The organism is Rhodococcus globerulus (genome assembly GCF_019334125.1).
Lineage (GTDB): Bacteria > Actinomycetota > Actinomycetes > Mycobacteriales > Mycobacteriaceae > Rhodococcus_F > Rhodococcus_F globerula.
On the sequence record NZ_CP079698.1, the window covers coordinates 6379229 to 6609914 of the forward strand.

At 62.1% G+C, this 230686-nt stretch carries 235 protein-coding genes, 2 tRNA genes, 1 pseudogene and 1 riboswitch (2 of these 239 cut by a window edge); of the genes and pseudogenes, 115 read left to right on the forward strand and 123 right to left on the reverse strand.

Annotated features, from left to right (window positions below; translation table 11 throughout):
• On the reverse strand, positions 1-738 hold the 5' portion of the coding sequence (locus KYT97_RS29025) for a TatD family hydrolase (RefSeq protein ID WP_033234256.1). 90 nt of this gene lie to the left of the window's left edge; 738 of the gene's 828 nt are visible here — the first part of the coding sequence; its start codon is at positions 736-738; the stop codon falls past the left edge of the window.
• A gap of 21 nt (positions 739-759) precedes the next feature.
• On the opposite strand from KYT97_RS29025, the gene metG reads away from it, so the two are divergent.
• Both metG and KYT97_RS29035 read left to right on the forward strand, forming a co-directional pair.
• A complete protein-coding gene (gene metG, locus KYT97_RS29030) occupies positions 760-2358 on the forward strand; it encodes a methionine--tRNA ligase (protein ID WP_219111434.1) in 1599 nt (532 codons plus the stop codon).
• Positions 2359-2509: 151 nt separating this feature from the next.
• Positions 2510-3679, forward strand: a complete 1170-nt coding sequence (locus tag KYT97_RS29035) for a DUF2786 domain-containing protein (RefSeq protein WP_245005958.1) — start codon at positions 2510-2512, stop codon at positions 3677-3679.
• 7 nt (positions 3680-3686) lie between these two features.
• Here KYT97_RS29035 and rsmI read toward each other — a convergent pair whose 3' ends face one another.
• Positions 3687-4517, reverse strand: a complete 831-nt coding sequence (gene rsmI, locus KYT97_RS29040; protein WP_141486342.1) for a 16S rRNA (cytidine(1402)-2'-O)-methyltransferase — start codon at positions 4515-4517, stop codon at positions 3687-3689.
• A gap of 23 nt (positions 4518-4540) precedes the next feature.
• On the opposite strand from rsmI, the gene KYT97_RS29045 reads away from it, so the two are divergent.
• Positions 4541-6100 (forward strand): dolichyl-phosphate-mannose--protein mannosyltransferase, encoded by a 1560-nt coding sequence (locus KYT97_RS29045; RefSeq protein ID WP_033234252.1) that lies wholly within the window; start codon positions 4541-4543, stop codon positions 6098-6100.
• Between the two features lies 1 nt (position 6101).
• Here KYT97_RS29045 and KYT97_RS29050 read toward each other — a convergent pair whose 3' ends face one another.
• From KYT97_RS29050 to KYT97_RS29065, 4 genes are all read right to left on the reverse strand, one after another.
• Positions 6102-7742: a BCCT family transporter gene (locus KYT97_RS29050; protein WP_045069245.1), complete on the reverse strand. Its 1641-nt coding sequence runs from the start codon at positions 7740-7742 to the stop codon at positions 6102-6104.
• 84 nt (positions 7743-7826) lie between these two features.
• Positions 7827-8258, reverse strand: a complete 432-nt coding sequence (locus KYT97_RS29055) for a DoxX family protein (protein ID WP_033234250.1) — start codon at positions 8256-8258, stop codon at positions 7827-7829.
• Between the two features lie 47 nt (positions 8259-8305).
• Complete coding sequence (locus KYT97_RS29060) at positions 8306-8668, reverse strand: GntR family transcriptional regulator (RefSeq protein WP_033234249.1); 363 nt, start codon at positions 8666-8668, stop codon at positions 8306-8308.
• Positions 8668-9351 (reverse strand): SDR family oxidoreductase, encoded by a 684-nt coding sequence (locus tag KYT97_RS29065; RefSeq protein WP_033234400.1) that lies wholly within the window; start codon positions 9349-9351, stop codon positions 8668-8670. Before KYT97_RS29065 ends, KYT97_RS29060 begins: the two co-directional genes overlap by 1 nt.
• A 95-nt stretch (positions 9352-9446) precedes the next feature.
• Between KYT97_RS29065 and arsC the strand changes: the two genes are divergently transcribed.
• Entirely contained in the window at positions 9447-9800 is a 354-nt protein-coding gene (gene arsC, locus KYT97_RS29070; RefSeq protein ID WP_033234248.1) for an arsenate reductase (glutaredoxin), read from the forward strand.
• A gap of 3 nt (positions 9801-9803) precedes the next feature.
• Here arsC and arcA read toward each other — a convergent pair whose 3' ends face one another.
• Entirely contained in the window at positions 9804-11021 is a 1218-nt protein-coding gene (gene arcA, locus KYT97_RS29075; RefSeq protein ID WP_033234247.1) for an arginine deiminase, read from the reverse strand.
• A gap of 61 nt (positions 11022-11082) precedes the next feature.
• On the opposite strand from arcA, the gene KYT97_RS29080 reads away from it, so the two are divergent.
• Positions 11083-11568, forward strand: a complete 486-nt coding sequence (locus KYT97_RS29080) for a heme-binding beta-barrel domain-containing protein (RefSeq protein ID WP_045069243.1) — start codon at positions 11083-11085, stop codon at positions 11566-11568.
• 7 nt (positions 11569-11575) lie between these two features.
• Here KYT97_RS29080 and KYT97_RS29085 read toward each other — a convergent pair whose 3' ends face one another.
• From KYT97_RS29085 to KYT97_RS29095, 3 genes are all read right to left on the reverse strand, one after another.
• On the reverse strand, positions 11576-12067 hold the full coding sequence (locus KYT97_RS29085; protein ID WP_219111436.1) for a DUF2505 domain-containing protein: 492 nt from the start codon (positions 12065-12067) through the stop codon (positions 11576-11578).
• A gap of 52 nt (positions 12068-12119) precedes the next feature.
• On the reverse strand, positions 12120-12968 hold the full coding sequence (locus KYT97_RS29090) for an SDR family oxidoreductase (protein WP_033234245.1): 849 nt from the start codon (positions 12966-12968) through the stop codon (positions 12120-12122).
• Positions 12969-13085: 117 nt separating this feature from the next.
• On the reverse strand, positions 13086-13241 hold the full coding sequence (locus KYT97_RS29095; protein ID WP_165826315.1) for a hypothetical protein: 156 nt from the start codon (positions 13239-13241) through the stop codon (positions 13086-13088).
• A gap of 501 nt (positions 13242-13742) precedes the next feature.
• Between KYT97_RS29095 and KYT97_RS29100 the strand changes: the two genes are divergently transcribed.
• Positions 13743-14159, forward strand: coding sequence for a helix-turn-helix domain-containing protein (locus KYT97_RS29100; RefSeq protein ID WP_033234244.1), 417 nt, complete (start codon positions 13743-13745; stop codon positions 14157-14159).
• Positions 14160-14208: 49 nt separating this feature from the next.
• On the opposite strand, the gene KYT97_RS29105 is transcribed toward KYT97_RS29100, so the two are convergent.
• The 3 genes from KYT97_RS29105 to KYT97_RS29115 are packed head-to-tail and all read right to left on the reverse strand — an operon-like array spanning position 14209 to position 16620.
• On the reverse strand, positions 14209-15222 hold the full coding sequence (locus KYT97_RS29105; protein WP_033234243.1) for a hypothetical protein: 1014 nt from the start codon (positions 15220-15222) through the stop codon (positions 14209-14211).
• On the reverse strand, positions 15219-15680 hold the full coding sequence (locus tag KYT97_RS29110) for an ImmA/IrrE family metallo-endopeptidase (RefSeq protein ID WP_045069236.1): 462 nt from the start codon (positions 15678-15680) through the stop codon (positions 15219-15221). The genes KYT97_RS29105 and KYT97_RS29110 overlap by 4 nt, the downstream gene beginning before the upstream one ends.
• Positions 15681-15726: 46 nt before the next feature.
• Positions 15727-16620, reverse strand: coding sequence for a hypothetical protein (locus KYT97_RS29115; RefSeq protein ID WP_219111437.1), 894 nt, complete (start codon positions 16618-16620; stop codon positions 15727-15729).
• Positions 16621-16647: 27 nt separating this feature from the next.
• Here KYT97_RS29115 and KYT97_RS29120 point away from each other — a divergent pair, with 27 nt between their 5' ends.
• Positions 16648-16950, forward strand: a complete 303-nt coding sequence (locus tag KYT97_RS29120; protein ID WP_219111438.1) for a hypothetical protein — start codon at positions 16648-16650, stop codon at positions 16948-16950.
• Between the two features lie 335 nt (positions 16951-17285).
• On the opposite strand, the gene KYT97_RS29125 is transcribed toward KYT97_RS29120, so the two are convergent.
• The 5 genes from KYT97_RS29125 to KYT97_RS29145 all read right to left on the reverse strand — a co-directional run bounded on the left by KYT97_RS29125 (position 17286) and on the right by KYT97_RS29145 (position 21420).
• Positions 17286-17361, reverse strand: a tRNA-Ala gene (locus tag KYT97_RS29125).
• A gap of 88 nt (positions 17362-17449) precedes the next feature.
• Positions 17450-18187: a divisome protein SepX/GlpR gene (sepX, locus tag KYT97_RS29130; protein WP_033234241.1), complete on the reverse strand. Its 738-nt coding sequence runs from the start codon at positions 18185-18187 to the stop codon at positions 17450-17452.
• A 243-nt stretch (positions 18188-18430) separates the two neighbouring features.
• Positions 18431-19066, reverse strand: coding sequence for a GNAT family N-acetyltransferase (locus KYT97_RS29135; RefSeq protein ID WP_033234240.1), 636 nt, complete (start codon positions 19064-19066; stop codon positions 18431-18433).
• A gap of 57 nt (positions 19067-19123) precedes the next feature.
• Positions 19124-20383: a molybdotransferase-like divisome protein Glp gene (gene glp, locus KYT97_RS29140; RefSeq protein ID WP_033234239.1), complete on the reverse strand. Its 1260-nt coding sequence runs from the start codon at positions 20381-20383 to the stop codon at positions 19124-19126.
• Between the two features lie 125 nt (positions 20384-20508).
• Positions 20509-21420, reverse strand: a complete 912-nt coding sequence (locus tag KYT97_RS29145; RefSeq protein WP_033234238.1) for a UTP--glucose-1-phosphate uridylyltransferase — start codon at positions 21418-21420, stop codon at positions 20509-20511.
• Between the two features lie 59 nt (positions 21421-21479).
• Between KYT97_RS29145 and KYT97_RS29150 the strand changes: the two genes are divergently transcribed.
• From KYT97_RS29150 to mscL, 4 genes are all read left to right on the forward strand, one after another.
• Entirely contained in the window at positions 21480-22055 is a 576-nt protein-coding gene (locus KYT97_RS29150; protein ID WP_033234237.1) for a 5-formyltetrahydrofolate cyclo-ligase, read from the forward strand.
• 158 nt (positions 22056-22213) lie between these two features.
• The gene (locus KYT97_RS29155; protein WP_033234236.1) at positions 22214-22522 is read left to right on the forward strand and encodes an FmdB family zinc ribbon protein; all 309 of its coding nucleotides are present in this window, start codon (positions 22214-22216) and stop codon (positions 22520-22522) included.
• A 91-nt stretch (positions 22523-22613) separates the two neighbouring features.
• The gene (locus KYT97_RS29160) at positions 22614-23357 is read left to right on the forward strand and encodes an SAF domain-containing protein (RefSeq protein WP_033234235.1); all 744 of its coding nucleotides are present in this window, start codon (positions 22614-22616) and stop codon (positions 23355-23357) included.
• Positions 23358-23454: 97 nt separating this feature from the next.
• On the forward strand, positions 23455-23877 hold the full coding sequence (gene mscL / locus KYT97_RS29165; protein WP_033234234.1) for a large conductance mechanosensitive channel protein MscL: 423 nt from the start codon (positions 23455-23457) through the stop codon (positions 23875-23877).
• A 63-nt stretch (positions 23878-23940) separates the two neighbouring features.
• On the opposite strand, the gene KYT97_RS29170 is transcribed toward mscL, so the two are convergent.
• From KYT97_RS29170 to mrf, 9 genes are all read right to left on the reverse strand, one after another.
• Positions 23941-24114 (reverse strand): hypothetical protein, encoded by a 174-nt coding sequence (locus tag KYT97_RS29170; RefSeq protein WP_175393619.1) that lies wholly within the window; start codon positions 24112-24114, stop codon positions 23941-23943.
• A gap of 7 nt (positions 24115-24121) precedes the next feature.
• Positions 24122-24619, reverse strand: coding sequence for a MogA/MoaB family molybdenum cofactor biosynthesis protein (locus KYT97_RS29175; RefSeq protein WP_179300869.1), 498 nt, complete (start codon positions 24617-24619; stop codon positions 24122-24124).
• Between the two features lie 80 nt (positions 24620-24699).
• The gene (locus KYT97_RS29180) at positions 24700-26178 is read right to left on the reverse strand and encodes a S1C family serine protease (protein ID WP_219111439.1); all 1479 of its coding nucleotides are present in this window, start codon (positions 26176-26178) and stop codon (positions 24700-24702) included.
• 191 nt (positions 26179-26369) lie between these two features.
• Positions 26370-27749 (reverse strand): HAMP domain-containing sensor histidine kinase, encoded by a 1380-nt coding sequence (locus KYT97_RS29185; RefSeq protein ID WP_202025801.1) that lies wholly within the window; start codon positions 27747-27749, stop codon positions 26370-26372.
• 68 nt (positions 27750-27817) lie between these two features.
• On the reverse strand, positions 27818-28504 hold the full coding sequence (locus KYT97_RS29190) for a response regulator transcription factor (RefSeq protein ID WP_033234232.1): 687 nt from the start codon (positions 28502-28504) through the stop codon (positions 27818-27820).
• Positions 28505-28575: 71 nt separating this feature from the next.
• Positions 28576-29187, reverse strand: coding sequence for a trimeric intracellular cation channel family protein (locus tag KYT97_RS29195; RefSeq protein WP_033234231.1), 612 nt, complete (start codon positions 29185-29187; stop codon positions 28576-28578).
• Between the two features lie 18 nt (positions 29188-29205).
• Positions 29206-29379 (reverse strand): 50S ribosomal protein L32, encoded by a 174-nt coding sequence (rpmF, locus tag KYT97_RS29200; RefSeq protein ID WP_033234230.1) that lies wholly within the window; start codon positions 29377-29379, stop codon positions 29206-29208.
• Complete coding sequence (locus KYT97_RS29205) at positions 29379-29633, reverse strand: type B 50S ribosomal protein L31 (RefSeq protein ID WP_033234229.1); 255 nt, start codon at positions 29631-29633, stop codon at positions 29379-29381. The genes rpmF and KYT97_RS29205 overlap by 1 nt, the downstream gene beginning before the upstream one ends.
• The gene (gene mrf, locus KYT97_RS29210; RefSeq protein WP_245005959.1) at positions 29630-30898 is read right to left on the reverse strand and encodes a ribosome hibernation factor-recruiting GTPase MRF; all 1269 of its coding nucleotides are present in this window, start codon (positions 30896-30898) and stop codon (positions 29630-29632) included. Before mrf ends, KYT97_RS29205 begins: the two co-directional genes overlap by 4 nt.
• 105 nt (positions 30899-31003) lie before the next feature.
• Here mrf and rpmB point away from each other — a divergent pair, with 105 nt between their 5' ends.
• From rpmB to KYT97_RS29245, 7 genes are all read left to right on the forward strand, one after another.
• Positions 31004-31240, forward strand: a complete 237-nt coding sequence (gene rpmB, locus KYT97_RS29215) for a 50S ribosomal protein L28 (RefSeq protein ID WP_033234228.1) — start codon at positions 31004-31006, stop codon at positions 31238-31240.
• 4 nt (positions 31241-31244) lie between these two features.
• On the forward strand, positions 31245-31409 hold the full coding sequence (gene rpmG / locus KYT97_RS29220) for a 50S ribosomal protein L33 (RefSeq protein WP_003946358.1): 165 nt from the start codon (positions 31245-31247) through the stop codon (positions 31407-31409).
• 2 nt (positions 31410-31411) lie between these two features.
• Positions 31412-31717: a 30S ribosomal protein S14 gene (gene rpsN, locus KYT97_RS29225; protein WP_033234227.1), complete on the forward strand. Its 306-nt coding sequence runs from the start codon at positions 31412-31414 to the stop codon at positions 31715-31717.
• Positions 31718-31726: 9 nt separating this feature from the next.
• Positions 31727-31984 carry a 30S ribosomal protein S18 gene (gene rpsR / locus KYT97_RS29230; RefSeq protein WP_003946414.1) on the forward strand — a complete coding sequence of 86 codons (258 nt, stop codon included), beginning with the start codon at positions 31727-31729 and terminating at the stop codon, positions 31982-31984.
• Between the two features lie 110 nt (positions 31985-32094).
• Positions 32095-33030: an AEC family transporter gene (locus KYT97_RS29235; RefSeq protein WP_045069227.1), complete on the forward strand. Its 936-nt coding sequence runs from the start codon at positions 32095-32097 to the stop codon at positions 33028-33030.
• 19 nt (positions 33031-33049) lie between these two features.
• Complete coding sequence (locus KYT97_RS29240) at positions 33050-33514, forward strand: hypothetical protein (RefSeq protein WP_033234225.1); 465 nt, start codon at positions 33050-33052, stop codon at positions 33512-33514.
• Positions 33515-33673: 159 nt separating this feature from the next.
• Positions 33674-35035 (forward strand): flavin monoamine oxidase family protein, encoded by a 1362-nt coding sequence (locus tag KYT97_RS29245; protein WP_219111440.1) that lies wholly within the window; start codon positions 33674-33676, stop codon positions 35033-35035.
• A gap of 33 nt (positions 35036-35068) precedes the next feature.
• Here KYT97_RS29245 and KYT97_RS29250 read toward each other — a convergent pair whose 3' ends face one another.
• Positions 35069-36586, reverse strand: coding sequence for a PucR family transcriptional regulator (locus KYT97_RS29250; RefSeq protein WP_045069222.1), 1518 nt, complete (start codon positions 36584-36586; stop codon positions 35069-35071).
• Between the two features lie 169 nt (positions 36587-36755).
• On the opposite strand from KYT97_RS29250, the gene KYT97_RS29255 reads away from it, so the two are divergent.
• From KYT97_RS29255 to KYT97_RS29265, 3 genes are all read left to right on the forward strand, one after another.
• Positions 36756-38186 carry a gamma-aminobutyraldehyde dehydrogenase gene (locus KYT97_RS29255; protein WP_095888439.1) on the forward strand — a complete coding sequence of 477 codons (1431 nt, stop codon included), beginning with the start codon at positions 36756-36758 and terminating at the stop codon, positions 38184-38186.
• A gap of 91 nt (positions 38187-38277) precedes the next feature.
• Positions 38278-39177 carry a universal stress protein gene (locus KYT97_RS29260; RefSeq protein ID WP_033234222.1) on the forward strand — a complete coding sequence of 300 codons (900 nt, stop codon included), beginning with the start codon at positions 38278-38280 and terminating at the stop codon, positions 39175-39177.
• A complete protein-coding gene (locus KYT97_RS29265; protein ID WP_033234221.1) occupies positions 39174-40727 on the forward strand; it encodes an APC family permease in 1554 nt (517 codons plus the stop codon). The genes KYT97_RS29260 and KYT97_RS29265 overlap by 4 nt, the downstream gene beginning before the upstream one ends.
• On the opposite strand, the gene KYT97_RS29270 is transcribed toward KYT97_RS29265, so the two are convergent.
• A complete protein-coding gene (locus tag KYT97_RS29270) occupies positions 40714-41325 on the reverse strand; it encodes a TetR/AcrR family transcriptional regulator C-terminal domain-containing protein (protein ID WP_033234220.1) in 612 nt (203 codons plus the stop codon). The genes KYT97_RS29265 and KYT97_RS29270 overlap by 14 nt on opposite strands.
• A 151-nt stretch (positions 41326-41476) precedes the next feature.
• Between KYT97_RS29270 and KYT97_RS29275 the strand changes: the two genes are divergently transcribed.
• Both KYT97_RS29275 and KYT97_RS29280 read left to right on the forward strand, forming a co-directional pair.
• Positions 41477-42424 carry a nitrilase-related carbon-nitrogen hydrolase gene (locus KYT97_RS29275; protein WP_033234219.1) on the forward strand — a complete coding sequence of 316 codons (948 nt, stop codon included), beginning with the start codon at positions 41477-41479 and terminating at the stop codon, positions 42422-42424.
• Complete coding sequence (locus KYT97_RS29280; RefSeq protein ID WP_219111441.1) at positions 42421-43446, forward strand: agmatine deiminase family protein; 1026 nt, start codon at positions 42421-42423, stop codon at positions 43444-43446. Before KYT97_RS29275 ends, KYT97_RS29280 begins: the two co-directional genes overlap by 4 nt.
• Here the strand turns inward: KYT97_RS29280 and KYT97_RS29285 are convergent.
• Genes KYT97_RS29285 through KYT97_RS29295 form a run of 3 tightly spaced genes read right to left on the reverse strand, consistent with a single transcriptional unit; the run spans position 43443 to position 47225 of the window.
• The gene (locus KYT97_RS29285) at positions 43443-45380 is read right to left on the reverse strand and encodes a vWA domain-containing protein (protein ID WP_033234217.1); all 1938 of its coding nucleotides are present in this window, start codon (positions 45378-45380) and stop codon (positions 43443-43445) included. The genes KYT97_RS29280 and KYT97_RS29285 overlap by 4 nt on opposite strands.
• Positions 45381-45390: 10 nt before the next feature.
• Positions 45391-46767 (reverse strand): ATP-binding protein, encoded by a 1377-nt coding sequence (locus KYT97_RS29290; RefSeq protein ID WP_092806774.1) that lies wholly within the window; start codon positions 46765-46767, stop codon positions 45391-45393.
• 53 nt (positions 46768-46820) lie between these two features.
• Positions 46821-47225 (reverse strand): VOC family protein, encoded by a 405-nt coding sequence (locus tag KYT97_RS29295; RefSeq protein WP_033234216.1) that lies wholly within the window; start codon positions 47223-47225, stop codon positions 46821-46823.
• 74 nt (positions 47226-47299) lie between these two features.
• On the opposite strand from KYT97_RS29295, the gene KYT97_RS29300 reads away from it, so the two are divergent.
• The 3 genes from KYT97_RS29300 (at position 47300) to KYT97_RS29310 (ending at position 49586) form a co-directional block, all read left to right on the forward strand.
• Positions 47300-47872, forward strand: coding sequence for a DUF4126 domain-containing protein (locus KYT97_RS29300; protein ID WP_033234215.1), 573 nt, complete (start codon positions 47300-47302; stop codon positions 47870-47872).
• A 27-nt stretch (positions 47873-47899) separates the two neighbouring features.
• A complete protein-coding gene (locus tag KYT97_RS29305; RefSeq protein ID WP_033234214.1) occupies positions 47900-48868 on the forward strand; it encodes an alpha/beta hydrolase in 969 nt (322 codons plus the stop codon).
• 496 nt (positions 48869-49364) lie between these two features.
• Entirely contained in the window at positions 49365-49586 is a 222-nt protein-coding gene (locus tag KYT97_RS29310; protein ID WP_219111442.1) for a hypothetical protein, read from the forward strand.
• A gap of 85 nt (positions 49587-49671) precedes the next feature.
• Here KYT97_RS29310 and purH read toward each other — a convergent pair whose 3' ends face one another.
• The 4 genes from purH to KYT97_RS29330 form a co-directional block, all read right to left on the reverse strand.
• A complete protein-coding gene (purH, locus tag KYT97_RS29315; protein ID WP_033234212.1) occupies positions 49672-51231 on the reverse strand; it encodes a bifunctional phosphoribosylaminoimidazolecarboxamide formyltransferase/IMP cyclohydrolase in 1560 nt (519 codons plus the stop codon).
• A complete protein-coding gene (gene purN / locus KYT97_RS29320; RefSeq protein ID WP_051730473.1) occupies positions 51224-51865 on the reverse strand; it encodes a phosphoribosylglycinamide formyltransferase in 642 nt (213 codons plus the stop codon). The genes purH and purN overlap by 8 nt, the downstream gene beginning before the upstream one ends.
• Positions 51866-51922: 57 nt before the next feature.
• Positions 51923-53464 carry a cell division protein PerM gene (locus tag KYT97_RS29325; RefSeq protein ID WP_219111443.1) on the reverse strand — a complete coding sequence of 514 codons (1542 nt, stop codon included), beginning with the start codon at positions 53462-53464 and terminating at the stop codon, positions 51923-51925.
• A gap of 71 nt (positions 53465-53535) precedes the next feature.
• Positions 53536-54513 (reverse strand): DUF5336 domain-containing protein, encoded by a 978-nt coding sequence (locus tag KYT97_RS29330; RefSeq protein ID WP_219111444.1) that lies wholly within the window; start codon positions 54511-54513, stop codon positions 53536-53538.
• An 86-nt stretch (positions 54514-54599) separates the two neighbouring features.
• Between KYT97_RS29330 and KYT97_RS29335 the strand changes: the two genes are divergently transcribed.
• Entirely contained in the window at positions 54600-55223 is a 624-nt protein-coding gene (locus KYT97_RS29335) for an IMPACT family protein (RefSeq protein ID WP_219111445.1), read from the forward strand.
• A gap of 156 nt (positions 55224-55379) precedes the next feature.
• Here the strand turns inward: KYT97_RS29335 and sucD are convergent, their stop codons facing one another.
• From sucD to KYT97_RS29350, 3 genes are all read right to left on the reverse strand, one after another.
• On the reverse strand, positions 55380-56282 hold the full coding sequence (gene sucD / locus KYT97_RS29340) for a succinate--CoA ligase subunit alpha (protein ID WP_033234208.1): 903 nt from the start codon (positions 56280-56282) through the stop codon (positions 55380-55382).
• A gap of 15 nt (positions 56283-56297) precedes the next feature.
• Positions 56298-57467 (reverse strand): ADP-forming succinate--CoA ligase subunit beta, encoded by a 1170-nt coding sequence (gene sucC, locus KYT97_RS29345; protein WP_045069199.1) that lies wholly within the window; start codon positions 57465-57467, stop codon positions 56298-56300.
• 191 nt (positions 57468-57658) lie between these two features.
• On the reverse strand, positions 57659-59545 hold the full coding sequence (locus tag KYT97_RS29350; protein ID WP_245005960.1) for a hypothetical protein: 1887 nt from the start codon (positions 59543-59545) through the stop codon (positions 57659-57661).
• Positions 59546-59778: 233 nt separating this feature from the next.
• On the opposite strand from KYT97_RS29350, the gene KYT97_RS29355 reads away from it, so the two are divergent.
• On the forward strand, positions 59779-60816 hold the full coding sequence (locus tag KYT97_RS29355) for a M23 family metallopeptidase (RefSeq protein ID WP_033234205.1): 1038 nt from the start codon (positions 59779-59781) through the stop codon (positions 60814-60816).
• A 76-nt stretch (positions 60817-60892) separates the two neighbouring features.
• Here KYT97_RS29355 and pcrA read toward each other — a convergent pair whose 3' ends face one another.
• Positions 60893-63496, reverse strand: a complete 2604-nt coding sequence (gene pcrA / locus KYT97_RS29360) for a DNA helicase PcrA (protein ID WP_245005961.1) — start codon at positions 63494-63496, stop codon at positions 60893-60895.
• 315 nt (positions 63497-63811) lie between these two features.
• On the opposite strand from pcrA, the gene KYT97_RS29365 reads away from it, so the two are divergent.
• Entirely contained in the window at positions 63812-64120 is a 309-nt protein-coding gene (locus KYT97_RS29365; RefSeq protein ID WP_033234204.1) for a chorismate mutase, read from the forward strand.
• Between the two features lie 109 nt (positions 64121-64229).
• On the forward strand, positions 64230-65885 hold the full coding sequence (pgi, locus tag KYT97_RS29370) for a glucose-6-phosphate isomerase (RefSeq protein ID WP_172935700.1): 1656 nt from the start codon (positions 64230-64232) through the stop codon (positions 65883-65885).
• Positions 65886-65902: 17 nt separating this feature from the next.
• On the opposite strand, the gene KYT97_RS29375 is transcribed toward pgi, so the two are convergent.
• On the reverse strand, positions 65903-66715 hold the full coding sequence (locus KYT97_RS29375; protein WP_045069192.1) for an FAD:protein FMN transferase: 813 nt from the start codon (positions 66713-66715) through the stop codon (positions 65903-65905).
• 107 nt (positions 66716-66822) lie between these two features.
• Here KYT97_RS29375 and KYT97_RS29380 point away from each other — a divergent pair, with 107 nt between their 5' ends.
• The 3 genes from KYT97_RS29380 to KYT97_RS29390 all read left to right on the forward strand — a co-directional run bounded on the left by KYT97_RS29380 (position 66823) and on the right by KYT97_RS29390 (position 69610).
• The gene (locus tag KYT97_RS29380) at positions 66823-68091 is read left to right on the forward strand and encodes a hypothetical protein (RefSeq protein WP_245005962.1); all 1269 of its coding nucleotides are present in this window, start codon (positions 66823-66825) and stop codon (positions 68089-68091) included.
• Between the two features lie 381 nt (positions 68092-68472).
• Positions 68473-68916, forward strand: coding sequence for a helix-turn-helix domain-containing protein (locus tag KYT97_RS29385; RefSeq protein ID WP_092806946.1), 444 nt, complete (start codon positions 68473-68475; stop codon positions 68914-68916).
• A gap of 190 nt (positions 68917-69106) precedes the next feature.
• Positions 69107-69610, forward strand: coding sequence for a COG4315 family predicted lipoprotein (locus tag KYT97_RS29390; RefSeq protein WP_033234201.1), 504 nt, complete (start codon positions 69107-69109; stop codon positions 69608-69610).
• Positions 69611-69631: 21 nt separating this feature from the next.
• Here the strand turns inward: KYT97_RS29390 and KYT97_RS29395 are convergent, their stop codons facing one another.
• Together KYT97_RS29395 and KYT97_RS29400 are read right to left on the reverse strand one after the other, a co-directional pair.
• The gene (locus tag KYT97_RS29395; RefSeq protein WP_219111447.1) at positions 69632-70954 is read right to left on the reverse strand and encodes an NAD(P)/FAD-dependent oxidoreductase; all 1323 of its coding nucleotides are present in this window, start codon (positions 70952-70954) and stop codon (positions 69632-69634) included.
• Positions 70954-71706 carry an SDR family oxidoreductase gene (locus KYT97_RS29400; protein ID WP_219111448.1) on the reverse strand — a complete coding sequence of 251 codons (753 nt, stop codon included), beginning with the start codon at positions 71704-71706 and terminating at the stop codon, positions 70954-70956. Before KYT97_RS29400 ends, KYT97_RS29395 begins: the two co-directional genes overlap by 1 nt.
• Before the next feature lie 97 nt (positions 71707-71803).
• Between KYT97_RS29400 and KYT97_RS29405 the strand changes: the two genes are divergently transcribed.
• The 6 genes from KYT97_RS29405 to KYT97_RS29430 all read left to right on the forward strand — a co-directional run bounded on the left by KYT97_RS29405 (position 71804) and on the right by KYT97_RS29430 (position 79321).
• A complete protein-coding gene (locus KYT97_RS29405; protein ID WP_219111449.1) occupies positions 71804-73213 on the forward strand; it encodes a dihydrolipoyl dehydrogenase family protein in 1410 nt (469 codons plus the stop codon).
• Between the two features lie 31 nt (positions 73214-73244).
• Entirely contained in the window at positions 73245-74789 is a 1545-nt protein-coding gene (locus tag KYT97_RS29410; RefSeq protein ID WP_219111450.1) for a carboxylesterase/lipase family protein, read from the forward strand.
• Positions 74786-76270 carry a carboxylesterase/lipase family protein gene (locus tag KYT97_RS29415; protein ID WP_092806750.1) on the forward strand — a complete coding sequence of 495 codons (1485 nt, stop codon included), beginning with the start codon at positions 74786-74788 and terminating at the stop codon, positions 76268-76270. Before KYT97_RS29410 ends, KYT97_RS29415 begins: the two co-directional genes overlap by 4 nt.
• Positions 76271-76313: 43 nt before the next feature.
• Positions 76314-77204: an SDR family oxidoreductase gene (locus tag KYT97_RS29420; protein ID WP_219111451.1), complete on the forward strand. Its 891-nt coding sequence runs from the start codon at positions 76314-76316 to the stop codon at positions 77202-77204.
• Positions 77204-78919: a DEAD/DEAH box helicase family protein gene (locus KYT97_RS29425; protein ID WP_219111452.1), complete on the forward strand. Its 1716-nt coding sequence runs from the start codon at positions 77204-77206 to the stop codon at positions 78917-78919. Before KYT97_RS29420 ends, KYT97_RS29425 begins: the two co-directional genes overlap by 1 nt.
• Positions 78920-78982: 63 nt before the next feature.
• Positions 78983-79321: a YciI family protein gene (locus tag KYT97_RS29430; RefSeq protein ID WP_219111453.1), complete on the forward strand. Its 339-nt coding sequence runs from the start codon at positions 78983-78985 to the stop codon at positions 79319-79321.
• On the opposite strand, the gene KYT97_RS29435 is transcribed toward KYT97_RS29430, so the two are convergent.
• The gene (locus KYT97_RS29435) at positions 79318-80556 is read right to left on the reverse strand and encodes an MFS transporter (protein WP_219111454.1); all 1239 of its coding nucleotides are present in this window, start codon (positions 80554-80556) and stop codon (positions 79318-79320) included. The genes KYT97_RS29430 and KYT97_RS29435 overlap by 4 nt on opposite strands.
• A gap of 82 nt (positions 80557-80638) precedes the next feature.
• Between KYT97_RS29435 and KYT97_RS29440 the strand changes: the two genes are divergently transcribed.
• Positions 80639-81514, forward strand: coding sequence for a LysR family transcriptional regulator (locus KYT97_RS29440; RefSeq protein WP_219111455.1), 876 nt, complete (start codon positions 80639-80641; stop codon positions 81512-81514).
• Here KYT97_RS29440 and KYT97_RS29445 read toward each other — a convergent pair.
• The 4 genes from KYT97_RS29445 to cobF all read right to left on the reverse strand — a co-directional run bounded on the left by KYT97_RS29445 (position 81507) and on the right by cobF (position 85609).
• A complete protein-coding gene (locus tag KYT97_RS29445) occupies positions 81507-82373 on the reverse strand; it encodes an Fpg/Nei family DNA glycosylase (protein WP_092806738.1) in 867 nt (288 codons plus the stop codon). The genes KYT97_RS29440 and KYT97_RS29445 overlap by 8 nt on opposite strands.
• Positions 82374-82404: 31 nt before the next feature.
• Positions 82405-83580, reverse strand: coding sequence for a GGDEF domain-containing protein (locus KYT97_RS29450; protein WP_219111456.1), 1176 nt, complete (start codon positions 83578-83580; stop codon positions 82405-82407).
• 44 nt (positions 83581-83624) lie between these two features.
• Positions 83625-84791, reverse strand: coding sequence for a GGDEF domain-containing protein (locus KYT97_RS29455; protein WP_092806734.1), 1167 nt, complete (start codon positions 84789-84791; stop codon positions 83625-83627).
• 77 nt (positions 84792-84868) lie between these two features.
• Positions 84869-85609: a precorrin-6A synthase (deacetylating) gene (cobF, locus tag KYT97_RS29460; protein WP_045069166.1), complete on the reverse strand. Its 741-nt coding sequence runs from the start codon at positions 85607-85609 to the stop codon at positions 84869-84871.
• Between the two features lie 37 nt (positions 85610-85646).
• On the opposite strand from cobF, the gene KYT97_RS29465 reads away from it, so the two are divergent.
• The 5 genes from KYT97_RS29465 (at position 85647) to KYT97_RS29485 (ending at position 89781) form a co-directional block, all read left to right on the forward strand.
• Positions 85647-86447 (forward strand): thymidylate synthase, encoded by an 801-nt coding sequence (locus tag KYT97_RS29465; protein WP_045069164.1) that lies wholly within the window; start codon positions 85647-85649, stop codon positions 86445-86447.
• A gap of 2 nt (positions 86448-86449) precedes the next feature.
• Entirely contained in the window at positions 86450-86941 is a 492-nt protein-coding gene (locus KYT97_RS29470) for a dihydrofolate reductase (RefSeq protein WP_045069161.1), read from the forward strand.
• Between the two features lie 86 nt (positions 86942-87027).
• Entirely contained in the window at positions 87028-87360 is a 333-nt protein-coding gene (locus KYT97_RS29475) for a cupin domain-containing protein (protein ID WP_033234188.1), read from the forward strand.
• A gap of 30 nt (positions 87361-87390) precedes the next feature.
• On the forward strand, positions 87391-88086 hold the full coding sequence (locus tag KYT97_RS29480) for an SRPBCC family protein (protein WP_095888418.1): 696 nt from the start codon (positions 87391-87393) through the stop codon (positions 88084-88086).
• A 27-nt stretch (positions 88087-88113) separates the two neighbouring features.
• Positions 88114-89781 (forward strand): sensor histidine kinase, encoded by a 1668-nt coding sequence (locus tag KYT97_RS29485; RefSeq protein ID WP_116102154.1) that lies wholly within the window; start codon positions 88114-88116, stop codon positions 89779-89781.
• A 1-nt stretch (position 89782) separates the two neighbouring features.
• On the opposite strand, the gene KYT97_RS29490 is transcribed toward KYT97_RS29485, so the two are convergent.
• From KYT97_RS29490 to cycA, 7 genes are all read right to left on the reverse strand, one after another.
• Positions 89783-90415, reverse strand: coding sequence for a response regulator (locus KYT97_RS29490; protein WP_033234187.1), 633 nt, complete (start codon positions 90413-90415; stop codon positions 89783-89785).
• A 75-nt stretch (positions 90416-90490) separates the two neighbouring features.
• Positions 90491-91384: a universal stress protein gene (locus KYT97_RS29495; protein WP_033234186.1), complete on the reverse strand. Its 894-nt coding sequence runs from the start codon at positions 91382-91384 to the stop codon at positions 90491-90493.
• Between the two features lie 168 nt (positions 91385-91552).
• Positions 91553-92593, reverse strand: coding sequence for an LLM class F420-dependent oxidoreductase (locus KYT97_RS29500; RefSeq protein ID WP_033234185.1), 1041 nt, complete (start codon positions 92591-92593; stop codon positions 91553-91555).
• 151 nt (positions 92594-92744) lie between these two features.
• Entirely contained in the window at positions 92745-93638 is an 894-nt protein-coding gene (locus tag KYT97_RS29505) for a universal stress protein (protein WP_033234184.1), read from the reverse strand.
• 144 nt (positions 93639-93782) lie between these two features.
• Complete coding sequence (locus tag KYT97_RS29510) at positions 93783-95288, reverse strand: glutamate-cysteine ligase family protein (protein ID WP_033234183.1); 1506 nt, start codon at positions 95286-95288, stop codon at positions 93783-93785.
• A 151-nt stretch (positions 95289-95439) separates the two neighbouring features.
• Positions 95440-96228, reverse strand: a complete 789-nt coding sequence (locus tag KYT97_RS29515; RefSeq protein WP_033234182.1) for a M23 family metallopeptidase — start codon at positions 96226-96228, stop codon at positions 95440-95442.
• Positions 96229-96350: 122 nt separating this feature from the next.
• On the reverse strand, positions 96351-97814 hold the full coding sequence (cycA, locus tag KYT97_RS29520; RefSeq protein WP_033234181.1) for a D-serine/D-alanine/glycine transporter: 1464 nt from the start codon (positions 97812-97814) through the stop codon (positions 96351-96353).
• 144 nt (positions 97815-97958) lie between these two features.
• Between cycA and KYT97_RS29525 the strand changes: the two genes are divergently transcribed.
• Complete coding sequence (locus KYT97_RS29525; RefSeq protein ID WP_092806722.1) at positions 97959-98675, forward strand: HAD family hydrolase; 717 nt, start codon at positions 97959-97961, stop codon at positions 98673-98675.
• 4 nt (positions 98676-98679) lie between these two features.
• On the opposite strand, the gene KYT97_RS29530 is transcribed toward KYT97_RS29525, so the two are convergent.
• From KYT97_RS29530 to KYT97_RS29545, 4 genes are all read right to left on the reverse strand, one after another.
• Positions 98680-100161: an FGGY-family carbohydrate kinase gene (locus tag KYT97_RS29530; RefSeq protein WP_095888415.1), complete on the reverse strand. Its 1482-nt coding sequence runs from the start codon at positions 100159-100161 to the stop codon at positions 98680-98682.
• Positions 100162-100186: 25 nt separating this feature from the next.
• Positions 100187-101584 (reverse strand): xylulokinase, encoded by a 1398-nt coding sequence (xylB, locus tag KYT97_RS29535; RefSeq protein ID WP_033234178.1) that lies wholly within the window; start codon positions 101582-101584, stop codon positions 100187-100189.
• A gap of 23 nt (positions 101585-101607) precedes the next feature.
• Positions 101608-101925, reverse strand: a complete 318-nt coding sequence (locus KYT97_RS29540) for a WhiB family transcriptional regulator (RefSeq protein WP_033234177.1) — start codon at positions 101923-101925, stop codon at positions 101608-101610.
• Positions 101926-101988: 63 nt separating this feature from the next.
• A complete protein-coding gene (locus KYT97_RS29545; RefSeq protein WP_033234176.1) occupies positions 101989-102231 on the reverse strand; it encodes a DUF3263 domain-containing protein in 243 nt (80 codons plus the stop codon).
• Positions 102232-102425: 194 nt separating this feature from the next.
• Here KYT97_RS29545 and KYT97_RS29550 point away from each other — a divergent pair, with 194 nt between their 5' ends.
• From KYT97_RS29550 to KYT97_RS29565, 4 genes are all read left to right on the forward strand, one after another.
• On the forward strand, positions 102426-103610 hold the full coding sequence (locus KYT97_RS29550) for an ROK family protein (protein WP_033234175.1): 1185 nt from the start codon (positions 102426-102428) through the stop codon (positions 103608-103610).
• A 197-nt stretch (positions 103611-103807) separates the two neighbouring features.
• Positions 103808-103880, forward strand: a tRNA-Arg gene (locus tag KYT97_RS29555).
• A gap of 354 nt (positions 103881-104234) precedes the next feature.
• On the forward strand, positions 104235-105050 hold the full coding sequence (locus KYT97_RS29560) for a CPBP family intramembrane glutamic endopeptidase (protein WP_230590125.1): 816 nt from the start codon (positions 104235-104237) through the stop codon (positions 105048-105050).
• 197 nt (positions 105051-105247) lie between these two features.
• Positions 105248-106210 (forward strand): formylglycine-generating enzyme family protein, encoded by a 963-nt coding sequence (locus KYT97_RS29565; RefSeq protein WP_033234174.1) that lies wholly within the window; start codon positions 105248-105250, stop codon positions 106208-106210.
• Position 106211: 1 nt separating this feature from the next.
• Here KYT97_RS29565 and KYT97_RS29570 read toward each other — a convergent pair whose 3' ends face one another.
• Both KYT97_RS29570 and KYT97_RS29575 read right to left on the reverse strand, forming a co-directional pair.
• Positions 106212-107129: a TauD/TfdA dioxygenase family protein gene (locus tag KYT97_RS29570; protein WP_033234173.1), complete on the reverse strand. Its 918-nt coding sequence runs from the start codon at positions 107127-107129 to the stop codon at positions 106212-106214.
• Positions 107130-107149: 20 nt separating this feature from the next.
• The gene (locus tag KYT97_RS29575; RefSeq protein WP_033234383.1) at positions 107150-107827 is read right to left on the reverse strand and encodes a TetR family transcriptional regulator; all 678 of its coding nucleotides are present in this window, start codon (positions 107825-107827) and stop codon (positions 107150-107152) included.
• Positions 107828-108031: 204 nt separating this feature from the next.
• Here KYT97_RS29575 and KYT97_RS29580 point away from each other — a divergent pair, with 204 nt between their 5' ends.
• Complete coding sequence (locus KYT97_RS29580; RefSeq protein WP_219111457.1) at positions 108032-110368, forward strand: arylsulfatase; 2337 nt, start codon at positions 108032-108034, stop codon at positions 110366-110368.
• 63 nt (positions 110369-110431) lie between these two features.
• Here the strand turns inward: KYT97_RS29580 and KYT97_RS29585 are convergent, their stop codons facing one another.
• The 4 genes from KYT97_RS29585 to KYT97_RS29600 all read right to left on the reverse strand — a co-directional run bounded on the left by KYT97_RS29585 (position 110432) and on the right by KYT97_RS29600 (position 114221).
• Positions 110432-111889: a DUF4153 domain-containing protein gene (locus tag KYT97_RS29585; RefSeq protein WP_095888412.1), complete on the reverse strand. Its 1458-nt coding sequence runs from the start codon at positions 111887-111889 to the stop codon at positions 110432-110434.
• A gap of 74 nt (positions 111890-111963) precedes the next feature.
• Complete coding sequence (locus tag KYT97_RS29590; protein WP_033234382.1) at positions 111964-112959, reverse strand: HAMP domain-containing sensor histidine kinase; 996 nt, start codon at positions 112957-112959, stop codon at positions 111964-111966.
• Positions 112956-113633, reverse strand: coding sequence for a response regulator transcription factor (locus KYT97_RS29595; RefSeq protein ID WP_219111458.1), 678 nt, complete (start codon positions 113631-113633; stop codon positions 112956-112958). Before KYT97_RS29595 ends, KYT97_RS29590 begins: the two co-directional genes overlap by 4 nt.
• A gap of 63 nt (positions 113634-113696) precedes the next feature.
• Positions 113697-114221: an NlpC/P60 family protein gene (locus tag KYT97_RS29600; RefSeq protein ID WP_219111459.1), complete on the reverse strand. Its 525-nt coding sequence runs from the start codon at positions 114219-114221 to the stop codon at positions 113697-113699.
• Positions 114222-114486: 265 nt separating this feature from the next.
• Between KYT97_RS29600 and KYT97_RS29605 the strand changes: the two genes are divergently transcribed.
• Together KYT97_RS29605 and KYT97_RS29610 are read left to right on the forward strand one after the other, a co-directional pair.
• Positions 114487-115566, forward strand: coding sequence for a serine hydrolase domain-containing protein (locus KYT97_RS29605; RefSeq protein ID WP_141486369.1), 1080 nt, complete (start codon positions 114487-114489; stop codon positions 115564-115566).
• A 173-nt stretch (positions 115567-115739) separates the two neighbouring features.
• Positions 115740-116159 (forward strand): hypothetical protein, encoded by a 420-nt coding sequence (locus tag KYT97_RS29610; RefSeq protein WP_230590124.1) that lies wholly within the window; start codon positions 115740-115742, stop codon positions 116157-116159.
• Here KYT97_RS29610 and KYT97_RS29615 read toward each other — a convergent pair.
• Complete coding sequence (locus KYT97_RS29615) at positions 116150-116461, reverse strand: MerR family transcriptional regulator (RefSeq protein WP_033234167.1); 312 nt, start codon at positions 116459-116461, stop codon at positions 116150-116152. The genes KYT97_RS29610 and KYT97_RS29615 overlap by 10 nt on opposite strands.
• A 367-nt stretch (positions 116462-116828) precedes the next feature.
• Here KYT97_RS29615 and KYT97_RS29620 point away from each other — a divergent pair, with 367 nt between their 5' ends.
• The 5 genes from KYT97_RS29620 (at position 116829) to KYT97_RS29640 (ending at position 118563) form a co-directional block, all read left to right on the forward strand.
• A complete protein-coding gene (locus KYT97_RS29620) occupies positions 116829-116972 on the forward strand; it encodes a hypothetical protein (RefSeq protein WP_165826319.1) in 144 nt (47 codons plus the stop codon).
• Positions 116973-117045: 73 nt separating this feature from the next.
• Positions 117046-117591 (forward strand): Dps family protein, encoded by a 546-nt coding sequence (locus KYT97_RS29625; protein WP_033234166.1) that lies wholly within the window; start codon positions 117046-117048, stop codon positions 117589-117591.
• Between the two features lie 208 nt (positions 117592-117799).
• Complete coding sequence (locus tag KYT97_RS29630) at positions 117800-118063, forward strand: GlsB/YeaQ/YmgE family stress response membrane protein (RefSeq protein WP_045069132.1); 264 nt, start codon at positions 117800-117802, stop codon at positions 118061-118063.
• A 57-nt stretch (positions 118064-118120) separates the two neighbouring features.
• On the forward strand, positions 118121-118318 hold the full coding sequence (locus KYT97_RS29635; RefSeq protein ID WP_033234164.1) for a CsbD family protein: 198 nt from the start codon (positions 118121-118123) through the stop codon (positions 118316-118318).
• Between the two features lie 89 nt (positions 118319-118407).
• The gene (locus KYT97_RS29640; RefSeq protein WP_092806704.1) at positions 118408-118563 is read left to right on the forward strand and encodes a DUF6131 family protein; all 156 of its coding nucleotides are present in this window, start codon (positions 118408-118410) and stop codon (positions 118561-118563) included.
• Between the two features lie 95 nt (positions 118564-118658).
• Here KYT97_RS29640 and KYT97_RS29645 read toward each other — a convergent pair whose 3' ends face one another.
• Positions 118659-118880: a CDGSH iron-sulfur domain-containing protein gene (locus KYT97_RS29645; RefSeq protein WP_033234163.1), complete on the reverse strand. Its 222-nt coding sequence runs from the start codon at positions 118878-118880 to the stop codon at positions 118659-118661.
• Here KYT97_RS29645 and KYT97_RS29650 point away from each other — a divergent pair, their 5' ends adjacent.
• The 4 genes from KYT97_RS29650 (at position 118881) to KYT97_RS29665 (ending at position 121170) form a co-directional block, all read left to right on the forward strand.
• A complete protein-coding gene (locus tag KYT97_RS29650; RefSeq protein WP_219111460.1) occupies positions 118881-119963 on the forward strand; it encodes an iron-containing redox enzyme family protein in 1083 nt (360 codons plus the stop codon).
• Positions 119964-120094: 131 nt separating this feature from the next.
• The gene (locus KYT97_RS29655) at positions 120095-120277 is read left to right on the forward strand and encodes a hypothetical protein (RefSeq protein WP_141486371.1); all 183 of its coding nucleotides are present in this window, start codon (positions 120095-120097) and stop codon (positions 120275-120277) included.
• A gap of 63 nt (positions 120278-120340) precedes the next feature.
• Positions 120341-120634, forward strand: a complete 294-nt coding sequence (locus KYT97_RS29660; protein WP_141486372.1) for a hypothetical protein — start codon at positions 120341-120343, stop codon at positions 120632-120634.
• 74 nt (positions 120635-120708) lie between these two features.
• Positions 120709-121170, forward strand: a complete 462-nt coding sequence (locus KYT97_RS29665; protein WP_342393918.1) for a flavin reductase family protein — start codon at positions 120709-120711, stop codon at positions 121168-121170.
• Positions 121171-121179: 9 nt separating this feature from the next.
• Here KYT97_RS29665 and KYT97_RS29670 read toward each other — a convergent pair whose 3' ends face one another.
• Complete coding sequence (locus KYT97_RS29670; protein WP_219111461.1) at positions 121180-123450, reverse strand: ATP-dependent DNA ligase; 2271 nt, start codon at positions 123448-123450, stop codon at positions 121180-121182.
• A gap of 116 nt (positions 123451-123566) precedes the next feature.
• Between KYT97_RS29670 and KYT97_RS29675 the strand changes: the two genes are divergently transcribed.
• Both KYT97_RS29675 and KYT97_RS29680 read left to right on the forward strand, forming a co-directional pair.
• A complete protein-coding gene (locus KYT97_RS29675; RefSeq protein WP_051730469.1) occupies positions 123567-123839 on the forward strand; it encodes a WhiB family transcriptional regulator in 273 nt (90 codons plus the stop codon).
• Between the two features lie 67 nt (positions 123840-123906).
• Complete coding sequence (locus KYT97_RS29680; protein WP_095888408.1) at positions 123907-124815, forward strand: ABC transporter substrate-binding protein; 909 nt, start codon at positions 123907-123909, stop codon at positions 124813-124815.
• A gap of 6 nt (positions 124816-124821) precedes the next feature.
• Here the strand turns inward: KYT97_RS29680 and KYT97_RS29685 are convergent, their stop codons facing one another.
• From KYT97_RS29685 to KYT97_RS29750, 14 genes are all read right to left on the reverse strand, one after another.
• Positions 124822-126417, reverse strand: coding sequence for a substrate-binding domain-containing protein (locus tag KYT97_RS29685; protein WP_245005963.1), 1596 nt, complete (start codon positions 126415-126417; stop codon positions 124822-124824).
• A gap of 166 nt (positions 126418-126583) precedes the next feature.
• Entirely contained in the window at positions 126584-127015 is a 432-nt protein-coding gene (locus KYT97_RS29690; RefSeq protein ID WP_033234157.1) for a type II toxin-antitoxin system Rv0910 family toxin, read from the reverse strand.
• A 70-nt stretch (positions 127016-127085) separates the two neighbouring features.
• On the reverse strand, positions 127086-128723 hold the full coding sequence (locus KYT97_RS29695) for a solute symporter family protein (protein ID WP_033234156.1): 1638 nt from the start codon (positions 128721-128723) through the stop codon (positions 127086-127088).
• On the reverse strand, positions 128720-129082 hold the full coding sequence (locus tag KYT97_RS29700; RefSeq protein ID WP_033234155.1) for a DUF485 domain-containing protein: 363 nt from the start codon (positions 129080-129082) through the stop codon (positions 128720-128722). The genes KYT97_RS29695 and KYT97_RS29700 overlap by 4 nt, the downstream gene beginning before the upstream one ends.
• Before the next feature lie 150 nt (positions 129083-129232).
• On the reverse strand, positions 129233-130984 hold the full coding sequence (locus KYT97_RS29705; protein WP_033234154.1) for a sodium/solute symporter: 1752 nt from the start codon (positions 130982-130984) through the stop codon (positions 129233-129235).
• An 11-nt stretch (positions 130985-130995) separates the two neighbouring features.
• Complete coding sequence (locus KYT97_RS29710) at positions 130996-131367, reverse strand: hypothetical protein (protein WP_033234377.1); 372 nt, start codon at positions 131365-131367, stop codon at positions 130996-130998.
• A complete protein-coding gene (locus KYT97_RS29715) occupies positions 131364-132155 on the reverse strand; it encodes a LytR/AlgR family response regulator transcription factor (protein ID WP_092806687.1) in 792 nt (263 codons plus the stop codon). The genes KYT97_RS29710 and KYT97_RS29715 overlap by 4 nt, the downstream gene beginning before the upstream one ends.
• 51 nt (positions 132156-132206) lie before the next feature.
• On the reverse strand, positions 132207-133424 hold the full coding sequence (locus KYT97_RS29720; RefSeq protein ID WP_219111463.1) for a histidine kinase: 1218 nt from the start codon (positions 133422-133424) through the stop codon (positions 132207-132209).
• A complete protein-coding gene (locus KYT97_RS29725) occupies positions 133425-134639 on the reverse strand; it encodes a lipase family protein (protein WP_219111464.1) in 1215 nt (404 codons plus the stop codon).
• Positions 134636-136297 carry a Na+/H+ antiporter gene (locus KYT97_RS29730; protein ID WP_033234150.1) on the reverse strand — a complete coding sequence of 554 codons (1662 nt, stop codon included), beginning with the start codon at positions 136295-136297 and terminating at the stop codon, positions 134636-134638. Before KYT97_RS29730 ends, KYT97_RS29725 begins: the two co-directional genes overlap by 4 nt.
• Positions 136298-136391: 94 nt before the next feature.
• The gene (locus KYT97_RS29735; protein ID WP_033234149.1) at positions 136392-136583 is read right to left on the reverse strand and encodes an antitoxin; all 192 of its coding nucleotides are present in this window, start codon (positions 136581-136583) and stop codon (positions 136392-136394) included.
• Between the two features lie 115 nt (positions 136584-136698).
• On the reverse strand, positions 136699-139197 hold the full coding sequence (locus KYT97_RS29740; RefSeq protein WP_245005964.1) for an HAD-IC family P-type ATPase: 2499 nt from the start codon (positions 139195-139197) through the stop codon (positions 136699-136701).
• Between the two features lie 68 nt (positions 139198-139265).
• Positions 139266-140381, reverse strand: a complete 1116-nt coding sequence (locus KYT97_RS29745; RefSeq protein WP_219111465.1) for an MBL fold metallo-hydrolase — start codon at positions 140379-140381, stop codon at positions 139266-139268.
• A 17-nt stretch (positions 140382-140398) separates the two neighbouring features.
• Entirely contained in the window at positions 140399-141130 is a 732-nt protein-coding gene (locus KYT97_RS29750) for an enoyl-CoA hydratase (protein WP_219111466.1), read from the reverse strand.
• A gap of 115 nt (positions 141131-141245) precedes the next feature.
• On the opposite strand from KYT97_RS29750, the gene KYT97_RS29755 reads away from it, so the two are divergent.
• From KYT97_RS29755 to KYT97_RS29780, 6 genes are all read left to right on the forward strand, one after another.
• Positions 141246-142352 (forward strand): NAD(P)-binding domain-containing protein, encoded by a 1107-nt coding sequence (locus KYT97_RS29755; RefSeq protein ID WP_219111467.1) that lies wholly within the window; start codon positions 141246-141248, stop codon positions 142350-142352.
• Between the two features lie 222 nt (positions 142353-142574).
• Positions 142575-145412, forward strand: coding sequence for an ATP-binding protein (locus KYT97_RS29760; protein WP_219111468.1), 2838 nt, complete (start codon positions 142575-142577; stop codon positions 145410-145412).
• A complete protein-coding gene (locus KYT97_RS29765) occupies positions 145409-145825 on the forward strand; it encodes a roadblock/LC7 domain-containing protein (protein ID WP_033234144.1) in 417 nt (138 codons plus the stop codon). The genes KYT97_RS29760 and KYT97_RS29765 overlap by 4 nt, the downstream gene beginning before the upstream one ends.
• Positions 145826-145830: 5 nt before the next feature.
• Positions 145831-146202 carry a DUF742 domain-containing protein gene (locus tag KYT97_RS29770; RefSeq protein ID WP_033234143.1) on the forward strand — a complete coding sequence of 124 codons (372 nt, stop codon included), beginning with the start codon at positions 145831-145833 and terminating at the stop codon, positions 146200-146202.
• On the forward strand, positions 146183-146770 hold the full coding sequence (locus KYT97_RS29775; protein WP_219111469.1) for a GTP-binding protein: 588 nt from the start codon (positions 146183-146185) through the stop codon (positions 146768-146770). The genes KYT97_RS29770 and KYT97_RS29775 overlap by 20 nt, the downstream gene beginning before the upstream one ends.
• Positions 146771-146803: 33 nt before the next feature.
• Positions 146804-147598 carry an MHYT domain-containing protein gene (locus tag KYT97_RS29780; protein WP_092806673.1) on the forward strand — a complete coding sequence of 265 codons (795 nt, stop codon included), beginning with the start codon at positions 146804-146806 and terminating at the stop codon, positions 147596-147598.
• Between the two features lie 17 nt (positions 147599-147615).
• Here KYT97_RS29780 and KYT97_RS29785 read toward each other — a convergent pair whose 3' ends face one another.
• Both KYT97_RS29785 and KYT97_RS29790 read right to left on the reverse strand, forming a co-directional pair.
• The gene (locus KYT97_RS29785) at positions 147616-148014 is read right to left on the reverse strand and encodes a DUF5313 family protein (RefSeq protein WP_242484456.1); all 399 of its coding nucleotides are present in this window, start codon (positions 148012-148014) and stop codon (positions 147616-147618) included.
• A gap of 11 nt (positions 148015-148025) precedes the next feature.
• Positions 148026-148490, reverse strand: a complete 465-nt coding sequence (locus KYT97_RS29790) for a MarR family winged helix-turn-helix transcriptional regulator (RefSeq protein ID WP_033234140.1) — start codon at positions 148488-148490, stop codon at positions 148026-148028.
• Positions 148491-148596: 106 nt separating this feature from the next.
• On the opposite strand from KYT97_RS29790, the gene KYT97_RS29795 reads away from it, so the two are divergent.
• On the forward strand, positions 148597-149748 hold the full coding sequence (locus KYT97_RS29795; RefSeq protein ID WP_051730468.1) for an NADH:flavin oxidoreductase: 1152 nt from the start codon (positions 148597-148599) through the stop codon (positions 149746-149748).
• A 69-nt stretch (positions 149749-149817) separates the two neighbouring features.
• On the opposite strand, the gene KYT97_RS29800 is transcribed toward KYT97_RS29795, so the two are convergent.
• Entirely contained in the window at positions 149818-150666 is an 849-nt protein-coding gene (locus KYT97_RS29800) for an aldo/keto reductase (RefSeq protein WP_092806665.1), read from the reverse strand.
• A gap of 118 nt (positions 150667-150784) precedes the next feature.
• On the opposite strand from KYT97_RS29800, the gene KYT97_RS29805 reads away from it, so the two are divergent.
• The 3 genes from KYT97_RS29805 (at position 150785) to KYT97_RS29815 (ending at position 154016) form a co-directional block, all read left to right on the forward strand.
• On the forward strand, positions 150785-151381 hold the full coding sequence (locus KYT97_RS29805; RefSeq protein ID WP_033234138.1) for a class I SAM-dependent methyltransferase: 597 nt from the start codon (positions 150785-150787) through the stop codon (positions 151379-151381).
• A 31-nt stretch (positions 151382-151412) separates the two neighbouring features.
• A complete protein-coding gene (locus KYT97_RS29810) occupies positions 151413-153044 on the forward strand; it encodes an ABC-F family ATP-binding cassette domain-containing protein (RefSeq protein WP_033234137.1) in 1632 nt (543 codons plus the stop codon).
• A gap of 132 nt (positions 153045-153176) precedes the next feature.
• Entirely contained in the window at positions 153177-154016 is an 840-nt protein-coding gene (locus KYT97_RS29815; RefSeq protein WP_219111470.1) for an aldo/keto reductase, read from the forward strand.
• 13 nt (positions 154017-154029) lie between these two features.
• Here KYT97_RS29815 and KYT97_RS29820 read toward each other — a convergent pair whose 3' ends face one another.
• From KYT97_RS29820 to KYT97_RS29830, 3 genes are read right to left on the reverse strand one after another with little or no spacing between them, the layout of a single operon-like run.
• Positions 154030-154605, reverse strand: coding sequence for a TetR/AcrR family transcriptional regulator (locus KYT97_RS29820; RefSeq protein WP_219111471.1), 576 nt, complete (start codon positions 154603-154605; stop codon positions 154030-154032).
• Positions 154606-155019 carry a VOC family protein gene (locus KYT97_RS29825; protein WP_219111472.1) on the reverse strand — a complete coding sequence of 138 codons (414 nt, stop codon included), beginning with the start codon at positions 155017-155019 and terminating at the stop codon, positions 154606-154608.
• A 34-nt stretch (positions 155020-155053) separates the two neighbouring features.
• Positions 155054-155473 carry a hypothetical protein gene (locus KYT97_RS29830; protein WP_045069090.1) on the reverse strand — a complete coding sequence of 140 codons (420 nt, stop codon included), beginning with the start codon at positions 155471-155473 and terminating at the stop codon, positions 155054-155056.
• A gap of 92 nt (positions 155474-155565) precedes the next feature.
• Here KYT97_RS29830 and KYT97_RS29835 point away from each other — a divergent pair, with 92 nt between their 5' ends.
• The 8 genes from KYT97_RS29835 to KYT97_RS29870 all read left to right on the forward strand — a co-directional run bounded on the left by KYT97_RS29835 (position 155566) and on the right by KYT97_RS29870 (position 164133).
• Positions 155566-155877, forward strand: a complete 312-nt coding sequence (locus KYT97_RS29835; protein WP_033234132.1) for a helix-turn-helix transcriptional regulator — start codon at positions 155566-155568, stop codon at positions 155875-155877.
• Positions 155870-156406 (forward strand): hypothetical protein, encoded by a 537-nt coding sequence (locus tag KYT97_RS29840; protein ID WP_033234373.1) that lies wholly within the window; start codon positions 155870-155872, stop codon positions 156404-156406. The genes KYT97_RS29835 and KYT97_RS29840 overlap by 8 nt, the downstream gene beginning before the upstream one ends.
• Before the next feature lie 35 nt (positions 156407-156441).
• Positions 156442-157338: an ABC transporter ATP-binding protein gene (locus KYT97_RS29845; protein ID WP_033234131.1), complete on the forward strand. Its 897-nt coding sequence runs from the start codon at positions 156442-156444 to the stop codon at positions 157336-157338.
• Entirely contained in the window at positions 157335-158528 is a 1194-nt protein-coding gene (locus tag KYT97_RS29850) for an ABC transporter permease (protein ID WP_092806647.1), read from the forward strand. The genes KYT97_RS29845 and KYT97_RS29850 overlap by 4 nt, the downstream gene beginning before the upstream one ends.
• Positions 158529-158603: 75 nt before the next feature.
• The gene (locus KYT97_RS29855; RefSeq protein WP_219111473.1) at positions 158604-160091 is read left to right on the forward strand and encodes an acetyl-coenzyme A carboxylase carboxyl transferase subunits beta/alpha; all 1488 of its coding nucleotides are present in this window, start codon (positions 158604-158606) and stop codon (positions 160089-160091) included.
• The gene (locus KYT97_RS29860; protein ID WP_219111474.1) at positions 160088-161152 is read left to right on the forward strand and encodes a hypothetical protein; all 1065 of its coding nucleotides are present in this window, start codon (positions 160088-160090) and stop codon (positions 161150-161152) included. Before KYT97_RS29855 ends, KYT97_RS29860 begins: the two co-directional genes overlap by 4 nt.
• 126 nt (positions 161153-161278) lie before the next feature.
• Positions 161279-163195, forward strand: coding sequence for a propionyl-CoA synthetase (locus KYT97_RS29865; protein WP_219111475.1), 1917 nt, complete (start codon positions 161279-161281; stop codon positions 163193-163195).
• A gap of 92 nt (positions 163196-163287) precedes the next feature.
• Positions 163288-164133 carry a mycofactocin-coupled SDR family oxidoreductase gene (locus tag KYT97_RS29870; protein WP_092806641.1) on the forward strand — a complete coding sequence of 282 codons (846 nt, stop codon included), beginning with the start codon at positions 163288-163290 and terminating at the stop codon, positions 164131-164133.
• A gap of 307 nt (positions 164134-164440) precedes the next feature.
• Here the strand turns inward: KYT97_RS29870 and KYT97_RS29875 are convergent, their stop codons facing one another.
• Positions 164441-164827 (reverse strand): DUF1304 domain-containing protein, encoded by a 387-nt coding sequence (locus tag KYT97_RS29875; RefSeq protein ID WP_033234126.1) that lies wholly within the window; start codon positions 164825-164827, stop codon positions 164441-164443.
• 85 nt (positions 164828-164912) lie between these two features.
• Here KYT97_RS29875 and KYT97_RS29880 point away from each other — a divergent pair, with 85 nt between their 5' ends.
• Positions 164913-165494: a TetR/AcrR family transcriptional regulator gene (locus KYT97_RS29880; RefSeq protein ID WP_219111476.1), complete on the forward strand. Its 582-nt coding sequence runs from the start codon at positions 164913-164915 to the stop codon at positions 165492-165494.
• A gap of 28 nt (positions 165495-165522) precedes the next feature.
• Here the strand turns inward: KYT97_RS29880 and KYT97_RS29885 are convergent, their stop codons facing one another.
• Positions 165523-166110 (reverse strand): TetR/AcrR family transcriptional regulator, encoded by a 588-nt coding sequence (locus tag KYT97_RS29885; protein ID WP_092806635.1) that lies wholly within the window; start codon positions 166108-166110, stop codon positions 165523-165525.
• Between the two features lie 105 nt (positions 166111-166215).
• Here KYT97_RS29885 and KYT97_RS29890 point away from each other — a divergent pair, with 105 nt between their 5' ends.
• Positions 166216-167454 carry an MFS transporter gene (locus KYT97_RS29890; RefSeq protein ID WP_219111477.1) on the forward strand — a complete coding sequence of 413 codons (1239 nt, stop codon included), beginning with the start codon at positions 166216-166218 and terminating at the stop codon, positions 167452-167454.
• 44 nt (positions 167455-167498) lie between these two features.
• Here KYT97_RS29890 and KYT97_RS29895 read toward each other — a convergent pair whose 3' ends face one another.
• Together KYT97_RS29895 and KYT97_RS29900 are read right to left on the reverse strand one after the other, a co-directional pair.
• Positions 167499-168848, reverse strand: coding sequence for a cryptochrome/photolyase family protein (locus KYT97_RS29895; RefSeq protein WP_219111478.1), 1350 nt, complete (start codon positions 168846-168848; stop codon positions 167499-167501).
• A gap of 10 nt (positions 168849-168858) precedes the next feature.
• Positions 168859-169446, reverse strand: a complete 588-nt coding sequence (locus KYT97_RS29900) for a TetR/AcrR family transcriptional regulator (RefSeq protein WP_045069792.1) — start codon at positions 169444-169446, stop codon at positions 168859-168861.
• Between the two features lie 76 nt (positions 169447-169522).
• Between KYT97_RS29900 and KYT97_RS29905 the strand changes: the two genes are divergently transcribed.
• Positions 169523-169900 (forward strand): DUF952 domain-containing protein, encoded by a 378-nt coding sequence (locus KYT97_RS29905; protein WP_219111479.1) that lies wholly within the window; start codon positions 169523-169525, stop codon positions 169898-169900.
• Here the strand turns inward: KYT97_RS29905 and KYT97_RS29910 are convergent.
• Positions 169897-170892 carry a hypothetical protein gene (locus tag KYT97_RS29910; protein ID WP_045069791.1) on the reverse strand — a complete coding sequence of 332 codons (996 nt, stop codon included), beginning with the start codon at positions 170890-170892 and terminating at the stop codon, positions 169897-169899. The two genes, KYT97_RS29905 and KYT97_RS29910, sit on opposite strands and share 4 nt — an antisense overlap.
• 89 nt (positions 170893-170981) lie before the next feature.
• On the opposite strand from KYT97_RS29910, the gene KYT97_RS29915 reads away from it, so the two are divergent.
• Genes KYT97_RS29915 through mgrA form a run of 4 tightly spaced genes read left to right on the forward strand, consistent with a single transcriptional unit; the run spans position 170982 to position 174687 of the window.
• Positions 170982-171557 carry a TetR/AcrR family transcriptional regulator gene (locus KYT97_RS29915; RefSeq protein WP_033234121.1) on the forward strand — a complete coding sequence of 192 codons (576 nt, stop codon included), beginning with the start codon at positions 170982-170984 and terminating at the stop codon, positions 171555-171557.
• 37 nt (positions 171558-171594) lie between these two features.
• Entirely contained in the window at positions 171595-172299 is a 705-nt protein-coding gene (locus KYT97_RS29920; RefSeq protein WP_033234120.1) for a response regulator transcription factor, read from the forward strand.
• A complete protein-coding gene (locus KYT97_RS29925) occupies positions 172296-173639 on the forward strand; it encodes a sensor histidine kinase (RefSeq protein ID WP_033234119.1) in 1344 nt (447 codons plus the stop codon). Before KYT97_RS29920 ends, KYT97_RS29925 begins: the two co-directional genes overlap by 4 nt.
• 16 nt (positions 173640-173655) lie before the next feature.
• Positions 173656-174687 carry an L-glyceraldehyde 3-phosphate reductase gene (mgrA, locus tag KYT97_RS29930; protein WP_116102174.1) on the forward strand — a complete coding sequence of 344 codons (1032 nt, stop codon included), beginning with the start codon at positions 173656-173658 and terminating at the stop codon, positions 174685-174687.
• 10 nt (positions 174688-174697) lie between these two features.
• On the opposite strand, the gene ppk2 is transcribed toward mgrA, so the two are convergent.
• Entirely contained in the window at positions 174698-175666 is a 969-nt protein-coding gene (gene ppk2, locus KYT97_RS29935) for a polyphosphate kinase 2 (protein ID WP_245005965.1), read from the reverse strand.
• Between the two features lie 225 nt (positions 175667-175891).
• Between ppk2 and KYT97_RS29940 the strand changes: the two genes are divergently transcribed.
• Positions 175892-178324 (forward strand): lysylphosphatidylglycerol synthase transmembrane domain-containing protein, encoded by a 2433-nt coding sequence (locus KYT97_RS29940; RefSeq protein WP_033234118.1) that lies wholly within the window; start codon positions 175892-175894, stop codon positions 178322-178324.
• A gap of 9 nt (positions 178325-178333) precedes the next feature.
• Here KYT97_RS29940 and KYT97_RS29945 read toward each other — a convergent pair whose 3' ends face one another.
• From KYT97_RS29945 to KYT97_RS29955, 3 genes are all read right to left on the reverse strand, one after another.
• On the reverse strand, positions 178334-178612 hold the full coding sequence (locus KYT97_RS29945; RefSeq protein WP_033234117.1) for a Rossmann-fold NAD(P)-binding domain-containing protein: 279 nt from the start codon (positions 178610-178612) through the stop codon (positions 178334-178336).
• A 1-nt stretch (position 178613) separates the two neighbouring features.
• On the reverse strand, positions 178614-179780 hold the full coding sequence (locus KYT97_RS29950) for an LLM class flavin-dependent oxidoreductase (RefSeq protein ID WP_045069061.1): 1167 nt from the start codon (positions 179778-179780) through the stop codon (positions 178614-178616).
• Between the two features lie 94 nt (positions 179781-179874).
• A complete protein-coding gene (locus KYT97_RS29955; protein WP_045069059.1) occupies positions 179875-180684 on the reverse strand; it encodes a response regulator transcription factor in 810 nt (269 codons plus the stop codon).
• Between the two features lie 85 nt (positions 180685-180769).
• On the opposite strand from KYT97_RS29955, the gene KYT97_RS29960 reads away from it, so the two are divergent.
• The gene (locus KYT97_RS29960; protein WP_219111480.1) at positions 180770-181981 is read left to right on the forward strand and encodes a low temperature requirement protein A; all 1212 of its coding nucleotides are present in this window, start codon (positions 180770-180772) and stop codon (positions 181979-181981) included.
• 34 nt (positions 181982-182015) lie between these two features.
• Here the strand turns inward: KYT97_RS29960 and KYT97_RS29965 are convergent, their stop codons facing one another.
• The 3 genes from KYT97_RS29965 to KYT97_RS29975 all read right to left on the reverse strand — a co-directional run bounded on the left by KYT97_RS29965 (position 182016) and on the right by KYT97_RS29975 (position 186176).
• Positions 182016-183725, reverse strand: a complete 1710-nt coding sequence (locus KYT97_RS29965) for a glycerol-3-phosphate dehydrogenase/oxidase (RefSeq protein ID WP_045069054.1) — start codon at positions 183723-183725, stop codon at positions 182016-182018.
• Between the two features lie 48 nt (positions 183726-183773).
• A complete protein-coding gene (glpK, locus tag KYT97_RS29970; protein ID WP_033234112.1) occupies positions 183774-185282 on the reverse strand; it encodes a glycerol kinase GlpK in 1509 nt (502 codons plus the stop codon).
• A 63-nt stretch (positions 185283-185345) separates the two neighbouring features.
• Positions 185346-186176 carry an MIP/aquaporin family protein gene (locus tag KYT97_RS29975; protein ID WP_045069052.1) on the reverse strand — a complete coding sequence of 277 codons (831 nt, stop codon included), beginning with the start codon at positions 186174-186176 and terminating at the stop codon, positions 185346-185348.
• 238 nt (positions 186177-186414) lie between these two features.
• On the opposite strand from KYT97_RS29975, the gene KYT97_RS29980 reads away from it, so the two are divergent.
• A complete protein-coding gene (locus KYT97_RS29980) occupies positions 186415-187398 on the forward strand; it encodes a sugar-binding transcriptional regulator (RefSeq protein ID WP_095888386.1) in 984 nt (327 codons plus the stop codon).
• Here the strand turns inward: KYT97_RS29980 and KYT97_RS29985 are convergent.
• Entirely contained in the window at positions 187333-188136 is an 804-nt protein-coding gene (locus tag KYT97_RS29985) for a TetR/AcrR family transcriptional regulator (RefSeq protein WP_095888385.1), read from the reverse strand. The genes KYT97_RS29980 and KYT97_RS29985 overlap by 66 nt on opposite strands.
• 94 nt (positions 188137-188230) lie before the next feature.
• Between KYT97_RS29985 and KYT97_RS29990 the strand changes: the two genes are divergently transcribed.
• Both KYT97_RS29990 and KYT97_RS29995 read left to right on the forward strand, forming a co-directional pair.
• Positions 188231-189184, forward strand: a complete 954-nt coding sequence (locus KYT97_RS29990) for an ATP-binding cassette domain-containing protein (protein ID WP_172935726.1) — start codon at positions 188231-188233, stop codon at positions 189182-189184.
• Positions 189181-189942, forward strand: a complete 762-nt coding sequence (locus KYT97_RS29995; protein ID WP_045069042.1) for an ABC transporter permease — start codon at positions 189181-189183, stop codon at positions 189940-189942. Before KYT97_RS29990 ends, KYT97_RS29995 begins: the two co-directional genes overlap by 4 nt.
• A gap of 91 nt (positions 189943-190033) precedes the next feature.
• On the opposite strand, the gene KYT97_RS30000 is transcribed toward KYT97_RS29995, so the two are convergent.
• From KYT97_RS30000 to pdxH, 5 genes are all read right to left on the reverse strand, one after another.
• Positions 190034-190396 (reverse strand): FKBP-type peptidyl-prolyl cis-trans isomerase, encoded by a 363-nt coding sequence (locus KYT97_RS30000; protein ID WP_003940440.1) that lies wholly within the window; start codon positions 190394-190396, stop codon positions 190034-190036.
• A gap of 37 nt (positions 190397-190433) precedes the next feature.
• Positions 190434-191732 (reverse strand): citrate synthase, encoded by a 1299-nt coding sequence (locus KYT97_RS30005; protein ID WP_033234107.1) that lies wholly within the window; start codon positions 191730-191732, stop codon positions 190434-190436.
• A 405-nt stretch (positions 191733-192137) separates the two neighbouring features.
• The gene (locus tag KYT97_RS30010; RefSeq protein ID WP_095888382.1) at positions 192138-193085 is read right to left on the reverse strand and encodes an aldose 1-epimerase family protein; all 948 of its coding nucleotides are present in this window, start codon (positions 193083-193085) and stop codon (positions 192138-192140) included.
• Positions 193086-193125: 40 nt separating this feature from the next.
• Positions 193126-194391: an MFS transporter gene (locus KYT97_RS30015; RefSeq protein WP_033234105.1), complete on the reverse strand. Its 1266-nt coding sequence runs from the start codon at positions 194389-194391 to the stop codon at positions 193126-193128.
• Positions 194388-195101 carry a pyridoxamine 5'-phosphate oxidase gene (gene pdxH, locus KYT97_RS30020; RefSeq protein WP_219111481.1) on the reverse strand — a complete coding sequence of 238 codons (714 nt, stop codon included), beginning with the start codon at positions 195099-195101 and terminating at the stop codon, positions 194388-194390. The genes KYT97_RS30015 and pdxH overlap by 4 nt, the downstream gene beginning before the upstream one ends.
• Before the next feature lie 245 nt (positions 195102-195346).
• Here pdxH and KYT97_RS30025 point away from each other — a divergent pair, with 245 nt between their 5' ends.
• Entirely contained in the window at positions 195347-196474 is a 1128-nt protein-coding gene (locus tag KYT97_RS30025) for a citrate synthase 2 (RefSeq protein WP_219111482.1), read from the forward strand.
• 178 nt (positions 196475-196652) lie between these two features.
• Here the strand turns inward: KYT97_RS30025 and KYT97_RS30030 are convergent, their stop codons facing one another.
• Genes KYT97_RS30030 through KYT97_RS30040 form a run of 3 tightly spaced genes read right to left on the reverse strand, consistent with a single transcriptional unit; the run spans position 196653 to position 198218 of the window.
• A complete protein-coding gene (locus KYT97_RS30030) occupies positions 196653-197186 on the reverse strand; it encodes an ATP-binding cassette domain-containing protein (RefSeq protein ID WP_245005966.1) in 534 nt (177 codons plus the stop codon).
• Positions 197134-197406, reverse strand: coding sequence for an ATP-binding cassette domain-containing protein (locus KYT97_RS31315; protein WP_219111484.1), 273 nt, complete (start codon positions 197404-197406; stop codon positions 197134-197136). Before KYT97_RS31315 ends, KYT97_RS30030 begins: the two co-directional genes overlap by 53 nt.
• A 47-nt stretch (positions 197407-197453) precedes the next feature.
• Positions 197454-198218, reverse strand: coding sequence for an SDR family NAD(P)-dependent oxidoreductase (locus tag KYT97_RS30040; protein WP_233366147.1), 765 nt, complete (start codon positions 198216-198218; stop codon positions 197454-197456).
• Between the two features lie 324 nt (positions 198219-198542).
• Between KYT97_RS30040 and KYT97_RS31050 the strand changes: the two are divergent.
• The 6 genes and pseudogenes from KYT97_RS31050 to KYT97_RS30065 form a co-directional block, all read left to right on the forward strand.
• Positions 198543-198709: pseudogene (locus KYT97_RS31050) on the forward strand (SDR family mycofactocin-dependent oxidoreductase); the annotation flags it as partial.
• A gap of 38 nt (positions 198710-198747) precedes the next feature.
• Positions 198748-199218, forward strand: coding sequence for a nuclear transport factor 2 family protein (locus tag KYT97_RS30045; RefSeq protein WP_219111485.1), 471 nt, complete (start codon positions 198748-198750; stop codon positions 199216-199218).
• Complete coding sequence (locus tag KYT97_RS30050) at positions 199215-199727, forward strand: VOC family protein (protein ID WP_045069020.1); 513 nt, start codon at positions 199215-199217, stop codon at positions 199725-199727. The genes KYT97_RS30045 and KYT97_RS30050 overlap by 4 nt, the downstream gene beginning before the upstream one ends.
• Positions 199728-200024: 297 nt before the next feature.
• Positions 200025-201152 (forward strand): phosphoserine transaminase, encoded by a 1128-nt coding sequence (gene serC / locus KYT97_RS30055; protein ID WP_033234102.1) that lies wholly within the window; start codon positions 200025-200027, stop codon positions 201150-201152.
• A 190-nt stretch (positions 201153-201342) separates the two neighbouring features.
• Positions 201343-202317: a septation protein SepH gene (gene sepH, locus KYT97_RS30060; protein ID WP_095888373.1), complete on the forward strand. Its 975-nt coding sequence runs from the start codon at positions 201343-201345 to the stop codon at positions 202315-202317.
• Positions 202318-202407: 90 nt separating this feature from the next.
• A complete protein-coding gene (locus KYT97_RS30065) occupies positions 202408-203400 on the forward strand; it encodes a DUF6928 family protein (protein WP_072782607.1) in 993 nt (330 codons plus the stop codon).
• 3 nt (positions 203401-203403) lie between these two features.
• Here KYT97_RS30065 and KYT97_RS30070 read toward each other — a convergent pair whose 3' ends face one another.
• The 3 genes from KYT97_RS30070 to KYT97_RS30080 are packed head-to-tail and all read right to left on the reverse strand — an operon-like array spanning position 203404 to position 205101.
• The gene (locus KYT97_RS30070; RefSeq protein WP_033234100.1) at positions 203404-203658 is read right to left on the reverse strand and encodes a DUF2537 domain-containing protein; all 255 of its coding nucleotides are present in this window, start codon (positions 203656-203658) and stop codon (positions 203404-203406) included.
• Positions 203658-204464, reverse strand: a complete 807-nt coding sequence (locus KYT97_RS30075) for a TrmH family RNA methyltransferase (RefSeq protein WP_033234365.1) — start codon at positions 204462-204464, stop codon at positions 203658-203660. The genes KYT97_RS30070 and KYT97_RS30075 overlap by 1 nt, the downstream gene beginning before the upstream one ends.
• Positions 204465-204495: 31 nt before the next feature.
• Entirely contained in the window at positions 204496-205101 is a 606-nt protein-coding gene (locus KYT97_RS30080; protein WP_080711726.1) for a TetR/AcrR family transcriptional regulator, read from the reverse strand.
• A gap of 70 nt (positions 205102-205171) precedes the next feature.
• Here KYT97_RS30080 and KYT97_RS30085 point away from each other — a divergent pair, with 70 nt between their 5' ends.
• Positions 205172-205720 (forward strand): hypothetical protein, encoded by a 549-nt coding sequence (locus KYT97_RS30085; RefSeq protein WP_219111486.1) that lies wholly within the window; start codon positions 205172-205174, stop codon positions 205718-205720.
• Here the strand turns inward: KYT97_RS30085 and KYT97_RS30090 are convergent.
• From KYT97_RS30090 to KYT97_RS30100, 3 genes are all read right to left on the reverse strand, one after another.
• Positions 205704-207011: an MFS transporter gene (locus KYT97_RS30090; RefSeq protein WP_219113204.1), complete on the reverse strand. Its 1308-nt coding sequence runs from the start codon at positions 207009-207011 to the stop codon at positions 205704-205706. The two genes, KYT97_RS30085 and KYT97_RS30090, sit on opposite strands and share 17 nt — an antisense overlap.
• 90 nt (positions 207012-207101) lie before the next feature.
• Positions 207102-207533, reverse strand: coding sequence for an Rv0880 family HTH-type transcriptional regulator (locus tag KYT97_RS30095; RefSeq protein WP_033234097.1), 432 nt, complete (start codon positions 207531-207533; stop codon positions 207102-207104).
• A 63-nt stretch (positions 207534-207596) separates the two neighbouring features.
• Positions 207597-209051 (reverse strand): NCS2 family permease, encoded by a 1455-nt coding sequence (locus KYT97_RS30100; RefSeq protein WP_219111487.1) that lies wholly within the window; start codon positions 209049-209051, stop codon positions 207597-207599.
• A 115-nt stretch (positions 209052-209166) separates the two neighbouring features.
• Here KYT97_RS30100 and KYT97_RS30105 point away from each other — a divergent pair, with 115 nt between their 5' ends.
• Entirely contained in the window at positions 209167-209421 is a 255-nt protein-coding gene (locus KYT97_RS30105; protein WP_092806589.1) for a DUF2530 domain-containing protein, read from the forward strand.
• A 7-nt stretch (positions 209422-209428) separates the two neighbouring features.
• On the opposite strand, the gene KYT97_RS30110 is transcribed toward KYT97_RS30105, so the two are convergent.
• The 3 genes from KYT97_RS30110 to KYT97_RS30120 form a co-directional block, all read right to left on the reverse strand.
• Entirely contained in the window at positions 209429-209983 is a 555-nt protein-coding gene (locus tag KYT97_RS30110) for a phosphatase PAP2 family protein (protein ID WP_033234094.1), read from the reverse strand.
• A 10-nt stretch (positions 209984-209993) separates the two neighbouring features.
• Positions 209994-212666, reverse strand: coding sequence for a sacsin N-terminal ATP-binding-like domain-containing protein (locus tag KYT97_RS30115; RefSeq protein WP_219113206.1), 2673 nt, complete (start codon positions 212664-212666; stop codon positions 209994-209996).
• Positions 212667-212734: 68 nt separating this feature from the next.
• Entirely contained in the window at positions 212735-213547 is an 813-nt protein-coding gene (locus KYT97_RS30120; protein ID WP_033234092.1) for a DUF3027 domain-containing protein, read from the reverse strand.
• A 38-nt stretch (positions 213548-213585) separates the two neighbouring features.
• On the opposite strand from KYT97_RS30120, the gene KYT97_RS30125 reads away from it, so the two are divergent.
• The 3 genes from KYT97_RS30125 to KYT97_RS30135 all read left to right on the forward strand — a co-directional run bounded on the left by KYT97_RS30125 (position 213586) and on the right by KYT97_RS30135 (position 216658).
• Complete coding sequence (locus tag KYT97_RS30125; protein WP_219111488.1) at positions 213586-214422, forward strand: glutaminyl-peptide cyclotransferase; 837 nt, start codon at positions 213586-213588, stop codon at positions 214420-214422.
• A gap of 71 nt (positions 214423-214493) precedes the next feature.
• Positions 214494-216170, forward strand: a complete 1677-nt coding sequence (locus KYT97_RS30130) for an MFS transporter (protein ID WP_219111489.1) — start codon at positions 214494-214496, stop codon at positions 216168-216170.
• 2 nt (positions 216171-216172) lie between these two features.
• Positions 216173-216658, forward strand: coding sequence for a DUF2771 domain-containing protein (locus tag KYT97_RS30135; RefSeq protein WP_245005967.1), 486 nt, complete (start codon positions 216173-216175; stop codon positions 216656-216658).
• A 67-nt stretch (positions 216659-216725) separates the two neighbouring features.
• Here KYT97_RS30135 and KYT97_RS30140 read toward each other — a convergent pair whose 3' ends face one another.
• A complete protein-coding gene (locus tag KYT97_RS30140) occupies positions 216726-217139 on the reverse strand; it encodes a cold-shock protein (protein ID WP_165826321.1) in 414 nt (137 codons plus the stop codon).
• Between the two features lie 234 nt (positions 217140-217373).
• Between KYT97_RS30140 and KYT97_RS30145 the strand changes: the two genes are divergently transcribed.
• The 3 genes from KYT97_RS30145 (at position 217374) to KYT97_RS30155 (ending at position 219067) form a co-directional block, all read left to right on the forward strand.
• Positions 217374-217601 (forward strand): membrane protein, encoded by a 228-nt coding sequence (locus KYT97_RS30145; protein WP_033234089.1) that lies wholly within the window; start codon positions 217374-217376, stop codon positions 217599-217601.
• 33 nt (positions 217602-217634) lie between these two features.
• The gene (locus KYT97_RS30150) at positions 217635-218024 is read left to right on the forward strand and encodes a YccF domain-containing protein (RefSeq protein WP_045069009.1); all 390 of its coding nucleotides are present in this window, start codon (positions 217635-217637) and stop codon (positions 218022-218024) included.
• A 254-nt stretch (positions 218025-218278) separates the two neighbouring features.
• A riboswitch (cyclic di-AMP (ydaO/yuaA leader) is annotated at positions 218279-218498 on the forward strand.
• Positions 218499-218506: 8 nt separating this feature from the next.
• Entirely contained in the window at positions 218507-219067 is a 561-nt protein-coding gene (locus tag KYT97_RS30155) for a transglycosylase family protein (RefSeq protein ID WP_033234087.1), read from the forward strand.
• A gap of 88 nt (positions 219068-219155) precedes the next feature.
• Here the strand turns inward: KYT97_RS30155 and KYT97_RS30160 are convergent, their stop codons facing one another.
• Positions 219156-219344, reverse strand: coding sequence for a hypothetical protein (locus KYT97_RS30160; RefSeq protein ID WP_033234086.1), 189 nt, complete (start codon positions 219342-219344; stop codon positions 219156-219158).
• Between the two features lie 60 nt (positions 219345-219404).
• Between KYT97_RS30160 and KYT97_RS30165 the strand changes: the two genes are divergently transcribed.
• The 6 genes from KYT97_RS30165 (at position 219405) to KYT97_RS30185 (ending at position 227149) form a co-directional block, all read left to right on the forward strand.
• Positions 219405-221729: a helicase-associated domain-containing protein gene (locus KYT97_RS30165; RefSeq protein WP_219111491.1), complete on the forward strand. Its 2325-nt coding sequence runs from the start codon at positions 219405-219407 to the stop codon at positions 221727-221729.
• An 87-nt stretch (positions 221730-221816) separates the two neighbouring features.
• Positions 221817-221942 (forward strand): hypothetical protein, encoded by a 126-nt coding sequence (locus KYT97_RS31145; RefSeq protein ID WP_254922770.1) that lies wholly within the window; start codon positions 221817-221819, stop codon positions 221940-221942.
• Positions 221943-222176: 234 nt separating this feature from the next.
• The gene (locus KYT97_RS30170; RefSeq protein ID WP_165826323.1) at positions 222177-222341 is read left to right on the forward strand and encodes a hypothetical protein; all 165 of its coding nucleotides are present in this window, start codon (positions 222177-222179) and stop codon (positions 222339-222341) included.
• 216 nt (positions 222342-222557) lie between these two features.
• Positions 222558-224216 carry a DNA repair helicase XPB gene (locus tag KYT97_RS30175; RefSeq protein WP_033234083.1) on the forward strand — a complete coding sequence of 553 codons (1659 nt, stop codon included), beginning with the start codon at positions 222558-222560 and terminating at the stop codon, positions 224214-224216.
• 100 nt (positions 224217-224316) lie between these two features.
• Positions 224317-226404, forward strand: a complete 2088-nt coding sequence (locus KYT97_RS30180; RefSeq protein WP_219113208.1) for an amidohydrolase family protein — start codon at positions 224317-224319, stop codon at positions 226402-226404.
• A gap of 82 nt (positions 226405-226486) precedes the next feature.
• Positions 226487-227149, forward strand: coding sequence for a DUF3239 domain-containing protein (locus tag KYT97_RS30185; RefSeq protein ID WP_219111492.1), 663 nt, complete (start codon positions 226487-226489; stop codon positions 227147-227149).
• 23 nt (positions 227150-227172) lie between these two features.
• Here KYT97_RS30185 and KYT97_RS30190 read toward each other — a convergent pair whose 3' ends face one another.
• The 3 genes in view from KYT97_RS30190 to KYT97_RS30200 are tightly spaced (at most 9 nt apart) and all read right to left on the reverse strand, a layout consistent with a single transcriptional unit that may run on beyond the window.
• Complete coding sequence (locus KYT97_RS30190; protein WP_219111493.1) at positions 227173-228159, reverse strand: LLM class F420-dependent oxidoreductase; 987 nt, start codon at positions 228157-228159, stop codon at positions 227173-227175.
• Between the two features lie 9 nt (positions 228160-228168).
• Entirely contained in the window at positions 228169-229404 is a 1236-nt protein-coding gene (locus KYT97_RS30195; RefSeq protein ID WP_172935734.1) for an MFS transporter, read from the reverse strand.
• On the reverse strand, positions 229401-230686 hold the 3' portion of the coding sequence (locus tag KYT97_RS30200; protein WP_219111494.1) for an LLM class flavin-dependent oxidoreductase. Its footprint extends 61 nt past the window's final position; the window shows 1286 of its 1347 coding nt (coding positions 62-1347); its start codon lies beyond the right edge, outside the window; it ends in the stop codon at positions 229401-229403. The genes KYT97_RS30195 and KYT97_RS30200 overlap by 4 nt, the downstream gene beginning before the upstream one ends.

Genomic DNA, 230686 nt, shown 5'->3' on the forward strand with positions numbered 1-230686 from the left:
GGTGTACGGGAGGCAGTACGACTCGTTGGGGGCGCCACGGAACGGATGGGGCGTCAGGAACGGCGCATCCGTTTCGACGATCAGCTGATCCGACGGCACCAATAGCGCAGCCTCGCGGAGAGCCTTCGCATTCTTGAAACTCACGGTTCCCGAAAAACTGAGCACGTACCCGGCGTCGATGCATGCCCGCGCCATCTCCGAATCCGAGGAGAAGCAGTGGAACACCACTGTCTCCGGCGCGCCTTCCTCGTTCAGCACCCGCAGCAAGTCCTGGTCGGCTTCGCGGTTGTGAATCATCAGCGTCTTGCCCAACCGCTTCGCCAGATCGATGTGCCACCGGAAACCGTCGACCTGTTCCTCGATGGTGGCGCACCCATCGAGCTTGCCGGGCCAGTAAAGGTCGAGGCCCGTCTCCCCCACGGCGACGACCCGCGGATCCGACGCCAACCGCTCGATCTCGGCGCGAGTATCGGCGTCGAGAACGTTCGCCCTGGTCGGGTGGATTGCGACGGCGGCGTAAACCCTCGAATCCCAGTTCGCAGCGTCGACGGCAAAGCGGGCGGCGTCGAGGTCGTCGGCCACCGTCACGACCCGCCCGACGCCGACGGCCTCGGCTCGGTCGACTATTTCGGCCACGCTCGCAGCGTCATGCGCGCCACACGCGTCGAGGTGCGTATGGGCGTCGATCAGAGGCGACAAGGGCTCAGGGGCATCGGGGGCGGGACGGTCTTTGCTCACGCCCGATAGAGTAAGCCCACCATGACTGTGCCTGCCTCACCCTCCCAGACCCCGCGCCCGGACTCCGCTGCCCCGGAAGGCGCGGAACGATCGCCGTTCTACATCACGACAGCGATCGCGTATCCCAATGGCGCTCCGCACATCGGCCACGCGTACGAGTACATCTCCTCGGACGCGCTCGCCCGCTTCAAGCGTTTGGACGGACATGAAGTGTTCTTCATGACCGGTACCGACGAGCATGGTCTGAAGATGCAGCAGACAGCGATCAAAGAGGGTATCGACGTTCGGGAACTCGCGGCTCGGAACTCCGACGTGTTCCAGAACCTCGACAAGGTCCTGAACATCTCGTACGACCGGTTCATCCGCACCACGGACGCTGATCACCAGGTCGCCAGCAAGGCGATCTGGGAGAAGATGGCCGCATCCGGCGACATCTACCTCGACACGTACTCGGGTTGGTACTCGGTTCGGGACGAGGCCTTCTACACCGAAGCCGAGACCACGCTTCTGGAGGACGGCACCCGCCAGTCCACCGAGACCGGCACCCCCGTGGAGTGGACCGAGGAGTCCAACTACACGTTCCGTCTCTCGGCGTACGAGGAGCGGTTAGTCGCGCTGTACGAAGAGCACCCCGAGTTCATCGCCCCCACGACACGCCGAAACGAGATCGTCAGCTTCGTCAAGAGCGGCCTCAAGGACATCTCGATCTCGCGCACCACGTTCGACTGGGGCGTCAAGGTTCCGGGCGATCCGGACCACGTCATGTACGTCTGGGTAGACGCCCTCACCAACTACCTGACGGGCGTCGGATACCCGAACGCCGACTCGGAGGAGTTCAAGAAGTTCTGGCCCGCAAGCCTGCACATCATCGGCAAGGACATCACGCGGTTCCACACCGTCTACTGGCCGGCGTTCCTCATGTCCGCGGGCATCGAGCTGCCGGAGCGGGTCTTCGTTCACGGCTTCTTGTACAACAAGGGCGAGAAGATGTCGAAGTCGGTCGGCAACGTCGTCGACCCCATCGCCATGGTCGATCAGTACGGCCTCGACGCAGTCCGCTTCTTCCTGCTCCGTGAGATCTCGTACGGCCAGGACGGCAGCTACAGCCACGAAGCGATCGTGACTCGCATGAATGCTGATCTCTCGAACGAACTCGGCAATCTCGCGCAACGTTCGCTGACGATGGTCGCGAAGAACTGCGACGCCCAGGTACCCACCCCCGGTGAGTTCACCGAGGACGACCTGGCGATGCTGGCGTCGGCGGACGCCTTGCTCACCAAGTGCCGCAGCGAGTTCGACGTGCAGGCTCTACACCTCGCGCTGGAAGCCATCTGGGGCGTGCTCGGCGAGACCAACCGGTACTTCTCCAAGCAAGAACCGTGGGTCCTGCGCAAGACCGATCCGGCACGTATGGCAACCGTCCTCTACGTGACGATCGAAGTGGTCCGTATCGTCGGCATTCTCGTTCAGCCGGTCATGCCCGACGCGGCGTCGCGGATCCTCGATCTGCTTGGGCAGAGCGAAGAGAGCCGTCAATTCACCGACATCGCGGTACGCATCGACGCGAACCGTAAACTGCCTGCTCCGGCACCCGTTTTCCCTCGTTTCGTCGACGAGTGACGTAGCCGTGTGACGCCTTTCGTGGGGTCCGCCGCATCTGGCCTGAGCCAGTTGTGTCGGACCCCACGTGCACACTGCGTCCATGACACCCGATAGAACATACTTTCGAGCCGCTGCCTCCTCGCAGACGCTGCCATGGAACGGAACCCGCGTGTCCTCTCACGAAGTCAGTCCTCAATCTGTCGCAGCTGCCGAGGCCTTGATCACCGAACTTGCCGGCGTCTACGAACGAGGGTGGCAACCTGCCGATCTTGTTCACCTTGCCCGTCGCAGCAAAGATCCCTCGAACGCCGATCTTGTTGCCACCGCCGTCCTACTCGACGCCGCCCGAACCAGGGCCGCCGACCGCGCACCCCTCGAATGGGTTGGGCAACTTGCGTCTATTCGGGAGCAGTTCCCCAATGCCGATCGCATCGCGTCACGAATCACTCTGGACGAGGACGTTTTTCGATCCCTCGCGGCCGGACTCCTGTTCGAAGATCCCTATTTCCTCGTCTCCCAAATTGCCGAGGTAGCGCTGCACTGGACGCGACTCGCGCCGTGGAATCTGTTGCTCGCGCCGCCGTCTACCTGGCCGCCGCAGCGCACCGACACGAGTTACGCGGGCACTGGCGCTGAAGTTGACGCCAAGGTACTCAAGCGAATTCGTGGATTACTCGCCAAAGCCGAGGCCACCAACTTCGCCGAAGAAGCCGAATCATTCACCGAGAAGGCGCAGGAGTTGATGACGCGGTACGCCATCGATGCGGCACTTCTGCACAATCGCACCGGCATCACCGATACCGCCGTCAACGGGCGTCGCATCTACCTCGACAACCCCTACGTGAAAGAGAAAGTCCATCTCCTCACTGCAATCGGTGATTCCAACCGCGTGCGCGCCGTGTGGTTCAGCGAGGTGTCCATCGCGACCGTCATCGGCACGCCCGTCGATCTCCAACAGGTCGACATGCTCTTCACGTCGCTACTCGTGCAGGCAACCCGCGCAATGCAATTCGCCGACACCAGCAATCGCGGCGGCTCCAGAACCACGTCGTTCCGCAAGGGCTTCCTCACCGGGTTTGCCAATCGAATCGGTCAACGTCTCCGCGACGCCGGCACCAAAGCCACCGCAGAAGCCGCCGACGCCGCGTCGATGGATGTGGCCGATCTCCTGCCGATTCTCGCTACCACGTCGGCTGCCGTCGACACCGAATTCGATCGGTTGTTCCCGCGAACCCGCAAAGCTCGCGGACGGTCCGTCGACGCCGAAGGGTGGCACGCCGGCCAAGCGGCTGCCGACGACGCCAACCTCCGGCCGGGAGCACCGGCAGTGCGCCGTTAGCCCAGCGCTAGTCCTTACGAGCAGCCAGCACCGTTTCGTACAGTTCGCGCTTCGACACACCGGGGGTGGCGACGAGGGCGCACGCGTCTTTCAGACGTGCTCCGCCCTCGACCAGGCGTTCCACTTCCTCGACCAGATCGGCCGGATCGGAGGCCACCAGAACAGCACCTTCGAGCACTACTGTGATTTCGCCGCGCACACCTTCGGCAGCCCACGCGGCGAGTTCGCCGAGAGTTCCGCGCTTCACCTCTTCGTAGGTCTTGGTCAACTCGCGGCAAACGGCAGCGCGCCGGTCCGGGCCGAGCACCTCGACGGCGTCGGCCAGGCAATCGGCCAGGCGATGCGGCGCCTCGAAGAACACACACGCGCGCTGCTCGGTGAGCAGTCCCGCGAACCAGGTCTTGCGTTGTCCACCCTTGCGCGGCGGGAAACCGTCGAAGCAGAAGCGCTCGACGGGCAGCCCTGACAGCGCGAGGGCAGTAGTCACTGCGGACGGGCCAGGCAGGCAGGTGACCTTCAAGTTCTCAGCCACACATGCAGCAACAAGGCGGTATCCGGGATCACTGACCGACGGCATACCGGCGTCGGTCACCAGGAGGACGGTTTTGCCGTCGGCAACGTCGGCGACCAGCGCGGGAAGTCGCGCAATCTCCACCTGATCGTAGAAACTGACCACCTTTCCGGTGATCGTGACATCAAGTGCCGAGGCCAGCGACTTGGTGCGTCGGGTGTCCTCGGCCGCCACGACGTCGGCGGTTGCGAGAGCGTCGCGCAGACGCGGAGACGCGTCACCGACGTCTCCCATGGGTGTTGCGGCGAGTACCAAGCGACCAGTCATACCTGACAGCCTACGATTGCCGAGTGACTGTGCAGACGGACGAGCGGCCAACGCCCGCCAGTGGCGATCGGGTAGTGCGTAGTCCAGCGCCGCTCGTACCCGCCCCGGACTTCGGCCCCACGGACCGGTTGCGTGGCTGGATCGTCACCGCCGTGATCACCACGATCGCCGCAATCACCCGGTTCACGATGCTCGCCTATCCCACGGACGCCGGCACTCCCGTATTCGACGAGAAGCACTATGCGCCGCAAGGCTGGCAGGTGCTCACAGGCGGCGGGATCGAAGACAACCCCGGTTACGGATTGGTGGTGCACCCGCCGATCGGCAAGCAGATGATCGCAATCGGTGAAGCGATCTTCGGTTACAACGGCTGGGGTTGGCGGTTCTCGTCGGCACTGGTCGGAACCTTGATGGTGCTGCTGATCATTCGGATCGTTCGACGGATGACACGTTCGACGCTCATCGGCGCGATTGCCGGCATTCTGCTGATCGTCGACGGAGTCACGTTCGTCTCGTCCCGCCTGGGCATGCTCGACATTTTTCTCGCATTCTTTGTTCTCGCCGCGCTTGGCTGCCTGATCGTCGACCGTGACCAGGTTCGGCAACGGATGGCCACCGCTTACGCCGAGGGTCGGATCGGCGATTCCGAATGGGGTCCACGGCTCGGATTCCGGTGGTGGCGATTCGGCGCCGGCATCCTGCTCGGATTGGCCTGCGGCACCAAATGGTCCGGGATGTACTTCATCTTGTTCTTCGGACTCCTCAGCGTCGCGTTCGACCTGTCCGCACGCCGCGCCTACCGTGTGCAGCGGCCATGGTTCGGCACCGCGATCCGCGACATCGGCCCCGCTCTGTACGCGTTGGTCGTCATCCCGATCGGCGTCTACCTGGCCAGCTACTGGGCCTGGTTTGCGAGCGAGACGGGCGTCGATCGCCATGCCGTCGGCAACGAGATCGGCGAGGGCGGAACGTGGAGTTTCATACCGTCGGCGCTGCGTTCCCTCTGGTACTACAGCGGCAACGTGCTCACCTTCCACTCGAGCCTGACGAACTCCGCGGGCAACCACCACCCGTGGGAATCGAAACCCTGGACGTGGCCCATGGGTCTTCGTCCGATGCTCTACTACTACGCCGACGGCGAGCAGGTGACGGGCTGTGGGGCGGCCACCTGCGTCAAGGCGATCATGCTGATCGGCACGCCGGCGATGTGGTGGCTGGCGCTGCCCATGTTGGCGTGGGCGATCTGGAAGACGTTCGTTCGGCGTGACTGGCGCTATGCCGTTGTTCTCACCGGATACGCCGCCGCCTACCTCCCCTGGTTCGCCACGATGGACCGTCAGATGTACTTCTTCTACGGCGTTGCGCTCGCACCGTTCATGGTCATGGGATTTGCGCTGACACTCGGTGACGTACTTGGCAAGGCAACGGATTCCGTCGAGCGACGCACCACGGGATTGCTCGCGGTCAGCCTGTACATCGGGCTGGTTGTCGCGAACTTCGTCTACCTGTGGCCCATCTTGACCGCGATGCCGATCACTCCGGAATCGTGGCAGAACCATCTGTGGTTGCCGAGCTGGAAATAGCTCAGGTATCGCGCCGAGCGCGAGTGCCTCGTCGGACCCGTCGGGTTTGGAGAAGCGCTCGTTTCTGTTCTCGGGCAGCGACGATGATCGGGTCGTGTGACAGATCTCGGTAGAGCGAGAAGCACAGGCCGATCATCACGACGACAAATGGCGCGGCCGCGATGATCGTCATCGTCTGCAAGCCCTCGAGCGCTTCGGAACCGCCGGTCCACAGCAATAGCGCCGCGGCGCCACCGGTCAACACACCCCAGAACACCACGACCCACCGACTCGGCTCGAGAGTTCCCCGCTGCGAGAGAGTGCCCATCACCATCGACGCGGCGTCTGCGCCCGAGACGAAGAACACCGCTACGAGCAGCATGACCAGGACGGTCGTGACGCCCGCGAGCGGGAGATTGTCGAGCATCCCGAACAACTGAGCTTCCTCGGAACCCCGGCTCGCGAGATCGATTCCGTCTCGCTCCTCACCGATCCCGGCACCGCCGAAGATCGAGAACCACAACAGACTCACCGTCGTCGGCACGACAATGACACCCACGATGAACTGACGGATAGTGCGCCCACGACTGATGCGCGCCAAGAACATTCCCACGAACGGTGTCCAGGACACCCACCAGGCCCAGTAGAAGATGGTCCAGGACGACAGCCACTCTCCTGTCTCGGGATTCGACGACGCTCCGGTCCTAGCCGACATCTGGGCGAGGTCCGACGCGTAGGCGCCGATGGTGGTGGGCAGAAGGTTGAGGATCAGTACTGTCGGGCCGAGTACGAACACGAAGAGCGCCAAGATCAACGCGAGCACCATGTTGATGTTCGACAACCACTGAATTCCCTTGGAAACGCCCGAGACTGCCGATGCGACAAAGGCCAGGGTCAACACCGCGACAATGGAAACGAGGAGGAAGACACTCACTTCTTGCATCCACCCGACCACCTGGAAACCCGAGCCGATTTGCAGGGCGCCGAGTCCCAGTGATGCGGCCGTGCCGAAGAGAGTCGCGAAGATGGCAAGAATATCGATGATCTTGCCGATCGGACCTTCAGCCCGACGCCCGAGCAGTGGGATGAAAGCCGAGCTGAAAAGCTGCTTGCGTCCACGCCGATACGATCCGTACGCAATGGCAAGGCCCACAACGGCATACATCGCCCAGGGATGAAGCCCCCAGTGGAACATGGTGGTTGCCATAGCGGTTCCGATACCGCCGTCGGTGCCAGGTGGTGGATTGACGTAGTGCGCCAATGGTTCGGCGACACCGAAGAACATCAGGCCGATTCCCATTCCGGCGCTGAACATCATCGCAATCCAACTGACGGTCCGGAACTCCGGTTTCTCACCATCCTTGCCGAGTGGAATGTCTCCGAACCGACTGACGGCGAGGTAGATGGAGAACAGCACAAAAGCCGACGCCGCGAGAACGAAGAGCCAGCCGATGTTGACGACGAGCCAGTCGAGAATGCTCCCCGTCACCGAGTTCAGATTGTCGGGGGCAACGAGGCCCCACACGAGAATTGCCAAAACCGCCACTGCCGTTACGGAAAAAACCACGTAATCGGTTCGCACACCTACTCGTGTGAACCCATTCGTCGGTCGGTCCTCGTTGGCACCGGAATTCTGCTCGGAAGGATCAGATTTCGTCACCATAGGACAATACGTTGGTCACTCGCGCGAACAAAAGCAATAGCGAAGGCGGGCCCGACACCTGCCGGACCCGCCCCGAAATACTCCTTACGCTGCGGTTTTCAACCAACCGTTGCCTTTGCCAATCAATCCGTCCACGCTGATGCGACCGGCTCCGATCGTGGCGATCAGCAGCGAGCCGACACCGAGCGCAAGTACCAGTTCGTAGCCACCCGCGTCGACAAAAATGCCGTTGCCCGAGTGGACGATGAAGAAGGCGCCCACCATGTCGAGGAACAGCAGCACACCGACAAGCGGAGTCAGCACGCCGGCAATGAGCAGGATTCCGCCGCCGAGTTCGATCGTGGCTGCAAGAATCGCCGACACCTTGGGCAGGGGCGCGCCCATCATTTCGAATGACGCCTGCGTTCCGGCGATCTTGTACGTGAAGAACTTCTGCCAACCGTGGGCGATGAAGATGATGCCAAGGCCGATGCGAGCGATGAGGAGTCCGAGGTCACGGACGATCGACGAATTCATGGTGCAAGCCTGACAGCTTTAAGTTGAAGCGTCAACTTAAGGCTGCATCACGCGCCTCTCAATGCGGCCTCGACCATAGTCAGTATCTCGTCATCCGAATATCCGAGCGCACGCACATCTTTCACGAAAGCCGTCGCCGCCTGCTCCGCCTGCGCTCGTACCGGATCACTTCCCGACGCAATGAAGGTGCCCTGCTTCCCGCGGGTCTCGATCACCCCCTGCTCGCCGAGCACCCGATACGCTTTTGCGACGGTATTCGCCGCCAAACCCAGGTCCGTTGCCAGCGCCCGAACCGTGGGAATCTTGGCCCCCGCTATCAGCCCCCCGGTCTGTACCTGTTCGATAATCTGTTGGCGTAGTTGGTCGTACGGCGCCACGGAAGAACCGTGGTCGATCACGATACCGGTCATCACAAGGCATCAACCGCGTCGCGAACAAGATCGGAGCCGGACGTCAGAACCAACGTCTTGCCGACACTCGCGGGCGCATCGATCAACGCCTCGATCACCGCCGCTACATCAGCCCTACTGACCGATCCACGCGCAACCGGAGGCTCGGCCAGAGTTACCTCACCGATCGGATCGTCATCGGTGAGAAGCCCCGGACGAATGATCGTCCACTCCAAGCCCGTGCGAGAACGCAGATCGTCCTCGGCGGCCGTCTTGGCTTCGAGGTACGCGGCAAAAACCTCGTCGGTCCCCTCCGCAACCGGTTCGCCGGCGCCCATCGCACTGATCTGGATGAAACGACGAACACCCGCTTTTTCCGCCGCGTCGGCAAGCCGTACCGCTGCCGCCCGATCGACTGTGTCCTTACGCGCAATTCCACTCCCCGGACCGGCTCCCGCCGCAAAAACTGCAACATCGCACCCGGCCAGCACCTTCGCGAGTTCGTCGACGGTAGCCGTTTCCAGGTCGATCACTACAGGAAATGCCCCCAACGTTCGGACCGCACCCTCGTGATCCGGATTGCGGATCAGCGCAACCGGCCGATCACCATGTCCGGCCAGCAAGAATATGAGGTGCTGCGCGATCTTGCCGTGACCTCCGGCAATCGCCACTCGCCGTTCGTCGACACTTCGATGTTCCGTCATCATCCACTCCTCGTACGTCGGTACTTCAGTCCAGCGCACCGGAAGGGGCCGTTTGTTCCCACTTCCCGACCGGGCAGCTGATCACGCCAGGCACAATGACGACCATGGCCTCTGCAACGATCTTCCACAATCAACGGTGCAACACCTCACGAACTGTTCTCGCCCGGCTACGTGAACACGACATCGAACCGACCGTCGTCATGTACCTCGATACACCGCCTACCCGTTCGGAACTGGAAAAACTCCTCTCCGACGCCGGCCTCACTCCCAGCCAGGCAGTTCGTAAGCGTGAATCGCAGTACAAGGAACTCGGGCTCGCCGACGCATCCGAGTCCAAGATCCTCGACGCCATGATCGAACACCCGATTCTCATCGAACGCCCCTTTGTCGTCACTGACAAGGGCACTGTCCTCGCCCGCCCGGCAGACAAGGTCGAAGAAATCCTCTAGGCATCACAACGGATCGCGGGCGATCGGACAGGACATGCACCGGGGGCCACCCCGGCCGGATCCCAGTTCCGACCCCGCGATCCGAAGCACCTCGATACCCGACGCCTCCAGCCGCGCATTGGTCTCGACATTGCGCTCGTATGCGACCACCACACCGGGTTCAATTGCCAGAGTGTTGTTTCCGTCGTCCCACTGCTCACGTTCGGCAGTCACCGTGTCCAATCCGGTGTCGATGACCCGCAGCTTCCCGATCCCCATCGCGTCGGCGGCAGCCTCGAGGAACGGGTCAGCACCTCGTATGCTGACGCCGTCATCCTCACGCCGAATAGTGAAGGCCGACAATGTGTTCTGAATCGCCGGATACATGACTACGGCGTCGGCCTCCACCATCGTGCACACCGTATCGAGATGCATCGACGCGCGGCGCTGCTCGATCGGCACCACCAACACCGTATGCGCCAAATCGTCGTCGAACACACTGCGCGCCAATGCTTCCGCCCCCGCCGGCGACGTCCGCTCACCCACACCGACGGCAATCACGCCCGGAGCGAGTAGCAGCACATCACCACCTTCGACCGGAGCGGTATGCGATTCGTACGCCCGCCGCACCCCCCGAAACCGAGGATGATGCGCATACACCAGATCGGTGATCGACGACTCCCGCGCCCGCGCAGACAACGCCAAGGACGTAATCACCACCCGCGGCCCGATCCAGAACGACGAATCACGCGTGAACAGCAGATTGGGCAGCGGATCGATCACAAAATCCCCGCCGTGGTGCATCCGCCGCACCAGCGACGTCGACGACGCGTCGATCGGGAGTTCGTCGAAAGTCATACCGGCGGTGAGGATGGACGACAACTCCGCCGGCGGCACACTGCGTAGGTACGACGACAGATGCTGCCCCAGCGAGTGCCCGATCTTCCGTGTGTCCACCGCAGCCGAGATTCCTTGAATCCGGGCCGCACCACTGACCGTCAAGGCTTCGGCGAGCAGGTCCGCAAGCAACAGAACCTCGACACCGTGCTCACGCAGCACCGACGCGAACTGATCGTGCTCGTCCTGCGCCCGATCAACCCACGGCAAACCGTCGAAAAGCAGTTGATCGTTGTTTCGCGGGGTGAGCCGCTTCAATTCGTCGCCGGGACGATGCAAGATGACCGAACGCAACCTACCTACCTCGGAGTCGACACCGAGCGAGACGGATCCAGAACCGTTCATGGATAAACAGTATTCCCGTCGGTGCGTAATCTGATGGCCGACACCAGTGAGAGGAACCACCATGACGGCACCACAGCGACCCGAGAACGAACACCGAGGGGTCGAGTTGTTGCGTGGACGCTGGGCCGGCACCGGTAGCGGACACTTTCCGACGATCGACGATTTCGAGTACTCCGAGGAAATCGTCTTCGCTCCGACCCCCAAACCGTTCCTGACGTACAGCTCACGCACACGTGGCTTGCCCGACGGCCGCCCACTTCACATGGAATCTGGATACCTGCGCCCGGTCCCCGGCAACAAGCTCGAGTTGCTGATCACCCAGCCGACCGGTTTTGTGGAGATCCACCGCGGCAGCATCGACGCCGAGGGCACTCTTGCCTTCACACTGTTGACACTTGCGGCGTCACCGGATTCCAAGCCCGTCACCGATGTGCGACGCGTAGTGCGGGTTCACGAAGACACACTGACGTACGACATCTGGATGGCACACGATCAGACACCGCTCACTCATCATCTGCATGCCGAGCTCCAGCGCGTCGACGATTAACGCTCTTTCACGGATTGAGTAGGAACGCTTCGACGGCGTCGTGATCGCGGCGCAACAGATCCTGAGCCATATTCTTCAACAGCCTTTCGATCTGGCCGCCTAGAACCGGAATCTTCACCTCTGCCCAGCCGTCGACGTTCAGCACGGAGCGAGCGTCGCCTGCTTCGGCCAATTCCAGGTCGACCTCGATACGAATAGGCAATCCGTGCGCTCTCCCGGTCACCGATCCGACCGCCCGGCCGTCGGATAGCGGACCCCACCGATCGGCTCGCTCGACACCGAGGCGGTCCGGAACCAGCTTTGCAACCAACCCCGGCAGTGCCGACGATTCGAGCTCGTCGGTTAGCGACACCGCTATCGCTCCGCCTCCGTCTTCGATAACTGCCTTGGAATACAGGTCGCCAAGTCTGATCATCCAATACCGAGTATCTGTCAATGCCGCATGAACCTTCTCGGCCGGAAAGTTGAATTCGATACCAAATCGAAAACTCTTTGACATTTGGTGACCTTGGTCCCTATGCGAGTTGGCACTGGTTCTGAAATGCAGCTAATTACGAGCGCGGTAACAGCTTGGCGAACTGGTCATTCGCTTTCTGCATAACAAATTCATAGGGCGGAGAGAACTTACGAGCCCACCAATAACCGAACCTGATGTCATTGGATGTATAGACCAGATATCGATTCTTCTCGATACCGGAGACAATGCACTCCGCCACTTTCTCCGGCGAAACCGCACGCTTCTCGAAGCGATGCACCAATGACTTGACTCGCGGGTCGTCCCGATCGATGCCCGCGATGTCGACGGTGCCCACCAATGGAGTCTTCACCCCACCCGGAACAACGAGGCTCACACCGATGCCGTGACGCTTCAGATCGAACCGAAGTACCTCCGAAACGCCTCGTAGCCCGAACTTGCTGGCGCTGTATGCCGCATGCCAGGGCAGAGCCAGCAGGCCGGCGGCCGACGAGACATTGACCAGATGACCGCCCTTTCCGGCGCGGATCATCGGCGGAATGAACGTCTCCATGACATGAATGGGACCCATGAGATTGACGTCCACCATTGATCGCCAGTGACGATGCTCGAGGTTCTCGATTGTTCCCCAGGCCGATATGCCTGCAATGTTCATCACGACATCCATCGATCCGAACTGCTCGGCCACTTCTGCGCCGAATTTGGAAACGGCGTCGTAATCGGAAACATCGAATGCCTCCGCCACACTGACGGTACCGCCGGCCGAGGACACCATTTCGACGGTCTCATCAAGACCGGAACCGTTGATATCCGTGAGAAACAACTCTGCCCCGCCAGCGCCCGCCGCAATCGCTGTAGCTCGACCGATACCGCTACCCGCACCCGTGATCAGGCACTTCTTTCCATCGAGCGACCTTATCGACATGGCTTTACACTCCCCCGCGGTAGCACTGTGGACATGCAGGGAAGTGTACGCACGCAGCATCTACCGGCAGGGGTTATGTCCGCTTCATTCCAAGCCGAAGTTCTCGGCCCAGCTGCGCTACAGGCGTTGCGCCATCTGATCCTGGTAGTCACGCATGGTGCGCTCGATTTCGTCTGCCGCGTCGCGGTCTCCACGCTTGCGCGCATCGAGGGCACGATCCTGGAGCGCGCGAATCGCCCGGCGTAACTCTTCGTCACTCATGATGTGTTTCATGTCACAATCTTGCGCCAACTATCAGGCCATGGCTAGTGGCGAACGTCGTTACGACGAGCCACAGACACCCCGTATCCGACAAACTTCGTGCCACATTTGAGCAAATCGGGGCAAAGGTCCCGACAATACGCACTCCAGAGGTGAACTGGAGTCGACCGAGGCCTGAACTGCGATTATTCACACAGTAAGAACCACCAAAACCGGGTTAACGTATAGCTACTGCAGGCAAAACGGGTAAACGGTTCGTTATGGTGACAATATGCAGCACTGCGGTAGGTCTCTACTGCCCACATAATTGGTCCTATTGCGATATCGAGCGGCCCGAAATTACCCGCGAACTCGACGGAAGCATCCCCCGAGTTCCCATAAATACCGAACTCAACCCTGCACCCAAAGCCCACCGAATGGACTACAGCGAGCTACCAATCGGTTATCCGCGTGATATCGTGGGATTCGCTGAACGAACAATCGCTGATAGAGAGGATTACGGGGCGGTTCACAATGGCTGACTTTGCAGAACGACTGAACAAACTGTTCGACAGTGTCCATCCTCCCGGGCGCAAGCCCCACACCAACGCCGAGGTCGCCTCCGCGTTGATCGAGGACGGCCACCAGATCTCCAAGCCGTACATCTCACAGCTCCGCTCGGGACAACGCACCAACCCGTCGGACGAGACTGTCGCTGCTTTTGCGCGCTTCTTCAAGGTGAAGCCCGACTACTTCTTCAACGACATCTACGCCGCGAAGATCGATCACGACCTCGAACTGCTCGCACAGCTCCAGGGTTACGGTCTGCGTCGATTGTCGAGCCGAGCGTTCGATCTGTCGGAAGAGTCGCAGAACCTTCTCACGACTATGGCCGAAAAGCTCCGTGCAAGCGAAGGACTACCCGAAGTCCCACCAGACGCGTCACGTTGACGCGAGGCTAGGGCTGTCCCTAGACGACACTGAGCAGGTCGATCGACACCTATCGGCCTGCTTTTGTCGTATTCGGCTGGGCTTCGAACTTTTCGTAGTCCCTAGCCAGAACCAAGACCCATCTCCTGGCGGACATACCGTCAGGAGGCGCAATCCAACGGGTATCGAGAACATCTGATTCCAGTGGATTCACAATCCACTCCGTCAATATCTCGGAATGCGTGGCGAGCGACCTCGGCGGCTCCCTTCCACCGACGTCGAACAACCCGGCACCTGCCTGGATGTACATGGCGTCCATGATCTGCGCGATCATGTCCGACGCCTTGAGCACTGTTGTAGTTGCCGCACTGTCGACATCCACAACCTCCGGGAATCGCTTCACCAGCAGACCGTGTATGCCCCCTAAACGCTTCAGGTCCAAGCGCGCTCGAACCCATGTCTCGGTCAACATCCACGTGATGCCCAGCGCGATCAGCAACCCCGCCACCGATACGAATTGCACGCCGGCGCCGGACCAGATCCCCGACTCGAGTGCGTTCGCCCCACGCACCGACTCGACCAGCATGACCACGACAACAATCAGCAGAATCATCGAACCCACGACGATGAGTCCGATTCCGCGGCCCAACGGCGCCCACGCAACGTGCCGCAGTCCGGTCGAGATAACCAACGCCAGCGCGACAACCACAAAGAGCAAAGCCGGCATCGGATAACCGACGCCCACGGAAATCGACACAAGCAAGCCGACCGTATACAACACGATTGCCACGACGCGCATCGCAGAACGCGTCATCACAGGCCACGCAGACACCGCGCCAACCGCGCTTGCTGCCGACAAGAACACCCACAACACGACAACAACCATCGCTGAAAAGTGCTGATCAGGCGCAATTCTGTCCACGATGTCCCACACCCCGGGGACAAGCACCGTAGCCATCAACGCAACACCGAATCCGGCGATAACCATGGCCGTACGCAGCGGCGTGGCAACTCGCGCCACCACGCGCCCAAGCCTTGCACCTGCTGCGATCCACACCACCAAGGCAATTGCCCAAGCGATCATCCGATCGCCTCGTCGTACCGCAGCACCGACAACGGGGTCCCACGACCGCTCATCGTCTTCAACCTCATCAACAGCATCGACGCAAAGGTCTCCGCTTCCCACTCTGCAAGGTCATCCATCGGCACCGGCTCGTTGCGGCGCAGCGATCGCTGGCTGAGCATGTACGCGATCAGATCATCGCTGGCTTCCAACGTCGCCTCCGCGATCTCCGCCCCTTCATGCCGAAACACGATGTGCCCCAACTCATGTGCAAGAGTTCGCTCGACATTGGGTAAGCCCGGTGCCAGAACGATAACGTCATGATCGTCGAACGCGCGCCGTTGACCGCACACACCCGTCGCCAACGGAGTCTGCAGATCGATCTCGATCGGCCGCTCACGCTCGAGCGCCACAGCCTCCACCACCGTCAACAAATTCACCGCCTCCGACGACGCAGCAGCATCACACACCGCGTCCACCGCAGCAAGAACTCGACGATGCGAACGCCTGTTTGTCGGCACTGTCCTACACACCTCTTCCTGATCGGGGTGCCAGGAACTCAGCCCGCGCCGCTGCCAATCGAGCCTTCTGCATCGAAGCGCCCCTGAACGTCAATGCGCCTGCACCCGCCGCAACCAACGTCATTCCCGCGAGGCCACCTACCACCGCAGCAGCATTCTGAATTGGTGGCAATCCTGAGGTGAAGACCACCGGGAAAGCTTGCGGGTCGTCACTTTGTGCCGAAGCCGAGGAATTCGGGCCATCCGTTTGCACCGCAGCAGCGATCGGTGCCGGTGCAGCCAAGATTTGAGGTGCTGCCGGTGTGGCGGCGCCGCCTACGCCGCCGGACGGCCCGGACACCGGCGACCCACTTTCGGCGGACGGGCCCTGAGGATTTTCCGGTCCGGCCGGAGCCGCCGCCACCGAAGTTTCGCTGGACTGTTCTGAACTTGTAGTTGCCTCAGCACTTGTCGACACCTCAGTCGAATTGCTCGGCTCCCCGGGTTCCGTCGAGTCTGTCGTCGTTACGACCGGATCGGTAGTCGTGGTCGTCACTTCTGGATCAGTAGTCGTCGTTACGACCGGATCGGTAGTCGTCGTTACGACCGGATCGGTAGTCGTCGTCACTTCCGGATCAGTGGTCGTGGTCGTCACTTCCGGATCAGTGGTCGTGGTCGTCACTTCCGGATCAGTGGTCGTGGTCGTCACTTCCGGATCAGTGGTCGTGGTCGTCACTTCCGGATCAGTGGTCGTGGTCGTCACTTCCGGATCAGTGGTCGTGGTCGTCACTTCCGGATCAGTGGTCGTCGTTACGACCGGATCAGTAGTCGTGGTCGGGACCTCTGGTTCAGTCGGGTCCGTCGTCGTTACTTCCGGATCAGTGGTCGTCGTCATAACGGGATCGGTCGTCGTGGTCACGACTGGACTCGTCGTCGTGCAGTGGTGGTGGCAACCACCGCATCCGTTGCCCCAACCATTGCCGTTGCCGTTGTTGCCGCACCCGTTGCCGCACCCGTTGCCCCAACCATTGCCGTTATTGCCGCAGCCGTTATTGCCGTTGCCGTTATTGCCGTGTTTATCCAAGGCATCAGCACTGGGAATGTCGGTGGCGTCGGTGACGGTGGTGTCAGCGCTGTCATCGCTGTTTTCACCTGCACCGGGTTGAGCCGAAACGACAGTCGGAAATACAGAAATAGCGAGGAACCCCACACCCGTCAGGCACAAGACAGCTACAAGCGCCATGACTAGCCGTCGTGGCTGGCTCATCAAATTCCTCCCGACAAAAACGTTCTAGCTGCATGCACAGGCGCAGCGACACAGTGAGATTATCGTCGCGACGTCACGGTCGTTACATGTCCAGAAAATAACTGGCCCACCAAGGATCATGCCTCAACCGGTTCGAAACCGGGTTCGGTGGGCCCCAGCGGCTGTATGAAACTGCACACACCCGCACATTCTTCGCGAGTCGCGGCGATTTGTCGACCGACCGGTCTGTAACAAAACAGGTCCCTCAGCGCTAGCTGAAGGACCTGATCGGTAACTGATTACTGGGTGGAACTGATTACTGGATGGAGCTGATTACGTGGTGGAGCTGAGGGGAATCGAACCCCTGACCTCTTCGATGCGAACGAAGCGCGCTACCAACTGCGCCACAGCCCCTTGCCACCGCCCGAAAGCGTGTGCTCGGCAACTCTAGCAGGACCGAAGTCCGAGCCTCGAGTTACCCGCCTCCGAAACGATGAACGTTTTACTGACCCGATGCGCGTCGCATTTCCGACTGCATCGGCACTTCCTCGTAGTGATCGAGGTGGTCGAACGCCGGGTCTCCGTCGTCAACTTCCAGGACTACTGCGCCCGGTCGGCGCAGACGAGAAGGAATCAGGCGCAATTCCTCGTCTGTGTGTGATTCGACGCCCAGACGTGAACGGTTGAGCCGTTCAGTGCGACGGCGGCGAATTTCCTGCTCGATGCGCACTTGCCGGCGCAGATATGCCAAGTAGCCGACGAGACCGGCAAACGACAAGGCACAGAGCCACCACACCAGGGGCGAGACGATCAGCGCGAGTGCACCGGCCATGATCGAGACGAAGGCAAGTCCGAGAAGGGTGCGCTGGCGAAACGTGTAGCGCGCTTCTCGGGCGACGGCATCGGCTTCGGGATCGAATCCACCGCGGCCGCGTCGGACGGGCACGAACTCCCTGACCGGGGCACGGCCACCGCTGTAGTCGCTGTCTTCTGCGTGAGTGTCCATCTGGTCCTCCGCGTCGTAGCTGCTGCGCACTGGTTCTGGTTGCCAGTTCGGATCGCTTCGATGTCCGGCTGCCGGTCCGCGTCGCACAGGATTGCTGTCGCCGCGGTGAAGTACGCGAGTCGCAAGAGCCGCTTCGCTGGTCTGACGGATCCGGGGGCGCTTGTTCACGAGCATGGGCACGAGCACGAACAACCAGACGGCCACGAGCCCGATCCACACGAATGAACTAGGCATGCCGCGACCTCCTCCCGATCACCTACCAGCACCTATGCCAGCCGTTGATGAATCAAGGTTAACGGCCGACCGGCTCGCATCGTTGCCGACGCGCCGAACCCCACCTTACTCATGTGTCACACGCGTACCGAACCGAACTGACCGATCCGCCGGAATTTGTCGGAGGAAGAGTTGAACTCGCAATGACCCGGCCTAGCAATTTTGATGACAATTCGGGCGGTAACTACCTTTTAACTAGGGACTTCATACCCAAGACGCACGACCGGAGCGCACAAGCCGATCCACAACTGTGGTGGGAATCTCTTCAATCGTCATCCCCACAAGCACATGATCGCGCCACTGCCCGTCGACGTCGAGGTACCGGCGTAGGAGTCCCTCTTCACGGAAGCCGACGTTGTGGAGCACGGCGCGCGAGGACGAATTCTCCGGACGAACAGTTGCCTCGACACGATGCAATCCCACCTGCGAGAAGGCATGGTCCAACGTGAGCGCCACCGCAGCTGTCGCCACACCACCACCCGTGACATCCGACGCAACCCAATAACCCACCCAAGCGGAACGCAACGCGCCGCGAACGATGTTGCCGATGGTGATCTGCCCGCAGTAATTGCCGTCCAGCTCGATCACCCACGGAAGTATCCGGCCTTTGCGCGCCTCGGATCGAAGACTTCCGCACAACGACGGCCACACGGTGATGTGATGCCGGGCATCCCACGGCGATTCACCGGTCGGTTCCCACGGCTCGAGATGCTCTCTATCCCGAATGCGCAATCTGCTCCACGCGGACGCGTCGCGCAACCGAATCGGCCGGACGGTGACCACACCGGCAGCCACACGAATCGGGCCCAGCTTCTCGGGCCATCCGGGATGGACTGACATCACACCTCATTCGGTTGGAAAGTCGAAGCGGCGCACCGGAAGTGAGCCAGCCGTGACTCAGCCACGTTGGGCGAGAAATGCGACGTCGACTTCTTCACCGATCTGCACTTCGGTGACATCCCGGTCGACGAGTACCAGGCAATTTGCTTCGGCCAACGTCGCCAACAGGTGGGACGACGCGCCCGCGGCGCCACCGAGAGCCTGGACCAGGTACTCCCCCGTTGCCTCGTCGCGCATCAACTGCCCACGAAGGAATCCTTTACGGTCCGCGATCGACGTAATCGTTCCCACCGTTCGGGCCTTCACGATGCGACGCATCGGCTGGCGACGACCGAGCGCGATCCGGATGAGCGGCCTGACCATGACCTCGAACACCACGAGCGCACTGACCGGATTCGACGGGAGCAGGAAGGTCGGTACCTCGTCACGCCCGAGCTGACCGAACCCTTGAACTGATCCCGGATGCATCGCGACCCGCTCGACCTCGAGCGTTCCCAGTTCGGACAGCGCATCGCGGACCTCGTCGGACGCTCCACCGCCGACAGCTCCCGCGATGACCACGATCTCGGATCGGATCAATTGCCCCTCGACAACCTCTCGCAACCGGCGAGCATCCGATCCGGAAATGCCAACCCGGTTGACGTCGGCTCCGGCGTCACGAGCAGCCGCAGCCAGGGCATACGAATTCACGTCGTAAACCTGGCCGGGTCCCGGAGTTCGGTCGATGTCGACCAGCTCGCCCCCGACGCTGATGACCGATAGCCGCGGACGCGGATGCACCAGAACTTTGTCACGGCCCACTGCCGCGAGAAGTCCGACCTGGGCAGCGCCGATGATGGTTCCCGCCCGAACAGCGACATCGCCCGGTTGCACGTCGTCACCCGCGCGTCGTACGTAGTCTCCTGAGCGCACCGGCGCAAAGACTCGCACGCGGGCGCGGCCACCGTCGGTCTGCTCCAGCGGGAGAACCGCATCGGCCAACGTGGGCAGCGGCGCGCCTGTGTCGACGCGCACAGCTTGCCGTGGCTGTAGCCGGATCGGCTGACGCGAACCGGCCGTGACCTCACCGACGACAGGCAGGCTCAAGTCGATCGGCTCGCCGTCCTCGCCACGCAGATCCGTGCCGGCACCCGCAACATCGACGCTACGGACTGCGTATCCGTCGATGGCAGCCTGATCGAACCCTGGCAGCGGCCGCTCGGTGACCACTTCCTCGGCACAGAGCAACCCCTGTGCCTCCGAAATGGCGACACGAACCGGCCGGGGCGCAACTGCAGCGGCTGTGACCCTGGTCTGCTGCTCCTCAACCGACCGCATATGGACTGCGTCCTCCTACTTTGTCGCGAAACTCGTGTTACCCGCAGCCCATGATGCCTTGCCACACGATTGGCCGGTCATCTCGATCCTGCGTCAACTGCTGTGCGGAGATGTCCGAACTATCCCTATCGTTCGAGACGAGCAACCAACCACTCTCGTAATGACGGGCCGTAGTCATCCATGTCCAGTGCGAAGTCAACCGCAGCGCGGAGGTAACCGCCGGGATTTCCGAGGTCGTGTCGAGTACCGCGATGAACGACGACATGCACGGGGTGGCCTTCGGAGATGAGAAGCGCGATGGCGTCGGTCAGCTGTAATTCACCACCGGTTCCGGGCTTGATGCGTCGCAGTGCGTCGAAAATGGCGCGATCGAGCAGGTATCGACCAGCGGCAGCAAACGTGGACGGCGCATCCTCCATAGCCGGCTTCTCGACCATCCCGATGACCTTGAGCACGTCGGGGTTGGTGGCGTCCGGCACGATTTCGACGTCGAAGACGCCGTATGCGCTGACTTTGTCCTTGGGAACTTCGATGGCGCACAAAACCGAACCGCCGCGCTTGGCGCGTACCTTGGCCATGGTTTCGAGCACACCTCTAGGCAACACGAGATCGTCGGGCAGAAGAACCGCGATCGCATCCTCGTCGTCGTCGAGGACAGCCTCGGCGCAACCGACCGCGTGCCCCAAACCGAGTGGCTGATCCTGGATCACGGAGTCGACTTCGAGGAGTCCGGGTGCCTTACGCACCTTGGCCAGTAGAGCGAGCTTTCCACTCGCTTCCAGCTTGCTTTCGAGGACAAGATCCTCGACAAAATGCGCGACAACCCCGTCTTTGCCGGGCGAGGTCACGATGACCAGGCGCTCAGCGCCGGAATCGGCGGCCTCCCCGGCAACCAGTTCGATACCCGGTGTGTCGACGACCGGCAGCAATTCCTTGGGAACGGTCTTGGTGGCCGGCAGGAAGCGGGTACCCAATCCGGCAGCAGGAACCACGGCCGTACGAAAGGCCTTCTTGTTGCTAGCGACCACGTCTGTCATGCCAACACCCTAACGGCAGCTTGTTACCCGATGGTCAGCACGATGCATATCGTGAAGTGGTGGAACCTCGAGAAAAAGAGCAATGGCGACAAACAGTGCTGGCCGGGCGGCGTGCGATATCGGAGCAAACTCGGAGCACCGAATCGTCGGCACTCACGGCACACTCGCTTGATCTGACAATCCCGGGGACGACTGTCTGCGCCTACGTTCCGACCAGGACCGAACCTGGAACCACTGACCTGCTGGACGCGCTGGCAGCCGTCGCAGATCGCGTTCTCCTGCCGATCACCGGCGCACCCGGCCCGCTGTCCTGGGTCGAGTACACAGGTGTCGACGCACTTCGCCCCGCTGCGTACGGGCTACGGGAACCCGTCGGACCGGTACTACCACCGGAAACGATCGCGCTCGCCCACACTGTCTTCGTCCCGGCCCTCGCCGTGGATCGCCGAGGCACTCGGCTGGGACGCGGCGCCGGGTACTACGACCGCACGCTGGGATTGGCGTCGCCGACTGCCAGGCTCGTCGCGGTAGTTCGCGACTCGGAGCTCGTCGAACAGCTCCCCGCAGATCCGCACGACATTCCGATGGGCTGGGCGCTGACCCCGACTGCGGGTTGGACCCGACTGGACCGATGAGGCGGCCGCCACCATTTCTCGCGCAGTGGGAATAGACACGTAATTAGCGCTGTTGGCACTGTCACTTGTAGAGTGCTAAGGGCTGCGGTGTCAGAACTGGCTCGACAGCACTCGCCAGCCCTGATGAAGCACTTAGATCACAATGCGGAGGAAGCCCGGTGCCTACCTACTCATACGCATGTACGGAATGTGACAACCGTTTCGACATCGTCCAGTCGTTCAGCGAAGATTCGCTGACGGTCTGCCCAGCCTGCTCCGGCAAGCTCCGCAAGCTGTTCAACTCGGTGGGCATCGTGTTCAAGGGCAGCGGTTTCTACCGCACCGACAGCCGAGGTGGCTCCAGCACGGCCAGCGAACCCGCCAAGAGCGATTCCGCTCCGGCCGCAAAGTCCGAGTCGTCGACCAAGTCCGAGTCGTCCTCTTCGTCGACCAGCACTCCGGCTCCGGCAAAGGCTGCAGCCAGCTAGTTCGAGCACGACTTTCTCCACAACCGCGAGGTTGTCCACAGGCAGATAACGGTAGGGCCGAAAAGCACGCTTTCGGCCCTACCGTTCGTCTATGCCACCACCATCACCGTCCGGGCTGTTCCGCGCACGATCTCGGAGTCACGGCCGATCCAGACCGCAGAATTTCGGTGAAGTCGACCTCACGCCCAGCGTCGTCGACCGCTTGGTTGCGATTGCAAAGCCCAACCGCGCACGAGGCTCGGCAGTTCGAAAAATCGCCGCACTCACTCTTGCCGTGCTCGGAATAGCGCTGCTGTTTCGCGGCGATCCTGACTCCGATACCGTCCGGGTTGTCACCGCGGCCCGCGATGTCGCTCCCGGACAACTTGTCACCGACGACGACCTCGGAATCAGCGAGTTCTCTGCCGATCACCTTCCCGACGGGACGCTTACCGAGTTCGCCGACGTTGTGGGCAGCACCGTCGCCGGGCCTGTTCGCCGCGGAGAAATCGTCACAGACGTCCGAGTTCTCGGGTCGCGTCTGGCCCGTGAGTCCACGGGAACCGACGACGCGCGAATTGTCCCGGTCCGGCTAGCGGATGCCGCAGTTTCGGACATTGTCCGTAGCGGCGACATTGTCGATGTGCTCACAGTTGAGCCCGACACTCCGAACGAGCAGACAAACGACAACAAACCCACGATTCTTGCGTCGGGCGCCGTTGTTGTCATGGTCACCGCTGCGGAAAGTACACGTAACCAGCAAGAACAGGTGATCATGCTGGCATTGCCCACCGAGGCGGCTACTCGCGTCGCGGCCGCATCACTGGTCAACGCCATCACCGTGACGTTCAAGTAAGCAAACACATTGATGCTTGCTCCTTTAGGATTTTTGCATTCGGCTCTCTCCAGAGAACCGACACGTTCATCTCACACACAATTCGGGGGACACCGAAATGCTCAAGGGATTCAAAGACTTCCTGCTCCGCGGAAACGTGCTCGACCTGGCCGTTGCAGTGGTCGTGGGCGCAGCGTTCACCGCGATCGTCACGGCCTTCACGTCGAACATCATCAACCCACTCATCGCCGCCATTGGTGGATCCGACGAATTGGGCTGGGGAAAGGAGATCATTGCCGGCAATCCCGAAACGTTCGTCAACATCGGTGCCGTGGTCACCGCGATCATCAACTTCGTCATCATCGCGGCAGTTGTCTACTTCGTGCTGATCGTTCCCGCGAACGCGGCCAAGAAGAAGTTCGTCACCGAACCCGAGGACAAGGAAGCCAGCGAAACCGATCTGCTCATCCAGATCCGCGACATCCTCGCTTCCGGTGTAACCGACCCCGACTCCGGCGCCCACGCCAAGAGCTTCGACTAGCGTCCACCTGACAGATCAGGCCCGCCCCGGACATTCCGGGACGGGCCTGATCTGTCTGATGCGTCAACCGCCGTGATGCGGCGGAACCTGCCTGCGTAACCACTCGTCATCCGACGAACCGGAAGGTCCTTGCGGGTCACGCTCGTCGGATGTCGTCTCCGGGAACACATCCCCGAAAATGCGCGCCAAAGCCTCTTTGTCGACAGGCTTCTTTTCTGCGCTCTGTTCGTCGGACAACTTCTACTCAGCCCTCGAGGCTGGACAGTTCGGCGATCACATGGCCCGCCAAAGCTGTCAACGTTGCCATGCCGTCACGGATCGCGGGGCGCGTCGACGCCAAATTGGCGACGACGGTGCTGCCCGAGACACCGACCAAGCCGCGGGACAAGCCCGCTTCGAGCGATCCTGCGGACAACCCGGACGCCCGCAGCGCCTCGGCGATTCCCGGGATCTCCCGATCGAGCACCTCAGCCGTCACGTCCGGTGTCACATCGCGCGGTGACACTCCGGTACCGCCGACCGAGATCACCAAGTCGACACCACCGATCACCGCGGTATTGAGAGCGTTCCGGATTTCCACCTCGTCGGCGGCAACTGCAACCGTCGCGTCGACGTGAAAACCTGCTTCGTTCAGCAGTTCCGTAACCAACGGACCGATGGAGTCGGTGGTATCACCGTGAGCAGTGCGATCATCGACGATGACAACCAGGGCGCGGCCGGCCGATGTGGCTTCGAGTTCCATGACTCCTACCGTAGTGCCGCGCCCCGAATCAGTTGCGGTCCGGCCGAAGATCGGGGTGATCGTCGGCCGGTCGCCAACTGTCACCGCCCACCTTGCGCCGGGGCGGTTCCCAGCGTGACGTCGACGGTCTTCTGCTGGCCACCGTCGGTGTACGTGATCGACACGGTGTCGCCGGGAGCATGTGACCGAACCGCCGCGATGAGCGAATCACCGTCTGCGACAACACGATCGTCGACCTTCGTGATGACGGCACCCTTCGGGATTCCGGCCTTGGCTGCCGGACCGTCAGCGGTGACGTCCATAACCGTCGCACCATCCGCGTTGTCCTGCGAGGGCACCGTCACGCCGATCATGGCCTGAGTGGCCTTGCCGGTTTCGATCAACTCGTTGGCAACACGCCTGGCCTGATCGATCGGGATGGCAAAGCCGAGTCCGATCGACCCACCCTGCGTGCCCGACGAGGCTCCCAGTGACGCGATGGCCGTGTTGATACCGATCAACTGTCCGTCCATGTTGACCAGTGCGCCACCCGAGTTACCCGGGTTGATGGCCGCGTCGGTCTGCAGGGCGTCGATAACCGTGTTCTGGTTGCCCGACTCGCCGCTGGTGGACACCGGTCGATTGAGCGCCGAGATGATGCCCTCGGTGACCGTTCCGGCCAGCCCCAACGGTGAACCGACTGCAACAACCTGCTGACCGACCACTACCTCGGCCGAATTGCCCAGGTCGATCGGCGTCAGATCATTGCGACCCTCGACCTTGATGACGGCGATATCGGAAACCGGATCGGCACCGACCAGGGTTGCCGATGCCTTGCTTCCGTCGGAGAACGACACACTCAACTGCGCACCGGAGGCGCCGGCAACGTGATTGTTGGTCAGGATGAGACCGTCGGAGGACAGAATCACGCCGGATCCTTCCCCGCCGGAGCCCTGAGCTGTGGCCACCTCGATCTGGACCACACTGGGCACGACCTTCTGAGCCACGGCCTGCACCGAACCGGCCGGTGCGTTGGACGTGTTGGTTGCTGTCGGCTTGGCAGCGTTGAGCGAATTGGTGACGGTTCCGCTGCCACCGTTGTTGTCCGCCACAATCGCGCCGACCGCACCGCCGACGCCGCCGCTGACGAGCACCAGTGCAAGCGCGCCGGCTACCAGTGCCATGCGCTTCGACTTCGGCTTGGCCGGTTCGGGATCAGCGTTGGGTCCGCGCAGCGCGGCGGGGATCGGTCCGCCGGGTCCGCCGGGTCCGGCAGCGCCACCTGGTCCGGCGGGGCCGGCCGGGCTCGCTGCACTCTGATAGGGCGACTGTTGCTGGTGAGCAGCCTCATGTGCGCCGTAGTGCTGCCCGAACGCCTGTGTGGGCTGCTGCCCGTAGCCCGGGGCCTGATGCTGCTGGGTCGGGTAAGGCTGCTGCTGCGTCGGGTAAGCCTGCGTGGGGTTCTGCTGGGCAGGATTATGCGGGGCAGGATTCTGCTGGGTCGGGTAAGCCTGCGTCGGCTGGGGCTCGTTGCCTGGCTGCTCGGGCCGGTCAGGCCCAGTGTTACGGTCCTCGGTCATCGGCTCGCTTTCGTCTCGGTGACCACCGCATTGGTTGGTCACAACTCTGTTGACTACAAGACTGCCTTGCGCTGCTGAGAAGCCGCTGAGACTCACCTGTCACTTTGCCCAGAGTTTGCACCGATAATTCTGTGCACCCTGCTCACTTTTCGAAAAGCACTCTCGCTGAACACATTACCCACGGTGTCCAGTTATTCGGCGATCGGACCCGGCTCCCCGGGAAGCACGATCCGAACCAGTGCCCCACCACGATCGGATTCCTCGATCGCAATGGTGCCACCGTGCTTGATCACCACCTGGCGCACTATCGCAAGTCCCAGACCGGATCCCGGCATGGAACGCGCAGCGGTGGACCGGTAGAAACGATCGAACACCAACTCCCGATCTTCCTCCGGAATACCCGGTCCCGCATCACTGACGGTCAATTCCAACAGTCCTTGACCGACTGGGCGCATCTCGACGCGCACCTGCTCGCCCTTGGGGCTCCATTTCGCGGCGTTGTCGAGGACGTTGAGTACGGCACGCGAGAGTCCCGCTTGATCGCCGTACACAAACCAGGGCGTTGTCACGGCCTCGAATTCAATTTCGTTGCGGCGTCGACGCGCACGTTCGAGTGATCGTTCGACGACGTCACTGACATCAACGCGCTCGTACACCGTTTCGGGTGCGTCTTCTCGCGCGAGATCGACGAGGTCACCGACAAGAGTCGACAGCTCTTCGATCTGTGCCACGACGTCGGCTCGCAGTTCCGCCATGTCCTCGTCCGGAATTTGTGGTGCCCCTGGCCGGCTCGACGCGATCAGCAGCTCCATATTGGTGCGGAGCGACGTCAGCGGTGTGCGCAGTTCGTGACCGGCGTCGGCGACGAGGCGACTCTGTCGTTCCCGGGATTCGGCAAGTGCCCGGAGCATGGTGTTGAAGCTCTCGGTGAGGCGCGCCAGTTCGTCGCTGCCGGATACGGGGATCTGCGTCAGATCGTCGGTTCGGGCAACGCGTTCGGTGGCATCCGTCAACCGGGCGATAGGTCGTAAACCTGTGCGCCCCACCGTCGTACCGGCTACCGCGGCAAGTATGACGCCGCAGCCACCGACGACAAACAGCACCCAGGCAAGTCGATCGAGCACTGCGACGGTCGGCTCCAACCGCTGCGCGATCACCAATGTGCTTCCGTCGTGGGTTCGTTGCGCCAGCACGCGCTGGCCTTCGACGGTCCGCAGTGACGACTCAGCGGTGCCCCGCGCGACGGCGAGTTCGGGTTCGCCGATCGGCACGTCGGAACCTGGCGGCTGATACGTATCGAGGTTCGAAAAGACGAGGGCCACACTGATATCGGTGGTGTACAGGGTGGCACCGGTGATGTACCGGGGATCGAAACGCACGATGTTGCTGTCAATGAGAACCGATGCGCGAGTGCGTAACTGGTGATCAACGTCGGCGTACAGCGCACGTGAGACCACCGCATAGGCAGCGATGGCCATGACGGCGACGGCTACCGCAACGACGGACGCGGCCAGCAATGTGACTCGCCATCGCAGCGACACCGATCGGGTCAACGGCATGGGCGGGCGCATCCCGGCCGCCGAGCCGTTCGATGTGGGAGAGGTCTTCGGCTCCGCGTTCTTGCCGAAGGGTGCAGCGATCACGGTGGTGTCTCCCGCAGGACGTAGCCGACACCGCGCACGGTGTGAATCAGCCTCGGTTCGCCGTCGGCCTCGGTTTTACGACGAAGGTAGCCGACGTAAACCTCGAGAGCGTTGCCGGAGGTCGGGAAATCGTATCCCCACACCTCCTCGAGAATGCGTCCACGGGTGAGGACGCGACGCGGGTTGGCCATCAGCATTTCGAGAAGCGAGAACTCGGTTCGGGTGAGACTGATGGATCGCTCGCCTCGCCGAACCTCACGGGTCACCGGGTCGAGGGTGAGATCCTCGAAGGTCATCATCTCGGAGTCTGCGTCGGGATCCGGTGCGGTTCGCCGGAGCAGCGCGCGCAATCGGGCAAGCAGCTCTTCCAGTGCAAAAGGCTTGGGAAGGTAGTCGTCGGCACCCGCGTCGAGACCGGCGACGCGTTCGCTGACGGAATCGCGGGCAGTGAGCACCAGAATCGGGAGATCATCGCCGGCGCTGCGGAGCCGGCGGCACACCTCGAGTCCGTCGAGGCGCGGCATCATGACGTCGAGAACCACGGCGTCCGGCCGGTTCGCGAGGATCTTCTCGAGCGCGTCGAGTCCGTCCACCGCCAGTTCGACCGTGTAGCCGTTGAAGCTGAGCGAGCGCCGGAGCGACTCGCGAACCGCCCGGTCGTCGTCGACCACCAAAATACGCATACCGACAGTTTGGACTGAAGTGCTGAGATAGGGCTGAGAGGGTCCCGTTCGGGAGGTTCGGCGTGTCGCGGTCAGTCTTCAGTGCGGCGTGGTCCCGGCAGGCTCCAATGACGCCACAGCGCAAGCAATCTGAAGACGGCGGCAAACGCGGTGCCGACCACAAGCGCACCGTTCGTGGACAACCCCCACGCCGAGACTGTGACCACCAACGCAGCGCCGAGGAGCGCCGGGACGGCATAGAGGTCCTTGTGGAGCAGCAAGGGCACCTCGTTGACGAGGACGTCTCGGATCACGCCGCCGCCGATCGCCGCGGTGGCACCGATCAGCGTGGCAGCCAGTCCGCTGGCGTTGTTCTCGAGGGCGATGACGGTTCCGGTGCTGGCAAACAGGCCCATGCCCAGTGCGTCGAGCGCCAGAATTTCGCGGCGCAGGCGGTTGAGCGGCTCGTGCAGGTAGAACACCGCCAGCGACGTGAGGGCGGCCGTTCCGAAGTACGGCCAGCTACTCAGCGAACTGGGTGGGTGGACGCCGAGTAGGACGTCGCGGACGATACCGCCGCCGATGCCGGTGAACACGCCCACCGAGCACACCCCGAAGATGTCGAGACGCTTGGTGACGCCCACCAGAGCACCGGAAGCGGCAAACGCCACGATGCCCACCAGTTCGAGGATCGACAGCAGCACCGGCCAAGGATCGCACGGTCAGAGGCGCTGAGGGTCGATCACCCCGAGTCGAACTGCTTTGACCAACCGTCGGGGAACCTTGTGGGTGTGGCCGAAGGCGGTGACCTCGACCAGATCGGGCGGCGTCGCTTTCCACTGGGACCGTCGACTACGCGTGTTGGAGCGGGACATCTTCCGCTTGGGAACAGCCATCAGCGCGCCGTGCGCTTTCCGTAGCGACGCTCGAACTTCTCGACGCGGCCAGCGGTATCCATGACGCGTTGCGCTCCCGTCCAGAACGGGTGCGAGTCGCTCGTGACGTCGACAACCAGCAGCGGGTAGGTGTTGCCATCTTCCCATTGGGTGGTTCGGTCACTCGTCACGGTGGAACGGGTGAGGAAGCTCTTGCCGGTGCCGGCGTCCTGGAACACCACGGGGTGGTAGTCGGGGTGCAGTTGCTTTTTCATTCGTTTGCCTCTCGGGTCGATTCGGTTTCTGCGTAGGGTGATTGGGATTCGTCACATGGGTCCTCGTGGAACTCGCCGAACGGGTCATCCCAGGTAGACCACGATTTTTCGTCGGCCAGTTCCTCGTCGGTGACCAACGCATGTTGCAGCGTTCGGTCGATCTCGAGGGGGTTGGCGTCGCACACCAGCACCACCATCGAGGTGTCGCGGTCGCCGAAACGGTCGTCCCATTTCAGTGCGGCCAGTGCGCGTCGCTCGACCGGCACGCCCTCCAGTTCCTCGGGAATCATGGCAGCCAGCCACGTGTCTGCGCTTGCAACCCGGAGGCCGCCGCCTGCGGATTCCAGCCAGAGCGCCTCCCCGGGTTGCGTCGCGACCCACACTCGCCCGCGCGAGCACACGACGCCGTCAAGCAGGACGTCGATCGCGTCATGTAGACGTCCGGGGTGGAACGGGCGGTTGGCGGTGAACTCCACGAGCATCACGCCGCTGTCTTCCTCGAGCGGTGGCTGGAAACGCAGCAGCGGTGAGTGAGCGTCGGCAAGTTCGCCGCGTCTGGAATCCTCGGGCACTGCGAGGAGCACCTTCTCGATGTCCCCGCCCGCATCGACGACGGGAGCCCGCGGCGCAAGCCGCGCCAGGACAGCCCGCAGACGCGTGTGTCGCCAACTGTCGAGATCTGCCATTCCCCGCACGACAAGTGCGTCGGCGAACTCGACCTGGCCGACAACAACCTGAGCCAGCGTTCGATCGTCGTCGAGGGCTTCGTCGCTGAGGGCGTCCGAAAGCCAGCTTTCGGCGTCGATGCACGTCACAACGGCGTCGACGCGAACATCTCGCTCGGCCGGACCGTCCAGTTGGCCGACGACTCCGGCCACCACGACGTGCTCGATCGCCCAGCACAGCGCTTCGGGTTCGAGTTGCGGGTCCAGCAGCACGACGATGCGCGCAACCGAACTGCGAGCGTGTAACCGACGCAGCAGCGGTAGCAAATCCTGGCTGAGCGTGCAGGACACGCAGCCGTGCGCGAGTTCGAGGATGGTCTCCCGTTCCGAGACCGTGTTGCCGGCCACTGTCGTTCCGGTCACTGTCGTCCCGGCCACTGTCGTGATTGTCCGTCGCACTACTCCTTCGCGGACGTGACTCAGGTCGTGATGCACCAGCACTGTTCCGGCCCGCAGTAGTGCGCGCGCAGTCGGTGTGGTGGTTTCGCTCATGCCGGCAACCAGGACCAGCGGAGTCCTGCCGTCCAGGATCGTGTTCACAGCGCGCCCTTTCTGGGAATGATTGTCATTACCGAGACTGGACGCTACATTGATCTCACTCCATTGTCGAAAACGATTGTCATCTGCAATTAGAAAGGAACACCCATGTCGTCTCGCTGCCAAGTGACCGGACGTGTGCCGGGATTCGGAAAATCCGTCTCGCACTCCCACAAGCGTTCGAATCGCCGCTGGAATCCGAACATCCAGCGCAAGACGTATGTATTGCCGAGCGAAGGGCGTCGCGTCACCCTCACTCTGTCCACGAAGGGCATCAAGACGATCGACCGCGACGGCATCGAATCCGTCGTCGCCCGAATCCGCGCACGCGGCGAGAAGATCTGAGCTGATGGCCCGCAACGAGATCCGGCCGATCGTGAAACTGAAGTCCACCGCAGGCACCGGCTACACCTACGTGACCCGCAAGAACCGTCGCAACGACCCCGATCGACTCGTGCTGAAGAAGTACGACCCGGTGCTCCGAAAGCATGTCGATTTCCGAGAAGAGAAATAGCCGTGGCCAAGAAGTCGAAGATCGCCAAGAACAACCAACGACGGGTCATCGTCGAGCGATACCGCGAGCAGCGGTCCGCCCTGAAGGAGACGATTCGCTCCCCGAAAAGCTCCCTTGAGGAACGCGCACGGGCCCAAGCGACCCTGCAACGTCTACCACGCGACGCGAGTCCGGTACGATTGCGCAATCGAGACGCTGCGGATGGACGTCCGCGCGGCCACCTGCGGAAGTTCGGGCTATCCCGGATTCGCGTGCGAGAAATGGCGCACCGTGGGGAACTGCCTGGCGTACACAAGTCGAGCTGGTAAGGAAGTCGGATGGCAGTCAAGCGTTCACCGTCGAAGAAGCCACGCCCCGTAGAGGGACGTAAGCCCAAGAAGAACCCGTTGTTCGCAGCGAAGATCACGCATGTCGATTACAAAGACATCAACTTGCTTCGCACGTTCATCTCGGACCGCGGCAAGATCCGTAGCCGCCGCGTCACGGGCCTGACCCCGCAGCAGCAGCGTCAGGTCGCCGTTGCAGTGAAGAACGCACGCGAAATGGCGTTGCTTCCCTTCACCGCCGCACGGTAGTCACACGTAGAAGACCGGAAAGGCCGCGCAGTCACTCGACTGCGCGGCCTTTTTGTTGCCCGGACTAAGATTCCTGAAGTTATTCGGTCCAGCTGAGAGGTGCCCGCAGCGTGTCGGGAGTTATTGCGGGTTTCACCGTTATTTTTGTTGTCATCGCGGTCGGCTTTCTCCTCGGTCGCCTCGGCACGTTGGGCAGCCAAGGCCAATTTGTTCTCGGCCGCCTCGTCTTCTTCGTCGCAACCCCCGCGCTGCTGTTCACGACCCTCGCGTCGTCCGATCTGTCGGTGATCTTCTCGCCTACGTTGGCGGTCGCGTCGGCCACTGCCTTTGCCGTCGGCGCCTTGTACGTAGTGATCGCAAAACTCTGGCTTGGTCGACCGCTTCCCGAACTGACCATCGGCGCGCTGTCCGCGTCGTACGTGAACTCGGCGAACCTCGGTATCCCGATCGCAGTGTTCGTCCTCGGTGACGCAACGTTCGTGGCGCCACTTCTGCTGTTCCAGATTGTCGTGTACTCCCCCATCGCGTTGACGATCCTCGATCTCACGGCATTGCGGGGCGAAGCCGAAAAACTGTCACTGATCGACACTGTCACCGCTCCGTTCAAGAACCCGATCGTGCTCGCAGGTGCGGCGGGCTTGATCGTCGCGTTGATCGGCTGGGTGCCACCGAGACCGCTGATGCAGCCGTTCGAATTGATCGGGGCAACCTCGGTACCCGGCGCCTTGCTTGCCTTCGGCCTGTCCTTGTACGGCGTGCGCGTGCTCGAGAAAGGCTCGAGTCCCCGCCGGGACGTGGCGCTGGCCTCGACGCTCAAGATCGTCGTCCAACCGGTGCTCGCCTATCTGATGGCGCATTACCTGCTCGGCATCGACGGTCATCAATTGTTTGCGATCGTCGTCGTGTCCACCTTGCCGACTGCCCAGAACGTTTTCATCTACGCGAGCCGTTACCGTCGCGGAATGGTGTTGGCCCGAGACAGCGCATTTGTCACCACTTTGGCATCAATTCCGGCAATCGCGCTGGTCACGGCGCTACTCGCATGACCAGGGTTACGGTGGATGCATGCGCGTAATCACCCTCGCCGTTCTGGCCGCCCTGGCATTGGCGGGATGTGCCATCGGCACGAGTACCAATGCCGGCGTCGGGACCCCGAAAGTGCTTGCAGCGCAGGGTGCTGTTCCCGCCGATTGGGCACGAGAATCGCCTGTCCCCACGGAGGTCGACGACACTGATATCGGCACGATGTTCGAGGATCGGCCGGACATCGTCGGCGCCGGGGAGACCATGTTCGAGTCGTGGTCGGAAGTGGACGAGAATACCGTTGCCGTTCATTTCGTGACCGGAACGCCGGAATGTTACGGCGCGTATACAACTCTCGACGAGACGGACGACGCGGTGGTCATCACGCTCCACACCGGTTCTCTGCCCGAAGCTGCGGACAGGATGTGCGTTCTTGTGGCCGTGTTCGGATCCCTCGATGTGCATTTGAGTAGACCGCTCGGCGATCGCGTCGTGGTCAACGGATAGTCGCACGCCTTTTCGTCACAACTTCTGCGGGTTAACACTCCGTTTTGTCAGGTGTGGCGTGGGTCTCTTCGCGGCAGACTGTGAGCAGTCACCCGTTCACTGTTCACGCGTCGGCTTCTATTCGACTCGAGCGGTGCTCAACTACGAAGGAGCTCGCAAGTGCCTACTCTTCAGAGAGATGTCGCAATCGTCGGCGCCGGCCCCTCCGGCCTGGCAGCCGCAACCGCGCTGCGCAAAGCCGGCTTGTCCGTCGCTGTTCTCGAGGCACGCGACCGCGTCGGCGGCCGCACCTGGACCGACACCGTCGACGGCGCGGTCCTGGAAATCGGCGGCCAGTGGGTCTCCCCCGACCAGACCGCGCTGATCGGGCTTCTCGACGAACTCGGCCTCACTACGTTCGACCGATACCGCGAGGGCGAATCCGTCTACATCTCCACCGCAGGCGAACGCACCCGCTACACCGGCGACTCCTTCCCCACGAACGACACCACCAAAAAAGAGATGGACCGCCTCATCGACGAGATGGACGATCTCGCCGCACAGATCGGCGCGGAGGAGCCGTGGGCTCATCCACTTGCCCGTGACCTCGACACCGTCTCGTTCAAGCAGTGGCTGATCAATCAGTCCGACGACGCCGAAGCTCGCGACAACATCGGACTTTTCATTGCAGGTGGCATGCTCACCAAGCCTGCCCACGCGTTCTCCGCGCTGCAGGCCGTTCTCATGGCCGCCTCCGCCGGTTCGTTCTCGAACCTGGTGGACGAGGACTTCATTCTCGACAAGCGTGTGGTCGGCGGAATGCAGCAGGTATCCATCCGCATGGCCGCCGCCCTGGGCGACGATGTCTTCCTCAACGCTCCCGTGCGTACCGTGCAGTGGACCGAAGACGGTGCAGTTGTGTTGGCGGACGGTGACGTTCGCGTCGAGGCAAAAAAGGTCATCCTGGCTGTCCCGCCCAATCTCTACTCTCGGATCTCCTACGATCCCCCGCTGCCGCGCCGCCAACACCAGATGCACCAGCACCAGTCCCTTGGTCTGGTCATCAAGGTGCACGCCGTGTACGAGACGCCCTTCTGGCGTGAAGACGGCTTGTCCGGCACCGGTTTCGGCGCGTCCGAGGTCGTTCAGGAGGTGTACGACAACACCAACCACGAGGACACTCGTGGCACCCTGGTCGCCTTCGTCTCCGACGAGAAGGCGGACGCGATGTTCGAGCTTTCCGCCGAAGAGCGTAAGGCCACGATTCTCGGGTCGATCGCCCGCTTCCTCGGCCCGAAGGCAGAAGAGCCGGTCGTGTACTACGAATCCGACTGGGGTTCGGAGGAATGGACCCGAGGCGCGTACGCCGCGAGCTTCGATCTCGGTGGTCTGCACCGGTACGGCGCCGATTCACGGACACCGGTCGGCCCGATTCACTTCTCCTGCTCCGACATTGCGGCCGAAGGCTACCAGCACGTGGACGGCGCTGTGCGGATGGGCCAACGGACGGCGGCCGATATCGTCTCCCGAGTCAAGGGATAACCCGATCGCAGTCGTGACCGCTCGTTTCAGCGGTCACGACTGCCGGGCAATGATCGCGAGTAGCAACTCCGCTCGCACCCGTGCCACGTCCAGACTGCAGTCGATCAGCGTCTCCACCTTGGCAATTCGGCTGCGCAACGTATGCCGATGAACGCCCATGGCGATAGCCGCTGCTTCCCAATGCCCGTTGGCTTCGAGGAAAGCGCGCAACGACGCCAGCAGTTCGGTGCCGTTGTCGCGGTCGTAGCGATCGAGCGGGGCGATCATCGTTTCCGCCAACGTGTTCAGCACTTCTCGGGTTGAACTGAACGCGAGTAGCACGCTCCCTGTGAGAGCTGCGAATTCCAAAGGCTCCCCACCGGTTTCCGCCGCCGACGCGCAGAGCTGTGATTGCTCGACCGTGGCCGCTAGTGCCAGAACCTCACGTTTGCCACTCAGTCCCACCCGCAACGAACGGCGGTCACCGGTCGACACATCTCGCAGCAGCGCTCGAACGAAGTCGACGTCGTCGGTTCCACGCAGAACAACCGTGACCCGGGCATCGTGGATACGTGAGAAGAGTTGCCGGCCAGCCTTGTTCAGGAACGACGCAATTTCTCCCGCGACGCGCGTCGCAATGTCGGGCGTGTCGGCCAGCACCGTGAGACCACGGATCATGCCGTCCCCGTCTGCCGCCGCCCGAATCTGCTGCCACGCCGGCGCGGGATCGCGATCCTCGGTCAACAGCAGGCCAAGCGCGTGCGAGTTCAGTTGATTCTGCGTTGCCTGCAACCTAGCCGGCTTCTCGAAGTCCAACGCCAGCAACGAGTTTGCGTGACCGAGTAGGATCTGGTCGACGTAGCTCAGTGACGACGCACTGATCACCGCCAGGTATCCGTGAAGTGTTCGGCCGACGGATATCCGTTGCGCCGCGATGGACGCCCCCGAACTCGCGAGGGTGACGCTGCTGGACGCGCCGCCGCCCAGAGTCCCCCGCAGTTCCTCGATCACGTCGTCGGCCGGCAGTTCGGGGTAACTCTCGAGCACCCGACCGGCCACGTCGAGCAACAGGACGGTCGCCGACGTCGCGATAGCGAGTTCACGCACCGTCGAGGCGGTTCCACCGGCGATAACGGCGCGCGTCATCTTCGGCTGTGCCCGCGATGCCCGCAGAACCGCTTCGTATTCCTGTTCGGCCAACCGGCTCATCACTCGTTTCACCACAGCGGCAAAGGGAGTCGGCAACGGCACCTCGATCAACGGCAGGCCGATTTCGTCAGCGACGGTAACAAGGTCGGCCGGCACCTCGGGGTACGAGAGCCCGGTGCCGAATCCGACCGCGGCCACGCCGGCCGCGTCGAGCATGCGGAGATACCGCCCACGTTTCTGCGCTGTCGACGGCAATCTGATGCCGGTCGTGAGGATGAATTCACCTCCGGTCAGCCAACGGAACGGGTCAAGCAGTTCAGTGGCGTGCGCAAACGTGATTTCTCGACCGACGCCTTCTGCCCCGCCTTTCAGTTCCAAAGCAAGGTCTTCCTGCGCCAACATCCACCGCACGGGGATCGTCATGCGCTGGACTGTACAACTCGGCGTGTCGATCCCAAAAGATTTCGACTTTATGGCAGCTGTCGAAATCTGTGAGTCAGCGCACACTTGCTGACACAGCCCCACACAGTGCGGGTTCGTGGCGCTTCGTCTGGACTGCGAACTCGTTCGACCGCGAGAGGAACCGGTACCGATGTCGATCGTCGTACTCGAGAACTACATCAACGGTGAATTTGTCGCCTCGTCCGCGACGGAAACGCTCGACCTGATCAGCCCGGTGGATGAAAGCATCGTCGGGCGTGCTCCGATCTCGACCAAAGCCGATGTGGACGCCGCCGTTGAAGCCGCACAACGCGCATTCGAGACGTGGGGCAAGACAACGCCGAGTGTCCGTCAGACCGCGCTTCTCAAACTCGCCGACGCGATCGAAGCGCACAGCGACGAAATCGTCGCCGCCGAGAGCGCAAATACCGGCCAGGCTCACCAGATGATCGCCGACGAAGAGGTCAAGGTCGGGGCCGATCAGATGCGGTTCTTCGCCGGAGCTGCACGACTTCTCGAGGGCAAGGCGGCCGGAGAGTACATGGAGGGTTTCACCTCCTACGTCCGTCGTGAGCCCATCGGCGTCGTCGGTCAGGTCACGCCGTGGAACTACCCGTTCATGATGGCGCTGTGGAAGATCGGCCCTGCACTCGCTGCCGGCAACACGATCGTCCTCAAGCCGAGCGACACCACCCCGGGCAGCACGCTGGTACTGGCCAAGCTGTCCAAGGGAATCCTGCCGGACGGCGTGTTCAACGTCGTGCTCGGCAACGGCGGTACCGGCGCGACGTTGGTGGAGAATCCGGCCCTCGGTCTTGTCTCCATCACCGGTTCGGTACGTGCAGGCATCGCGGTCGCCGTATCCGCAGCGCAACAACTCAAGCGCGCCCACCTCGAACTGGGCGGCAAGGCACCGGCCATCGTGTTCGACGACGTCGACATCGAAAAGACCGCAACCGGCATCGCCGAGGCCGCGTTCTTCAACGGCGGCCAGGACTGCACCGCAGCCACCCGCGTGATCGTCCACGAATCCATTCACGATCAGCTTGTCGACGCACTGGTGCGTAACGCCGAAAAGCTGCGCCCCGGCGCGCCTTCCGACCCTGATGCGTTCTACGGTCCGCTCAACAACATCAACCACTTCAACACCGTGAGCGACAAGATCGCGAACCTGCCGGCGTCGGCCACGATCGTGACCGGTGGAAAGCGTTCAGGCGAAACCGGATTCTTCTTCGAGCCGACAATCATCACCGGTGTCGCGCAGTCCGACGACATCGTGCAGGAAGAAACCTTCGGTCCCATCCTCACGGTCCAGAGCTTCTCCGACGAAAAGGAGGCGATCGCCCTCGCCAACGACGTTCGGTTCGGCCTTGCCTCGAGCATCTGGACCAAGGATCACGGTGTCACCCAACGGCTCTCCGCGGCCCTCGACTTCGGAGCGGTGTGGATCAACTGCCACATCCCGCTCGTCGCCGAGATGCCGCACGGCGGCTTCAAGTACTCCGGCTACGGCAAGGATCTCTCCGCCTACGGAGTCGAGGATTACACCCGCCTCAAGCACGTCATGAGTTCGCACGACTGAGTCGCCGCCCCTTCCTGCTGTGCGCCTTTGTTCACCGCCCGCGGTTAACAAAGGCGCACAGCAGATTCCTCCAATCCGGAAAAGAGCCACCATGCGCCTTATCGTCGGATACCTCGCCACACCCAGCGGTAAAGACGGGCTGGTCCTCGGGACGCAGCTCGCGCGCAGTCTCGGCGCGCAACTCGACATCTGCATGGTGCTCCCTCCGGACCGAACCCTCCCGGCCAAGATTCCCTCGGAACCCGGCTACGACGACATACTCGCCGCCCGCGCGCACGAGTGGCTTGCCGAGGCTCGAGCGTCGGTGCCCGAGGACATCCCGGTCGAAGTACATCTGAGCTTCCACGAGTCGTTTGCTCAGGGACTACTCGACGAAGTGGACCGACTGGGCGCGCTGGCGATTGTGGTGGGTGCGTCCGGCGACGGTCTGCTCGGCCGCCACTCGATAGGTTCGGTGTCCACCGAACTGTTGCACTCGGCCCACGTCCCGGTTGCACTGGCACCGCGCGGAACCCGACACTCGTCGGCGTCGGCGATCCGCGAGATCACGTGTGCACTCGGTACCCGTGTCGGCGCCGATATCGTCTTGAACACGGCTGTGCGCACCAGCGAACAAATGCACGTTCCGCTGCGCCTGGTCTCACTGGTGGCGTTGGACCCGCAGAACGATCTCCGCGATCACCGCGACACTGCCGAGTCGGCGAGAGAGCGCGCGCGAAGTCACGCTCAGGACACACTCGACGTCGCAAGGGCTGCGCTCCCCGAGGATGTTCCGATCGAGGTCATCATCGCCGACGGTTCCACTGTGGAATCGGCAGTGCGTCAACTGGACTGGCAGGACGGCGATCTCGTGATGGTCGGTTCCAGTCGCCTCGCGCAGCCGCGCAAACTTTTTCTGGGCTCCACCGCCGCCAAGATGCTGCGCGTGTTGCCCGTTCCCATGGTCGTAGTGCCCAAGCACGAATTCACCCAGCCGGAGGCACTGTCATGACGAGCAACGAAACTTCGCAGCCACCTGCAGGCAACGAACTGAGTTCCAAAGGTCTCGCCACCGGCAAGATCGGGATGATCTCCGGCGCAGTTCTCGGAATCTCTTCCGTGGCACCGGGTTACACCCTGACCGCCAGTATCGGATTGATCGTCGCCGCCGTCGGCCTCAAGATGCCCGCCATCTTCATCGCCGGCTTCATTCCGATGTTCCTCACCGCGTACGCATATCGCGAACTGAACTCCGATACTCCAGACTGCGGGGCGTCATTCACGTGGTCCACCAAGGCATTCGGCCCGTACGTCGGCTGGATGTGCGGTTGGGGCATGGTGATCGCCACCATCATCGTGCTCTCGAATCTCGCCGCCATTGCCGTCGACTTCTTCTATCTGTTCATCGCACGGGTGGTCGACAATCCGTCGATCGCGGATCTACCGGGTAACAAACTTGTCAATGTCGGCACGACGCTGGTGTTCATCGCCCTGGCCACCTGGATAGCGAGTCGAGGAATCACCACGAGCGAGCGCGTGCAGTTCGCACTCGTCGGCTTCCAGATGGTGCTGCTCGTCGTCTTTGCCGTCGTCGCACTCGTTCACGTCGGTGCCGGAGACGCCCCGGCCGGATTGTCGTTCGACCTCAGCTGGTTCAACCCGTTCAGCGGACTCGCCATCGGCGCTTTTGTCATCGGACTGACCGGATCGATCTTCGCCTTCTGGGGCTGGGACACGTGCCTGACGTTGGGTGAGGAGTCGAAGAACCCCAAGAAGACCCCGGGCCGCGCCGGACTACTGTGTGTTGCAACCATTCTCCTGACCTATCTGCTGGTTGCCGTTGCCGCGATGATGTACGCCGGCGTCGGAGAGGAAGGCCTCGGCCTCGGAAATCCCGAGAATTCGGAGAACGTCTTCGGCGCATTGGCAGACCCCGTACTGGGCGACTGGGGCGGCATGCTCCTCTTCCTTGCCGTCTTCGTATCCTCGGTCGCCAGCCTCCAGACCACGTTCCTCCCGGCCGCACGAACCATGCTCGCGATGGGAGCCTACGGAGCCTTCCCCAAGAAGCTTGCCGAGGTATCCCCGCGGTTCCTGGTGCCGTCTTACGCGACCGTGGTTGCCGGCGTTGTGACGGCGGTGTTCTACACCGTTGTCACGTTCCTCTCCGAAAGCGCTCTCCTCGACACGATCGCTGCGCTGGGCATCATGATCTGCTGGTACTACGGCATCACGGCATTTGCGTGTGTCTGGTACTTCCGCCGGACGGTGTTCGACAGCATGCGCAACTTCGTCTTCCGACTGGCGTTCCCGCTACTGGGTGGCCTGATGCTGCTCGCGGTGTTCGTCATCTCGATCCAAGAGAGCATGGATCCCGAGAATGCGAGTGGCGCTTCGATCGGCGGAATCGGCCTGGTGTTCTTCCTGGGCTTCGGAATCCTGATCCTCGGCGCCGTACTGATGATGGTGATGCGCGTGCGCAACCCGGAGTTCTTCGAGGGCAAGACCCTCAACCGCGACACGGTCGCGTTGCGCGACGAAAGCGATCTCAGCTCGACTTAGGAGACTGGGCAACCAACCCAGCCATCAGCACGCGCAAACCGAATTCGAAGGCGGCATCGGCACGTTCGGGATTTTTCCCGGACGTTGCCAATGCCGCCTTCATCGCGTCGTTCACTTCCGGCCCGGCGGCCCATTGGACCTCGGGCGCTGCCAGATCGAGCGCGGAACCGAGAACAAAACTGTCTACCGTCGTGATCGCGTGGAGCGTCGCCGACGGATCGAACCCACCGTCCGAAAATGCCTGCGCCAGTGCGTTGTACAGACCGAAGGCAACACCGGCTTGCACCGTCTGGGCAGTGAAGAGCGGGATCAAGCGAGGATGCTCGGCATAGCTGCGCCGGTATTCGGACGCCAACGCCGCTACGGTGTCGGTCCACGAACCGTCAACCGATCGGAGGTCGATGCCCGCCATCAATTGAGCTCTCATCAGTTCGACAATTTCGGCCCGCCCGGACACATGGTTGTACAGCGAGGACGGTCGCACCTTCAGTCTTCCCGCGAGTCCCGGCATGGTGAAGTCGCCGGTTTCGTCCACCGATTCGATTGCCGCCTCGGTGATGATTTCGGGCGAGAGCAGTCGTTGCGATGGCCGCGGCATATGTCCTCCTGTAGTGATCCACACCGTTCGGTGCGCCGCAAAAAAAACAATTCCTCGAAAGTCCTTGATCAATCAGCGCTCACCCACCATACTTAACGAATCACATTCGTTTTACGTTGAACGTCGAACATCCGAGTACTGAGGAAACCCCATGCTGACGATCACCGCCCTCACTCCGCCCGAGTCGCCGGCCGCGACAGCGCAGTCCACGTCTGCCCCACTGCGCGTCGGCCTCGTCCAACATCGCTGGCACGAGGACCGCAGCGACCTCCACACCGAACTGAGCGAGGGCATCGCGGCCGCAGCCAAGCTGGGCGCTTCAGTGGTCTTCCTTCCGGAGCTGACGCTCAGCCGCTACCCGGCCTCCACCCCCGCCGGCGACAATCCCGGACGCGAAGCGGAAGACCTACTCACCGGACCCACGCTCGCCTTCGCAGCCAAGGCTGCCGCCGAGAACCAGGTCCTCGTTCATGCGTCGCTGTACGAGCGCAGCGAGGCCGAGGACGGACTGGGCTTCAACACCGCCATCCTCGTCTCGCCCGCCGGTGAACTTCTCGGGAGAACCCGCAAGCTCCACATTCCGGTGACCGCCGGGTACTACGAGGACACGTACTTCCGAGGAGGCCCGGCGCAGGACGCGTACCCCGTTCACGAGGCACTCGGCGCCAAGTTCGGACTCCCGACGTGCTGGGACGAGTGGTTCCCCGAGGTCGCGCGCGCTTACTCACTCGCCGGTGCACAGGTCCTGGTGTACCCCACGGCGATCGGCTCGGAGCCCGATCACCCGAACTTCGACACCCAACCGCTGTGGCAGCAGGTAATCGTCGGAAACGGTATCGCGAACGGCACCTTCATGGTCGTCCCCAACCGGCACGGCAGCGAAGGCCTCATCACCTTCTACGGTTCGTCCTTCATCTCCGACCCATACGGACGCATCCTCGTTCAGGCGCCCCGTGACGAATCAGCTGTGCTGGTAGCCGATCTCGATCTTCAGCAGCGCGAGGACTGGCTTGCACTGTTCCCGTTCCTGGCCACTCGCCGACCCGACACCTACTCGGCCCTGACCGCACCGGTGACCACCGCGGGAGCCAACCGATGACCTGGCGCATGCCCGCGGAAAGTGAACCGCACGAACGTACCTGGATGGCCTACCCCAGCGCCGGATACTCCCTCGGGGACACTGCGGAGCAGCAGCACGAAGCGCGGTCGACGTGGGCTGCAGTTGCCCACGCCGTCGCCGAATTCGAGCCGGTCACCGTCGTCGTCGATCCCACCGAAGTCGAAGAAGCACGAAAGTACCTGTCCGAGAAGATCGATATCGTCGTAGCGCCGCTCAACGACGCCTGGATGCGCGACATCGGGCCGACGTTCGTCTTGTCCGACGAGGGCCGCCTCGGCGGAGTCGACTGGGTGTTCAACGGCTGGGGCGCACAGGATTGGGCGCAGTGGGACAAGGACTCGAAGATCGGCGCGTTTGTCGTCGAACAATCCGGTGCCCAGTTGATCGACTCACCACTCGTCAACGAGGGCGGCGGCATTGCGGTCGACGGCCTCGGCACCGTGTTGGTCACCGAAACCGTCCAACTCGATCCGGGGCGCAATCCCGATCTGACAAAGGCGGACATCGAGGCCGAACTCGCCCGCACCATCGGCGCCAAGCACGTGATCTGGCTGCCGCGCGGCTTGACTCGCGATCAGGAGACCTACGGAACGCGCGGACACGTCGACATCGTCGCTGCCATCTCGTCCCCCGGAGTGGTACTGGTCCACGACCAGCGCAACCCCATGCACCCCGACTACGCCATCAGCAAGACCATCATCGAGTTGTTCGAACGCTCGACCGATGTCGGCGGACGGCCGTGGAAGGTCATCCGTGTTCCCGCTCCCGAGATCCTGCGCGACGACGAGGGATTCGTCGACTACAGCTACATCAACCACCTCGTGGTCAACCGCGGAGTGATCGCCTGCAGCTTCGACGATCCCGCCGACGCGGAAGCGGTCGAGATTCTTGCAGCCGCCTATCCAGGACGCACCGTCGTCACCGTCGACGCGAGGCCTCTGTTCGAACGCGGCGGCGGCATCCATTGCATCACCCAGCATCAGCCGGCCGAGCAAAACTAGTGACGGCCCCGCATGTAGTCGCTGACCACGGCTGCGCCGAGGCCGTCGACATCAGGAGCTATGACGCGTCCGCCCACCCGGTGCGCCATTCGGTCGACCACCCTGGCCAGACCGGGATCCTCACCGAGCCGGAAGAACGTGACCTTGGCGCCCAGTCTGGCCACCGCGTCGAGTGCGCGAACCGTAAGTCCCAGGGTTCGCGCACTCGGCGGGTAGTCGAACCGTGCTTCTCCGTCCGCTTCGAGATGAGCCGTCGGCTCACCGTCGGTGACGATCAGCACCACCGGCTGCGCGTTGGAATGGCGTCGAAGGTGCCTGGCCGCCAACAAGAGTGCATGGTGGAGGTTGGTTCCCTGATCCCACGCGCCGTCCAGTCCCGCCAACTCCGACGGGTTCAACACATGCGCGTGGCGTCCGAAGGCGATGAGTTGCAGTTCGTCACTGCGGAAGCGGGTACTCACCAGATGATTGAGCGCCAGCGCGGTGCGTTTCATCGGTACCCAGCGATCCTCCATCACCATGGAGAACGACGTGTCCACCAACAACGCGACGGCAGCCTGACTACGCTGCTCCGTTTCGGCAACTTCGACGTCGACGACACTCAGCCGCACCGGCATTCGGCCCGGGTCACGCAGCACAGCGTTGGTGATCGTTCTCGTGACGTCCCAGGGTTCTGTGTCCCCGAATTCCCATTCTCGGGAAGCTCCGGTCGGTTCGCCCATCGAGCCGGCCCGACGCGTATCTCGTTGTCCGTTTCTGGATGACAACTGACCGGCAACGTCGCGCAGTGCCGTCTGTCCGAGTTGGCGCATTGCCTTGGGCGACAAGCGCCATTGACCGTCGGGTGCCCGATCGAAGAAACCCTGTTCCTGCAAGGCTTTTTCGAGGTCGGCCAGGGTGCGAGCGTCAGCTGCGGCTTCGTCACCGAGTTGCCTCGCGAGCAGTTCGGGGTCGATGTCGTCGAGCCCTGCCCCCGCATACTGTTGCGAGAGTTGATCGGCCAACGATTCCAGCTCGGCGATATCGGACAGTGCGCCAGTCCCCTCACCCAAGCCCATTCCGTTGTCCCCGCGGAACTGCTGCGAACCTTCCCAGTCCTCCCCCGGCCGGGCGGCCTGCAGATACTGATCCAGCTTGCCGAGTTCGTCGATCAGGCTCGGATCACCGAAAGCCTGCTGCGCCAAAGCATCCAACTCGTCACGTTGCTCTTGAGACAGCGAGTTTCGTAGGCGCTGCGCGGCAGCGGCGCGTTGCGCGAGGGAGTCGAGAAGTTCCTCGACATTGCGGGGGTTGTCGGGAAAATACTCTCCGTATTTGTCCATGAACTCCGTGAACTGCTCCGGAGTGTCAACCCCACGTGCATGAGCGTCGAGCAGTTGATTCAGATCGGCCAGCATCTGGCGAATCTGCTCACGATCCTCGTCGGTAGCGCCCTCGAGTGCCTGCTTCATTCCCGAAAAACGCTGATCGAGAACCTCGCGTCCGAGAAGATCACGAATCTTCTCGTAGTCGGCTCTCGCCTGCTCGCTGCGCCAGTTGTAATCGGCCAGTTCCTGAACCGCCTGAGCCGTCGACGGCGGCAACTCCTCGATGCGCATTTCGTTGAACCTGGCATCGTCGTCGAGAGCGCGCGCCAACTCCTTGCGCTCTTCGAGCACCGCCTTGTCCAGCAATTTCCGGGCCTCGTCGAGAGTTCCGCCGAGGTTGTTGCGGCGCAGCAGTTCGCGTCGACGCCGATTGGCCTGGGCGGCAAGGTCGTCGAGCCCGCGCATGTCCCGGTTGCCGCGCCGCAAGAGTTCGCGCAGCGCATGGCGAGGCGACGTCCCGGACAGCACGTCGTCACCGATCGCCGCCAACGCATCGCGCAGGTCCACCGGCGGTGCCAGCGGATCGGGGCCGCCGTCGTATGGTCCATAGCGCGGATTGTGAATCATCGCCCGCTCCTTACGAGTACACCGAGCGGCCGCCCGGGCCTTGATCTTTGGAGATCCGGCGCGCGAGGTAGAGCCCTTCGAGCGCCAACTCGGCACCAGCGGCACGCTCACCGTCGGATTGGGCACCAAGACGTTCGGCGATCTCGTCCAGGACCTCGATCTCGGGCAGTTCTTCGAGAAGTGCCTTGGCCGTGACGGATTCACCCGTGACGACGGTATTGCCCATCTCCACGGCGGCAACCAACATTCCCAGGTCGATTCCACCGAGGCGCACCCGAACGGTGTCTGCCGTCGCTCGACGCAACAGGTGCTCGAGCACTTCCAGTTCGCGGCCCTCTTCGCCGGATTCGAACTCCACCTTGCCGCGCAGAACTTCCACGACCGATTCCAGATCTACCGGTCTCGCAACAGCATCCGCCTCACCGAGGACCGCGGCACGTCGTACCGCTGCGGCACTGACGGTCTCGGCGCCGGCCACGGCAAACCGTGCCGACACACCCGAACGCTGGTCGACGGACGTGGATTCACGGAGCAGTCGAGTGAAGCGGGCAAGGATCTCGAGCAGGTAGTCGGGAACCTCCGCTGCGAGATGCGCTTCCTGCTCGATCACAGCGATTTCGTCCATCAACTCGACCGGATAGTGGGTACGAATCTCAGCACCGAAACGGTCTTTGAGCGGGGTGATGATGCGCCCGCGGTTGGTGTAGTCCTCGGGGTTGGCGCTCGCCACCAACAGTACGTCGAGCGGGAGCCGCAACGTGTATCCACGAACCTGGATGTCGCGCTCTTCCATCACGTTGAGAAGCGACACCTGGATACGCTCGGCGAGGTCCGGAAGTTCGTTGATCGCCACAATTCCGCGGTGCGCTCGGGGAACGAGGCCGAAGTGAATGGTCTCGGGGTCACCGAGGCTGCGCCCCTCCGCGACCTTGACCGGATCGACGTCACCGATCAGGTCCGCGACCGAGGTATCAGGGGTCGCAAGTTTCTCGGAGTACCGCTCGCTGCGGTGACGCCACACCACCGGCAGATCGTCGCCCAGTTCCTCGGCTCGACGAATCGAAGCCGGCGTGATCGGCTCGTAGGGATGCTCCCCCAGCTCCGACCCTTCGATGACGGGCGTCCATTCGTCGAGCAGCAAGCTGAGCGTTCGAAGCACTCTTGTCTTGCCCTGCCCACGTTCGCCGAGTAGGACGACGTCGTGGCCGGCGATCAGGGCCCGCTCGAGTTGCGGAGCGACAGTGTCCTCGAACCCGACTATGCCGGGCCAAGGATCGCGGCCGTCCCGCAACGCGGCGAGAAGGTTCTCCCGAATTTCTTCTTTGACACTTCGTTGCACGTGTCCGGCGGCGCGTAGCTCACCGAGAGTCTTGGCGACAGTCACCACACCAAGTTACGAGCATTTGCGCGATTGCGCCGCGCGCCGAGAAAGATTCGAGGTCAGCCCTGCACCTGAGACTGGTCCATCCAGATGATTTCCCAGATGTGGCCGTCGGGATCCTGGAAGCTGCGGGAGTACATGAATCCGTGGTCCTGAGTGGCATTTCCAGCGCTGCCACCTGTTGCCAGAGCCTTGTCGACGATGGTGTCCACTGCCTCGCGAGTCTCCGCCGACAGACCCAACAGCGCTTCCGTCGACGTCGACGTATCGGCAATTTCCTTCGACGTGAAGGTCTTGAAAAATGGCTCTGCCAGCAACATCACGACAATTTCGTCGCTGATGACGATAGACGACGCGTTGTCGTCGGAGAACTGTGGGTTCTTGGCGTACCCGAGCCCCTCGTAGAAGGCTGTGGCCTTGCCCAGGTCTTTGACGGGCAGGTTGAGGAAGAACATGGTCGGCATGAAAGTTCCTTTCCGATGGTCTGGTGTGTGCCTTTATACCCGTACGCGATGAAATCCAGACCTAAACTCCACGCATGGATACCTGGGTCTTACCCGCCATGCTCGGCCTCGGCCTTGCCGCAGCTTCGGGGATGCGAACGTTCCTTCCGCTGCTGATGCTGAGCGCTGCCGTCCATTTCGAGCTGTTCGGGATCACTGTCGGCGAGTCGATGCAGTGGATCGGATCGACCGGCGCTCTGGTGGCGCTGGCGATCGCCGCGGTCGTCGAATTGGGTGCCGACCTCATTCCCTTTGTCGACAACGCGCTATCCGTGGTCGGCAATGTCACCGGTCCCATCGCCGGGGTGATCGCGGCCTGGGCCGCGTTCAGTCACCTTGATCCTGCGGTGGCGGGGATAGCCGCCATCATCGTCGGGGCACCAACGGCACTGACCTTCAGCTCCGCGCAGACCGGCGCGCGAGCGGTCAGTACGGCAACCACCGGTGGGCTCGCCAACCCTGTGCTCTCGGTGGTCGAGGACGTGCTGACGTTCTTCACGTCGTTGATTGCGATGATCCTTCCGCTCCTGATCATTCCGCTGCTCGCCGCGCTCTTGTGGTTCAGTTGGCGGGGCCTGCGCCGCCTCCGCGGTGCGCGTACCGCCTGAACATCCACACCTGGTAGACAGGTCGTCATGTCCGACACCGAGATCACGTTTCAATCCGGCGACGTCACCCTCTTCGGGAGCCTGCGCCTCGCCACGACTCCAGACGTACAAGCACCTGCCGCGCTCATCCTGGCGGGTAGCGGTCCCACCGATCGCAACGGCGACAGCGCACTCCTCGAAGGCGATATCGGTACGCTTCGGTTCATCGCGGATCTCCTTGAAGAACAGGGTATTTCGAGTCTGCGTTACGACAAGATCGGCAGCGGCGAAACCGGCTTGGGACCGTACGAGGTCGACGACATCGCAGATCTCGGTTTCAACACGTACGTCGACGCGGCCTCTTCCGGTCTCGACTTCCTGGCAGCGCAACCCGGCGTCGACGCCGAGCGACTGATCATCATCGGTCACAGCGACGGCGCGGTGGTGGCTCTTGCCGTGGCCACCGGTCACGGCGGTTCCCGCGTCCATGCACTCGCTCTGGTCGAACCGCTGAGCATCAGGCTCCTCGACCTTCTGACCAACCAGATTCACGGGCAACTCGACGCGGTTGTCGGGGCCGGGCAGTTGCCGGTCGAATTGGCTGACGAGCTTCGAGTGGCGCTCGCCGGCGCAGTCGAATCGTTGCGCAGTGACGGCACGGTTCCCGACGATCTTCCCGAACCTCTCCGCAATGCCGGACTGGTGTACGCAAATGCCAAGGCTCTCGCCGAGGAAGATGCACTGGACCCGGTTGCACTGGTGGCGTCGCTTCCAGCCGGCATGCCGGTCCTCACCAGTTGCTCGGCCAAGGACATCCAGATCGTTCCGGCCGAGGTCGCGGCACTCGACGAGGCTCTCGCTCATACCGCGCTCACCTCGGTACGGATGAAGAACGCGAGTTTCGTACTCAAGGATCTCGGTGACGAGCACTCGACGGGCCCCGATTACGTCGCACCCCTGCCGTACTCGAGCGAGTTTGCCGAGCCGTTTGCTGCCTGGGTTCGCTCACTCCGCTGAGCCGCCACCCCGGGCTGCATACAGACCGAACGGCCTTGTTTTTCGATATGAAAGTCCCCTTGCGAATCATCGCGAGGGGACTTTCATTTTTGGTACTGGACCTGCACAAAGAGCAGCTGCGCGACGCAGAACGCCGGGACAAAAGTCACACGGAGTTTACGTTTGTGTTGGTTTTTATTGGTGCAATCCCTGGCAGCGTCCTGTACGGTCATCCATTAACCAGCTACGCCGAACGAGAAAGGCACGGATCAGATGACGCTTCACCCGGACTTTGCATCCGCGCTTTCGTGGCGCAGCTGCACCGCCCCCGTACACATTTTTTCCGCCGGCACATCGGCAGATCGTATGGCCGGTAAGGCGATGAATCACAAGCACATCAGCCACAAGCGCGGTGTCCCCCGAGAATGATCCACCGATTGATCGGATCCGTTTTCGGGCACCCAGGGCAAACGCCTCGGGTGCCTTTTCTTTTACCTTTCACATGCAGGAGAACAACATGAAACTTCGAGTCAACCAACTGTCCACCGCGCCCCCGTATGCCGATCTGCCCTCCGACTTGAGCGGTTACGCCGTCACACTGGACCTGTCGCACTCCGACGCGGCCCACGAAGCGACTCTTGGCGGTTTGATCAGCGAAATCCGCGCCCGCGGCGCTTCCCGCGTCGTGATCACCGGAACTCCGCGTGAACTCCCGGGAACACACACCCACGCTGCCTGACCCGATACGCAAACCTTGAACGCACGAGAGACAAAAGAAAACGGGCCCCGACATTCACGTCGAGGCCCGCTTCACACGAAGTTGATCAGTGCGCGAAGTGGCGCGCACCTGTCAGGTAGAGAGTGACGCCGGCTTCCTTGGCAGCCTCGATCACCTCGTTGTCACGAACGGAACCGCCGGGCTGAACAACAGCCTTGACGCCTGCGGTCAAGAGAACCTGGAGTCCGTCGGGGAACGGGAAGAACGCGTCGGACGCGGCCACCGAACCGACGACACGATCGCCGGCGCGCTGGACCGCAAGATGCGCAGCATCCACACGGTTGACCTGGCCCATGCCGACGCCAACCGAGGCGCCGCCCTTAGCCAGCAGGATTGCGTTGGACTTCACGGAGCGGCTTGCACGCCAAGCGAATTCCAGATCCTTGAGCGTTTCCGCATCTGCCGCTTCGCCGTTGGCAAGAGTCCAGTTGGCCGGGTTGTCACCATCGGCGTCGAGGACGTCACGCTGCTGCAGCAAGGTGCCACCGGAGATGGGGCGAAGCTCGATGCCGGTAGCGGTCGGTGCGGCAGCTTTGAGTACACGAATGTTCTTCTTGCGCTGCAGAACCTCGACTGCTCCGTCTGCATAGGACGGCGCGATGACAACCTCGGTGAAGATGTCGGCGATCTGCTCGGCCAGTTCGACGGTGACCTCACGGTTGGCTGCGATGACGCCACCAAAAGCACTGACCGGGTCGCACGCATGCGCCTTGCGGTGGGCCTCGGCGATATCGGCGCCGACCGCAATGCCGCAAGGGTTGGCGTGCTTGATGATTGCGACTGCCGGATCGGCGAAGTCGTAGGCTGCGCGCCAGGCTGCGTCGGAGTCCGTGTAGTTGTTGTACGACATTTCCTTGCCGTGCACCTGCTCGGCCTGAGCCAAACCTGCCGGAGCAGCCGGGTTTTCGTACAGAGCGGCATCCTGATGCGGGTTCTCGCCGTAACGCAGAACGGCGCTGCGGTTCCAGGTGGCACCGACCCAGGCCGGGAACTGCGAGCCGTCTTCGTCTGCGGCAATGGTGCTAGTCATCCAGCTCGCGACTGCCACGTCGTACGACGCGGTGTGCTGAAACGCCTGCGCGGCAAGGACAGTGCGCTCACGCAGCGTGAATCCGCCGCCGGCAACGGCCGTCAGAACGTCGGCGTAACGGGCCGGATCGACCACAACAGCAACCGACGGGTGGTTCTTCGCAGCCGCGCGCACCATCGACGGACCGCCGATGTCGATCTGCTCGACGCACTCGTCCGGCGTCGCGCCGGAAGCAACTGTCGCCGTGAACGGGTACAGGTTGACCACAACGAGTTCGAACGTCGCGATGCCGAGTTCCTCGAGCTGAGCGAGGTGATCCGGCTTGCGGGTGTCGGCCAGAACACCGGCGTGGACGCGCGGATGCAGCGTCTTCACTCGACCTTCGAGGCATTCGGGGAATCCGGTCAGAGCCTCCACCGGGGTCACGGGGATGCCGGCGTCGGCGATCTTCGACGCGGTCGAGCCGGTCGACACCAACTCGACACCGGCCTCGTGCAGACCCGTTGCCAGCTCGATCAGACCGCTCTTGTCGTAAACACTGACAAGAGCGCGGCGCACAGCCTTGCGTTCACTCACTGGGGATCACGGCCTTTCGTCCATCGGAAACTACTCCGTGTGTAGCGACAGCGGCGATAACGTCCGCCAACAACCGCCGCTCTACAACTTTGATGCGCTCGTGCAAAGACGACTCGGTGTCGCCCGGAAGCACTGCCACAGGTTCTTGGGCCAGAATCGGCCCGGTGTCAACGCCGTCGTCGACCAGATGCACCGTCGATCCGGTGACCTTGACGCCGTACGCCATCGCGTCGGGAACCGCGTGCGCGCCGGGGAAGGCGGGCAGCAACGCGGGGTGGGTGTTGATGATCCGTCCACCGAATTTCGCCAGGAAACTGGGTCCGAGGATCTTCATGAAGCCGGCGCTCACCACCAGATCCGGCTGGTGCTGCGCAACAGCGGAGGTCAGTGCCATGTCCCAGGCGGCGCGGTCGGCAAAATCCTTGATCGATACCTTGAACGCGGGAATCTCCGCGGCTCCGGCATGTTCGGTGGCAGCGCAGTCACGATCGACACCGACGGCAACGATCTGCGCGGGGTAGTTTTCGGTGTACGACGCTTCGATGAGCGACTTCAGGAGGGTTCCCGCTCCGGACGCGAGAACCACGACGCGAGTAGGCGTCGTCTGCTGCAGGTCGTGGGCCGAGGCAGTCAGCGCTCTACTCCTGAGATCTAGAAGATGGTGTGGCCGGATAATCGGCCAGACGACAGCTTAGTCGCTGGGGTCTTTCACCGGTGAGGGCAGGTCGGTCGCAGACTCTTCGGCAGAATCCTCGACGACGGTTACAGCGTCGACCTCGACCTCTGCAGCCTGGCTTTCTTCAGCCGCGAGTTCCGGCGCCTCGGTCTCCGCAGACTCCGCAGGCTCATCGGTCTCGTCGGTGTCCTCGGCTTCCTCGGTCTCCGGCTCTTGCACCGAACCAGTTTCGTCCACCGATTCATCCGTAGAGACCGAGTCCGTGTCCGAGTCCGAGTCCGTGTCCGAGTTCGTGTCGTCGCCTTCGGACTCAGCTGTTTCAGCCTGCTGGGCCGGCGGTGCCGTCACCGTGGGCTCCGGTGCAGGAACCGCCCGATGCTGCAACCACGTCGTGATCAGTGCACTGATCGATCCGAACAGCGCCAACCAGCCGAAGGTCAAGAACCCGACGGCCCACCAGGTGACCTCGACGGCACCGAAGTACCCAAGCTCCCCTCCGGTGGCGAGGGCGAGGAGCGCGATCACTGTTCCGCTCATGAACGCGGCGGCAACGGCTGTGAGGATTCCGTCTTGCCCGCCGACGCGGCGTGCGCAGTCTCGTCCCAGATAAATCCCGATCACGACCGGAACAACGAGGAGTACGGGCCAGAACCCTCCGCCCGTGCCGGCCGGGACGGCTCCGAGAACCGGAAGCGGTGGAAGGTCGCCGCCTATGTTGCCGAACACACTGGTGGACACCTCACCGATATCGGCGCTTGCGCCCGTCATGACGGCGACCGCACCGACAACAAGGTTGGGCAGGTAAAGCAGCGACAGCACGGTCAGACCCAGCACGCCGACAAAACCGCCGCCGCGGGCAAGAAGATCCCCGACGGTGGACCAGGATATGAGCAGCGCACACAGAACGGCAATAGATCCCGCTGCCAGCAGCGCTGTTGTCGTCCAGGCACCGGGGCGAACGGCGGCGGATGCCCACCGCGGAAGCTCAGGTTCGATGATCTGCCAGTGCGCGACAACAACGCCGACCGTCGCGGCTACCAGGTGAATTCCGGCGACCCAACCGAACGCGCTCAACGCATTGGGACTCGACAGCGGGATTGCAGCGGACGCGTCGGCAACAACGACCAGGCAGATCGCGGTCACCGTGAGAGGCCCCGCCACGGCTGCGCCCACCAGTCGCGCTACTGCTATCCGCGTATCGGCGAGTGTTGCCGCCGACGCACATCGCCGCGCCACCACCCACATCATGAGTGCGGTCGGGAGCAACGGCAGCACACCGAGTTGAACGTCGTCGATGACAACGGGAACTTGATGAATAGCCAGCCACGTCGTTGCGATGGCGCCGAATGTTCCGGTCAGATCACTACTCGCCGATACCAGCGTCACGACTACGACGGCCGAGATCAGCAGGATCGCCATTCCCGATGACCGGAAGGCCACGGTGAGCAGTGTTCTGGTCTGGTCTGCTTCCGGCGTGGGTGTGCGCAGCGACGTGCGGCCTCGTGTTTGCTGACCGGCGGAAGGGCGTGGTCGTGTTCGATCAGTCAAAGAATTCATCCCCTCGAGGATTTCACCCGACATCGCGGCGCGCACTCAGGCGCGCCGCCCGGGACGAATCCGAAAACCCCTTACTGCTGACGCTCGTCGGGGTTCCGAGAATCGAAAGCTCGAGTCTCGGCCGCTGGGTCTGTGTTCTCGCCGGTTTCGGGGGCTGCGGGAGCTTCGAAGCCGGTGGGCTGGGCTGGGGTGGGCTGGTACGGCCCCGCTTGGTGCTGGGCAGGAGCGGGCTGGGTAGACGGGTACCCGGCCGGAGGCTGCTGCCCGGAGGGGTACTGGGGCGTCGGCTGCGCGTACCCGCCGTACTGCTGGGCTTGTTGGCCCGACGTGTCGGTAGTTTCTGCGGGTGTCGCGCCGTAGCCGCTCGCGTATCCCTGCTGCTGCGAACCGGGCTGCGGCGTTTGACCGTACTGCTGTCCGTAGGGCTGGTTCTGGGCCCCGTACTGCTGCGCCTGGCCCTGCTGCGGCTGCCCCGGCTGGCCTTGCTGGTACATCTGCTGCTGCGGCTGGCCGTACTGCTGGTAGCCCTGACCGAAGGCCTGGGGAGCTACCGGCCTGGGCGCGGGGGCCTTGAGGATTCCGATGTCGAAGAGGAACGCGGCCACTGCGACGACGGTCTGCACAAAGCCGAGGACGAGGACGACGATCAATCCCCATCCGAAGCCGATGTCGAGGTAATCCGTCGAACCGAGGCTGAACGCGGTGAACACCAACGAGACATATCCGACCAGGGACAACGCGGCAAATATCCCTGCGTAGCGTTGCTGCGGCAGCAATGACACCGCAGCCAGAACACCGCCGGCAAAAAGGAATCCGAGTCCGTAGACACTGGTTTCGAAGAAGCTGGACGTGGTGCTCACGTCGGAACCGACACCGGAACTCGTGATCGAGGTGAAGGGAGCGAACCCGAGCAGAAAGTTGACGATTCCCAACGCGGCTACCGCGATGGTCAAGAAGAAACCGATCTTGGCCCCACCGCCTGCGTTCGGGGGCGTCGGCGATCCGTACGAGGATCCTCCGAAATTTGACCCTTGCGGTGTGAACGTCATGGCTTCCCCTCGTGGACGGACGGTTGTCGATTCCAGCCTATGTGCCTTGTCTTCTCACGCCAACACCGACAGGAGACAATGGGCAGATGCCCTTCACTCTTGCTCCCGGCACGGATCACACTGTCGAGACGGAAGTGAAGCACTCGCGGTTCATCGCCTCCCTCCGCAGAATCGACGACACCGAGGGCGCAAAACAGTTCCTGGCCGAACAGAAATCACTGTATCCGGATGCGCGCCATCATTGTTCGGCATTCGTGGTGGGCTACGACGCATCGTCGCGGTCCGAACGCGCCGACGACGACGGTGAGCCCGGCGGCACAGCCGGGATTCCGATGTTGCAGGTACTCAAGGCGCGTGACCTCGTGGACGTAATCGTGGTCGTGACACGATATTTCGGAGGCATCAAACTGGGCGCAGGCGGTTTGGTACGCGCATATTCCGGCGCAGTGTCGGTTGCGGTGGATTCTGCCACGCTGGTCGGCCGCGAGCGACGAACGTTGCACACCTTGGCTATTCGGCATGGAGAGGCCGGACGCGTCGAGGCCGAACTGCGCGCCCGCGGAGTTGTGGTCCTTGGGACCGACTACGGATCGAAAGCTGTTCTGACACTTGCCACTCACGACCCCGAACACCTTGCGTCGACGGTGGCATCGATCACCTCAGGCGCCGGCCAACTCGAAACCGCAGGCAATACGTGGGTCGACGTCTGAGCCGCCCGGCGACAAACATGTCACAGTGACGAACAACGCCCGCAACCAGGAAAACCTGATTGCGGGCGCTGTAGTTCAGACAAACTGTAGTTCAGACAAACTGTAGTTCAGACAAGCTGCAGTTCAACACGAAGCACTACGCTCCGCGAAACGAACTTAGAGGCTCTGAAGGATCTCGCGTGCGAGAGCAGCGGTGGCGGACGGCGTCTTGCCGACCTTCACGCCGGCAGCTTCGAGAGCTTCCTGCTTGGCCTGAGCCGTTCCCGAGGAACCGGAGACGATGGCGCCTGCGTGGCCCATTGTCTTGCCTTCGGGAGCGGTGAAGCCTGCCACGTAGCCGACAACCGGCTTGGTGACGTGAGCCTTGATGTAATCGGCTGCGCGCTCTTCTGCATCGCCACCGATTTCACCGATCATCACGATGACCTTGGTGTCGGGATCGTTCTCGAATGCCTCGATGGCATCGATGTGCGTCGTACCGATGACCGGGTCGCCGCCGATGCCGATGGCGGTGGAGAAGCCGAAGTCACGGAGTTCGTACATCATCTGGTAGGTCAGGGTGCCCGACTTGGAGACCAGGCCGATGGGGCCGGTGCCCGCGATGTTGGCGGGCGTGATGCCGACGAGAGCCTCACCCGGGGTGATGATGCCGGGGCAGTTCGGTCCGATGATGCGCGTCTTCTTGCCCTTGGACTCGTTGTACGCCCAAGCGTAAGCGGAGTCCTGGACCGGGATGCCCTCGGTGATGACCACGAGGAGCGGGATCTCCGCGTCGATGGCCTCGACGATGGCGTCCTTCGAGAAGGCCGGGGGAACAAACGCGATGGAAACGTCTGCGCCGGTCTCCTTGATTGCTTCTTCGACCGTCGCGAAGACGGGGAGCTCGACAGCGGAACCGTCAGCAGCAACGTGCGAGACCGTGGTGCCGGCCTTGCGAGCGTTGACGCCGCCGACGACCTGGGTGCCGGCCTTGAGCATCAGAGCGGTGTGCTTGGTGCCCTCGCCGCCGGTGATGCCCTGGACGATGACCTTTGAATCCTTGGTGAGGAAGATTGCCATTGTTCTGTGAGTCCCTTACTTCGCTGCGTGAGCGAGTTCGGCGGCCTTGTCGGCGGCCTCGTCCATGGTTGCGACGACCGTGACCAGCGGGTGGTTGGCCTCGGCGAGGATACGACGACCCTCTTCGACGTTGTTTCCGTCCAGGCGAACGACGAGCGGCTTGTTGGCCTCGTCGCCCAGGGTCTTCAGTGCGCCGACGATGCCGTTGGCAACTGCGTCACAAGCGGTGATGCCGCCGAAGACGTTGACGAACACGCTCTTGACCTGTGCGTCGTTCAGGATGACATCCAGGCCGGCAGCCATGACTGCAGCGGAAGCTCCGCCGCCGATGTCGAGGAAGTTGGCGGGCTTGACGCCACCGTGGTTCTCGCCTGCGTATGCGACGACGTCCAGGGTGGACATGACAAGGCCTGCGCCGTTGCCGATGATTCCGACCTCACCGTCGAGCTTGACGTAGTTGAGGTCGTTTTCCTTGGCCTTGAGCTCGAGGGGATCGGTTGCGTCGCGATCCTCGAATGCCTCGTGGCCGGGCTGACGGAACGCTGCGTTCTCGTCGAGGGTGACCTTGCCGTCGAGGGCGAGGATCTGATCGTCAGGCGTGCGAACGAGGGGGTTGACCTCGACGAGGAGTGCGTCCTCGTTGATGAAGACCTCCCACAGCTTCTGGATCGTGACGGCCGCTGCGTCGAGCACCTCAGCGGGCAGCTTTCCTGCCTCGGCGATGCTGCGCGCGAACGCGAGGTCGACGCCCTTGACTGCGTCGACGGGGATCTTCGCGAGAGCGTCGGGGTTCTCCTCGGCGGTGACCTCGATCTCGACGCCACCCTCTACCGAGCACATGGCCAGGTAGGTGCGGTTGGTGCGGTCGAGCAGGAAGGAGATGTAGTACTCCTCGGCAATGTCACTTGCCTCTGCGACCAGCAGCTTCTTGACAACATGGCCCTTGATGTCCAGGCCGAGGATTGCTTCTGCGTTTGCCACTGCGGCATCCACGTCGGGCGAGTACTTCACGCCACCGGCCTTGCCGCGGCCACCGACCTTGACCTGCGCCTTGATCATTACGGGCTTGCCGATTTCTTCGGCAATCTCGCGTGCTCCTGCGACCGTGTCCGTAACACGCCCAGCCGAAGTCGGCACTCCGTGCTTGGCGAAGAGTTCCTTCGCCTGGTATTCGAAGAGATCCATCTGCTCACCGTCTCGTCTGCGTTGACACCCGCTCGAGGGGTAGGAGCGGGTCTGTTCTGGACTTTAACCAGTTGCTGCGTTCGGTTTGCGCCCGCATACATGCTATGTGGCCCATGTCACGCGACATCGCCAGGTGCGGCAGGCGTCACCGATCGGCAACGCAACTTCGCACCATTTGTCAAGCGCGGGTCTCACCGCCGCTCGGCATGCATCGACAGCGTTGTTCGCGCACTGAAGAAAGCAGCAACGACTAGCAAGAGTAGGCCCGTCGCCGCTGCGATCGCACCCGCCCCCACTGTTGCGTCCGGTATGCGTGAAGACGTCAGTGGTCCCGCGGCGAGATATATCGACACCGAGATCGCCGATCCGACGAGGAGCGCAACAGCACGCGGTGGCCGGGAACGGGTGGCGACGACGGATGCGAGCAGGACAGACACTCCGACGAGGAGTTGCCCCCAGGTGTCGATCCCCCACGCGTCACTGCCCCATGGCCATTGCGTGATCGACGCCGCGGTGTGATTTGCGCCGCGATAGAGCGGCAGAGCGGTGCCGACGAGTGCAAGTACGCCGCCGAGTCCGGCAAGGAGACGGACCACGGAGTTCGCCTCGATCTCCACGGATGTGTCGATCTCCTCGCGTTCCGCTGTTCCGGCGAACCACAACGCCAGGCCGGCAGCGGCCGCGAGCGCGCAGGCGACGCCCATCACGTACACACCGGCCCCAAGGTCGACACCCGAAACATCTGTTGCGATGACAGCTGGTTGCACGACAGCCGCAATGCCCATGACGACGGTGGTCCACAGCGTTCCCACGGCCGGCCGAATGGCAACGGCGCGGCCAGGAATCCACAGCCCGAGCGACGCAATGAAGAGAACGATCGCCGCGACGAAGACGATGCGGGTCGCGAGTATCGACGGTTCGGCGAGTCCACCGGGCAAGGACAGAATGGGCAACGACGCGCCAAGTGCGGCCGACACAGCGGCGCCAATTCCGAGCGCCCCGGCGATGCGGTGCATCTTCGTGACGTGAGCCTGCGCTTCGCGGGCCTGCTCGATCATCGCGGCTCGGCGCGCTTTCTTGGAGCCGCCGGACGGCGCCTGATTTTCGGATTTCACCGGCCGCGCTTCTTCTGCCGCTGCAGCCTCGCGCCGCGCCGACAGAATCGGTATCACCGCGCCCACTCCCACGATGACCACCGCCGCGATGGCACCCACGATCGATCCAGCGCCGACACCGATCCGGTCACCGGACGCCAGACCGGCAACAACCCGAGTGCCGCTGACACCCAGCGCGCCGACGCCGGCGCCGACAACACCGCCTGCGCCCACCCACGGCGAAATCGACGTCAGAGCCGATGCCGTGACGATCAAGACGGCCACGGCAACCAACGCGGTTCCGACAGCACTGGCAGCGGGACTGTCCACGAGGGAGCGGGCGAGAAAGATCGGATCCTGCGAATCGAAGGCGGGCGCGAACAGCGACAGCAGGTACGCGCCTGCAGCAAGAATCAATACGGACGTCGGCCAGGCACCGATGCGTCCGCCTACGGATCTGCCGTCGTACTCGGCAGCATGTGCGCTGCCGTATCCGTCACGCTCGGACTCACGATGAATCACCACGAGCCCCAGAATTCCGGCAACAACCAACAGTGCGTGCCCGAGAAGTGCAACGTACGACCCGACACCCGCGGTGATCACTCCGGCGGAAATCGGACGGAAAAGTTCCAAGCGGTTTGCGTCGATCGCGTCGACGAACAACTGCAGATCGAGGATCGCGACCCCGAAGGACAGCGCGCCTGCACCGGCCAAGAGCGCGCCTGAGAGGGCGGGGTGACGACGGGCCACCACAATCGCAGCGGCCGGGATCACGAGCGCGCACAGCGCGGCAAATATCGAGGCGGTCACGATCGAACCGGACGCGCCGGGTCCACTCCCCACGTCGACAATCGGCGCAGCCGACACCGCGACCGCGCCGAGCAGCCCCAGAACTAGGGCCAGGGCGAGCGGCGGCGGGAATGGACGAGCGGTGCGAACATCGCCGGGCGCGTGGACCGACGAGCTTCGGAGTGTTGACGACACCTGCTCGACGGTAGCGCCTGCGCAGGTCGGTGATCTGGTTGTGACACACCCCGATATCAATCGAGATACTTGGTCCGATTTGTCCGAAGCGACATATTGCCTGGTCAGGATGTGAGCCACGTCACAAACTACGACTCGTTTGCTGTATAGGTTGCACGTGTCGCAACCATTTCGTTACCGTTACTCCAGCTAAGTCACAGGCTGATCACGAACCCCAAGGAGCGAACAGGCATATGCGACACAGCCAGTTCACGCCCAGCAGGTTCACAGAATCAGAACCGGACGAGGTCACGCCCTCTTATCCAACGCACTCGGCCCGGCGTTACACCGAGACCAAAAGTTCTGAGATTTCTTCCCTTATGTTCACTCGCTCCGCATCCTCCACGTCGTCAGATTCCGACTCGGTAGACGCCTACCCGGCAGACTTCGAGACCGTCGAGTCCGACGTGAACAGCATCTCGACCTTCACGCCACCGGCATCTGCAGATGTCTCCTCCCCGGCTCGTCGCACCGGCGCTCACCGCATCCCCACCCCGCCCTCCGCACTCAAAGGCCGCGCCGCAGTTCTTGCAGTCGCAGCCGGCGCGGTAGTCGCAGCGGGACAGGCAGTAGTCGACAACGGCTCGGGCAATGCAGTCGGGCACTCGGACGTCGCACTTGCCGACCAGTCCTCCACCATCGGAACCACCGCACAGCCACAGGCAGCCCAGTTCGCGCCCACCGCCGCAGCGTCCTCCACCACGGCAGCCGACGCACCCCAGGTGCTCAACGTCGCCGCCCCGACCGACCTGTCGCAGTTCAGTAACCTCCTCGCCAAGGGACAGCGTTTCAGCGAAGAGCGCGCAGCCCGCGAAGCCGCTGCCCGACGCCCCCTGTTCGTCCTCCCCGCTGTCGGAACTTTCACCTCGAACTTCGGTAGCCGCTGGGGCACCCTGCATGCCGGTGTCGATATCGCAGCACCCATCGGAACGCCCATCGTCGCAGTCGCCGACGGCACCGTCATCGACTCCGGCCCGGCTTCCGGGTTCGGTATGTGGGTTCGCCTGCAGCACGCCGACGGCACCATCACCGTGTACGGACACATCGACACCTCGGTAGTGACCGTCGGCCAGCAGGTCATGGCCGGCGATCAGATCGCCACCGTCGGCAACCGCGGCTTCTCCACCGGCCCGCACCTGCACTTCGAGGTTCATCTCGCCGGCGAGAACAAGATCGATCCCCTCCCCTGGCTCGCCTCGCGCGGTATCAGCCTGGGTATCGAGCAGGACTGAGCTCACCACAACCGAAACTTTCGGCCCGCACCTTTTCTCTGGTGCGGGCCGAAAGTCTTTCCAGAGCTTCTTGCCCCTACAGCTTCACCATCGGAACACCGCCGATGAGCATCAGACGCACCTTGCCTGCGCTGCCGAAGTCGATGGTGACTGTTGCGGTCGGGCCGGTGCCCTTGGTCTCGAGGACTGTGCCCAGTCCGTACTTGTCGTGACTGACCCGATCGCCGACGGCAAGAACCAGGTTGTTGTTCCGTCCTCGCGCAGCACCGAAACTTGGTGCGGGAGAGTCGTTTCGAGAGGTGTTGCCGTACCCGCGGCCACCTTGGCCACCCTGATTGCCGTAGCCACCGCCATAACCCTGACCGCCGGCATAGCCCTGACCGCCCCCGTAACCGGGTCGACCGCTTCCGAACCCGCCGCCGGTGCCCGGGTCTTCGCGGCGCCAGTTGATCAGATCCTCGGGAATTTCGCTGATGAACCGTGATGCGGGGTTCTGAATCGGCTGACCCCACGCGGAGCGCATGATCGCACGTGTCAAATACAACCGTTGCCGCGCGCGGGTGATCCCGACGTAGGCGAGGCGTCGTTCCTCGGAGAGCTCTGCCGGATCGCCGAGGGCCCGCATGTGCGGGAATTGACCGTCTTCCCAACCGGTTACGAAGACGACGGGGAATTCGAGGCCCTTGGCGGTGTGCAGTGTCATCATGGTGACAACACCTTCGTCGGAGTCGGGCAGCTGATCTGCGTCGGCCACCAACGACACTCGTTCGAGGAACGCTGCCAGCGAACCTGGATCGGGTTCACCTTCGCGCATCGCTGCGGTTTCTTCGTCGTCCGGGTCGATCAGTCCGGCAGCATTTCGCGCATCAGAACTGAATTCTCTTGCCACACTGACAAGTTCGTTGAGGTTGTCAAGCCTGGCGCCGTCCTGAGGATCACTGCTGGCAGCCAGTTCGCCGCGGTAGCCGCTACGTTCGAGCACGGCCTCGGCCACTTCACCGATATCGCCGAGCTCGGAAGACTCACTGCCGTCGGAAGATTCGGCCGGCAATAAAGTGCGCAGCCCGTCCATCATGTCGAGGAAGGCAACGATCGCCTTCTGTGAACGCGTATTGAGCAGTGCAACCTTGCCTTCCGCCGCATCCCGCAACGCGGCAGCAAAGCTGATGTTGCGATGCTCCGAATGCACTGCGACACAGGCCTCTGCGCGGTCGCCGATTCCGCGGCGCGGTGTGTTGAGGATTCGACGCAAGCTCACCGTGTCGTCCTCGTTGGCGAGTACCCGCAGGTAAGCGACGATGTCGCGAACTTCTTTGCGCTCGTAGAACCTGACGCCGCCCACGATCTTGTACGGCACACCGAGGCGGATGAAGATTTCCTCGAGCGCACGCGACGAGTTGTTGGTGCGGTAGAACACTGCGACGTCCGAGAATTTTGCGTCACCGTTCTCGACCAGCCGGTCGATCTCGGAGGCGACAAAGGATGCTTCGTCGTGCTCGTTGTCCGCAACGTATCCGACGATCAATTCGCCTTCACCGGAATCGGTCCACAACCGCTTCTCGCGTCGCCCCGTGTTCTTGGAGATGACGGCGTTGGCAGCCGAGAGGATGTTCTGCGTCGAACGGTAGTTCTGCTCGAGCAGAATGGTGCGGGCGTCCGGGTAATCGCGTTCGAACTCCACGATGTTGCGGATAGTGGCACCGCGGAACGCGTAGATGGACTGATCGGCGTCGCCCACAACACACAGTTCAGCCGGCGCCACCGCATGGTCGGATTCGCCTGCGCCGCCGACCAATTCACGCACCAGCATGTACTGCGCATGGTTGGTGTCCTGGTATTCGTCGACGAGGACGTGACGGAAGCGCCGACGGTAGTACTCCGTGATCTGCGGGAAGTTCTGAAGCAGAGCCACAGTCTCGCCGATGAGATCGTCGAAATCGAGCGCGTTGGCCGAGCGCAGGCGCTGCTGATAAATCCCGTACACCTTCGCAACCAGGCGGGGCAGTTCCGCGGGATCCTTGTCCGCGGCCGCGACTGCTTCCTCTGGGTCGATCAACTCGTTCTTGAGGTTCGAGATGTGCGTCGCAAGCAATCTGGCCGTGAAACGCTTGGTGTCGAGCTCGAGATCCTTGGAGATCATCGTCAGGAGCCGGCGCGAATCATCCGAGTCGTAGATGGAGAAGTTGGAGTTGAGCCCAGGAAGCAACGCCGCCTGAGCGCGCAGAATGCGAACACAACTCGAGTGGAACGTCGACACCCACATACTGTTGGCCCGCGGCCCGACCAATGCCGCGACGCGCTCACGCATCTCGGCTGCAGCCTTGTTAGTGAATGTGATGGCAAGGATCTGCCCCGGAGTGGCACCACGCTCGGCCAACAGATATGCGATGCGGCGCGTCAGCACTGCGGTTTTGCCCGAGCCTGCGCCGGCAACGATCAGCAGCGGTGAACCGGCATGGACCACGGCTTCGCGCTGCTGCGGGTTGAGACCCTCGAGAAGCTCGTCGGAACCTCGGCCACCCGGCTGGGCAGAATGACCGTGCTGGGCAGAATGACCGTGCTGGGGCCCATCGTGATCGTGCTCGAAGAGACCGCCCTGCGCGTAAAGACTGCCCTGCCCGTCAAGACCGTCTCGCCCGTCAAGACTGCCCTGCTCACCGACTGCTGGATACATGTTCATCGTCTGTCCACGCTACCGGCGTCCACCGACAAGAGTGTGAGTGCGGTGGCGGCACTTGGAACTGGGATGCCGAACATGGCAAACTGGACGCTATGTTGAGCCTGTGCAACACCGCAACCACCTGCGATTGCCGCAGTGTCGGTGCGCGGTGGCACTACTTTACGAGCGCCGGACCGCGGTGCTCGTGAAGTCTTCGAACAGCTCACCTGCCTCTGGTCCGACTCGGATCCGGGGCATTTTTCGTCAGGGCGCTGGATCGGTAACGACCCGAGCTGAGAACACGATCCACGCAGTAGAAAGAGGAGACGAATACATATGAGCACGCAGGCAACGGCACCCGAGGGAAACTCCACTCCGACCGACGTCGACGTTCCGCGCAGCGAAGCTGAGATCAACGAACTTCGTAAGGAGATCGATCGTCTCGACGCCGAGATCCTGGCAGCAATCAAGCGCCGCTCCGAGGTCTCACAGATCATCGGTCGTACCCGGATGGCATCAGGGGGGCCGCGCCTGGTTCACAGTCGTGAGATGAAGGTGCTCGAGCGTTTCAACGAGCTGGGCCAGGAAGGTCACACGCTCGCAATGCTGCTCCTGCGTCTCGGCCGCGGACGCCTGGGACACTAAGCCCCGCAGCTCGCACCGCCCTGCTCGCAGACCGGCTGATCGGAGCAGGCCAGGGTGCCGCCGAGACTCATCCAGAAGTTTCCAGACCGGGCCGTTAAAGTCGATGACTGTGAGCATTGACATCACCGGAACATCAGCCTGGCAGAAACTGCGCGCTCATCACGCCGATTTCCACGCCGTTCACCTTCGGGAACTCTTCGACGAGGATCCGGCTCGCGGAACCGAGTTGACGGTGGACGCCGGTGATCTCCACATCGACTACAGCAAGCACCGTGTCAGTCGTGAGACTCTCGACCTGCTGATCGCGCTGGCTCGAGAGGCCGGCGTCGAGGAGCGTCGCGACGCAATGTTCGCGGGTGATCACATCAACACCTCCGAGGATCGGGCGGTGCTACACACCGCACTGCGCCTCCCTGCTGATGCATCCCTCACGGTCGACGGCCAGGACGTCGTCGCCGATGTTCACGAGGTTCTGACGTCGATGGGCGCCTTTGCCGATCGTGTTCGCAGCGGCGAGTGGACCGGATTCACGGGAAAGCGCATCCGCACCATCGTCAACATCGGTATCGGCGGATCGGATCTCGGGCCGGTCATGGTGTACCGAGCACTGCGGCATTACGCCGACGCGGGCATCAGCCTCCGATTTGTCTCCAACATCGATCCCGTGGATCTGGTGGGGCAGCTGGCCGACCTGGATGCCGAGACCACCTTGTTCATCGTGGCATCAAAGACGTTCTCCACACTCGAGACCCTGACCAACGCAACGGCGGCAAAGCGCTGGCTGTTCGCCGGTCTGGGTAGCGAAGACGTCGCCGCCGTCGCCAAGCATTTTGTCGCGGTGTCCACCGACGCCGAGCGAGTCTCCGCGTTCGGGATCGACACCGTAAACATGTTCGGATTCTGGGATTGGGTGGGTGGCCGCTACTCGGTCGACTCCGCCATCGGCCTCTCCGTCATGTGTGCGGTCGGCCCCGTTCGCTTTGCCGAGTTCCTCGACGGCTTCCACCAGATCGACACGCATTTCCGCACCCGACCGCTGGAGGAGAATGCGCCGGCGATTCTCGGCTTGATCGGCCTCTGGTACTCCAACTTCTTCGGTGCACAGTCCCGCGCCGTGTTGCCGTATTCCAATGACCTGTTGCGCTTTCCGGCCTACCTGCAGCAGCTGACCATGGAGTCGAACGGCAAATCCGTCCGCTCCGACGGCACCCCGGTGACAACCTCGACAGGCGAGATCTTCTGGGGCGAACCAGGAACCAACGGCCAGCACGCCTTCTACCAACTACTCCATCAGGGCACCTGGTTGGTGCCTGCCGATTTCATCGGTTTTGCCGAGTCCACCGACGATCTGCCCACGGCTGACGGCACAGGTTCGATGCACGACCTCCTGATGAGTAACTTCTTTGCTCAGACCAAGGTGTTGGCGTTCGGCAAGAGCGCTGAGGAGATTGCGGCAGAGGGAACACCCCCGGAGTTGGTGCCGCACAAGGTGATGCCGGGTAACCGACCCACCAGCACCATCCTGGCCAAGGAGCTCACACCGTCGGTGGTCGGGCAGTTGATCGCACTCTACGAGCATCAGGTTTTTGTCGAAGGTGCTGTGTGGGGGCTCAATCCGTTCGATCAGTGGGGGGTCGAACTCGGCAAGACCCAAGCTTTGGAACTGGGGCCTGCACTCTCGTCGGCCGAGGCTCCGAGCGATCTCGGCGATTCCTCGACCGACGCCCTGGTGAACTGGTACCGCAAGCAGCGCGGCCGGGCCTGAGCAACTGGCTCGAACGCTCAGGCGGCGTCCGGACCGAACCAATTCTCGGTGGTGTACACACGCCCGGACTGATCCACCAATCGAGCTCGAAGTTCTTGCTGCTCAACCCATTTGATGGCGCTTATCCCCCGCACGAGCGCCGCACGGCTGGCGGCGTACGCCCACACTGCGTCGTCGGCAATCACCGACACCTGCGCCCATTCTGTTGACGGACGATCCTGGTGCGGTTGCCACGAAGGCGGTTCGGCGGCGTGCGCAGTGGCAATCGCCGTCCCGTTGGCCAGTTCGACGTCCTCGCCGCCCGGAACGGGAATCTGCCAACCACCGGCCGGAGCGTGCCCCGCAGTGGCAAGTACGTCGCCGATCCGCACCGCAACACCACATTGCAGCTCTGCCGCAACAGTTTGCGCGGCTCGATCGACGGTGTCCGCCTTTGCCACTCCCGTGATGTCGAACGAAGCTCCCCACGGCGCGTACACGACGTCGCCGTCGAGTTGCACGTCCTCGAATGTAGGGGTCGGGTGGACCGGCGGAATCGAGTCGTCCTCCGAGAAGTTGTCGGCAAGCGGGTTCACCTCACCGGCCGTCATACGGGCCGCCCACAGCGCCGAACGCAACAGTGACGACATTCGCCGGGTCACTTTCACCGGCGTCCCCTGAGCCAGATTGACGGCATGAATTTCGGCGTCGCCGCGCCCGAGATCGCACAGCGCTTCGGTGTCCTCGATGGCGGCAGCGATCAGCGCGTGTGCTGTGGGCAGTGCAGCACCCTCCGTGACATCCACTTCGATAGCGGAATCCCACATAGCCCACTTCTCGACACTGACCATGTCAGCCTGCCCTTCGTACCACGCGGCGTAACAACCAGTATGCGCCGAATCGCGGGTACGCCGCCAGAAACCGCAGGTCCTCTACGTGCCACGCCTACACTGCTGGGGTGGGAGTTCGCTTGAGTGTCGTCGACGAGATGTTTCTGTGGACCCACCGAGGTCTCGGCTTGCCGATCCTGATGCAGGGGGTGTGGCGCACCGACAGCATCGTCGATCCGAGTGAGCTCGAGCAGTTGTGTGTACGGGTGGCGTCGGGGCCGCTCGGCCGACGCGTGCGCAGGCCGCGAATTCCGGGCGCCCGGCCCGAATTCATCGCCGACCCGCGTCATTACCCTCTCAGTTTCCGTTCGGAGCCCATCGCCGCCGACTCGGTGATCGAGTGGGCCGACGCTGCGGCCCTCCTCTCGGTTGACCCGGAACGAGGTCCGGGGTGGCGCATCGCCGCGACCTACGATTCAGACGGCGGAACCGTCGTCTCCGTGACGTGTTCCCATGTCCTTGCCGACGCCCGCGGATTGATCGGCGCCCTGAGCGACGCGATGCAGCGGAAACCGTCACCGCCGATCGATCGCGCCGGCCACTCGGATATCACCGACGCGCGCTCGACCGTTGGCCGGGTTCTGCGCGGAACCACCCGTGCGGTGGGCGGATTGATCGTCAGTCCGGCGCGCAGAGCCGAACTCCGCGGCTTCACCGCACCGGCCGCCGCCACTCGGCGCTTCCAGCGACACTCGGTAACGTCCGCGGTTCTGGAAATCGACCGGGACCAATGGGATGACGTCGCAACGTCTTCCGGAGGTACCGCCAACAGCTTGTTCCTGGCATGTGTCGGCGAGCTGGCGCGAGCCGAGAACAAAACCGCCGCAGTCACGCTCAGCGTTCCGATGAACGTGCGTACCACTGACCAGGGAGACAATTCCGTCGACAATTCGGTCGCGATGGTCGCGATCCCGTTGACCCCCTCCACCACTCTCGCGCAGATTCGCACATTGTGCCGTGACGCGTTCGAGGCTCCTCCGATGTCGAGTCCGGCAGGCTTCCCGGCCGAACTCCTGCAGGTCGTCCCGGACCGAGTCGCTCATCGACTTGCCGACGGACCTGGTCAGCGAGATGCCTTGTGCTCCAATATCGGTACGGTCGACATCGACCAGTTCGAGGGGCACCGGACTACGGGGCTTGCCCTCCGCGCGGTGCATCCTGGAGCGAGCGCCGCTCAACTGGACAACACATCAACTCGAGTCTCCGGATACCTCAGTCGCAACCACGCCACGTACACCTTGTCGCTGGTGAGCTTCGTATCGGCCGACAATCAGGCGCTGCGCACGCTGGCCTGCAACACGCTCGAAAAATTCGGCATCTTCGCTCGCCCCTGGTAGCGCTCATTTCCCTCCCAGCGAACTCGCCAGTCGAGGCCTTGGCAGAGCCGAAAGGTATGCTCGCACAAGAGACTGGCCGGTAACTTAGCCAAATCAGCTGCATAAGAGCGTAAATCAGTACAAACCGCCCGGAAGGTACTGATTTAATATTCTGATAACGAACGGTCAGTTCGCGTCGCAAATCACACTGTCCACAAACGCTTTCAGAGCCGGAAAACCCAAATATCCCCAGGTAAAAGCACTCTCATTTCTAAACATCCAATTTTGAGTCGTCTACTATGTGAAATCTGCTTCGCATAACTATGCAATCGCAGAAATATGCAGCACATTGTGGCGCACACGTCACAAGCGAAGGGAGGAACCGTGGAAATGGGAGGAACCGTGGCAGATTCGTTCCGAGAACGATTGAACGCCCTGTACCCCGTAACACCTCCCCGATTGACCAATGCGCAAGTTGTAGACGCACTTTCCCAACGTGGCTGCCGAATTTCCACACCGTATCTCTCGCAGCTGCGCAGTGGTGTTCGAACCAATCCGTCCGAGCAGGTTGTGCTGGCACTCGCCGACTTCTTCGGAGTCGACGCCGAGTACTTCTTTGCACCTTCCCCTCGCCACGATCCTGAACTTATCCCCGACGAGGACCGTTCGGTTGCCGAAGAGTTCTATGACAACGAATTACGTTCCCTCACACGTAAAGCCGTAGATCTGTCCCCCGAGTCACAGAGCCTGCTTTCCTCGATTGCCGAGAAGCTCAGGTCCTCCGAAGGCCTGCCATCCGTCCCGCCGGACTGCATTACCTACACTGCGCCACAGCCACGCGCCTGATCACCATTCGACGCGGCAGCGCTGCATCTATGCCGAAAGTTGTTGCAGTACAACTGCAACTGGGATCCCCGCGAATGCCGCGACTAACGTCGAACATCCGGTGACAGTATGCGGGAAGATCTACGTTTCCCGTGGTCCCTTCGCGGGTATCCCCCACTGCCAGTAGCGCCCACCTTCGAATGGAGCGATCATGCGCAGACAGTGGTTGTTCGCGATTGTGGCCAGTGCCGCACTTGCCGCGTCCGGCTGTTCGTACGACGCCACCGACTCCGGCACCGATGCGGACAACGTCACCGTGATGCCGACATCGTTGTCGCCGCCGGCCGCAGCCGACGCGGTGCTACTGAAGACTGCCGACTCTCCACTGGGAACAATTGCCGTCGACGGCGAAGGTATGACCGTCTACATCTACGACCCGGACGAGGAGCACCCGACCGGGGATTCGTGCGATGAGAGCTGCCTCCGGCATTGGCCTGCCGTCACGTCTGTCACCGATTCTCCGGTGACCGAGGGGATCAACGCGGCGCTCGGTACCGTACCGGGACCTGACGGTTCGTTCCAGGTGACGGTCAACGGCAAGCCGGTCTACCGATACTTGGACGATGAAGTGCCCGGCGACATGTTGGGGCAGGCCGTCGGTAGTCTGTGGTTCATGATCGACGAATTCGGGAATCCCGTCTTCACCACGGAGTAGTCGGATCCCGCGACAGTTCGCTCAGTTGTACGGTTGCCGTGCGGTTTCCGGGTCGCCGAATGTGATTGCGCGTTCCCGGCGAGTTTTCGACGCAAGGGTGACGCCCCAGTTCAGTGCCGTGCTGACGCGGTTGCGGAAACCCGCGAGGAACGCGATGTGAATGACTCCCCAGGACACCCAGCCGATGAAGCCCGACATCCGGATCGGTCCGGCCTGCAGGAGTGCGTGGCGACGCGAAATATAGGCCGCAGTACCGAGATCGCGGTACTTGAAGGGCTTTCCGTTCGGTCGACCGTTTTCGACGCGGGCAGCGATCTGCGCCCCCGCGTAGCGTCCACCCTGCATAGCCACTTCGGCGACACCGGGCAACTTGTCCCGGGACATGATGTCGCCGACGACCCAGATGTTCGGGTGGCCTGGCACGGTCAGGTCGGCCTCGACGTCGATGCGGCCGCCGCCGACCTGCTTGACGCCGAGCGCCGTGGCGAGCGCTTCGACAAACGGCACTGCTTCGACACCGGCGGTCCACAAAATGGTGCGGGTCTCGTAGCGCTGCTTCGCTTTTGTCTTCTTGTCGGTGGTCTCGATCTCGGTTTCACTCACATCGGTGACATGGACGCCAAGGTGCGTTTCGACGCCGATCTTCTCGAGCGTTCGCGCGGCGGCTGCGGACAGCGATCTGTTGAACGACGGCAACACTCGATCGTCACCGTGGAAGAGGAGCACTCGCGCCTCGTCCGGGTCGATGGACCTGAATTCGTTGGTGAGCGCGTGCATCGCCAATTCGCGTATCTGCCCCGCGATCTCGACCCCGGTCGGTCCGCCGCCGGCAACGGCGAACGTCAACCACGGACGCCGTTCCTCGGCAGTGGGGAGAGATTCGGCCATTTCGAACGCGGCAATGAGACTGCGGCGGATGGCCAGCGCGTCGTCCAGCGTTTTCATTCCGGGCGCCCATTTGATGAAGTCGTCCTGGCCGTGGTACGACTGCCGCATGCCGGCCGCCACGATCAGATAGTCGTACGGTAGGCCGAATGTCGAACCGTCGAATCTGCTTGCCGTCAGCAGCCGAGCTTCGGCATCGAGGGATTTTGCTTCGCCCAGCACTACATTCGTATTCTTCTGGTCTTCCAGAAGGTGCCGAAGTGGGCTGGCGATCTGGCCTTCGGAGAGGAGCCCGGTTGCACACTGGTAGAGCAACGGCTGAAACACGTGACTGGTTCCGCGATCGATCAGAACTACTTCGACGTCGGCTTTCTTCAACTTCTTGGCTGCGTAGAGACCGCCGAATCCGCCGCCGACAATGACAACGCGCGGCTTGCCGTTCGACTTGTGGATACTCATCAGACGAACCTCGCCGTCACCGAGTTGGGCAGAAACCGCAGTGCAGCATCGATTCCCTGCCATTTCAGTCCGGGAAGCGCCGCTCGTGTCACTTCTTTCTCGATGGCCGTAACCATCGCATCGACGCCCTCGTCGAGCTCAGCCATCAAGGAAGAATCGTCGCCGGCACCCGCCGACATGTCCGTCTTGATGAAACCTGGCAGCAGGGTGGTAACTCGAATCGGCGTACGCGCCAGTTCGATACTGAGAGCCTCACCGAGCGCAGCCACCCCGGCTTTGCTCGCTGAATATGCGGCTTTGGTGCCGGGAAGTCCACGGTCTGCACTGATCGAGGACACCAGTACAACGTGTCCGGCGTTCTGCGTGCGGAAGATCTCGAGTGCGGCCTCGCACTGTGACAGTGCGCCTACGAAGTTCGTCTGCGCTGTCGCAAGATTCGCGTGTGCCTTACCGGTACCGATCTTGGCGCCCTTACCCAGACCGGCATTGACGATCACCCGATCTAGCCCACCGAGTTGGTCGCGAAGTTCGCCGAACACTCGGACAACGGAATCATGTTCTGTGACATCAAGCCCTGCCACCGCAACTGTGATCCTTGGATACTCGGCGAGCAATTGCTTCCGGAGAGCGTCGAGCCGATCGGTTCTCCTGGCGCACAGAGCCAGATCGCGTCCCCGCGCTGCGAACCGTCGTGCCATTTCTTCGCCGAGACCCGAACTTGCGCCGGTGATCAGAATCTTCTGCCGCGTCATGGCTGCCACTGTAACCACCGCGGGGTCACCGCACGGCCCGTCAGTCGACAAACCGGTTACCCTGCACATCACCACCTGATCGGCATACCGTAGAGCGATGACCGAAGAATTCGATGTCATAGTCATCGGCGGCGGACCGGCGGGGGAGAACGCCGCGGCCTACGCAATAGCCGGAAGCACCCGTACCGCTGCCATCGTGGAGCACCAACTAGTCGGTGGTGAATGCTCGTACTGGGCGTGTATGCCGAGTAAGGCGCTCCTGAGGCCAGGGCAGGTGCTCGACGACGCGGGCGCGTTGCCAGGTGTATCCGCTGCGCCGCCGGACATCGGCGCGATCTTGGCCAGACGTGACTCCTTCACCCACAACCACGACGATTCCTCGCAGGTCGAGTGGGCCGAGTCCGCCGGTATCGACGTGATCAGAGGCCACGGCGTTCTGGACGGCGAGCGGACCGTTGTTGTCGACGGCACCCGCACACTCTTCGCCCGCCAGGCCGTCGTACTTGCCACCGGAACAACCGCGTCGGTCCCGGACACACCCGGACTGCGGGCTGCGCTCCCCTGGACGTCACGCGACGCCACCAACCTCCACGAAGTTCCACGGCGTGTTGCCGTCATCGGCGGCGGCGTCGTCGCATCGGAGTGCGCAACGTGGTTATTGTCATTCGGCGCCGAGGTGACGTTGCTGGTACGCGGCAACGCAGTGCTGAAATCTGCCGAACCGTTTGCCGGAGACATGGTTGCGCGTCATCTCACCGCACGGGGAGCCGACGTGCGTTTCGGGACTACCGTCCATTCCGTATCTCGCCCCGATGCCCGGGATACGGGCGAGGGGAACATTCACGGTGGGCCAGTCACCATCGACACCTCTTCCGGTGTGATCGAGGTAGACGAACTGATTGTTGCCGCAGGCCGTGCGCCGACGTCGGCGCAGTTGGGGTTGTCGTCCGTCGGTTTGACCGATGGTGCGTACGTTCCGACGGACGATCACCTGTGTGCGCAGGGCGAATGGCTCTATGCCGTCGGCGATATCAACGGCCGGTCACCGCTGACCCATATGGGTAAGTACCAGGCCCGAGTGTGCGGCGATGTGATCGCCGCACGAGCAGCAGGACGCGCGCTGGTCGACCCACGGTTCATCGCCTCCGCTGACAGCGGCCGTGTTCCACAGGTGGTATTCACCTCGCCTGAAGCAGCATGGGTGGGGCGCACCGAAAAGCAGGCCAGGGCAGACGGTATCGACGTCGAGGTCGTGGAGATCGACATTGCCGTCGCAGGATCCTCGCTGCTCCGTGACAATTACGAAGGCCGCGCGAAACTGGTGATCGACCGTGGTGCCGACGTAATCGTCGGGGCAACCTTCGTCGGTCCGGATGTCTCGGAATTGCTCCACGCAGCAACAATTGCCGTCGTCGGTGCGGTCCCGCTCGACACGTTATGGCATGCGGTGCCGTCGTATCCGACGGTCAGCGAAGTATGGCTCAGGTTGTTGGAGGCACGGCGGTAATCGGGGGCAGAAGTTACGTATAGTCGCGAATATGGCGGCAGACGCACCGACGAATCCAGGTCTACTCGTACGCACACCTGACGGAGCATTGCGCGGCACGCGGGTGGGCAAACTCCGTGCGTGGCGAGGCATTCCTTACGCGCGTCCCCCGGTCGGAGCTTTGCGGCTGCAAGCGCCACGACCAGTGCGGCCTTGGCGTGGTGAGCGGAACGCTTCGGTATTCGGCGATGCGTCGGTCCAGAACAAGAAGGGCTTGGCGCTGGCTCCCGGGAAGTATCACCCCAGCAGCGAAGACTGCCTCACACTCAATGTTCTTGCCCCCGAATACCCTAGCCGCGAGCCCCTTCCGGTAATGGTGTTCATCCACGGGGGCGCCAATACCATTGGCACCTCGGCGACGGGCATCTATTCCGGGCGCTCGCTCGTCACCCGCGGCAACATCGTGTACGTATCGATCAATTACCGACTGGGTGCTCTGGGTTTCTTGGACTTCACCGAATTCTCCACTCCTCGGCATCATTTCGACGCCAACCTCGGGCTTCGTGATCAAGTGGCCGCATTGCAATGGGTGCAGCGGAACATTGCAGCATTCGGCGGCGACCCCGATCGAGTGACGGTCTTCGGCGAATCGGCCGGCGGCACTGCCGTCACCACCCTGCTGGCGACGCCGGCGGCCAAAGGATTGTTCGCGGCCGCCATAGCGGAGAGCCCGGCACCGGATCTTGTTGCCAACCAGTCGCTCTCACGTGAATGGGGTCGACGGTTCATCGACATTCTGGGCTCCGACGCCACCCCGGACCAGGCTCTGCGTCTTACGTCGGCTCGTGAATTGGGCCGCGCCGGAGCCCGCCTGGGAGCCGAAGCTCTTGCTGCTACACCAGGGCTCCATCCGTTCGGGCCCAGTGTCGACGGAGATTTTCTTCCCCATCCGCCGGCGGAGGCGTGCAGTCGTGGCCTGGCACATCGGGTTCCGCTGATCATCGGCACCAACAAGCGTGAGGGCACGCTCTTCCCGAAGTTCCTCGACGGGCTCCCGACAACTCCCGCGCGAATCGAGAGGATGTTCGCCCTCACCGATCCCGCAGCCGGAAATCGAATCCTTGCAACATATCCGGGATACCCGAGCACTGACACTGCAATCGACATCGGCGGCGACGTGACTTTCTGGCATCCGTCGGTGGAGTTGGCGCAGGCACACGCGCAGTACGCACCCACGTACGCCTACCGCTTCGACTTTGCGCCACCACTGATGCGATGGGTCGGTCTCGACGCCACTCACGGGTTCGAAATGTTTGCGGTATTCGGTATCGGTGACAGCGCAGTCGGCCGTGGCCTCACAGTTCCTGGTGGCAGGCGAGGCCTCAGCGCCGTCACCGAGGCGATGCAGGGACATTGGCTGCACTTCGCACAGCATGCGGCACCTCGAAGTGACTGGCCGAGTTACGCCGCGCAGCGTCACACGATGATCTTCGACGCGATCTCTCGCGTGGACACCGATCCGCGCGCCGAGCAACGACGCGCCTGGTCCGGATATGCGGGCTACCGCAACTACGCACCGAATCAGGTTTCTTCGTGACCGACAACCTTGACGTAGTACTCGATTCGGGAAAGATCCGGGGCCGCTACCTCGAGACTCGCACTGGTCGACTCCGCACCTGGCGCGGCATTCCCTACGCTGCTCCGCCGATCGGGTCGGCGCGGTTTCTCGCACCGCAACCAGTTGCGGCGTGGGCGGGAACCCGCTCGGCCACCGAGTTCGATTCACCGGCACCACAGCGTAAGAGCACCGAAAACGAGTCGTGTCTGTTCGTAAATGTTCTTGCGCCCGAGTCGGCCAGTGTTACCCCACGTCCCGTGATGGTGTTCATTCACGGCGGCGCGTACAACGGCGGAAATCCGTCGGCGCCGATGTACTGGGGAACGTCGTTGGTGGAACGTGGCGATGTCATCTACGTCTCCGTCCAGTACCGCCTCGGCGCGCTCGGCTACCTCGATTTCAGTGAATTCTCCACTGCGGAGCACTCATTTGACTCGAATATCGGGCTACGCGACCAGATTGCGGCACTCGAATGGGTCCAGCGAAACGCCGCGGCGTTCGGCGGTGACCCCGACAACGTCACAATTTTCGGTGAATCCTCCGGCGCAAATGCCGTCACCACTGTGATGACAACACCGTCTACGCGAGGGTTGTTTGCCCGCGCCATCGCTCAAAGCCCGCCGGCAGCTTCGGCATACGGAAAAGAACGCGCGCACGGGTGGGCACGCGAATTCCTCGACATTGCCGGAGCCCCGACCAAGACACCCGCGGCCTGGCTACGAAATGTACCGGTTCGCCGACTCGTCGAGGTCGGCGACGAACTTGTGCGGCGCGGCGCTGACGAGGAACCTGGTACCCGTGCTTTCGCGCCTGTTGTGGGCGACGACGTCCTCCCCGAACATCCGCTTGACGTCTTTGCCGCCGGAAAATCTCATCCCGTTCCACTGATGCTCGGGTCAAATCTCCACGAGGGCAGAATCTTTCCACGTTTCCTCAACATTCTTCCCACCGATCCTGCCCGCATCGAGAAAATGTTCTCGCACGTTTCGGCCGACGTGAAGGCCCGCGCACTCGCCGCCTATCCGACGTATCCGCACCGCTACGCCGCCGCAGACATCGGCGGCGACATCACATTCTGGGAACCGATGGTCCTGTGCGCACAAGGACATTGCGACGTGGCCCCCACGTACAGCTACCGTTACGATTTTGCGCCGCGCATCCTCACCCTGGTCGGACTGGGCGCCACCCACGCCACAGAACTGTTTGCCGTGTTCGGGCGATCGGACGCCCTCACCGGTGCGCTGACCGCGATCGGTGGGCGTCGGTCCCTGGCGACGGTCACCGAAGCGATGCAAGAACATTGGATCAACTTCGCGAGAACCGGTAGCCCGGGTACCGAGTGGCCCGTGTACACGAGCGCCCAGCGGAGAACCATGATTTTCGACCGCACCTGCCGAGTGGAAAGCGATCCACTCGGCGACCGTCGACGAGCCTGGATCGGATACGAGCACCGACGCTGACCACAGGGCAAGACGTACACACACCAAGAACGAAGGGGTTCCCATGTCCGAACGTTCACGCACCATCGCCGTCACCGGCGCCACTGGCCATATCGGCGGGGAGGTCGCTCGTATCCTCACCGAGTCCGGCATGCCGCTGAGGCTGATCGCGCGTTCGATCAGCCGACTCCCCCAGTTACCCGGTACCGAGAGAGCTGAAGCCACCTTCTCCGATCACGATCGCGCCGCCGCGGCCCTGCACGGCATCGACATCTTGTTCATGGTCTCGGCAGCAGAGAGTGCCGACCGTCTCGATCAGCACCGCACCTTCATCGACGCTGCCGTCTCCGCGGGCGTGCGCCACATCGTCTACACCTCGTACCTCGGCGCAGCGCCGGACGCCACCTTCACATTGGCCCGCGATCACTGGGCCACTGAGCAACATATCCGTTCCACCGCAATGTCTTTCACCTTTATTCGCGACAGCGCTTACCTCGACTTCCTTCCCGCTATGGCCGGCGCTGACGGCGTCATCCGGGGCCCGGCCGGCAATGGCGCGGTCGGCGCGGTTGCTCGGTCGGACATCGCCCGCGTCGCCGCGTCGGTACTGACCGATCCCGATGCGCATGTCGGCCGAACCTACGACCTCACCGGTCAGGAAGCGCTCACCCTCGCCGAAGTGGCAGCGATCATCACCGACGTCACCGGACGTGAGACGGTGTACCACGAAGAAACCGTCGAGGAGGCCTACGCATCCCGCGCGTCGTACAACGCACCGGACTGGGAAGTTGATGCCTGGGTGTCCACCTACACCGCTATCGCAAAAGGAGAACTCGCTGTCATCAGCACTGCGGTGGAAGACATCACCGGACGCCCGCCGTTGACGCTGCGCGAACTCCTCGGCACTGATCTCAACACTGATCTCAACACTGACGAAACCGGTACCGACGCCTGATGCCACCCCGCAAGCGAACTGCCACAACCCGTAAGCCAGCCACCCGAAAGACAGCCACAACTCCGGACGTTCCCACCGCAGGCCCGGGTGAACGCGTCTGGCTCCTCGACGTCCCGTTCCGGACTGCGGCGCCTGGCGCACAGTTCGTGAAGAAATGGAAGAGCTATGCCTGGGTGGGCAGCGAGCTTCCTACCGAACTACTGCCGTTCAAAGCGCTCCCCTTCTCCTACCAACAGTGGGTCGAGGACGACATCAACGGCGGCGCCGGAGAACGTCCGACGTCAGCACCTAAAATACCGAGACCTGTTCAGGTTTCGGGAGCCGCTGCGGTAGTCGACGCCGCCCGCGCCGGCCGCCGCGGTTTCTTGTTGGCCGACAACGCAGGTCTGGGCAAGACACTCATTGCGATCATGGCGGCCAAGACAATCGCCGAAGAACGTGACGAGGCCAGCATCCTTGTCCTCGTCGACCGACCCGCTCAGATCACCATCCCGCATTGGCGGTACTCCATCGCTTCCGTCGGCGACGGCGGATTCCGTTGGCTGATCATGTCTCCCGATCAACTGAAGAAGCTCATTGCCCGCAACGGCCGCCCCAAGTACACATTCGGGGTTGTCATTGCCGACGAAGCCCAGCTGTACAGCAACGACACTCAGCGCACAGCGGCGTTCGAGAAGGTTGCCCGCTTCACCAACAGTCACGATCAGTCGCCATTTGTCCTGTCGGTGACCGCAACGCCTGGTCACACTCCTGCCGATCAGCGTTATCTCGCACCACTTTTCGCGCAGCTACACAACGAGCCGTCGGAGTACTGGTCTGATCTAGGCGCCAGGCTACTCGAATCCGGCCTCCCACTGGATAAGTCGTACGGCAAGTGGACGTGGAGCGCCGAAGCCAAGGAATCACCGACTCTACAGGCGAGCGCTCTGGAAACCGTCCGAGGATGGTTGTCGAACAGTAAGCCTCCGTTGATGATTCATCGCCGAACTCCGTGGGGTCCGGTCCCACTCGACGGTATGCCTATCGACCTCACGCCCTCTCAACGCGCGCAGTACGAGACGGAGTGGGCCGAGTACGCGTACGAAATGGGATTGGCCCGTAAAAGCCGCAACATTGCTCGCGGCCGCGCGCTGGTTCTGCGATACCGGCAGAAGGCCGGCATGATCCGCGCCGAATCCACCGCTCAGTGGGCGCAGGCTCAGGTCAAGGCAGGAAAGCAGGTGCTGGTGGCCGTCGAATTCGTGTCAACAGCGGGCGATCCGCTGGTCGAGATGATCGAAGACTCGGGGATTTCCGTTGCCAAGATTTTTGGCGCGGTCACCGACAAGGAGCACCAACGCCTTCGCTTCCAACGCGGCGAGGCGCCCGTTGTCGTTTTCAACGTCACGACGTCCATCTCACTGCATGCCAACGAGGCATTGCCGGACGGCACCCACGCGTCACCGCTGCCTCGCACCGGGATCTTCCATCAACCCCGGTACTCCGGTATCGCCGCCGAGCAGACTTTTGGTCGATCACACCGCGACTACCAAACGTGCCCGTGGCTCATCCCTTTTGGCGTCGGCACCAAGGAAGAGGATGTTGCAACAACGATGTTGCGTAATCTTCAGTCGGTAACCGGTTTGAAGGGTGGGGACCAGTCGGGCCTTCGCAGTCTCGCCGAACTCCTCGGCGTTGAATGGCTCGAGCCTGATGTCCTTACTGCCGAGCGCTAGACGCACTCGGTGCCGTTGATGCAACCCTTGATGTCCGCCCCGTCCGCGGGGCACCATCGAGACATGACCAAATACCTCATCTCCTTCCCGAGCGAAGCGCTGGTGCTCACCGACGAGGAGTTCCCGATCGTCTCCGTAGAATCCCACGCTGTGATCGAGGAGGCGAAGGCTGCCGGCGTCTATGTATTCGGCGGCGGAATCGACGGGGAAGTCGATCCCGTGCTGGTGGCCGCCGACGGGTCGGTGAGCACCGAGATCTATCCGGGCAGCGAACTCACGGGCGGGTTCACCGTGCTGGAGCTGCCGACGCGCGAGGACGCGGTCGAGTGGGCGAGGAAAATCGCAGTGGCCTGCCGTTGCTCGCAGGAGCTCCGCGAGTTCGGGTACGACCCGGCCAGCTAGGGCCTTCGGCCCTGTGCGCCTTTCTGGTAGTGGGCGCTACCGGAAAGGCGCACAGGGTCATCCAACCGCCGGTCGACCATCCACACCGCTACCGTGGCGACGGAGAATGCCAGGCCGGCGACGCACACGCCGGACCATCCGTACCCCTTCCAGACAACAGATCCCACGGCCGACCCGACGGCAGCGCCGACGAAGTAAGTCGTCATGTAGACGGAATTGACGCGCGACCGCGCTTCCGGGATGAGGGCGTAGATGATGTTCTGGTTGCTGACATGCACTCCTTGCAGCGCAAGATCGGCGAGCAGGAAGGCGATCAGGAACCACACGAGGTGGGTGCCACCTACGGCAAAAGGCAACCAGCACAACAGCAGGACGGCCAAGGCGCCACCGGTGGCAAGTTGGGCCTTGCCACGATCAGCCAACCGCCCGGCGACAGTGGCCATCGACGCTCCCGCCACGCCGAGTAATCCCACCAGGCCGATCTGCGTGTCGTTGTACCCGAATTCGCCGGCCAGGAGAAATGCCATGGTGGTGAAGACCGTGCTGACCGCAGCAAAGGCGAGCCCGCCCATGGCGGCGCGAGTACGCAACCGCGGCAGGGTTTTTGCCAGGCTCCCGAGCGAACGCAGGGTCGCGAGGTAGCTCACCTTCGGCCGTGGGCCGGCGTCCGTGGGCAGGGATCGCCACAGCGCAACAGCCATGACCACCATCAACACCGCTGCCACCTTGTACACCGTCGACCATCCGCCCAGCCCGGAGAGCAGTCCGGCAACGCTGCGTGCCAACAGAATTCCGATCAGCAGGCCACTCATGATCGTGCCGACCACCTGACCGGACCGCTGCGGTTCGGCGAGCGATGCGGCAAACGGAATGAGAACCTGCGCGGCAACCGAAAAGACACCGGCAACAGCGATTCCCACGGCCAGGGTGGCGAAGTTCGGAGCAAATCCACTGACCGCTTGGCCGAGTGCTGCCAGAAGCATCAGACCAACCGTCAGCTTGCGTCGGTCGACCATGTCACCCACCGGCACCAGGAGTACCAAACCGAGCGCGTACGACACCTGGGCGATAGTCACCGTGGCAGCCGCCGTTGACGGCGACACATTCAAATGTTCCGCGATGGAATCGAGAAGCGGCTGGTTGAAGTAGTTGCCACCCGCGCACAGACCCGTTGCTGCCGCCATGAGCAGCACTATCGGTAGTCCAAGCCGTGGACGCGTGTCGTGAGAAATCATTGCTCAAGCATGAACCGCCATCCGATTGCAGTCCAATAGATAGATCTGCAGAATCAATCCTCAAAACAGATAGATTGGTGTCATGGAACTTCGGCACATCCGCTACGCACTCGCTGTTGCGGAGGACAGGCACTTCAGTCGAGCGGCACTTCGACTCCATGTGTCACAGTCGGCGTTGAGCACTCAGATACGGGATCTCGAACGCGAGCTCGGTGTCGAACTCTTCCAAAGAAACAGCCGCAATGTCGGGCTGACCGAGTCGGGCGAAGTGTTCGTCTCCCGAGCCCGAGACGTACTCGGCGCCGTGTCGCGACTGGTCAGCGACGTTTCGGGAAGCAACGTCGAGCAGGTTCGACTCACTGTCGGCGTCATTTCCTCAGCGGGCCGCGTCGACGTCGGACAGGCACTGGCAGCTCTGACGCAGCGCCACCCCGGCATCGATGTGACGGTGCGCCCCTACGGCAGCGAGATAGTGATCGACGGCGTTCGATCGGGGGCTATCGACGTAGGAATTGTCGGCTTGGCGCCTGGGCGACTACCCAAGACGTTCTCGGCCAGCCCGTTGTGGAGCGAGTCGACTGCCGCGTTTGTGCCGGACGGACACCCTTTCAGCACACTGCCGTCCATCCGACTCGACGATCTGCGAGACGTCCCGCTCGTGGACTTCGCGTCGGGCAGCGAGGCCCGGGTCCAAACCGATCAGGCATTTGCGGAATCGCGGGTTCCGCGGGGACGCACGTACGAAGCGAATTCCGTCGACCTCATCTGTTCCCTGACAGTCAACGGCCTGGGCGTCGGCTTGCTGCCGGAGTCGATGAGCGCCGAGCATCCCGAATTGGTCTGTGTGCCGATCGCCGATGCTCCGCACCGGGTGGTCCATGCCATTACCGACCCGGCCCACTCATCGTCACTGGCCCGGGAGTTCGTGACACTCCTCTCCGATCAGTTCACTACTTGAGCAGCCGCGACATTCGCCTGTCTGCCAATGGTTTTCCGCCGGTCTGGCAGGTTGCGCAGTACTGGAAGGATCGCTCGGCAAAAGACACTTCGCGCACCACATCACCACACACGGGGCAGGGCAAACCGGTGCGGGCGTGTACCCGCATTCCCGATCGCTTCTCACCCTTCAGCCGTGCCGCGTCCTGTCCAACCGACCGCTCGACGGCATCGGCCAGCACGGTTCGCATGGCGTCGTACAGCGTTGTTATCTGTTCTGCGGTAAGACGAGACGACGTCGCGAACGGGGAAAGCCGTGCCGTGTGCAGGATTTCGTCGGAGTAGGCATTCCCGACGCCGGCAAGAAGTGACTGGTCGACTATCGCATTCTTGATCCTGGCGGAGGTACCACCAAGTATGTCGGCAAATTCCGCTTCGGTGACGGCCATGGCGTCGGGTCCCAGACGAGCGATCCCCGGCACCTCCAGCGGGTCCGCCACTATCCACACTGCCAGGCGTTTTTTCGTGCCGGCTTCGGTGAGATCGCAAGCAGGAGTGAGCCCCTCCGGCGTGAAGAAATGAACTCGAAGCGCCAACGGACCTTTGCCAGGTTTTGGTGGCGTCGACGACGGATTGTCCTGCCACCGCATCCATCCACCACGCGACAGATGGGTGATGAGCCAGAGCCCATCGCAGTCCAGCCCAAGATGTTTACCGAATCTGGCTGCGCCCGTCACGTCTCGGCCCTGCAATGCAGCAATCGGCGGATCGAAGGTCTTGAGCACGCTCAATGCGGCAATGTCGATGCGGCCGACTACAGCGCCCACTGCGTGTTCGCGAAGAAATCCGGCCAGCGCCTCTACCTCGGGCAGTTCAGGCATGGCATCACCCTAGCGCCGAACACCGACAAACTCACTGCAGATTTCGCAGTACGACGACGGCGTGTTCCTGTCGTGCTTTTGCTGTGTACATCGCTTGATCCGCGCTTCGGAGGAGTGTTCCGTAGACGGCAATCGCACGATCCGGGGATCCGAACGGACCGGCCGCTGCGACAATTCCGACGCTCAACTCGACAACAGGATGCTCGGGACCGGTGACGGTTATGTTTCGCAGGGACTCTGCGAGACTGTCGATTTCCTGATCGTCGCACCGATCCACGAGGACGAACTCGTCACCGCCAATGCGCGCGATCAACGCAGACGGACCGACGGACTGTGTCAGTCTCGCGGCAACCTTCTCGATCACAACATCACCGACATCGTGCCCGTACTCGTCGTTGATCGTCTTGAATCGATTGATATCCACCGCTGCGACAACCAAATTGGTGGAACTCTCGAATGGCCGATGCAACATCAATCCGACCTCGTCGGCCAACCCTCGTCTGTTCAAGAGTCCGCTCAGCGGGTCATGTTGCGCTTTCAAGGCATCGGTTCCGAGAATCGAGAACACGAACTGACACGCAAACGGGATCGCGTAGATGGCCGCGCCGACCAACAGGACCATGGCGATCAACGACGGAACATCGGTGTACTTTTCGATATAGGCGATGCGCGCGACAACTCCGATAACCACGACGGACGCCCACAACAGATGCAGAGTCTGCATGCGCGCGTTGTGGAAGAAAGCGATGTATCCGCCGATCACGGAGAACATCACACTGTGCGCCAATGCTGCTAGCGGATTCGAGTACAGCACCAGCGCTGCGGCAATCCCAATTTCCGAATAAATCACGAACACGTAGGACCAGGATCGCTCCAACCTGCCTCTGGTCGCGAGAATCGCGGCCATCAGCGCCGTCAGGACGATGATCACGAGGTTGGCGGTGCGCTCCCCGTGAGTAGTGGGACCCGCAGGACTGAATCTGGTCAAGAACATCACGACGATTACCAGAAGCAACGAGCTGACAACCAATGTTCTCGATGCGCCGGTCAGCCCTTTGTCTGCGAGATAACGTGTGAAGGACTCGAATTGGTCAGGGCGTCGATACCAGTCGACGAGCAGAGGCGCGACTCGATGCAACGCGGCAGACGAAAACGGCCGTTCGGTAGCTTTGCTACTCGAATGTCCGTCATCGACCGCTGCACCCACCCGAACAGGATAAGCCTGCACGACCTTCCGCTATCCGACAATCATCACAATTGCGTGTGGGTGACGATGACCCGGTCACCCCCGGACGCCTTTGCCTGATACATCGCAGCGTCAGCGAGTCGGAACAATCCCGCGAGTTCCACTTCCGAGACATAGCTGGACGTCGAAGTCGACGGAATTGCGATTCCGATGCTGGTCGTGACCACCGGAACGTTGTCGGGCAACCGCATGTGCCGACGCAGATTCTCCTCGAGTTCGAGTTCGGCGCGCTTGCCGATCATGTCGACCAACACGAACTCGTCACCGCCGAATCTCGAGAACAGAGCGTGATTACTTCCACATCGACGTAGCCTCACCGCGAACTCGCGAAGGACAATATCGCCCTGTTCGTGTCCGTACGAATCGTTGACAGTCTTGAAATTGTCGACATCGACGATCACCACGACACAAGACAATCCGCGGGAGTTCGCTTCGGTGACCCCCCATTCTTCGACCGACCGCTGTAGTCCGCGCCGGTTCAGCAGGCCGGTCAGCGGATCCACATCCGAACTCTCGGCGTCCGAACCCAGGATCGACAGCACGAACTGGCAGGCAAATGGAATGACCACGATGCTCGTGGCGACAACCAACGACAACGCGATCGCCAACGCCGGATCCTCGTAAACGGCCACCTGACGAGCGACAAGCACCAGAACCACGCCGGACAGAACCATGTGCGCGGCCTGTAGTCGCGCATTGTGAAAATACGCGATATAGCCGCCAACCAAAACGAAGACGATGCATTGGATCAAACCGATAAACGGATCGCGGTTCAGAAATACACCGATCACTACGCCGAGCTCCGCGTACGCGACAAACAGGTACGACCACTTGCGGGTCAGTGCCGGCAGAAGACTGAACAGCACAATCATAACGACGGTCCCGGCGATGATCCCCGCGTTGATGACACTCGTGGCGCGGTTATGGACGCCCGCTTCGCTGAAACGCAGCAACAACATGGCAACCGCCACCGACACACACGACGCGATCACGATCAGGCGCACCGCCACCTCCAACCCCTTGGACGCGAGGTATCGGGTGAAACTGTCGAACTGATCCGGCCGTCGAAACCACTGCACCAGAAGAGCGATTGCCGACCGCAGTGCTGACTGATCGCGTTCGCGCGGGGCAGGCAGGATCTCATGTGACCGATCCGCCCCGAACGATGTCATGGGCAAATCATAGGGTGCCGGTCCGCCGACAGTTGCACTTCACCTGGGTAAATACTTATCGCCTGCAGCGCGGCGGTCTAGCGACGAACGAGATACGTATCCATGATCCAGCCGTGCTTCTCACGCAATTCCGCCCGCACACGCACGATGTCGTCTTCTACCTCACGCAGGTTCCCGGCGATCAACACTTCGTCCGGTGTGCCCAGGTACGCGCCCCACCAGATTTCCACGTCATCCCCGGCAACCTCGGTAAACGTGCAGTGCGCGTCAAGCATCACGACGGCGTTGTCGATGCCGTCCGGCAATCCTTCGGCGAGCTTGCGCCCAGTGGTGATGTGTATCGATTCGCCGATGCGGTTGAGCACGATGCGGTGCTGCGCCGCCAAAGACTGCACACTCGTGACACCGGGAATTACCGTGTAGTCGAATGTGACGTTGCCGCGCGCGAGCACCCGTTCGACGATGCGCAAGGTGCTGTCGTAGAGCGACGGGTCACCCCACACCAATATCGCGCCGACTCCGGCTTCGGCCGCAAACTCTTCCTCGAAGATGGACGCTCGACGGTCATGCCAGTCGTCGACAACACCTTCGTAGTCCGAAGGTGTCCGATCTCTCGGGGGATCGGTTATCTCGACGACGCGGTATTCACCGGTCACATGTTCTTCGAGAATCCCGGTTCTCAAGTCGACGAGATCCTGCTTCTCACTCCCCTTACCGATCACAAAGAACGTATCGGCCCTGTTCATGGCCTTGACAGCTTGGATCGTCACTTGGTCGGGGTCACCGGCGCCGACGCCGATCACGAGGAGTTCACGCATTGAACGAGGCTATCGTGCGTGCCCTAGACTGTGTCCCGTGACTGTCTCCACCGCATATGAAGACCTGTTGAAGCTCGTGATGGAGACCGGCACCCCCAAAGCCGATCGCACCGGCACCGGCACTCGCAGCATCTTCGGTCACCAGATGCGATTCGATCTTGCCGACGGTTTCCCCCTGGTCACCACCAAGAAGGTGCACCTCAAGTCGATTGTCAACGAACTGTTGTGGTTCTTGCGCGGCGACTCCAACGTGGCGTGGCTACATGAACATGGCGTCTCCATCTGGGACGAGTGGGCCGACGAGAACGGTGAACTGGGCCCGGTCTACGGCGTTCAGTGGCGCAGTTGGCCCACCCCGTCGGGTGAGCACATCGACCAGATCACGCAAACTCTCGAAACCTTGCGATCCAACCCTGATTCGCGTCGGATCATCGTCTCCGCGTGGAACGTCGCCGACATTCCGCAGATGGCGCTCGCACCGTGCCACGCGTTTTTCCAGTTCTACGTCGCCGACGGCAAACTCTCGTGCCAGTTGTATCAGCGCAGTGCCGACATGTTCCTGGGTGTTCCCTTCAACATCGCCAGTTACGCCCTGCTCACACACATGATGGCGCAGCAGGCCGGTCTCGACGTCGGCGAATTCATCTGGACCGGCGGCGACTGCCATATCTACGACAACCACGTCGATCAGGTCACCGAACAACTCAGCCGGACCCCGCTCGACCTTCCGATTCTGAAACTGAACAAGCGCGATTCCATCTTCGATTACACCTTCGAGGATGTCGAAATAGTCGGTTACCAGCACCATCCTGCTATCAAGGCTCCGGTCGCGGTCTGATCATGAATGATCGCGCAGTCACCCTCATCTGGGCTCAGGCGAACAATGGTGTCATCGGTGCAGGCAACACGATTCCGTGGCGACTGCCGGAGGACATGGCCTACTTCAAGCGAGTCACCATGGGGCATCCGGTGATCATGGGCCGGTTGACCTGGGATTCCATTCCACCCAAGTTCCGGCCGTTCAGTGGGCGCCGCAATATCGTTGTCACCCGCGATTCGGAGTGGGCAGCGGACGGAGCCGAAGCCGCACACAGCCTCGACGAGGCGTTGGCATTGCCTGACGGCGACCTCTTTGTTGTCGGCGGAGGGCAAATATATTCGGCTGCACTGCCATTCGCGACGCGTCTCTTGGTGACCGAGATCGATCTCGATATCACCGGCGAAGCCGTTGCTCCCGAGATCGGCCCCGATTGGAACCTCACGTCCGACGAGCCCTGGCACACGTCGGAGAAGACCGGGTTGCGCTTCCGCTGGCTCGAATACACTCGCTGACCACTTCCGCCAATAACGAGGCACCTCACCAGCCTGTCGGTCATACTCGAGAAACCGAGATGATCGCGCTACCCGAGAGGTCTTCGATGGACAAGAAGTCACTGACAGCCCTCGCCCGTCAACAATTGAAACTGGCTGCGTCGGCAACCAGCGGTCGTAGTTCACAAACCGTCTATGGTGGCCACCAACGCAGCCTGCGACAGACCGTGATCGCGCTGAGCGCCGGCAAGAGCCTCGCAGAACACGACAGTCCCGGCGAAGCAACGCTGTTGGTCCTGAGTGGAAAACTCAACCTCGTGTGCGGTAGCGACGAATGGAAAGGGTCGACTGGCGATTTCCTCACCATTCCGGCCCACCGGCACAGTGTCGAAGCGCTCGAAGACGTTGCTTTTCTGCTGACAGTCGCCATGAAGGGCTGACGGACGGTTGATCCCGGTAGCGTGTTCCCCGTGAACGAAACGGTGATCGAGGTGTCCATCGCAGCAGCGCCGTCCGTGCTGTGGCCGGCGCTGCGCGATCCTTCGCTGATTCGGCGCTGGTTCGGGTGGGACTACGACGGACTCGACGACGAAATCACTCAGATCTACGGCACCGCGGTCGCAGACCCTGACGCACACACCCTCGAACTGGGTAACGGTGATCGCTTCGCCTTGATCGACCAGGGCGGCAGAACCATTGTCCGGATGACGCGTCCGCCGCAGGTACCCGACGACGAATGGTACGAGGACATCACGGAGGGCTGGACCACATTTCTGCACTTCTTGAAGTTCGGCGTCGAACATCACGGATTGGCCGAGCGCAGAACAATTTACCTCGACGGCCCACTGATTCCGGGTGAATCCGCAGCCTCGATCCTCGGACTCGGGCACCTTCCTGTGGAAGCCGGCGGGCGTTACACCGCCACGCTTGCTCCCGGCGATTACGCCGACGGCATTGTCGACTTCGTCAGCGCGCTGCAAACAGGAGTGACAATCGAAGACCTTGGTCCCGGACTGTTGGTGGTCGCGGCAAAGCCGACGGTTCCGTACCGCGCCCAGCAGGAACTCCAGATCATTCTGGCCACTTACGATCTCAGCGCGGACGAGTTCGACGAGATCGAACATCACTGGAAGCAGTGGTGGGACGGCCGATCTCGCCAAGAGTGACCACACTGGGAGCGATATGCTTCGAGCATGATCGACTCTTCGGGCAACCCGACACGCAATTTCGCCGAAGTACTCGAGCGTCTGGCCGACTCCAAGGCTGACATCCCGACGCTCCACCGACTTCTCGAAGCAGTGCTTGTTGTCGGTTCCGGGCTTGATCTCGATCTCACGCTGCAGCGCATCATTATTGCGGCAACCACTGTATTGGATTGCAACTACGGGGCATTGGGCGTGCGGGCACCGGGCGGTGGGCTGGCCGAATTCGTGTACGAGGGCATCGACGAGCCGCTGCGGCAGACGATGGGACACTTCCCAGAAGGCCACGGCGTACTCGGCGTCCTCATGAACGATCCCAAGACTCTGCGTGTTCCACATCTGGGCGCCCACCCCGCGTCTGTCGGGTTTCCCGCCAATCATCCGCCGATGGACAGCTTCCTGGGTGCGCCGATCATGATGCGCGGTGAGGTTTTCGGCAGCATCTATCTCACCGAGAAACGTGGTGCGGCAGAGTTCACCGAGGAGGACGAGGTCATCCTCGAAGCACTTGCCATCGCCGCAGGTATCGCAGCCGAGAACGTCAGGCTGTTCGAGCAGTCTCGGACCCGCGAAAGATGGCTCACCGCAATGTCTGCCATCCGGTCACGATTGCTGGCGGGCGATTCGCTCGACGACAGTCTGCAACTGCTCGCCACCCGTGTGCGCGAGTTGACCGGCATCGACGATGTCATCGTGCTGATCTGCGAGAACGGCTACGCGCAGGTACACACCGCGGTCAGCGCCCGGCCGACGTCGCGGGGAGTCCGAGTCCCGGCGAGCCTCTATCCATTCGACGTCATTCGGCAGACTCGACGATTGCACGTATTCACCGAATTGGGCTCTCTGCTCGACTTGGTCCCGACAGCGGGTAGCGCGGTGCTGGCCCCGATGACGGTTGCATCCGGCGTGGTGGGCGCATTACTGCTCACGTCGGATTCCGCCAACACTCACTGGGATTCGGACGAACTCACCCGGATCGAGTCGATGGCCGAATTAGGCTCTGTAGCTATCGAATTCGACGAGAAACAACGTGGACAGCGTCTCCTGTCGGTTCTGGCAGATCGCGACCGCATTGCGCGTGACCTGCATGACAACGTCATTCAGCGTCTGTTTGCCAGCGGCATGAGCCTGCAGAGCACCTTGCCCGATTCCGATCTTCCCGACTCCGCGCGTGCCATCGTCACCCGGTCGCTGGAGCAGTTGGACCAAACCGTCCGCGAAATCCGCACCACCATCTTCGATCTCCAGACACCCGCCACCGCGGACTCGACCAGCCTGCGCCGACGCCTCCTCGACGTAATCGGTGACGCCACAGCACAATCAGCAGTCACCCCGAGCGTTCAGTTCTCCGGAGCGATCGACACACTCGTGAAAGCCGGAATCCACCCCCATGCCGAAGCCGTGCTTCGTGAGGGTTTGAGCAACGTTCTGCGACATGCCCAGGCAGACACGATCACCATCTCCGTGACCGCCGACCTCGAATTTGCCATCACCATCGACGACGACGGCAAAGGTATCCCCGTCGGCGTCCACAAGAGCGGCTTGCACAATCTCGAGCGCCGCGCTGAACATTGTGGTGGCACATGCACAATCGGCAACCGCAGCCCGAACGGCACCCGCCTGGTGTGGCGGGTACCGCTGAGGCGGCGGAAGCCCTGAACTACTTGTTGCGCAGCTCGGTTGCCAGCACGGCAGCCTGAGTCCTGCGCTGCATACCCAGCTTCGAGAGCAAACGGGTCACGTAGTTCTTGACCGTCTTCTCGGCGAGGAACAGCCTCGCGCCGATCTCTCGATTGGTCAGGCCCTCACCGATGAGGTCGAATACCGCGCGTTCCTGATCGGAGAGTTCCGCCAGCGGATCTGCGGTGCGTTCGCTGCGGATTCGCGCCATCAACGCTTCGGTGGCGCGGCTGTCGAGCAGCGATCCACCCAAGCCGACGGTGCGTACCGCCGCAACAAGATCCGTGCCCAGAATCTGCTTCAGCACAAAGCCGGACGCGCCCGCCATGATGGCGTCGAGCAGCGCTTCGTCGTCCGCATACGAGGTCAACATCAGGCACCGCAGGTTCGGCAGCATCGAGCGAAGGTCGCGACACAATTCAACGCCGTTGCCGTCGGCCAGTCGCACGTCCAGAACCGCGACATCGACATTGCTCTTGGGGATAACGGCCATCGCCTCCCCTACCGACGACGCTTCCCCGACCACCTCGAAATCCTCGACGCCGCCGAGCAGATCGAACAGTCCGCGTCGGACGATCTCGTGATCGTCGACCAGGAACACGCGCGTAGTCATCTAAGCCTCTTTCAAGAATCTATTGCCGATCGAAACAACTGTGGTGTCAGTTGACGAGTGTCAGTTCCAGCCGTGTCAGTTCTTGCTGTGGCGCACGATCAACACGGGGCAATCTGCGGTGTGCAGAAGTGCGCGACTCGTCGAGCCCAGAAGCATTCCGGTGAAGCCACCACGTCCGCGGCTACCGACCACCACCAACTGCGCAGTCTCGGCATACTCGCTCAAAACCCGCACCGGGCGATCGCGCGCGACTACACGCTCGACCACAACGTCTGGGTATCGCTCGGTGAATCCGGCCAACTGCTCTGCCAGAACTACTTCTTCGCCGGTCTGGATGCTGCTCCACAACGGGTCGTCCGGAGTGGCGCCCAGTGAAGGCTGCACACTCACGTCGCTCCACACGTTGACGGCGATCAGCGTGGCGCCGCGCGCCGACGCCTGCTCGAATGCGTGCTCGATGGCCTCGATGCTGTTTTCGGAGCCGTCGACACCGACAACAACCGGTCCCTGAGTGGGCGGCTGACCGTCCAGTGTCCGCCCGCGCACGACTGCCACGGGCGATTCACCGTGCGAGACAATCGATACCGTCACCGAACCGACGACAAGTCCGGTGAATTCGCCGTGCCCACGCGGACCTACGGCAACCATGTATGCGCGTTTGGACAATTCGATCAATGAATCGGAGACACTGCCGTCGAGTTGTTCGGTGACTACTTCGAGATCACCGTCGACACTCTGGTGGGCCAGGATCTTGGCGCTGTCGAGTCTGGCACGAGCAGTGCGTCGCAGTTCGTCCTTGAAACTCTCGGCCAGATACGGCTCGGAATAATAGAAGGCCGGAATGTGCACCACCGTTGCAATATGCAGCGGACGCCCCAACACAGCGGCGGTGCGTGCGGCCCACACAACGGCCGACGACGCCGCCTCGGAACCGTCCACAGCTACGACAACCGGTTGGATTGCACTCATTTTCGTCCCTTCAGGATCGACTACAGAACTCTATCTGCCTCCACACTATTGCTCCCACACTATTGCCCAAGTGCGATAAATACGTTTTATCCGCTACGGCAGGTCCCGAATCGGACATCTGCTGTGCGCCTTTATTGACCGCGGGGGGTTAATAAAGGCGCACAGCGGTTAATCACAAATGTTCCGGAACTTCTCGATCAGGCCGACACGTCCGGCGCGATCAGCCGCCAGCGGGGTGACGTTAAGGGTGGTGACGCCGGATTCTGCAAATGCGGCGACGCGTTCACGGACGTAGCTTTCGGGACCGATGAGCGAGACTGCACGGACGAGGTCGTCCGGCACTGCTGCCGCGGCTTCTTCTTTCTTGCCTGCAAGGTAGAGATCTTGGATCTTCTCGGCAGCTTCGGCGTAGCCGTAGCGGACGGCAAGATCGTTGTAGAAGTTCTTTCCCTTGGCTCCCATGCCGCCGATGTAGAGGGCGATGCTGGGACGGACCCAGTCCAGCATGTGGTCGACGTCGTCACCGATGGCCAGCGCCGGGGACGCGTACACCTGCAGTTCGCCGAGGCTGGGGTCGCGCTTCGCCTTGCCCTTGGCGAGGGGCTCTCCCCAGACGCTTGCTGCTTTCTCGGGGTGGTAGAAAATCGGCTCCCACCCTTCCGCGATCTCGGCGGTGAGTTCGACGTTCTTCGGGCCGAGGGAAGCGATGAGGATCGGGATGCGCTCGCGAACGGGATGGTTGATGAGCTTGAGCGGCTTGCCCAGGCCGGTGCCCTTCTCGGCGGGCAGCGGCACCTGGTAGTACTTGCCCTGGTACTCGACCTTTTCCCGACGCCATACCTGGCGGCAGATTTCGACGACCTCGCGAGTACGGCCGAGAGGGGCGTCGTACTTGACGCCGTGGAAACCTTCGATCACCTGTGGGCCGGACGCGCCAAGGCCCATGACAAATCGTCCGTTGGAGACGAAGTCGAGGCCGGCGGCAGTCATCGCGGTAAGCGACGGCGTGCGGGTGTAGATCTGGAAGATGCCGGAGGCAAGTTCGATGGTTGTCGTCTTCGCGGCCAGGTATCCGAGTTGGCTGACCGCGTCGAACGAGTAGGCCTCCGGGACAAACGCAATGTCCAGACCGGCCTTTTCGAGGTCACCGACTTCTTCGACAGTCTCGGCGAATCCGCCGCTGTAGTTCAAACCCATTCCGATGCGCACGTTCTAACCCCAATCCTCACGATTGCCATGTGTGCGCCAGGCACACCTCCCCCTGAACACTACGGAACATGAGGCCGTATTCATGTGACTGCCCCGTTCATATTCAGTGACCGAAATGAACGGGGCAGGTTCTCACAAGCGCATCGAGAAATCAGGAATCTTCGGGACGAACCACCATCACCGGGCACTGCGCGGAAGCGATCAGCGTGTTGCTGGTGGATCCCAGGAGCATTCCGCGGAATCCGCCGCGGCCTCGGCTACCGACAACGACGAGCTGTGCCCGAGCCGACCACTCGAGCAGGCGGCCACGCGGATTGTCGAGGTAGATCTCACGGCGAACCACGACGTCAGGGTACTTCTCGGACCATCCGGCAAGATTCTCGCTCAATACCGCATGCTCTTCTTCCTCGAGCGATGCCGGTGCCAGCGCGGCAGCGCGGGGATCTTCGAACGCTGCTGTTCCGAGGTCACTCCAGACGTGGACGGCTACCAGTTCTGCGCCGCGGAACGCCGCTTCCTCGAATGCCGCACCCACAGCCTGCGCGCTCAGCGCACTGCCGTCTACGCCCACGACGACGGGACCATCGGACGGTACGACGCCGTCACGTTCGCGCACAACGATGACGGGACACTTGCCGTGGCTCGCGACACCGACGGCGGTGTTGCCGAGTACCGCGGTGGCGGCTTTTCCGGACGACGATGCTCCCACGACGACCAGACGGGCTTTCGCGGAACTCTCGAGAAGCCACTGCGTCGGGCTACCGATGGCCATCTCGGTGTGAACGGTGACCGTCGGGGCGACCTCGGCGGCAAACTTCTCGGCGTCGCCGAGTACGGCTTTTCCGGCCTCTTCCACCCACTCGTACACGCCACCCGCGTCGATGTACGGGCCGCCGAATCCGTACGGCGCAAAGTCGAGCGCGTGAATGATATCGAGACGCAATTCTCGCTGCGCGGCAATTTTCGCAGCTTCCCGGAGCGCGGTCGACGCGGTGTCCGATCCGTCGATTCCGACGACGACATTGTTGTGTTCGCGTGAACTCATGTGCCCACCTTCCGTAAGAAGTAATCGAGCCACTTCCACTCTAACCATCGCAATTACGACATGGTTTCCGGGTCGAATCCATCCCTGTTTCGATGACCAAGGTCCCCGAAACTGTTGATGGGGAGTTGAATTAGCGAGCCCGAATCAGTCCCACAAGTGAACTGGATTACCGCTGCGCATGTTTTCGATATATGCCCGCATCATCTCGGCAAGAGCGGCAGTTCGATCGAGTCCTGCGGCCTCACCGGCGACGACGCGTCCCCGCTGCCACGCCGCACCGGTTTGCCGGTTGAGACACCGGCCTTCGATGACGCCGAGGTACTTCTCACGCGCTGCACTCGACAACCCGAAGTCGGCCAAGCCTTCGTCCGCGAGGGGAAGTAGCCGTCGCAGGATCAATTCGTCCGCACCGACCCAGCCCATGCCCGGCCAGTACAGCATTGCGTCCAGCCCGTGCTTGGCGCCGATGTGCAGGTTCTCTTCTGCGGCATGGAAAGACATCTGCGACCACAGTGGGCGATCCGCGTTGACGAGCGCCCGCACTGTTCCGTAGTAGAACGCGGCGTTTGCCATGATGTCGAGTACGGTGGGCCCGGCCGGCAGCACTCGATTCTCGATCCGCAAGTGCGGCTTGCCATCCGAGCAGTCGTACACCGGACGATTCCAGCGGTAGACGGTTCCGTTGTGCATCTGGAGTTCTTTCAACTCCGGAATTCCGCCTGCCGCAAGAACCTCCAGGGGATCCGCATCGGAGACGTCTGGTAGCAGCGCCGGGAAGTATCGCGAATTCTCCTCGAAGAGATCGAGAACCGAATGTATCCAGCGTTCCCCGAACCAGACGCGTGGTCGCACTCCCTGATTCTTGAGTTCGAGTGTTCTGGTGTCCGTGGCCTGTTCGAAGATCGGTATCCGAGATTCATGCCACAGCGCCTTGCCTGCCAGGAATGGCGAGTTGGCGGCCAGCGCCACCTGCGGCCCGGCCAGGCACTGTGCCGCGTTCCAGTGCGGCGCAAACTCTTCGGGAGAAACCCGAAGGTGCAACTGCATCGACGTGCATGCCGCCTCGGGAACCACCGAATTGGTATCGGCGCGTAGCACTTCCACTGGCCCACCGGAAAGTGCGACACCCTCTACGTCGAGTTCGATGTCTTCACCACGCGCTGCGAAGATCTGCTCGTTGAGTAATTCGTAGCGCGGATTCGCGGTAATCCACTCGCGGTCGAGGTGCTCGAGCTGGAGCGTCGGCAGCATCCCGATCATCACCATCTCGGCGTCGTGCTCATGGATGCGAGCGTCCGCGATCGCGAGTGAACTGCGCAGTTTTTCTTCGAGCTCGAATGTGTTGTCGCCGGTCAGTGGGCCAGGTTCGACATTCATCTCGACGTTGAACTGCCCGAGTTCTGTTTGAAACACCGCGTCGTCGTCGATGGCGTCGAGCACTGCAAGGTTGGACATCGCCGGCAGCATGTCGCCGGCTACGAGGTTGAACTCGATCTCCATTCCCAGCAGCGGGTCGGGTTTCTCGACGGCGTCCCTGAAGTCGCCGCGATCGAGCATCTGCTTCATGGCGTCGACGCACAATCGCACCTTCTTGCGGAACACCCGCCGGTCGGCCCTCGTGAACATTCGTGCTTGAACTTCTGCGCCCATATCCGATCCCCCTCCTTCGCGATCAACCACCGAAGGTCGTCTTCCGCAAGGCTAACCGGCCGACTCCCGACCACAACCCGAACCGAGCATGAAAAGACTGCAGGGCACCGGAATTAACTCCGATGCCCTGCAGGTCCGCAAAAGATTTTCCCTACGAGTTGTCCACCCAGGTCACTGCCACGCCGCGCGCCTTCAGCCAGATGGCCGGATCAACCTTGGCGCCGTTTTCCGCAACCTCGAAGTGCAGGTGCGGGCCGGTGGACTGGCCGCGGTTACCGACGGTAGCGATCTGCTGGCCGGCGGCTACGCGCTGGCCCACTGCAACCTGGTAGTCGTTGACGTGTCCGTATGTGGTGACTGCGCCGTCGTCGTGCTGGATGCGCACCCAGAGACCGAAGCCCGAGGCCGGACCGGCGTCGATGACCTGACCGGACGCAGCCGCGAGAACCGGAGTTCCGATCGGGGCCGCGATGTCCAGACCGCCGTGGTGCGCGCCCCAACGGTTACCGAACGTGGAGGTGAGCGTTCCGGAAACAGGCTGAACGGTGCCGCTGTTCGACGAAACCGGGTTGAACGAGCCGGTGAACTGCTGCACCTGTGCGTTCACCTGTGCCACGAGGTCGGGAAGTTCGGGAACCTCGATGCCCGCCGCCGGCGGGAGCCCAAGATTCGACAGCTCGGCTGGGATCTCGATGCCCTCGGGAAGCAATCCCTGCGGAATCTCGAATCCGGCGATGTTCTGGGTGGCCGGGGCTGCCGCTGCGGTGCCTGCACCCATCTGACCTGCGCCGACGAGCAGTGCGCCCGTGGCTGCAGCTACAACACCAGCCTTGACGCCTGCGCCCGGGCCAGCCGACGGAACGCGGTGACGTCCACTCGCTGCGTCTGGATCGATCTCGAATGCAGCAATGGAATTGTCCGTGCGGTGGTGGTCTCCCACAGTTTTTACCCTGTCAGTCGTCGGCTTGCAGCAGTCCTCGAACGAAGCCCGCTCCTCTGTCTTGCCGACGAATGTAACAGTTTGATCAAGGAAACCGCCACCGTTACACGTTCTTGACCAAACTATTTTTCGTCCGTCTGTCGACTCGCATCCAGTTCTGCCCGGAATGCCTCGTATCGCGCGCGGTGCGCGGGCCGGCGACGAATAATCGCCCACGCGATTCCGAGTGCGACAAACCAGATCGGGGTGACGAGCAGCGCCTGCAGCGTGTCGTCCTTGGTGGTCAGTGCCCACAAGATGAACACGAAGAAAGCCAGCACAACCCAGCACATCACGATGCCGCCTGGCATCTTGAACTTCGACGCCTCGTGCAGGTGCGGGCGACGCTTCCGGTACACCAAGTAGCTCGCCAGGATGATCGTCCACACGAACATGAAGAGCAGTGCGGAGATTGTGGTCACAACGGTGAATGCCTCGATCACCGAGTCACCGGAGAACAGCAGGATCAACGACGCGAGCAGGAAGATGCACGAGAACATCAGGGCATTCGCGGGGACCTTGCGCGAGTTCAGCTTGCCGAGGGCCTTCGGTGCGTCGCCCTCCTGAGCCAGGCCGAACACCATGCGTGAGGTCGAGTAGATGCCCGAGTTCGCCGACGATGCCGCCGACGTCAGCACCACGAAGTTGATGACCGACGCGGCGATACCCAAGCCGGCGAGCGTGAACATCGCGACGAACGGACTCTTGTCCGCTTGGATCTCACGCCACGGCGTCACACAGATGATGACGGTCAGTGCGACCACGTAGAACAGCAGCACACGAATGGGGATGGAGTTGATGGCCTTCGGGAGGTTCTTCTCCGGATCCTTGGCCTCGGCCGCCGTCGTACCCACCAATTCGATACCCACAAACGCAAACACTGCGATCTGGAAGCCCGCGACAAACCCCATGAAGCCGGTCGGGAACATACCGCCGTCGTTCCAGAGATTGTCGACGCCGGAGGTGGCGCCGTTGGGCGCGGTGAACCCGGAGACGACCATCACGATGCCGACGATGATCAAGCTGACGATGGCGATGATCTTGATCAGCGCGAACCAGAACTCGGTTTCACCGAATGCCTTCACCGTCGGCAGATTGAGAAGGAGCAATGCAGCGATGGTCAGCAGCGCCGGAATCCACGCGGCCAACCCCGGCCACCAGTACTTGAAGTAGCCCGAGATCGCGATCACGTCCGCGATGCCGGTGACGATCCAGCAGAACCAATACGTCCAGCCGGTGAAGAATCCCGCCCACGGCCCCAGGAGATCAGCAGCGAAGTCGGAGAACGACTTGTACGACATATTGGAGAGCAGCAACTCCCCCATCGCCCGCATGACGAAGAAGAGCATGAAGCCGATGATCATGTACACGAAGATCACCGACGGCCCGGCCAGCGAGATCGTCTTGCCCGAACCCATGAACAGGCCGGTGCCGATGGCGCCGCCGATCGCGATCAGCTGGATGTGACGATTGGACAGCTGACGCGACAAGTGGGGGTCGTCACCCGCCGATTTGCTTCGGTCAACGTGGTTCACGTGGTCGGACACGGAGAATCCCCCTGGTCATTCGGCGCGGGCCGAGAGCGACGAACACTGCCCTTCGACACGAACTTCGGAAAATGTGCCCTCCCAAAGTACGCGCGCCCCGCCGCATAATGCGCATCGGAAACCCTGCGCCGATAACCTTGGTCGGTGAACACTGACAGCACCGACTCCCGAAACGGGCATATCGCCGCAACATTGTTCGACTTCTCGGGGACGCTCTTCCGGCTCGAGGAAGATTCCGACTGGGCCGAACATTTTGTCGATCACGCCGGCGTGCCGATGGACGTGCACGCTCAAACCGAGCTGATGCGCCGGATGACCGCTCCGGTCGGGCGAACCGTCGAGATGGACGAAGCGGGACTGTACGCGTGGGAGAACCGTGACCGGGATCCGAAGCTGCACCGTCAGGCTTACCTCGACGTGTTGAGCAAGTCCGGCATGCCAGATCTCGGTCGCGCCGAAGCGCTGTACGGGTTGCTCGTGGACCCGGATCGGTGGACTCCGTACCCGGATACCGGCGAGGTACTGAAGTCACTGTCGGAGAAGGGCATTCGCACCGCAGTCTTGAGCAACATCGCCTTCGACATCCGCCCGGCGTTTGTCGACCGCGGCTGGGACGTGTGGGTCGACGAGTTCGTGTTGTCCTTCGAGGTGGGTGCGGTCAAGCCCGAACCTGCCATATTCGAGCACGCACTTGCGCAACTCGACGTGGACGCCGCCCAGACCTTGATGATCGGAGACAGTGATGTCGCCGACGGTGCCGCACGCGATATCGGGTGCCAGTTCGCTCTCGTCGATCCACTCCCGACGTCCGAACGTCCGCACGCGCTACTCGACGCGGTGCGGAAGTTCGGGCTGATCTGAGCGATCAGCAGTCGAACTGGGCGAGAGCGTGGATCTGTTCCCGCGTCGACGGATACAGCGTCAACCACGTTTGATACAAATCCTCGTACATCGCCCGGTTGGCTGCGTTCGGCACTACTTCGTGCGACAGAGTCGTCCAATCGGTATCCGGCGCAACAAGTCCGGTACCGATCGCAGCCAACAGAGCGTCGCCGTAGCTGGCGCCGATGGTCTGAGTCGGAACCAACTGCGTGTGTCCGGTGATGTCGCTGATCGCCTGTGTCCAGACGCGACTCTTGACGCCACCTCCCACCGCGATCGTGCGCCGGACGGGTTCATCTGTGTCACCGAACATTTCGAGTATCTGGCGGATTCCGAAGGCAATACCTTCATAGGTGGCCCGAAACAGATGCCCCCGGCCGTGTCGCAATGACAGTCCGGCAACGACGCCTCTGGCTTTGGGGTCGAACACGGGAGTACGTTCGCCGGCGAAGTACGGCAGGATCAACAGCCCTTCGGCGCCGGCGGGCACGGCCGCGGCCTCGGCGAGCAACTGCTCGAATGGTGCATCGCCGGTGAGCTTGTGAAGCCACTCGATCAGACTTCCGGCAGTGGATGTTCCGGCAGCAAGTGCCAAGGTGTCCTTCTGAACGCCCGCGGTTGTCCACAGTGCCGGATTGCTCTGAAACTTCTCGAGTATCTGAACCAGGAACATCGTTGATCCGTACATCAACATGAGATCACCGGGATGACGGGCGCCCACACTGAATCCCTCGGAGAATGCGTCGACCGTTCCCGCGACAACGGGCGTCCCGACGGGCAGTCCGGTCTGCTCGGACGCATCAGCATGTACCAATCCGACAACATCGCTCGGCCACACCAATCGAGGGCACTCGAGATGGCCGAGAACACGATCCAGCCAATCGGATTTCCAGCTGAAGTCTCGGACCGAATAGAGCGGATCACACTGACTGGCCGTGTGATGATCCTGGATGTACTCACCGGTCAGCTTTGCGGCGATGTACGAATTCGACCCGTACCACCGAGTCGCCGCGGCAAAAATCTCCGGTTCATGGATGCGCACCCACTCGATCTTCGGCCCGACGGCCTGACTCGAGAGAAGTTTGCCACCACAATCGAGTATTGCCTTTTCGCCGAATAATTCGGTCAGCGAGGCCACTTCTGCGGATGCTCGACTGTCGATTCCGTACAGAATGGCCGGACGAAGGGGTCGAAGTTCACTGTCGCACAACACAAGTGCCGGGCCGACACCGCTGACACAGACACCTGCAACGTTGGCAGATCTGGGAACTTGTGCCACAAGACGTTTGGAGATCGAACACACCTCGGACCACCACATCTTCTCGGCGTCCACCTCGGCCCACCCGGGCCTGGGCATCGAGATCTGATGGTCGATCTGCTCGGTTGCCAGGACCACGCCGTCCGGGGTGACCAAAACCCCTTTGCTGCTGGCCGTTCCCATGTCCATGCCTACCAACAAGTCCACGAAAGAACCCTAGCTGAGTTGGCCTCTACACACCCTCGGTGAGCTCGCGCAGCGATGCGTAACGTTCCCGAACCTGCGGCGCCGGTGCAGCCTCGAAGCGCCTCTCCTCCGGTTTTGTCCATACCGGTGGACGCTCGCCGCCGAGCAGCGTCCAGGCAGCTTGCCTGCATGCGCCTTCCGCAACATATTCACCAGGATCGGGTATCACAACCGGGACTCCGAGAATTGCCGGCGCAATCTCACAGAGAGCGCGAGACTTCGCTCCGCCTCCTACGAGGAGAACGCGCTTCACCTCGACGCCTTGACGAACCAAATCGTCGACGCCGTCGGCCAAGCCGCACAGGAGCCCTTCGACTGCGGCGCGCGCGAAATGCGCCGGCGTCGAATTTTGGAGCCGAAACCCGTGCATAGCCCCGGTCGCGTCGGGACGGTTGGGGGTTCGTTCACCCTCGAAGTACGGAATCATCACCAGGCCGTCACTCCCGAGCGGGGCGGACAATGCCAAACGAGACAGTTCGTCGTGATCGACGCCGAGAATGGACGCGGTCGCGTCGAGAATCCGGGCGCCGTTGAGTGTGCACACAAGCGGCAGGTGCAGTCCGGTGGCGTCGGCAAAACCGGCAACATTGCCACTCGAATCGTGCGTCGGCGTGGCCGAAACTGCAGACACGACACCGGACGTTCCGATCGAAATGACCACGTCACCGGGAATCGCCCCCAAACCCAGTGCGGCTGCGGCATTGTCACCAGTTCCGGGGCCGATGACCGCGCCGGATCGAGTGATACCGATCTTCTCGTTCGGCGCCGCAACCCGGGGAACCTGTGGTGTTCGATCTCGGAAAGCCAGCGACAGCAGGTCCATCCGGTACTCACGCGTCGCGGCCGCGAAGTACCCCGTTCCACTCGCGTCACCAGCGTCGGTGGCCAGCGCGTCGAGCGAGACGGCGCCGCCCAATTTCCAGGACAGCCAATCGTGTGGAAGACACACTGCTGCAGTACGATCCGCATTGCCGGGTTCGTGATCCGCCAGCCAGCGCAGCTTGCTCGCGGTGATTGCGGCTACCGGCACAACGCCCACGGCGTCGGCCCACGCCTGTGGACCGCCCAGCTCGTCGACAAGTTCGCTCGCAGCCTGCGCGGAACGAGTGTCGTTCCACAGCAACGCCGGTCGCACTACATCGCCGTCGCCGTCCAGACACACCATGCCGTGTTGCTGCGCGCCCACAGACACCGCGGCGACGTCGTTCAGTCCACCCGCAGCAGCAATCGCACTGTCCATGGCCTCCAACCACCGCGCCGGGTCGATCTCGGTGCCTGCAGGATGCGTCGCGCGTCCCTCCCGGACCAATTCACCCGAATCGGCATCACGGACAATGACCTTGCACGACTGAGTCGAGGAATCGATACCGGCTACGAGCGTCACAGCGCGTCCTCTCTGAAGGACCTTCAGCTCGCGACTGCGACCGCGGGCATTCGGTTGCTGCGCTTACGCAGCGATCGCACATATTCTGCGCGTTCGGTCTCCGTCATTCCACCCCAGATGCCGTAAGGCTCGTGAACAGCCAGCGCATGTTCGCGGCACTGCTGAAGAACCGGGCAGCTGGAGCAGATCTTCTTTGCGTTGAGTTCGCGGTTCTCGCGGGCATGCCCACGCTCACCGTCGGGGTGGAAGTACACGGCCGAGTCGTGCCCGCGGCACGCTCCTTGCATCTGCCAGTCCCACACTTCAGTTGTCGGATTCGGCATCGGAAGGTGCTTGTGCATGATGGCGACCTCAATTCTTGATTCTGTGGACTTGATTCAGCAATGAAGAAGGATGTGGGTGGCCTACTGGCCGATCAACTCGACGTCTCGCTGACGCAACCGGTGCGCACACACCGTTGCGAGTTCGCTCGCCACAGGGGGATCCAGTGCGGCGTTGCCGTTGTCGAGGATGTTCTTCAATCTCCGGAAGTACTCGTGGGGCTCCAGACCGAAGGTGACAAAGATGTCCTCGTCCGGTCCGCCGTCGAACTTCTGCCATTTACGCGCGAAGTCGACAATCTCGTTCTGCGTGTCGGTGCGACTCATCGGGTTCTCCCCTAGGTTCGTGCGCCCTCTGACCTCGTACTGCGACCCACCCGAGAACGCGGTGCCCAGTGAGTCAAGACACAGCCTATGCCCACTTCTGCTTTTTCACAATACCTACTTACGTCTCCAAAAGACTAAAGTAATAAATCTTTTGCATCCTGAAGTAACGCTGAGAGAATGCTTGAATAGAAGGTATGACCCGACCGCCCATCACTCCCGCCACAGCCGGCGAGGTGTTCTCGCTGATCCGCGCAGGTTCCGCGACCACACGAAGCGAAATCGGGAAACTCACGGGACTTTCCCGGACCGCGGTGTCTGCCCGGGTAAGCGCGCTGCAGTCGATCGGCCTGATCGCGGACGACGACGAAGGCCCATCGACAGGTGGCCGTCCGCCTGCCACCTTGACGTTCGACAAGTCCGCTGGATTGGTGCTGGTTGTCGCGATCGGCCGCTCGCGTGCGCAATTGGCCGTCACAGACCTGTCCGGCGCCATCCTCACCGCGGAAGACATCGACAAATCGGTGGGCGTCGGGCCCGACGAACTGATGCCTGAGATCGCCGATCACCTGACGTCATTGCTGGCCCGAATCGGCCGCCCGCCTTCCGAAGTCATCGGAGTCGGGCTCAGCATCCCCGGGACGGTCGACGTCGCAGCCGGAGCCAGTCTCGATTCACCGATGATGTCGGGCTGGGACGGTGTTGCCCTTGCTCCCTACCTTGCATCGGTCACAGACGCGCCGTTGTTCGCCGACAACGACGCCAACGTCATGGCACTCGCGGAACTCAGCGAAAGGCGTGAAAGCGCACCGAATCTACTCATGATCAAAGCCTCAACCGGCCTTGGCGCGGGCATCGTTCTCGGCGGTGTACTGCAACGGGGTTCACTCGGCGCCGCCGGCGAGATCGGGCACACCAAAACCGCTGCCGCCAAGGACATCCAATGCCGCTGCGGTGACGTGGGTTGCGTCGAAACCGTCGCCAGCGGTTGGGCTCTCGTGCATGCACTCGAAGCCCAGGGCCGGGACGTCGGCCACGTCCGCGACGTCGTTCGGCTGGCCCTCGACGGCGACGGCGAAGCACGCCGGCTGATCCGTACCAGCGGCCGCCTCATCGGTGACGTGATCTCCGGCGCCGTCAATCTCCTCAACCCGGAAGTGCTTGTCATCGGCGGCGACATGGCCGAAGCCGACGAACTCTTCCTAGCCGGACTTCGAGAATCGGTCTACGGCAACGCAACTGCACTCGCCACACGCTCACTGCACATCGTGTCCGTCAGCCACGGAGCACAATCGGGAATCCTCGGCTGCGCAGTCCTGGTACTCGACAATCTCCTCAGTCCGCGGGAAATCGACCTGAAGATTGCCGACGCCGCCCGCTGAGGTTCAGCGCCGCCCGAGCAGGTCCAATACTTCAGGCACCTGTCGGCTTCGCGCGGTATGGGTTGTGCCGCTACACTGACTACCGCAGCTACGACGCCCAAGGCCCCGCGCCAACCGGTCAAGTAGCGGCACCAGCCCAACCGGCAAGCGAAAACCGCAGTACAACAGGGTTTTCATGCTTTACGGATGAGCTCCCCGCCCTCGTAGCTCAGGGGATAGAGCATTCCTCTCCTAAAGGAAGGGTCGCAGGTTCGAATCCTGCCGAGGGCACATTTATGCCCTTTCATCCAGGTCATAACATGTGCGCGACCTGCAACTCCGCCTAACCCGAGATCTCAACGAGTTGAAACGACGCGAACTGATCATTCGCGATGGATCGAAATTCCGGGCAAACTACGGGATCATTCGAGCGTTCCTCCCTGCGGTCGCCAGAGTGGACGAGTAGTTCGGACTGCACGACAAAAAGCCCCATCCCGCGCCAGAGAGATGGGGCTTTTCGGTCGTGGCAGCCTTACCGGCGCGGCATAACGAGCAATTCTGGGCGGATCAACAAGGGGCGAATCTGGCGTGACCTGCCGAGCGGGTCAGCCCGCGTCAAATCAATCTGCGCTCTAACATTGGGCAGTGGACATACACAAGTACGAGGGTCAGCCTCGCATCTCCGGGCGTCAACTCTCGTACGTCGCCTTCGCAGTGATCGTCATCGCGTACCTGGCAATTATTCAGTTCGGCGGCCGCCTCATCGCGGGTTGGAGCAACGAGGACGACACACTAACCACCCGTGGAGTCATCTTCACGATGGTGATCCCCTTGGGACTCGCCCTCATCTTTACCTACGGCGTCATCGCAGCTCTGGGTTGGTGGCGTCCAGTGCTCAAGGATGACCGACCGGTGAACCGCTGGGTGTGGGTCGTTCCTGCCATCCTGCTCGTCGCGATCCTCGTGGGCATCGACTACAGCGCACTCGCAGAGAAAGGCTGGCTGTTTGTCCTTGTCCTACTAATTGCCACGCAATTCGTCGGCTGGGGCGAAGAAGGAATGTTCCGCGGCATCGGAGTGACCATGCTGCGCAACCACGGACTCCGCGAAGGCCAGGTAGCCCTGTGGTCCAGTCTCATCTTCGGCGCCGTCCACCTCTCCAACGTCTTCGGACACGGCGCTTCCGCTGTCCCACAAGCAATCATTGTCAGCCTCGCTGGATACTTCTTCTACCTCACACGCCGAGTTTCGGGCAGTAACGCCCTGAACTCCGTACTCCACGGACTTTTCGACTTTGCTCTCATCAGCGGCAGCATCATCCTGTTGGACCAAACGTCGTACGTGGGCGCCTTCGCGCCAATCCTGGCCTACCCCATCATCGCCATTGTCCTACTCGTCAAACGGCACAAGATCGAACCTTCACAACCCACCGACAATCAGACGATCGCATCCAGCACCTAGACAGATCCTTCCCTGACGCGGCGCACCGGATCCATACCGATTCGCTCCAGCGCGAGTTGTCCGTCTCCCTCGCCGCCTAAACTGCCTGCATTCAATTTTGAACCCGCGACAGGAAGGGTCGCAGGTTCAAATCCTGACGAGGGCACCAGATGGGATTCTCGTTTCACCCATTCCGGGCCGCATGTCATGCTGAAACCATGACGCCCTCAGCCGCCATGAGTACTCCCCCGAAGAACATGTCTTTGATCCCGGGCGGAACCTTCTGGATGGGTTCCGAGGACTTCTACCCGGAAGAACGCCCCGTTCACCAGGTGAGCGTCGACAGTTTCTGGATGGATACGACGGCCGTCACCGTGGCCGAGTTCCGACGATTCGTCAAAGCAACAGGACATGTCACGACGGCGGAGGTCGCGCCCGATCCGGCCGACTACCCCGATGCCGACCCGGCACTGCTGGTGCCTGGTTCTCTGGTCTTCCACTCACCGCCAGGACCGGTCTCCTTGGACGACTACACCCAGTGGTGGACCTTCACACCCGGCGCGGATTGGCGGCACCCGGAAGGCCCGAGCAGCAATGTCGGTGGTCGCGAGAAACATCCCGTGACACACGTGTCGTACTTCGACGCGCAGGCATATGCCCAGTGGGCCGGCAAGGAACTTCCCACCGAAGCGGAGTGGGAGTACGCGGCGCGCGGTGGCCTCGATCGCAAGGCTTACGTGTGGGGCGACGAGGACTCTCCTGGCGGAAAGCCCGGTGGCAACGTGTGGCAAGGCCAGTTCCCGTGGGAGAACCTGCTCGAAGACGGCTACGAACGCACCGCTCCCGTTGGAAAATTCCGCCCAAATGGCTACGGCCTCCTCGATATGGCCGGCAACGTCTGGGAATGGACAGCGGATCACTACACGTCCGACCACGCCCACAGCACCAAGAATCTGGCACCGGCCACCTCGTGCTGCATCCCTCGCAATCCGCGCGCCGAGCTTGCAACGGAAACCGTTGCGGGAGAATCCTATCCGCTGCGAGTTATCAAAGGTGGGTCACATCTGTGTGCACCCAACTACTGCCTGCGCTACCGGCCGGCCGCGCGGCAGAGCGAGTCCGAAGAGTCCTCGACCTGCCACGTCGGCTTCCGGTGCGTCGTGCGAATTCCGCAGGAGTAGATCAGAAGGGTGCGTCGCCGAGAATCGCGACGCGCTCCATGATCCGTCGATGCGGGAAATAGTCACTGGCCGCGTAGTGCTGCGTTGCCCGGTTATCCCAGAACGCAATGGAATTAGCTGCCCACTTGAAACGGCACTGGAAATCCGGAACCTTGACCTGCGCGAACAGCAGGTTGAGCAGGTCGTTGCCTTCCTGCGGATCCATGTCCGGAATATGCGTGGTGAAGAGGCTGTTCACAAACAGCGTTTTGCGGCCCGTCTCGGGGTGCTTGCGCACCATCGGATGCAGGACCGGCGGGTACTGCTCCTTCATCTTCTCGAGCTTTTCGGGCGACATGCTGCGGCCGAAGGACGGAACGAAGTCGTGGACCGCCTCGCGTCCGTCGATCAGCTCCTTGACCTCGTCAGGAAGGCAATCGAACGCGTTGCCCATGTCGGCCCACAGGGTGTCGCCACCGGCCGGCGGAACATCGATCGCACGCAGGACAGAGCCTAGCGGCGGTGTCTTCGTCCAGGTCACGTCGACGTGCCAGATGTTTTCGGTGCCTGGGCTGTCCTCGCCGCGTTCGAATCGAACCACGGCCGGAACTTCACCCTGTGGGAGCAGTGGGTGAACTTCGAGTTCGCCCCAATTGCTGGCAAAGTCACGGTGATTGAGACTCGAGATGTTCTGGTCGCGGAAGAACACAACCTTCCATTCGAGCAATGCACGACGAACGTCGTCGATCTGCTCGGCCGACGGATCACGCAGATCGATGTTGCTGATCTCAGCGCCGATGAACGGTGTGACCGGGGTGAGAGTGAAACGCTCGTACGGCATCGACTCGACACCTTCGGGATTACGACGCATCCCGCGAGGTCCGAATTCGATTGTGTGATTGCCGATTTGAACTGTACGAGACGACGTGAGTGCAGCCATGAAAATAGCTCCGTTTCGATTTACGTGTTGACTCGCGCGTCAGTGGACTGCGCGATCTTGCTTCGGGTTCGTGTGTGCTCACTCTGCGGAGCCAGCAGTGCCGCAACCATGAGGTCGACCAGATGGTCGACAGTTGTGTCGAAATCCGCCTTCACCACGGGATTTCCCTCTTCACGCCGCTGCTCGAAAACAGCAAGCGCGGCGACGGTCATGTTGGACATCAGGTCGATCCGCTCGACAGCGACACGACGCGAGAGGTGGTTCAGTGCCCGTGTCAGCCGCGAGACAACTTCGTTGTTCGCCTCGCTGACCTCACGGAACTCGACACTTTGTGTATCGACCGAGGGCGAGACCCTGGCGATGAACCGCGCATAGTTCGATCCGTCGGCAGTGGCAAGGAAATCTGCAAGAGGGTAAATGAACGCCTCGACCAAAGCTCGAACCGTATCCGTACGCCCACTCGAGTCGATGTCGTCGAGGTACGTCAGACGCGCAATGTTGATCTGACCCATCCGATACCGGAACACGGCCAGCACCAAGCCGTCCCGACCACCGAAGTGATACTGAACCGCAGAGTTGTTGCGTTGCCCCGCTGCTGCCGCGACATCGCGCATCGACACCTCGTGAATGCCACGTTCGGCAAACATGCGTTCTGCGACGGCGATCATTGCACTCTTGGCATCTGACGAGCTGGGCATGAGATGGAGCATATAAGTCAGTGCCTTAAAACTGCAACCCTAATTGCCGTCCGCCTTTATTAACCGCCGGGGGTTAACAAAGGCGCACAGCGGGGATCGAATCCCACTCAACGAGAACTTGCCATTGAATGCGACATCGGGAGTTACGCTGCAGATTAAGTCATCTACTTAATTCTCGGCCTCGATACAGCCAGGAGCCCGCTTGTGAATCGTCATTCCATCCCGATCATCCCCGAGACGCCGAACGTCGCCGCATCCGTCGACTACCGAGACCAGAAAGTGCCATTCACCCGGCCAGAGCCGATTCGCCCGCCGGCCGGGGCACCCAACGTTCTGCTCGTCATGATCGACGATGTCGGATTCGGCGCCCCCTCCGCTTTTGGTGGCCCGTGCCGTACCCCGACGGCTGAACGCCTGGCAGACACCGGCGTCAAGTACAGCCGATTCCACACGGCCGCACTGTGTTCACCAACCCGAGCTGCCACTCTGACAGGCCGCAATCATCACAGCGTCGGCATGGGTGTCATCTCCGAGATGGCAAACGCCGCACCCGGATACAACGGAACCCGGCCGGCCTCGGCGGCCACCGTTGCTCGCATTTTGCAGGGAAATGGTTACGCTACGGGCGCTTTCGGCAAGATGCACCAGACTCCGACCTGGGAGACCACAGCGGCGGGGCCGTTCGATCGTTGGCCGGTACGCGAAGGGTTCGACAAATTCTACGGCTTTCTGGGCGCCGAGTCCGACCAGTTCACACCGGTTCTCTACGAGGACTTCACGATGGTGGACCTGCCCAAGACACCGCAGGAGGGCTATCACCTCTCCGAGGATCTGGTCGATCACGCAATCGAGTGGGTCGAGGGCGTCAACACCATGGACCCGGACAAGCCGTGGTTCTGCTACCTCCCCTTCGGCGCGTGCCATGCGCCCCTTCAGGTTCCGGACAGTTACCTGAACAAGTACGTCGGCGAATTCGATCACGGATGGGATCGCCAGCGAGAGATCACTCTCGAAAAGCAGAAGGAACTGGGCGTCGTCGGGCCAGATACCGTCCTGGCTCCGTGGGCACCGGGCGTTCCACACTGGGATGAGCTCGATGACGACCAGAAGAAGGTCTCGGCCCGGCTCATGGAGTTGTACGCCGCGTTCCTCGAGCACACCGACGACGAGGTCGGGCGACTGGTGGATCGCCTGCAGGACATGGGCGTTCTGGACAACACCCTCGTCCTCTACATGATGGGTGACAACGGAGCCTCGGCCGAAGGCGGCATGGAGGGTTCGTTCAACTACCTCGCCGGGCTCAACGGCTACAAGACCGCGACCGCAGACGTGCTCGCCCGGTACGACGAACTGGGTACCGAAACCAGCTATCCGCACTACCCGGCTGCCTGGGCACTAGCGCTCGACACCCCGTACCAGTGGGCCAAGCAGGTTGCCTCTCACTACGGTGGAACCCGCAACGGCTTGATCGCGCACTGGCCCAAGGGAATCGAGAATCCCGGAATCCGTGAACAGTGGCACCATTGCGTCGACATCACCCCGACGATCCTCGAAGCTGCCGGCATCCCGGCCCCGACAAGCGTCGACGGTGTAACGCAGAAACCGATGGAAGGTGTAGCGATGAACTACACCTTCGATGATCCAGCGGCCGACGAGCGGCACACCACACAGTATTTCGAGATCTTCGGAAACCGCGGCATCTACGATCACGGTTGGACCGCAGTCACCGCGCACCGTGCCCCGTGGCTGATGGCAACGCACGGACTGGAACTGACGTCGCTGAGCGACGACAAGTGGGAGTTGTACGACACGACGGTCGATTGGTCGCAGGCCCGTGACCTCGCGGACGAACATCCCGAGATCCTCGCGCGACTCAAGGAAAAGTTCCTGGTCGAGGCCGCCAAGTACCAGGTGCTGCCTCTCGACGACCGTACCGTCGGACGGCATTCGACACCGGAATCACGTCCGCCGCATCCCATGATGGGCCGCAAATCGCTGACGCTGTACCCGCACATGAACGGGCTGGTCGAGAAGGCAGCACCCAACTTCTTCAACCGCTCGTACGCATTGACCGCCAACCTGGGCAGCGTCGCCGACGGCATGCTTGTCAGCCTCGGTGGCCGGTTCGGCGGATTCGCTCTGTACATCATCGATTCCGTCCCCGTGTACTGCTACAACTTCAGCGGTGGTGGCCGTACCTTCGTGCGCGCCGAGAAGCCCCTGTCCCCCGACGTCAAGGAAGTTTCGGTCAATTTCGACTACGACGGCGGTGGTATCGGCAAAGGCGGTCTCGCGACGGTGCGCGTCGACGGCGAGGTTGTCGCGGAGGGCAGGGTCGACAAGACCACCCGGGCGATCTTCAGCATGAACGAGCAGCTGGATATCGGAATCAACCGTGGCAGCCCGGTTTCCGAGGAATTCGCGGAGAAGGGCACGTTCCGCTACGGCGGCAAACTCAACAGCGTGACCATCGACTTGCTTCCGACGCGTGATGTTGTGTCCGCGCAGGAGCGCGAGAAGATTTCGCTGGCCGTGCACTAGGCCGCAGGGCAATTGTGCAGCCGCAGGGGTAACTACCTCTGCGGCTGCACAATCGGCGCGCGGCTATCCGAACAGGATCTCCCTGGCCTGCTTGCGCGCACTGTTGAACTCCCACCACGAATCTTCGGATCCGCGCAGTTCCTGTTTCAGGTACCACAGCGAATCACTGCGCTGCGGCTCCGGCAGTCGATCAAGTGCAGGAACGGCATCGACCGAAAGCGTGCTCAGATAGTTCACGTCGATGCTCTTCCCCTGCTCGAACCGCTCGACGTTCTTCTCCGCGATGTACGCATCAGGGTTGAAGAACGCAAAGCCCAGCAAGCCCACAGTGGCCATGGCGAGTACAGCCGTCGGCAGCCACGCGCCCGACATCCGCACTCCCGCGATGATCAGCAAGACAAAGACCAGCCCGAGCAGCAGTTCGACGGCAAAGACGCTCACTCGCAGCCTCGTGAATCCGTACTGGTTCTCGTACAACCACATTCGATGAACGGCCGACGCCACAATGACAAGGCTGAACGTGCACAGCGCGCCCAGCAGCCCCCGGGCCAGTGCCCTCGATCGGCGATCATCGCGATCTACACGCCGAACCGCAACCGCGATCACCAACAACGTCAGCACCGTCACCATCATCAGCTGCCAGAATCCTTGACGCGCATAGTCAGCATACGTCAGACCGTCCGTGACCTGGACGTGTTTGTCGCCGCCGAACAGCGTCTTGAGTTGCACCGCAACAAATCCCAAGAACAGCACGTTCAGCATCGCGAGCGGCACCACCCACTCCCACAATGGCAGAGGCGACGCCGGCATGGGAGCAAGCGCGTCGACGTCAGGCGTTCGGCGCCGTAGATACACAGCCGTGAGCGTCCCGAAAGCCACCAATACCCCGATCAACAGGTGAGCGATTGTTTCATCGACTCGAATCGAGGGAGCGGCGCCGTCGAAGAACTTCGCGAATTCCGGATCCGCACTGGCAAAAAGAGATCCGAAGATCAGGAGCATTGCGACGCTGACGGCACCTACGGCCACCACACGAACGGCCGGCACTCGCAGCGCTGCGCCGGGTCTCGCGTTTCTCCGCCGGGCAAAGCGCATCACCCGTAGTGGAGCGCGCCACGGCATGATCGTTCCCAACGCGATGCCTGTCCACGTCCGGCCACCGATCAACGCCCAGGTGAACACAACCCACGCTGCCACCAGGCACACAAAGACAAGCCATCCCGCACCGCGGACCGCAGCCACACCGAACAGCGCAAGTGCGCCGGCGCAGGCTCCCCATTGAATCGGAGTCAACCGTGGCGGCGTGAGGAGCCCGACAACTACCGTGACACCGACAAACACGATCGCGTAGGCAACCCCGATGGTGTCGACATCGAGGATCAGGGCGGCAAGAACACCCACCACTGCCGATCCGATCAGCATCGGACGCGTAGGAATGGACGTCCGATCTCGACGCCATACGCGTGGCACCAGTGGGGCAGGCGCACTGGGTTTTGGTGCAACAGCAACCGGAGCAGTCATTATCAGACCTACTTTCAGGATCGGCAAATCAGGCGCGGACCCCGTTTGGGGCGCGCCGTCGATAATCGGTTAATTCAGTTCTGCGGCAGTACCACTCGAATACAGCACCCAGCGTGCGCATCAACAACGGCAATGGTGCCGCCATGTAATTCGACGGCCCACTTCGCGATGGCAAGCCCAAGGCCGGTGCCACCGTCCGTGGAACCCCCTCGGATGAATCGGTCGAAGACCTCGGAGCGTGCAGCCGGCTCGATCCCCGGGCCGTCGTCATGGACATCGATCACGACGGCGTGCGCAGTATCTCTGCGCACGCGAATCACTGCGTGTACGTCGTTGCCGCCGTGGCGAACTGCGTTGTCCAGCAGGTTGGTCACGACCTGATGCAGGCGATCCGGATCGGCCGAGATGCTCAGCGAAGCAGGGCTCACATCGATGACGACGCCTCCCCTACGCTGCGACATCAATTCGTCCAGGAACGGCTTCATCTCGAACATCTTGGGATTCAACGGCATTGCACCACCCTCGAGTTTCGAGAGATCAAGCAGATCGTCCACCAGAGCACCGAGACGTTCTGTTTGAGCGAGAGCCGAACGCATCGTCTCCGGATTCGGATCCTGCACACCGTCGACAATGTTCTCGAGCATCGCCTGCAAAGCGGTGATCGGCGTGCGTAACTCATGCGACACGTTGCCGATCAGCTCGCGGCGATACCTGTCGTCGGCACCCAAATCCTCGGCCATTCGATTGAATGCCGTTGCAAGTTCGCCCACTTCGTCGCGCGATGTCGCCCGCACTCGACGGGAATAGTCGCCACGCGCCATAGCCTTGGCCGCTGCCGTCATCTCGCGAAGTGGTGACGTCATTCCGTGTGCGAGCACCTGCGTAACACCCAGGGCAACAAACAATGCCGTCAACAGCGCGAATCGAAACGGTTGTTGCGATGTCAGCCAGAAACCACCGGAAGCGAACAACAATGCGGCGACAACCAACAACCCGACCTTCACCTTGAAGGACCGCATCGGGTCGAGCGGTCGTGGCCACCGCGCAAATAGCCGGTCGACGACGCTCATCGCGGCACGTCCCACGCGTAGCCGACGCCATGAACGGTTCGGATCACCGAGGACCCCAGTTTGCGTCGTAGCGCCTTGACGTGAGAGTCGACGGTGCGACTCCCCGCCCCCTCGCCCCATCCCCAGATCTCCTCGAGCAGCGACTCGCGGGGAATCGCGGCTCTTGGTCGCTCTGCCAGATACACGATCAGATCGAATTCGGTCCGCGTCAGGTGTATTTCTTGCGTGTCGCGGCGCACCCGACGCTCGGTCAGGTCGATCACGACGTCACCGAACTCCAAGAGATCGGATAGCGGCTGCGAGGGACGACCAGCACGCCGGAGCAGCGCCTGTACCCGCGCAACCAGCACCCGCATGCTGAACGGCTTGCTGAGGTAGTCGTCAGCACCGACACCCAAACCGATCACCATGTCGGTTTCGTCGGCGCGCGCCGTGAGCATCAGCACGGGCACAGCTCGTACGGCCTGGATTCGACGACACACTTCGAGGCCGTCGAATCCAGGCATCATCACGTCGAGAACCACCAGGTCCGGGCTGATCTCGGCGCACCGCGCGACAGCACTGGGTCCGTCGAATGCCATCTCCACGTCGAATCCCTCGGCGCGCAGACGCGCGGCAATCGATTCGCAGATGCTGACTTCGTCGTCGACCACGAGCACTTTTCGCTGACTCATGGAACTGACTGTATTAGCCCGACGTGGATGAACCTGGGAGGACTTGTGAAGGTTTTGTGCAGATTAGAACCGTCGAATGTTGTTGATCGGGAGATCAGACAAGGGGGTCAGACCCGTGGGAACTCCGACGCCGTACGCGTTGAAGACCATTCCGAAGCCCGCGTAGATTCCGACGTGCGTTGCGCCGGGATAGAACGTGATGACGTCGCCGGGAACTAGTGCCCAGCGCGGAACCGCTTGTCCCACACGGGCTTGCTCTTGGCTGGTCCGCGGTAGATTCACGCCGGCCTGCCGGAACGCCCATTGCACCAGCCCGGAGCAATCCCACGAGTTCGGTCCGACGCCACCCCATTGGTACGGCTTTCCGGTTTGGGTGGTGGCCGCCGCCAAAGCGATCAAACCTGCGGGACTGGGGATCGGAAGGGCCGCAGATCCGCTGCTGATACTGCCCATACTGCCCAGTGACCCGGTACTGCCGGTACTACCGGCGCTTCCCGGTTCCGCGAGAGCGGGCGCTGCAGTCAGGACCAGAACGCTTCCGGTCAGCAGGGCTGCAACCGTTCCCCTGCGCAGTGTCGACTTCCTCATGCAACCGTCCTTCGTTGAGGTACTGCGGTGCGGCCATCGCACCGAAATAGCGTTGAACTGGTCGGATCTGAAATGAGCATGTGGCCTTCGGATGCTAACGATCATCTCGGGCAATTCGGACAAGAATCGGCAACCCTATGCAGAATGAGGCCCTTTGTCCCCGCCCAGTCCCAGACAGCCCAGTCCTTGGCGCCCGAGAAAGATCAGGGGAAAGATCCGGGATTTCCTGGATTCCCGAGAGCCGAAAGATCCTTAGATTCGACTCATGCGCTCACACGTCTTGGCCACCATTGCCGTAGTTGCGACCTCGATGGCACTTGTCGGATGCGCGACGCTCCAACGAACCGTCGAGGTTCAATCGGATCTGGATTCGCTCACGAAATCGGGCGCAGTCGGCTCGATTGCCACGCTCGACGACAACTCGACCACTACGGTTCTGACCAGCGGTGTCCCTCACCAGACGAATGGCGATTCGATCGGCCCTCGCTACCGAGTCCGGATCGCCGGCGTGACAAAAACATTCACCGCAGCACTCGTGCTGCAACTGGTTGCGCAGGACAAGGTAGGCCTCGATGCACCGGTCCAGCGCTACCTCCCAGGACTTGTGCCGGGCGACACCATCACCGTCCGTCACCTACTGCAACATCGCAGCGGGTTAGCCGAGTTCGCCGGCGAACCCAACGCCGACGAATGGGTGGCTGCGAACGAAAATCGCACGCTCACGCCAGCCGACGCTGTGGCCATCGCTTTGAGCAAGCCCGCGCAGTTCGAGCCCGGATCAGCTTTTCGCTACACCAACACCAACTACATAGTTCTCGGGATGCTCGTAGAAGCTGTGACCGGCCGAAGCTACGCGGACGAGCTGCGCACTCGGATTCTGGAACCACTGGAACTCGAGGACACCTATCTCCCACCACCGGGTGAACGAGACATCCGAGGTGAGCACATGACCGGATATGCCGATCTACCCGGCGGGCGCACCGATGTCTCCCGGATCGAACCGTCCATCCCCTGGTCAGCAGGTGCCCTGGTGTCTACCGGCAAGGATCTCAACACCTTCTGGCGGGCCTTGTTGAGCGGCAGAATCGTGCCGGAGAACGAACTCACCGAGATGACCACCCCACACGCCGGTGCCACCGAAGCCGAAGGCCTGGGCTACGGCTTGGGAGTCGGATCCACCGAACTGCCCTGCGGGGTTACCTACATCGGACACAGCGGTGGAATCTACGGCTACTACACACTGTCCGGTGCAACGGAAGATCGCGCATACACCGTGACGCTGACCTCGACGCCGAAGGAACAACCGGACATAGTGGCCATGCTCTCTCACGCGCTGTGCCCCTGAACAGCTGCCGGCCGGTCGTTGGGCGCGCCCGATACCGCCGGAATCTGCCGACAGGCGTCTGGGATAGGATGAATTTCAGTTCCGTGCCTGGTATGGGCGTTGAACCGTCTTTATCCTTGCCATGCTGTGCTGCATGGCTACGTCGAACAGATAGGCCGACCATTCCACTCACTGTGAAGTACGCGGAAATTTACAACGATGCGCTGATCGCGCTGGCAGCAGCCACGCAGCGACCGGCGAACATCGTGCATCTGGACGACGCGTACGCCATTCGGGTAGATCTCGAGTACAACCGCTACGTCGTTGCCACAAACACTCCTCACGGTTTGTCGAACGAACCCGGTATCAGTGGAACCTGGTTGGTTCGCTTCTTCCAGGCCGATATCGACGGCGCGCCGGATGAATTGCTCACCGAAGCAACAAACCAGTGGCTCATCGACGCCTTCGATTCCGCCCTCGCGTCCCTCGAAGCCGGCGGAAACAAGATCGTTGCCGATGCAGACTTCGGGGATATCAGCCGCACTGAAGCGACTGACGTCGATAACAACCGCACTGAAGCGACCGACGCCGACTCACGCGGCGATCAGGCCTGACCGTCAGCAGATTCACTCAACTGAGCGATCCTCGCCGCAAGAGTTGAATTTTCGGCCTCGAGCGAGAGAATCAATCTCACTCCGACCAAATTGACGCCGTCGTCGATCAACGCGGTGATGCGACGCAATGTCTCCAGATCTGATTCGCTGTACCGGCGAGTTCCACCACCCGTGCGTGTGGGGGTCAGGAGTCCTCGTCGCTCGTACAGTCTCAACGTCTGCGGCCCGACTCCGGATAACTCCGACATCACCGAGATGCCGTAAACGCCACGCCGTGAGCGCGTGTGTGGCTCTAATGTCACTGCAAGCCTCCTCGACCCAATCGGCGATTCCACGACTTTAGCACTTCCAGGCAACGAATCTGTTCGCGGGAGCATAGATTTCATATCGGCGATCGGGGCCGAAGATTTTTTCAAATTCAGGACTTTCGGCATTTCGCCTGTACAGGGCGGCCATTTCATCACCTGACTGATTCAGACTGGAGTCGATCCACTCGTTCTGGGGTTGCTAATTATCTGCGTCGACTGGTATAGATTTTAGTACGTCCTGACGAGAACATGCGTATCAAATTGCAGACAGATTTGGGTGTTGAGAGGCGCAGAACACGGCGCTGACGAGAAGCGGATCGCCCGATTCTCACTACTTACACCCCTAGACCGCAGGAGCAAGATGACGACGATCGACATCCCGTCCGCACCGAGCGGCGAGATCAACTCCGGTAGCTCGACCTTGGCCACGCCGGAACTCAAACTGCGAATCGCCATGATGTTCGGGGATCCGATAACAGAGGACCTGGCCGGAAGCATCAATTGAATCGACAGACACGATCCGAAAGTATTTGTGCCGCAGCAGCACACAGCTCGGCACTCTGACGAGAGGAAGATACATGTCTACATTCACGATCCCGGGACTGAGCACCGACGACGGCGCGCGCGTAGCCGCAGTTCTGCAGGAACGCCTGAGCGCGTACAACGATCTACACCTGACCCTCAAGCACATTCACTGGAATGTCGTAGGCCCTAATTTCATCGGCGTACACGAAATGATCGATCCCCAAGTCGATTTGGTCCGTGGTTACGCGGACGACGTTGCCGAACGCATCGCCGCACTCGGGAACTCCCCGAAGGGAACCGCCGGCGCTATCGAAGCCGACCGCTCGTGGGACGACTATTCAGTCGGACGTGACGACGCTCGCGCACACCTCGCCGCGTTGGACCTCGTGTACACCGGCGTCATCACCGATTCCCGGGCCGCGATCGACTCGGTCGGAAAGATCGATCCCATCACCGAAGACATGCTGATCGGTCAAACAGCGCAGCTGGAGAAGTTCCAATGGTTCGTCCGAGCTCATCTGGAGAACTCAGGCGGAAACCTTGTGCACGAGGGAAGTTCGACGGAACTCGACGCCGCCGACAAGGCCCGTAAAGCCTGAACCGTGACAAAACGCGAACTTCGGATATTCCAACTGCAGCAACGACTGTTGGCCGGATCGATAGTAGTGGGAACACTGCTCGGGGCTGTAGCTATCACTTCCCTCTGACCTCAGTTTTTTTAAAGGTCCAAGATGACCTCAATCGTGGAATCCCCAATCTCGGAATCCCACTGTCACTTGGAATCCACTTGTCACAAGGAGACTCACTGTGCTCGGACTCGGCATCATCGGTTGGATCATCATCGGCGGACTCGCCGGCTGGATCGGCAGCAAGATCATGAAAACCGATGCCTCCATGGGAATCGTGCTGAACATCGTCGTCGGCATTATCGGCGGTCTGATCGGCGGATTCCTTCTCAAATTGTTCGGTGTCGACGTCAACGGTGGTGGCCTGATATTCAGCTTCTTCACGTGTGTACTCGGCGCGGTGATCTTGCTCTTCCTGGTCAAGGCCGTCACCGGCCGACGGTGAATTTCCCAGATCCAGAACGACTCGAATCAATCTCTACCCGAAAGGATCACGATAACCATGGCTGATTTCATCGACAAGGCAAAGCACAAGGCCGAGGAACTCATCGGCGAGGCAAAGGAGAAGGTCGGACACAAGACCGACAACGACGATCTTGCCGCCGAGGGCGCCAAGGATCAGGTCTCAGGCAAGACCAAACAGGTCGGTGACGATATCTCGGATGCTGCAAGCGATATCAAGAACAAGTTCACCAACTGAGCGGATGCACTGGTGCCGCCGCCAGTGAACAGATAGCGGAAGTCCGTAAATCACGGCAACTTCCTACGCATCGGAGATGAGGATTCACCATGATTGTTCTCGGCATTATCTTGGCACTGGTCGGCTACTTCACGTCAATCAGCATTCTGACTACGGTCGGCATCATTTTGGTGGTCGTCGGCGCAGTCTTGTCGCTCCTCGGCGCTACGGGTCGCGCGGTGGGCGGCCGGAAAGTCTGGTATTGATCCACCCCGTTAACCTGCCCGGTGGCGCGTTCGCCGATCACTCCCGATCGGCAAACGCCCCGCCGGGCGTTTGCCGTAAAACCGGGTTCAGCCACTCAGGAACGTCGAACTTTTCTCTTTTTGTGGGTACCGTCGCAGAAGGGAGGTATCGCTGTGCCACCGCAACGACACAGCGCCACCGTTGCACGTTCACGGCTGATCGGGTTGCCGTCGGCGTCGACCAGCGTCGCCGGACCTCGAACCAGTAGTGGCCCGTCTGGGCATACAGTGATCGTGACAGCGGAATCGTCGCCCCCAGGATCGGAATCGGAGTTCATATGTCCTCCACACGGATTGATCTAACACCATCGCAAGCACTGGCAACCGGCACTCGCATGCCGATCCCCTCCGCGCGAGGACAGGTCAGCGAACTGCTGATTGCACTGTTGTCTGGATCCGACGCTAACCCTGCTGCCTTCACCGCCGCCGCTCGGAGTGCGGCCGGAGAGCACGATGGTACATCGATCGTGTTCGACGACGACGCACAACTGTCGCTGACGCTGCTGTACGAACTACACCTTCAGGGACTCGCCGGAGTGTCTGACGAATGGGAATGGAACCTCGATCTTCTCGCAGGACGGGCCGCGCTGGAGTCGTCGTTCGAGGCAGCAGTCCGTTCGATCGTCGCATCCCGAAATCTTGAAGCCCAACCTCTCGACGCCGGGGACGTCGTCTCACAATTATGGGCGATGACCGCGCCGTCGACCGGGCCGAGCATGTCCAAGTTCATGGCGACAGACGCCAGTGCCGAACAGTTCGAAGAGGTACTCATCCACCGTTCGCTCAACCAGCTACGAGAATCCGATGTTCACACGTTGGGAATTCCGCGTCTGGCCGGAGCCCCGAAAGCCGCGCTGGTGGAAGTCCAAGCCGACGAGTACGGCGGCGGGCGATTGGAGAGGATGCACTCCACCCTCTTTGCCAACACCATGCGCGAACTCGGACTGTCGGATCGGTACGCACACTATCTCGACGTCGTTCCGGCAGTGACCCTTGCGAGCCTCAATGTGCTCTCGCTCTTCGGATTTCATCGTCGGCTGCTCGGGGCGTTGATCGGCCATCTGTGCGCAGTGGAAACCACGTCGTCGCTTCCCAGCAAGAACTACAGCGCCGGGCTGCGTCGCCTAGGTTTCAGCTCGCGGGCAACACTGTTCTACGACGAGCATGTAGAAGCCGACTCCGTTCACGAACAGATCGCAGTCCGCGATCTCGCCGGCAAGCTAGCGGAGCAAGACCCCACCATGCGGAGCGACATTCTGTTCGGCGCCGCTTCATGTTTGGCGTTCGACGACCTGCTGGCCGAACACATCACCGGTTGCTGGGACCGGGGTGAGACTTCACTGGGCAGTTCACCCCGGTAAGCGGCCCGGCAACCTCAGAATTTGAACGCTTACATGATATTATCTGTTTCCACGGATGCAGATTAGCTTTTTCTGGTGCGATCGGTAGGTGGCTCCCTCGACTTCCCGTCGAGATGAACCCAGGAGGCATGATGACCGGCAAACAAGAAAACTCAGGCGACGTTTCACCTGATGATGTCGAAACCGTCACAACCGATTCAGGTTCCGAAAATGCGGATAGCGACGTCCAATCCGATCCGTCAGGCGGCCAACCCTGGTCCGGCGAAGGCGGCGCAACAACACACGGACCAGCGACCGATCCGCACAACGGGTAGAGCGCAACACATATATACACACCGAAATGCCTTCGGGGTTGACTTCCGAGAACGGAGAACACAGTGGCTGAAACAAACGGCGACCTACCCGTCGACGACGCACATACCAATCGATCTCACGTAGGCGAAGGGATCGCCGACGGACGGAACTACCCCGGGTACCTTCTCATCGGGCTTGCGCTCGCCACGCTCGGATTAACCTTGGTGGCACTAGGCTACGGGTTTCAGGGATGGGCATTGATCGCCGGCGCAGTGTGCGCTGTGTCCCTCGTGCTGGGCGTAGCCGCCGTCCTTCTCGAGCGACGACGCGTCAAGCGCCTCGAAGGCCATAACCTCACGCATCAGGAAGGTCATTGATCGGCAAACGCCCCAACGGGACTCGAGGAGCACCCGGCAACTCTGACGACAACGGCACAAGCGCATTCGACACACTGGTCGGCGAACTCGACTACCCGATGTTTGTCGTCACCACCGGCGAGGGTAACCAGCGGTCCGGATGTCTGGTCGGTTTTGCATCTCAGGTCAGTATCGCTCCTCCGCGTTTTCTCGTTGGACTGTCGAACAAGAACCACACGTTCCACACAGCATTGACGACGGAATTTCTTGCTGTCCACGTCATCCCGAGGGATCACATCGAATTGGCAACGTTGTTCGGGGGATCCACCGGCGACGATATCGACAAGTTCGCGCGTTGCGCCTGGCATCCTGGCCCCCATGAACTCCCGATACTCGATGAGTCCTCCGCCTGGTTCAGCGGACGCATTATCGACCGCATCCCTCTCGGAGACCACGTAGGTTTCCTCCTGGATCCCGAATCAGGCTCTGCACCTCGCGATCTCGGTACGGTTGTCACCTACACCGACGTCCGCGACCTCGAGCCAGGACACGAATAGCTTTTCCCCCTACGTATCCCGCCGCACGTCCGTCGGCGACTTGTCCTCCCGCATCCCCCGCCAACTGGGGTGCCGCAGGCGACCACTCGCGGTCCAGTCCATGAATCGCACTTCACCGACCAGTTCAGGGCGGATCCATACCGCTCCCTTGCGATCCTCCGTCGGAACATCATCTTCGAACGGGCTTTCCTTCTGCTGCAAGGGTTCCAGTACCGCCAGCAATGTTTCCAAGTCGCGGTCGGTGAAGCCGGTCCCCACTCGGCCGACGTAACTCAACCCGTCTTCACCCGGAATTCCCATGAGAAGTGCGCCTATCCCCCGGGCCCGATTGCCTTGACCCGTGCGCCACCCGCCGATCACTACCTCTTGTGTGCGCCAGTTCTTGACCTTGATCCAACTCGACCCCCTCCGCCCCGGCAGGTACACCGAGGCGCGACGCTTTGCGACAATCCCCTCCCAGCCGGATTCGCGGCTCACCTCCAGCGCGTTCGCCGGGGTTCCGTCGATCTGGGTTGGCACGGTGAGATCGCCGACCTTCGCGGCCAACGCACTCAGCACAGTCCGACGATCGGTGTACGACTTGCGCAGCAGGGAAACTCCGTCGAGATACAGGAGATCGAAAGCCAGAAACTCGGGTTCACCGCCGCGCTGCAAAGCCCCGAAATCGGTGACACCTTCCGCGTTGTACGACACCACTTCACCGTCGAGAACCACCTCGTGGCCGTCGAGAACCGAAGCAAGTCCAGCCAGCGCGGGATAGTCGCCGGTCTTGTCGTTACCGGCTCGGCTGCGGAGCGACAGTGTGCCCGAATGAAATTCGAGAATCACCCGTATCCCATCCCATTTACCCTCGAATGCCCACTCGTCCTCATCCAGACCCTCGAGCGATCCGGGCGTCGCGAGCATCGGTTCGATCCCTTTCGGAAACTCGATTCCGAAGCTGGATTTCTGATCCTTCATCAGATGCATCAGCCACTGGTCACCTTTGGTCCGAATCAGCGCGAATCTGCCCTGCACTCGGTTCCCGTCCAACCGCACGATCACCTCGTCGTCGCGCCACTTCTCCGTCTCGTACGTGCCGGAATCCCAGATCGTCATCGATCCGCCGCCGTATTCTCCCTTGGGGATCGTGCCGGAGAAGGTGGCGTACTCGAGCGGATGGTCCTCGGTGTGGACAGCCAGCCGGTTCTCCCCCGCGGTGGTGGGTACCCCTTTCGGAACTGCCCACGACACCAGCACACCGTCACGTTCGAGCCGAACGTCGTAGTGCAGGCGTCGCGCGTGATGTTCCTGAATCACAAAGGAATTGCCGAGCGCGCCGGGGGAAACAGAATCCGGTACCGGCTCCGGCGTCCGGTCTGCCGCACGCTTGTTTCGATATCGTGTCAACGAATCCTGCTGCACCACGGGAGGGTCGAGAGCAGCCAACAAGTCACCGCCGGAATCAACGCGTTCGAGAACCTCGTCGAACAGCAAGTGTCGCAACTTCGGGTCGTCGAGTTCGTCCCAACTGCGCGGCGCGGCAACATAAGGCTGGGCACGCCCACGCATCGAGTACGGAGCGATTGTGGTTTTGGCCGCGTTGTTCTGGCTCCAGTCGACAAATATCTTGCCGGCTCGAACATTTCGCGCCATCGTCGCTGTCACCAGATCCGGATGGATCTTCTCGAGTCCCACCGCGATCTGCTTGGCGACGGTCGACGCACCACTGCCGTCCAGTGGCCGATCGAGCGGCACATAGAGATGAATACCCTTGCTTCCGCTGGTAACGGGATACGCTGTCCAGCCCAGCGTTCCCACTAGATCACGGATAGAACGGGCCACTTCGGCACATTCAGCCAGCCCGACGCCATCCCCCGGGTCGAGATCGAACACCAATCGGGTTGCGGGCCCGCGCTCGGAACCGTCGAATCGCCATTGCGGAACATGTAATTCGAGGGCTGCTTGTTGACCGAGCCAGGCAAGCGAAGCAACTGAATCGAAAATAGGATACGTGACCACTCGGTCGGAATGCTGTAATGACGCGCGGGTCAGCCAATCCGGCGCCGACGATGCAAGGTTCTTCTCGAAAAATGATTGACCGTCCACCCCGTTCGGCCAACGTTTCCGTGTTCCCGGCCTACCGACGACATGGGGAATCATGACTGCGGAAATTCGAGTGTAGTAGTCGATGACTTCGGCTTTGGTGGTTCCACTCTCGGGATAGAGCACCTTCCCGAGATTGGTCACGGGCACGGTTATGCCATCGAGTGTGATCTGGCCCCGATCAGTCGTCGCCATCTCTTCATTGTGCTGCAGCGCCCGTGATCCGGCAGTAGAAATCGCTGCGATCGGAACCCTGTCCTCGCGCAACCCTCACCGGCCACACTGAGGCTCGAGCCGAAAGGACAACCACGATGACAACGCAGCACATGTCGGAACTGTGTGTGGACAACAACTGGCGCATGCTCGCAACCTGCAAGTCCGTTGATCCAGCGGTTTTCTATTCACCCGGCGAGGAACGCGGGCGCAATCGGCTTGCGCGCGAACAAACGGCCAAGCAGGTGTGCTTCCGCTGCCCGGTGATCAACGACTGCCTGAACTTTGCACTGGAGACCGGTGAACCACACGGCGTCTGGGGAGGAACGACACCAACGGAACGCCTCGTTCTCCGTCGCTCAGCAGCCTGAAAATTGGCCGGGTACAAGACCCCGATCACATCGATACCGGACATACAGGCAAGATGACAACGTGCCTATGCCACGACGTTGCGTTGCCGTAACTGCAATCTTCGCCTCCGCGATCCTCTTGGGTTCATGCTCCACTCAGCCTGAGAGCGCCGCTGCAGTCCCGGAAACCACCACCAGCATTCCCGAGGCCTTCACCAAGCTTCCGTCCACTGCAGCCGTGACGGAATGCGGTCCGGGCAGTGGCACGACCACCAACGACGGCACACTCACCATCGCTACCGGTTCGCCGTCGTACGAGCCCTGGTTTCACGACGGCGATCCGTCGAACGGGCAAGGATTCGAGGGTGCAGTGGCCCGCGCTGTGATCGAGAAACTTGGTTACAACCCCGATCAGGTCACGTTCACGAGCGTCGCATTCAACGACGCGCTGAAGCCTGGCAGCAAAGACTTCGACTTCGCGCTCGACCAGTTCACGATTTCCGGAGATCGCCGCGAGTCCGTCGATTTCAGCTCGCCGTACTACGCGGTGGCGCAGTCGGTCATTGCCTTGCAGAACAACGGCGCTGCACAGGCCACGGATCTGAATTCGCTGACGCAGTACCGACTTGGCGCACAGGCCGGGTCGACCAGCCTGCTTGCCATCACCGAGACCATCAGTCCGTCAACCCCGCCGCGCAGTTACGCCAACACCGACGAAGCCAAGGCCGCATTGGCGGCCGGCGAGATCGACGCCCTGGTTGTCGACATTCCCACCGGATTCCACATCACGGAGACCGAACTGCCACAGTCCGTGATCGTCGGACAGTTTCCGCGGCCGAACGCCGTCACCGAGTTCTTCGGTGCCGTCCTCGAGAAGAACAGTCCACTTACCGCGTGCGTGTCGGCCGCAGTCGACTCACTGTATGCCGACGGAACCCTCGAAGCTCTTGCCACCGAATGGATCACCGATACTGCGGACGCAAAGATCCTCGACTAGATCCGATCAGTTGCCACGGCCGCTGATCGCGCCGACGAACACCTTGGGAATATCGGCGGGCGTGGGTGCGAAGTGACTGTTTCCGCCGGTGACTGCTGAAATCTGTTTCAATACTTCGGTATCGGCATCGCCGGTGACGCCGATGGTGATGATCGGTACCGGACGGGCGGCATCGCGCTCGCGTGCAAGAGTGTCGAGCAACTCCTCCCGCGAGATACCGGACGGATCGTCGTTGGCCCCGTCGGTCAGGAGAATGACCGAGTTGATCGACGACGGGTCATACGTGCTCTGGATCTGACGAAATGCCGCCAGAACACTGTCGTACAACCCAGTTCCGCCACCGACAAGTGACGGTAGCTCGTCGACGTGAGACAGAAGTTTGGTCCGATGATCGGTGTCGCCCTCGGGCGCATCCATGCGCGCAACAGGCTCGAGTTCGCGGTAATCGGTGCCGTCGCCGAGGTCGATCGAGAAGGCCCACAGACCCAATTGCGCATTGGCGGGGAACATTCGGATCGCGATGTCGCCGGCCTGCGCCGTAGCGGCCATTCGGGTCACGCCGCCTTCCACGTAGTCCATCGAGCCGGAGACGTCGACAACCGCCAATGCGCGGGAGGGCCGGGACAGAATCTCGTAGCGCGCCAGCGCTGTGGCCACCACAGACGGATCGCTCGGAACCAACGGCGTGATAATCCCGACGCCGCCGCTCGGCAACGGTTCGTTGCCCGCTGCACGAAAACCCAGACCGGACAAGGCTGTGCGGCCGCTAGCAGACGTGAGTGCGTCGGCGAGAACCTGCGCGGCCGGCAGTGCAGTCGATTCTCCGGTCAGCGCCATCGGGTAATTCATGAACACCGTGCCGGACGTCGGCACTGCGGCGGTCAACCGAGCGTCGGGATGAGCGGCCATGTACGCGATGAACGTCTGTTCGGTGGTGACCGCGGTTCCGCTGTCCTCGGCAACCTTTTCTATGCGGATGGTCGAACCGGCTTCCTTCACATTCCCGAGTTGAGCTTGTGCCACGGGAACCAATGCGGCCGAGATGGACGCGGTATCGCCGCCGCGCGCCTGAGTTTCGGCAAACGCGGCAACGATGGGTGCGCTGGACACAGCGCTGGAAAGCGGATCACCGATATGCAGTCCTGGAACTGCCAGGACGTCGATCCAGCTTGCCGGACTGGTAGTTTCACCGGATTTCGACACCGTGATCACCGGTGTGGACGCTACCGACTCACTGACCTTCGAGACGGAACGACCAGCCGCCCCGGCCTTGTCGAGCCATTCTGACGAATCGGGTATCCAGATCGCCGGACCGGAACCGCCGAGCGCAAAGTCCCCGTAGGTTCGAGCCGAGTCCTGGGACACCACGGTGAACGATGCGCAACCGAGCTTTTCCGGATCAATCGTCGCCACTACCGCCTCGACGGCGGTGGCAATGGACGGATCAACCGCTACCACCAGATTGTCGGTCTGTGTGCACTCCGATGTCGCGGCGGTAGGCGTGACCGTCGGAGCATCCTCCCCCAGATTGCTGAAGGTGACGGCAAACGCCGCGGAACCTGCGACGGCAACCACCGACAGCACTCCAACCAGTACTTTCACCGATCGTGGCATAGACGCTGTTGGTACCCCGGACGAGCCGTGACGACCAGACATATGCGGAATCCTCTCCGGCGGAGCACCAGGTTCATAACAAACCTATGCCCGGTTTATCCCGCCGAAAAGAATCCTAACTCATGTTTGCCGCAAAGTAACTACTTGCAAAGTTTCAAGCGTAGATTCGAACGAACTGCGCCAACGACTGCTCGATATCCCCTTTGAGAGCCCGAGCAACGCCGGAACCGATGGGTCCGAAAAGCGGGGCGCCACCGAGTTCGACGGTCAACGCCAACTCCGAACCCGTCCCCTTGGCCTTGACGTCGAGTTCGAGCCCCAGCTTGACCCCACCCTTGCCGTCACCCTTGAGCGATAGCGCCGAGGGCACGTCGTACTTCTTGATGGTCCAGCGCACACGATTACGCAGGCCTTTCACCGTGACAACTGAGCTGATCTCGGTTCCCACCCCCAACTGTTCGGGAAGTTCCCCTCGCCAACCGTCGTGGACGACAAGCCAATTCTCGTAGCCACTGAGATCTGATGCCTTGTCCCACACTTCCTGCGGCGGAAGGGGGACGTCGATCTTCACTGTGAGTTTTGCCATGGTGGGACAATAGCGCTGTGCGCCTTTCTGGTTACCGGAGGTACCAGAAAGGCGCACAGGGGCTGCGCCCCTAGTGATCGACTGCCTTCTCGACGCCGACGCCAGTGAGGGAACGAACTTCCATCTCGGCCTGCTTGGCCGGATCCTCGGGCTTGTTGCGCCCGATGTAGGTACCGATGATGCCGAGGGCAAATGCCAGCGGGATCGAGACGATGCCGGGGTTGGAGAGCGGGAACCACGCGAAGTCCGAGTTCGGGAGCATCGACGACGGCTTGCCCGAGATGGCCGGGGAGAACACGATCAGCGTCAAGCAGCTGATCAGACCGCCGTAGATGCTGAACAGCGCACCCGTGGTGTTGAACTTCTTCCAGAAGAGCGAGTACAGCAGGGTCGGCAGGTTCGCCGAGGCCGCAACAGCAAAGGCGAGAGCCACCAGGAAGGCGATGTTCTGGCCCATGGCGCCGATACCGAGAACGATGGAGATGACACCGATCACGACAACGGTGATGCGTGAAACCCGAACCTGCTGTTCTTCGGTTGCGTTGCCGCGCTTGATGACACTGGCGTAGATGTCGTGAGCAAACGACGCAGATGCCGTGATCGCGAGACCGGCGACCACCGCGAGGATGGTGGCAAAAGCCACGGCCGAGATGATGCCGAGGAAGATCGTGCCGCCGAGCTCGAAGGCCAGCAGCGGTGCCGCAGAGTTCTCCTTGCCGGGAGCAGCCAGGATCACGTCGGGTCCGACCATCTTGGCTGCGCCGTAGCCGAGCACCAGCGTGAACAGGTAGAAGGCGCCGATCAGTGCGATCGCCCAAGTGACGGAACGGCGAGCTTCCTTGGCGGTGGGGACGGTGTAGAAGCGCATCAGCACGTGCGGCAGGCCTGCAGTGCCGAGCACCAAAGCGATTCCGAGAGAAATGAAGTCGAGCTGCGTCATCCCGGTCAGCCCGTACTTTGCGCCCGGCGCAAGAATGTCGCGACCGGCAACAGCTTCGTTGGAGGAGTTACTGACCACGTTCTGCGCATCCGCGAGGAGCTGGGAGAAGTTACCCCGGACCGCGAAGAGCACGAGCACGAACATGATTCCGGCGCCGGCCACCAGTAGAACGGCCTTGACCATCTGCACGTAGGTGGTGCCCTTCATACCGCCGACCAAGACGTAGACGATCATCAGCACGCCGACGATCGCGACCACGACTGCCTGACCGGTCTTACCTTCGATGTTGAGCAACAGCGCGACAAGTCCACCGGCACCGGCCATCTGGGCCAACAGGTAGAAGAGCGAGACAGCAAGTGTGGAGATCGCCGCGGCCATACGCACCGGGCGCTGCTTGAGGCGGAAGCTCAATACGTCGGCCATCGTGAATCTGCCGGTGTTGCGCAGCAATTCGGCGACCAGAAGCAAGGCCACGAGCCACGCGACGAGGAAGCCGATGGAGTAGAGGAAGCCGTCGTAACCGTAAACGGCGATGGCCCCGGCGATCCCGAGGAAGGAGGCAGCCGAAAGGTAGTCACCGGCGATGGCAAAACCGTTCTGCGGACCGGTGAACTGCCCGCCACCGGTGTAGAAGTCGGATGCCTTCTTCGTGGTGCGGCTGGCGCGAATGACGAGTGTCATCGTGCCGACGACAAACGCGAGGAAGATCGCGATGTTGAAGACGGGGTTTCCCACATCCGTCCCGGACGCGGCGAGTGTGGTGATCACGATACGGGGCCTTCCAGCTCGTCACGGATAGCAGCAGAACGCGGATCGAGTTCGCGGCCGGCGAACTTCACGTACCAGGCAGTGATCGCGAACGTCGTCACGAACTGTCCGAGGCCGAGAATGATGCCGAGGTTGATGTTGCCGATGACCTTGGTCGCCATGAAGTCGTGGGCGTAGGTCGCCAGAAGGACGTACACCGCATACCAGAGCAGAAAGAATGCAGTGATGGGGAAAACGAACTTGCGCAGGCGCGTCCGGAGTTCCTGGAACTCGGGACTTGCTTGCATGTCTATGAATGCCTGGGCATCCGGGGTCCGCCGCTCTTGCGGCGACCCCTCACTGACTTCTGCTGTGGACACTGCCGGCTCCTCGCCTCGCGTGTGAAGTGAACTACGTCCAGACGTTAGTGAGATCGGAGTCACATGAAATGGCTGTGGTGGCGCTCACACGGTGAGCTGTCGAGTCGTGCGCTGAACGGTCGCCCAAGCGCGACCAGCGGCACGCCGAAATCAGGGCTGGCGCAGCTCGTCCTCGCGGTCGGAACCCATGTCCAGACGCTCGGGAGCATGCATACGAGTGAAGATCCGCGCTATATCCGCAGGTATCTGCTTGCTCGATGCCTTACTGACAACAACCATCGTGGCGAACGCGAGCGGCACGCTGACGGCGGCCGGAAACGCGAAGATCGCAGCGGGCCACCCGCTCAACACCGTTTCCGACAATCCGCCGAGGATCGCGACCGTTGCTGCCGTCCCGGCTACAAAGCCGCCCACCACCATGCCTGCGCCGGCGCCGACCGCGGTCAATCCGCGCCACCAGACGCCGAGCAGGAGCAACGGGCAGAGCGTCGACGCGGCAACGGCAAATACCAACCCGACGGTGATCGAGAGATCGACCGACACCACGGCAAGTGACATGGCCAGCGGAATCGCACCGGCCAGAAGGGCGGCGATCCGGAAATCGCGTATCCGCCCTCGTAGGACGTCGGTGCTGATCACACCGGCGATGCTCACGAGCAGACCAGACGACGTGGAGAGGAACGCGGCAATCGCGCCCGACGCCACCAGTGCTGCCAGCAACTGCCCGCCCCACCCCGAGAACACCGAACCTGGCAACAGCAGCACTGCAGCGTCGGAGGTTCCGGTGATCAGCAACTGCGGAACGTACAACCGAGCGAACACTCCGAGCAGGACCGGAAAAAAGTAGAAGACGCCAACAAGACCAACGACGGCCAGCGATGTCAGTCGCGCCGTCCGCCCGTCCGGATTGGTGTAGAACCGCACCAGTACGTGCGGCAATCCGAGCGTCCCGAGAAAGGTCGCGAGCATCAGCGAATACACCTGATACGTCGGGTGCGGACCGCCGAATCCCCAACCGGGCGTGATCCAATCCGAATTGTGCGCCGGCGCCCCGGCTACCACCGGAACGGCTGCACCGGCTTCCAGAACCATCGACATTCCCTCGCCGAGGGTGTGCTCACCCGGCTCGAGGACAACACTGCCCGTGGCCGAGCGACCATCCACCGTTCCTCCCTGCACTGTCACCGGTTCGGCCACCTGCACCACAACATCGGTGGTGATGTCCACGGTGGTCTGCTCGCTGACCGTCGGCGGCGCCGGAGCACCTACGTCATGTTCGTCAGCAAAGAAGTAGAAGGCCAGTGCCACAGCCGGAATCGCCACCGCAGACAGTTTGAGCCAGTATTGGAATGCCTGAACGAACGTGATCGATCGCATGCCGCCACCGACGACGTTGGCGATGACGATCACCCCGACCACAACCCCACCGATCCAACTCGGCACGCCGAGAAGGATATTGAGGGTCAGACCGGCCCCTTGGAACTGCGGAATCAGATAGAGAATGCACACCATCGCAACCACGAGCATTGCCAGTTTACGTAAACGCGGTGAACCCAAACGGAATTCAGCGAAGTCCGGAACGGTGTACGCACCCGATCTACGGAGTGGTGCTGCTACGAAAAGCAGTAGCGCCAGATAGCCCGCAGTGAACCCGATCGGGTACCACAACGCGTCCGCCCCGTACTTGGCCACCAGACCGGCAACACCGAGAAAGGACGCAGCAGAAAGGTATTCACCTGAGATCGCCGTGGCATTCCACTGCGGCCCCACCGTGCGGGAGGCAACCAGAAAGTCGGACGTGGTGCGAGAAAGCCGCACTCCGTAGATTCCGATCGCAACCGTCGCCACTGCTGCCGCCACGATGCCCAACACCGTCAACACCGGAATCGATTGCCCACCCACAGCGCCCGCGCTCAGTCGTCCACGAGATTGGTGAAGTCCTGCTCGTTGCGTTCAGCCCGACGCACGAACACCCACCCGGTGATCAGCAACAAGGGCAACACGGCGCCGCCCATCACCAACCACGGAAGCCTGATCCCCCACACCGAGTAATCCGACAGCGCCGGAAAAAGCATGGTCGACAGCGGTATCGCGCACAATGATCCGGCTACGACCACAGCCAGCCGGATCGCCAGGCCCAACTGAGCACGAACCAGACCCCGGATCATGGCGTCGCCGACCTCGGTCTGTTCCTGCACCTCTACCCGGGTACGCACGATGCGGGCGCCGTGACGCTGCGCCAGCACCACCCGCTGACGCGCAGGCGGATCGGTGTGCCCACTCACCGCGACAACCAACTCTGCTTGGGGGTGCGCACCAACCGATCCTTCAACTCGCGGGTATGCCGACGGCTCACCGGCAACTCCACCGGCGGCTTACCGCTGTGTGGGCGAAGAGTCACCACCAAACCACTCCCGACGGTGCGAATTCCGGTCACCAAGGCAAGGGACACCAGGTACGAACGGTGAACCCTCAGGAAACCCGCATCGGCCCAACGGGATTCGAGGGTGGAAATCGGGATCCGCACCAGATGCGACTTACCCGCCGTATGCAACCGCGCGTAGTCTCCGTCGGCTTCGACCCATTCCACCGCCGAGCGCTGCACCAGCGTCGTGACGCCGCCGAGTTCCACCGGAATCACTTCGTCGCTGGGTGCGGCATCGGCTTGTGCGCCCGCCTGATTACGCCCCGCGCGACCCACGATTCGGCTCACCGCCTGCGCCAGCCGCTCTTCGCGCAGCGGCTTGAGAAGGTAGTCGACCGCACCGAGATCAAAGGCGGCCACTGCCCGATCGTCGTGTGCGGTCACAAAGACAACCGGCGGCGGTGTCGCAAAATTGGAAAGAATCCCGGCCAGTTCCAAACCGTCCAGTCCTGGCATGTTGATGTCGAGAAAAACGCCGTCGATGCCACCGTCACGAAGGATCCGCAGCGCCGTCGTTGCATCCGACGCGGTGTGGACGTGCGCCACCGATTCTTGCGCGCGCAGCAGGAAAGCCAGCTCGTCGAGCGCCGGTTTCTCGTCGTCGACGGCAAGCACGGTCAGTTGGGCACCTATGTCAGTCTCATTCACAGCACACCCATATTCCCACGGTTACCCGCACCGAACCCACAAAGCCGCCGATCACACCCGAATGCCCTGCTTGAACTTGGGCACGCGCATGCTGACCTTGGTTCCGGCTCCCGGCGCGGTCTCCACCACCAGGCCGTAATCGTTGCCGAACGCCGCACGCAGGCGATCGTCGACGTTGGCCAGACCCACGTGCGCGGCCTCCCGGGCGCTGGGGCGGCCGGCCCCGGATTCGATGGCGTCGAGGGAACCGAACCGCAGCATGTCCGGGTCCATACCGACGCCGTCGTCCTCGACGCTGATGACGCAGTCCGGGCCTTCGTCTGCCGCCACGATGCTGATGGTGCCGCCCTCCGGTTTGCCGGAGATACCGTGCCGGACGGCATTCTCCACCAGTGGTTGCAGCGCCAGGAACGGCAGGACCACGTTGAGCACTTCGGGCGCCACCTGCAGTCGCACTTCCAGGGCATCACCGAACCTGGCCCGCTCGAGAGTCAGGTAGCGATCGATGTTGCGCAGTTCGTCGGCAAGCAAGGTGAACTCACCCGCCGAGCGGAACGAGTAGCGCGTGAAATCGGCGAACTCGAGGATCAGCTCACGCGCCCGCGGCGGATCGGTACGAACGAACGACGCCACGGTATTGAGTGCGTTGTAGATGAAATGTGGGCTGATCTGCGCGCGCAGTGCCCGCACTTCCGCTCGGTCGAGACGCGCCCGCGACGCATCGAGATCCGCAAGTTCGATTTGGCTGCACGCGTAGCGCGCGACCTCCGTGATCGCGCCGAGCATGCCGGGCCATGGGTCCTCCGTCGTCACGATCCCCAATACCCCGACAACGCCGCTGTCCTCGATGAGAAGCGGCTGGGCGATCAAGGCACGCACCGCGTGATCGTCACTGCCCCGCACCAGGTCCGAATGGGTCACGAGTACTCGGCGCTCACCTTCGATCGCCCGCAGTGCCGCATCGTGGAATTGTTCGGCCATCGATTCGTGCGGCCCGTTCCACGCCAGCACAACTCCCGCCGCGTCGGTGATGCCCAAACCTCGAGCGCCGGTCAATTCGCGCAAGTGGGGTGCCGCTTCGGCAGCCGATTCACTGTCGAGTCCGCGCCGAAGTGGCCGCGCGGCAAGGGAAGCCGTATGCAGCGCCGTGTGCACCGCTCGTTCGGTGGGTGAGGTGACCTCGCGTCTGGTCCGCATCCAGACCGCCGCCAGAGCCGCGCTGAGAAGGGCAACCACGCAGGCAAACAGGACAGCGACCGTCGGACTCATCTAGGCCCCGCAGGTAGTGGGCGCAGGTACGCCGCTGAAACGATCCTGAATCCATTGAACGGCCCCGGGAACGGCCCGGCCGTCAGCATGCCCCTCCCCCGGCCGCGACACGAACTCGATCACGTCGCCGTCCGAACAAGCCCGGGCCACCGCTGCCTCGGTCCACTCGGGGAGAATCAGGTTGTCGTTTGCCCCGACCACCACATACATCGGGCCGCTCGCTTGCCCACGCGGCAGCGCGATGTCGCTCAGCCAGCCGTGAATTCGATCGGCATCGGCGTCAGTAGCCGGGCGCGTATCGGCCGGCGTCACCTTCCCCACCAACGACAACTTCTCGGGCGCCCTGGCCGTGAGGCACGACGACAGCAGTTCGTAATTCTCCGCAAACGCTCCGTGTACGTAGTCGTCACGCTCGAGATCCGGATGGGACAGCGACAGACCCTCGAGAACGTACGGCAGCAACAATTGTTGGGGCAGTGACAGATTCACATCCGCCCCACTGGTGATGATCGGCGAGATGTCGGCCGCGGGCGAAAGATTTGCCGCACCGACAAATTCGAGCCCGTCCCCGTATTCGCCTGCCTTCTCCGCAGCTGCCCACGACGCCTGACCACCTTGCGAGAGTCCCAACGTGGCCCACCTGTCCGACGTGTCCGGCACGATGTTGCGTGCCGCGCGCACCGCGTCGATCACGTTGTAGGCGGCGGTATCCGGTTGCAGGTACGGGTGCGGATCAGGAGTCCCGAGCCCCTCGAAATCCGAGACGGCAACAACGTAACCCGCGTTCAGCAGCGGCTCCACCAACCCCATCGCCCCGAGGAGCGTCGGCGACGTTGACGGTGCACAATCGTCCGAGATTCCCGTCGTGCCGTGGCCGACCGAGACAATGGGCCAGCCGCCTTCGGGCGGAGTTCCCGGTGGGATGAATACCGTTCCCGACACCTGTGTTTCGCGACCGTCGACGCCGGATGTGGAGCCGTACAGAATCTTCCGGGCGCTCGCTCCGGCGGCAGCGGTTGTCGCAAACGGTTGGTCCTCGAAGACAACGCCGCGTGCTGCGCTCACCGGGGCGGGCAGAGCCTGCGCGACAGATGTGGTGGACTGCGTCTGCGTTCCCGCTGTCTCCTCGGTTTCTGCAGATCCACAGGCCGAACTCACCACAAGGGCACTCGCCGCGAGCGTCCCCCAGATCACGTGCCGCAGTCGTGCACTCATGCTGTGCCATCCCCTCCGGCCGCCGCGCGAGCGCGGCGGCGCCGTACCCGTTCCTCAGCTGCAGCCTCTTCGAGATCAAGACTCTCCAACACGGTACGCAATACCTCGTCGTCGAGATCGCCGTCGTCCCTCGCGGCAATCAACGCCATGCGCTGTGTACGCAACGACTGATGCCGAAACTTGTCGAACAATGCACCCGCATTCCACATTGCCGTATCGCGATCGTTGTTCTCGTCCGTCTCCTGCACTTGGAGTCTGGCCTGCATCGAGCGTCGCACGCGTTCGATGATTGCCTGAAGTTCGGCGCCGGCGACGCCTGGCGGTGGACTGGCCACCACGTCGGCCAGCGCTTTCTCACCGGCTTGACGAGAGATGGTGCGCGCCAACTCCATTTGCTCCTGCGTGCGCAACTGTTCGTAGGGATCGGCAACGTCCAGTCTGCGGATCAGGAACGGCAGTGTGGAACCTTGCAGGAGCAGCGTTCCCACCGCAACGATGAAGGCGATCGCCTGGATGACACCGCGGCCGGGAAACGGTTCACCGGAGGAGAGTGCAAACGGAATACCGCCGGCCGCGGCAAGTGTGACCACGCCGCGCATCCCGGCCCAGGACACGACTACGTTCTGTTTCCACGTCAACTGTTTCTGACGCTGCCCACGGCGCAACGTTATTCCGAATCGCACCCGGGAGTAGCTCAGGAACAACCACAGCGGCCGGATCACGATGACCACCGCCAACACCGCGAGCCCGTACAGGATTACGTTGACCGCCGGAAGACCGTCGTTGACGACATCGTCGATCACGAAGCTCAACTGCAGGCCCATATAGGCGAAGACGAACATCTCGAGTAGCGTGTCGAGGCTCGACCAGACGGACCGTTCCTGCAGCCTCGTCATGATCGAGGCATCCGTCGAATAGTGCCCGATCACCAAGCCCGCGACCACAACCGCGAGAACACCCGACGCATGGAGTTCTTCCGCGGCTAGATACGCGGCAAACGGAAGTACCAGGCCCAAACCCGTTTCGAGCGGCGAATCGTACATCCGAGCGCGCACGAATTTCACGATGAATGCAAGAACCAGGCCGATTGCTACTCCGCCGACCACTTCGTAGGCGAAGAACAACAACGGCGAATCCGTGGCGATCCGAGTACCTGTCACCGCGGCGACGGCGACGGTGAACAACGTCAACGCAGTAGCGTCGTTGACCAGACCCTCACCGGTGAGAATTGCGATGACGCGCTTGGGCAATCCGAGTTTCTGTCCCACTGCCACGGCGCTGACCGCGTCGGTGGGTGCGATCACCGCGCCGAGCACCAGTGCCGCACCGATCGTGAATTCCGGAACCAGCCATTCGGCGAAGAAGGCGACCACGAAGGCCGTCACGAGGACCATCCCGACACCCAGACGCAAGATCGCCGCGAGGTTGCGTTTGAACGTCGCCACCGAGAATTTCAGCGCAGCCGAATAGAGCAACGGCGGAAGTACTACACCCAGAATGACGTGTGGATCGAGTTCGGGCCGAGGCATTCCCGGGATGAACGACGCGACCGAACCCACAGCTACCAGAACCAGAGGCGCCTGAAGATTTCGGCGGTTCGCCAGCCCTGTCACTGCGATGGCGGCGATGACGACCAGCAGAATCCAGGTGAAGTTCACCCGTTCATTGTGCCCGCCCAGACTGACAAGTCACCCAGCGGACGCACAGGAGCCCACAACCTCGTCGAGGTGTGGGCTCCTGATTGCTGGCGGGCTACTCCTTTTCGGGAACAGCCTTCTTGGCAGCCTCGGCTGCCTTGTCGATCTGATCGCCGTACTTTCCGCCGGTCTTGTTATCGGCGATGTCGGCGACCTTGTCGATTGCGTCGTGAACCTTGTCGGAGTTCTCCGAGGCAAGTTCCTGGCCCTTCTCGACCAGACCCTTGACGTTGTCCAAGAAACCCATTTTGTGTCCTCTCCCGGTGCTCATGCACATCCTGCTGCGGAAAGTAGAACCTCCGCACACACATAGATTCTCACAGGTCGAACGATGTGGCGCCATCAAGGTGGGGGGCTGGAAACTACTTCTGCGCCTGCGCGTGATGGTGTTCCCCGGGCAGATCGTCCGGCGTGGTGAACAGCTTTCGCTTCTCACCGTGCAACCGGGCACTGACCCACCAGGACACCTCCACCAATACGACGCCTACCGCACCGAGAGTGATCGCGAGTGTAGTTGCTGCCACATTGCTCGGATCCAACTTGAAGAACTCACGGGTGAACGGCAACGCGAACAAGATCAGGTAGCCGGCGACTGAACCACCGATCAGCACCAACTTCCACCACACGTACGGTCGCGCAACGACGGCCAGTACCCACAGCGCGATCATGATCAACGTGATCAGAGCAGTGGTGCCTTCCTGCTCAGGTGTCAGATCGTGATTACGGTGCGCGAGCACGTACGCGATGAAGGTGGTGACGCCGATGATGATTCCCGACGGCAAAGCCAGTCGCATCACGCGTGGCACGAAGCCGGAACGGGCCCGTTCGTTGTTCGGTGCCAGCGAAAGAATGAACGCGGGGATACCGATCGTGAACCAGGCCGCGATGGTGACGTGGCGCGGCAGGAACGGGTACGACAGCGGTTCGAAGTCGAGCATCTTCGACAGCACACCGGTGATTCCGATCAGGAAAGCGAGAACCACCGAGTACACGGTCTTGGTCAGGAACAGGTTGGAGACACGTTCGATATTGCCGATCACTCGACGGCCTTCGGCCACCACGTACGGCAACGTCGCGAACTTGTTGTCCAACAGCACGATCTGAGCGACAGCGCGCGTCGCGGGACTGCCGGATCCCATCGAGACTCCGATGTCGGCGTCCTTGAGGGCCAGGACGTCGTTGACCCCGTCGCCGGTCATCGCGACGGTGTGGCCGCGAGACTGCAAGGCCGCAACCATCTCTCGCTTCTGATCCGGGCGAACGCGTCCGAAGGTGGTTGCGCCGTCAAGTACGTCGGCCAGTTTCTCCTGATCGCTCGGAAGCTCACGCGCATCGATCGGTCGATCGCCGCCTTCGAGTCCGAGCGAACCTGCCACTGCACCGACGGACACGGCATTGTCACCGGAGATGACCTTGACGGCTACCCGTTGACTTGCGAAGTACTCCAACGTTTCCTGCGCGTCCGGGCGAACTTTCTGCTCCAGGACAACCAAGGCTTCCGGTGTCACGACGCCCGGAGCGTCGCTGTCGTCGACCGGCAGGTTGCTGCTGCCCAACATGAGAACACGAAGTCCGCTTGAACCGACTTCTTCTGCCAGACGCGCCATCTCCGACGACGGATCGAGCAGCATGTCCGGAGCACCGAGCACCCAGTTGCCGTGGACGCCGTACGACTGCCCGCTCCACTTCTTCGCAGACGAGAACGGTGCCACCGATGTAGCTTCACCCCAGCCTGCGTCGTCGGTCAGGGACTCACGGATCGCCAGAACACTGGCGTTCGGCCGAGGGTCGGACGCAGCCATCGCGGCGAGCGCGGCCTTGATCACCGACTCGTCGGCAGACCCGTCGGCGAGTTTCAACTCCGATAGCCGCATACCGTTCTCGGTCAGGGTTCCCGTCTTGTCGGCACACACGACGTCGACGCGAGCGAGCCCCTCGATCGCGGGCAATTCCTGAACGAGGCACTGCCGCTTGCCCAATCGAATGACGCCGACGGCAAAAGCGATGGACGTCATGAGCACCAGGCCCTCGGGGACCATCGGGACGAGGGCCGCGACCATGCCGTTCAGAGCCGGACCGAGGGACTCACCGCTCGAGAACAGCTGGTTGTAGATGATCAGCGCACCAGCCGGGATCATCAGGTACGTGATGAATTTCAGAATGCGGTCGATGCCGCTGCGCAGTTCCGAATGAACGAGCGTGAACTTGCTGGCCTCTTCCGCGAGCTTCGCGGCATACGCGTCGCCCCCGACCTTGGTGGCGCGATACGCGCCGCTGCCCGCGGCGACAAAACTGCCCGAGAGTATCGACTCACCGACGCTCTTGTGTACCGGATCTGCTTCACCGGTGAGCAACGACTCGTCCACTTCGAGCGCCGACGACGACACCACTTCGCCGTCGACGACAATCTGATCGCCCGAACCCAATTCGATAATGTCATCGAGCACAACATCTTTGGGGGCCAACGCAACAGCAATACCGTCACGCCGGACCATGGGCTTCGCTTGACTGACGATCGCCAAGGCGTCCAGCGTTTTCTTGGCGCGGATCTCCTGGATGATGCCGATACCGCTGTTCGCGATGATCAACAGTCCGAACATTCCGTCGATCACGGAGCCCGTTGCCAGAACAATCGCCAGCAGCACCAGCAGGATCGCGTTGATCCTCGTGAACACATTGCCGCGAACGATGTCCTTGACCGAACGAGACGCCCGATCGGGTACGTCGTTGGTCTGCCCCGACGCGATCCGCGACGCAACTTGATCTGCGGTCAGGCCCCGGACAACGTCGACGGCATCCCCGTCACCGTCCGTCGCGATCGAGGTCGCCGTGCCTTCTGAACCGATGTGCTCGTGAGCCATGGTCAAAGATTACGCACTCGCCGAGACAAAACCGGGTCCGACTCCGATCGCCGCCTCGAGTCGATCGGTTACCCCAGGGGAATCCACCATTTTGTCGGCGGTTGCGCGGACAGCGCATCGATCCGTCCACCCGGCATCGGCACCGCCACCGTCGTGCCGACATCGGCGGCAGCTTCGGTCAACCGGATGATCGGCTCGGACCACGAGTGGAACGCCAGATTGAACGTAGCCCAGTGAATCGGAACAAACACCCCGCGCGTGGGGTCGCCGCAGTTGAGATCCGCGTGGGTCTGAACCGCTTCTTCCGGGTTCATGTGGATATCCGGCCACCGCACGTCGTACGCGCCGACAGGAAGGAGGGTCAGGTCGAAAGGCCCGTACGTGGTGCCGAGTTCCACGAACCGCGGTGTGTATCCGCTGTCCCCTCCGAAGAACACCCGATGCTTCGGCCCGGCAAACACCCACGATGCCCACTGGGTCGCGTTGCGGACAAGACCTCGCCCGGAAAAGTGTCGAGCTTCGGTGCAGGTAAGCACCAGGTCACCGATAGTCGTCGACTCGTCCCAGTCCAATTCGACGATGCGGTTCTCCGGCACCTTCCAATGCCGCAGATGCGCGCCGATCCCGATCGGCACCACAAAGGGCGACGTCTGGGTGCGGGTCAAAGTCTTGACCGTCTCCATGTCGAGGTGGTCGTAATGATCGTGGGAGATGACAATCGCATCCACGCTCGGGAGGTCCGCCAACGCCACCGGAGCGGCATGCATACGCGCGGGACCGACTGTGGCAGAAGGTGATACACGCTCACTCCACACGGGATCGGCTAGCACCCGGTAGCCATCGACCTCGACGAGGACACTCGAATGCCCGTACCAGGTGACAGCGGCTCCCCCGGCCTGAGCCGGTGCGAGCGGCGTCGCCAACGGGATGGGCGCGCGAGGCCGACCCGTCGAACCGCGGGTGAGCAACGACTTTGCCATCCCGGCATCGGTGCCCGGCACGAGCACGCTGCTGGGGTCCGAATTGTGGAACTGACGATTCCGATATCGCGGTGACATCGCCGCATAGGGTTGCACCGCATTGCGCGACGCCCCGATCTGCGTCGGGATTCCCCATGCGGCGCGGGCTATCCATCCTGCTGCCGCGGTGATCGCGGCAGCACCGAGAAGCGTCGTCGTCTTCATTGGGCCCAGACTAGCGACTATTTGCCCTTAAAGACCGGTGGGCGGTTTTCGATGCGGGCGGCGCGGGCTTCCTGCACGTCGTCACTGAGCCACGCGGCGTGCAGTGCGTCGAGCTGCTCGGGCGACTGTTCTTCCATCGTTCCGTCGTCGTTGAGGACCATCTTCATATGACGCAAGGACAGTGGTGCGAGGTTGGCGATGCGGTGCGCCCATTCCTGGGCGTCGTCGAGGGTGCCGATCTTGTTGGCAAGTCCGCGGTTGAATGCTTCTTCGGCGCCGATCTGCTCGATGCCGAGGAGAACGGTGCGAGCGGGGCCACCGCCGACGAGTGACGCCAACCGTCGCATCGTCCATTTGTCGACAGACACACCCAGCGTCGCCGCTGGAATGCCGAACCGCGCAGCCGGGGCGACAACGCGCAGGTCGGAGGCAATGGCCAGCTGCGTGCCTGCACCGATGGCCGGACCGTTGACCGCGGCGATCACCGGGATCGGCGCCGTGTCGATCGAGCGGAGCATCTCGAAAAGTCGGTCGGTGAAGCCTTCCATGTACACGTCACCGGACAGGTCGGCACCGGCGCAGAATGCGGACCCCTGTCCGGTGATCACGATGACGTGAGCGCGATCGGCGACGGCGGCAGTCACTGCGTCCTTGATCGCGATGCAGAGTTCCGCACTGAGCGCGTTGCGACGCTCGTGACGCTGCAATTCGATGGTCACGACATTGCCGTCACGGGAAGTCCCGATCATGTCCGCTCGCTTTCTTTTCTGGAAGGCTCGTGCGCAAGGGTTGATCCGAATGCAGTTTGCCGACCACGTAGTTCTCTCACCGCAGAGTTCTGCGCATCAGGAGGTTAGATTACCGATGAGTAGAAGCGATAGTGACGAGGGACGCAGCGCGAGCGTCGATGTCGACATCGTGGTGATCGGCGCCGGCCAGGCCGGATTGTCCGCGGCGTACTACCTCCGCAAGTTCTCTGTTCTACCCGAATCGGGATTTGTCGTGCTCGATCACGCAGCCGGTCCCGGCGGTGCCTGGCAGTTTCGGTGGCCGAGCCTGACCTTGAGCACCGTCAACGGAGTTCACGATCTCCCGGGTATGTCGTTCGCGGAAACAACGGGAACCGACGCCGAGCAGGTACCGGCGTCGGTTGCGGTACCCCATTACTTCGAGTTGTACGAGAAGCAATTCGAACTGCCCGTCCACCGACCCGTCCATACGCGAGTGGTGTGTCCGAGGCAGGAACGTCTACGGATCGAGACCGACCACGGCGTCTACGCGGCCCGCGGGCTGATCAATGCGACCGGAACCTGGGAGCGCCCGTTCATTCCTTACTACCGTGGTGCCGCGTCGTTCCGTGGGCGCCAATTACACACCAAGGACTACTACTCGGCCAACGAGTTCGCGGGCAAACATGTTGTTGTTGTCGGTGGTGGCATCTCCGCGGTGCAATTGCTCGACGAGATTTCACAGGTAACGACCACCACGTGGGTGACGCGTCGCGAACCGGAGTTCCGCGACGAACCGTTTTCCCCGGAGATCGGTCGGGATGCCGTCGCCATGGTCGAGGACCGAGTACGACGCGGTTTGCCGCCAGGGTCGGTCGTGTCGGTCACCGGCCTTCCGGTGACGCCTGCCATTCGTGCGGCACGCGAACGTGGCGTGATGACGCGACGACCGATGTTCTCGGAGATCCTTCCGGACGGGGTGCGATGGGCCGACGGCACAACCGTGTATGCCGATGTCATCTTGTGGTGCACTGGGTTTCGGAGTTCGCTCGACCACCTGGCGCCGCTTCGACTGCGTGGGACCGGCGGCGGAATCGAGATGAGCGGTCGCCTCGCAACTCAGGTGGCTTCCGATCCTCGTGTGCATCTGGTTGGCTACGGGCCCTCCTCGTCGACGATCGGCGCGAACCGCGCCGGCCAGGCAGCTGCAGCTGAGTTGACGTCCTTTCTCGAACTTCGCTGATCCAGCTTCCATTTGGCTACGTTTGCCCGATTCGTCCTTTAGCTGATCAGACAGGACATTTTCGGCCCAAGGTCCGGAATCCGGCATACGCCTAGCCTGTCACGGATCGGTCTGTTACCGTTCAGCTAACCTTTCTTCGATTGCGTGCGCTCGAAGGAGTGCGCGCAGTGACCCATCCGGGGGACTGGGCGAGGGGGCAAATATGAAGGGGAAGCGGTCCGCATGAAACACGATGCACACACAGCAACCTCCTGGTGGTCGATCGGCGAGTGGCGCCTCGGTTGGAAGGTCGTCGCGGTCCTTGCCGTTCCGATGCTCATCGCCGTCGTACTCGGCGCCTTCCGGATCCAGGCCGAACTGGCCGAGGCCTCCAGGCTCAGTTCCTCATCCGAACGAGTGCTCGCAGTACCCGCAGCCCTCCACCTCGAGGAAGCTCTGTACGACCTCGCAGTCGCATCCTCTTCCGGCACTGAAACAACGACTGCCACAACGGCAGTGAACGATTCGATGCAGGAACTTGTCACCGCCGGCCGCTCGTTCCAGGCCGACGACGTGCTCAACGACAAAGTCACCCGAGCTTTGGAGGACAGCACATCCATCGTCGACGAAGTGGCAGCGGGCGCAGTTGCACCGGCACGGCTCGTCACACTCGTCAATGAAGTGTCCAGCAACATCTCGAGCGCATTCACCGACGTCATCAATACATCCCAGCGCCCCATTCTGCGTCAGCGCGGCGGCGAGTTCTCGTCCCTGTGGGAAGCACGTCGGGCATTGTCCGATCAGCGCGTTCTGTTCGGCTCCGGCCGCCTCGATCAACAAACACGCACCGCGCTTGCCACCACCGCCGGCGTGGAGCTAGCGGCACTCGACAAGGTGCTACCACCAGACGAATCGGACAGCTCACCGACCGCAGTGGCCGTCAACGCGCTGCGTTCGTCCGCACAGAGCCGCATCGCCGAAATCGGCGCCACCTCGTCGTCGTCCCCGCTCAGCAGTCAGGTCGATATCGGACTGCAAACCAGTAGCGACCAGTACGACGAGGTCACCGACGCAGCCGTCGAACAGTTCGGCACCAGCGTGACCGCCGAGTCCAACACTGCCCGAACTGCAGCTCTGCGCGACACTGCCCTGGTTCTCGCCGCTGTCCTCGCCGCACTCGTGATCGCGTTGATCATCAGTCGCTCGTTGGTCGATCCCATCCGACGTCTCCGGTTCGCGGCACTGCAAGCATCACGACGCGGACTGCCCGAGGCCATCGGACGAATCCGCTCCGGCGAAAAGATCAGCGACCTCGAAATCCCCCGTGTACCCGTCCACACTCACGAGGAAATCGGACAGCTTGCCCGCGCAGTCGACGACATGCACGGGCAGGCCATCAGCCTGGCAGGCGAACAGGCAACCCTGCGACGCCAGGTCAACGACATGTTCGAAACGCTGTCACGGCGCAACAAGTCCCTCGTCGAACAGCAACTCGGCCTGATCGAGCAACTCGAGCAGGACGAAGACGACCCGAAGCGCCTCGAAAACCTATTCCGCCTCGACCACATCGCGGCCCGAATGCGACGCAACGGCGAGAACCTTCTCATCCTGTCCGGCACCGAAAGTCGACGCGGTCGAACCGCGCCGATCCAGCTTGCCGACGCTCTGCGCGCCTCCGTCTCCGGAGTCGAGGACTACCTTCGCGTCGGGCTCGGTCAGATTCCGTCCGCCGTCATCAGCGGGCAAGCCAGCGCAGACGTCGTACACATTGTTGCCGAACTCCTCGACAACGCGCTGCGATACTCACCGCCCGAGTCGACCGTGACCATCAACGCGGCCCGCACCAACGACGGCTCCATGCTCGTGGAGGTCGCCGACCTGGGACTGGGAATGTCCACCGCGGATCTTGTCGACGCCAACGGGCGCCTGGCTTCGGGCGGCGAGATGACGCCGGACACTGCCCGGCACATGGGACTGTTCGTCATCAGCCGGATCAGTATGCGACACAACATTTCCGTTCGACTGCGGCCCACCGGCAATGCACCCGACCGCGCCGGCATCACCGCCTCGATCCTCCTACCCGCGGCACTGCTCGAAGCGCATCCGTCTGACACAGTGACTGCACCGTTCACTAGTCCGGCCCACCAGGGTGCTCCGGCCAGGAATGCTGCTCCCGTTCAGGCACCGCCGCTATCGGCTCAGCCTGTGCGCGCTCCCGAACCCACAGTGGCCGAGACATATTCGATGGGCGCGCAAGCACCCACCATGTCCGCTGCGGGACTTCCGCAGCGTCAGCCTGGTAACACCGGCAGGGCGGTCCTGCCGACGCCCGTCGGAGGCGCTCCCACAACTGTGACCGCGCAACTCGGCGCCAGCGCCCCTGTCGAGTCGATCGGGCTGCCGCGTCGCACACCAGGTGCCAGCGGGGCAGCCGGAATCGGCGATCCCGTCACAGCGGCGCCGACGCCCGAACCGAGTGCATCACCTGCCGAGCATTTCGTCGCTCCGGCGGAAACTGTTGCCCCGGAGCCAATCACCGAACCGGCACCGAGGCACCGACTCAACTCCACCGCCCCGACCAACACCGCGGCGTTCTTCTCCTCTCGTGCGCGCGACGGTTTCCCACCACGTACGGGCGCACGCGCAACGGAACCTTCCGATGCGCCCGTCTCCGCTCCCCCGGCAGCATCACCGATCTACGCCCGCATGGTGTCCGAGTGGCTGGTCGACCCGACAGCGGGGACAGCTTCTGCCACAGGTGAAGTCGCCTGGACAACAGAAGCCGACCAGGGGTGGCTTGCGGCCCGGGCGTCGTTCGAATTGCCTGTCACCAGAATCGCCGACTCCGGTCTACCCATCCGTGATCGTGGTGCGAGGTTGGTTCCCGGCACTGTCGGCGGCACCAATGCACCATTGCGCTCGGGCACTCACCGCCAGAGCACGGATCCGGAGAACGTCAGACGCGGGTGGAGCGACTACCAGTCCGGCGTCAGTCGCGGACGGCGTCGTAGCACCGAGAATACTGTCGGGTCGACCACGCCCAGTGGTGCGAATGTGCGCAACGATGAAGGAGAACAGTGAATTCAGCCGGAGCCCAAGAGACTCCTCGCTCACTCGACTGGTTGGTTTCGGGTTTCGCCCGCGACGTACCGGGAGTGAGCCACGCGATCATCGTCTCGGCCGACGGACTGTTGAGTGCTGCGAGCACCCACCTTCCGCTCGATCGAGCTGACCAATTGGCCGCTGTGACTTCGGGACTCGCCAGCCTCTCCGCCGGTGCGTCACGGTTGTTCGACGGCGGAGCGGTACTGCAATCAGTTGTCGAGATGGAGAACGGTTATCTACTGCTGATGGGCGTCGGCAGCGGCGCCTACCTGGCCGCGCTGGCCGTTGCGGGATGCGATATCGGTCAGATCGGGTACGAAATGGCAACTCTGGTCGACCGAGTCGGCCCGACGATGGACATTGCCGCTCGTTCGGGTCGGGATTCTTGATACTCATGTCCAATCACCCCGAACGCGTTGACCCCGAACCGAGTCTGGTTCGTCCATACGCGCTCACCGAAGGTCGGACTCAGCCGTCCATCGACCTCCCCATCGAAGCGATTGTCGCGACGATGGAGGATGCCGTCGCTGGGCGCCTTGCACCTGAAGACATTCGCACCTCGATCGTCTCCCTCTGCGAGCAGCGGATCTCCATCGCGGAAATCGGTGCACACCTTGGTGTTCCGATCGGGGTGGCCCGAGTCCTGGTGGCGGATCTGATCGTCGCCGGGGCATTGGAAGTACAAGCCACTCTGCGAAGCGATGCGACTGCGGTCGAGCGCCGCGAATTGATCGAAAGGACCCTCAGTGGACTTCGGGCACTCTGACGCATCATCTCGCGTCACCTCGACGAAAATCGTGATCGCCGGCGGCTTCGGTGTCGGAAAGACCACCCTTGTCGGGACGGTCTCCGAGATCGTGCCGCTGCGCACCGAAGCATTGGTGACAGACGCCAGTGACGGCATCGACCACCTCGGCGCGACACCGAACAAAGACACCACAACAGTTGCAATGGATTTCGGCCGCATTACGCTGGCCGACGATTTGGTCCTGTACCTGTTCGGCACACCGGGTCAACGACGGTTCTGGTTCATGTGGGACGACCTCATCACCGGCGCCATCGGAGCGGTCATCCTCGTCGACACACGTCGCCTCGAAGACAGCTTTGCCGCTGTCGACTTCTTCGAATCACGCGGATTGCCGTTCATCGTGGCAGTCAACCGTTTTGACGGAGCTCCGATCCACGCCGCGAGTGATCTTCGTCAGGCTCTCGCGCTGCCCAACCGCGTCCCGATGATCGAAATCGACGCGCGTAACCGGGAATCTGCGAAGCAGGCCTTGATCACGATCACCGAGTACGCGCTCGAACGTATCGCGGCCGCAGCACTGTACTGACACCTCTGACAACAACAAACCTAAGGAACTGGCATGTCGGATGAAATGCACCATTTCTCGATGGGAATCTGGCTGCTCGGACTGGCGTTCGCCGTTGCAGTCTCGGGATCGGTCATCGGATTGGCATGCACCCGACACGGCGCGGCGGCCACCCACCCGGCAGCTCGCTTGCGCTGGTTGTTCATGGGCGCACTGTCCATCGGCGGTGTCGGTATCTGGTTGATGCACTTCATCGCAATGCTCGGGTTTGCCGTGCCCGGCAGTCCCATTCGCTACAGTCTGACCTGGACGATCATTTCGGCGCTGATGTCCGTGACCGCAGTATTTGTCGGCTTGTTGATCGTCGGCACAGAATTCCGCTGGTCTCGGCTCCTGGCCGCCGGCTTCCTCGTCGGCATCGCGGTCAACATCATGCACTACACGGGTATGCGGGCCTTGCGATTTCAGGGTGAGATCAACTACAACATGTACTTCGTCGCACTGTCACTGGTGATCGCCGTTGTGGCCGGCACCGCCGCGTTGTGGTTCACGATGGTGATGGAATCCACCGTCATGCGATTGATCGCCGGTGTGATCATGGGTGTCGCCGTGGTCGGCATGCACTACACCGGTATGGCAGCGGTGGAGGTTGTCCACGACACGTCCGCCCCCGCACCCGTCGGGCTCGAGGTGTTCGCGTTCCTCTTCCCCGTCTTTGTCATCGGACTTCTTGCGATGGCAGTGCCGATCGTCGCCGTCCTGACGGTGCCTGATCGCGAGATCGCCCGCATGGATTCCGCTGCAGACGATCTGGCATTCGAGGCACGCGAATTCGCAACTAGGGACTGAAGTTCGTACGGCCCCGACTAACTGTGGCCGTACAGCTTGTCGTATGCGGCCTTCTCGGCGTCGTGACGAGTGACCTTTTTCGGGTTTTCCAGATCCGCGGGCAGGCCGTGGCGTTCGAGTCGACGAGACCTGTTCTGCGCCATGTAGGAAACGGAATAGAACAACGCCAGCAATACTCCGAGAAGCACCATGGACGCTCGCAGCGCCCACGGACCCGGGAACAGCATGAAAACCGCAAAAACCGGCAGGAACGGCACCATGCTGCGGACGAGGTGACGTGGCACCGCCCAATCGCCGATCAGATCGTTGCGCACCCATTCCTGCATGGAATCCGGCAACTTGCGACCGAACGAATAGCCAAGCCACTGAATAGGATTCGGTGACGTGCGCTGTTTTCCTGCGGGCACGGTAGACATATCCTTACCTTTCATTGGTCTAGTGCTCCAGCACGCAACGCGGCTTCATTGACACGCGTGAGCACCGTGTGAAGTTCTTCGAGTTCAGCTAGTCCCACACCAAGCTTCTCCACCACTGCCGGCGGAATCTTCTCCGCCTCGCTCCGCAAAGCTGCACCAGCTTCGGTGAGATCGACGTCGAGTTGGCGCTCGTCAGCCCGGCTCCGCGTTCGCGTGATCAGCCCGGACGCCTCGAGACGCTTGAGCAGCGGTGACAGCGTCGGCGAATCGAGTTGCAATGCTTGCCCGATTTCCTTGACCGCCATCGGGGCCTTCCCCCACAACGCCAGCATCACGAGATACTGGGGATGCGTGAGGCCCATCGGCTCGAGCAACGGACGGTACACGGACAGCACGGCCCGGTTCGCAACGGCGAGCGCAAAACACACCTGGCGGTCGAGTGCCAGCGGATCGGTGAGCGACTCCTGCGTGGTCATGAGTACACCGTAGCAGATTAGTTAGTGCGATAACTAATACTGCACTAACTAATATCGACTGCCATCACCCGGAATAGTCGTCGAGGCCGCCACGTTGAACAGACCTGTGACTCTTTCCCCCACTTCGAACGCCCCCGAGGCCTCCGCGTTGCGCGGCCTCTTCCAGCCCTTCGAGGTGAAATCACTCTCGTTGCGTAACCGCTTTGCCATGGCCCCGATGACCCGCGCGTTCTCGCCCGACGGAATTCCCGGAGCCGACGTAGCCGAGTATTACCGTCGTCGGGCAGCCGGTGGTGTCGGCCTGATCATCACCGAAGGCACGTACATCCCAGACCCCGCCGCCGGCCCGCATACCCGAGTTCCGCGCATCTACGGCGACTCGAGCCTGGACGGCTGGCGCTCGGTTGTCGACGCCGTCCACGCCGAGGGCGGATCCATCATTCCGCAACTCTGGCATCTGGGTGTCGAGCGCGGCGAGAACTCCCGCCTCAATCCCGAGGCCGAGACCGTCAGCCCGTCCGGTTTGGCGCTCGACGGCACGCGCTTGGGACGAGAATTCACCACGTCTGATCTCGAAACACTGAAGCAGGCCTGGGTAGATGCCGCCCTCAACGCACAGAGCACCGGATTCGACGGCCTGGAACTACACGGCGCGCACGGCTACCTACTGGACGAATTCCTTTGGGCTGGAACAAATGTCCGCACAGATACATATGGCGGATCGCTCGAAGCCAGAACTCGCTTCCCGGCTGAGGTTGTCGCTGCCATCCGAGAGGCTGTCGGAAACGAGTTCGCGATCGTCTACCGTTTCTCGCAGTGGAAGTCCGGTCAGTACGACGCTCGGATCGCCCAGAGTCCGGCGGAACTGGGGCGCATCCTCGCTCCGCTGGTCGATGCGGGAGTCGATGTGTTGCACCCGTCGACGAGGCGACACTGGGAGCCGGCGTTCGCCGAACTGGGCGGTGACGACAGCAAACTTGGACTCGCCGGCTGGACGAAGAAGCTGACCGGCCTGCCCACCATCACAGTCGGATCCATCGGGCTCGATTCTGTGTTCACCACGGCCTTCACCGCCGACGCGGCATCCGATGTCACCGGACTGGAGCGTCTCGAAGCTCAGTACGAGGACGGCGAATTCGACATGGTCGCCATCGGGCGCGCACTTCTCGCCGACCCCGAGTGGGTGGAGAAACTCCGCACCGGACGCACCGATGAACACATCGCTTTCACCGCAGAGCACCGCACACATCTGAACTGATCCGACACGGCAACGGCACTCCCACTCGATAGTGGGAGTGCCGTTGCCTTATTGCAGGTATTCGTTGATCTAGCTCCCGAACACCGCCGGGTTCGGACCGATTCGACCGGCCGGATCATCAAGTGATCCAATGGCATTGATCTCGTCCGGCGTCAATGCAAATCCGAAGACGTCGAAGTTCTCCTTGATACGCGACGGTGTCACCGACTTGGGGATCACGACGTTGCCGATCTGCAGATGCCAACGAATGACAACCTGAGCGGCGGTCACGCCATGGGCGTCGGCGATCGCGGTGATGACGGGATCCGTGAGCAGAGTGCCTTGGCCGAGCGGACTCCACGCCTCGGTGGCAATTCCCTTGCCGGTATGGAAGGCGCGAAGTTCGGACTGGTTGAACTTGGGGTGTAATTCGATCTGGTTGAGGACCGGCACCTCACCCGTCTCCCCGATCACCCGTTCGAGGTTGTCGACGGTGAAGTTCGAAACACCGATCGACCGCACCCGACCATCGGCCTTGAGCTTCTGGAATGCCTTGAACGTGTCGACGTAAAGGTCCTGCGACGGCACCGGCCAGTGGATCAGGTAGAGGTCGAGGTAATCGAGGCCGAGTCGCTCGAGGCTCGCGTCGAATGCCGCCAGCGTCGACTCGTATCCCTGATCGTCATTCCACAGTTTGGTGGTGATGTAGAGGTCTTCGCGGTTGATACCGGACTCGGCAATCGCCTGCCCGACACCGGCCTCGTTTCCGTAGATCTTGGCGGTGTCGATACTTCGATAACCAGCCTGCAAGGCGGTTGATACGGCGTCTCGAGTTTGGTCGTCCGGCACTTGGAAGACACCGAATCCCAAAGCGGGTATGGCCTTGCCGTCGGCCAACACAATGCTCGGAACAGTGGTCACGTCTTGTGGTTCGGTCATACCCAGTCAACGCGGCAAACCGGTGGAGTGTTCCCGCGCATGCCCCCTTGTCCTGCCCGAAAACCCCGTCTACCTTGGAAGACACGCCTTGAAATCTCCTCGAGGGAAAGGGACGGCGATGAATCTTCCCTACCATCTCGCCTACAAAGTGGGAGTGACTCCGTGGGAGCACACCCGGCGAGGTTTTGACACCCAACTGTCCGCTCTACTCGACTTTATCCCCGTCCCCGACAACGGGCGCGCCCTCGACATCGGATGCGGAACCGGAAAGCACTCCATCGACATGGCAAAGCGTGGCTGGCAGGTCACCGGAGTCGACAACGAGCAGGAAGCTCTGGACAAAGCACGGATCCGGGCCCGCGAGGCCCACTCGAACATTCGGTTCCTGCATGAGGACGCAACCGATCTGCACATCGCAGTCGACCCGGGTCACATGCTGGTCCTGGACATCGGATGCTTCCACGGCCTGAACGATCACGAGCGCGGTGAATACGCGGAGTCCGTCAATGCCGTCACGGCACCGGAAGCGTCGTTGATCATGTTCGCCTTCAGTCCAGGCCATCGATGGCCGATGCCGCATGGCGTGTCGAAGGACGACGTCGCCCGAGCTTTCGACGGCTGGACCATGGTGTCGAGTGATCCGGCCGATATGGCCGATGCGCCGTTGCCTGCCCGTGCGGCCCATCCGTGCTGGTATCACCTGGTGCGACGCTGACGCTGTGCGCAGCACAGGGGATACTTCACCTGTGACTGCAACACTGCGCATCAGCGGACTCTCAGCTTCCCGGGGAGAACGCACCCTGTTCTCCGATCTCGATCTCACCGTCGCCCCCGGCGACGTCATCGGCCTTGTCGGCGCCAACGGCGCGGGCAAGTCGACGCTCCTGACAGCGCTGGCCGGAACCGGAACCGCTGATGTGGAGGGGTCGATCACCCTCAGCCCACCCGACGCCGCTGTTGGCTACCTGGCGCAGGAACCCGACCGCATCGCAGGTGAGACCGTTCTCGAATTCTTGGGCCGACGCACCGGAGTCACGCACGCCGAAGACGTCATGAATGCCGCTGCGGAAACCCTCGCGGATTCCGCGGAAGACCTGTACTCGCCGGCGCTCGAGCGCTGGCTCACACTCGGCGGCGCAGACCTGGTGGAACGCGCGGAGAAAGTTGTCGACGAACTGGGCCTCGGAGTTCCCCTCGATGCACACATGACGGCACTGTCCGGTGGTCAGGCGGCTCGCGCCGGCCTCGCGTCGCTGCTGCTTTCTCGCTACGACATCCTGCTGCTCGACGAGCCCACCAACGATCTCGATCTGCGTGGCCTCGAGCAACTCGAACGCTTTGTCGCAGAAACGCGAGCGGCCCTGGTTGTGGTGAGCCACGACCGCGAGTTCCTTTCGCGCACCGTCACCGGAATCGTGGAACTTGATCTGGCACAACAGAATATCGCCGTCTACGACGGCGGGTACGAGTCGTACCTTGCTGAGCGTGAGATTGCTCGCCAGCACGCCCGCGAGGCGTTCGAAGAATATGCGGGCACCAGGTCCGAACTCGAAGATCGCGCCCAGATGCAGCGCAACTGGATGGAACACGGCGTACGCAATGCGCGCCGTAAGGCCAAGGACAACGACAAGATCGGCCGCGGATTGCGTACCGAGTCGACGGAAAAGCAAGCGGCCAAAGCCCGTCAGACTCAGCGCCGCATCGAGCGCCTCGACGTGGTGGAGGAGCCTCGCAAGGAATGGGAGTTGCGCATGGAAATCGCGGCCGCTCCCCGATCCGGATCTGTGGTCGCAACCACCAACGGCGCCAAGGTAACCCGCGGCCAGTTCACCTTCGGACCCGTCACGACGCAAATCGATTGGGGTGACCGCATTCTCATCACCGGCGCCAATGGCGCCGGTAAGACCACCCTATTGAATGTCCTGCTCGGCAAACTCACTCCGGACGAGGGAATCGCTTCCCTCGGATCCGGTGTCGCTATCGGCGAAATCGATCAGGCCAGAGGGCTGTTCGAGGGTGATCAGCCGGTGGTCGAGGCTTTCGGTGCCCAGGTTCCGGAGTGGCCCGACGCCGACGTCCGTACTCTCCTCGCCAAATTCGGTCTACGCGGGCATCACGTGCTGCGGTCGGCAGCGTCCCTCTCCCCCGGCGAAAGAACCAGGGCGGCACTGGCTTTGCTCCAGGCCCGCGGGGTCAACCTGCTCGTGCTCGACGAGCCCACCAACCACCTCGACCTGCCGGCGATCGAGCAGCTCGAGCAGGCAATGGAATCCTTCGAGGGCACGTTGCTTCTTGTCACTCACGATCGCCGGATGCTCAGTTCCACTCGCAGCACCCGGAAGTGGCGTATGGACGACGGGCAACTTTTCGAGGAGTAGCAGTCCCGCGCTTGCGCAGACAACACGCGTGTGCAACTATTTATCCGGCGCACGCAATAGTTGCATGCGCGGCATAGGTCGCTGCGGCCTAGAAGGCCGTCGCTGCACCTCGAGTCTCGAAAGGCACCCACGATGTTGTCGATACCCGACCGCACACTGACCCACGGAACCACCGGCGAACCGATCACCATTCCGCAACTCGGATACGGCGTGTTCCAAGTTCCGGACGAGCAGACCGAGGATGTCACCGCTACCGCCCTCGACCTGGGATATCGCCACATCGACACCGCTTCGATCTACGGAAACGAAGCCGGCGTCGGCCGCGCAATCGCGGCCTCGGACATCCCCCGACACGAACTGTTTGTCACCACCAAATTGTGGAACGACGATCAGGGCCGCGACCGCACATTGGCAGCGTTCGACACCAGTTTGACCAAGCTCGGCCTGGACTACGTCGACCTGTACCTGATCCACTGGCCGGCGCCGGGCAAAGGCCTGATCGCGCAGACCTGGGCGGCGTTCGAGGAGATCCTCGCCTCCGGACGTACCCGAGCAATCGGCGTCTCCAACTTCCTCCCCGAGCACCTCGATCTGCTGGCAGAGCGCAGTTCGATCACACCCGCCGTCAACCAGATCGAGCTGCACCCCAGGCTGGCACAGCACGCATCGCGGAAATATGCACAAGACCGCGGTATCGAGATCGAGGCGTGGAGCCCGCTCGGCCAGGGCACCATCCTCGATGATCCGACGATCGTCGACATCGCTGCGGCACTGGGCAAATCGCCGGCGCAGGTCATTTTGCGCTGGCACGTCGAACAGGGTCACACCGTACTGTCCAAGACAGTGACAACGCAGCGCATGCGCGACAACGCCGATATCTTCGACTTTGCTCTGAGCGCCGATCAGTCGGCAGCAATCGACGCGCTGAACACGAACATTCGTGTCGGTCCAGATCCGCTCGAATTGAACTGAGCCGAAAAAGAAATCACGATTCTTCGCGCGGTGCCAATGTGAGCAGGACCGTATCGACCGCCTGCTCCGCAAGGTGCACGTCCAGGGGTAAGTGCCGGAACAGCGCCCGATAATAGACTGGTGCTGCGAGTGCGTCGAGCACAAAATCCAGGTCGAAGTCCCCACGAATCTCGCCCCGGACGCGCGCCGATTCCAGCACTGCCGCAGTGGAATTGCGACGCGGCTCGAAGAAGGACTCACGGAAAGTGCTGGCCAGTTCCGGGTCTGCCGCCAGGTCCGCAACCAGCGCTGGAAGCACGGAGCCGACAACGGTGTCCCGCAGTCCCACAACCACAGTCGTGATGCCGGCGATCAGATCGGCGCGAAGATCGCCGGTATCCGGCGTCGGATGGATACCGATCTGTCCGAAAACAACATTGACAACCAGATGCCGCTTGGACGGCCATCGCCGGTAAATCGCAGGCCTGTGAACACCGGCTCTCGATGCGACTGATCCGATCGACAGCTCGGCATACCCCTTCTCTGCCAACAACTCCAAAGCTGCGGTAATGACGGCGTCGTCGATACGGTCGTCACGCGTGCGCACCATTTAGAGCACCGGCCGCGGCATGAGGACCAGGCGCCATCCGTCGGGATCCTCGAAGGTCATGCCGCCGTTCTCGATCCAGTACGGGTTCTCGGACTCGACCGATTCATGCCCGGCCTCACCCAACCGCTGCACCACCTCGTACATCGCAGACTCTCCGGTGAAGTACAGAACCAGCAGATTGTCGCGGGTCGGCGCCGGACATGGGCTGCCATCCTCGTGGGTAGTGAATTCGAGGTGATAACTCGCATCCGGCAGCCCGAGCATGATGCCGTCGTATCCCGCATGCCCGGCAAATCGATACAACTCGGCAAAGCCCACACAATCGCGATAGAAGGCAATTACCTCGGCAAGCCGATCGGTGGGGCGCGCAATGCGCAGTTGAACAACGGGAAGTTCTGCGGGCCAGGACGTCATATTCTAAACGGTACAGTACGTACCGTAACACCCTCTACAGGCGATCGTTCTCCGGGAACGGCGCGTTGGGCATGAACCGCGGACGAGCAAAGAGCACCGACAAGTTGGTCGGCTGAGACTCCACCGGACGATCTGATCGATAGAGCAACGCCCGCTGCGGCACACTCACCCATTCACAAACGAAGATGTCGCCGATGCGCAGTACCGGAACGTGGGAACCGTCCTCGAGGCGAACCGTCACGTCGGCCTGCGCATCGGATTGCCCGTACACCACCCACCACGATTCACCCTCGACGTCGCCGGGCGTGTGCTGCCCGATGCCGACGACGGCACCTTTTTCCATCGGCGCGTGCCAGACCTCGTCCCGGCCTTGCGACCCCACGCTGTAGCTGCCGTCCTCGAGCACCTGAATCACAACGTGGGACTTCTCGAGCACCAATTCATCCGTAGCCATATCGCAAACCCTAATCCGATCGGCACATGCCGGCATGACTTCGGGATGCAGAATCCTTGACAAAACGTTGGGTTTTTACAACACTTTGATGCATGAGCCCAGTCCGGCGGGGAGCCTCGCTCCCCATCTTCAATCGCATCGGTGTACTTCGTGCCGAGCGAAAGATGACTCGGGCGCAGCTGGCACACCTTGTCGATGTAAATCCCCAGACCGTCGGCGCGCTCGAGCGCGGCGACCACTACCCCAGCCTGGATCTCGCGTTCCGCATCTGCGACGTGTTCGACCTCCCGGTGGAAGCGGTGTTCTCCCGCGCGGAGTTCGGCCCCCTGTCCACCGAGGTCTACCGACCGGGCCGGATCACCGAAGGGAGCGAAAAGACCAGTGTCCCAAACGAATCTGATTGAACTAAATCTGATCGACCGCTACCAGGCGCGCCGCACCAGACAGTTCCTGCAGCAAGAGGAAACTTTCCGGCATTGGTTGCCGAAGTGGCGCACCCGTCGGCGCCGACGGGTGCTCGTGACCGCGCTCGGCGTCGTATTCACCGCGATGATCGTCTTGGCAGTCGCTTTTCTTTTCAACACCACGGTGGCTCCCCTGCTCTGGGTGCCGCTTACATTCATATTTCTGCCCCTGTGGACATCTGTGCAAGTGGTCTCAGGGCGTCAGGGCGACGCGCCACGTGATGCGCTGGACGAATGGGAGATCCAGCAGCGCAACAGTGCCCGCTCGATCGCGCTGACCGTAACCCAAACGTTGGTCTTCATTGTCGCGATATTCCTGATTTTCACCTCGACAGTGGGGTGGAATGTAGAGAGACTGGCGTACTCGGGAGGTGGGATGGCAATCACCGCGATGCTGATCGGCGCATGTACACCGGCGATGATCATTGCCTGGACGCAACCCGATCCGGAACCTGGCGACACAGACTGACCGCAGTAGAACATTTCGACCGATGGGAAGGAACCATGCCAGCCACCCTCACGATCGACGGCATTTCGAAACGCTACGGCGACGTCGTTGCGCTCGACAACCTCAGCTTCGAGGTGCATCCAGGGGAGATCTTCGGGTTTGTCGGCAGTAACGGCGCCGGAAAGACGACGACCATGCGCATCGCCCTCGGTGTGCTTGCGGCCGACTCCGGGGAGGTCCGACTCGGCGGCAAACCTGTCGACCTCGATGTCCGCCGAACCATCGGGTACATGCCGGAAGAACGTGGACTGTATCCGAAAATGAAGGTGGGCACCCAATTGTCCTACCTCGCAGAATTACACGGCCTGTCCAAGGCTGACGCACGGGCGGCAACAGAGCGCTGGACGGAACGCTTGGACATCGCCGGTCGAGTCAAGGACACCGTCGACTCGTTGTCGCTGGGCAATCAGCAACGTGTGCAACTCGCCGCCGCACTGGTTCACGATCCCGCGGTACTGGTGCTGGACGAACCCTTTTCGGGTTTGGACCCGGTAGCTGTCGACGTCATGAGTGAAGTCCTGGTCGAAAAGGCGCGCACGGGCGTGCCCGTCATATTCTCCAGCCACCAACTCGAACTGGTGGAGCGCCTGTGTGATCGTGTGGGCATCATCAGCCGGGGCAGTATGCGCGAGATCGGAACAGTGAACGAGTTGCGCGGTAAGGGAAATGCCCAGCTCGAAGTGCATGCGCCCGACGCTCCCGCCGGCTGGGCCGATCACCTCATCGGCGTCTCGGCAATCAGCCACGGCGGTGGACGGACGCTCCTGAGCGTCGACGCCACCGCTGACGATCAGCAGATCCTGCACGCTGCTCTGAAAACGGGCCCGGTTCACGAATTCACCCGTCGACGCCCGTCGTTGACCGATCTGTTCCGCGAGGTGGTTGCAGCGTGAGTACACAGTTGAGTGGGGCCCGCGCTGTGGGGTTGGTCGCGCGGCGCGAATTCACCACGCAGATAGCCAAAAAGAGTTTCCTGATCAGCAACATCATCATTCTGATCGCGATTGTCGGTGGCATCATCGGCATCTCGCTGTTCTCCGGCGGTGACGACAGCAAGTCCACGATCGGTGTGGTGGGCGATCAGTCGCTCTCGCAGACTCTTGTCACCACCGGCGACGCGATCGGAACTCCGGTCGAGGTGAAGGAGTACAGCGACGAGCAAGCAGCCCGCACCGACGTGAAGGACGGAAACCTCGACCTCGCAGTCGTACCGGGCGACGGCGGTAGCGTCACCGTCGTCACGAACAAGGAAATCGACACCAACCTGCGAGTGGTAGTCGAGAGTTCCGTTGCCCAGCAAGCGCAATCGACCGCGCTGACCGAGGCGGGAGTCGATCCGGCGCAGCTTGCCAACGCCACGGCAGCCGCCACGGTCACCGTCGATACTCTCGATCCGCCAGACCCCGAGCAGGGTCAGCGCATCGCGCTGTCCGTTGCAGCGGTGGCGCTGCTGTACATGCAGATCATGTTGTTCGGCACCTACGTGGCAATGGGTGTCGTGGAGGAAAAGTCGAGTCGTGTTGTCGAACTGCTACTTTCGACGCTTCGGCCGTTGCAGTTGTTGTGGGGCAAGGTACTCGGAATCGGTGCGGTGGGACTACTCCAGCTGGCCGCGTACGCGATAGCCGGAGTTGGCACGGGCCTGGCAACCGGGCTTCTGACTGTGACCGGAACCGCGATCGGCGTGCTGATCGGCACCATCGGCTGGTTCATTCTCGGGTTCGCATTCTTTGCCGTTCTCTATGCCGCCGCGGGTTCCATGGTGTCGCGGCAGGAAGATGTCAATGCCACAGCCGCACCACTGGTGATACTCATCGTGGCGATGTTCGGTATCGCGTTCTCCACCGTCGGAAATCCGGACGGAACTCTGAGCAACGTTCTCAGTTGGATTCCGCCGTTCTCCGCCATCCTCATGCCGCTACGGATCGCTGCGGGTGTGGCAACGCCATTCCAGATCGTGGGCACCATCGTGCTGATGGTGACTGTGACCGTCATCTTCTCGATGATCGCGGCAAAGATCTACCAGCGCTCCATCCTTCGCATCGGCAAGGTCGTCTCGTGGAAGGAAGCCTTCGGCCGCTGATCCGGTTTCACACTCACGCACTTCGCCCCGTAGGTTCGTCCGCAGCGAAGGTGCTTACCTGATACGGAGGGTGTTGTGCGAATCTCGGCCGAGGAATTACTGGCGCAGGTACTCGATCCAGGGAGCTTCGCCTCCTGGGACGTGGCGCCGCTCGACGTCCATCCCGGCCCGGAGTACGCCGCAGACCTTGCCAAAGCTCGGGAAAAGAGCGGTGCCGACGAGTCGGTCACTACCGGCGTCGGCACCGTTCGTGGGCGTCGGGTCGCGGTAATCGCCTGCGATTTCAGCTTTCTCGCGGGCTCGATCGGCGTCGCCGCAGCGGAACGAATCACGGCGGCCGTCGAACGTGCCACGGCAGAACAACTTCCGCTCCTGGCCTCCCCCACGTCCGGCGGAACCAGGATGCAGGAGGGCACCGTTGCCTTCGTGCAGATGGTCAAGATCGCTGCGGCTGTTGCACTCCACAAGGGGGCACATCTGCCGTATCTGGTTTACCTGCGCAACCCCACCACCGGTGGCGTATTTGCCTCTTGGGGATCGCTTGGTCACATCACCATTGCCGAACCCGGCGCACTGGTGGGCTTTCTCGGACCACGTGTCTACGAGTCGCTGTACGGCGAAAAGTTCCCCGAGGGCATTCAAACGTCGGAGAACTTGTACCGCAACGGCGTAATCGACGGTGTGGTGCCCGTCGAACGTCTTCGCCTGCTGGTCAATCGAGCACTGTGTGTTCTCAGCGATCCCCCGGCGCCGTCAGCACCCGAATCCGCAGATATTCCCGAAATTCCCGACGTTCCGGCCTGGCAGTCGGTGATGCTGTCCCGCCGCGCAGACCGTCCGGGTATCCGGCAACTACTGCGCCATGCTGCCACCGAACAGGTACCGCTCAGTGGCACGGGCCAAGGTGAGACCGACAAGACGATCCTGCTCTCGCTCGCCAGGTTCCGAGGTTACCCCTGCATCCTGCTCGGGCAGGATCGCAGTGGGCAGTCAACCCAGAACACCATGGGGCCTGCGGCCCTGCGTGAGGCGAGACGCGGCATGAAACTGGCGGAAGAACTACAACTTCCCTTGGTTCTCGTGATCGACACGCTCGGAGCATCGCTGTCCAAGGAGGCTGAAGAACGCGGACTGGCTCCCGAAATCGCCCGCTGCATAGCAGATCTCGTGATGCTGAAGACGCCCACGGTTTCGGTGCTTCTCGGTCAGGGCACTGGCGGCGGCGCATTGGCGCTTCTGCCGGCCGATCGGGTGTTGGCCGCACAGAACGGTTGGCTCGCCCCACTGCCACCCGAAGGCGCCAGTGCGATCGTGCATCGCGACATCACCCACGCTCCGCAGATGGCCGCGGCCCAGGGAATTCGATCGTCGGACCTTCTACGTGACGGCATCGTCGACGCCATCATCCCCGAACGGCCCGATGCGGCAGACGAACCCGTCGAGTTCTCCAAACGCGTCGGGGCGGCAATCTCTCACGAACTCGCCTTGCTGGCAACTGAATCCACCGTCGACAGAACCTCTGCGCGGATCTCTCGCTATCGTAATTTGGGGGTACCCCGGTGAATCCGAAGGCGACCGATCCGAGCGTACTGACGCACAGCTACGACCGCGCCGCGCTGGCGCGCTTCGAAGTGTTCCTCTTCGCCTCGATTGCCACGGTGCTCATCACCCGCGCCTACCTCGCTGCCATGGGATATCCCCAGATCGGCGGCGGTGCACTGCATATCGCGCACGTTCTGTGGGGCGGACTGCTGATGGCGGTCGCGATCGTCATGACAGCCATCACGGAAGGCAGTCGAATCCGCGACCGCGCATCGCTGATCGGCGGCATCGGATTCGGGTTGTTCATCGACGAGATCGGCAAGTTCGTCACGGCCGACGTCAACTACTTCTACCAACCCGCCATTGCCATCATGTACGTCGTCTTTGTTCTGTTCTACCTGGTAGCGCGTGAAGTGGTGATCCGGCGCGGCATGAACGACCGCCATCGACTGTCCATCGGCGCGCGAGCGCTGTCGGATCTTGCTCTCGGACAACTGGATACCGTTCATTACAACCATGCACTGCGCGTTCTCGACGGAGTCCGCGACCCCACGCTTGCCGACTTGGCCGGTTCGATCAGGGCTGGTCTGCACTCACACACCCCCACCGGCGACGGTATCGAATCGCGGATCACACAGTGGCGCAACTCGGTCTCGGCCCGCCTCGACGCCTTTGTCGGTCATCGAATAGTCCGTCGCGTCGTGCTGGCAATCTTTGTCCTGGACGCACTCAGCGCAGTGATCAGCGTCGTCGTCGCGTTTGTGACCGACGAGGAGATCATCGCGCAGGACATCTCCGATCTTGTGGTTCTGCTGTCGAGTATTACCGCCGGAATCCTGGTCATTCTCGGTGTGTGGTTCCTGTTCCGCGGACGCTACCTACGCGCGCTGCGACTGCTGCGGGCTTCCATCGTCGTCAACCTTCTCGTGACGCAGGTGTTCCTGTTTGCCCAAGATCAGTTCGGCGCCCTCACCGGATTTGTTCTCTCGCTGTTCCTGCTCGCCGTACTCCGCGTCACGATTCGACGCGAGGAGGCAGAACTCGCGCCGGCTCCCGACCCCGCGCTCGAAACCCGCCACTGACCGACAAATCGAGCCCGTCCAGCGCAAAGGAACCTCCCCGGCCATCCTCGGCGCCAATCTGTTCCCTACCTGGCCTAAGGTGTTTCCCGTCACAGATGTCCGAAGTTGAGGAAAGGACCCACATCGATGAGCGAGAGCCAGCCGGCGTCCCACACCACCTATGCCGACGCGTACCGCGAGAGCATGGACCAGCCGGAAAAGTTCTGGCTCGACGCTGCGCAGGCAGTCGACTGGGATGTGGCTCCCACTTCAGCTCTCGACGATTCCGCGGCGCCCGTCTACCGCTGGTTTCCGGGTGCGTCGCTGAACACGAGCTTCAACGCTCTCGATCGCCACGTCCGTGACGGCCGCGGCGATCAGACCGCACTGATCTTCGACTCCGCGATGGTCCCCACCAAGGCCACGTACACGTACTCGGAACTGCTCGAGCAGGTGTCACTGTTTGCCGGTGTGCTTCGCGACCAAGGTGTTGTGGCGGGCGATCGCGTCATCATCTACATGCCGATGATCCCCGAAGCAGCAATCGCGATGCTGGCCTGTGCGCGCATCGGCGCAGTGCATTCGGTGGTGTTCGGCGGTTTTGCCGCGAAGGAACTCGCAACTCGTATCGACGACGCCGGCCCGGTTGTCCTGGTGACCGCGTCTGGTGGCCTCGAGCCGGGCCGCACCATCGAATATCTGCCGATGGTGGAGAAGGCTCTGCAGCTTTCCGCGACACCGGCGCACACCGTCATCGTGAAAAATCGTGAGCAGATTCCGGGTTCGGCGGCCGATTACAAGTCCAGTGGCGCAGCGTGGTTCGACTGGGACGAGCTGATCTCCGACTCGACGCCGGCTGCTCCGGTCTCTGTCGCCGCTACCGATCCGCTCTACATCCTCTACACCTCGGGCACCACGGGTAAGCCCAAGGGCGTTGTGCGCGACAACGGCGGACACGCAGTTGCCTTGACCTGGACGATGAAGAATCTCTACAACATCTCCCCTGGCCAGGTGTGGTGGACGGCGTCCGACGTCGGCTGGGTGGTCGGCCACTCGTACATCGTCTACGGCCCGCTTCTCGCGGGAGCCACGACGGTCATGTACGAGGGCAAGCCCGTCGGAACGCCGGATGCCGGCGCGTTCTGGCGCATCATTTCCGAGTACAAGGTCTCGGCGCTGTTCACCGCGCCGACAGCAATCCGCGCTGTCCGCAAAGCCGATCCCGATGCGAAAGAGATTGCCAAGTACGACATCTCGTCGCTCGATACCCTGTTTGCCGCCGGTGAGCGCCTCGACCCCGACACGTACGAATGGGCGACCCGCGTTCTCGACCGGCCGGTCATCGATCACTGGTGGCAGACCGAAACCGGGTGGGCGATCTGCGCAAACCTTCGTGGCCTCGAACCCATGGCGATCAAGGCCGGTTCCCCCACCGTCGCGTGCCCCGGCTATCGCGTCGAAATCGTCGACGGCAAGGGCGAACTCGTCGAGGCAGGCACCGAGGGCAACATCGTGATCGGTCTCCCCCTGCCTCCCGGCACACTCGCCGGACTGTGGCGCGACGACGATCGCTACGTCAAGTCCTATCTCTCCACCTTCGACGGTTACTACCTCACCGGCGATTCCGGCTACATCGACGAGGACAACTACGTATTCGTCCTCGGCCGCAGTGACGACGTGATCAACGTTGCGGGCCATCGCCTCTCGACCGGCAGCATGGAAGCTGTTGTCGCAGGCCATCCCGCAGTCGCGGAATGCGCCGTCATCGGCATCCACGACGAACTCAAGGGACAGCGTCCCAGCGGCTACGTCGTACTCAAGTCCGGCGTCGACATCGATCCAGAGACGCTGCGCAAAGAACTGGTCGCCCGGGTCCGCGATCAGATCGGTGCCGTCGCCACGTTCCGCGACGTAACAGTGGTGGGCGCCCTACCGAAGACTCGTTCCGGCAAGATTCTGCGCAAGACCATGCGCCAGATCGCCGACAACGAGGAGTACACAGTGCCATCCACCATCGAGGACGCGACCGTCCTCGAAGATCTGACGAAACTCCTTCGCGGATAACAAATTTTCCGGTTCCCCTGCCCGGCACCGCCAGAACCCGCAAGATGAACATGTTCTAGGTTTCAGGTAGTCACACGGGCAGGGGAATCAACATGGGCACATTGGACGGACAGGTCGCATTCATCACCGGAGCGGCCCGCGGTCAGGGCCGCGCACACGCCGTGCGCCTCGCGTCCGAGGGCGCAGACATCATCGCGGTGGATCTGTGCTCACCGGTCGCGACAGCCGGATACGACATGGCTACCGAGGCGGACCTGGCTCAGACCGTCAAATTGGTAGAGGCGCAGGGCCGACGCATCTCCGCCTCCGTCGCCGATACCCGTGATCATGACGCGCTCAAAGCAGCGGTCGATGCCGGTGTCGAGAAGTTCGGCCGACTCGACATCGTCATCGCCAATGCCGGTATTGCCGCATCAGCGAAGTTGTCGTGGGATCTGAGCCCGGAAGAATTCCGTGAATTGATGGACATCAACGTCACCGGCGTCTGGTTGACCACAAAGGTCTCAATCCCCCACATCATGAGTGGCAACCGAGGCGGATCAATTGTGCTGATCAGTTCCATGGCGGGCCTGCGGGGCGTGCCGGGCATCGCCCACTACTCGGCGTCCAAACATGCCGTCCGCGGATTGGCGAAGTCATTGGCCAACGAGCTCGGCTGGGCCGACATCCGGGTCAATTCAGTGCACCCGGGCAACGTGCGCACCACGATGATCGACAACGAACCCATGGTTCGAGCATTCCGGCCAGATCTGGAAAACCCGGTTCTCGAGGACACCGCGCCCATCATGTCGAAGCTGAATCTCCTGCCGCATCCGTGGGTGGATCCCGAGGTGATCGCCGACGCGGTGTTCTATCTGGTGGGACCTGCCGGACGCGGAATCACCGGTATCGCGTTGCCCATCGACCTGGGCACGTCGGAAAAGTTCGCCGGCGGGTAGGCGGCTAGGCACACAAAATTGCCCCTGCCGGATGGGTCTCGAGCACCATCCGGCAGGGGCAATTCTCGGCTTGATCAAGCCTTCGTAGCAACAGAACAAGTAGTCGGCAACCTCATAGGCGCTCCTCGTCTGAAGTAGGAAACTCTTGTGTGGGATGCGCAACAAACCCAAGACCAGGATAGAAGCATTCTCGGAAAAGTGCGCGCCAATCGGCGGTATTTTTTCAGATTCGGACAAACGCGGCAAGCCTCTCACCACCTATTATCGAACCGGATCGGATCTTTTACCCATCCCGACCGTCCCACCCTTACAGCAGGTGGATCACCAACAAGATCACTGCGATAGCCGGGAACAGCATCTGAACGACCGCGGCACGCGCTTTGTCCGGCGAAGACAGGATCAGGACAAGACCCGCCGCAACCATCGACCCGGTTCCCGCGAGAACAAGCGCGATTCCCACTGACGCCGAACCTGTTGCTGCGACGACAATGCCGATCACCGAGACGATCGCCAGAAAAAGGTTGTAGAAGCCCTGGTTGAACGCCAGCGGCTTTGTTGTCAGCGCTTCTTCCTCCGACTTCACACCGAATGTGGCGCGGGTCTTCGGCGCCGTCCAGAGGATCGATTCGAGGACAAAAATGTAGACGTGCACAACTGCGGCCAGTGCCGCGAAGATGTAGCCGGCGACGTTCATCGGTGGACTCCTGAGTTTCGGCGAATTCTGTATCGTTCGGTCCAATATATACTGGACCGAACGATACAGAAAGGGGTGGCTTTTGATGGCCCGGTCACAGGAGTTCGATACCACCAGCGCGATTGCCGCAGCGCTGGATGTGTTCTGGGCTCGCGGATACGAAGGAACGTCGCTCACCGACCTCGAAACGGCAACCGGCTTGAGTCGGTCGAGCCTCTACAACTCGTTCGGAAACAAGCGCGGCATATTCGACTCGGCGGTGCAGATGTATCTCGAACATGTCATCCGCCCGCGTCTGCGTGGCCTGACCGACAATCCGACGCCCGACGCCGTTGACAGCTACCTCATCTCCCTGCGCGGCGCCATCGCGACCATGACACCTGATTCACCCAGACGCGGGTGCCTGCTACTCAACGCAGCAGCGGGAATCGGCGCGCACGACGACGCCGTCGCGGCTGTGATTCGTAGCTACCGGCAAGAACTCTCCGACGCGATCGGCAGTGGGTTACACGCCTCATTCCCGAGCGCTACGGCCGCCACCCTCGCGGACCGAACCCGAATTCTTCTGTCCTGCACCGTAAGCGCGCTCGTACTGGCGCGGGTTGATACAGCCCAGGCGACAGCAACACTGGAATCTGCACGCCGCTTGCTTCTCGGTTGGGGTTAGCAGATTCTTCGAAAATCACTCACGCGCGTCACTCCGTAGCGACCCGCGCCTCGAGGGCAAGCGCCTGGTCTACCAATTCCGCGACTCGTTGCGGCGAGACCGGTTCGAGGTCGAACAGAATTCGGTAGATGATCGGCGCCACTACATGATCCACCAACGAATCACCATCCACTGCAACAGCTTCCGGCCAACGCGCGAGTATCACATCGATCTGCGTACGGCAGAAGAAGGCGCACTTGAATTTCTTGGTGCCATCTGGTGCGTGCGTTTGATCGTCGCTCATGAGCACATCTCGCAGCGACGCACGCCCGACCGGCGCGGACATCTCCTCGAGGTACTCCTGCGCCCAGACTGTCAGATCTCCTCGGAGTGAACCCGTTTCACGCGGGTCGGCATCCGGGCGCAGTCTCTCGATCGAGACGTCCGCAAAGACTTCGTTGATGTCGCCCCACCGCCGATAGATGGTAGACGGGGTCACACCCGCGTCGGTCGCGATCATCGGGACCGTGATCTCTGCTCGATCGCGCTGTTCCAACAACTTGCGCGCCGACGCGTGCACAGCCTGTTGGATGCGCGCGCTGCGGCCACCGGGGCGCGGACCTGTGGACGGACTCATGAATCAATCCTAACGCAAAGATGTTGCATTAGGACATTGCCAGGCGTAGCGTCCCAAACGCAAAGTATTTGCGTTTGAGGTCTTTACCACCCGCACGGGAGCGCTATGACAACGACCGTTTCACCACCGACCGAGAGCACCGCACGCCCGCGCCTGGGTCGGGGAGCAGCTTTCACACTGATCGCCGTCATCATCGCCACGTTCCTGGGCGCGTCCGCGACCCCGACGCCGCTGTACGAGCACTACCAACAGATGTGGGGATTCTCCTCGCTCGCGTCGACGCTCGTCTTCGGCATCTACGCCCTCGCACTACTCGCCACACTCCTGACCGCCGGGTCCTTGTCGGATCACATCGGCCGACGTCCGGTCCTGCTCGGAGCGCTTGCACTCGAGGCAGTCTCGCTCGTGTTATTCGCCTCTGCCGACGGCTTGGCGATCCTGCTGATCGCCCGCGTCGTGCAGGGCGTTGCCACCGGCGCAGCAATCAGCGCTTTGGGTTCTGCGTTGATCGACCTCGAACGCACTCCCGGCCGCGGGTCCATCATCAACAGTGTCGCTCCGACAGTCGGCCTTGCCGTCGGCGCGGTGGGTTCGAGCCTCATCAGTGAGCACCTCCCCCGACCAACGAGCACTGTCTACCTGGTTCTCCTCGTACTGGTCGCTCTCGAAATCCTCGGGGTATGGGCCGCGCCGGAAACCTCGGGCGGACGGCCAGGAGCCTGGCAGTCGCTACGCCCCACCCTTGCCGTTCCCCGCCAAGCACGCACGATGATCGCGTTGACCGCACCGTGCCTGATCGCGGTTTGGGCGTTGGGCGGGTTCTACCTCTCACTCGGACCGGCGTTGGCGCGCAACGCACTCGACGTTCACAGCTCTCTCATCGGCGCCATCATGGTCGCAACGCTGACGGGATTCGGTGCCGCAGCGGTGCTCACCTTCCGCGCACTCGGCGGTCGGACCGTGATGCTGATCGGAACCACCGCACTGGTGCTCGGGGTGGCCGTCACACTCATCGGCGCTGAAACATCTTCTGCGGTATTGATTCTAGCCGGTACAGCCGTTGCGGGCATCGGCTTCGGAGCGGGGTTCCAGGGAACCATCCTCACTGTCATGCCGCTCGCCGAGAACCACGAACGCGCGGGTCTGTTGTCCACCGTGTACGTCATCGCATACCTGGCCAACAGCCTTCCGGCATTGCTGGCCGGCTATCTGGTCGGCAAGGTGGGCTTGATCGATACGACGCGTGGTTACGGGGCACTTGTCATGGTTCTCGCGGCCGCCGCGCTGGTCGGACTGTTGATGACCGGAGAACGCAAAGTCTCGAAGCCATCCATTCGCGAGTAGATTTTCTCCCTACTGGTTCTTTCGGCAGCGATCGATCGACGGTTTCACTCCACCTTGATCTCGCCGTAACGCCGCAGGGCTTCTTCACGTTCGAGCGCGTGGTCGACAATCGGATCCGGATAGTCCGCCGGTCGCATGGCTTTCAACGAGTGGACGGCTTTGCCTGGCACATCCCGGAGTTCAGGCACCCACCGACGGACGTATGTGCCGTCGGGATCGAACTTCTCTCCCTGCGTGATCGGGTTGAAGACGCGGAAGAAGGGCGAGGCATCCGTGCCCGACCCCGCGGTCCACTGCCACCCGTGCTGGTTGGACGCCAAGTCACCGTCCACCAGATGCGACATGAAGAATCGCGCGCCACGCCACCACGGAATGTGCAGGTCCTTCACCAGGAAGGACGCGACGATCATTCGCACCCGATTGTGCATCCAGTTCTCGGCCGCGAGTTGCCGCATGCCCGCATCGACGATCGGGAAACCTGTCTTGCCCTCACACCAGGCGGTGAAGACGGCGTCTGTGTCGGCTCCACCGTCGTGACGTAAGCGGTCGAACTTGTTGTCGTAGTTCTTCCGTGCACTGTCGGGGCGTTGAAACAGGATGTCTGCGTAGAAGTCTCGCCAGGCCAGCTGGCGACGATAAGCCTGAGCGCCGTCGCCGAGTCGCTTGGAAAGATCTGCCAACATGGTTCGCGGATGGATCGTGCCGTACTTGAGCGGAATCGACATCCGGCTGGTGGTGTCGAGATCGGGCCGATTGCGTTCGTCGTCGTACCGGTCAAGATCGTTCTCGCAGTATTCTTTCCACTGCTCGAGCGCACCGGCCTCACCGACGAAATCACTGACGGAGCCGGATGGCACGGGAATCTTCACCCGGCGCGGGCCACCGTCCTTGCCGCTCGGATCGAACCAACGAACGGTCTGCGTATCGGTCGACGCGGGGCCCCGCCAACCGTGTTCCATCCACTGACGGAAGTACGGCGTGAACACCTTGTACGGATCACCGTCGGCCTTGGTGACGCGTCCGGGCGCTACGGCGTACGGAGAACCGGTCGCGATCAACTCCACCTGCTCCGCCACTGCAGCGTCGCGCCGCCGGCCGTACGGTCCGTAGTCGGCACTGATGTGAACTTCTTCGGCGCCAACGGATTCCGCTACACGGGGCACCACGTCCGCCGGATCACCTCGAACAACCATCAATCGTCCGTCGAGTTGCTGATCGAGCGCCGTCAAGTTGGCGAACAGTTGATCCTGGCGGGGTGACCCTGCCGGTCCGAGCAGTTTCTCGTCGAGAACGAACAGCCCCAACACCTCACCGCCGGCATCCGACGCCGCACTCAGGGTAGGAAGGTCACCTACCCGCAGATCGCGTCGAAACCAGACCACAGAGTTGCTCACCCCGTCGAGCCTACCGATCAGATCCCAGAACGCACCCCATCGCCCGAGCAGCAAGTTGCCCAGCTTTCTCGGGTGTCGGTTCGGAGGCGACCCCGAGCAATCGCCGACGGTGTTCCTCACCGAGCAGCAAGGTGTACAGCTGATCCGCGCACAGCGCAGCCTCCTCACCGTGCTGATCCAGCAATATCTTTTCCAGGAAGGCAATCGACTTGGCTGGGCCGGATTCGTAGAAAGCTGCCGCCAGGTCAGGGAACTGCAATGCCTCACCAATCATCATGCGGTGCAGTGCAATCGAATTTTCGCTGTGCAAGGCGACGACGATATCCACTGCTGCTGAGAGAAGGTCGGACTGGCCACTGCCTGCATTCTCGACGTACGAGTGCTGACGTGCGACGGCAGCTGCAAACACCGCAGACTTGTCGCCGAAGTAGCTGTACACGGTGCGCTTGGCGACGCCGGCCGCCGTGGCAATCGCATCGATGGTCGTTCGCGCAAAGCCGACTTCCCGAAACGAGTCGACCGCGACGTCGAGGATTTCGTTACGCCGGTCAGCGCGCTCGGCGTCACTGGTTCTCCCTCGTCGGCGAGGTTGCTCCATCAAGTCCCCCATTACGGTGCCACGCAATTAATGCTACGTTGACGTTTCATTACCTAGAACATTACAGGAGCACCCCATGACCGGACAACGACTCGTCCACGTCGCAATCGCAGACGATTGGGAAGCGTGCAAGCGCTTCGGTGAATATGAGGTCTCCACTCGCGGAATCAGTTACGACGAAGCGGGATTCATCCGCGCAACCACCCCGGACGCACTCGCTTCGGTGCTCGATCTGGTGTTCGGCGACCTGACCCTGCCGCTGATCGTCGCCGTCATCGACGAGGACGCTCTGACCTCCGCGGGCATCGACGTCGAACGGGAGGCCGGAAAGCCTCGAATTCTCCGACCTCTACCGATGGACGAGGACACCGTGGTCGCCGAACTCGCCATGGAACGCGTTGACGGGGCCTGGCCGATTCCCGACCTGACCCCGTACGCAACCCACGCCCGCTAGACCAGCACAGCCTCTGGTTCGGCTACCGGCATCGACGACTTCTTCCGGCCAGCGGCAACGCACAGCGCAATCCCCGCAGCAATCCAGCACAACAGCACCAGCAGTGGTGTGCCCGCTCCATTGCCGTCGAAGAAGGCCATCGAGCGGACTGATGCCCCTGCGGCGCCCGGCGGGAGCAGTTGCCCCAACGCACCCCAACCCGCAGGCAACCACGCCGCCGTTGTCGCCATCCCCGAGAGCGGATTGCCGACGAACATCATCGTGACGGCGCCTAACGCGAACCCCTTCATCCCGAGCAGCGATTCGAGCCCCAGAATGGGGAGCGAAATAGCCGAAATACCCACGGTGAGCGTTAGGGCGGTGAGCAGGTAGTTTCCGTCAAGGCTATTGGTGCCGAACTGCAGAATGGCAGTCAGTGCAAAACCAGCGACAACCGCGACGCCGACGGCGCCCAGCACTCGCTTGACGATACTGCGCGGAAACAGTTGCACGAGAACAACAGCAGGCATGATTCCTCCGAACACCAGCGGCAGGGCCAATGCCGTGAGCCCAGCACCAGTCGGATCGTCCGCCGTCAGCGGCACAACGTCTTCGACGGGCACCTGTGCCCCCGAAGCCTCCGAGAGGCCGTTGGCCACCCCGGTCAGGGTTTGAGCGATCGGCGTACCGCCGGCGGTCGCGATCAGCACGTGAGGGCCGGTCGCGTCGACGGCGATTCCGCCGACCACGTCTCGATTGCGAATCGCGTCGCGAAGGGAGTCGACATCGGCGAAGTTCTGGGTGTCGAAGGCACCCGGCTTGGTCGCCTCGAGCGAGGCGCTGATCTGCGTGGTTGCCTGGACTGGACCGGTGATGCCCAACTTCAGTTCGTGCGGGCCACTGTTTACCGAGGGCAGCACGAAAGCGAGCAGCATCAGCCCGATCACGGCGGACAAGCCCAACACCACGGCCACCAGCTTCTTGCGATCCCGTGCTTCAGCTTCGACGTTCATGATCACCTTCCCTAAGTGGAAGTTTTTCCTCCACTATTTGTGGAAGATATTCCTCCGGTTATGATGAACTGTCAATACCGGAGGTGAATGTGCGAGCCGATGCACGCGAACGCAGGAACGCAATAGTCGACGCCGCACGAGCGGTGTTCACCGAGCGTGGGCACGACGCCCCCCTCGACGCGGTCGCAGAACTAGCGAAAGTGGGGATAGCCACGCTCTATCGCAATTTTCCGACGCGCGAGGACCTGGTGACCGCGGTCGCCGTCGCGACGCTGACCGACGTCCGAGAGGCTGCGGACATCGCCCTCACAGCGATGCCAACCGATCCGACAAACGCGTGGCACACGTTGGTGGATCGGCTCGTGGAACTGCGCCTGGGTGCGCTCATTCCTGCCCTGGTGGAACATAGTTTCACCGAGTTGGCCCCCGAAGTTCTGGCAGTGCGCGAGGTGACGAAAGCGAAGATGACCGCGACAATCGGCGCCGCTCAGAGCGCCGGACTGGTCCGCGCCGATCTTCAACCCCTCGAATTTGTCATGGCCCTGGCCAAACTGACCCGCCCACAAATCGAACTGTCCGACGAGGCCATGCCGAACCTGGTCCCGAGGTTGGTCGCGGTGTTCATGGCCGGTCTACGACCGGACGGCACCGATTTACCGGTCTGATCCCCAAATCTGACAATCCCGCGGGCACAATAGGGCGGTGACCGACACTCCGCTCATCCTCGTGGTCGACGACGACGCCGACGTCCGCTCTTCCCTCGAACGCGGATTGAGGCTTACGGGATTCACCGTCCTGACGGCGGTCGACGGCGCCGACGCCCTCCGTGTGATCGCGAACAAGCATCCTGACGCGGTGGTTCTCGACATCAACATGCCGGTACTCGACGGCACCGGAGTCGTCACCGCGCTACGCGCTGCAGGCAACGAAATCCCCATCTGTGTGCTGAGTGCCCGAAATTCTGTCGACGACAGGATTGCCGGACTCGAATCCGGAGCCGACGACTACATGGTCAAACCCTTTGTCCTCGCCGAACTGATCGCTCGGATCCGGGCAATGCTGAGGCGGAGCAATGCCCCGGCCAGTGACCGCGGCGAAGGCGCCAACACCTTGCGCGTCGGCAATCTCGACATCGACCTATCCGGACGACGCGTTCGCGTCGACGGCAGTGAGGTCCCGTTGACCAAACGCGAATTCGAGTTGCTCGAAGTGCTCGCACACAATTCCGGCATCGTTCTCACCCGCGAACGCCTCCTCGAACTTGTGTGGGGGTACGACTTCGTCGCGGACACCAACGTCGTTGACGTGTTCATCGGATATCTTCGCCGCAAGTTCGAGTCGGGCGGCTCGCCGCGACTGCTGCACACCGTGCGCGGTGTCGGTTTTGTCCTGCGGGAAAATCCGTGAAGCCTCGGCAATACTCACTCCGAATCCGAGTAGCTGCCGCTGCCGCGTTGGGGGCCACGTTCATCGTCCTCGCACTCGGGGCTGTCGTGGCGTTGGCCATCGCACGAAACAACCTGGCACAGTTGGACCGTCGCCTCGAAACCGCGTCGACGGTACTCGTGGCCAACGCTGCGACGGCCGGCCCGTTCCTCGGAGCGTTCGGGGACGCCGGCGCGTTCTCGGTGACGATCCGCACCGCCACCGACGGAACGGTCATGTCGAGCACACCCACCCGGTTGCCGGAACTGCCGCCGGGTTCGGAAACCGTCGAAGTCGACGGAACCAAGTACCGCGCATACACCTCGAAAGCCGAAGGCATCAACGCTCTTGTCTCACTGGCAGTTCCGTATGCAGAAGCTCGCGACATCACGGTCGAACAGCAACGTCAGGTTGCCTTCTTCGGACTGGGCGCCGTGGCCGCTGCCGCCGCCCTTGGGTGGTTGTTCGGCGGCCCCGCTGTGCGTCCGCTGGTGGAATTGACCCGCCGGATCGCCCGACGCGACCCGGACCTCGCGACGCAGGTTTCCGGCATCCGAGAGGCGGACGAGCTTGCGGCAGCAGCAGAGTCGATGCTCAAGGACGTCGCCAGCGCACAAGCTGCCACGACGTCGGCGTTGGCAACTGCCCGCGACTTTGCCTCCGCTGCCGCACACGAGCTACGCACTCCGCTGACAGCAATGCGCACAGATATCGAAGTGCTGTCCACCCTTGATCTGAACCAGTCTCAGAGACAAGAGATTCTGGTTGATCTCGCCCGCGCTCAAGGCCGGGTGGAATCGACCCTGCGAGACCTCGAGCGACTTGCGAAGGGCGAACTGTCCACGTCCGAGGACTTCAAGGACACCGATCTGATCGAAGTGTGCGATATCGCCGCCGAGGAGGCGATGCGCCTGTATCCGGATCTGCGCGTGAGCGTCGACGCCGCCGATTCGCCTGTGCCGTATCGCATTCACGCACTACCGGGTGGAATTCGTCTGATTCTCGACAATGCCATCACCAATGCCGTGCGGCACGGCCGTGCCACCGAAGTGCGTATCACGCTGAGTTATCGGGCCGCCGCACCCGCCGAGTTCACCATCACCGTCGACGACAACGGGGCAGGTATCCCGGTAGACGAGCGCGAAGCAGTGTTCGGGCGATTCACCCGCGGGTCCACTGCGAGTCAGACCGGTTCCGGGTTGGGGCTTGCACTGGTAGCGCAGCAAGCCTCCATACACGGCGGCAGCACATCGTTCCACGACAGCCCGTTGGGCGGTGCACGACTGCTGATCGAACTCAAGGATCTGTCAACGCACCACTGAATCGAAGGCAGGAACAATGTCCGAACCGTATGTCGCGCAGCCCGATCGCTACAACACCATGCCCTACCGTCGTACCGGCAAGAGCGGGTTGAAGCTTCCCGCCATTTCACTGGGCCTGTGGCACAACTTCGGCGACGACGTCCCCATCGACCGCCAACGGGCCGTGCTACGACGCGCATTCGACCTCGGCATCACCCACTTCGATCTGGCCAACAACTACGGCCCGCCGTACGGCAGTGCCGAAACCAATTTCGGACGGATCTTGCGGGAGGACTTTGCATCCCATCGCGACGAGTTGATTATCTCGTCGAAAGCCGGGTGGGACATGTGGCCGGGCCCTTACGGTTTCGGCGGTTCACGCAAGTACCTGCTGGCTTCACTCGACCAGTCGCTGAGCCGCCTCGGTATCGACTACGTCGACATCTTCTACAGTCACCGCCCCGACGCGGAGACCCCGATCGAGGAGACTGCCGGAGCTCTCATCAGCGCCGTCCAGCAGGGCAAGGCGTTGTATGCGGGGATCAGTTCGTACTCCCCCGAGCGCACCGGCGCGATCGCCGCACTACTCGAAGCAGCCGGTGTTCCGCTGTTGATCCACCAGCCGAGTTACTCGATGCTGAACCGCTGGATCGAACAGGATCTACTCGCCACTGTCGACGAACTCGGCGTCGGCGTGATTGCGTTCTCCCCCTTGGCCCAGGGAATGCTCACCGACCGCTACCTCGACGGCGTCCCCGAGAATTCACGTGCGGCACAAGGCAAATCACTCGACCCGTCGTGGCTCACCGACGATGCTCTGACCCACATCCGGGCCCTCGACGCCATCGCCCGTGGTCGTGGCCAGTCATTGGCGCAACTCGCGCTCAGCTGGGCGCTCCGCGATTCGCGCGTCACCTCGGTGCTGATCGGAGCATCCAGTGTGCCGCAGCTCGAAGCCAACGTCGGAGCACTCGACAATCTCGAGTTCAGCGCCGACGAACTCGCCTCCATCGATCGACACGCGCGTGAGAGCGGCATCAATCTGTGGGCGGAGGCCAGTTCGATCTGAACAGGCGGACCTAGGCCAGGGTCGGCAACTCGACGTTGACGTGCTCGCCCTCTTCGAAGACGGCTGACGCCGGTCCGACGATCAGGGGATCCGGGATTCCCACAACCCGGTGATCCTTGTTGGGGTATTCGAAGGAGGCGAGCACGTGACGCATCGCCTCGAGCCGAGCGCGTTTCTTGTCGTTGCTCTTGATCACCGTCCACGGAGCGTCGCCGGTGTCCGTGTAGAAGAACATCGCCTCCTTGGCCTGGGTGTAGTCGTCCCACTTGTCCAGGGAGGCAAGGTCGGTGGGTGAAAGCTTCCACTGACGCACCGGGTCGGTTCGACGGGCGGCGAACCGCGCCAACTGCTCCTCACGGCTCACCGAGAACCACAGCTTGTGCAGGTGAATCCCGGAGTTGACGAGCATCCGCTCGAAGTCCGGTGCTTCCCGCATGAATTCGAGATACTGCGTCGGCGTGCAGTACCCCATCACACGTTCGACGCCGGCGCGGTTGTACCACGACCTGTCCATCATCACGATTTCGCCGCCACTCGGAAGATGCGCGACGTACCGCTGGAAATACCACTGTGTGCGCTCGATATCGGTCGGCTTCTCCAGGGCAACGACGCGCGCGCCACGCGGATTGAGATGTTCTGTGAACCGCTTGATGGAACCACCCTTGCCCGCCGCATCTCGCCCTTCGAAGATGATCAGAATCTTCTGACCGGTCTCCTTGGCCCACAACTGCAGCTTGAGCAATTCGATCTGGAGGCGGCGCTTCTTACGCTCGTACTCCCGCCGCGACATCTTCCTCTCGTACGGGTACCCCTGTTTCCAGGCATCCGCGTATTCGGCAGGCTCCAGCCCACCGAGTTTGTCCGTCAGGTTCGCAATCTCGTCGATCTCGTGCGCGTAGTCCTCGGTCACGGAGATTCTGGCGCCTTTGACGGACAAGTCTGGAACCCGACCGTCGACACCGTTCGACTCAGGACTCATAAGTGGTGCGCTCCTTACCGTCGAGCATCCGGAATGTGAATTTTACGCTCTGATGTCCGGCCACGTACGATCTCTGCTGCATTTACCGCGAACGCGCGGCAACACGTGCTTGCTCGCGGATGGACAACACGTCGCTGCCTTGCGGCGCACTGACGCCGGCACGGTACTTTGAGTCGAGGTAACCACAACGGCTGCCGATACCTGCATGAGAAGAGTTCTGAGGATATGCGTGTTGACGGACGGGACATCCCGGTAACGGGAAGTCTGCTGCCGCCGCTGCAACGCAGAACCAGCGACATCATGCGCGTCGTATTTGCTGCGGTAGTCCTTGGCGGTGTGATCGCCGGTTCGCTGATCACCCGTAGTCAGTGGGACGCCCTCGAGACCTCCGTGTCCAACATCGTCGGTGTTCTCTCGCCCAGCCTGTCCGACACGGTGTACCTGCTGTACGGCCTCTCTATCCTGGCTCTGCCGTTCGCGATTCTCATCGAACTGATCGTCGGCAGACGCTGGAAACTGTTTGCCGGGTATGCCGCGGCGGCGATGTGCGCGCTGGTGGCGCTGTCATTCACCGGAACCGGGCTCTCCGCCCCGAAATGGCACCTCGACGTGCCCGACCGCCTCGACGCCACCTTCCTGTCCCAGTTCCTCGACGATCCCCGCTGGATCGCGATGCTGGCCGCCGTTCTGACCGTGTCCGGACCGTGGCTGGCAAAGAAGTGGCGACGTGTCTGGTGGACCTTGCTTCTGCTGTTCGCGCCGATCCACCTCGTCGTCAGTGCGATCGTGCCCGCCCGGTCGATGCTCGGATTGGCCGTCGGTTATCTCATCGGTGCCGTCATCGTCCTGCTGGTCGGCACACCCGCTCTCGAAGTTCCGCTCGATTCCGCAGTGCGTGTGCTGTCGAAACGCGGCTACCGGGTCACGGCGTTCCGAGTGGTCAGCCCCTCAGGTCTCGGTCCACTCGTACTGTCCGCAGCCGTCGACGAAGTCCCCGACGACGAACTCTGCGAGGATCTGACCGTCGAACTGTACGGACAGAATCAGCGCAGCAGCGGCGTGATCCGGCAGACTTTCCGCTGGATTTCCCTGCGCAATCGCGAGACTCCGCCGCGTCATGCGTCGCTCCGCCGAGCCGTCGAACATCGTGCGTTGATGGGAATCGCGTTTGCCGACATCGGACTCGCAAGTTCCAAGGCAGTGGCAACCGCACCACTCGATCGTGGCTGGGAAATGTACGCTCGCCCCACTCCCCGTGGGATCCCACTCACAGTCGCTGCCCGGGATCAGAAAACCGAGGATCTCGACGCGGACGGTCCGTCCACCAAGCTTGTCGACACACTGTGGCAGACACTGCACACGACGCACGTCCACCAGATGGCACACGGCGACCTCCGCGCATCCGAGATCCACATCGACGGCGGCGGAGTCCTGTTCGGCGGTTACGCCTACTCCGAATTCGGCGCTACCGACGTGCAGATGCAATCGGACAACGCACAGCTGCTCCTCACCACGGCAGCACTGTTCGGCGTCGAGTCGGCTGTGGACGCGGCTATCCGCACCCAGGGCGCGGAAACAATTCTTGCCGCTTCCGGACGATTGACCGCCTCAGCTATGCCGAACCGAATCCGCAAGGGAATCCCCGATTCCACCCCGCTGATGACCGAGATCCGCGACGAAGTCGGCGCCAAGAACGGCATCGAGAAAGTCGCCCCGGCACAGGTCACACGATTCAGTCGCAATCAGATCATCCAGCTGGTGCTCCTCATCGGCTTGGTCTACGTCGCTTACCCGTTCGTGGTTCAGGTGCCGACATTCCTGTCCGAACTCGAGACCGCCAACTGGTGGTGGGCACTGCTGGGACTCGGAGTCTCAGCACTGACGTATGTCGGTGCCGCCGCAGCGCTGTGGGCCTGCGCGTCGTCGATGGTCAGCTATCGACATCTGCTGATCATGCAGGTGGCCAACACGTTTGCGGCCACCACCACGCCGGCCGGTGTCGGCGGCCTGGCACTGAGTGTGCGCTTCCTCCAGAAGGGTGGACTCGGAACCGTCCGAGCCACAGCTGCAGTTGCGTTGCAACAGACGGTTCAAGTAGTGACCCACGTGGGTCTGCTGATCTTCTTCTCCGTCGTGGCCGGCCGAGATGCCAACCTGTCGCACTTCATCCCCGGAACGACAGTGCTGTCCCTCATCGGCGGCATCGCCCTGGGAATTCTGGGCGCATTCATGTTCATCCCCAAACTGCGGCGCTGGCTCAACGAGGACCTCAAGCCGCAGATCACCGAGGTTCTCGGCGAACTGAGTCAGCTGGCACGTAACCCCACACGCTTCCTCATCATCGTCGGCGGAAGTGCGGCAACAACTCTCGGCGCAGCATTGGCACTGTGGGCCAGCGTCGAAGCGTTCGGCGGCGGAACAACGTTCATCACCGTCACGATCGTGACCATGATCGGCGGAACGCTTGCATCTGCCGCCCCGACACCCGGCGGCGTCGGCGCCGTCGAGGCCGCCCTCATCGGCGGCCTGACGGCATTCGGACTCCCCGCGAGCATTGCGGTCCCGTCGGTCCTCCTCTACCGCGTGCTGACCTGCTGGCTGCCCGTCTTCTGCGGTTGGCCCATCTTGCGATGGCTACAGAAGAAAGACATGGTCTGAAAGAAGCCGCTACGTGCGAACAACGTGGGCTTGCAAGGCTTTTCCGTCCTCGTCTATCCAGCCCTTACTCTTGGCGTAGTCGATCATCTCCGCCACGCCTGCCGCAGCGTTCTCGATTCGCTTCGTGAGAATGAAAGCGCTTGCACCGCGCGCATAACCGAAATCCCGAGCGCGCAGCACCTCGTCGAGTTCACGCTCGGTCATGTCCGACGGCACCTCGACATGGAAGTCCCGTAGGTTCCCGGCATCCTCGACGCTGACCCGGCCTTCCTCGACCCTGATGTACACGTCAGGCCTTGTCTGCGACCTCTTGGGCGTACTTCTTCGTCATGTGATCCACCGCGTCGAGTTGTGCCTTGGCATGTCCCTCCCGGACGGCCCGTGCATGCTGCGCTGCATCCAACGTGGCCTGCGCCTGCCCCTGGAAATGGGGAAAGACCTCCTGCGCGAACAACTCTGCCGAACGACGCGTGTCCTGCGGATTCGCCCAGTCATGTCCCATCTGCAGCATGCATCCGAATCCACCGGACTGATCCCACAGTCGTTGCACTTGACGCCGAGCCTGCTCCGGCGTGCCGATAACGCCGATTCCCGCCTCGTTGACGAAGTCGATCATCTCGTTCAAACGAGACCCCGAGACCGCCATCTGAGGGAAGGCCGCGACGTGCTGGAAGTAGTCGAACCACTCCTCGATTCCGTACTCCACCTGCTTGCGCGCTTCCGCCTCGGTTTCCGCGATGTGGAACGGCCCCGCCAGAGACCACCTGCGACGGTCCACCGTAGTGCCGTTGGCTTCTGCGCGCTCCTCCATCACGTTCCAATGATGTGCCAGCGCATCGAAACCGTCGGCGGACAGGGTCGCACCGATGGACAGCAAACCCAGACCATGTGTGCCGGCCAGGCGTGGCCCGGTCGGGGAAGCGACTGCGGCAACGGTTATTTCGATACCATTCTCCGAATACGGGGCAAGTTGCAGCTTCGCGTCGAACAACTCGTGAGTGCGCGTCTTTGCCGATACCGTCTCGCCACGGAGCAGCCGAACGACGATGTCGAGATTCTCCTGCAACAACTCTCGCGTGTCTGTCGGATTGAGTCCGATCATCGCCGAGTCGGTGGGCAACGATCCGGGCCCGACGCCGAAGATCGTGCGACCGTGAGTCAGATGGTCCAACTGCATGATTCGATCAGCTGCCCACAGAGGATTGTGATACGACAGCGACGTCACGCCGGTTCCGAACCGGATTCGCGGTGCCCGCTGCGATGCCGCGGCAATCATGATTTCCGGTGATGCAATGATTTCGCTTCCGGCGGAGTGATGTTCACCGAACCACGCCTCGTCGTAGCCCAACCGGTCGAGATGTTCGACCAGTTCGAGATCGCGCTGCAACGCTGCCGTCGGATTACGTCCGGGGACGTGGAACGGTGCCATGAAATACCCGAAGCGAAGCCTGCTCATGAGTTTCTCCTTGTGCCGTGGTCCAATTCTTGGCCGTGCACACAAAGGCTATCCATCGAGTGACGCCAGTCACAGTGCACGAAAGTGGATAATTTCAGGCCTGCTGGTCGGCCAATTTGTGCTGGTAGACCAACTTCACGAACTCCGCCCGATTGCGCACGTGCAGCACAGCGAGGATCCGGCTGACGTATTTCTTCACCGTGTCGGGACTCAACGACAAGATCACCGCGATCTCGTCGTTGGTATGGCCGTCGGCCAACAGTTCGGCAAGATCACGCTGCCGCCGCGTCAACTTTTCCTGCCAACTCGGACTCGACTGACCGGGCAAGGTCTGACACAACAGTGATAGTTGCCGACCCACTATCCCCAAGCCCGCCACGTCGGTCGCGGACAGATCCTTGCCCTCCGAATCGAAAATCCCGACCAATCCGTGAACGCCATGAGCCAGTTGGAGGTGCATGACCGCTGCGCTGTGCAAACGCTTGCGATAAAGAAAATCGCTGAGGTACGTCGCCGATTCCGATGGCACATCCAATAATTGAGTGTGGGTGATGGCCGGGGATGACATCAATGTCGCCCGAGATTGCGCTGTCGCGAACACGTCATCGGGATACCACCGCGCTTGATACTCGTCGAGAATCGGAGTAATCCGACCCGTGGTCACCGGATTCGGGTCAGCGAATGCCGACGTGAATGTGGGACCGACGAGGAAGGTGGTGTTGGGGCAGCGGTAGTGATCGTGCAACGCGACCATGAGGAGGTTCTTGAGCTGATCGAGCGTTCTCGCGGCCGAACAGTAGTCGAGGATCGCAAAGACACGGTCGTAGTCCGCAGCGGACAGCGCGAGGTTACCGCTACCGTGCACGTCGACCACCTCACCCGAACTATGATCCAGATCACTCAACGGACAGCATAAGCACAACTTCGAGAAAACGGACAAGTTCGCTGCCTACCAGCACGGTTGATGCCGATAACCGATACTGAGCTTTATGTCGGAACTCGGAAATGAACCGGACTCGAAGCAGAAGGCGGTGCTCGAGCGACACGCGTCATGGATCGAATTGTTCTTCGACCTGGTCGTGGTTGCCGGTATCGGTCAGTTGGCTCACCTGCTCCACGGTTCGCCGTCGTGGTCGGATGTCGCGCTCTACGCATTGCTCTATCTCGCGTTCTGGACCGCGTGGGCGACGTTCACGATGTACGGCAACATTGCCGGCGACCGCGTCCGAATCCCGAGCATGCTGATCGCCATGTTCGGACTGGCCGTCATGATGGCGGCCGTGGCCGGCATCCACGACAACCATGCGCTGGCCTTCGCTGTCGCCTACGTGGCCGTACGTCTGCTCGCGAGTCGGGTGTGGCACAACGGCCAGATAGTCGTGGACTGGCCGATCGCCCAGATGTCTCTCGGCGTGATTCCGTGGATCGTCTCGTTCTGGTTCGAGGGCGAAACTCGGTTCTGGCTCTGGACCGCCGGTGTGACCATCGATCTGCTGATCATGTTCATCGTCTCCGGCACCGCGATCATGGCAGACGCGCAGGAAAAGCTCGACCGCATCATCAAGATCCGTGGGTTCAAGGACGATCGGATGCCCGAACTCGAAGCCCTGCACTCCGAACGGGCTCACCTTGCAGAGCGGCTAGGCCTGTACGTCATCATCGTGCTGGGCGAGGGTGTGATCCTCGTGATCTCCGCGGCCTCGAAGCTCGCCTGGGACTCAACGGTGGTCAGCCTCGCCGTCGGGTCGTTTGTCCTGCTCTCCGGTATGTGGGCGCTCTCGCTTCTCTACGGTCACGCCGGCGTTCCGCACCTGCAGCCCGAGAAGTTTCCCGCTCGCATCGACATGGCCATGCACTGTTTCACCACCGGCGCAATCGCGGTTCTGGTCGCAGGACTCGGAGCGGCAACCGAACACGGTGCGGAGCATACGCCCGCGAATCTGCGGTGGCTGTTGTGCGGAAGCATCGCTGTCTATTTCGGAATCAGCACGGTGGCAGGGCTGTTTGCGCGGTCGGACCGACGGTGGCTGCTCGGCTGGGCGATCCCCTGCACCGCGATCCCCATCGTCATGGGCGTCGTCGGCACACATATGAGCGCGACATGGATCATCTGGGTGCTGGTGGCCACCGTCGCCTGGCAGAACGCCTACGAGTACGCGCAGGTACGGCGTTCGCGCCGCTCTGCTGTGCGCCTTTATTAACCCCCGCGCGGTTAATAAAGGCGCACAGCGGAAGTCACCCTACGGTGACGCCCGTGCGAACGTCCGGTGCACCCAGGCGCGCCGCATCAGCCGTCAGATCGTCGGGCTGCTCCTGAGATTCCCGCTCGGCTGCAACGCGCAACCGGTAGTGCTCGATCTCCTCGGCAATGTGCTCGGGGGTCCAACCCAACACCGGCGCAACCAGTTCGGCTACTTCCGCGGCTGCCGCGTCGCCGCGGTCCGTGACCTCGATCGATATACGAGTACGGCGGGTCAGGATGTCGTCGAGATGCTGCGCACCCTCGTGACTCGCGGCGTAGTGAATCTCCGCCTCGAGGTACTCGGGGGCAGAGTCCAAAGGCCGTCCCAGTTCCGGCCTCGCTTCGATGAGTTCGAACAACTCGTCAGCCAAAGTGCCGTAGCGACCCAGCAGGTGTTCGATAGTCGAAACGTGCAGTCCGGTGCGCTCAGCGGTGAGGTGCCGGTTGTTGTACGCGGCAAAGTAACCGTCGGCGCCCACCAACTGAATACGCTCGGTGCACGACTTCGGCACCTTCTGCTCGAGTCCGTGCACCGCGGAATCGACTGCGTCCTTGGCCATCACGCGATAGGTGGTGTACTTGCCACCGGCCACCACCGTCAAACCCCGAACCGGACTCGACACCGCGTGCTCACGGGAGAGAGTGCTGGTCGAATCCGATTCGCCGAACAGCAACGGACGCAGTCCCGCGTACACACCGACGACATCCTCGTGCGTCAGCTCGTCCTGGAGGAGCTTGTTGACATGACCGAGGATGTAGTCGATGTCGCTTCGGCTCGCTGCCGGATGCGCGAGGTCGAGGTTCCAGTCCGTGTCCGTCGTACCGATGATCCAGTGGCTTCCCCACGGGATCACGAACAGCAGGCTCTTCTCGGTCCGCGTGATGATTCCGGTTGACGAGTTGATGCGGTTGCGCGGGACGACCAGGTGAACGCCCTTGGACGCGCGGACCTGGAATTGTCCTCGCCCACCGACCATTTCCTGAATCTCGTCAGTCCACACGCCTGCTGCGTTGATGACCTGGCGAGCCCGGATCTCGAACGCGCGACCGGTTTCCAGGTCCACTGCCTTCACACCGACAACCCGGTCCTCCTCGCGGAGGAAACCGACGACGCGCGTGCTGTTGACGCACAGCGCGCCGTACTCGGCTGCCGTGCGCGCCAGCATCATCGTGTGCCGGGCATCATCTACCTGTCCCTCGTAGAACTTGACCGAACCGCGGATGGCAGAACGCTTTCCGGAAGGGAACGATTCGAGGGTCTTCTTCTTTCCCACATGCTTGTGGTGTGAGGGAACCCCACGGCCTGCGCCCATCACGTCGTAAACGCCGATGCCCAGACCGACGTACGGCCGGTCGATCAGCTTCTCGAGCGGGTAGATGAACGGCACCGGCTTCGCAAGGTGCGGACACAGCGAGTTCAGTACCAGGGACCGCTCACGCAGTGCCTCGAACACGAGCGCAAAATTGAACTGCTCGAGGTAGCGCAGTCCACCGTGGAACAACTTACTGGACCGGCTCGAGGTTCCGGACGCGAAGTCACGTGCCTCCACCAAGCCCACCTTCAGTCCTCGAGTTGCGGCGTCGAGTGCGCTGCCCGCGCCGACCACGCCACCGCCGATGACCAGGACATCGAGTTCGGTTTCTTCCAACTTCTTCAGCGACTCCGCCCGCGAGGACGGACTCAATGCTTGTGCTGTGCTCATGAAAAGGGTTCCTTCACTTGAAAATAGGTAGAAATTGGGGACGCAGGATCAGTCCGCGTCGACCCAGTCCAGGGTCCGTGTGACGGCCTTCTGCCATCCTGCGTACAACCGGTCACGCTCGGCCGAATCCATCGAAGGCGTCCAACTCTTGTCCTTCGCCCAGTTGCTGCGGATATCGTCCTCGCTGTCCCAGTACCCGACTGCGAGACCGGCTGCATACGCCGCGCCCAATGCCGTGGTCTCTGCAACCACCGGACGGATCACCTCGACATCGAGCAGATCGGCCTGGAACTGCATGAGCAGTTCGTTCGCGACCATTCCGCCGTCTACCTTGAGAACCTTCAGATCGACGCCCGAGTCGAGGTTCATCGCATCGATGACCTCACGGCTCTGATACGCGGTCGCTTCGAGCACCGCACGGGCAAGGTGGCCCTTGTTCACGAACCGAGTCAGGCCGACGATGGCGCCGCGGGCATCCGCACGCCAGTGGGGAGCAAAAAGACCCGAGAATGCGGGCACGAAGTACGCTCCGCCGTTGTCGTCCACCGAACGCGCATCCACCTCGATATCTGCTGCACTGCTGATCATTCCGAGGTTGTCCCGCAACCACTGAACCAGCGAACCGGTCACGGCGATCGATCCTTCCAACGCGTAGATCGTCGGTTGGTCACCGATCTTGTAGCAGACCGTCGTCAGCAATCCGTTCTTGCTCATCACCTTTTCGGTGCCGGTGTTGAGGAGCACGAAGTTGCCGGTTCCGTAAGTGTTCTTCGCTTCGCCCGGTGAGAGGCAGGCCTGACCGAAGGTCGCTGCTTGCTGATCGCCGAGAATTCCTGCAATCGGCACTCCGGACAGCGTGCCACGCTCACGAACGAATCCGAAGATCTCGGACGAGCTACGGATCTCGGGAAGCATGGATTCGGGAATACCCATGTCGGCGCAGATCGCCGAATCCCATGCGAGAGTGTCGAGATCCATCAACAGAGTGCGCGACGCGTTGGTGGGGTCGGTGGCGTGCACTCCGCCTTCGACACCACCGGTCATGTTCCACAGCACCCAGGTGTCCATCGTGCCGAAGCACAACTCGCCTGCTTCGGCCTTCTCGCGAGCACCCTCGACATTGTCGAGTATCCACTTGACCTTCGGACCCGAGAAGTACGTTGCGAGTGGCAATCCAGTGACCGTCGTGTACTTTTTGGGTCCGTCATCGCCGGCAAGAGCCGTGCAGATCCGATCGGTACGCGTGTCCTGCCAGACGATTGCGTTGTAGACGGGTTTTCCGGTCGCGCGTTCCCACACCACCGCCGTCTCTCGCTGATTGGTGATTCCGACGGATGCGATATCGGCCGCGGTCAGGTCCGCATTGGCCAACGCGCCCGCGGTGACGTTGCGGACGTTGTCCCAGATCTCGATCGGATCGTGCTCGACCCACCCTGCCTGCGGAAAGATCTGTGTGTGCTCGTGCTGTTCGACGGCAACCACGTGCCCACTGTGATCGAAGATCATGCAACGTGTGGAGGTGGTCCCCTGGTCTATCGCGGCTACGAACTGCGCCATCGTGCTACCCCTTTGGTATCGAGAGAAAGTGCGAGAGATTTACTCAGAGATGTTGATTCGCGATCACGCCGGTATCGTCGCCGGCTCCTCGATCGCCTTCTCTGCAGACTCGTCGTCAGGCAGGAATCGTCCAACCAGCTTGTCGTAGAGGAACACTCCGATCGGAGCGCCGATCAGAGGTCCCACGATGGGCACCCAGAAATACAAGCTCCCGTACTGATCCCGCCACGCACTTCCGTAGCCGGTGAGATACGACGCCAGTCGCGGGCCGAAGTCGCGCGCCGGGTTGATGGCGTAGCCCGCGTTGGTCGCCCAGGCGAATCCGATTCCCACCACGATCAATCCGACGACAAACGGCGCGAGATTCGCGAGCGGCGGAGTTCCCCGAGAATCGGTGACTGCAACGATGAGGAACAACAGGATGGCGGTGCCGATGATCTGATCGATCAGCGCCGAGCCGAGGCTGACCGGGAGCGTTCCGTTTCCGGGCATGGTCGAGAAGATCGTCTGAGTGGCGGTCGTGTGTCCGGGATCAATTGCATTGAGCATGTCGTTGTAATTCCAGCGGACGATCAACGCGGCGACGAAGGCTCCAGCGGTCTGCGCCAGGGTGTACGGCAGTACCTTGCGCCAGGAGAATCCCCGGAAGATCGCGAAGGCGAACGTGACGGCAGGGTTCAGATGAGCACCCGTCACCCGGCCGGCGACATAGATTCCGAACATGACACCCAGGCCCCAGGCCCACGCGATGCTGTCATGCCCACCGAGCCCTCCGCCGCTCCCGCCGGACACCACCTGCGCCACAACTCCGACGCCGAACAAGATCAAGATCATCGTTCCTGCGAACTCGGCTGCCAACTCGCCGGGGAGCCCTAATCGCTTGGCTTTCTCCATCCCACCCTCACTCAATTGTGATGCATGTCATAGTTTGGATTGCTGCATCCGTAGCCTAAGGCCAGTTGCACATTCATGCATAGCCAGTGCACATACGTGCAAACCGGGCATTTCCGCACCGTAATGCGGGTAACAGATACGTTTCAGGGAATTGTCGCGCGGGAGTGCGGCGGCCAGGTGCTACTCCGATAAGATTCGGTTCAGCGCTCGTGCACGAACGTGCAGACAGGACAATGCCATGGAATCCCCGACCTCCGACTTCCCGACCTCCGACCCCGCGGACCCTCGCATCTCCGACGCCGTCCAGGCCGCGCGCCTCTACTACTTCCAAGATCAGACGATGGCCGCCATCGGCCGCGACATGGGCGTATCCAGATCCACGGTCTCGCGACTGATCACCTATGCGCGCACGTCCGGACTCGTCGAGATCAAGATCAGCACCCCACACGGCCAAGCACCCCGCATCGAGCGTGAGTTCTCGGAGCGATACGGGGTACGTGCCCACGTGGTGACAGTCCCGGAACTGGTGGGAGATCTCGAGCGCCTCGAGAAGGTCGCGACTTTTGCCGGCAGGCTACTGGCGTCGTTCTTCGACAGCGACATGGTGATGGGGATCGCCTGGGGAACCACTCTCAGTGAAGTCAGCAAGCACCTTGCCCCCAAACGCACGTACAACTCGTACGTCGTGCAACTCAACGGCGCCGCGAATACTCGCACCACCGGAATCTCGTACGCCAGCGACATCATCAGAACCATCGCCGACGCCTACGGCGCTCTCCCCCAAGGATTTCCGGTCCCCGCATTCTTCGACTACCCGGAGACCCGGGAGCAGTTGTGGCGCGAACGAAGTATCAAACGCGTACTGGACATGCAAAAGCGAATGGACCTGGCAGTCTTCAGCATCGGCGTACCGGGCGGCAACGTCCCGAGTCACGTCTACACCGCCGGATACCTCGAACCCGATGAAGCAGAAGCACTTCGACGCGACGGAGTAGTCGGCGACATCGCAACCGTGTTCTTCCGGTCAGACGGGAGCTACCGCGGAATCGAACTCAACGAGCGCGCGAGCGGCCCACGACTGGACCTTTTCGAGAAGGTCGCCAGGCGCGTGTGCATCGTCGCCGGAACAGCAAAACTGCCCGCGCTGGAAGGCGCACTACGAGGTGGGCTGATCACCGACCTGATCATCGACGACGTCAGTGCCGCCGCGCTGGTGTCCTGACCGCTGCACCAGCTTCTCGATTCCGTCAAGAAGGAGGCCCAGCGAGAAACCGAAATCGAAAGCGTCATCGCCGGCTGCTTCACCCTCCGGGCTGCCGTCCTCGAAACCACCCTCCTCGATTGCGGCACTGAGGTAGGGAAAGTCCTCGCGATTGATGACACGAGCAATGAGAGCACCGTATGCGACGTCGTCGTCTGCCGATTGTGCCGACCGCGAGGCCAGGTCGGCCGAGAATCGGGCGCGGCCGATGACGAACAACGACACGTTGGTCACCACCTGAAACTTCGACGCAGCACTCAGAGCGACCCCGTCGAGCGCGCTCAGGCCCGCATCGAGCCACGCCATGTTGTTGGGCCCGGTCGGTGGAGCCGTGATGGGCAGCTTGAGCCACCACGGTCGACTCAGCATCGTGGCGTACTCGTGGTTCGCCCACACTTCGAGCTTGGCGCGCCAGGACACTCCGTCGGGAATTACCGGCGGTGGGCCGATCACTCGATCCGAAATCAGTTCGATCAGTTCGTCTTTGCTCGCTACGTAGCGATAGAGCGACATGGTCGTGAATCCGAGGGATTTGGCCACCCGGCCCATCGACAGCGCGGTGACACCTTCAGCGTCGGCAAGCTCTATCGCGGTGTCGAGAATCTGCTCGAGACTGAGCCCTTTCTTGGGACCCCGCGTTCCAGGCTGATCCAGTCCCCAAGCCAGTTCGACCGCCCTCGGTAGCGCGCCGCCATCCATACAGCTCCCACTCTTTGCTCTTGCCCTCATCCTAGAACTGTGTACGCTATAAACACGAGTTTATGCCATACACAGTTCTCACTTGGAGGTCTCGATGTCAGGAACGATCCCCGCAATCTCGGTCCGCGGACTTCGCAAGCGCTACGGCGATCAACAGGTTCTGGGCGGACTCGACCTGTCGGTCCCGGCCGGATCGGTGTACGCGCTCCTCGGCGCGAACGGCGCCGGAAAGACAACGGCCGTAAGAATTCTCACCACCCTCATACCCTTCGACGCCGGCGAGGTCACTGTGGCCGGTCATTCGCTTCCCGGCGATCCACGGAACGTTCGCCGACGCATCAGCGTCACCGGGCAGTACGCGGCCGTCGACACACTGTTGACCGGCTCCGAGAACCTGACCCTCCTGGGCGAGCTGAATCACCTGGGCCGGAAGAACTCTCGAAGACGTGCCGACGAACTACTCCACCAGTTCAACCTGACGGACTTCGGTGACAAGCGAGCGGGCGACTACTCGGGCGGCATGCTCAGACGACTCGACATCGCGATGAGCCTTGTTGCACGACCGGACGTCGTCTTTCTCGACGAACCCACCACCGGCCTGGACCCGCGAAGCCGCCACGAAATGTGGTCGATAGTTCGTGGTCTCACGGCTTCAGGTGTCACGATCTTCCTCACCACCCAATACCTCGACGAGGCAGACGAATTGGCCGACACCGTCGGTGTGCTCAGTGGCGGTCGTCTGGTCGCCGAGGGAACACCGGACGAACTCAAACGTCTGGTTCCGGGCGGCCATGTCGCGCTGCAATTCGAGAACCTCGCTCAACTCGATCTCGCCGCGGCGTCACTTCCGCAAGCACATTCGAATGCCGAGATTCTGACCCTGCACATCCCTTCCGACGGGACGGTTCCGTCGATCAAAGCCATCCTCGACTCGATTGACGACCCGTCGATCACCGTCGAGAAGTTCTCCGTTCACACTCCGGATCTGGACGACGTGTTCTTCGCACTCACCGGATCGGGCCAACCCGAGATTGCGAGCGTTCGATGACCTCCACCATGACAATCGACTCCTCGGTGATGCTTCGCCGAAATCTCAAACACGTTCTCCGCAGCCCTGATTCGATGATCACCGCGATAGCCCTGCCGGTCATGCTCATGCTGCTGTTCGTCTACGTCTTCGGCGGCGCTATCAATACCGGCACCGAGTACATCGACTATGTCGTGCCAGGCATCATTCTGCTGTGTGCCGGTTTCGGTGCCTCCACCACCGCCGTCAGCGTCTCGAGCGACATGAAGGACGGGATCATCGACCGTTTCCGGACGCTCGCGATCTCACCATCGTCCGTCCTGACCGGGCACGTACTGGCCAGCGTCGTCCGCAACGTCCTGACGACGGCGATCGTGATCGTCGTCGCTCTGATCATGGGATTTCGGCCCACCGGCGATCCGTTGCGCTGGCTCGGCGTCGCCGCCGTGATCGTCGCCTTCGTATTCGCCATGTCGTACCTCTCGACGGCATTGGGGCTCCTGGCCCAGAACCCGGAGGCAGCAAGCGGATTCACCTTCGCCATCATGTTCCTGCCTTACGTCAGCACCGCCTTCGTGCCGGCCGAGACCATGCCGTCGTGGCTGCAGGGGTTCGCCCGTCACCAGCCGGTCACCCCGATCATCGAGACGGTGCGCGGACTCCTGATGGGCACGCCGATCGGGAACAGTGCCGTGATCGCGCTCGCGTGGTGCGTGGGCATCGCCGCCGTGGGATTTGTGTGGTCGAACTGGCTTTACCGACGAAAGACGGCGCACTGACCACACAAGAAAGCCCCACACCTGACGGTGCGGGGCTCTTGTGCTGTGCGCCTTTATTAACCGCGGGGGGTTAATAAAGGCGCACAGTAAATTACTTGGCGTCCAGCAGATCGATCACGAAGACCAAGGTCTTGCCGGAAAGCTGGTGTCCTGCACCGGCCGGGCCGTATGCCAGCTCCGGCGGAATGGTGAGCTGGCGACGTCCGCCGACCTTCATGCCCGGGATGCCGTCCTGCCAACCCTTGATCAGGCCACGAAGCGGGAACTGAATGGACTCACCACGGCTCCAGGAAGAGTCGAACTCTTCACCGGACTCGAACTCGACACCGACGTAGTGAACGTCGACGGTGCCACCGGGAACGGCTTCGGCGCCTTCTCCGACAACCAGATCCTTGATGACCAGATCGGTCGGCGCGGGGCCTTCCTGGAACTCGATTACGGGCTTGCTACTCATGGGTCCTCCTCGTTGAGGCGAAAATTGTGGGCAGGGGCTAGCGGGTGGTTATATCCCGATAGTCACGCTCGGTGTAGCCGGTGTAAATCTGGCGCGGGCGGCCGATCTTCGTAGCCGGATCCTCGTGCATTTCACGCCAGTGCGCAATCCAGCCGGGCAGACGGCCCATGGCGAAGAGCACGGTGAACATGCGGGGCGGGAAGCCCATCGCGCGGTAGATCAGACCCGTGTAGAAGTCGACGTTCGGGTACAGCTTGCGCTCGATGAAGTAGTCGTCCGTGAGGGCGGCCTCTTCGAGCTGCATGGCGATATTGAGCAGTTCGTCGTCGCCGCCGAGCTTGCCGAGGATGTTGTGCGCGGTCTCGCGGACCAGCGCGGCGCGCGGGTCGTAGTTGCGGTAGACGCGGTGCCCGAAGCCCATGAGCTTCACGCCGTCTTCCTTGTTCTTGACCTTGCGGACGAACTCGGCTGCGGTGCTGCCGTTTGCCTTGATGTCGTCGAGCATCTCGAGCACGGCCTGGTTGGCGCCGCCGTGCAGCGGGCCCCACAGTGCGTTGATGCCGGCGGACACCGAGGTGAAGAGGTTCGCGTCGGAAGAGCCGACCATGCGCACGGTGGACGTGGAGCAGTTCTGCTCGTGGTCTGCGTGCAGGATGAGCAGCATGTCGAGTGCCTTGGCGATCTCGGGATCACCCTGGTACGGCTCCGCCGGGAAACCGAACGTCATGCGCATGAAGTTCTCGACCAGGTTCAGCGAGTTGTCCGGGTACAGGAACGGCTGTCCGACGGACTTCTTGTATGCGTAGGCCGCGATGGTCGGCAGCTTCGCGAGAAGACGAATGGTGGAGAGTTCCACCTGTTCCGGATCCTCGGGATCCAGGGAATCCTGGTAGTACGCGGAGAGCGCGTTGACTGCGGAGGAAAGAACCGGCATCGGGTGTGCGTTGCGCGGGAATCCGTCGAAGAACCGCTTGAGGTCTTCGTGCAGAAGAGTGTGGCGACGGATGCGGTCCGTGAAGGACTCGAGCTGTGCATCGGTCGGGAGCTCACCGTAGATCAGCAGGTAGCTGACTTCGATGAAGGTGGACTTACCTGCCAACTGCTCGATGGGGTATCCGCGGTAGCGCAGGATTCCCTTCTCGCCGTCGATGTAGGTAATTGCGGAACTGGTGGATGCGGTGTTCACAAAGCCGGGGTCGAGGGTGGTGTACCCCGTATCGGCCAGCAGCTTTCCCAGTTCGATGCCGTCATTGCCCTCGGTTGCCCTGGCAATGGACATCGTGTGCTCACCACCGGGGTAAGTAAGCGTGGGCTTTGTGTCATTGTCAGCGGGCACGAAGGATCCCTCTCAAGCTCAAACCAACGAGTAACTACATACGATCAACTAGAAACTAGTCGCACCGAACACAACGCGCCCAGGGAGGGTCGCTCCACGGGGGTTTTGCACGTCGATCAGTGTCGGACATATACCCCGAAACTGCAACAGGTTTCAGAGCGCCGAAGTACTGTGCTCCAGCTCGCATTTCAGGATTCGCACATGGCCTTGATCTGGACTTTCCTTCTCGCGCAACGCCTCACAGATCCAGCCCCACCGCGCAAAATGTGCCGCCGAATCGAACGGTGTTCGGCAAATCGCGACTATCGAGACTTCGCAGCCGTTTGTTACAGCCTCCCACTATCTGGGATACGGATCACAGTACCCAGTGCTGGATCCCAAGATCACAGAGCACGATCCTCCGGATCAAAGTGCACGGATCCCCCACACGCCGGACCACGTTTCGCCTGGGCCGAGAATCAACATGTCGATTCCCGAGTTGAAGGCGTCCGGCGGGCATGTCATCGGTTCGAGCGCCAAGGCCCGACCACGGTCGGGATAGCCCTTACCGTTTGCGGGATCAGCGATGAAGGCCTGAATCCACGGGAACTCGCGCGTCGTCCACAGTGCGGTCCCGGTCCCGTCCGGCGCAAGCAATTCGTGCTGTGTGCGGCCACTACCGTCGACCACGTCCAATGCACTGAACGGCGTGTCCAGCTGCACACCTTCGAGTGGGCGCGGGGTTCGGAAATCGAAATCCGTGCCCTCGACGGCCTGCGAATACGCGTTCGGCAGCATCCGCTCCGGATCGATCGGCAATCGTGTTCCCGCTGCCAGGTGCAGTGAGCACTCGTCGAGTGGGACATCACCGACGCGGATGAACGGGTGCGTGCCAAGTCCGAAGGGCGACGGAGTGGCGCCCTTGTTGGTCGCGGTGTGGGTGACCGTCAATCCTGTTTCGTCCACTGCGTAGACGATCGACAGCGCAAGCGGATACGGCCAGCCCTTATGCAGGCCGACGTCCACCGACAGTTCGACGCGATCGAAGGTGTGATCGACGAGGTTCCAATTGCGACGACGCACAAACCCGTGGCTGGCGTTGTTCAGGACCGGTTCGGTGATCTCGAGTTGATGCTCGATACCGTCGAACATGAAGTGCCCGTCCCGAATCCGATTGGGCCATGGTGCCAGGACCAAACCGGCCGACAGCGGCGGCTTCGATCCGAGTTCCCAGGTTTCGGTGAGCGCACGTTTGCCGGACGGCCCCTCGTGATCAAGCAATCGCAAACCTGCTCCGGCTGCCGCGATTTCGGCACGATAACCCCCACCACGGATCTCGAAGCCGCCCTTGCCCGTGCTGTGCGGTTGCGTCATGGAATCAGTTTCCCCCACAAACCGCCCACATACTAGGACGTCAGACGGCGCGTCCCACCCGGTAAGCGACGAATGTCGGGAACATGATCGCCGACACGACAACGCCGATTACCACCAAAACGCCGCCGCCGGCCGCCGCCACCCCCGTTCCGAACAGGAAGGCAGCAGCGCCGTGCACCACGTCGCCGATACGCGGACCGCCCGCGACAACCACGATGAAGACGCCTTGGAGTCGACCACGCATGTCGTCCGTCGCGACCTGCTGGAGCATCGTGCTGCGGAACGCCGCTGAAATCATGTCGACGGCGCCACCGACCGCGAGGAACGCGACCGCCACCCAGAGCAGAAGCACGCTGGATCCGGGACTGGCGTAGTACACGGCCACACCGAAACCGACCATCGACAGTCCCCACAACGCGATGCAGATCAAGACAGCACGCCCCTGGTACTCCACCCGCGGTAGCCAGCCCGAGAACACGCCGCCCAGAACGGCTCCCGCCGACATCGCGGCGAACAACAGTCCGAGGGCAAAGCCGCCGGTGACGGGATCACCGAACGATTCGTGCGCGATTTCCGGGAACAGTGCCCGCGACATCCCGAACACCATCGCGATGATGTCGACGACAAACGACGCGAGCAGCACCTTCTGCGTGGCCAGATAGGCAAAGCCGCCAAGGACCTCGCTCAGACCGGCCCGTCGCGACGTGCCGGTCGGCGGAATCGCCGGCAACTTCCACACCGCCCACAGTGTGGCGAGCAGGAAGATCGAGTCGAGCAGGTACAGCAATTGCAACCCAGCAGTCGGAATGAGCACTCCGGCAAGCATCGGACCAGCGATCGCGCCGAACTGCACAACCGTCATGTTCAGTGAGTTCGCAGCAGGCAGCTGCCTACCCGGTATCAACCTCGGAATGATTGCCGCCCGTGTCGGCTGATTGACCGCAAAAAACGCTTGCTGCACGGAGAACAGCACGAGCACGAGCCACACGTTGTTCACACCGAGCGCCGCCTGTATCCACAGCAGCACCGACGTGACGCCGAGTCCGATCGACGTGATCATCAGGAGCCGTCGCCGATCCATCACGTCGGCGAGGGCACCGCCCCACAACCCGAAAACGATCAACGGGACGAGACCGAAGATTCCGGTCAGACCGACATAGGCCGAACTGCGCGTGATCTCGTACACCTGTTGCGGAACAGCCACAACACTGAGCTGGGCGCCGATAACGGTGACGATGCCGGCGGTCCACAGGCGGCGGTAGTCGAGATTTTCGAGCGGAGTCGTGTCCGCGAGAACCCGCCTCACGGTTGGAGACGAACTGCGGACCACTGACCGTCGACGACGGTGGTGCGGACCCGGTTGTGCATACGGTTGGCGCGGCCCTGCCAGAACTCGACGGACTCCGGCCGGATCAGAATCCCGCCCCAGTGCGGCGGCACGGGAATCTCTCCGTCGATGCCGAAGCGTGCGGCCACCTCACGGAGTTGTTCGTCCAAGACGGCGCGTGATTCGACGGGCTGCGACTGATGGGACGCCCACGCTCCGAGCTGCGATCCTCGCGGACGGGTTCGCCAATACTCCTGTGTCACTTGCGGACTCACATGCTCGACTGCACCTCGAACAGTGACCTGGCGGGCCAGGGTCAGCCAGGTGAAATTGGCCGACGCATACGGATGGGCGTCGAGTTGCCTGGCCTTGTCCGAACCGTAATTGGTGAAGAAGAGGACCCCATCATCGGAGAGCCCCTTGCACAACACGGTCCGCGACGCGGGGTGACCGTCCTCGCCGAGAGTCGAAAGCGTCATCGCATTCGGTTCCGGCGCATCCGCCTCGACGGCGTCCAACAGCCACTGACGCATCAGTGGCAACCAACCGTCGGCAACCTGACTCACGTCCAACTCGACGCGCATCCGATCGTGCACGGCCTCCGATTCACTGCCTGGTTGCGGGTACCCCACACGCATCGCAGCGAGTTCGCTGTTCACCACCACCGGGTCCTGACGTTCCTTCGACACAGCCCAGAACGCTACTCCCGGGTACCAACCGGCCACCGACTACTCGGCACGCGCTAAAGTTTGCCGTGGCTAGACCCGATCCGAACCGCGAGCCGCACCAGCGACAGCAGCCGAATCGGGACCAGACGATTGCGCAGTACGAAACACGGTGCGTGCTCATCCCTGCGAGCACCGAGGCGCAGTCACGGAAGCTGAGGCAGTGCGACTGAAGACCTGGCGCACTCGAACGAGGAGAGTCCACGAGAATGGCAGCGAGCGCAGCAATACCGGATGATTTTGTGAGCGGACTCGAAGGCGTCGTAGCCTTCACCAGCGATATCGCCGAACCTGACAAGGACGGTGGCGCACTGCGTTACCGCGGCGTCGACATCGAAGACCTGGTCGGCCAGAAGGTGACCTTCGGCAACGTCTGGGCACTGCTCGTCGACGGCCGTTTCGGCCCCGGCCTGCCGCCGGCCGAGCCGTTCCCCCTCCCCATCCACACCGGCGACGTCCGTGTCGATGTCCAGGCCGGACTTGCGATGCTGGCCCCTATCTGGGGTTACGAGCCGCTCCTCGACATCGACGACGAGACCGCTCGCGATCAGCTCGCCCGTGCGTCCGTCATGGCCCTGTCGTACGTCGCGCAGTCCGCTCGCGGCATCTACCAGCCGGCAGTTCCGCAGAAGCGCATCGACGAGGCCAAGACTGTCACCGAACGCTTCATGGTCCGCTGGAAGGGTGAGCCCGATCCCGCGCACGTCGAGGCAATCGACGCGTACTGGGTTTCGGCAGCCGAGCACGGCATGAACGCCTCCACCTTCACGGCCCGCGTCATCGCCTCCACCGGCGCCGACGTCGCCGCTTCGCTGTCCGGCGCCATCGGCGCAATGTCCGGCCCGCTGCACGGCGGCGCACCGGCCCGCGTGCTCCCGATGATCGAAGAGACCGAGAAGACCGGCGACGCCCGCGCACTGGTCAAGGGAATCCTCGACCGCAAGGAAAAGCTGATGGGCTTCGGGCACCGCGTCTACCGCGCCGAAGATCCCCGCGCCCGCGTGCTCCGCGCTACCGCGAAGCGCCTCAATGCTCCCCGCTACGAAGCTGCCGCAGCTCTCGAGCAGGCAGCGCTGGCAGAACTGCGTGAGCGTCGTCCCGATCGCGCGATCGAGACCAACGTCGAGTTCTGGGCTGCCGTCATCCTGGACTTCGCCGAGGTTCCCGCGCACATGATGCCTGCCATGTTCACGTGTGGCCGCACCGCTGGTTGGTGTGCGCACATCCTCGAGCAGAAGCGCCTCGGCAAACTGGTTCGCCCGGCAGCCATCTACACCGGCCCGGCACCGCGTACTCCCGAGTCCGTCGAGGGCTGGGATCAGATCAGCCACTCGTAAGTTTCTCCGCAGCACAATCAACCGGCTGGGTACCTCGCTACGAGGTACCCGGCCGGTTGAATTATGTCGAGTTGCTGCCTAGGACAATGAACGTCCATCCTTCACGGCCGGAATCTGCTGGAACAGAACGTTGTTCCACGTCCGTGGTCGCCATGTAGATCGGCAACGAACACGGGAGTTACCCGTGGTGCCGCCCCTCATCGGCGGCCTCTGCGACCCCCAGAATTCGCCGACTTTCTTCGCGCGGCGTCCGCTCCCCGGAGGTGTCGGGCACGTCCTTGACTAAGACCACGAGTTTCATGCCCCCATCAGATGCACACGCCGACAATGTCGCAATCAGACCAGCACTCAAGACGCCTGCAACGGCAACCTTCGTAGCGACTTTCCTGACGAAATCGAGCTCGTGGGTCACGAGCACCATCGTCACGCCGCTCTCTGCCAGCTCCGAAACCACCGACCCCACTTCGATGCGCAGCTCCGGGTCGATGGCCGAGGTGGGCTCGTCAAGGAGAAGGACTTTCGGATCGAGTGCGAGTGCGCGGGCGATCGCGACGCGCTGTTGCATGCCTCCTGAGAGTTCGGACGGCATTCGGCGCATCGCGTCCTTCAGTCCGACTCGCGTCAGCAGGTCCACTGCTCGAGCCTCTGCCTCGGCGCGGCTACGCTCGAGCCCCCGTACTTGGGCGAGCACCACGTTTTCGAGCGCATTCATATTCGGGAAGAGATTTGAAGTGCTGAAACACCATCCCCAGTGACCTGCGAAGCACAATGAGCTCACGCGCGTTCAACAGCGTGCGCTCTTTGAAGAGCGTTTGGCCGGCAAGCTGAACTTCGCCCGAGGAAGGGATCTCGAGTAGGTTCATGCACCTCAGAAGGGTGCTCTTGCCGGTTCCACTCGGACCGATGAGTCCAAGAATTTCGCCCCGGCTCACCGAGAGGGTTACATCCGAGAATTTCGGCTGGTTATCAGCCGAAATGTTTAGCGTCCAAATACCGTTCCACCGTTAAGATGGATAACCTGCCCGTTGACCAGGCCCCCTGCCTCGCTGCAAAGCCAGAGGATCGCTGCACCAACATCGGCGCCACGACCGAGCCTGCCGATCGGAATCTGACGGATCATCCTCTCCAGCGCAGGGTCGTCAACATCACCGAGGCCCTCCATCATCCCCAACGCCAACGCATTCGCGGTTACTCCGCGCGAACCACACTCGACACTGAGGTGTCGAATCAACGCTTCCGAACCTGCTTTGGCGGCACCGTACGCCGAGACCCCGATGGAAAGACCTCGCGTTGATGCACCCGAGGATATCTGAATGATGCGGCCCCACTCGTTCGCGAGTTGACCAGGGAGTACCGCCTGGACGACTCGCATCATCGCAGACAGGTTGAGGTCGATCTGCCGCTGCCAATCCGCCTCCGGCATGTCGACAAATTGATTCGGGCGTGCGCCAATGTCAGGGATGCCCGCATTGTGAACAAGAATATCGACGGAGGCCCCGTCGTCGGCCAGCGCAGTTATCGCCTGCTCCACTGCGGCGGCGTCTGTCACGTCAAACACCGACGAAAATGCCGATCCTCCGCTGGCGATGATGGCATCGGCGACCGACTGAGCCCTGTCGGCGTGTAAATCGTTCACTATGACTGTTGCTCCGCAGGCTCCGAGAACACGGGCGATACCTTCTCCTACCCCTCGGCCCGAACCGGTCACCAAAGCAGTGCGCCCATCGAGTCGAAATTGCTCCACACTCAGGTCCATAATGTCCTCTCGGTCGGGTCAGCTGATTACGACATACTCGTCCCGCAACTGAACGACCAGACGCGCCATCTCGAAGAACGAGATATCGCATCAGGGACTCGCATCAACATGTGCGCCTGCACTGCGTCTGCCCAAACGGGTTAAACCCGTGGCAACGGTCCCGATGGGCCTTGACCCGTGCCCCACGTACGGGTCAACGCCCCTCTGCCCTGCTCCATCTCGATAGTCGAGATGCACCGACTCTCCAACCACAGCCTTTGGCTTACTGATTCGAGTACGGCTCACTGCCACACACGACAAAGAGGGACCTTCATGGACGAATTCGAAGGCAAAGTTGCACTGATCGCCGGAGCCACACGAGACCAAGGACGGCCTCACGCAGTGTCTTTTGCCGAAGAGGTGCCGACATCATCATTGTCGATCGGTGCGAAAACCCTGAGACCGTCACGTACCCGATGGCAACAGTCGAGGACCTCGACTGACACCATCAACCCTGCACCAGAGAGCTGGCTGGAAATTGAGTAACTCCGCCACTGAGATAACGAACCTCTTGTACCGATACGCCGAGAACATCGACCGGGGTGGCCTCGAAGAAGCCGCGGCGCTATTCCGGCACGCGACCATACGTACCCGTAGCGGCGACGCACTCGACGAGTCCGGCCTGCTGAACCTGTGGCGTACCAACATAAAGATCCATGCCGACGGTACGCCGCGCACCAAACATGTCATCACCAATCCCATCCTCGAGATCGACGACGAGGCCGGGCGTGCGACGTGCCGTTCCTATTACACTGTGCTGCAAGCAACTTCGGCACTGCCGCTGCAGGTAGTCGCCGCCGGGCGGTACCACGACGAGTTCGAGCGCACAGGCGGGATATGGCGTTTCACGTCCCGCGACTACTCGCTGCTCGATTTGGTCGGCGATTTCAGCGGCCATCTCATGACCGCACCGGCAAACCCGGAAGGGCACGAAGGTGGCTCGCTATGACACAAAACAAGGCGATCGAACCGTTCATGCAAATTGGGTATCTCGTGTCGAACCTGGACGAAGCGGTACACGCCTGGTTCGAAGAGAGCGGTGTCGGACCATGGCAGATCTATCGCAACCTCGACATGGCAGGCAACCATCGCGGTCAAGATATCGACATCGTCATCAACGCGGCCTTCGCGTACTCGGGAAGCACTCAGGTCGAGTTGATCGAGGTACTCAGCGAAGGTCCCTCGCCCTACCACAATGCCGACGGTACGAAATTTATCGGCTTGCATCATGTTGCGCGATTGACCGACGACTTGGATGCGGAGTTGGCCCAAGCCACCGAGCGTGGATTGTCCGTGGTTTTCACCGGGGCTACGTCATCCACGAGCGTGGCCTACATCGAGTCCGCGGCTATGCCGGGCACGATCATCGAGTACATCAAGAATCCGAGCATGCCGGCGATGCTGGCCGAGGGCGTGGAGTTCACTCGAAACTGGAATGGCCTCAATCTGATTCGCTGAATGTAGGAACACTTCCCCTGGACGACGGTTCTCATTTATTGGGAGCGCGATGCTCTCTGCGTGTCAACGGCATCTGAAAATTCAGATGCCGTTGACATTCCAGATCGCATAGCAAAGGAACAAGTTTTCGCCATCCGGCTTGTACTCGAGCTTTTGTTTCATGCGTGGTGGGGTCTCATTTTGCGGACCCACGAAGCGTTTCGACACTCGCCGCAGCACCTCGACCGTCCACTACGACACCGCAGCCGTCTAAACTAACCCGGCAAAGGTTCCTCGACGTTTAGGACGCACTGACCAATGGCTGACGCTACCGCCCCGATCATCCCCGCCGATCTCAAGCCCGCTGACGGACGCTTCGGCTGCGGTCCTTCCAAGGTTCGCCCCGAGCAGCTGCAGTCCCTGGTCGACGTGGGCGCTTCGGTCTTCGGCACCAGCCACCGCCAGAAGCCGGTCAAGAACGTTGTCGCCAGCGTTCGTTCCGGTCTCGCCGACCTGTTCTCCCTCCCCGAGGGATACGAGGTTGTCCTCGGCAACGGCGGAACCACCGCGTTCTGGGATGCCGCTGCATTCGGCCTCATCCGCGAGAAGTCGCTGCACCTGACCAACGGCGAGTTCAGCTCCAAGTTCGCTTCGGTCGCCAAGGCCAACCCGTTCATCGGTGACCCGATCGTCGTCTCCGCTGATCCGGGCAGCGCACCGGCGCCGGTCTCCGACCCGTCTGTCGACCTCATCGGCTGGGCACACAACGAGACCTCGACCGGTGTTGCGATCCCCGTCTCCCGCCCCGCCGGTTCGGAGAACGCCCTGATCGCCATCGACGCCACCTCGGGCGCCGGCGGACTGCCCGTCAACGTCGCCGATTCGGACATCTACTACTTCGCTCCGCAGAAGTGCTTTGCTTCGGACGGTGGACTGTGGATCGCACTGATGAGCCCGGCCGCCCTCGAGCGTGTCGCAGAGATCAAGGATTCGGGACGCTGGACCCCCGACTTCCTGTCCTTGCCCATCGCCGTGGACAACAGCTCCAAGGATCAGACGTACAACACTCCGGCACTGGCAACGCTGCTGCTCTTCGCCAACCAGATCGAGTGGATGAACAGCAACGGAGGCCTCGACTGGGCCACCGCACGCACCGCCGACTCGTCCTCACGCCTGTACAACTGGGCCGAGGCCAGCGAGTTCGCAACGCCGTTCGTCGCTGATCCGGCACACCGCTCGCAGGTTGTCGGCACCATCGACTTCAACGACGACGTCGACGCAGCCGAGGTTGCAAAGATCCTGCGCGCCAACGGAATTGTCGACACCGAGCCGTACCGCAAGCTCGGCCGCAACCAGTTGCGCGTCGGCATGTTCCCGGCCATCGACCCCGAAGATGTCACCGCTCTCACCAAGAGCATCGACTGGGTCGTCTCGCAGCTCGGCTGAGCCACGCCTGTAGTTCTCGTATCACGCCGCCAGCCTCGACTCCATCCGCGAGTCGAGGTCGGCGGCGTGATTGCGTCGATATCCGTACGCGACCGGTCTGCCGGGAGTGTCCTGCCGGGCTGGTCATCACAAATGAATTACAGTTGACTGCGGCGCAAAGTCGCGAGCCGGCGCGATAAGGGAGGTCAATGTGCGAGAGCTTCGAGTGATCGGACTTGAACCCGATGGATCGCATGTGGTGTGCGCCGACGCCGAAACCGGCCAAAAATTTCGACTCCCTGCCGACGACAAACTGCGCGCAGCGTGCCGGGGTGATGTAGCTCGACTCGGCCAGATCGAGATCGAAAACGAAAGCCAGCTCCGCCCCCGCGAAATCCAGGCCCGTATCCGATCCGGCGCTTCCGTCCAGCAGGTCGCCAAGGAAGCCGGCATCCCGGTCAGCAAGGTCGAGCGCTACGCATACCCCGTCCTTCTCGAACGCTCCCGAGCAGCAGAAATGGCGCAGGGTGGGCACCCGATCCGTGACAACGGACCCACCGTGCCGACGCTCGCGGAAATCGTGACTCACGCATTTCGTGCCCGCGGCCACACCATCGACGACGCCACGTGGGATGCCTGGCGCGACGAGGACAATCACTGGGTGGCTCAGCTGCAATGGCAGGCCGGGCGCAGCACCAACGCCGCACATTGGCGCTATCAGCCGGACGCGCACGGTGGAACCATCGTCGCGCTCGACGACACTGCATTCGACTTGATCGATCCGGATTTCGGCCGCCCACTGCGCGGTCTGGCACCGGTGGTCTTCGAGCGTCCCGAACTGTCACGGATCGATAACAACTTCGAACCGGACGAAGAAGTCAACCCTGAAGCCGAGACTCACGACGCTGTCACGGTTGTCACCGAAATACCCCCCGTCGCGGAAATCCCGGCTCGGGTAGACACTCCGACTAGCGTAGAGACTCCGGCTCGCATGGAGACTCCGACGGTCAAGGCAGAGGTCGAAGCCGAGCCCGAGCCGCAGATAGAAGAAGAAACCCCGGAACCTGCCGAAGACGTCACGCCCAAGGCAGCGCCGCAACAATCGTCGACCAAGGACAAGCGCGGAAAGCCCGCCCTTCCGTCATGGGACGACGTTCTCCTCGGTGTGCGTAGCAGCGGCCGCTGACGCTCCCGCCCGGAGCGGACCGGAGGCAAGATTACCGGCCGATTCGTCGTATTCTTCTAAGCAGCGAGGGTTCAGGAGAGAGGGCGATCGGTGGCTGCACGTGTATCAACAATTTGGTTTGTCGACAACAATGACGTTCGCGCTGAACTGAGTTTGTACCCGCAGCCCGACCAGGCCGCGGCACTCGCGATCGCGCAGCGACTACACCCCGGCAAAGAGTTCGAGTCTCTCGGCCCACACCCGCTGTCGATCGCTGCGACCGTACAACCCGGCTATCTCTTCATCGGCACCTACGAGAACATCAGCGTCGTCGCCAGCGCAGAGTTGAGCGCGTGCCTTCCGTCGGAACTTCCTGAGTCCTGGCTACTTTCGCCGCACGCGCCGCTCACCTTCCTGGTCAGCTCGTCACCCGACCGCGCGCAAGGGTCCTTTGCCATCTGGGAAAACGGCCAGCTGCGACGCTCGTTCAGCGCACTCCCGATCGACATCGTCGAGAACATCGGCATCCCACAGACTTGGGAGTTGCCCTACTGGTCGGGCAAGCACCCCTTGCGTTACCCCCCAGGCATTTTGCCCGATCCGCAAGCACTGCCGTTCCACCCCCAGCAGTTCGCCGAGGCCGCCAACGCGGAATGGCTGGGATTCCGATACACGGGTGCGCCGCACGAGGGCGATCTCGACAAGACTCAAATCCTGTTGTGGGGATTCAAGATTCACCAGAAGTCGGAAGCCCCGAAGGCGACGGTGCCGACAACCGAGCAGCCTGAGCAGGCTGAGCAGGCGCAGCAGGCAAAGCCCAAGCCTCCAGCACCAGAGCCAGTTGAGATCCCACAATCAGCTCCGACACCCGTTCCGCCGGCAAAACCGGTTGCTGTTGCGCCCGAACCAGATCCACCGATAACAGAACCGAAGGCAAGGGAACCGAAGCCCCCGACACCCGTCGCAGCTGAGCCCCCTCAACCTGATTTCACCGACGCGCCGGAAGTCCCCCGGGCTCAAATTCCTGAGGCTCCAACTGCTGAGGCTCCAACTCCCGAGCCGAAGAAGCGAAGCCGACTGGCCCGATACTTCGGCTTCCACTGAGATTCAGGCGATCGCGGCTATCCACCCCAACGGAATACCCGCTACCGCACCGTAAACCACCCATCGCCAGATGGGGACGGCCCGCCACCGCCACACGGTGGGAGCCAGGCCCGCCACTGCGATGACGTTGACCGCAACGGCAAGAAACACGTTGACGTGTGCCAGGCCCTGGCTGAACGCGCCTACCGCGGCAGTGGACAGCATTGCGGCAAAAATCGATACCGCGACACCGGTAAACCAGGGAGTTCCGGTCGGCATTACTGCCGGGTCCTGACTCGTTCATAGAAGGCCATTGCGGCGGCGGTGGCGACGTTGAGTGAATCCGTACCCGGCGCCATGGGGATTTTGGCGCGAATATCCGTCGCACGCATGGCATGTTCGGTCAGGCCAGGACCTTCGGCGCCGAGCAACAGGGCTACCTTGTCTCCGGTCATCGCTTCGGCCAGCGTCACGGCCTCCGGATTGGGCGTGAGCGAGATGAGCTGAAAACCGTTGCTGCGCAGCTCTTCCAGGTCGTACGGCCACTTCTCGACATGGGCAAACGGAACTCGCAGTACGTGCCCCATGGACACTCGGACCGAGCGGCGGTACAGCGGATCGGCACAGCCCTTTCCGAAAAGTACGGCGTCGACTCCGAGCCCCGCGGCGTTGCGAAACATCGAGCCGAGGTTTTCGTGATCGTTGACGCCTTCGAGAATGGCAATTGTTCGGGCGTCCTGCAGGATTTCCGAGACAGCCAGCGGCGTCGGCCTGGCAGCCGCGGCAAGCACTCCACGATTGAGATGGAATCCGACCACTTCTGCCATCACCTCCGCACTGGTTCGATAGAAGGGAACATCAACACCGTCGAGGTCCTCGGCAAGTTCCTGCAGTCGGCGATCGACTCCGAGGAGACTGATCGGCTCGAAACGCGAGGTCAGCAGTCGCTGGGTGACAAATACCCCCTCCGCGATGACCAAACCCTTTCCTTCGGGGAGGTCGGGTCGGCGATCGGAGGAGTTGAGATCGCGAAAGTCATCCAACCGGGAATCGGCTGGATCTGAGATATCGATGACGTGAACCACGGCTTCTATGGTGCCGTATCGGATGCCGTCCTCAGTCACTGCTCCCGGCTGCGGTGATCAGCGAATCGAAATGGGCGTCGAGCACTTCGGTGATTGCGGCCGGGTTCACCCTCTCCGGATTGTTGACACCGTGCGCGGCAAGCCCGTCGACCAGCGCGTGCAGGCGCATTGCTTCGCTGTCGATGGAACTGCCGGACCGAAGAAAACCTGAATCACTCAACGCCTCGACGAACTGACGGAAGTGCCCGAACAGGGTTCGATCCGTCCGCTCCCGGACCACCGCCAAGTCCGGTTCTGTTCGCGATGCCGCGGCGAATGCCTCCCAGACCTGCATCTCTTCGCGGCGGTCGGCGTCGAGGGGAACAAATTGTTCGGCAAATTGCCGTATCGCCCGCCTGATGTCGGGATCGAACTCGATGCCTGCGATTCGATTCTCGACGCGGACGGAGACCAATTCCATGGCAAAGAGCAAGAGCTCGGATTGAGTCGCGAAGAAGTGCCGCAAGGAGCCCGTGGACATGCCCGCCTCGTCGGCGACGGTACGGACACTGGCGGCCGCCATTCCGTCGCGTCTGATCACACGCCAGACCGCTTCCGCGATCTGTTCACGGCGCTCTTCGGAACTGGGTCGTTTCACCACTTCACAAAACTAACACAGCTGTGCTAGTTTTCAATTACTAACACAGTCGTACTAGAAACGAGTTCCCATGATCGTCACACTCATCGTTGCCTGCGAGATCATGTTCTGGGTTTTCATCGCTGCAGGATTGACTGCTCGGTACCTGTTCCGGAAACCCGGCGTCGGCGCTGGCCTCTTGATCTGCGCTCCCCTGGTCGACGTCGTACTTCTGGTCGCCACAGCCCTCGATCTGCGCGGCGGCGGGCAGGCAAACGCCAGCCACGGACTGGCGGCCGCCTACATCGGTGTATCCATTGCGTTCGGGCACAGCCTCATCTCGTGGGCCGACGCGCGATTCGCCTACCGATTTGCCGGTGGACCGAAGCCCGTCGCGCCTCCGAAATACGGGACGCCGCGAGCGATCCGAGAGTGGCGTGAATTCGGGAAAGCAGCATTGGCCTGGGCCATCTCGTGCGCCCTGCTCGCCGCCGCGATCGTCCTTGTCGGCGACGCCTCTCGCACCGAGGCACTGAGCAGTTGGGTCCGCACACTCACCGTGGTTCTCGCAGTGTGGGGCGCAATCGCCCTCAGCTACACCGTTTTTCCGAAGAGAGAAAAGCTCACGGTGCGCGGTTAGCTTCCACCGCTTGCTCGGTCGCATCACAGACGACGGCAGGACGCAGGTCGAACACGGGCAGGCGTCCGCCGTCGTCGGGCATTTTCAATCGCAGTTTGAGGCCTTCGCTGCGCAGGAGATATACCCCGGCCAGGGAGGCGGACACCAGCGAGATCGTGCCACCGATGATCAACGGTGCCCGCGGATCCACGGCGTCGGCCAACCAACCCAGCATCGGACTGCCAAGTGGGGTGCCACCGAGGAAGCTGAGCATGTAGATACCCATCACCCGCCCCCGCATCTCCGACGGCACCGACATCTGCAGGATGTTCATCGCCGACGTCGTGAAGGTCAGTGTCAGTGCGCCGGTGGGAATCAGCATCAACGCCACCAGGGGGTACGTGGGCATCAACCCGACAGCGATTTCGAAGAGACCGAACGCCGCTGCCGCGCTGAGGAACGTTCGCAGGCGCGGAGCGTCCTTGCGTCTGGCTGCATACGCGGCGCCGGCCAAGGTACCCACAGCGAGTGTGGTGGAGAGCAATCCGTAGGCGTCGGCGCCGCGATCGAACGTGGTACGCGCCATCACCGCGAGGCTGATCGGAAAGTTCAAGCCGAACGTCGAGACCATGAAAACCGACACCATGATGACCCGCAGGTCCTTACGGCCCCACACATATCGGAATCCGTCACGCACCTGCCCCTTGGCGCGCGGCGTCGGTTCCGACGGGATCAATTCCTTCGCATTCATCAGCGCCAATGCGACAAGCACACCACCGAATGTCGCAACGTTGAGCAGGAAAACCCAACCCGTACCGATCAGATTGATCAGCACCCCGGAAATGGCCGGACCGATAATGCGTGCGGTGTTGAAAGTCATGGAGTTCAACGCAATTGCGTTGGACAGATGCTCTTTACCCACCATTTCGATGGTGAACGACTGGCGTACAGGCGCATCCACCGCCGATACACAGCCAAGGGCAAACGCGATCAGATACACGTGCCACAGAGCAACAAACCCGCCGACGTCCAGGACACCCATCACCAGGGCACACAACGCGCTCGCCCACTGCGTGAAGATGAGAATGCGCCGCTTGTCGTACCGGTCGGCGAGGACACCGCCCCACACCGAGAGGAACAGCGTCGGCCCGAACTGCAATGCCATGACGATGCCGACTGCCAGTGCATTACCGTCGGACAGCGTCAGAACCAGCCAGTCCTGAGCGATGCGTTGCATCCACGTTCCGACCAGGGACACGATCTGCCCGGACGCCCAGAGACGGTAGTTTCGGTTGCGGAGTGCGGCAAACATGCCGGATTCGGGGTCACGGGGCACTACCCCATCTTGCTCCTGCGATCATTCGCGTGAGCAACTACCTCACCGCGACACCATGGAAAGCGGTTATTCGGAGGCGCTGACGATCTTTGTGATGATCTCGACAGCACCGCGAAGTGTTGCCAGATCTTCGGCGCTCAAGTCGGAAAGTCGCTCGTTCATCCAAGCCTCACGCGCGTGGGTCTCGTCAGCGAGTAGCGCATTACCTGCGTCGGACAAGCTCACGATGATCTGACGACCGTCCGTGGGATGGGGTGAACGCTGCACCAACCCCAGTTCTGCGAGGGACGCCACCACCCTGGTCATCGACGGCGGCTGCACCTTCTCACGCGCCGCGAGTGCACCTGGGGTCATTGGTCCCTCTTGCGAGAGTGTCGCCACAGCCGAGAGCTGTGTCAGGGATACCTGCGCGTCGGCCCGTCGTCCTCGCAGATGCCTGCTCAGACGCACAACCGCCAATGACAGATCACTGGCGAGCGCTCGAGTTTCGGTGGTCACGCGAGAACAATACGTCAACAACTGGCCGGTAGCCGGGTTATCGGTTACCAGCCAGTTGCAGGTTTACGTCAGTGCGTCGGTAATCGGCCCGACAGTGAAGTACGCGACGAACAGTGCCGCAACGATCCACAGCAACGGGTGGATCTTCTTGGCACCGCCGGTAGCAGCGTGCAGAACCACCCAGGAGATGAATCCGACGCCGATGCCGTTGGCGATCGAGTAGGTGAACGGCATCACGATCATCGTCAGGAACGCGGGAAGCGCAACCGAGAACTGCGTGAAGTCGATGTCACGGACCTGACCGATCATCAGTGCGCCGACGATGACGAGGGCCGGCGCTGCGGCCTCGATCGGCACTACCGAATACAGCGGTGTCAGGAACATCGCGACCAGGAACAGTAGACCCGTCACAACGTTTGCCAGGCCGGTCCGAGCGCCTTCCGCGATACCGGACGCCGACTCCACGAACACCGTGTTCGACGACGCAGACGCGCCACCACCGACGATGGCACCGGCGCCTTCCACGACGAGCGCCTTACCCACATTGGGGAGGTTGCCGTCCTTGTCCGTCAATCCGGCTTCCTTGCCGAGTCCCGTCATCGTGCCCATGGCGTCGAAGAAGTTCGCGAGAACGAGTGTGAACACGAGCAGGCTGGCTGCCAGAACACCGATTCGGGTGAACGCGCCGAAGAGACTGAAGTCCCCGACCAGGCTCAGGTCGGGCATGCCACCGAACATCTCGGGGATCGCGGGAACGCTGAGGTTCCAGCCCTTGGGGTTGGTTCCGAGCGACGGTCCGACCTCTGCAACCGCTTCGATGATCGCAGCCAGGATGGTCGTAGCGATGATGCCGATGAGCAGGCCACCACGAACCTTGCGCACCACGAGCACACCCATGATGAGAACACCGAAGATGAAGACCGCAGTCGGCCACGACGCGATGGAACCGTTGATACCGAGCCCGACGGGGACCGTCGTACCTGCGGCGTCGGGGATCCGACGGACGAATCCGGCGTCGACCAGACCGATGAACGCGATGAACATGCCGATACCGGCGGCAATGGCCGATTTGAGTGCATTGGGAATCGCGTTGAACACGGCGGTCCGGAAACCGGTGAGCGCCAACACGACGATGATGATGCCGTCGATGACCACCAGGCCCATGGCTTCCGGCCACGTGACCTGCGGGGCGATCGTGACGGCGAGCAGGCTGTTGATACCGAGGCCGGCCGCGATCGCAAACGGATAGTTCGCGATGATGCCGAACGCGATGCTCATCAGACCGGCAACCAGAGCGGTGACCGCAGCCACCTGGTTGACCGGCAGAATGTTTCCGAGGACGTCGGTCTTTGCGACGGCGTCATCCGCCGAGAAGCTACCGAGGATCAGCGGGTTGAGAACCACGATGTACGCCATCGCGACAAACGAGACAACACCGCCGCGAACCTCCGTGGAGATCGTTGATCCGCGTTCACTGATCTTGAAATACGTATCGAGAATTTTCCCGGGTGCCGCCATCTTTTTCCCATCGCTGTCATAGGTCGCCGGTGTTCTTGCGCCGCCGTGTGCCGGCGTACGAAGGCCGGTCGCATAAGGGAGAGTAGGGCACAGGGGTACGGGTAGCGTTAATTTTGTGAACGAGACGCCCAACACAACAACCGTTATCGACCGTTTGTCCGCACCGGCGCCGGCTCTCGTCGTCGGCACGCTGGCGTGGGTGGTCGCAACAGCCGTGGTCCTCCTCAGCGGTGATCGCTGGTCGGGAGCACTGCCCATCTGTTACGCCGGGATCGGCGTCGGATTCCTCGGCTACAGCCTCTTCTGGCTCCAACGCCGCGCTGCCCGCCGAGGCCGTCGAGGTGCCCAACAGGGCGCCGGACTGCTCTGAGAAGCGATCAGACCGGCTGTGGTTCGCGGCGGCGCTGTCGCGAGCGAGAGGTTCCCAGGATCCACACACCCGCCCAGATGACACCGAACGCCCACCCTGCCAGGACGTCCGTCATCCAGTGCGCCGCGAGGTAGACGCGGGAAAACCCGACAGCGACGGTGTACAGCGCGAGCGAAACAAGCATCGTGACTCGAACGAGCGACGGCAACGTCAGCCGAACGATCACAGCAGCCACCACCGTCGCAAGAATTGCCGTCATCATGGCGTGCCCGGACGGGAAAGAGTACGAGTCGATCTCGATCAGGCGCTCCGGAACCGGTGGACGGGTTCGCGTGAAAATACGCTTCAACCCACTCATCACCAGCAGTCCGGTCAGCATGGAGCCCGCCACGAGGAGAGCGTCGATGCGCCGACCGCGCATCAACAAGGTGATCGTCAGGACCGTCGAGATGATCCAGGCGGCCAAGGTTCCACCGCTGTCGGTGATGACATCCACCACATCCACAAGCCACGGCGTCCGTTGGTCGACTGCAGAATCAAGTACCCACTGATCGAACGACACTGTTCCCCCCTCATATCCCCTGCGCAGCTGCCCACACACGCATCACGTGATGGATACCGTCACCGTCCACCCACCACGGCACACTCACCGTGGCCTCCACGGCGCCGGTCAACCGGACGGAGAGTTCGTGATGAATCACTACCTCGCCGCCGGGTACTTCCCGTCCGAGCGCCGCAAACATCAGGACCGCGTGCGGCTGCGCCGCCCATGAGCTTCGCACGCCCGTGCTCACGACCTGACCGCCTACGACAGACGATGCCGTCGCGACATCGAGCAAATCCGCCAATGCTTCCGCCGTCTCGAAGCTACCCAGAACAATTCGTTGTGTCGGCAATGCCGGACCGAGCCACGGCCGATCGAGAACCAATGCATCACCGGGGTCGACAAGTTCACCGGACAGCCCACGAACGAAGCTCGGCAAGCTCAACTCGTCCAGATCGAGGACGCGCCGCCGGGAAGCGTCGGCAAGCAAGTGGTGGGTTCGGGCGATGACGGCCGGTGCGGGCATACGCAGTGGATCCGCGAGCCGATCGAGCAACAGCTGAGCCAGTTCCGGATCGTCGACGGTATCGGACGCCAAGACGGAGCTCAGATACTCGCTGCCAGGATGGTCGGCGACATCGAGGAGATCCTCGAACGTGCGATCGTGTGGTGCGCGCAGCAAACCCAGTATCTCGCCGCCCAATTCGGCGTGCGAGCGCAGCCACCACGCCGTGTATCCCCGACGGTCCTCGAGCAGGGTTCTCGTTGCCGGTGACTCCAGCAGCAGGGTCAGCGCATCTGCCCATCGGTTCTCGTCGACCAGGTCGAGGTCACGGACCGCCTCGATGTACTCGGGGTCCTCCCCCAACGTGTCCCACCACTGACCCTCGGAATCGAGATCGTGATCGGGTCCGGACGGCAACTCCTCACGAAAGACGGTGAAACCCCAGCCGACGCCGACGACGCGCAGGGCCTGCTCCCCCACCTGTTCGACAAAGCTCGGCTGCACCGTGCCAAAAGGTGAGTCGTCGACCAGGACAGTCGCCAGTGGTGCGCCGGGCAGGAGCAACTGGTCCGCGGAGCACAGCTCTCCGTCCGAATCCGGTAGCAGCACTTCGCCGATCCATGACGGCGCGGCGCCGGGCGCGACATGCGCGGCGAGCGAAAGAACAGTCGACGCCAATTCCGTTGCTACGGAATCATCTTGGTCGGCAGCATCCTCGATCAGCGCGCGCAACGCCGGGTCGGACAACAGATCCGTCGCCGTGGCGCTCGTTGCGCCCAGACGCGAGAGCAGGGGGTGCGATGCCTGCGGGTGTACAAGCCGGGTCCAGGGCACCGGCGGCACCGAATCGCCGAGTTCGGTACCGAGAACCACCGTTCGCGGACCGGTGACAATTCGTCCGTCCGACAGCGGAACCGGTAGCGTACCAAGCTCTTCCACCGCCAGAGCATCGACGACCAACGGCTCGAGCGCCGCGTACAGCCGGTACCACCACGACGGCTCCTGATCGAGTCCGCTGAGCAGTTCCGCGATGCGCGCCAACCCGATCCGATGTGTCGACACCGCCGCCAAAGCCCGCTCATGGCGAGGTCCGGAAAGTTCGGGAACAACCAATCCGCCGATGACGTCGGTGAGCAATTCCGCCAAATCGTCGGTGAGACCAGGAACAACCGATGCCCGCTGCGGCGCCCGGTCAGGTTCCCCCACAACCGGAAGCCAGGCCTTTTCCTGAAGTACCTTCAGAAGCGCTTCCCGCAGAAGGGAATCCACTTCACTTCGCGCAAAAGCCGGAACGGGCACAAGCGCTGTGCGCTGATCGGCAGGCAACGCACCGACAAAATCCGCATAGCCCTCTGCCAGCGCGGCAATCGACGCGCCTGGCAGTATCCGTCGCCGATCCGGTTGCATTGCAATATCCGCGACGACAAGCGCCGGGACGGACAACTCCTCGTCGGATCGCGTCGGCGCCCGCAGTACGTCTTCGGCGACCGGTGCGACTACTCCGTTTTTCACCGGAACTATCCAGCGGGCCTTGGCGCTCTGGTACTGCCACCACACCTGCGTGCCGATCGAGATTTCGGTCAGCCCGGAGTCCAGTAGACGCTCGGTACGCTCAAAGATTTTGTTGCCCAGCCGAATAGACGTCAAACCCGGTAGCTCGAGGAGCAGATCCACGGCTTCACGTGCCATCCGAGACAACAGGGCGCCGCCGTCGACGTCGTCGCGGAGCGTGAGCACTACCTCCGAATCTGCGCCGGCGCGTGGCGACGCCTCCGACGGCCACACCAGACGCAGGGCCGGCACTCCCGACTCCGGAACCTTCAGACCGGCCTTCTCGATCTCGCTTCGAGTTTCCTTGGCGGAGAATCGAATCGAACCCGAAGTCGACCGCAGCTCGAGCTCGTCACTGACCGACCGAACGGCGGAAAATCCGACGCCGTAGCGCCCGACAACACCATCGGTGGAATCGATCTTGCCCGAAGCACGAAGAGCAGTCAGTGCATGAACACCGTCCTCGTCGAGCGGTCGACCGGTATTGGCAACAGTCAGCACCGAACCGTCGAGATCAACCCACAAGGAACCAGGCGCCCTGGCCCGCAGCGCCGCGTCGGCAGCGTTCTGTGCCAGTTCTGTGAGCAACCTGTCGCGGTAACCCGCTGCAGCCAAATCCGATTCAGTGGCCGCGTCCTCGCGCAGACGCGTCGGCGATTCCGCCCACGCGCGCAGCGTGGCGTCGCGGAGCGCGCCGGTCCCGAACGGATCCCCTACTCGGTGGATACCGAACCCGAATCTTCGGTGCCCGCGGCAGACGTGCTCGACATCTCGACGGCTCCGTCGTCGTAGGCGTCGAAAGCCGGAGAGCCGGCGCCGAGCGGAAGGCTGGTGTCGGAATGCGCGCCGCAGCCGTAACTCGCGTGGACGACGCGGCCGTCAGCGGACAGTTCGTTGCCACACACGCCGAACGCGGCGTGCAACGAACCTGCCAGCGGAAGATAGAAGCCGCACAGCCCACAGGTCGACGGCGCTGCCTTCGCCATGTCGGAGTCTGGTCCGAACTCTCCCTCGGACCATCGCGTAGCCGCGTCGAGCCGGCCCTCGAGGCTCATGACCTTCTTGCGTCCTAAACCCAGTTCCAAGGCGACGTCGTCGACCTCCGGGTCGCCGTTCGCGACGTAGCCGGGAACCAGTCGCGGATCCTGCGCCGGCGGAGCCAGCAGGTCGCCTGGCGACAGGTCTCCGGGACGAATCCGCTGATCCCATGGAAGCCACTCGGGCGCAACCAGTGCGTCCGGTCCGGGCAGCAACGCCAGCTCGCTGATGGTGGCGCGAGTATCGTCTGGACCTGCGGCAACAACAACAGCCCACTGCCACCCGCGGTAGCCGGGAAGGTCTGCTGCAAAACGATGGGTAGCGGCGAATTCATCCTCCGACGTGACGCCGAGGTATGCACCGACTCCGCCTTCGCGCAGCTCGACTACAGCTGCTCGGGCAAGATCGACGGCATCGGCCAGTACGGGGCGCGGCACTGCACGCTCAGGAGAAGTAGCAACACTCACTCCTCCAGTTTGCCGCACCACCACAAGTACGCAACGCACAGGGCTGCGATGCTGGACGGATGAGTAGGTCACGCGCCGGTTTCATCAGCATCGCCTCAGCGCTCGCAGTGATCACATCGGGTGTTGCGGGGTGCTCGACAACGGATGAGGGAACGCCCGATTCCGGGGCCGACAACTTTCCTCGACAGCTCTCCGCCGAGGTGATCGAGGTCTACGACCACGACGGCGGGGCCTTCACCCAGGGGCTCGAGATCGACGGAGACAGACTGTACGAAAGCACCGGGCGCATCGGAGAATCGTGGGTGCGCTCGACGCAGTTCGACGGCACCCCGGTCTCCGGTCCCGATATTGCCCGTGCCGAGTTGCCGCCTCCACTGTTCGGTGAGGGCATCACCGTGATCGGTGACGACCTGTGGCAATTGACGTGGAAGAACGGCGTCGCGATTGTCCGCGACAAGGACACTCTCACCGAGCGCGGCCGATTTCCGCTCACCACCGAGGGCTGGGGGATCTGTGCATTCGAGAATCAGTTGGTCACCAGCGACGGCACGTCGACGCTGATGTTCCGCGATCCGGACACATTTGCGGTCACCGATTCGGTGGAGGTCACTCGCGGCGGTCAGCCGGTCGCAGATCTGAACGAACTGGAATGCGCCGACGACGGAACCATCTACGCAAACGTCTGGCAGACCGACACAATCGTTGCGATCGATCCAGCTGACGGGCACGTGAGCGGCGTGATCGATGCATCACCGCTGCGCAGCCGCCTTGATACCAACGGATCCGCCAACCCGGTCGACGTCCTCAACGGAATCGCCCAGATACCCGGAACCGACCGTTTTCTCCTGACCGGAAAGTATTGGCCACAGATCTTCGAAGTTCGATTTGTCGAGTGATTTCCAACTTTCCCCTCGACTCGTCAGGGGTGTGCGTGGTCGCAGATCACGGACTAGGACAGAATTGAGTGGTGACCGGACCGCGCGAACCCTACGACCCCGATACCCGGCGAATTCCCGACGAATCCGCAGGGCAGACTTTGCATCCCGGTTACGACAATTACCCACCGGCGACGCGGCCGTCGGCGCGTCGCGCGCCGTTACCTCCGCTTCACCCGATCCCCGGCTCCCGTGACGACGCCGGCGATGGCGACGAGGCCAGAAGTTCGGGCTCGAAGAGCAGTTCCGACGCGCCCAAAGCCCCGCCGATGCCCCGCAAGCTCACGGTCACGCGAGTGGCCGCGATGCGCAGCCGGGAACTGACGAACAAGGGCATCGCTACGTTCCAGCGCGCCGCAAAAGCCGACGGCGCGGACAAGTCCGGCCTTACCGCGTTGACGTACGCGGTGATGACCAACAACGCGACCGACGCAGCTCTCGCGGTGGCCTTGGCAAATACCCTGTTCTTTTCCGCTGCCACTGGCGAGGACAAAACGAAGGTCGCGCTCTATCTCCTGATCACCATCGCTCCGTTTGCGGTTATCGCTCCCCTCATCGGACCGATGCTCGACCGATTGCAGCGGGGCCGCCGAATCGCACTGGCGGCGTCGTTCGGACTTCGTACCGTGCTGGCGCTGATCCTCGTGTTCAACTTCGACAGTTGGATTCTGTATCCGGCTGCCCTCGGCATGATGGTGCTCAGTAAATCGTTCTCGGTACTCAAGAGTGCGGTGACTCCACGTGTACTGCCACCGGAAATAGACCTGGTCAGGGTCAATTCTCGGCTCACCGTGTTCGGGTTGATCGGTGGAACCATCGGTGCGGGCGCTGTGGCCGGCGCACTCGCACTCGCCTTCAAATCGCCGGGTGCCCTCTGGTTCGCCGTGGTCGTGACGGTGTTCGGCGCCTACCTGAGCATGCGCATTCCGTCGTGGGTCGAGGTGACCGAAGGCGAAGTTCCCGCCACCATCACCTATCACCCGGACGAACAACACACAGCAGGCGGCGGACGCGCTTCGGGCATCAAGAGCGCAAAAGTGCGTCAGCCGCTCGGACGCGCGGTCATCATCGGGCTGTGGGGCAACGGCACCATTCGCGTTCTCACCGGCTTCCTCACGTTGTACATAGCGTTTGTCGCCAAATCCAAAACGGACCACGAGCCGTTGCAGCAAGCAATGATGCTCGGCCTGGTCGGCGCTGCCGCAGGGCTGGGCAACTTCGGTGGCAATGCTGCCGGTGCGCGACTCAAACTGGGGCGACCGGCCCTCGTCGTCCTTCGGTGCACCGCGTCGGTGTGGATCATCGCCGTCATCGCGGCTTTGACCGACAACTTGCTGACGGCCGCGCTCGCGACACTGATCGCGTCCGCGGCGAGCGCCTTGGCCAAGGTCTCTCTTGACGCGTCGCTGCAGCACGATCTGCCCGAGGAATCTATTGCGTCCGGTTTCGGTAGATCCGAAACCGTCCTCCAGCTCAGTTGGGTGCTGGGCGGGGCGTTGGGCGTTCTGCTGCCTACTGAATACTGGATCGGGTTCACTGTTGTCTCGGTGTTCTTGACGATCGGTCTGCTGCAGACGTTCCTGAGTTACCGAGGCAGCTCACTTCTGCCCGGGCTCGGTGGCAAGCGGCCTGATCTGGCCGAGCAAGAAGTGACCGAAGTGATCTACACCGGCAAATCCGATCGAGGACAAGGAAGTACTCCGCAGTGATCATGCGCGCAAGAACAAAGAAGATCGTGGCAGCGGTCAGTGTCCTGATGGTGGTGGCGCTGGTTGCCTACGTCTCGGTTCTGGTCGTGATCATCAAGAACATCAACGACGAGCCCGATGGGCTCCCGCAGATCACCGCGTACGCGCACGGTCGCACCATCGAGACTCAGCCTGCCGGGTTCTGCACGATCGACCTGTCACAGTGCGCGCAGATCGGCGATGTGTACGAACTCGACGTGCCCGAGGGATACCCGTTGCAGTTGTCGTTGTCGAAGGAAGTCTCGGACGCCGAGTGGGCGATGCTGGCAGTCTACGAAGACGCCGACGGCAATCAGACCGGTGAGCCTCGCTTCTTCAGGGCCGGTGAATCGTTGGCAGTCACCGTCGAAGCCGAACCCGAGAAGCAACTGGTGGGAGTGGAGATCCACCTTGCTGTCGGCGAAGGTAGCGAGCAGGGGCTACTGATCTGGTCGATCAAGACAGCCTGACCGCTGACATACAAAATGCCCTGCACGTCCCGAGAGGAGTGCAGGGCATTTTCTTGTCTCGTACCGATCAGCTGTCGAGCTCACGCGCCACGGCGCGGACAACCTCGGAGATCCGCTGCGCGGTCTTGCGGTCGGGGTACTTGCCGTTGCGCAGGTCAGGCTGAACCTTGGCCTCGAGCAGCGTGATCATGTCTTCGACCATGCCGTGCAGTTCGTCCGGGGTGTGCTTGCGGACAACCGGCTCACGTCGCTGCGCCGATGCGCCGCGCAGCGACGGGGCAGGCTCGAGCACCTTCAGACTCAGCGCCTGCGGACCGCGTCGACCGGCAGCCATACCGAATTCGACTTTCTGGCCAGCTTTCAGACCCTCCACACCTTCGGGAAGGGCAGACGCACGTACATAGACATCCTCCCCCTCCTCCTGCGACAGAAAGCCGAAACCCTTTTCGACGTCGTACCACTTCACCTTGCCGGTTGGCACCGCGTTCACCCGCTCATCACTCGTCTGGGACTTGCGTCCCACTACTTTCGGAAGGCTCGCGTACGAGCCTCGATGGTCCTGCTCACATCACCCCGGACGAAGTAAACGACTCCGGTCGAAGAATGCAAAAGAACGCGCCCCGAACTTGCTTGACGGGACGCGCAGTCGCCTCACAGTCTACCTGTGACGAACCGGTCTCGGCACCCACGTTTGCTGGGCACTACCCTTGTAGATGTGGACACTCAACCGAACCCGAGCACTTCCGGCACCGGAAACGGCTTGTTTCGAGTCGCGATGGGGTTGTTTTTCATCGGGCTCCTCGCGCTCGTCGCGATCTTCGCGATCAACATCTTCAGCGACACACCGCCGGGGTTGGCGCTGTACTTGATCTCCTTGGCGTGTCCGGTCGGTTTTCTGCTGGCCATCGTCTACACCTTGAGGGCGGGTCGTCGCGCCCGCTGATCTCCCGTCACCCCAACCGAAAGGTCACCGACCATGAGACTTCTCCTGAACGTAATCTGGCTGGTCTTCGGTGGATTCTGGTTGGCCTTGGGTTACTTCGCGGCAGGCATCATCTGTTGCATTCTGATCATCACGATCCCCTTCGGTATCGCCGCGTTCCGAATCGGCATCTATGCCCTCTGGCCGTTCGGTAAGACCGTCGTCGACAAGCCGACTGCTGGTGTCGGTTCAATGGTCGGCAACGTCATCTGGGTGATCATCGCCGGTATCTGGCTGGCGATCGGCCACATTGTCACGGCGGTGGCAATGGCAATCACGATCATCGGCATCCCCTTGGCCGTCGCGAACCTGAAGATGATTCCGATCTCGCTGATGCCTTTGGGCAAGGAGATCGTCGACGTCAATCGCGTGAACTACGCATAGCTTCCAATCCCCCACCGATAACGGTGTGACCTTCATCACATTACGGGTGGATAACGGAATAGCCACAAGAGAACCTTCGCTGCGGAATCCTTCACTACCTGGGAAGAGTCCCCTGCGCTTTCGCGGCGGGTTTGTATCCCATTCGGCGCGCCGCGTTATCAAATGGTGACATGAGCGGTGAGAGCCGTTACCGTGAATTCCGGCCGGGAAACTCCGGCCACCTCCGGCCCGCCGCGCCAAACCTTGTCCCGCGGGTACCGGAACTTCCCACTTTCGAGCATTCCAGGGACAAGGACGGGGGACCCAAAGTCCTCTGTGAGAGCAGAAATGTTCTCCACCTGACACCGGTTCGACAAGCAACACATTCGAACCTTGGGGTGAAGCCAGACCCTTTCCAGCCAGGAAAGGCGAGGCCGGGCAACCTCTCAGCCCGAACCCGACAGCTGACCTCGCAGGCGCGTGTGGAGAGGAAATTCACGATCATGAGCGGACGCCATCGCAAGCCCACCACCGCAGGCCGCACTGTCGCCAAGGTCGCCGTCACCGGCGCCATCATGGGTGTAGCAGGAATCGCAGCCACAGGTACCGCCAGCGCTGCCCCCGATTCCGACTGGGATCGCCTCGCACAGTGCGAAGCGGGCGGCAACTGGGCCATCAACACCGGCAACGGCTACCAGGGCGGATTGCAGTTCTCCCCCAGCACGTGGAACGCACACGGCGGCGGCGAGTACGCAGCCACCGCAAACAACGCCACTCGCGAGCAGCAGATCGTTGTTGCCGAGCGCGTCCTGGCCAACCAGGGATGGGGCGCTTGGCCGTCCTGCTCCTCGAGCCTCGGCCTGAGCAGCGGCGCAACGCAGCGGTCCGCTCCGGCCACGACGCCGGCCGCACCCGCCGCACCGGCACAGCAGGTCGCTCAGACCGTCGCACATCCGGTCTCCGACGCAATCGATCAGGCCATTGCATTCGCCGAGGCCAACGGCATCGTCGTCGATCCCCAGATCCTTGCAGCAGCAGACACCGCGAAGTCTTTCCTGAAGTAGGACTGCGAACTGCGCGTTCCGCTCGAACGCACCCAGCTACGAAGAAGGCCCGCACCGATTCGGTGCGGGCCTTCTTCGCGTAGTGGATCTAGCGATTGATGACGGTGTACGGATGGATGTAAGGAAGTGACTCCACCGGTAACGGGAAGGTGGTGTCCTCGCCGAACGGTGAAAGTCCACCGGAGCGGGTCGATGACAATTCGGTCACTGCGTGATCTCCGTCTGCAGTTTCCGGCCATCCTGGATCTACATAGTGCTGCTTCGAATTGTTGGCCACGAAGCCATTTTGACAGGACTCCGTTACGCCGTACATACCAGGTCTCTAATCTGATACCTGATGACCGAAATACGTGGCACCCAGGCGGGCACTTCCGGAGCCGACAGTTTGACCGAATGGCTGTCGGCGCGCACTGACGCCGAGCTGACGGAACTACTGCGTTTGCGGCCGGATCTCGCTGTGCCGCCGCCGAGCACGATGGTGGTGCTCAGTGGACGCGCACAGCAACGCGCGTCGGTCGGTAGAGCAGCCGACGAGCTGGACACACTGGACTTCGGACTTCTCGAACTGCTGGCGCTCGCCGGCGCCGAGGAAACCCCCATGACGCGCGCGGAATTGAACGACGCGCTCGCTGCCCGCGCCCTCACCGGTAAGGGCAAGGTCACCAAGAAGGCAGTCGATGCCTCGCTTGCGAAGGTGCGGGCCTATGCGCTCATCTGGGGCACGGATCCGATCAGCATCGTCCCCGCTGCCATCGACACCATCCCTTGGCGACTGGGCCGCGCCCTCGAGCCCGCCGAGTCCATGTCGGAAGCCGAGATCACCGCGGCGCTCAATTCGCTCGGCGAACGTGAACGCGGTCTGCTCGAGACGCTGGCCAACTCGAGCCCCATCGGCCGAACCCGCGACGCGGCTCCGGAAACGCCAGCAGATCGTCCTGTGCAGAAACTCTTGGCGGCCGGCCTGCTCCGGTGGTTGGACGAGCAGACGGTGGAGTTGCCGGCGACGGTACGTCAGGTTATCCGCGGCGAACCGGTCTTCGATCCGACAACGCTCACCGCGCCGGTGATCACCGGCGACAAACTCAAACCTGCCGACGTCAATGCGGCGGCCGCGGGCGAAGCCCTCGAGTTGGTTCGCCAGAGCGAAAACGTGATCGCCGTTCTCGGGGCCGCACCTGCCCCGGCGTTGCGCGCCGGTGGACTCGGAGTGCGTGAACTACGACGTATCGCGAAGGCCGCGGACCTCGACGAGAGTCGGCTCAATCTTGTGGTCGAACTCCTCGCCGCCGCCGGATTGATTGCCAGCGACACCCCCGACCCCGCCCCGGCGTCCGACACCGCGGACGACTACTGGACCCCGACGATAACGGTCGACGGTTGGCTCAACGCGACCACGGCCCGCAAATGGGAGGTCTTGGCGTCGGCGTGGATCGATGTCCCCCGAGTCCCCTGGATGATCGGAATGCGCGATCCGTCCGACAAGCCGATCGCCGCGCTGGCGGAGGAGGGCCGCGCACCGTCTGCACCGAGAGACCGGGCGTCGATTCTCGGACTCTTGGCCGAACTCGACAGTGGGCAGAGCGCCTCGCCCGCCGAGGTGAGCCGTTCACTTGCGTGGCGTCATCCCCGACGGAGCGGCCGGCTTCGGACATTTGCAGTCGAAAACACACTTGCGGAGGCGTCGGCTCTCGGATTGGTGGCGCGGGGCGCACTGAGTTCACCTGGGCGGGCGATGCTGCACGGCGGCGACGCCGAAGCCGAAATGGCGGCGGCGCTGCCGAAGCCGATCGACTACATCCTGGTTCAGGCCGACCTGACGTTGGTCGCACCCGGCCCGCTGGTACCTGACCTGCTCGAGCAGGTGACCTTGGTAGCCGATATCGAATCGGCCGGTGCGGCGTCGATGTACCGCATAAGCGAGAGCAGTATCCGCCGAGCACTTGATGCCGGATTGACGGCGACGGAACTGCAGACGATGTTCAGCACGAAGTCCAAAACTCCGGTACCACAATCGCTTTCGTACCTCATCGACGACGTTGCACGCCGGCACGGCCGGTTGCGGGCGGGCGTGGCCGCGTCGTTCATCCGATGCGAGGACGCATCCCTCTTGGCCGAGGTTCTCGCTTCCCCCGTCGCGGAGCCCTTGGCCTTGCGCGCCCTCGCCCCCACGGTGGCGGTGTCCCAGGCACCGCTGCGGGAAGTTCTGGCCGAACTTCGCGCTGCCGGCTTTGCGCCCGCAGGCGAGGATTCGTCGGGTGCCCTCGTCGATCTGCGCCCGCGCGGGGCTCGAATCCCGAACCGTCGCTTGCGGCACGCCACCCGAACGCCGTCGAGTCCGTCGCCGGAACAGCTCGACGCACTGGTGCGAACAATGCGAGCCGGCGACCGCGCTGCCACACCCGGCCGGGGCGGGGTTCGCGCCGACGGATCGCGGGAAAGCAATGCCGCCGCCATCGCGCTGCTCTCGTCCGCAGCCCGCGAGGGAAAGAGCGTCAACATCGGCTACGTCGACGCTCAGGGGGTGGCCACGCATCGCATCGTCGATCCGGTCAGCGTGGGCGGCGGGCAGTTGGACGCATTCGATCCGGCGAGTGGCGCAGTGCGCCGATTCACCTTGCACCGCATCACCTCCGTCAGCCCTGTCGAGTCCGGAAAAAAGTGATCGGAAAAATGCAACTGGCTTTTTTCTGTAAATGAAGTATGGTCGAGGTCAGTTTGTGATTGCCACTTCGAAAAATGAGGAGCGACAATGGCTGACAAGGCGCCGGGTAAGAACATGAAAAAGCCCGCCCAGTCGATCAAGGAACGCCGCGCAGAAAAGCGTGAAAAAGCAGCGGATTCTTCGGAATTGATTCGCAAGAGAAAGCGGAGCTGACGGAAAATACTTTCGTTCTTCTCTCGAGAAGTTTTCATCATGCAAGCCGAGACCGATGCACTCGACTACCTTCACGAGACGTTCGACCAGTTCAGGTCCAGTAGCAGAGGCACAGATCCACGGTCCCGCGGATATGTTGCCGGGATGACACTGGCCGCGGTCTGCGTCCTCGACGAACACGCTCGTCGACCCGGAATTTTGTTATCGGGTCGTTCGTAAAACAAAGGACCCACCGTGAAAAGAACAATCCATGCGCTTGATCGCATTCAAACCAGACTCGAATCAGAACTTGATTCAACTCCCGGTGACAGCGAAAAGAATATCGGTTATCGCTCCGGAATTTCCGAAGCGATAACTCACGTCATGGAAATGCGAAAGTCTGCGGTGGCGCAGAAATAAAAAGTTTCCGCGTCTCCGAAATACGGGGTCAGGAATAGCCGTCAACTGTGCCACGTTGACGTAGGGGTGCCCAAGTGTGGGCACCCCTGTTTGCGTTGTGTATTGCCCGTCACTTGGCGTATTCACCGCGATGGCAGGACAATGGCAGGGTTGCCGCGACACTGCTGCATTCGCTACACGGCTGCACCATCGCATTCGCTACACCAGGAGGACTTCGTGACCGACGGACCGTTGATCGTCCAATCCGACAAGACGCTGCTGTTGGAGGTCGATCACGAGCGCGCCGGCGATGCCAGACAGGCAATCGCACCCTTTGCCGAGCTCGAACGGGCCCCCGAACACGTCCACACGTATCGCATCACGCCCCTGGCCTTGTGGAATGCCCGTGCCGCCGGACACGACGCCGAGCAGGTAGTCGACGCACTGGTCTCGTTCTCGCGGTTCGCCGTCCCGCAGCCCCTGCTGGTCGACATCGTCGACACCATGGCCAGGTACGGACGCTTGCAGTTGGTCAAGAGTCCGGTTCACGGCCTCATCCTGGTCAGCCTCGACCGCGCAGTGCTCACCGAAGTGATGCGGCACAAGAAGATCTCACCGATGCTCGGCGAGAAGGTCGACGACGACACCGTGATCGTGCACCCGAGTGAGCGCGGTCGCCTCAAGCAGATGCTACTCAAGATCGGCTGGCCGGCCGAGGATCTCGCCGGTTACGTAGACGGCGAAGCGCACCCGATCGATCTCGCTTTCGAAGAGGGCCATTGGGAACTGCGTGACTACCAGCAGATGGCGGCGGATTCGTTCTGGGCCGGCGGCTCGGGCGTCGTCGTGCTGCCGTGTGGCGCCGGTAAGACGATGGTGGGCGCGGCAGCCATGGCAAAGGCCAAGGCCACCACACTCATCCTCGTCACCAATACCGTTGCCGGTCGTCAGTGGAAGCGTGAGCTCATCGCCCGCACGTCGTTGACCGAGGAAGAAATCGGCGAATATTCCGGTGAGCGCAAGGAAATTCGACCCGTCACGATCGCGACGTATCAGGTGATCACGCGTCGTACCAAGGGTGAGTACAAGCACCTCGAACTATTCGACTCTCGCGACTGGGGCTTGGTGATCTACGACGAGGTTCATCTGCTGCCCGCGCCGGTGTTCCGCATGACTGCCGATCTTCAGTCGCGTCGTCGCCTCGGCCTCACAGCAACATTGGTCCGCGAGGACGGCCGCGAGGGCGACGTATTCTCGCTCATCGGCCCCAAGCGTTACGACGCTCCGTGGAAGGACATCGAGGCGCAGGGTTGGATCGCGCCGGCCGATTGCGTCGAGGTGCGAGTGACGATGACGGACGCCGAACGCATGTCCTACGCGGTGGCGGAACCGGAGGAGCGCTACAAACTGTGCTCGACGGCGCACACCAAAATTGCTGTCGTGAAGTCGATTCTGGCCAAGCATCCGAATTCGCCGACCTTGGTGATCGGTGCGTATCTCGATCAGCTCGACGAACTCGGTGAAGCCCTGAACGCACCGGTGATCAAGGGATCGACCAAGAACAAGGAACGCGAGATCCTGTTCGATCAGTTCCGTAACGGCGAGATCCAGACGCTGGTGGTGAGCAAGGTCGCGAACTTCTCGATCGACCTTCCGGAGGCGTCTGTCGCCGTTCAGGTTTCGGGAACCTTCGGATCGAGGCAGGAAGAAGCTCAGCGACTCGGGCGCCTCCTGCGACCCAAGCACGACGGCGGTCAGGCGCACTTCTATTCGGTGGTTTCCCGCGACACGCTCGATGCCGAGTACGCGGCACACCGTCAGCGGTTCCTCGCCGAACAGGGCTACGCGTATCGAATCACCGACGCGGACGACCTGTTGGGCCCAGCCATCGGTTGAACACATTTCTATAACAAGTTTCACTAATTAGCTGGACGGACGTCCATATCGCGATAGCGTGCTCCCTGTCACACTTGTGCCTATCGGGGAGTCGCGCATGTTGCGCTCGGTTACACGTTCACGCGGTCGTCTCGGCGCCGCAGTTGCGCTTCTGACAGCGTCGCTGCTGTCGGCAATCGGAGTGGTTGCCACCACCGGCGTCAGTTCGGCGACTCCGGTCGCCCCAGGTACAACGGTGTATCAGCTTGCGAACGGCTGCTACGCACTACAGGGTGCCGACAGTGCGTTCGTGAACCGGGACGGAAGCGGCTACCGCAGCGGCGGAACAACCGTCGACGACGCCGAATCATTCAGGCTCCATGCGGCGCAACTCGGCCGGTTCATGTTCTACGGCACCGACGGATCGATGCTTGCCCATGACGGCGCCGGCGGCGTCGTGGCAACGCCAATCGCGACCCCGTCGACGGACTGGACAGTGATGTCGAGCGGCGACACATTTGTTCTCACTGCAACCACAAACGGTCGAGCGTTGGTCAGCCACGATTCCACCCTGTCGCTGACCGAACCCGGCGGCGCACCGGAAGCCGCCTCCTTTGCCCTGATCCCCCGCACCGGATGCGCCGATTTCCCGGAAGCCGAAGTGAACGCTACTGGTACGCCGTCGGAGATAGGCCCGGGCGGCGAGGTCACCGGATTCATCGACACGCACGTGCATATGAACGCGTCCGAGTTCATGGGCGGAAATCTGCACTGCGGTAAGCCTTTTGATCCCCAAGGCGTCACCGCCGCGCTGGTCGACTGCCCGGACCATCAACCCAACGGCATGCCCGCGCTGCTCGAAAACGTTCTCTCCTTCGGTGATCCCTTCGCAACCCACAACACCGCCGGGTGGCCCACTTTCCCCGATTGGCCGGCTCACGATTCCCTGACTCACGAGCAGACCTACTACACGTGGGTGGAACGCGCGTGGCGCGGCGGTTTGCGCATCTTCACCAACCTTCTTGTTGCCAATCGTGTTCTGTGCGAGCTGTATCCGACCAAACGCAATCCGTGCGACGAAATGGAGACGATCCGGATCCAGGCCAAGCAGACTCATGAGATCCAGGATTACGTCGACGCACAATACGGCGGCCCTGGCCGTGGCTGGTTCCGGATCGTAAGCTCTCCGGCCGAAGCCCGGCAGGTGGCGGCCGACGGAAAACTGGCCGTCACGCTGGGTATCGAGGTGTCGGAACCCTTCGGGTGCACACTGCGAAACAATGTGCCGCAGTGCACGACCGAAGACATCGATCGCGGTCTGGACGAACTCTACGATCTGGGTGTCCGGCAGATGATCGTCACGCACAAGTTCGACAATGCCTTAGGTGGCACGCGTTTCGACGGCGGCATCACCGGGGTGGCCGTCAACATCGGTAACTACCTGGGTACCGGTGAGTTCTGGCAGTCCGAACCGTGCACCGGCGTCGCCGAGGACAACGAGCTGCCCACCAAGGTCGACGGTGCCCAGAATCTCCTCGCCGTACTCCCACCCGGCGTGTCGCTTCCGGTGTATCCGGCCGGTGCGCAATGTAATTCACGTGGATTGAGCGCTCTCGGTGAGCACACCATCCGTGGGTTGATGGATCGAGGCATGATCATCGACATCGACCACATGAGCGTCAAGGCAGCGGACGCGACACTCGGTATCCTCGAAACCGCCCAGTACTCCGGCGTTGTGTCGAGCCACAGTTGGAGCGACGAAAGCTTCTACCGGCGGATCTATGCACTCGGTGGATTTGTTGCGCTGTACGCGGGCACACTCGATGCTTCCGACGGTAAGCACGGCGAGACCGGATTCATCGACCAGTGGCGCGAAGCCAGGGAGATGCGAAGCGAAAACTACTACTTCGGATTCGGCTACGGCGCCGACACCAACGGATTCGGTCCCCAGGCCGCGCCGCGCAGTGATGCCGACGCCAATCCTTTGCAGTACCCGTACACCGCCTTCGACGGCACAGTCATGGACAAGCAGCGCGCCGGTGACCGCGTCTTCGACATCAACGTCGACGGTGTGGCTCAGTACGGAATGATCCCCGATTGGATTGCGGACATGCGTATTGCCGCAGGGCCGGATGGAGATCAGATTATCGACGACATGAGCCGCGGCGCGGAGGCCTACCTGCAGATGTGGGAGCGCGCGCGGAAGTAGCTACCCTGGTGGAGTGGCTCCTGGAGTTTTCAGGAGCCCTCGACCGAGTACACCCGCCCGCCACCTGCGAAGGAACACACCAGTGGCTGATTTCCAGTTCACCGTCGACAAGGCTCACGCGAAGTCCGTCAACGACACGTTGGCCGATGTCCGTCGTCTGCAGGTTTCTGCCGTGATCTTCGCCCTCATCCTCGCCGCGCTTGCCGCCTGGCTCATCAGCATGGGTGCGGTGTGGTCCACCATCGCCGGCGCTGTTCTCGCTGTCGGTGCGATCAGCTCGCTGGGTGTGGCCATATGGGCGCCGCGCAAGGTGGGAAGCATCGAAAAGTTGTACAGCGAAAACCCGTTGGTCCCCACGATCGTCTCCGAGATTCACCCTCGCGCCGCGACACTGACCGCGTTGATCGACGTCGCGAAGCCGTCGACGCAAGGACCGCGATACGCGTTGGTCAGCCGAAACGTCCGACTCAACCCTCATTGGAAGGTCGGCGATCGTGTTCCGTCGGTCGCCCTGCGGTCGGACCGCTCCACACGCAGCAAGGACGACGTCTGGCAGATGGTCAACCCGATGCCCATCGAATGGGGCACCAAGGACGCCCGAGTCCTGGCCCGCGCCACCGCAGCGATCAGTGCAAGTGAGTGGAACTTCCTTCAGAGTCGCCTCGCTGACTCGAAGGAAGTTCGCACCCACCCGGAACGCCGCGTCATGATCGAGCCGGCTGACCTGCCCGACAACCTGCGCTAGCAACTGCCGCTGAGGCAACTGCTCTAGCGCAGTGCCGGCAATACCTCACGTTCGAACAACTCGATGCCCGAGGTGTCGTACGCAGCTTCGGGGAAGTAGAAGATCCCGTATTCAAGCCCCTGTGACTTGAGAGCTGACAGGTTTTCGATGATCTGTTCCGGAGTTCCGACTGCGGGCATACCGCGGAACGCGTCCAGCGACGCTTCGGCAGCAGCTTCGCCCACCAGAGGCGTCAGCCGGTCTTTGACTACCCGAAGCCGCTCGGCCACTTCGGCTTCCGTCGATCCGATGGCAACGTTGTAGTTTGCGGAGCGGACGATGGCGTCGAAGTCGGTGCCCACCGTATCGCAGTGCTTCTTCAAGATCTCGGACTTGCGCCCGAATCCTTCGGGTGTGCCGTCGAAGTTGGTGTACTGCGCGTATTTTGCCGCAATCTTCAGGGTGACCTTCTCGCCGCCGCCCGCGATCCACAACGGGATTCCCTTGTCCTGAAGTGGAAGTGGTCGACAGATAGCGCCGTCGACCTGGTAGTACTTGCCATCCAGCGTCGCGCTGCCGGTCGACCACGACTGTCGCATGATCTGGATTCCCTCGTCGAGACGGCCGAGTCGCTCACCGGCAGAAGGGAAACCGTAGCCGTAGGCGCGCCATTCCTGCTCGTACCAGCCGGCGCCGATACCCATTTCGACACGACCTCCACTGATCAGGTCGGTGGTGGCCGCAATTTTTGCGAGATAGGCCGGGTTGCGGTAGCTGATGGCGGTACACATCTGGCCCAACCGGATACTCGACGTCGACGCGGCAAGGGCCGACATGAGGGTCCATGCCTCGTGCGTTGCTTCCTCCGTCGGCGCAGGAACCGTATGAAAGTGGTCGTACACCCACGCCGACTCCCACGGTCCCGCTTCCGCCCGCAACGTGAAGTCACGCATCACCTCCCACTGCTGTGCAGGGTCGATGCCAACCAGGTCCAGGCGCCAGCCTTGAGGAACAAAGAGTCCGAATCGCATCATGCGAGCCTACCCAGACCGTCCGCGATCCGCCTGCGCCGCCACGGACGGCGAATAGCGCGGAATATATCGATGCATCACCGCTGCGCCGGCAAAGGACGTCGCTCCCAGAACCGCAAAGGCCCAACCGAGTGGAACTGCAGCAGCAAGCACACCAATCGCAAGAGGTCCACCGAACATCCCCGTGTCATGGGTCAGGCGCCAGGCTGCGAGAAACTCGGCCCGCTCGTCCGGTGGAGCGATATCCGCACCCAACGTCATGATGACTCCGTTGCCCAACCCGTTGCCGATGCCCATGACAACGGCAACCGCGGTCAATCCCAATGCTCCTGTCGACAGCGGCAGCAGAAGATACGACACTCCGATCACAGTGAGCGACGGGACCGCCACCAATCTTCTGCCGTAGCGGTCCATGATGTGCCCGGCCGGATACGAGCACAGGAGATCCACTGCCGCGCCCACACCGAAGATCACACTGACCTGGGCAGCGTCCAACCCGAGATGCAATGCCCACAGTGGAAGTACCGCTTCCCTCGACGCCCGAGCGGCGCCCATCAGGACAGATCCGATGCCCAGTGTCGACAGCGGTGCGCGATGTCGACCGAGAATGTCGGTCAACGTGACGAGTCGGTGTGCGCCGCCGCTCGCGTCGACCGTGCGCGGTGGATCGGAAACGCGTGCCATCAGAGCCCCGGCGAGTACAACACCGACCAACTGAACCAGGAAACCGCCGCGGGTGCCCATCATCAGAATCACCCCGGCGCCGATCAGTGGTCCGAGAAAGAATCCCAGACGCCACATCGCCGCGAACGACGACATCGCCCGGGCTCGCAAGCTCAGCGGAACCGTCTCAGCGAGGTAACTCTGCCGAGCCAGGCCCCACACCGCATTTGCCAGTCCGGTCAGCAGGGCTCCGATTCCCAGTACCCAGGGAGTCGCGGCGAACAGGCAGATCACCACTCCTGTTGCACCGAGAGCACTTCCGCCGATGATGGACCGACGCTCGCCGAAACGCGAGACTATCCGGCCGGCCGGTAGATCACCGAGAACAGCGCCCAATCCGCCGAGCGCAACGATCAGTCCCGCAACGGTGATCGACGCCCCGAGGTCCCGGGCGGTCACAGCCATGATCGGCGCCGCCGCGCCCTGGCCGATTCCGAAAATCGCAGCCGGGACAAAAACCGTTGTCACCAACGGCTTCAGCGCGCCTACTCCTGGCTGCGCTCGGGGAACTGTTTCCGTCACGCGCTCACTTCTACGGCCACCGTAGCCCGCGAGCGCTTACCGACCGACTCCGCAAGCCCGTAGTGGCCACGCAACGTGGATTCGGTGTACTCCGTACGGAAAAGCCTCCGGGACTGCAGAATCGGCACAACCCGATCGACAAATATCTCGAGCCCACCCGGCAGGTACGGCGGCATGATATTGAAACCGTCGGCTGCACCTTTGTCGAACCATTCCGTCAACTCGTCGGCAACCTGCTCCGCCGTCCCGGCAAAAGTGCGGTGTCCCCGCCCACCGCCAAGTTTGCCGATCAGCTCACGGACCGTGAGCTTTTCGGTCTCAGCCAAGTCCTTGACCAATTGGTATCGGCTCTTGTTGCCCTGGATGTGATCAAGATCGGGCAACGGCGGAAGAGGTGCGTCGAGCGAGTGCTCCGTGAGGTCGACGCCCACCATGTTCGAGAGTTGACGCAACGAGTACTCCGGCGAGATCAGATCGGTGAACGACTGCTCGAGCGCTTTTGCTTCGTCTTCCGTGTCTGCGATGAAGGGAACGATTCCCGGCAGCACTTTGAGGTCGTCCGGGTTGCGGCCGTACCTGATCAATCGGGATTTGAGGTCGGAGTAGAAGTCTTGGCCCTGTTCGAGTGTTCGCTGCGCAGTGAAGACGGCTTCGGCATATCGCGCCGCGAAATCTTTACCACTTTCGGAGGATCCAGCTTGCACCAGTAGTGGCCGGCCCTGCGGCGATCGCGGCGAATTGAGCGGCCCGGCCACCGAGAATCGTGGACCGTCGTGGTCGATGCGGTGTACTCGGTCCGGGTCGGCAAACACGCCGGTCTCCTCGTCCAGGAGGATTGCGCCCTCTTCCCAGCTGTCCCAGAGGTCAAGCGTCACATCGACAAACTCTTCGGCCCGCTCGTAACGGTCACTGTGCGCCGGCACTGCACCCAGTCCGAAGTTTGCGGCTTCATCGGCGCCGGCCGACGTCACGATGTTCCACCCGCCGCGGCCACCGCTGATGTGATCGAGCGAAGCGAACTTCCGCGCGAGAGTGTACGGATCGCCGTAACTGGTCGAAGCCGTGGCGATCAGGCCAACCTTGTCTGTCGCTGCCGCTATCGCCGACAGCAAGGTGACCGGCTCGAAAATCGCCTGGGTATTGTGCTTGACGCGCGGACCGACGGCCAAACCGTCGGCAAAGAACACCGAGTCGAGCTTCCCGCGTTCCGCGATGCGGCCCAGATTCTGGAAATGCTTGACATCCAACAAGTTAGCCGCATCAGTATTCGGATGACGCCACG

Bases quoted from the DNA above. Each gene is read 5' to 3' on its own strand.
- KYT97_RS29670 (WP_219111461.1), bottom strand. From the start codon at position 123,450: ATGGCGACGACTGATCGGGGCCAGATCACACTCGATGGCATAACCGTG.
- KYT97_RS29950 (WP_045069061.1), bottom strand. From the start codon at position 179,780: ATGAGCAGGCTTCGCTTCGGGTATTTCATGGCACCGTTCCACGTCCCC.
- KYT97_RS30000 (WP_003940440.1), bottom strand. From the start codon at position 190,396: ATGAGTAGCAAGCCCGTAATCGAGTTCCAGGAAGGCCCCGCGCCGACC.
- KYT97_RS29800 (WP_092806665.1), bottom strand. From the start codon at position 150,666: ATGACCGAACCACAAGACGTGACCACTGTTCCGAGCATTGTGTTGGCC.
- KYT97_RS29425 (WP_219111452.1), top strand. From the start codon at position 77,204: ATGCCACCCCGCAAGCGAACTGCCACAACCCGTAAGCCAGCCACCCGA.
- KYT97_RS30050 (WP_045069020.1), top strand. From the start codon at position 199,215: ATGACACAAAACAAGGCGATCGAACCGTTCATGCAAATTGGGTATCTC.
- KYT97_RS29240 (WP_033234225.1), top strand. From the start codon at position 33,050: ATGCGCGTAATCACCCTCGCCGTTCTGGCCGCCCTGGCATTGGCGGGA.
- serC (WP_033234102.1), top strand. From the start codon at position 200,025: ATGGCTGACGCTACCGCCCCGATCATCCCCGCCGATCTCAAGCCCGCT.
- KYT97_RS30025 (WP_219111482.1), top strand. From the start codon at position 195,347: ATGGCAGCGAGCGCAGCAATACCGGATGATTTTGTGAGCGGACTCGAA.
- KYT97_RS29770 (WP_033234143.1), top strand. From the start codon at position 145,831: ATGTCCAATCACCCCGAACGCGTTGACCCCGAACCGAGTCTGGTTCGT.
- KYT97_RS29100 (WP_033234244.1), top strand. From the start codon at position 13,743: ATGGCTGACTTTGCAGAACGACTGAACAAACTGTTCGACAGTGTCCAT.
- rpmF (WP_033234230.1), bottom strand. From the start codon at position 29,379: ATGGCTGTTCCCAAGCGGAAGATGTCCCGCTCCAACACGCGTAGTCGA.
- KYT97_RS29980 (WP_095888386.1), top strand. From the start codon at position 186,415: ATGGAATCCCCGACCTCCGACTTCCCGACCTCCGACCCCGCGGACCCT.
- arsC (WP_033234248.1), top strand. From the start codon at position 9,447: ATGACGACCATGGCCTCTGCAACGATCTTCCACAATCAACGGTGCAAC.
- glpK (WP_033234112.1), bottom strand. From the start codon at position 185,282: ATGGCGCAGTTCGTAGCCGCGATAGACCAGGGGACCACCTCCACACGT.
- KYT97_RS29365 (WP_033234204.1), top strand. From the start codon at position 63,812: ATGAGCACGCAGGCAACGGCACCCGAGGGAAACTCCACTCCGACCGAC.
- ppk2 (WP_245005965.1), bottom strand. From the start codon at position 175,666: ATGAGTCCTGAGTCGAACGGTGTCGACGGTCGGGTTCCAGACTTGTCC.
- KYT97_RS30155 (WP_033234087.1), top strand. From the start codon at position 218,507: ATGAGCGGACGCCATCGCAAGCCCACCACCGCAGGCCGCACTGTCGCC.
- KYT97_RS29410 (WP_219111450.1), top strand. From the start codon at position 73,245: ATGGCGGCAGACGCACCGACGAATCCAGGTCTACTCGTACGCACACCT.
- KYT97_RS29725 (WP_219111464.1), bottom strand. From the start codon at position 134,639: ATGAGTGCACGACTGCGGCACGTGATCTGGGGGACGCTCGCGGCGAGT.
- KYT97_RS29675 (WP_051730469.1), top strand. From the start codon at position 123,567: ATGACAACGCAGCACATGTCGGAACTGTGTGTGGACAACAACTGGCGC.
- KYT97_RS30125 (WP_219111488.1), top strand. From the start codon at position 213,586: ATGAGTAGGTCACGCGCCGGTTTCATCAGCATCGCCTCAGCGCTCGCA.
- KYT97_RS29390 (WP_033234201.1), top strand. From the start codon at position 69,107: ATGCGCAGACAGTGGTTGTTCGCGATTGTGGCCAGTGCCGCACTTGCC.
- KYT97_RS29885 (WP_092806635.1), bottom strand. From the start codon at position 166,110: ATGAGTCCGTCCACAGGTCCGCGCCCCGGTGGCCGCAGCGCGCGCATC.
- KYT97_RS29260 (WP_033234222.1), top strand. From the start codon at position 38,278: ATGCGCCTTATCGTCGGATACCTCGCCACACCCAGCGGTAAAGACGGG.
- KYT97_RS29750 (WP_219111466.1), bottom strand. From the start codon at position 141,130: ATGATCGGGACTTCCCGTGACGGCAATGTCGTGACCATCGAATTGCAG.
- KYT97_RS29565 (WP_033234174.1), top strand. From the start codon at position 105,248: ATGACGCCCTCAGCCGCCATGAGTACTCCCCCGAAGAACATGTCTTTG.
- KYT97_RS29375 (WP_045069192.1), bottom strand. From the start codon at position 66,715: ATGGTCAGTGTCGAGAAGTGGGCTATGTGGGATTCCGCTATCGAAGTG.
- KYT97_RS29300 (WP_033234215.1), top strand. From the start codon at position 47,300: ATGGATACCTGGGTCTTACCCGCCATGCTCGGCCTCGGCCTTGCCGCA.
- KYT97_RS29185 (WP_202025801.1), bottom strand. From the start codon at position 27,749: ATGCGCCCGCCCATGCCGTTGACCCGATCGGTGTCGCTGCGATGGCGA.
- KYT97_RS29760 (WP_219111468.1), top strand. From the start codon at position 142,575: ATGAAACACGATGCACACACAGCAACCTCCTGGTGGTCGATCGGCGAG.
- KYT97_RS30150 (WP_045069009.1), top strand. From the start codon at position 217,635: ATGAGACTTCTCCTGAACGTAATCTGGCTGGTCTTCGGTGGATTCTGG.
- KYT97_RS29285 (WP_033234217.1), bottom strand. From the start codon at position 45,380: ATGATTCACAATCCGCGCTATGGACCATACGACGGCGGCCCCGATCCG.
- KYT97_RS29270 (WP_033234220.1), bottom strand. From the start codon at position 41,325: ATGCCGCGGCCATCGCAACGACTGCTCTCGCCCGAAATCATCACCGAG.
- rpmG (WP_003946358.1), top strand. From the start codon at position 31,245: ATGGCCCGCAACGAGATCCGGCCGATCGTGAAACTGAAGTCCACCGCA.
- KYT97_RS29205 (WP_033234229.1), bottom strand. From the start codon at position 29,633: ATGAAAAAGCAACTGCACCCCGACTACCACCCCGTGGTGTTCCAGGAC.
- KYT97_RS29160 (WP_033234235.1), top strand. From the start codon at position 22,614: ATGCCACCACCATCACCGTCCGGGCTGTTCCGCGCACGATCTCGGAGT.
- KYT97_RS29875 (WP_033234126.1), bottom strand. From the start codon at position 164,827: ATGAACGTCGCCGGCTACATCTTCGCGGCACTGGCCGCAGTTGTGCAC.
- KYT97_RS29745 (WP_219111465.1), bottom strand. From the start codon at position 140,381: ATGAAGACGACGACGCTTCTCGGTGCTGCCGCGATCACCGCGGCAGCA.
- KYT97_RS29820 (WP_219111471.1), bottom strand. From the start codon at position 154,605: ATGGTGCGCACGCGTGACGACCGTATCGACGACGCCGTCATTACCGCA.
- rsmI (WP_141486342.1), bottom strand. From the start codon at position 4,517: ATGACTGGTCGCTTGGTACTCGCCGCAACACCCATGGGAGACGTCGGT.
- KYT97_RS29325 (WP_219111443.1), bottom strand. From the start codon at position 53,464: ATGAATTCTTTGACTGATCGAACACGACCACGCCCTTCCGCCGGTCAG.
- KYT97_RS29805 (WP_033234138.1), top strand. From the start codon at position 150,785: ATGAATCTTCCCTACCATCTCGCCTACAAAGTGGGAGTGACTCCGTGG.
- KYT97_RS29905 (WP_219111479.1), top strand. From the start codon at position 169,523: ATGACCGGACAACGACTCGTCCACGTCGCAATCGCAGACGATTGGGAA.
- KYT97_RS29505 (WP_033234184.1), bottom strand. From the start codon at position 93,638: ATGAGTTCACGCGAACACAACAATGTCGTCGTCGGAATCGACGGATCG.
- KYT97_RS29635 (WP_033234164.1), top strand. From the start codon at position 118,121: ATGGCTGATTTCATCGACAAGGCAAAGCACAAGGCCGAGGAACTCATC.
- KYT97_RS29545 (WP_033234176.1), bottom strand. From the start codon at position 102,231: ATGAGTCGCACCGACACGCAGAACGAGATTGTCGACTTCGCGCGTAAA.
- KYT97_RS29890 (WP_219111477.1), top strand. From the start codon at position 166,216: ATGACAACGACCGTTTCACCACCGACCGAGAGCACCGCACGCCCGCGC.
- KYT97_RS29060 (WP_033234249.1), bottom strand. From the start codon at position 8,668: ATGACCGGTATCGTGATCGACCACGGTTCTTCCGTGGCGCCGTACGAC.
- KYT97_RS29640 (WP_092806704.1), top strand. From the start codon at position 118,408: ATGATTGTTCTCGGCATTATCTTGGCACTGGTCGGCTACTTCACGTCA.
- KYT97_RS29085 (WP_219111436.1), bottom strand. From the start codon at position 12,067: ATGTCAAAGAGTTTTCGATTTGGTATCGAATTCAACTTTCCGGCCGAG.
- rpmB (WP_033234228.1), top strand. From the start codon at position 31,004: ATGTCGTCTCGCTGCCAAGTGACCGGACGTGTGCCGGGATTCGGAAAA.
- KYT97_RS29455 (WP_092806734.1), bottom strand. From the start codon at position 84,791: ATGACATCGTTCGGGGCGGATCGGTCACATGAGATCCTGCCTGCCCCG.
- KYT97_RS29600 (WP_219111459.1), bottom strand. From the start codon at position 114,221: ATGAGGAAGTCGACACTGCGCAGGGGAACGGTTGCAGCCCTGCTGACC.
- KYT97_RS29825 (WP_219111472.1), bottom strand. From the start codon at position 155,019: ATGACGTCCTGGCCCGCAGAACTTCCCGTTGTTCAACTGCGCATTGCG.
- KYT97_RS30070 (WP_033234100.1), bottom strand. From the start codon at position 203,658: ATGCCGACCGGAACTCCCTGGTTTACCGGTGTCGCGGTATCGATTTTT.
- KYT97_RS30165 (WP_219111491.1), top strand. From the start codon at position 219,405: ATGACCGAAATACGTGGCACCCAGGCGGGCACTTCCGGAGCCGACAGT.
- KYT97_RS29910 (WP_045069791.1), bottom strand. From the start codon at position 170,892: ATGAACGTCGAAGCTGAAGCACGGGATCGCAAGAAGCTGGTGGCCGTG.
- KYT97_RS30085 (WP_219111486.1), top strand. From the start codon at position 205,172: ATGATCGTCACACTCATCGTTGCCTGCGAGATCATGTTCTGGGTTTTC.
- KYT97_RS29865 (WP_219111475.1), top strand. From the start codon at position 161,279: ATGAGCGAGAGCCAGCCGGCGTCCCACACCACCTATGCCGACGCGTAC.
- KYT97_RS29330 (WP_219111444.1), bottom strand. From the start codon at position 54,513: ATGACGTTCACACCGCAAGGGTCAAATTTCGGAGGATCCTCGTACGGA.
- mscL (WP_033234234.1), top strand. From the start codon at position 23,455: ATGCTCAAGGGATTCAAAGACTTCCTGCTCCGCGGAAACGTGCTCGAC.
- KYT97_RS29995 (WP_045069042.1), top strand. From the start codon at position 189,181: ATGACCTCCACCATGACAATCGACTCCTCGGTGATGCTTCGCCGAAAT.
- KYT97_RS29280 (WP_219111441.1), top strand. From the start codon at position 42,421: ATGACCTGGCGCATGCCCGCGGAAAGTGAACCGCACGAACGTACCTGG.
- KYT97_RS29735 (WP_033234149.1), bottom strand. From the start codon at position 136,583: ATGGGTTTCTTGGACAACGTCAAGGGTCTGGTCGAGAAGGGCCAGGAA.
- KYT97_RS29990 (WP_172935726.1), top strand. From the start codon at position 188,231: ATGTCAGGAACGATCCCCGCAATCTCGGTCCGCGGACTTCGCAAGCGC.
- KYT97_RS29175 (WP_179300869.1), bottom strand. From the start codon at position 24,619: ATGGAACTCGAAGCCACATCGGCCGGCCGCGCCCTGGTTGTCATCGTC.
- KYT97_RS29540 (WP_033234177.1), bottom strand. From the start codon at position 101,925: ATGCACAAGCACCTTCCGATGCCGAATCCGACAACTGAAGTGTGGGAC.
- KYT97_RS29605 (WP_141486369.1), top strand. From the start codon at position 114,487: ATGCGCTCACACGTCTTGGCCACCATTGCCGTAGTTGCGACCTCGATG.
- KYT97_RS29835 (WP_033234132.1), top strand. From the start codon at position 155,566: ATGAGCCCAGTCCGGCGGGGAGCCTCGCTCCCCATCTTCAATCGCATC.
- KYT97_RS29830 (WP_045069090.1), bottom strand. From the start codon at position 155,473: ATGGCTACGGATGAATTGGTGCTCGAGAAGTCCCACGTTGTGATTCAG.
- KYT97_RS29145 (WP_033234238.1), bottom strand. From the start codon at position 21,420: ATGACAGACGTGGTCGCTAGCAACAAGAAGGCCTTTCGTACGGCCGTG.
- KYT97_RS29755 (WP_219111467.1), top strand. From the start codon at position 141,246: ATGAGTAGAAGCGATAGTGACGAGGGACGCAGCGCGAGCGTCGATGTC.
- KYT97_RS29485 (WP_116102154.1), top strand. From the start codon at position 88,114: ATGATCGACTCTTCGGGCAACCCGACACGCAATTTCGCCGAAGTACTC.
- KYT97_RS29310 (WP_219111442.1), top strand. From the start codon at position 49,365: ATGAAACTTCGAGTCAACCAACTGTCCACCGCGCCCCCGTATGCCGAT.
- KYT97_RS29815 (WP_219111470.1), top strand. From the start codon at position 153,177: ATGTTGTCGATACCCGACCGCACACTGACCCACGGAACCACCGGCGAA.
- KYT97_RS29495 (WP_033234186.1), bottom strand. From the start codon at position 91,384: ATGAGTGCAATCCAACCGGTTGTCGTAGCTGTGGACGGTTCCGAGGCG.
- KYT97_RS29090 (WP_033234245.1), bottom strand. From the start codon at position 12,968: ATGTCGATAAGGTCGCTCGATGGAAAGAAGTGCCTGATCACGGGTGCG.
- KYT97_RS29575 (WP_033234383.1), bottom strand. From the start codon at position 107,827: ATGCCCAGCTCGTCAGATGCCAAGAGTGCAATGATCGCCGTCGCAGAA.
- KYT97_RS29065 (WP_033234400.1), bottom strand. From the start codon at position 9,351: ATGACGGAACATCGAAGTGTCGACGAACGGCGAGTGGCGATTGCCGGA.
- arcA (WP_033234247.1), bottom strand. From the start codon at position 11,021: ATGAACGGTTCTGGATCCGTCTCGCTCGGTGTCGACTCCGAGGTAGGT.
- KYT97_RS30135 (WP_245005967.1), top strand. From the start codon at position 216,173: ATGCGCGCAAGAACAAAGAAGATCGTGGCAGCGGTCAGTGTCCTGATG.
- KYT97_RS30100 (WP_219111487.1), bottom strand. From the start codon at position 209,051: ATGGCGGCACCCGGGAAAATTCTCGATACGTATTTCAAGATCAGTGAA.
- KYT97_RS29550 (WP_033234175.1), top strand. From the start codon at position 102,426: ATGACCCGACCGCCCATCACTCCCGCCACAGCCGGCGAGGTGTTCTCG.
- KYT97_RS29870 (WP_092806641.1), top strand. From the start codon at position 163,288: ATGGGCACATTGGACGGACAGGTCGCATTCATCACCGGAGCGGCCCGC.
- KYT97_RS29250 (WP_045069222.1), bottom strand. From the start codon at position 36,586: ATGACGATCCCCGTGCGGTGGATGTTGGCGCAGGAAGACCTTGCTTTG.
- KYT97_RS29940 (WP_033234118.1), top strand. From the start codon at position 175,892: ATGCGTGTTGACGGACGGGACATCCCGGTAACGGGAAGTCTGCTGCCG.
- KYT97_RS29650 (WP_219111460.1), top strand. From the start codon at position 118,881: ATGTCCTCCACACGGATTGATCTAACACCATCGCAAGCACTGGCAACC.
- KYT97_RS29780 (WP_092806673.1), top strand. From the start codon at position 146,804: ATGTCGGATGAAATGCACCATTTCTCGATGGGAATCTGGCTGCTCGGA.
- KYT97_RS30030 (WP_245005966.1), bottom strand. From the start codon at position 197,186: ATGAATGCGCTCGAAAACGTGGTGCTCGCCCAAGTACGGGGGCTCGAG.
- KYT97_RS29585 (WP_095888412.1), bottom strand. From the start codon at position 111,889: ATGACTGCTCCGGTTGCTGTTGCACCAAAACCCAGTGCGCCTGCCCCA.
- sucC (WP_045069199.1), bottom strand. From the start codon at position 57,467: ATGGATCTCTTCGAATACCAGGCGAAGGAACTCTTCGCCAAGCACGGA.
- KYT97_RS29645 (WP_033234163.1), bottom strand. From the start codon at position 118,880: ATGAACTCCGATTCCGATCCTGGGGGCGACGATTCCGCTGTCACGATC.
- KYT97_RS29785 (WP_242484456.1), bottom strand. From the start codon at position 148,014: ATGTCTACCGTGCCCGCAGGAAAACAGCGCACGTCACCGAATCCTATT.
- KYT97_RS30090 (WP_219113204.1), bottom strand. From the start codon at position 207,011: ATGTTTGCCGCACTCCGCAACCGAAACTACCGTCTCTGGGCGTCCGGG.
- cobF (WP_045069166.1), bottom strand. From the start codon at position 85,609: ATGCGTGAACTCCTCGTGATCGGCGTCGGCGCCGGTGACCCCGACCAA.
- KYT97_RS29095 (WP_165826315.1), bottom strand. From the start codon at position 13,241: ATGAAACACATCATGAGTGACGAAGAGTTACGCCGGGCGATTCGCGCG.
- KYT97_RS29435 (WP_219111454.1), bottom strand. From the start codon at position 80,556: ATGATTTCTCACGACACGCGTCCACGGCTTGGACTACCGATAGTGCTG.
- KYT97_RS29275 (WP_033234219.1), top strand. From the start codon at position 41,477: ATGCTGACGATCACCGCCCTCACTCCGCCCGAGTCGCCGGCCGCGACA.
- KYT97_RS29355 (WP_033234205.1), top strand. From the start codon at position 59,779: ATGCGACACAGCCAGTTCACGCCCAGCAGGTTCACAGAATCAGAACCG.
- KYT97_RS29475 (WP_033234188.1), top strand. From the start codon at position 87,028: ATGGACAAGAAGTCACTGACAGCCCTCGCCCGTCAACAATTGAAACTG.
- KYT97_RS29845 (WP_033234131.1), top strand. From the start codon at position 156,442: ATGCCAGCCACCCTCACGATCGACGGCATTTCGAAACGCTACGGCGAC.
- sepX (WP_033234241.1), bottom strand. From the start codon at position 18,187: ATGCCTAGTTCATTCGTGTGGATCGGGCTCGTGGCCGTCTGGTTGTTC.
- KYT97_RS29690 (WP_033234157.1), bottom strand. From the start codon at position 127,015: ATGGCAAAACTCACAGTGAAGATCGACGTCCCCCTTCCGCCGCAGGAA.
- KYT97_RS29510 (WP_033234183.1), bottom strand. From the start codon at position 95,288: ATGGGCGCAGAAGTTCAAGCACGAATGTTCACGAGGGCCGACCGGCGG.
- KYT97_RS29680 (WP_095888408.1), top strand. From the start codon at position 123,907: ATGCCACGACGTTGCGTTGCCGTAACTGCAATCTTCGCCTCCGCGATC.
- KYT97_RS29305 (WP_033234214.1), top strand. From the start codon at position 47,900: ATGTCCGACACCGAGATCACGTTTCAATCCGGCGACGTCACCCTCTTC.
- KYT97_RS29335 (WP_219111445.1), top strand. From the start codon at position 54,600: ATGCCCTTCACTCTTGCTCCCGGCACGGATCACACTGTCGAGACGGAA.
- KYT97_RS29440 (WP_219111455.1), top strand. From the start codon at position 80,639: ATGGAACTTCGGCACATCCGCTACGCACTCGCTGTTGCGGAGGACAGG.
- glp (WP_033234239.1), bottom strand. From the start codon at position 20,383: ATGCGGTCGGTTGAGGAGCAGCAGACCAGGGTCACAGCCGCTGCAGTT.
- KYT97_RS29975 (WP_045069052.1), bottom strand. From the start codon at position 186,176: ATGGAGAAAGCCAAGCGATTAGGGCTCCCCGGCGAGTTGGCAGCCGAG.
- KYT97_RS29655 (WP_141486371.1), top strand. From the start codon at position 120,095: ATGACCGGCAAACAAGAAAACTCAGGCGACGTTTCACCTGATGATGTC.
- KYT97_RS29445 (WP_092806738.1), bottom strand. From the start codon at position 82,373: ATGCCTGAACTGCCCGAGGTAGAGGCGCTGGCCGGATTTCTTCGCGAA.
- KYT97_RS30010 (WP_095888382.1), bottom strand. From the start codon at position 193,085: ATGACGCAACCGCACAGCACGGGCAAGGGCGGCTTCGAGATCCGTGGT.
- KYT97_RS29720 (WP_219111463.1), bottom strand. From the start codon at position 133,424: ATGAGTCCGACGGTCGCTGTCCTGTTTGCCTGCGTGGTTGCCCTTCTC.
- KYT97_RS29295 (WP_033234216.1), bottom strand. From the start codon at position 47,225: ATGCCGACCATGTTCTTCCTCAACCTGCCCGTCAAAGACCTGGGCAAG.
- KYT97_RS29395 (WP_219111447.1), bottom strand. From the start codon at position 70,954: ATGAGTATCCACAAGTCGAACGGCAAGCCGCGCGTTGTCATTGTCGGC.
- KYT97_RS29135 (WP_033234240.1), bottom strand. From the start codon at position 19,066: ATGTCAGTCCATCCCGGATGGCCCGAGAAGCTGGGCCCGATTCGTGTG.
- KYT97_RS31145 (WP_254922770.1), top strand. From the start codon at position 221,817: ATGGCTGACAAGGCGCCGGGTAAGAACATGAAAAAGCCCGCCCAGTCG.
- KYT97_RS29985 (WP_095888385.1), bottom strand. From the start codon at position 188,136: ATGGATGGCGGCGCGCTACCGAGGGCGGTCGAACTGGCTTGGGGACTG.
- KYT97_RS29420 (WP_219111451.1), top strand. From the start codon at position 76,314: ATGTCCGAACGTTCACGCACCATCGCCGTCACCGGCGCCACTGGCCAT.
- KYT97_RS30190 (WP_219111493.1), bottom strand. From the start codon at position 228,159: ATGCGATTCGGACTCTTTGTTCCTCAAGGCTGGCGCCTGGACCTGGTT.
- KYT97_RS29790 (WP_033234140.1), bottom strand. From the start codon at position 148,490: ATGACCACGCAGGAGTCGCTCACCGATCCGCTGGCACTCGACCGCCAG.
- KYT97_RS29405 (WP_219111449.1), top strand. From the start codon at position 71,804: ATGACCGAAGAATTCGATGTCATAGTCATCGGCGGCGGACCGGCGGGG.
- KYT97_RS29050 (WP_045069245.1), bottom strand. From the start codon at position 7,742: ATGGTGACGAAATCTGATCCTTCCGAGCAGAATTCCGGTGCCAACGAG.
- KYT97_RS29055 (WP_033234250.1), bottom strand. From the start codon at position 8,258: ATGAATTCGTCGATCGTCCGTGACCTCGGACTCCTCATCGCTCGCATC.
- sucD (WP_033234208.1), bottom strand. From the start codon at position 56,282: ATGGCAATCTTCCTCACCAAGGATTCAAAGGTCATCGTCCAGGGCATC.
- KYT97_RS29180 (WP_219111439.1), bottom strand. From the start codon at position 26,178: ATGACCGAGGACCGTAACACTGGGCCTGACCGGCCCGAGCAGCCAGGC.
- metG (WP_219111434.1), top strand. From the start codon at position 760: ATGACTGTGCCTGCCTCACCCTCCCAGACCCCGCGCCCGGACTCCGCT.
- KYT97_RS29255 (WP_095888439.1), top strand. From the start codon at position 36,756: ATGTCGATCGTCGTACTCGAGAACTACATCAACGGTGAATTTGTCGCC.
- KYT97_RS29400 (WP_219111448.1), bottom strand. From the start codon at position 71,706: ATGACGCGGCAGAAGATTCTGATCACCGGCGCAAGTTCGGGTCTCGGC.
- KYT97_RS29190 (WP_033234232.1), bottom strand. From the start codon at position 28,504: ATGCGTATTTTGGTGGTCGACGACGACCGGGCGGTTCGCGAGTCGCTC.
- KYT97_RS29265 (WP_033234221.1), top strand. From the start codon at position 39,174: ATGACGAGCAACGAAACTTCGCAGCCACCTGCAGGCAACGAACTGAGT.
- mgrA (WP_116102174.1), top strand. From the start codon at position 173,656: ATGTCCGAACCGTATGTCGCGCAGCCCGATCGCTACAACACCATGCCC.
- KYT97_RS29960 (WP_219111480.1), top strand. From the start codon at position 180,770: ATGTCGGAACTCGGAAATGAACCGGACTCGAAGCAGAAGGCGGTGCTC.
- KYT97_RS29080 (WP_045069243.1), top strand. From the start codon at position 11,083: ATGACGGCACCACAGCGACCCGAGAACGAACACCGAGGGGTCGAGTTG.
- KYT97_RS29880 (WP_219111476.1), top strand. From the start codon at position 164,913: ATGGCCCGGTCACAGGAGTTCGATACCACCAGCGCGATTGCCGCAGCG.
- rpsR (WP_003946414.1), top strand. From the start codon at position 31,727: ATGGCAGTCAAGCGTTCACCGTCGAAGAAGCCACGCCCCGTAGAGGGA.
- KYT97_RS29900 (WP_045069792.1), bottom strand. From the start codon at position 169,446: ATGGAGCAACCTCGCCGACGAGGGAGAACCAGTGACGCCGAGCGCGCT.
- KYT97_RS29590 (WP_033234382.1), bottom strand. From the start codon at position 112,959: ATGAGCGTCGTCGACCGGCTATTTGCGCGGTGGCCACGACCGCTCGAC.
- KYT97_RS29105 (WP_033234243.1), bottom strand. From the start codon at position 15,222: ATGATCGCTTGGGCAATTGCCTTGGTGGTGTGGATCGCAGCAGGTGCA.
- KYT97_RS29570 (WP_033234173.1), bottom strand. From the start codon at position 107,129: ATGGCTGCACTCACGTCGTCTCGTACAGTTCAAATCGGCAATCACACA.
- KYT97_RS29620 (WP_165826319.1), top strand. From the start codon at position 116,829: ATGACGACGATCGACATCCCGTCCGCACCGAGCGGCGAGATCAACTCC.
- KYT97_RS29740 (WP_245005964.1), bottom strand. From the start codon at position 139,197: ATGGCTCACGAGCACATCGGTTCAGAAGGCACGGCGACCTCGATCGCG.
- KYT97_RS29625 (WP_033234166.1), top strand. From the start codon at position 117,046: ATGTCTACATTCACGATCCCGGGACTGAGCACCGACGACGGCGCGCGC.
- KYT97_RS29595 (WP_219111458.1), bottom strand. From the start codon at position 113,633: ATGAGTCAGCGAAAAGTGCTCGTGGTCGACGACGAAGTCAGCATCTGC.
- KYT97_RS29430 (WP_219111453.1), top strand. From the start codon at position 78,983: ATGACCAAATACCTCATCTCCTTCCCGAGCGAAGCGCTGGTGCTCACC.
- KYT97_RS29470 (WP_045069161.1), top strand. From the start codon at position 86,450: ATGAATGATCGCGCAGTCACCCTCATCTGGGCTCAGGCGAACAATGGT.
- KYT97_RS29490 (WP_033234187.1), bottom strand. From the start codon at position 90,415: ATGACTACGCGCGTGTTCCTGGTCGACGATCACGAGATCGTCCGACGC.
- pcrA (WP_245005961.1), bottom strand. From the start codon at position 63,496: ATGAACATGTATCCAGCAGTCGGTGAGCAGGGCAGTCTTGACGGGCGA.
- KYT97_RS29965 (WP_045069054.1), bottom strand. From the start codon at position 183,725: ATGAGCACAGCACAAGCATTGAGTCCGTCCTCGCGGGCGGAGTCGCTG.